The organism is Nitrosospira multiformis (assembly GCF_900111585.1).
Classification (GTDB): domain Bacteria; phylum Pseudomonadota; class Gammaproteobacteria; order Burkholderiales; family Nitrosomonadaceae; genus Nitrosospira; species Nitrosospira multiformis_B.
The window spans coordinates 56,878-287,563 of record NZ_FOHI01000003.1 but is presented as its reverse complement, the minus strand read 5'-3'; the positions used below and the strand labels follow the sequence as shown (position 1 = coordinate 287,563).

195 protein-coding genes, 2 pseudogenes and 2 riboswitches (2 of these 199 running past the window's edge) are annotated in these 230,686 nt (G+C 53.9%); of the genes and pseudogenes, 72 read left to right on the top strand and 125 right to left on the bottom strand.

Going from position 1 to position 230,686, the window contains the following annotated elements; translation table 11 throughout:
• Nucleotides 1-159 carry the end of a multifunctional CCA addition/repair protein gene (locus BMW46_RS06700; protein ID WP_074706319.1) on the top strand. Its footprint begins 1,083 nt before the window's first position, so 159 of the gene's 1,242 nt are visible here — the last part of the coding sequence; its start codon lies off the left edge, out of view; its stop codon occupies nucleotides 157-159.
• 89 nt (nucleotides 160-248) lie between these two features.
• Here BMW46_RS06700 and msrA read toward each other — a convergent pair whose 3' ends face one another.
• The 7 genes from msrA to BMW46_RS06665 all read right to left on the bottom strand — a co-directional run bounded on the left by msrA (nucleotide 249) and on the right by BMW46_RS06665 (nucleotide 6,428).
• On the bottom strand, nucleotides 249-725 hold the full coding sequence (msrA, locus tag BMW46_RS06695; protein WP_074706317.1) for a peptide-methionine (S)-S-oxide reductase MsrA: 477 nt from the start codon (nucleotides 723-725) through the stop codon (nucleotides 249-251).
• Between the two features lie 91 nt (nucleotides 726-816).
• Nucleotides 817-1,602: an SDR family oxidoreductase gene (locus BMW46_RS06690; RefSeq protein ID WP_177171047.1), complete on the bottom strand. Its 786-nt coding sequence runs from the start codon at nucleotides 1,600-1,602 to the stop codon at nucleotides 817-819.
• Nucleotides 1,603-1,611: 9 nt separating this feature from the next.
• Nucleotides 1,612-2,259 carry a thiol:disulfide interchange protein DsbA/DsbL gene (locus BMW46_RS06685; protein ID WP_074706314.1) on the bottom strand — a complete coding sequence of 216 codons (648 nt, stop codon included), beginning with the start codon at nucleotides 2,257-2,259 and terminating at the stop codon, nucleotides 1,612-1,614.
• An 83-nt stretch (nucleotides 2,260-2,342) separates the two neighbouring features.
• Nucleotides 2,343-2,954: an SPOR domain-containing protein gene (locus tag BMW46_RS06680; protein ID WP_256376983.1), complete on the bottom strand. Its 612-nt coding sequence runs from the start codon at nucleotides 2,952-2,954 to the stop codon at nucleotides 2,343-2,345.
• Nucleotides 2,954-4,699, bottom strand: a complete 1,746-nt coding sequence (gene argS, locus BMW46_RS06675) for an arginine--tRNA ligase (protein ID WP_081355724.1) — start codon at nucleotides 4,697-4,699, stop codon at nucleotides 2,954-2,956. The genes BMW46_RS06680 and argS overlap by 1 nt, the downstream gene beginning before the upstream one ends.
• Before the next feature lie 99 nt (nucleotides 4,700-4,798).
• Entirely contained in the window at nucleotides 4,799-4,999 is a 201-nt protein-coding gene (locus tag BMW46_RS15105; protein ID WP_074706312.1) for a hypothetical protein, read from the bottom strand.
• A gap of 160 nt (nucleotides 5,000-5,159) precedes the next feature.
• On the bottom strand, nucleotides 5,160-6,428 hold the full coding sequence (locus BMW46_RS06665; RefSeq protein WP_143121418.1) for a TIGR03790 family protein: 1,269 nt from the start codon (nucleotides 6,426-6,428) through the stop codon (nucleotides 5,160-5,162).
• Between the two features lie 164 nt (nucleotides 6,429-6,592).
• On the opposite strand from BMW46_RS06665, the gene BMW46_RS06660 reads away from it, so the two are divergent.
• Complete coding sequence (locus tag BMW46_RS06660) at nucleotides 6,593-7,711, top strand: rhomboid family intramembrane serine protease (RefSeq protein ID WP_074706634.1); 1,119 nt, start codon at nucleotides 6,593-6,595, stop codon at nucleotides 7,709-7,711.
• Between the two features lie 173 nt (nucleotides 7,712-7,884).
• On the opposite strand, the gene BMW46_RS06655 is transcribed toward BMW46_RS06660, so the two are convergent.
• From BMW46_RS06655 to BMW46_RS06615, 9 genes are all read right to left on the bottom strand, one after another.
• Nucleotides 7,885-9,411, bottom strand: coding sequence for a hypothetical protein (locus BMW46_RS06655; RefSeq protein WP_256376982.1), 1,527 nt, complete (start codon nucleotides 9,409-9,411; stop codon nucleotides 7,885-7,887).
• 506 nt (nucleotides 9,412-9,917) lie between these two features.
• The gene (locus tag BMW46_RS06650; RefSeq protein WP_143121417.1) at nucleotides 9,918-10,205 is read right to left on the bottom strand and encodes a gamma-butyrobetaine hydroxylase-like domain-containing protein; all 288 of its coding nucleotides are present in this window, start codon (nucleotides 10,203-10,205) and stop codon (nucleotides 9,918-9,920) included.
• Nucleotides 10,202-11,206 carry a HEAT repeat domain-containing protein gene (locus BMW46_RS06645; RefSeq protein ID WP_074706306.1) on the bottom strand — a complete coding sequence of 335 codons (1,005 nt, stop codon included), beginning with the start codon at nucleotides 11,204-11,206 and terminating at the stop codon, nucleotides 10,202-10,204. The genes BMW46_RS06650 and BMW46_RS06645 overlap by 4 nt, the downstream gene beginning before the upstream one ends.
• A 47-nt stretch (nucleotides 11,207-11,253) precedes the next feature.
• On the bottom strand, nucleotides 11,254-12,117 hold the full coding sequence (locus BMW46_RS06640) for an ABC transporter ATP-binding protein (protein ID WP_256376981.1): 864 nt from the start codon (nucleotides 12,115-12,117) through the stop codon (nucleotides 11,254-11,256).
• On the bottom strand, nucleotides 12,114-12,947 hold the full coding sequence (locus BMW46_RS06635) for an ABC transporter permease (RefSeq protein WP_081355705.1): 834 nt from the start codon (nucleotides 12,945-12,947) through the stop codon (nucleotides 12,114-12,116). Before BMW46_RS06635 ends, BMW46_RS06640 begins: the two co-directional genes overlap by 4 nt.
• Before the next feature lie 12 nt (nucleotides 12,948-12,959).
• The gene (locus BMW46_RS06630; RefSeq protein ID WP_081355704.1) at nucleotides 12,960-14,444 is read right to left on the bottom strand and encodes an ABC transporter substrate-binding protein; all 1,485 of its coding nucleotides are present in this window, start codon (nucleotides 14,442-14,444) and stop codon (nucleotides 12,960-12,962) included.
• 91 nt (nucleotides 14,445-14,535) lie between these two features.
• Nucleotides 14,536-14,769 carry a 4Fe-4S dicluster domain-containing protein gene (locus BMW46_RS06625; RefSeq protein WP_074706304.1) on the bottom strand — a complete coding sequence of 78 codons (234 nt, stop codon included), beginning with the start codon at nucleotides 14,767-14,769 and terminating at the stop codon, nucleotides 14,536-14,538.
• 18 nt (nucleotides 14,770-14,787) lie between these two features.
• Nucleotides 14,788-16,545, bottom strand: a complete 1,758-nt coding sequence (locus tag BMW46_RS06620) for a fumarate reductase/succinate dehydrogenase flavoprotein subunit (RefSeq protein ID WP_074706301.1) — start codon at nucleotides 16,543-16,545, stop codon at nucleotides 14,788-14,790.
• A gap of 846 nt (nucleotides 16,546-17,391) precedes the next feature.
• Nucleotides 17,392-17,769 carry a Fur family transcriptional regulator gene (locus tag BMW46_RS06615; RefSeq protein WP_074706299.1) on the bottom strand — a complete coding sequence of 126 codons (378 nt, stop codon included), beginning with the start codon at nucleotides 17,767-17,769 and terminating at the stop codon, nucleotides 17,392-17,394.
• 153 nt (nucleotides 17,770-17,922) lie between these two features.
• On the opposite strand from BMW46_RS06615, the gene BMW46_RS06610 reads away from it, so the two are divergent.
• The 5 genes from BMW46_RS06610 to BMW46_RS06590 all read left to right on the top strand — a co-directional run bounded on the left by BMW46_RS06610 (nucleotide 17,923) and on the right by BMW46_RS06590 (nucleotide 24,469).
• Nucleotides 17,923-18,765 (top strand): all3515 family Zur-repressed PEP-CTERM protein, encoded by an 843-nt coding sequence (locus BMW46_RS06610; RefSeq protein WP_074706296.1) that lies wholly within the window; start codon nucleotides 17,923-17,925, stop codon nucleotides 18,763-18,765.
• A gap of 115 nt (nucleotides 18,766-18,880) precedes the next feature.
• Nucleotides 18,881-20,146, top strand: a complete 1,266-nt coding sequence (locus BMW46_RS06605) for a GTP-binding protein (protein ID WP_074706293.1) — start codon at nucleotides 18,881-18,883, stop codon at nucleotides 20,144-20,146.
• Between the two features lie 135 nt (nucleotides 20,147-20,281).
• A complete protein-coding gene (dksA, locus tag BMW46_RS06600; RefSeq protein ID WP_081355723.1) occupies nucleotides 20,282-20,659 on the top strand; it encodes an RNA polymerase-binding protein DksA in 378 nt (125 codons plus the stop codon).
• Between the two features lie 10 nt (nucleotides 20,660-20,669).
• Entirely contained in the window at nucleotides 20,670-21,368 is a 699-nt protein-coding gene (locus tag BMW46_RS06595; RefSeq protein ID WP_081355703.1) for a DUF1826 domain-containing protein, read from the top strand.
• A 386-nt stretch (nucleotides 21,369-21,754) separates the two neighbouring features.
• Nucleotides 21,755-24,469 (top strand): 3-keto-alpha-glucoside-1,2-lyase-like domain-containing protein, encoded by a 2,715-nt coding sequence (locus BMW46_RS06590; RefSeq protein ID WP_074706288.1) that lies wholly within the window; start codon nucleotides 21,755-21,757, stop codon nucleotides 24,467-24,469.
• 206 nt (nucleotides 24,470-24,675) lie between these two features.
• Here BMW46_RS06590 and BMW46_RS06585 read toward each other — a convergent pair whose 3' ends face one another.
• Nucleotides 24,676-26,643, bottom strand: a complete 1,968-nt coding sequence (locus tag BMW46_RS06585) for a ParB/RepB/Spo0J family partition protein (RefSeq protein ID WP_074706285.1) — start codon at nucleotides 26,641-26,643, stop codon at nucleotides 24,676-24,678.
• 560 nt (nucleotides 26,644-27,203) lie between these two features.
• On the opposite strand from BMW46_RS06585, the gene BMW46_RS15100 reads away from it, so the two are divergent.
• From BMW46_RS15100 to BMW46_RS06525, 11 genes and pseudogenes are all read left to right on the top strand, one after another.
• Entirely contained in the window at nucleotides 27,204-27,395 is a 192-nt protein-coding gene (locus BMW46_RS15100) for a type II toxin-antitoxin system RelE/ParE family toxin (protein WP_177171046.1), read from the top strand.
• A gap of 71 nt (nucleotides 27,396-27,466) precedes the next feature.
• Complete coding sequence (locus tag BMW46_RS06575; protein ID WP_074706280.1) at nucleotides 27,467-27,772, top strand: HigA family addiction module antitoxin; 306 nt, start codon at nucleotides 27,467-27,469, stop codon at nucleotides 27,770-27,772.
• Nucleotides 27,769-28,110 carry a hypothetical protein gene (locus BMW46_RS06570; protein WP_218141765.1) on the top strand — a complete coding sequence of 114 codons (342 nt, stop codon included), beginning with the start codon at nucleotides 27,769-27,771 and terminating at the stop codon, nucleotides 28,108-28,110. The genes BMW46_RS06575 and BMW46_RS06570 overlap by 4 nt, the downstream gene beginning before the upstream one ends.
• A gap of 262 nt (nucleotides 28,111-28,372) precedes the next feature.
• On the top strand, nucleotides 28,373-28,732 hold the full coding sequence (locus tag BMW46_RS06565; RefSeq protein ID WP_256376980.1) for a DUF768 domain-containing protein: 360 nt from the start codon (nucleotides 28,373-28,375) through the stop codon (nucleotides 28,730-28,732).
• A 273-nt stretch (nucleotides 28,733-29,005) separates the two neighbouring features.
• Complete coding sequence (locus tag BMW46_RS15785) at nucleotides 29,006-29,212, top strand: hypothetical protein (RefSeq protein ID WP_256376979.1); 207 nt, start codon at nucleotides 29,006-29,008, stop codon at nucleotides 29,210-29,212.
• A 304-nt stretch (nucleotides 29,213-29,516) separates the two neighbouring features.
• Nucleotides 29,517-29,669 (top strand): annotated as a pseudogene (locus BMW46_RS06555) (Tn3 family transposase); the annotation flags it as partial.
• 189 nt (nucleotides 29,670-29,858) lie between these two features.
• Complete coding sequence (locus BMW46_RS06550; protein ID WP_177171045.1) at nucleotides 29,859-30,224, top strand: DUF1493 family protein; 366 nt, start codon at nucleotides 29,859-29,861, stop codon at nucleotides 30,222-30,224.
• A 756-nt stretch (nucleotides 30,225-30,980) separates the two neighbouring features.
• Nucleotides 30,981-31,388: a hypothetical protein gene (locus tag BMW46_RS06545; RefSeq protein ID WP_256376978.1), complete on the top strand. Its 408-nt coding sequence runs from the start codon at nucleotides 30,981-30,983 to the stop codon at nucleotides 31,386-31,388.
• 119 nt (nucleotides 31,389-31,507) lie between these two features.
• A complete protein-coding gene (locus BMW46_RS06540) occupies nucleotides 31,508-32,443 on the top strand; it encodes a pyridoxal-phosphate dependent enzyme (protein WP_074706270.1) in 936 nt (311 codons plus the stop codon).
• A 786-nt stretch (nucleotides 32,444-33,229) separates the two neighbouring features.
• On the top strand, nucleotides 33,230-33,517 hold the full coding sequence (locus tag BMW46_RS06530) for a ribbon-helix-helix domain-containing protein (RefSeq protein ID WP_074706265.1): 288 nt from the start codon (nucleotides 33,230-33,232) through the stop codon (nucleotides 33,515-33,517).
• Nucleotides 33,518-33,777: 260 nt separating this feature from the next.
• Nucleotides 33,778-34,767, top strand: coding sequence for a tyrosine-type recombinase/integrase (locus BMW46_RS06525; protein WP_074706262.1), 990 nt, complete (start codon nucleotides 33,778-33,780; stop codon nucleotides 34,765-34,767).
• Between the two features lie 36 nt (nucleotides 34,768-34,803).
• On the opposite strand, the gene BMW46_RS06520 is transcribed toward BMW46_RS06525, so the two are convergent.
• Both BMW46_RS06520 and BMW46_RS06515 read right to left on the bottom strand, forming a co-directional pair.
• The gene (locus BMW46_RS06520; protein WP_371113500.1) at nucleotides 34,804-35,175 is read right to left on the bottom strand and encodes a hypothetical protein; all 372 of its coding nucleotides are present in this window, start codon (nucleotides 35,173-35,175) and stop codon (nucleotides 34,804-34,806) included.
• A 530-nt stretch (nucleotides 35,176-35,705) separates the two neighbouring features.
• Nucleotides 35,706-35,933 (bottom strand): hypothetical protein, encoded by a 228-nt coding sequence (locus BMW46_RS06515; protein WP_074706257.1) that lies wholly within the window; start codon nucleotides 35,931-35,933, stop codon nucleotides 35,706-35,708.
• Between the two features lie 120 nt (nucleotides 35,934-36,053).
• On the opposite strand from BMW46_RS06515, the gene BMW46_RS06510 reads away from it, so the two are divergent.
• Nucleotides 36,054-36,944, top strand: coding sequence for a LysR family transcriptional regulator (locus tag BMW46_RS06510; RefSeq protein ID WP_074706254.1), 891 nt, complete (start codon nucleotides 36,054-36,056; stop codon nucleotides 36,942-36,944).
• A 100-nt stretch (nucleotides 36,945-37,044) separates the two neighbouring features.
• On the opposite strand, the gene BMW46_RS06505 is transcribed toward BMW46_RS06510, so the two are convergent.
• The 8 genes from BMW46_RS06505 to trbL all read right to left on the bottom strand — a co-directional run bounded on the left by BMW46_RS06505 (nucleotide 37,045) and on the right by trbL (nucleotide 45,095).
• The gene (locus BMW46_RS06505; protein ID WP_074706253.1) at nucleotides 37,045-37,971 is read right to left on the bottom strand and encodes a SphA family protein; all 927 of its coding nucleotides are present in this window, start codon (nucleotides 37,969-37,971) and stop codon (nucleotides 37,045-37,047) included.
• 253 nt (nucleotides 37,972-38,224) lie between these two features.
• The gene (locus tag BMW46_RS06500; RefSeq protein WP_074706250.1) at nucleotides 38,225-38,638 is read right to left on the bottom strand and encodes a type II toxin-antitoxin system VapC family toxin; all 414 of its coding nucleotides are present in this window, start codon (nucleotides 38,636-38,638) and stop codon (nucleotides 38,225-38,227) included.
• Nucleotides 38,635-38,877, bottom strand: coding sequence for a type II toxin-antitoxin system Phd/YefM family antitoxin (locus BMW46_RS06495; RefSeq protein WP_074706248.1), 243 nt, complete (start codon nucleotides 38,875-38,877; stop codon nucleotides 38,635-38,637). The genes BMW46_RS06500 and BMW46_RS06495 overlap by 4 nt, the downstream gene beginning before the upstream one ends.
• A gap of 161 nt (nucleotides 38,878-39,038) precedes the next feature.
• Complete coding sequence (locus BMW46_RS06490) at nucleotides 39,039-40,781, bottom strand: UvrD-helicase domain-containing protein (RefSeq protein ID WP_074706245.1); 1,743 nt, start codon at nucleotides 40,779-40,781, stop codon at nucleotides 39,039-39,041.
• A gap of 1 nt (nucleotide 40,782) precedes the next feature.
• A complete protein-coding gene (locus BMW46_RS06485; RefSeq protein ID WP_074706243.1) occupies nucleotides 40,783-42,804 on the bottom strand; it encodes an ATP-dependent nuclease in 2,022 nt (673 codons plus the stop codon).
• 494 nt (nucleotides 42,805-43,298) lie between these two features.
• On the bottom strand, nucleotides 43,299-43,754 hold the full coding sequence (locus tag BMW46_RS06480; protein WP_074706240.1) for a lysozyme family protein: 456 nt from the start codon (nucleotides 43,752-43,754) through the stop codon (nucleotides 43,299-43,301).
• Nucleotides 43,755-43,769: 15 nt separating this feature from the next.
• On the bottom strand, nucleotides 43,770-44,078 hold the full coding sequence (locus tag BMW46_RS15780; protein WP_256376977.1) for a hypothetical protein: 309 nt from the start codon (nucleotides 44,076-44,078) through the stop codon (nucleotides 43,770-43,772).
• Nucleotides 44,079-44,117: 39 nt separating this feature from the next.
• Entirely contained in the window at nucleotides 44,118-45,095 is a 978-nt protein-coding gene (trbL, locus tag BMW46_RS06475; RefSeq protein WP_256376976.1) for a P-type conjugative transfer protein TrbL, read from the bottom strand.
• Nucleotides 45,096-45,554: 459 nt separating this feature from the next.
• On the opposite strand from trbL, the gene BMW46_RS06470 reads away from it, so the two are divergent.
• The 11 genes from BMW46_RS06470 to BMW46_RS06420 all read left to right on the top strand — a co-directional run bounded on the left by BMW46_RS06470 (nucleotide 45,555) and on the right by BMW46_RS06420 (nucleotide 57,531).
• Complete coding sequence (locus BMW46_RS06470) at nucleotides 45,555-46,382, top strand: methane monooxygenase/ammonia monooxygenase subunit C (protein WP_074706237.1); 828 nt, start codon at nucleotides 45,555-45,557, stop codon at nucleotides 46,380-46,382.
• A gap of 763 nt (nucleotides 46,383-47,145) precedes the next feature.
• Nucleotides 47,146-49,977 (top strand): ribonucleoside-diphosphate reductase subunit alpha, encoded by a 2,832-nt coding sequence (locus BMW46_RS06460; RefSeq protein WP_371113501.1) that lies wholly within the window; start codon nucleotides 47,146-47,148, stop codon nucleotides 49,975-49,977.
• A 29-nt stretch (nucleotides 49,978-50,006) separates the two neighbouring features.
• Nucleotides 50,007-51,233, top strand: a complete 1,227-nt coding sequence (locus tag BMW46_RS06455; RefSeq protein WP_074706232.1) for a ribonucleotide-diphosphate reductase subunit beta — start codon at nucleotides 50,007-50,009, stop codon at nucleotides 51,231-51,233.
• Nucleotides 51,234-51,564: 331 nt separating this feature from the next.
• A complete protein-coding gene (locus BMW46_RS06450; protein WP_074706230.1) occupies nucleotides 51,565-51,843 on the top strand; it encodes a hypothetical protein in 279 nt (92 codons plus the stop codon).
• Between the two features lie 264 nt (nucleotides 51,844-52,107).
• Nucleotides 52,108-53,496, top strand: a complete 1,389-nt coding sequence (gene fumC, locus BMW46_RS06445) for a class II fumarate hydratase (protein WP_074706227.1) — start codon at nucleotides 52,108-52,110, stop codon at nucleotides 53,494-53,496.
• Between the two features lie 52 nt (nucleotides 53,497-53,548).
• Entirely contained in the window at nucleotides 53,549-54,781 is a 1,233-nt protein-coding gene (locus BMW46_RS06440) for a patatin-like phospholipase family protein (protein WP_074706225.1), read from the top strand.
• A 47-nt stretch (nucleotides 54,782-54,828) separates the two neighbouring features.
• Nucleotides 54,829-55,560 (top strand): TerC family protein, encoded by a 732-nt coding sequence (locus tag BMW46_RS06435; protein ID WP_074706222.1) that lies wholly within the window; start codon nucleotides 54,829-54,831, stop codon nucleotides 55,558-55,560.
• A 30-nt stretch (nucleotides 55,561-55,590) separates the two neighbouring features.
• Nucleotides 55,591-56,016: a universal stress protein gene (locus BMW46_RS06430; protein WP_074706219.1), complete on the top strand. Its 426-nt coding sequence runs from the start codon at nucleotides 55,591-55,593 to the stop codon at nucleotides 56,014-56,016.
• A gap of 55 nt (nucleotides 56,017-56,071) precedes the next feature.
• On the top strand, nucleotides 56,072-56,560 hold the full coding sequence (locus BMW46_RS06425; RefSeq protein ID WP_074706216.1) for a pilin: 489 nt from the start codon (nucleotides 56,072-56,074) through the stop codon (nucleotides 56,558-56,560).
• Nucleotides 56,561-56,700: 140 nt separating this feature from the next.
• Nucleotides 56,701-56,877 carry a hypothetical protein gene (locus BMW46_RS15335; RefSeq protein WP_177171044.1) on the top strand — a complete coding sequence of 59 codons (177 nt, stop codon included), beginning with the start codon at nucleotides 56,701-56,703 and terminating at the stop codon, nucleotides 56,875-56,877.
• A 204-nt stretch (nucleotides 56,878-57,081) separates the two neighbouring features.
• On the top strand, nucleotides 57,082-57,531 hold the full coding sequence (locus BMW46_RS06420; RefSeq protein ID WP_074706215.1) for a hypothetical protein: 450 nt from the start codon (nucleotides 57,082-57,084) through the stop codon (nucleotides 57,529-57,531).
• On the opposite strand, the gene BMW46_RS06415 is transcribed toward BMW46_RS06420, so the two are convergent.
• On the bottom strand, nucleotides 57,519-58,010 hold the full coding sequence (locus BMW46_RS06415) for a sodium:proline symporter (RefSeq protein ID WP_256376975.1): 492 nt from the start codon (nucleotides 58,008-58,010) through the stop codon (nucleotides 57,519-57,521). The two genes, BMW46_RS06420 and BMW46_RS06415, sit on opposite strands and share 13 nt — an antisense overlap.
• Nucleotides 58,011-58,185: 175 nt before the next feature.
• Here BMW46_RS06415 and BMW46_RS06410 point away from each other — a divergent pair, with 175 nt between their 5' ends.
• From BMW46_RS06410 to BMW46_RS06380, 7 genes are all read left to right on the top strand, one after another.
• On the top strand, nucleotides 58,186-58,746 hold the full coding sequence (locus tag BMW46_RS06410) for a YqgE/AlgH family protein (protein ID WP_074706210.1): 561 nt from the start codon (nucleotides 58,186-58,188) through the stop codon (nucleotides 58,744-58,746).
• Between the two features lie 74 nt (nucleotides 58,747-58,820).
• Complete coding sequence (ruvX, locus tag BMW46_RS06405; protein WP_074706207.1) at nucleotides 58,821-59,276, top strand: Holliday junction resolvase RuvX; 456 nt, start codon at nucleotides 58,821-58,823, stop codon at nucleotides 59,274-59,276.
• Nucleotides 59,263-59,772 carry a bifunctional pyr operon transcriptional regulator/uracil phosphoribosyltransferase PyrR gene (gene pyrR / locus BMW46_RS06400; protein ID WP_074706205.1) on the top strand — a complete coding sequence of 170 codons (510 nt, stop codon included), beginning with the start codon at nucleotides 59,263-59,265 and terminating at the stop codon, nucleotides 59,770-59,772. Before ruvX ends, pyrR begins: the two co-directional genes overlap by 14 nt.
• Nucleotides 59,765-60,715, top strand: a complete 951-nt coding sequence (locus BMW46_RS06395; RefSeq protein WP_074706202.1) for an aspartate carbamoyltransferase catalytic subunit — start codon at nucleotides 59,765-59,767, stop codon at nucleotides 60,713-60,715. The genes pyrR and BMW46_RS06395 overlap by 8 nt, the downstream gene beginning before the upstream one ends.
• Nucleotides 60,716-60,720: 5 nt before the next feature.
• Nucleotides 60,721-61,995 (top strand): dihydroorotase, encoded by a 1,275-nt coding sequence (locus BMW46_RS06390; RefSeq protein ID WP_074706200.1) that lies wholly within the window; start codon nucleotides 60,721-60,723, stop codon nucleotides 61,993-61,995.
• Nucleotides 61,996-62,057: 62 nt separating this feature from the next.
• The gene (locus tag BMW46_RS06385) at nucleotides 62,058-64,169 is read left to right on the top strand and encodes a M3 family metallopeptidase (protein ID WP_074706197.1); all 2,112 of its coding nucleotides are present in this window, start codon (nucleotides 62,058-62,060) and stop codon (nucleotides 64,167-64,169) included.
• A gap of 204 nt (nucleotides 64,170-64,373) precedes the next feature.
• A complete protein-coding gene (locus BMW46_RS06380) occupies nucleotides 64,374-64,940 on the top strand; it encodes a cytochrome P460 family protein (RefSeq protein WP_081355702.1) in 567 nt (188 codons plus the stop codon).
• 336 nt (nucleotides 64,941-65,276) lie between these two features.
• Here BMW46_RS06380 and secA read toward each other — a convergent pair whose 3' ends face one another.
• Together secA and BMW46_RS06370 are read right to left on the bottom strand one after the other, a co-directional pair.
• Nucleotides 65,277-68,030, bottom strand: a complete 2,754-nt coding sequence (gene secA, locus BMW46_RS06375; RefSeq protein WP_074706194.1) for a preprotein translocase subunit SecA — start codon at nucleotides 68,028-68,030, stop codon at nucleotides 65,277-65,279.
• A 90-nt stretch (nucleotides 68,031-68,120) separates the two neighbouring features.
• A complete protein-coding gene (locus BMW46_RS06370; protein WP_074706192.1) occupies nucleotides 68,121-69,038 on the bottom strand; it encodes a M23 family metallopeptidase in 918 nt (305 codons plus the stop codon).
• A gap of 25 nt (nucleotides 69,039-69,063) precedes the next feature.
• Between BMW46_RS06370 and BMW46_RS06365 the strand changes: the two genes are divergently transcribed.
• Entirely contained in the window at nucleotides 69,064-69,516 is a 453-nt protein-coding gene (locus BMW46_RS06365) for a DciA family protein (RefSeq protein WP_074706189.1), read from the top strand.
• A 388-nt stretch (nucleotides 69,517-69,904) separates the two neighbouring features.
• On the opposite strand, the gene ftsZ is transcribed toward BMW46_RS06365, so the two are convergent.
• The 16 genes from ftsZ to mraZ form a co-directional block, all read right to left on the bottom strand.
• A complete protein-coding gene (ftsZ, locus tag BMW46_RS06360; RefSeq protein WP_074706186.1) occupies nucleotides 69,905-71,074 on the bottom strand; it encodes a cell division protein FtsZ in 1,170 nt (389 codons plus the stop codon).
• A gap of 134 nt (nucleotides 71,075-71,208) precedes the next feature.
• Nucleotides 71,209-72,447: a cell division protein FtsA gene (gene ftsA / locus BMW46_RS06355; protein ID WP_074706614.1), complete on the bottom strand. Its 1,239-nt coding sequence runs from the start codon at nucleotides 72,445-72,447 to the stop codon at nucleotides 71,209-71,211.
• Nucleotides 72,448-72,526: 79 nt separating this feature from the next.
• The gene (locus BMW46_RS06350) at nucleotides 72,527-73,237 is read right to left on the bottom strand and encodes a cell division protein FtsQ/DivIB (protein ID WP_074706184.1); all 711 of its coding nucleotides are present in this window, start codon (nucleotides 73,235-73,237) and stop codon (nucleotides 72,527-72,529) included.
• Nucleotides 73,227-74,147 (bottom strand): D-alanine--D-alanine ligase, encoded by a 921-nt coding sequence (locus BMW46_RS06345; RefSeq protein ID WP_074706181.1) that lies wholly within the window; start codon nucleotides 74,145-74,147, stop codon nucleotides 73,227-73,229. Before BMW46_RS06345 ends, BMW46_RS06350 begins: the two co-directional genes overlap by 11 nt.
• On the bottom strand, nucleotides 74,137-75,183 hold the full coding sequence (gene murB, locus BMW46_RS06340) for a UDP-N-acetylmuramate dehydrogenase (protein WP_074706178.1): 1,047 nt from the start codon (nucleotides 75,181-75,183) through the stop codon (nucleotides 74,137-74,139). The genes BMW46_RS06345 and murB overlap by 11 nt, the downstream gene beginning before the upstream one ends.
• Nucleotides 75,184-76,665, bottom strand: coding sequence for a UDP-N-acetylmuramate--L-alanine ligase (gene murC, locus BMW46_RS06335; RefSeq protein WP_074706176.1), 1,482 nt, complete (start codon nucleotides 76,663-76,665; stop codon nucleotides 75,184-75,186).
• 62 nt (nucleotides 76,666-76,727) lie between these two features.
• Nucleotides 76,728-77,801, bottom strand: a complete 1,074-nt coding sequence (murG, locus tag BMW46_RS06330; protein ID WP_081355701.1) for an undecaprenyldiphospho-muramoylpentapeptide beta-N-acetylglucosaminyltransferase — start codon at nucleotides 77,799-77,801, stop codon at nucleotides 76,728-76,730.
• A gap of 19 nt (nucleotides 77,802-77,820) precedes the next feature.
• Nucleotides 77,821-78,981, bottom strand: a complete 1,161-nt coding sequence (ftsW, locus tag BMW46_RS06325) for a putative lipid II flippase FtsW (protein WP_074706611.1) — start codon at nucleotides 78,979-78,981, stop codon at nucleotides 77,821-77,823.
• A gap of 4 nt (nucleotides 78,982-78,985) precedes the next feature.
• Nucleotides 78,986-80,440 carry a UDP-N-acetylmuramoyl-L-alanine--D-glutamate ligase gene (gene murD, locus BMW46_RS06320; RefSeq protein ID WP_074706171.1) on the bottom strand — a complete coding sequence of 485 codons (1,455 nt, stop codon included), beginning with the start codon at nucleotides 80,438-80,440 and terminating at the stop codon, nucleotides 78,986-78,988.
• Between the two features lie 10 nt (nucleotides 80,441-80,450).
• Nucleotides 80,451-81,536: a phospho-N-acetylmuramoyl-pentapeptide-transferase gene (mraY, locus tag BMW46_RS06315; protein ID WP_074706169.1), complete on the bottom strand. Its 1,086-nt coding sequence runs from the start codon at nucleotides 81,534-81,536 to the stop codon at nucleotides 80,451-80,453.
• Nucleotides 81,537-81,597: 61 nt separating this feature from the next.
• The gene (locus BMW46_RS06310) at nucleotides 81,598-83,013 is read right to left on the bottom strand and encodes a UDP-N-acetylmuramoyl-tripeptide--D-alanyl-D-alanine ligase (protein ID WP_074706167.1); all 1,416 of its coding nucleotides are present in this window, start codon (nucleotides 83,011-83,013) and stop codon (nucleotides 81,598-81,600) included.
• Nucleotides 83,010-84,584 (bottom strand): UDP-N-acetylmuramoyl-L-alanyl-D-glutamate--2,6-diaminopimelate ligase, encoded by a 1,575-nt coding sequence (locus tag BMW46_RS06305; protein WP_081355700.1) that lies wholly within the window; start codon nucleotides 84,582-84,584, stop codon nucleotides 83,010-83,012. Before BMW46_RS06305 ends, BMW46_RS06310 begins: the two co-directional genes overlap by 4 nt.
• Nucleotides 84,581-86,344, bottom strand: a complete 1,764-nt coding sequence (locus BMW46_RS06300; RefSeq protein WP_074706162.1) for a peptidoglycan D,D-transpeptidase FtsI family protein — start codon at nucleotides 86,342-86,344, stop codon at nucleotides 84,581-84,583. The genes BMW46_RS06305 and BMW46_RS06300 overlap by 4 nt, the downstream gene beginning before the upstream one ends.
• Nucleotides 86,341-86,658, bottom strand: coding sequence for a cell division protein FtsL (gene ftsL / locus BMW46_RS06295; RefSeq protein ID WP_074706160.1), 318 nt, complete (start codon nucleotides 86,656-86,658; stop codon nucleotides 86,341-86,343). Before ftsL ends, BMW46_RS06300 begins: the two co-directional genes overlap by 4 nt.
• Nucleotides 86,659-86,698: 40 nt before the next feature.
• Nucleotides 86,699-87,649, bottom strand: coding sequence for a 16S rRNA (cytosine(1402)-N(4))-methyltransferase RsmH (gene rsmH / locus BMW46_RS06290; protein WP_074706157.1), 951 nt, complete (start codon nucleotides 87,647-87,649; stop codon nucleotides 86,699-86,701).
• 3 nt (nucleotides 87,650-87,652) lie between these two features.
• On the bottom strand, nucleotides 87,653-88,096 hold the full coding sequence (gene mraZ, locus BMW46_RS06285; RefSeq protein ID WP_074706155.1) for a division/cell wall cluster transcriptional repressor MraZ: 444 nt from the start codon (nucleotides 88,094-88,096) through the stop codon (nucleotides 87,653-87,655).
• A gap of 505 nt (nucleotides 88,097-88,601) precedes the next feature.
• On the opposite strand from mraZ, the gene BMW46_RS15095 reads away from it, so the two are divergent.
• Nucleotides 88,602-88,988, top strand: a complete 387-nt coding sequence (locus BMW46_RS15095; protein ID WP_143121416.1) for a hypothetical protein — start codon at nucleotides 88,602-88,604, stop codon at nucleotides 88,986-88,988.
• Here the strand turns inward: BMW46_RS15095 and BMW46_RS06280 are convergent.
• A complete protein-coding gene (locus BMW46_RS06280) occupies nucleotides 88,922-91,111 on the bottom strand; it encodes a RelA/SpoT family protein (RefSeq protein WP_074706152.1) in 2,190 nt (729 codons plus the stop codon). The genes BMW46_RS15095 and BMW46_RS06280 overlap by 67 nt on opposite strands.
• 86 nt (nucleotides 91,112-91,197) lie before the next feature.
• Entirely contained in the window at nucleotides 91,198-93,597 is a 2,400-nt protein-coding gene (locus BMW46_RS06275) for a DNA internalization-related competence protein ComEC/Rec2 (protein ID WP_074706149.1), read from the bottom strand.
• 262 nt (nucleotides 93,598-93,859) lie between these two features.
• On the opposite strand from BMW46_RS06275, the gene BMW46_RS06270 reads away from it, so the two are divergent.
• Nucleotides 93,860-94,447: a DUF2062 domain-containing protein gene (locus BMW46_RS06270; protein WP_074706609.1), complete on the top strand. Its 588-nt coding sequence runs from the start codon at nucleotides 93,860-93,862 to the stop codon at nucleotides 94,445-94,447.
• A gap of 115 nt (nucleotides 94,448-94,562) precedes the next feature.
• On the opposite strand, the gene lolD is transcribed toward BMW46_RS06270, so the two are convergent.
• The 5 genes from lolD to BMW46_RS06245 form a co-directional block, all read right to left on the bottom strand.
• A complete protein-coding gene (lolD, locus tag BMW46_RS06265; RefSeq protein ID WP_074706147.1) occupies nucleotides 94,563-95,240 on the bottom strand; it encodes a lipoprotein-releasing ABC transporter ATP-binding protein LolD in 678 nt (225 codons plus the stop codon).
• The gene (locus BMW46_RS06260; RefSeq protein WP_074706606.1) at nucleotides 95,233-96,477 is read right to left on the bottom strand and encodes a lipoprotein-releasing ABC transporter permease subunit; all 1,245 of its coding nucleotides are present in this window, start codon (nucleotides 96,475-96,477) and stop codon (nucleotides 95,233-95,235) included. Before BMW46_RS06260 ends, lolD begins: the two co-directional genes overlap by 8 nt.
• Nucleotides 96,478-96,645: 168 nt before the next feature.
• Entirely contained in the window at nucleotides 96,646-98,634 is a 1,989-nt protein-coding gene (locus BMW46_RS06255; protein WP_256376974.1) for a TonB-dependent receptor, read from the bottom strand.
• Nucleotides 98,635-98,923: 289 nt separating this feature from the next.
• On the bottom strand, nucleotides 98,924-99,310 hold the full coding sequence (locus tag BMW46_RS06250) for a hypothetical protein (protein WP_074706141.1): 387 nt from the start codon (nucleotides 99,308-99,310) through the stop codon (nucleotides 98,924-98,926).
• A gap of 57 nt (nucleotides 99,311-99,367) precedes the next feature.
• Nucleotides 99,368-99,757 carry a Fur family transcriptional regulator gene (locus tag BMW46_RS06245; protein WP_074706603.1) on the bottom strand — a complete coding sequence of 130 codons (390 nt, stop codon included), beginning with the start codon at nucleotides 99,755-99,757 and terminating at the stop codon, nucleotides 99,368-99,370.
• A gap of 170 nt (nucleotides 99,758-99,927) precedes the next feature.
• Here BMW46_RS06245 and BMW46_RS06240 point away from each other — a divergent pair, with 170 nt between their 5' ends.
• Nucleotides 99,928-101,295, top strand: coding sequence for a hypothetical protein (locus tag BMW46_RS06240; RefSeq protein WP_256376973.1), 1,368 nt, complete (start codon nucleotides 99,928-99,930; stop codon nucleotides 101,293-101,295).
• A gap of 75 nt (nucleotides 101,296-101,370) precedes the next feature.
• Entirely contained in the window at nucleotides 101,371-104,718 is a 3,348-nt protein-coding gene (locus BMW46_RS06235; RefSeq protein WP_256376972.1) for a VanZ family protein, read from the top strand.
• 89 nt (nucleotides 104,719-104,807) lie between these two features.
• Here the strand turns inward: BMW46_RS06235 and BMW46_RS06230 are convergent, their stop codons facing one another.
• From BMW46_RS06230 to queG, 16 genes are all read right to left on the bottom strand, one after another.
• The gene (locus BMW46_RS06230) at nucleotides 104,808-106,634 is read right to left on the bottom strand and encodes an HAD-IIIC family phosphatase (protein ID WP_074706136.1); all 1,827 of its coding nucleotides are present in this window, start codon (nucleotides 106,632-106,634) and stop codon (nucleotides 104,808-104,810) included.
• Nucleotides 106,635-106,680: 46 nt separating this feature from the next.
• Nucleotides 106,681-107,373 carry a TylF/MycF/NovP-related O-methyltransferase gene (locus tag BMW46_RS06225; protein ID WP_074706133.1) on the bottom strand — a complete coding sequence of 231 codons (693 nt, stop codon included), beginning with the start codon at nucleotides 107,371-107,373 and terminating at the stop codon, nucleotides 106,681-106,683.
• Between the two features lie 189 nt (nucleotides 107,374-107,562).
• Nucleotides 107,563-108,504: a GNAT family N-acetyltransferase gene (locus tag BMW46_RS06220; RefSeq protein ID WP_081355698.1), complete on the bottom strand. Its 942-nt coding sequence runs from the start codon at nucleotides 108,502-108,504 to the stop codon at nucleotides 107,563-107,565.
• On the bottom strand, nucleotides 108,501-109,463 hold the full coding sequence (locus tag BMW46_RS06215) for a polysaccharide deacetylase family protein (RefSeq protein WP_074706131.1): 963 nt from the start codon (nucleotides 109,461-109,463) through the stop codon (nucleotides 108,501-108,503). Before BMW46_RS06215 ends, BMW46_RS06220 begins: the two co-directional genes overlap by 4 nt.
• A 140-nt stretch (nucleotides 109,464-109,603) precedes the next feature.
• The gene (locus BMW46_RS06210) at nucleotides 109,604-111,547 is read right to left on the bottom strand and encodes an XrtA/PEP-CTERM system amidotransferase (RefSeq protein WP_074706128.1); all 1,944 of its coding nucleotides are present in this window, start codon (nucleotides 111,545-111,547) and stop codon (nucleotides 109,604-109,606) included.
• Nucleotides 111,548-111,567: 20 nt separating this feature from the next.
• Entirely contained in the window at nucleotides 111,568-112,773 is a 1,206-nt protein-coding gene (locus BMW46_RS06205; protein ID WP_074706126.1) for a TIGR03088 family PEP-CTERM/XrtA system glycosyltransferase, read from the bottom strand.
• Nucleotides 112,757-114,349 (bottom strand): exosortase A, encoded by a 1,593-nt coding sequence (gene xrtA / locus BMW46_RS06200; RefSeq protein WP_074706123.1) that lies wholly within the window; start codon nucleotides 114,347-114,349, stop codon nucleotides 112,757-112,759. The genes BMW46_RS06205 and xrtA overlap by 17 nt, the downstream gene beginning before the upstream one ends.
• A gap of 54 nt (nucleotides 114,350-114,403) precedes the next feature.
• Complete coding sequence (locus BMW46_RS06195) at nucleotides 114,404-115,609, bottom strand: TIGR03087 family PEP-CTERM/XrtA system glycosyltransferase (protein ID WP_074706121.1); 1,206 nt, start codon at nucleotides 115,607-115,609, stop codon at nucleotides 114,404-114,406.
• Between the two features lie 4 nt (nucleotides 115,610-115,613).
• Entirely contained in the window at nucleotides 115,614-116,699 is a 1,086-nt protein-coding gene (locus BMW46_RS06190; RefSeq protein ID WP_074706118.1) for a FemAB family XrtA/PEP-CTERM system-associated protein, read from the bottom strand.
• Nucleotides 116,696-117,541, bottom strand: coding sequence for an XrtA system polysaccharide deacetylase (locus BMW46_RS06185; RefSeq protein ID WP_074706596.1), 846 nt, complete (start codon nucleotides 117,539-117,541; stop codon nucleotides 116,696-116,698). The genes BMW46_RS06190 and BMW46_RS06185 overlap by 4 nt, the downstream gene beginning before the upstream one ends.
• 146 nt (nucleotides 117,542-117,687) lie before the next feature.
• On the bottom strand, nucleotides 117,688-118,692 hold the full coding sequence (locus BMW46_RS06180) for an XrtA/PEP-CTERM system-associated ATPase (RefSeq protein ID WP_074706116.1): 1,005 nt from the start codon (nucleotides 118,690-118,692) through the stop codon (nucleotides 117,688-117,690).
• Between the two features lie 13 nt (nucleotides 118,693-118,705).
• Entirely contained in the window at nucleotides 118,706-120,274 is a 1,569-nt protein-coding gene (locus BMW46_RS06175) for a TIGR03016 family PEP-CTERM system-associated outer membrane protein (RefSeq protein ID WP_074706115.1), read from the bottom strand.
• Nucleotides 120,261-121,154, bottom strand: a complete 894-nt coding sequence (locus BMW46_RS06170; protein WP_074706112.1) for an XrtA-associated tyrosine autokinase — start codon at nucleotides 121,152-121,154, stop codon at nucleotides 120,261-120,263. The genes BMW46_RS06175 and BMW46_RS06170 overlap by 14 nt, the downstream gene beginning before the upstream one ends.
• A gap of 306 nt (nucleotides 121,155-121,460) precedes the next feature.
• On the bottom strand, nucleotides 121,461-122,987 hold the full coding sequence (locus BMW46_RS06165) for an XrtA system polysaccharide chain length determinant (protein ID WP_074706109.1): 1,527 nt from the start codon (nucleotides 122,985-122,987) through the stop codon (nucleotides 121,461-121,463).
• Between the two features lie 332 nt (nucleotides 122,988-123,319).
• Entirely contained in the window at nucleotides 123,320-123,946 is a 627-nt protein-coding gene (locus BMW46_RS06160; protein WP_074706107.1) for an XrtA/PEP-CTERM system exopolysaccharide export protein, read from the bottom strand.
• Nucleotides 123,947-124,299: 353 nt separating this feature from the next.
• Nucleotides 124,300-125,454, bottom strand: a complete 1,155-nt coding sequence (gene queG, locus BMW46_RS06155) for a tRNA epoxyqueuosine(34) reductase QueG (RefSeq protein ID WP_218141767.1) — start codon at nucleotides 125,452-125,454, stop codon at nucleotides 124,300-124,302.
• Nucleotides 125,455-125,490: 36 nt separating this feature from the next.
• Here queG and tsaE point away from each other — a divergent pair, with 36 nt between their 5' ends.
• Entirely contained in the window at nucleotides 125,491-125,979 is a 489-nt protein-coding gene (gene tsaE, locus BMW46_RS06150; protein ID WP_081355697.1) for a tRNA (adenosine(37)-N6)-threonylcarbamoyltransferase complex ATPase subunit type 1 TsaE, read from the top strand.
• Nucleotides 125,976-127,346, top strand: a complete 1,371-nt coding sequence (locus BMW46_RS06145) for an N-acetylmuramoyl-L-alanine amidase (RefSeq protein WP_081355721.1) — start codon at nucleotides 125,976-125,978, stop codon at nucleotides 127,344-127,346. The genes tsaE and BMW46_RS06145 overlap by 4 nt, the downstream gene beginning before the upstream one ends.
• Before the next feature lie 211 nt (nucleotides 127,347-127,557).
• On the opposite strand, the gene BMW46_RS06140 is transcribed toward BMW46_RS06145, so the two are convergent.
• Entirely contained in the window at nucleotides 127,558-128,097 is a 540-nt protein-coding gene (locus BMW46_RS06140) for an NUDIX hydrolase (RefSeq protein WP_074706102.1), read from the bottom strand.
• Between the two features lie 131 nt (nucleotides 128,098-128,228).
• Entirely contained in the window at nucleotides 128,229-129,383 is a 1,155-nt protein-coding gene (locus BMW46_RS06135) for a GNAT family N-acetyltransferase (protein WP_081355696.1), read from the bottom strand.
• 100 nt (nucleotides 129,384-129,483) lie between these two features.
• On the opposite strand from BMW46_RS06135, the gene BMW46_RS06130 reads away from it, so the two are divergent.
• From BMW46_RS06130 to BMW46_RS06115, 4 genes are all read left to right on the top strand, one after another.
• Entirely contained in the window at nucleotides 129,484-131,100 is a 1,617-nt protein-coding gene (locus BMW46_RS06130; protein ID WP_074706096.1) for an NAD+ synthase, read from the top strand.
• A gap of 132 nt (nucleotides 131,101-131,232) precedes the next feature.
• On the top strand, nucleotides 131,233-131,571 hold the full coding sequence (locus BMW46_RS06125; protein ID WP_074706094.1) for a P-II family nitrogen regulator: 339 nt from the start codon (nucleotides 131,233-131,235) through the stop codon (nucleotides 131,569-131,571).
• 142 nt (nucleotides 131,572-131,713) lie between these two features.
• Nucleotides 131,714-133,357, top strand: coding sequence for a M48 family metalloprotease (locus BMW46_RS06120; RefSeq protein ID WP_371113499.1), 1,644 nt, complete (start codon nucleotides 131,714-131,716; stop codon nucleotides 133,355-133,357).
• A gap of 197 nt (nucleotides 133,358-133,554) precedes the next feature.
• Nucleotides 133,555-134,796 carry a pyridoxal-phosphate-dependent aminotransferase family protein gene (locus BMW46_RS06115; protein ID WP_074706087.1) on the top strand — a complete coding sequence of 414 codons (1,242 nt, stop codon included), beginning with the start codon at nucleotides 133,555-133,557 and terminating at the stop codon, nucleotides 134,794-134,796.
• Between the two features lie 156 nt (nucleotides 134,797-134,952).
• On the opposite strand, the gene metF is transcribed toward BMW46_RS06115, so the two are convergent.
• The 3 genes from metF to metK form a co-directional block, all read right to left on the bottom strand.
• Entirely contained in the window at nucleotides 134,953-135,798 is an 846-nt protein-coding gene (gene metF, locus BMW46_RS06110) for a methylenetetrahydrofolate reductase [NAD(P)H] (RefSeq protein WP_074706084.1), read from the bottom strand.
• 86 nt (nucleotides 135,799-135,884) lie between these two features.
• Complete coding sequence (gene ahcY, locus BMW46_RS06105; protein WP_074706081.1) at nucleotides 135,885-137,330, bottom strand: adenosylhomocysteinase; 1,446 nt, start codon at nucleotides 137,328-137,330, stop codon at nucleotides 135,885-135,887.
• A gap of 16 nt (nucleotides 137,331-137,346) precedes the next feature.
• Nucleotides 137,347-137,424: riboswitch (S-adenosyl-L-homocysteine riboswitch) on the bottom strand.
• A gap of 20 nt (nucleotides 137,425-137,444) precedes the next feature.
• Nucleotides 137,445-138,644, bottom strand: a complete 1,200-nt coding sequence (metK, locus tag BMW46_RS06100; protein ID WP_074706079.1) for a methionine adenosyltransferase — start codon at nucleotides 138,642-138,644, stop codon at nucleotides 137,445-137,447.
• A gap of 142 nt (nucleotides 138,645-138,786) precedes the next feature.
• On the opposite strand from metK, the gene dapF reads away from it, so the two are divergent.
• From dapF to hslU, 5 genes are all read left to right on the top strand, one after another.
• On the top strand, nucleotides 138,787-139,620 hold the full coding sequence (gene dapF / locus BMW46_RS06095) for a diaminopimelate epimerase (protein ID WP_074706076.1): 834 nt from the start codon (nucleotides 138,787-138,789) through the stop codon (nucleotides 139,618-139,620).
• Nucleotides 139,621-139,634: 14 nt separating this feature from the next.
• Entirely contained in the window at nucleotides 139,635-140,294 is a 660-nt protein-coding gene (locus BMW46_RS06090; protein WP_074706073.1) for a DUF484 family protein, read from the top strand.
• A gap of 92 nt (nucleotides 140,295-140,386) precedes the next feature.
• Nucleotides 140,387-141,289, top strand: coding sequence for a tyrosine recombinase XerC (gene xerC / locus BMW46_RS06085; protein WP_074706070.1), 903 nt, complete (start codon nucleotides 140,387-140,389; stop codon nucleotides 141,287-141,289).
• A gap of 100 nt (nucleotides 141,290-141,389) precedes the next feature.
• Entirely contained in the window at nucleotides 141,390-141,926 is a 537-nt protein-coding gene (hslV, locus tag BMW46_RS06080) for an ATP-dependent protease subunit HslV (protein ID WP_074706067.1), read from the top strand.
• 126 nt (nucleotides 141,927-142,052) lie between these two features.
• The gene (gene hslU / locus BMW46_RS06075) at nucleotides 142,053-143,384 is read left to right on the top strand and encodes an ATP-dependent protease ATPase subunit HslU (RefSeq protein ID WP_074706065.1); all 1,332 of its coding nucleotides are present in this window, start codon (nucleotides 142,053-142,055) and stop codon (nucleotides 143,382-143,384) included.
• A gap of 98 nt (nucleotides 143,385-143,482) precedes the next feature.
• On the opposite strand, the gene BMW46_RS06070 is transcribed toward hslU, so the two are convergent.
• From BMW46_RS06070 to BMW46_RS06050, 5 genes are all read right to left on the bottom strand, one after another.
• Complete coding sequence (locus BMW46_RS06070; RefSeq protein WP_074706063.1) at nucleotides 143,483-144,667, bottom strand: BaiN/RdsA family NAD(P)/FAD-dependent oxidoreductase; 1,185 nt, start codon at nucleotides 144,665-144,667, stop codon at nucleotides 143,483-143,485.
• A 34-nt stretch (nucleotides 144,668-144,701) separates the two neighbouring features.
• Nucleotides 144,702-145,343, bottom strand: a complete 642-nt coding sequence (locus BMW46_RS06065; protein ID WP_074706060.1) for a class I SAM-dependent methyltransferase — start codon at nucleotides 145,341-145,343, stop codon at nucleotides 144,702-144,704.
• Nucleotides 145,344-145,415: 72 nt separating this feature from the next.
• Nucleotides 145,416-146,174: an HvfC family RiPP maturation protein gene (locus BMW46_RS06060; protein WP_074706589.1), complete on the bottom strand. Its 759-nt coding sequence runs from the start codon at nucleotides 146,172-146,174 to the stop codon at nucleotides 145,416-145,418.
• A complete protein-coding gene (locus tag BMW46_RS06055) occupies nucleotides 146,155-147,009 on the bottom strand; it encodes an HvfB family MNIO-type RiPP peptide maturase (RefSeq protein ID WP_074706058.1) in 855 nt (284 codons plus the stop codon). The genes BMW46_RS06060 and BMW46_RS06055 overlap by 20 nt, the downstream gene beginning before the upstream one ends.
• 6 nt (nucleotides 147,010-147,015) lie before the next feature.
• Nucleotides 147,016-147,429: an EF-hand domain-containing protein gene (locus BMW46_RS06050; RefSeq protein WP_074706055.1), complete on the bottom strand. Its 414-nt coding sequence runs from the start codon at nucleotides 147,427-147,429 to the stop codon at nucleotides 147,016-147,018.
• 445 nt (nucleotides 147,430-147,874) lie between these two features.
• Here BMW46_RS06050 and dksA (BMW46_RS06045) point away from each other — a divergent pair, with 445 nt between their 5' ends.
• A complete protein-coding gene (gene dksA, locus BMW46_RS06045) occupies nucleotides 147,875-148,297 on the top strand; it encodes an RNA polymerase-binding protein DksA (RefSeq protein ID WP_074706053.1) in 423 nt (140 codons plus the stop codon).
• Nucleotides 148,298-148,539: 242 nt separating this feature from the next.
• On the opposite strand, the gene pnp is transcribed toward dksA (BMW46_RS06045), so the two are convergent.
• The 18 genes from pnp to BMW46_RS05955 form a co-directional block, all read right to left on the bottom strand.
• Nucleotides 148,540-150,645 carry a polyribonucleotide nucleotidyltransferase gene (gene pnp / locus BMW46_RS06040; RefSeq protein ID WP_074706050.1) on the bottom strand — a complete coding sequence of 702 codons (2,106 nt, stop codon included), beginning with the start codon at nucleotides 150,643-150,645 and terminating at the stop codon, nucleotides 148,540-148,542.
• Nucleotides 150,646-150,788: 143 nt separating this feature from the next.
• Nucleotides 150,789-151,058, bottom strand: coding sequence for a 30S ribosomal protein S15 (gene rpsO, locus BMW46_RS06035; protein WP_074706048.1), 270 nt, complete (start codon nucleotides 151,056-151,058; stop codon nucleotides 150,789-150,791).
• Between the two features lie 167 nt (nucleotides 151,059-151,225).
• A complete protein-coding gene (locus tag BMW46_RS06030) occupies nucleotides 151,226-152,017 on the bottom strand; it encodes a phosphorylase family protein (protein WP_256376971.1) in 792 nt (263 codons plus the stop codon).
• Complete coding sequence (gene shc, locus BMW46_RS06025; RefSeq protein WP_218141762.1) at nucleotides 151,969-153,930, bottom strand: squalene--hopene cyclase; 1,962 nt, start codon at nucleotides 153,928-153,930, stop codon at nucleotides 151,969-151,971. Before shc ends, BMW46_RS06030 begins: the two co-directional genes overlap by 49 nt.
• Nucleotides 153,931-154,135: 205 nt before the next feature.
• Nucleotides 154,136-154,906, bottom strand: a complete 771-nt coding sequence (locus BMW46_RS06020; protein ID WP_256376970.1) for an MlaA family lipoprotein — start codon at nucleotides 154,904-154,906, stop codon at nucleotides 154,136-154,138.
• Nucleotides 154,907-155,023: 117 nt separating this feature from the next.
• Nucleotides 155,024-157,696, bottom strand: coding sequence for an MMPL family transporter (locus tag BMW46_RS06015; protein WP_074706040.1), 2,673 nt, complete (start codon nucleotides 157,694-157,696; stop codon nucleotides 155,024-155,026).
• 420 nt (nucleotides 157,697-158,116) lie between these two features.
• On the bottom strand, nucleotides 158,117-158,746 hold the full coding sequence (locus BMW46_RS06010) for an HpnM family protein (RefSeq protein ID WP_074706037.1): 630 nt from the start codon (nucleotides 158,744-158,746) through the stop codon (nucleotides 158,117-158,119).
• A gap of 330 nt (nucleotides 158,747-159,076) precedes the next feature.
• The gene (hpnH, locus tag BMW46_RS06005) at nucleotides 159,077-160,186 is read right to left on the bottom strand and encodes an adenosyl-hopene transferase HpnH (RefSeq protein ID WP_074706034.1); all 1,110 of its coding nucleotides are present in this window, start codon (nucleotides 160,184-160,186) and stop codon (nucleotides 159,077-159,079) included.
• Nucleotides 160,187-160,705: 519 nt separating this feature from the next.
• On the bottom strand, nucleotides 160,706-161,983 hold the full coding sequence (locus BMW46_RS06000; protein WP_074706031.1) for a porin: 1,278 nt from the start codon (nucleotides 161,981-161,983) through the stop codon (nucleotides 160,706-160,708).
• A 247-nt stretch (nucleotides 161,984-162,230) separates the two neighbouring features.
• Complete coding sequence (trpC, locus tag BMW46_RS05995; RefSeq protein ID WP_074706029.1) at nucleotides 162,231-163,064, bottom strand: indole-3-glycerol phosphate synthase TrpC; 834 nt, start codon at nucleotides 163,062-163,064, stop codon at nucleotides 162,231-162,233.
• Nucleotides 163,065-163,066: 2 nt separating this feature from the next.
• Nucleotides 163,067-164,119 (bottom strand): anthranilate phosphoribosyltransferase, encoded by a 1,053-nt coding sequence (gene trpD / locus BMW46_RS05990; protein ID WP_074706026.1) that lies wholly within the window; start codon nucleotides 164,117-164,119, stop codon nucleotides 163,067-163,069.
• Nucleotides 164,120-164,204: 85 nt separating this feature from the next.
• A complete protein-coding gene (locus tag BMW46_RS05985; protein WP_074706024.1) occupies nucleotides 164,205-164,768 on the bottom strand; it encodes an anthranilate synthase component II in 564 nt (187 codons plus the stop codon).
• A 298-nt stretch (nucleotides 164,769-165,066) separates the two neighbouring features.
• Entirely contained in the window at nucleotides 165,067-165,534 is a 468-nt protein-coding gene (locus tag BMW46_RS05980) for a hypothetical protein (RefSeq protein ID WP_074706021.1), read from the bottom strand.
• A 155-nt stretch (nucleotides 165,535-165,689) separates the two neighbouring features.
• Nucleotides 165,690-166,376, bottom strand: a complete 687-nt coding sequence (locus BMW46_RS05975) for a DNA repair protein (protein WP_074706018.1) — start codon at nucleotides 166,374-166,376, stop codon at nucleotides 165,690-165,692.
• Nucleotides 166,377-166,389: 13 nt separating this feature from the next.
• Complete coding sequence (locus tag BMW46_RS05970) at nucleotides 166,390-168,075, bottom strand: putative porin (protein WP_074706016.1); 1,686 nt, start codon at nucleotides 168,073-168,075, stop codon at nucleotides 166,390-166,392.
• Nucleotides 168,076-168,090: 15 nt separating this feature from the next.
• Entirely contained in the window at nucleotides 168,091-168,768 is a 678-nt protein-coding gene (locus tag BMW46_RS05965) for a TonB C-terminal domain-containing protein (protein WP_256376969.1), read from the bottom strand.
• A 14-nt stretch (nucleotides 168,769-168,782) separates the two neighbouring features.
• The gene (locus BMW46_RS05960) at nucleotides 168,783-169,187 is read right to left on the bottom strand and encodes an ExbD/TolR family protein (RefSeq protein WP_074706014.1); all 405 of its coding nucleotides are present in this window, start codon (nucleotides 169,185-169,187) and stop codon (nucleotides 168,783-168,785) included.
• Nucleotides 169,188-169,196: 9 nt separating this feature from the next.
• Entirely contained in the window at nucleotides 169,197-170,852 is a 1,656-nt protein-coding gene (locus tag BMW46_RS05955) for a DUF2341 domain-containing protein (RefSeq protein WP_074706012.1), read from the bottom strand.
• A 237-nt stretch (nucleotides 170,853-171,089) separates the two neighbouring features.
• Between BMW46_RS05955 and BMW46_RS05950 the strand changes: the two genes are divergently transcribed.
• The 5 genes from BMW46_RS05950 to BMW46_RS05920 all read left to right on the top strand — a co-directional run bounded on the left by BMW46_RS05950 (nucleotide 171,090) and on the right by BMW46_RS05920 (nucleotide 177,550).
• The gene (locus BMW46_RS05950) at nucleotides 171,090-172,415 is read left to right on the top strand and encodes a glycerophosphodiester phosphodiesterase family protein (RefSeq protein WP_074706009.1); all 1,326 of its coding nucleotides are present in this window, start codon (nucleotides 171,090-171,092) and stop codon (nucleotides 172,413-172,415) included.
• A 475-nt stretch (nucleotides 172,416-172,890) separates the two neighbouring features.
• Nucleotides 172,891-174,984: a PhoX family protein gene (locus BMW46_RS05945; protein ID WP_074706006.1), complete on the top strand. Its 2,094-nt coding sequence runs from the start codon at nucleotides 172,891-172,893 to the stop codon at nucleotides 174,982-174,984.
• A gap of 776 nt (nucleotides 174,985-175,760) precedes the next feature.
• Entirely contained in the window at nucleotides 175,761-175,958 is a 198-nt protein-coding gene (locus tag BMW46_RS05935; RefSeq protein WP_074706001.1) for a hypothetical protein, read from the top strand.
• A gap of 442 nt (nucleotides 175,959-176,400) precedes the next feature.
• Nucleotides 176,401-176,706 carry a DUF5132 domain-containing protein gene (locus BMW46_RS05925; protein ID WP_074705996.1) on the top strand — a complete coding sequence of 102 codons (306 nt, stop codon included), beginning with the start codon at nucleotides 176,401-176,403 and terminating at the stop codon, nucleotides 176,704-176,706.
• 190 nt (nucleotides 176,707-176,896) lie between these two features.
• A complete protein-coding gene (locus BMW46_RS05920) occupies nucleotides 176,897-177,550 on the top strand; it encodes a hypothetical protein (protein ID WP_074705993.1) in 654 nt (217 codons plus the stop codon).
• Between the two features lie 102 nt (nucleotides 177,551-177,652).
• On the opposite strand, the gene BMW46_RS05915 is transcribed toward BMW46_RS05920, so the two are convergent.
• The 18 genes from BMW46_RS05915 to BMW46_RS05820 form a co-directional block, all read right to left on the bottom strand.
• Nucleotides 177,653-177,889: a DUF3562 domain-containing protein gene (locus BMW46_RS05915; protein WP_074705990.1), complete on the bottom strand. Its 237-nt coding sequence runs from the start codon at nucleotides 177,887-177,889 to the stop codon at nucleotides 177,653-177,655.
• Nucleotides 177,890-178,172: 283 nt separating this feature from the next.
• Nucleotides 178,173-188,435 carry a filamentous haemagglutinin family protein gene (locus BMW46_RS05910; protein WP_074705988.1) on the bottom strand — a complete coding sequence of 3,421 codons (10,263 nt, stop codon included), beginning with the start codon at nucleotides 188,433-188,435 and terminating at the stop codon, nucleotides 178,173-178,175.
• A gap of 127 nt (nucleotides 188,436-188,562) precedes the next feature.
• Nucleotides 188,563-190,131: a ShlB/FhaC/HecB family hemolysin secretion/activation protein gene (locus BMW46_RS05905; protein ID WP_074705985.1), complete on the bottom strand. Its 1,569-nt coding sequence runs from the start codon at nucleotides 190,129-190,131 to the stop codon at nucleotides 188,563-188,565.
• Nucleotides 190,132-190,237: 106 nt separating this feature from the next.
• The gene (locus BMW46_RS05900) at nucleotides 190,238-191,734 is read right to left on the bottom strand and encodes a hypothetical protein (protein ID WP_074705983.1); all 1,497 of its coding nucleotides are present in this window, start codon (nucleotides 191,732-191,734) and stop codon (nucleotides 190,238-190,240) included.
• A 91-nt stretch (nucleotides 191,735-191,825) separates the two neighbouring features.
• Nucleotides 191,826-192,707, bottom strand: a complete 882-nt coding sequence (locus tag BMW46_RS05895; RefSeq protein ID WP_074705980.1) for a PEP-CTERM sorting domain-containing protein — start codon at nucleotides 192,705-192,707, stop codon at nucleotides 191,826-191,828.
• 87 nt (nucleotides 192,708-192,794) lie between these two features.
• Nucleotides 192,795-192,877: riboswitch (cyclic di-GMP riboswitch) on the bottom strand.
• A gap of 297 nt (nucleotides 192,878-193,174) precedes the next feature.
• Complete coding sequence (gene epsA / locus BMW46_RS05890; RefSeq protein WP_074705978.1) at nucleotides 193,175-193,948, bottom strand: XrtB/PEP-CTERM-associated transcriptional regulator EpsA; 774 nt, start codon at nucleotides 193,946-193,948, stop codon at nucleotides 193,175-193,177.
• A gap of 278 nt (nucleotides 193,949-194,226) precedes the next feature.
• Nucleotides 194,227-195,033, bottom strand: a complete 807-nt coding sequence (locus BMW46_RS05885; RefSeq protein ID WP_074705975.1) for a type II secretion system protein — start codon at nucleotides 195,031-195,033, stop codon at nucleotides 194,227-194,229.
• A complete protein-coding gene (locus tag BMW46_RS05880; RefSeq protein ID WP_074705973.1) occupies nucleotides 195,008-195,436 on the bottom strand; it encodes a type II secretion system protein in 429 nt (142 codons plus the stop codon). The genes BMW46_RS05885 and BMW46_RS05880 overlap by 26 nt, the downstream gene beginning before the upstream one ends.
• Complete coding sequence (locus tag BMW46_RS05875; RefSeq protein WP_074705970.1) at nucleotides 195,430-195,942, bottom strand: type II secretion system protein; 513 nt, start codon at nucleotides 195,940-195,942, stop codon at nucleotides 195,430-195,432. The genes BMW46_RS05880 and BMW46_RS05875 overlap by 7 nt, the downstream gene beginning before the upstream one ends.
• A 6-nt stretch (nucleotides 195,943-195,948) precedes the next feature.
• Complete coding sequence (locus BMW46_RS05870; RefSeq protein ID WP_074705967.1) at nucleotides 195,949-198,204, bottom strand: FecR domain-containing protein; 2,256 nt, start codon at nucleotides 198,202-198,204, stop codon at nucleotides 195,949-195,951.
• Nucleotides 198,201-198,725 carry a secretion system X translation initiation factor gene (locus BMW46_RS05865; protein ID WP_074705964.1) on the bottom strand — a complete coding sequence of 175 codons (525 nt, stop codon included), beginning with the start codon at nucleotides 198,723-198,725 and terminating at the stop codon, nucleotides 198,201-198,203. The genes BMW46_RS05870 and BMW46_RS05865 overlap by 4 nt, the downstream gene beginning before the upstream one ends.
• The gene (locus tag BMW46_RS05860; RefSeq protein WP_074705962.1) at nucleotides 198,722-199,300 is read right to left on the bottom strand and encodes a hypothetical protein; all 579 of its coding nucleotides are present in this window, start codon (nucleotides 199,298-199,300) and stop codon (nucleotides 198,722-198,724) included. Before BMW46_RS05860 ends, BMW46_RS05865 begins: the two co-directional genes overlap by 4 nt.
• Nucleotides 199,291-199,815, bottom strand: a complete 525-nt coding sequence (locus tag BMW46_RS05855) for a fimbrial assembly protein (protein ID WP_074705960.1) — start codon at nucleotides 199,813-199,815, stop codon at nucleotides 199,291-199,293. Before BMW46_RS05855 ends, BMW46_RS05860 begins: the two co-directional genes overlap by 10 nt.
• Nucleotides 199,808-200,638 (bottom strand): hypothetical protein, encoded by an 831-nt coding sequence (locus BMW46_RS05850; RefSeq protein WP_074705957.1) that lies wholly within the window; start codon nucleotides 200,636-200,638, stop codon nucleotides 199,808-199,810. The genes BMW46_RS05855 and BMW46_RS05850 overlap by 8 nt, the downstream gene beginning before the upstream one ends.
• Complete coding sequence (locus tag BMW46_RS05845; RefSeq protein WP_081355695.1) at nucleotides 200,619-202,418, bottom strand: GspE/PulE family protein; 1,800 nt, start codon at nucleotides 202,416-202,418, stop codon at nucleotides 200,619-200,621. Before BMW46_RS05845 ends, BMW46_RS05850 begins: the two co-directional genes overlap by 20 nt.
• Nucleotides 202,419-202,734: 316 nt before the next feature.
• Nucleotides 202,735-203,919, bottom strand: coding sequence for a type II secretion system F family protein (locus BMW46_RS05835; protein WP_074705952.1), 1,185 nt, complete (start codon nucleotides 203,917-203,919; stop codon nucleotides 202,735-202,737).
• A gap of 6 nt (nucleotides 203,920-203,925) precedes the next feature.
• Nucleotides 203,926-204,360 carry a type II secretion system major pseudopilin GspG gene (gspG, locus tag BMW46_RS05830; protein WP_074706579.1) on the bottom strand — a complete coding sequence of 145 codons (435 nt, stop codon included), beginning with the start codon at nucleotides 204,358-204,360 and terminating at the stop codon, nucleotides 203,926-203,928.
• Between the two features lie 831 nt (nucleotides 204,361-205,191).
• Nucleotides 205,192-206,565 carry an FAD/NAD(P)-binding protein gene (locus tag BMW46_RS05820; RefSeq protein ID WP_081355694.1) on the bottom strand — a complete coding sequence of 458 codons (1,374 nt, stop codon included), beginning with the start codon at nucleotides 206,563-206,565 and terminating at the stop codon, nucleotides 205,192-205,194.
• A 294-nt stretch (nucleotides 206,566-206,859) separates the two neighbouring features.
• Between BMW46_RS05820 and BMW46_RS15775 the strand changes: the two genes are divergently transcribed.
• Complete coding sequence (locus BMW46_RS15775) at nucleotides 206,860-207,102, top strand: MgtC/SapB family protein (RefSeq protein ID WP_074705948.1); 243 nt, start codon at nucleotides 206,860-206,862, stop codon at nucleotides 207,100-207,102.
• 565 nt (nucleotides 207,103-207,667) lie between these two features.
• Here BMW46_RS15775 and BMW46_RS05810 read toward each other — a convergent pair.
• Nucleotides 207,668-207,943, bottom strand: coding sequence for a hypothetical protein (locus tag BMW46_RS05810; protein WP_143121414.1), 276 nt, complete (start codon nucleotides 207,941-207,943; stop codon nucleotides 207,668-207,670).
• 636 nt (nucleotides 207,944-208,579) lie between these two features.
• Between BMW46_RS05810 and BMW46_RS05805 the strand changes: the two genes are divergently transcribed.
• On the top strand, nucleotides 208,580-209,089 hold the full coding sequence (locus tag BMW46_RS05805; protein ID WP_074705942.1) for an HPP family protein: 510 nt from the start codon (nucleotides 208,580-208,582) through the stop codon (nucleotides 209,087-209,089).
• Between the two features lie 89 nt (nucleotides 209,090-209,178).
• On the opposite strand, the gene BMW46_RS05800 is transcribed toward BMW46_RS05805, so the two are convergent.
• The gene (locus BMW46_RS05800; RefSeq protein WP_177171043.1) at nucleotides 209,179-210,237 is read right to left on the bottom strand and encodes a cyanophycinase; all 1,059 of its coding nucleotides are present in this window, start codon (nucleotides 210,235-210,237) and stop codon (nucleotides 209,179-209,181) included.
• A gap of 686 nt (nucleotides 210,238-210,923) precedes the next feature.
• On the opposite strand from BMW46_RS05800, the gene nhaA reads away from it, so the two are divergent.
• Nucleotides 210,924-212,138: a Na+/H+ antiporter NhaA gene (gene nhaA, locus BMW46_RS05795; RefSeq protein ID WP_074705937.1), complete on the top strand. Its 1,215-nt coding sequence runs from the start codon at nucleotides 210,924-210,926 to the stop codon at nucleotides 212,136-212,138.
• A 1,335-nt stretch (nucleotides 212,139-213,473) separates the two neighbouring features.
• On the opposite strand, the gene BMW46_RS05790 is transcribed toward nhaA, so the two are convergent.
• The gene (locus BMW46_RS05790) at nucleotides 213,474-213,674 is read right to left on the bottom strand and encodes a hypothetical protein (RefSeq protein WP_074706574.1); all 201 of its coding nucleotides are present in this window, start codon (nucleotides 213,672-213,674) and stop codon (nucleotides 213,474-213,476) included.
• Between the two features lie 626 nt (nucleotides 213,675-214,300).
• Between BMW46_RS05790 and BMW46_RS05785 the strand changes: the two are divergent.
• Nucleotides 214,301-214,558 (top strand): annotated as a pseudogene (locus tag BMW46_RS05785) (serine O-acetyltransferase EpsC); the annotation flags it as partial.
• Between the two features lie 27 nt (nucleotides 214,559-214,585).
• Here the strand turns inward: BMW46_RS05785 and BMW46_RS05780 are convergent.
• Nucleotides 214,586-214,993, bottom strand: a complete 408-nt coding sequence (locus BMW46_RS05780; RefSeq protein ID WP_218141761.1) for a VanZ family protein — start codon at nucleotides 214,991-214,993, stop codon at nucleotides 214,586-214,588.
• A 345-nt stretch (nucleotides 214,994-215,338) separates the two neighbouring features.
• A complete protein-coding gene (locus BMW46_RS05775) occupies nucleotides 215,339-215,743 on the bottom strand; it encodes a response regulator (RefSeq protein WP_074705934.1) in 405 nt (134 codons plus the stop codon).
• Nucleotides 215,744-216,172: 429 nt separating this feature from the next.
• Between BMW46_RS05775 and BMW46_RS05770 the strand changes: the two genes are divergently transcribed.
• From BMW46_RS05770 to BMW46_RS05745, 6 genes are all read left to right on the top strand, one after another.
• Nucleotides 216,173-216,886, top strand: coding sequence for a PEP-CTERM sorting domain-containing protein (locus tag BMW46_RS05770; protein ID WP_074705931.1), 714 nt, complete (start codon nucleotides 216,173-216,175; stop codon nucleotides 216,884-216,886).
• A gap of 252 nt (nucleotides 216,887-217,138) precedes the next feature.
• Nucleotides 217,139-217,771 (top strand): LexA family protein, encoded by a 633-nt coding sequence (locus BMW46_RS05765; RefSeq protein WP_074705928.1) that lies wholly within the window; start codon nucleotides 217,139-217,141, stop codon nucleotides 217,769-217,771.
• Between the two features lie 21 nt (nucleotides 217,772-217,792).
• Nucleotides 217,793-218,515, top strand: coding sequence for a translesion DNA synthesis-associated protein ImuA (gene imuA / locus BMW46_RS05760; protein WP_074705926.1), 723 nt, complete (start codon nucleotides 217,793-217,795; stop codon nucleotides 218,513-218,515).
• 10 nt (nucleotides 218,516-218,525) lie between these two features.
• Complete coding sequence (locus tag BMW46_RS05755) at nucleotides 218,526-220,046, top strand: Y-family DNA polymerase (protein WP_074705923.1); 1,521 nt, start codon at nucleotides 218,526-218,528, stop codon at nucleotides 220,044-220,046.
• A 5-nt stretch (nucleotides 220,047-220,051) separates the two neighbouring features.
• Complete coding sequence (locus BMW46_RS05750; protein WP_074705920.1) at nucleotides 220,052-223,177, top strand: error-prone DNA polymerase; 3,126 nt, start codon at nucleotides 220,052-220,054, stop codon at nucleotides 223,175-223,177.
• A 146-nt stretch (nucleotides 223,178-223,323) separates the two neighbouring features.
• Nucleotides 223,324-223,764, top strand: coding sequence for a YjjA family protein (locus BMW46_RS05745; RefSeq protein ID WP_074705918.1), 441 nt, complete (start codon nucleotides 223,324-223,326; stop codon nucleotides 223,762-223,764).
• Between the two features lie 22 nt (nucleotides 223,765-223,786).
• Here the strand turns inward: BMW46_RS05745 and BMW46_RS05740 are convergent, their stop codons facing one another.
• Nucleotides 223,787-223,996, bottom strand: coding sequence for a hypothetical protein (locus BMW46_RS05740; RefSeq protein ID WP_074705915.1), 210 nt, complete (start codon nucleotides 223,994-223,996; stop codon nucleotides 223,787-223,789).
• Between the two features lie 524 nt (nucleotides 223,997-224,520).
• Between BMW46_RS05740 and BMW46_RS05735 the strand changes: the two genes are divergently transcribed.
• From BMW46_RS05735 to BMW46_RS05725, 3 genes are read left to right on the top strand one after another with little or no spacing between them, the layout of a single operon-like run.
• Nucleotides 224,521-224,712: a hypothetical protein gene (locus BMW46_RS05735; protein WP_074705913.1), complete on the top strand. Its 192-nt coding sequence runs from the start codon at nucleotides 224,521-224,523 to the stop codon at nucleotides 224,710-224,712.
• Nucleotides 224,713-224,717: 5 nt separating this feature from the next.
• Nucleotides 224,718-224,996, top strand: coding sequence for a DUF5395 domain-containing protein (locus BMW46_RS05730; RefSeq protein ID WP_074705910.1), 279 nt, complete (start codon nucleotides 224,718-224,720; stop codon nucleotides 224,994-224,996).
• 27 nt (nucleotides 224,997-225,023) lie between these two features.
• A complete protein-coding gene (locus BMW46_RS05725; RefSeq protein ID WP_218141760.1) occupies nucleotides 225,024-226,475 on the top strand; it encodes a putative sulfate exporter family transporter in 1,452 nt (483 codons plus the stop codon).
• A 208-nt stretch (nucleotides 226,476-226,683) separates the two neighbouring features.
• Here BMW46_RS05725 and BMW46_RS05720 read toward each other — a convergent pair whose 3' ends face one another.
• The 4 genes from BMW46_RS05720 to ubiA all read right to left on the bottom strand — a co-directional run.
• On the bottom strand, nucleotides 226,684-227,709 hold the full coding sequence (locus BMW46_RS05720; protein WP_074705905.1) for a class I SAM-dependent methyltransferase: 1,026 nt from the start codon (nucleotides 227,707-227,709) through the stop codon (nucleotides 226,684-226,686).
• A 40-nt stretch (nucleotides 227,710-227,749) separates the two neighbouring features.
• Nucleotides 227,750-228,316, bottom strand: a complete 567-nt coding sequence (locus BMW46_RS05715) for an MT-A70 family methyltransferase (RefSeq protein WP_371113498.1) — start codon at nucleotides 228,314-228,316, stop codon at nucleotides 227,750-227,752.
• A 383-nt stretch (nucleotides 228,317-228,699) separates the two neighbouring features.
• Entirely contained in the window at nucleotides 228,700-230,163 is a 1,464-nt protein-coding gene (ubiD, locus tag BMW46_RS05710) for a 4-hydroxy-3-polyprenylbenzoate decarboxylase (RefSeq protein WP_074705901.1), read from the bottom strand.
• Nucleotides 230,164-230,200: 37 nt separating this feature from the next.
• A protein-coding gene (ubiA, locus tag BMW46_RS05705; RefSeq protein ID WP_074705899.1) for a 4-hydroxybenzoate octaprenyltransferase crosses the window boundary here: on the bottom strand, nucleotides 230,201-230,686 show its 3' portion. It continues 387 nt past the right edge of the window; only the last 486 of its 873 coding nucleotides appear in the window; its start codon lies off the right edge, out of view; it ends in the stop codon at nucleotides 230,201-230,203.

The following is a 230,686-nucleotide window of genomic DNA, read 5'->3' as shown; positions in this document are numbered from 1 at the left end:
GAAGCGTTTCAGGCGGCCAGAAGCGTGGATGCGGGGGCGATTGCCAAAGAGCTGGCAAGAAGCGTTTCCGATCCCAGCCGCCTGCCTGTCGCTATTAACACCCGGGTAAGCGAAACCCGTATCGCTGAAATCAGAAACCGTCTTGAAAGCCTGGCCTGAATGTCGCTTTTCCCTTCAACAAGCCCCTGAGCCGCTAAAATTTGCGCCAGGCAAAGCCGGCAGAGGATTTCTTATAGCTGAGTCAGCGCTCACATATGGCAGTGTCCGGAAATACCGCGCTTTTCGAGGTAGCGCTGATGATATTCCTCAGCAGGATAAAAATCTGAGGCAGGTGTAATTTCAGTCACGACCGGTGCACGCCAGCGGCCGCTTTGCTCCAGTTTTTCCTTCGACACTCGCGCCGCACTCTCCTGTTCAGGGGTGCAAAAGAATATGGCGGAGCGGTACTGTTTACCCACATCCGGTCCCTGCCGGTTGAGCATAGTGGGATTATGGCAGTTCCAGAAGATGTCGAGCAACTCATCATAGCTGACCTGCGATGGATCGTATTCCACCTGCACTACCTCGGCGTGGCCGGTTTTATCAGTGCATACGTCGCGATAGGAGGGATTTTTCACATGGCCGCCGGAGTACCCGCTGGTAGCCTCCTTTACGCCTTTGACAGCACGAAAAGCGGCCTCCACACCCCAAAAGCAGCCTGCTCCAAGAATCGCTTTTTCTGTCATTGCTGTACCTCTATGTCATGTAAACCCGGTTCGACGGACTGACTACATCGGTTAAATGGAGTTTTCTCCGCGCAAATCAATCGGGAGTCTGCTAATTTTCTTTGTGGTCTTTATGGTTTATGCGAGGCTTACGCGGCGCATTGGCGAATAGCCGGTCATACAGGAAATTGGGAAGCAACCGCAAGACCCGCGCGACAATTGCCATCTGCCACGGTATTACGGCAAACGACTTCTTGCGCTCGATAATGTGGACGATCTTTCGGGCGGCGGTGTCCGCGGTCAGGATGAAGGGCATGGGAAAGGGATTATCGGCTGTCATGGGCGTTACGACATAGCCGGGGCAAATGGTTATGACGGACAAGCCGCTTCCGTGCAATTCCACGCGGAGACTCTCCAGGTAGCTGATTGCAGCCGCCTTGGAAGCCGAGTAGGCGCCGCTGCCGGGCAGGCCGCGATATCCGGCGACACTTGCAATTCCGACCAGACTACCCTGTCCGACCGTGCGCATGGGCGAAACAAAGGGCTGGAAGAGGTTCACCATGCCGACAACATTCGTGGCGAGAATATCCTCAAAAACCTCCTTGTCTTCGGCACATTCGGTAAGGGTGCCATGACTGATGCCCGCGTTGGCGATGACGATATCGGGACAACCATGACGGACGATAAAATCTTCTGCCGCACTCCGCAGGGCAGCGGCATCACGCACATCGGCGACGTAGAGGGATACTTCCGCTTCCGCCCTCTCCGCCACAAAGCCCTCCAGCAAATCCGCCCGCCGCGCAATCAGGCCGAGCGTTGCGCCGCTGTCGGCGTAATGGCGCGCCAGTGCCCTCCCGAGCCCGGTGGAGGTGCCACTGATAATGACTTTTAAGGTCAACGGAAGAAGCTATTTTCCGGTCCGTTCCTTGCGTACTTTCTGTATCAACTCTTCCATAGTCCGAATGGTATCGTCCGGCGTACTGCCCATTCTGCCACTCGTGAGATATCTGCCATCCACCGCTATCGCAGGCACGCCGGTAAGACCATAATCCTTCGAGAAATGCACGGATCTGGATAGCTGATTCTGTACTGAGAACGAATTGTAGACATCTATGAATTTCTGACGGTCTATTCCCTGTTTTGCAATCCAGTCGAACAGCACGTCCTCCTTGCCCAGGTCTATCCCGTTTCTGTGAATGGCATCGTAGACCTTGTCATGCAGCCGATCTTTTTCTCCGAGCGCTTCCAGCGCATAAAATGTTTTTGCAGCCGGTGCCCAGGTGGGACGAAAAACCGCCGGAACATAGCGGAAGCTGACATCCGCGGGCTTGTGCTTGAGCCAGGCCTTGATGCGTGGATGCAACTCGTAGCAGTGGGGACAGCCGTACCAGAAAAATTCCATGACTTCTATATTCTTTCCCCCTTCCGTTGGAAAAGGACGGGGCAGGACCGTGTAATCCTTTCCTTCGACGATATCCGCGCGAGCAGGGGAAATTGACGGAAAGTTCATACCGACCAGCAACAGGAATGCCGTAAGCAGCCGCAGTAAATTCATATTTTTCTCCTTCAGTTGGATGCCCCGAGATTGGTGGATCGTTTATCGGCCCACGTCTTGCCGCTATGCTCCCCTATGTTCCCCTACGCTCCCTCATGCACCCTGATGGGGCTGGTCTGAACACCGTTCTGCTGAAGCGATGCACGAATCCGGTTCATGTCATCGACATTGGAAAAAGGTCCTACGCGTACGCGGTGCCACAGCCCCTTTTGCGGGACTTCGGCAGTCTGGACAGCCGCTTCCACTCCCAGCATCGCCAGCTTCGCTTTCATATTGTCGGCGTCATTCGGATTCTGGAATGCTCCCGCTTGAAGAAAGTACTTATCCTGAGAGGTCGGCGGCTGCTTTGCAGCCTGTTTCAGTTGCTGCTCCGTGACTGGTTCCTCTGTGGCAGGAAGAATATTATAAAATTCAAAGCGCGGTTTGCTATCGGGCGCTTTCGCGGTTTTGTCTTCAATACCAGCCGCTTCCCCTGCTTTTTCAGGCTTATCCGCAGCCTCCCCGTTTGCAGGGCCCTCGGCCACCTTATCCTGAGAGATAAAGGGACTGGGCGCCTGGCTCATGTACATCCAGGTGCCCATGGCGGTGAGAAGACCCAGGACATAGCCGATAAACATCCCGAAAAAGAGAGTACCTGTTTTCTTTCCCGAGTAGAGAGGTGTTTTATAATCTCGATTCAAGTAAGGGTGCGTCATCACATTTTAGCTGGCGCGCTCACGCCCAATAGTTTAAGACCGTTATTCAATACCTGTCTGACCGCGGCCACCAAAGCCAATCTCGCAAGGCGGACCGCCATCTCCGGCACCAGGAAACGAGTAGAATTATAGTAACTGTGGAACTCCCCTGCCAGTTCCTTCAAGTAAAAGGCAATCAGGTGGGGAGAGAATTCCCTCGCTGCTGCTTCGACCGTTTCGGGATAGTCGATCAGCTTCTGCAACAGGGAGAGCTCCGCAGGACCGGTTAATGCAGAGGTGTCGGCTGTAACCAGCATGCCTGGGTCTTCCCCCCACTGTTCCAGCACGCTGCAAACCCTTGCATGCGCATATTGCACGTAATACACCGGGTTATCGGTGCTTTGCGACTTTGCCAGATCCAGGTCGAAATCGAGATGCTGATCGCTCTTGCGTAATACGTAAAAAAAGCGCGCCGCATCGGTTCCCACTTCCTGACGCAACTCCCGCAAGCTGACAAATTCTCCCGCCCGGGTGGACATCGGTACCTTCTTGCCATCACGGTAAAGTACAGCAAACTGCACCAGAGCAATTTCAAGTTTCTCGGGATCGAGCGCCAATGCCTGCATGGCGCCTTTCACCCGTGAAATGTAGCCGTGATGGTCCGCGCCCCAGATATCGATCACGCGGTCGAACCCGCGTGAGAATTTGTTGAGGTGATAGGCAATATCAGAGGCAAAATAGGTGAACTGGCCGTTTTCGCGCTGCACCACCCTATCCTTTTCGTCACCGAAATGGCTGGAGCGGAACCATTTGGCGCCATCCTGCTGATACAGGTAATTGCCTTCTTCGAGCAGGTGAACAGCCTGAGCTACACCCCCGCTGTCGAATAAGGATTGCTCGGAAAACCAGATGTCGAAGGTGACGCCGAATTCCATCAGATCGTTGCGGCAATCCCCCAATTGCTCATTCAGAACGAAGTTATGGATGTAGGCATAATCCTGCCCCAGCAGCTTTTTCGCGTTGGCAATCAATCCATCAAGGGCAGCCTCGGTGTCCGCTTCCGATCCGGCAACACTGTCAAACAGCAGTTCCGGCTCATGCACATAACGCCCCGCATGGGCTTTATGAATCAGCCTTGCCATGTCGCGCACATACTCCCCCTGGTAGGCATTGGGCGGAAAGGCTGACGTGACACCGTTCAGTTCCAGATAGCGCAGCCAGGTGGAAAGCGCAAGAATATCCATCTGGCGGCCGGCATCGTTAATGTAATACTCGCGTGTCACTGAATAGCCTGCAGCGGCGAGCACGTTGGCAAGGCTTGCGCCAAATGCCGCGCCTCTGCCGTGTCCTACATGCAACGGGCCCGTGGGATTGGCTGAAACGAATTCAACCTGGATTTTTTCCCCTGCGCCCATGTTGCTGTGACCAAACTTCTCGCCGCTCTCCAGCACATATCGCGAAAACTGCTGCTTGGCCGAAGTCGTGAGAAACAGGTTGATAAAACCCGCGCCTGCAATTTCCACTTTTTCCAGATAAGGGGATGCAGCGAGTGCGGTGGCAAGAGATTGCGCAATGTCGCGCGGCTTTTGACGCAGTGGCTTGGCCAGTTGCATCGCCAGGTTGCAGGAATAATCGCCGTGGCTTGACTGCCGCGGACGGGCAAATTCTATATCGAGATTCAAGTCCGCTAATCCCCTGTCATTCAGGGCGTTGCGCAGGATATCGGTAAAGTGGGATTTGAAGTTAGGCTGAACAAGGGGAATCACGACAACCTTCTCGGCTGTTACACAACCGCTATTATAACGGGCTCCGGCCAAGTTACACGCGCCAGTTTGTCGTGATCAAATGGATAAATCGCGCCCTTGCTAAAAAACGATCGTCCACCCCGGCTGATTTGCCTGCTGCTTGGTATAGGACACGCCATGCACCTTCACACCGTTCTGGTTCAGCAAGGTGATGATGCCTCCCTTGTTGGACAGCGCGACCGGAGGCTGAATATCGATCCAGCGCGTCGCACCCGGCTCTATTGCCCCGCCTTTCAGAACACCGTAATTATTGAGCGGCATATTCTTCCCCGGGTTTACAGGGTTTATTCGGCGATCTGCTTATTCAGCATAGCTGCAAACCCAGCTATCCACTCTTCGAATACCGTGCTTCGATCGAACCCCTTTACCCCCTATGCCAATGCGGGTTAAACTCTTCACAAATCTACTCTTCGGGCAACATTTACCATTTCAATCGCAGGTAGCCTTCTGTTTGATTAAAATTGAAGCGTAGTCGATTCATGCCACGCCGGATCGCGAACTGCCTGGGCGATGGCTTGAATGGTCCGGCGGCTGAACGGGACTGCTCGATTCGAAGTCGTGTTTCGCGTGGCGAGAAAATGCGTAATTCGAACTGCCCGGTGTGAATTTCCCGTAACTCCGGGGCAAATGGCCGGGCGAGCGGCTCTCCTATGAACACACCCTCTCCCGGCCATGCCACGCTCTTCCAGTAAGCCTCGATGGCGCTTGCACCAAGCGCGTAATGAAACATGGCAATAGCGGGAAAAGGAAATTTCTGCATATGGCTGCAAGGTTCCACTACTGTGCCGTAACTGGCCGTGGCTCCGGCTTCAAGCCATTGCAGGCTGCTCATCTGGCTTGAGCCTGTAAGCTGCCCTCCCGCCGAGGTCAGATGGTCCGCCAATGCACCCGGCAAAAAATCCAGCGTATCGAGCTGCGGTACCCGAACCAGTCCCGTGAAGTAAAATAGAACGTCGTGCCGATCGGTAATAGCATCCGTTTCAAGAATCTCGATAGGAAAAACGCCGTTCAGTTGCTGTGCCGTCATTTCGAAATAATTCGCGCGCACGCTTCGCGCCTTGTCAGAAGTAATGACAAGATAGGCGTGTCCTGCGGGGAAAGTGTGATCGGCCGCCACCCCGCGATCGATCAGCGATTTGACCTGTTCGAAATCGAGCCCCGCCAACATCATCGCCGGCCTCAACTGGTGGTCACTGACAGGATGATGACTCGGCGAATTGAAATAGGGACTGGCGGCAGTTGCGCTGCAATTAAAGGAACAATACTTCTCGTCGAATCCGAAAGCCAGCGCAGAAGTCAGCGACATGCAATCCACCCGGTAGGGAAGAGTCCAGGCCACTGCGTAGGCCTGGACGTGCGCGGGCACCTTCTGGTCTATCTCGGCTTTCAGTTCCTGAAACTCCTCCCGTGACAGTGCGGTTCGACCGGGAGAAAACTGTAAATGAATCATATTGGACGCCGGAATGCCGCGCGCCTCGCGGTAGTACTGTCCAATCTGCACTGAAAGAGGGTCGCTGTCATTGATGATGACGGCGACGTCGTCAGAGGTAAGGCTGGTTTGCGGCAACTGGATGTGCGTTTCGGCCTTGCCTGTCGACGGAAGCAATAACAGCATGACAAGTGGAGTGACGACAAGGAGCGCAACCCGCGTTGCCAGAAGAAAGCTGGATTTGCTACCGGTGCGCTGCATCTCTCTGGGTCAGGCGCAGTACCCGCTGCAGGCGGCAGGTGGAAAAGCATCCAGGAAACCAATGCCTCGAAAAGGGGATCAGAGAGGGATTGTTATTCCTTATTGCATCAATACGTTTCATCCTCATGCATCATAATGATTCCAGAAGAACAGGTCTACCTTCCATGCTGTCACTCCATGATCTTCTTCACCGGCAGGTTCCTCGAGTTCCAGTAACGAAGCTGCTGGTGGCGACCAACCTGCTGATCTTTGTAGCGATGCTTGCCAGCGGAGCAGGCTTGTGGCACTCATCCAACGGCGTACAACTCGCTTGGGGCGCCAATTTCGGTCCCGCTACCCAGGATGGGGAGTGGTGGCGCCTCGGGACCGCCATGTTCCTTCATTTTGGGCTGGTCCATCTCACATTAAACCTCTGGGCGCTCTGGGATGCAGGCCAACTGGTTGAACGCATGTACGGGCACGCGCGCTTTACCGCCCTCTACTTTGCCACCGGTCTTGCCGGCAATCTGCTCTCGCTGGTTGCCCATAAAGGCTTGGCCATCTCCGGCGGCGCTTCAGGCGCCATTTTCGGCCTATATGGCGCCCTGCTGGTATTTCTCTGGCGCGAGCGCGGCAGGCTGCACCCCCAGGAGTTCCGATGGTTTTTCTGGGGCGCCACGGCTTTTGCAATTGTCAGCCTTGGGCTGGGCCTCGCAATTACCGGTATCGATAACGCTGCTCATATCGGCGGCTTCGTGACCGGTCTGCTGGGTGGAATAATATTTGCAGACCCCGCCAGGATGAGCGGAAAGTCTTCTCACGTGTTCAGCAGTCGCCTTTCCGCTATAAGCATTCTTGCACTGGCCCTCTTCACGCTAATCGTTCGGATTCCACCTCCCGCCTATAAGTGGAGCGAGGAAGTATTGGCGCGCAAGGAAATCGGCAATTTTCTGCGCGATGACCGGGCAATCACCCAGGCTTGGCAGCATATACTCGATGAGGCCAGGAGAGGAGGAATCTCCTTTGACGAACTGGCGGGACAAATCGATACTGCGGTGGGTAATCCCTATGAAGAAAGCTTCGAGCAGCTTTCGGAACTTCCACCTGATCCCGCATTGCCTTCTGCCGCTACGGTAGAAATGCTGCGAGACTACGCCGAACGCCGCAGGGATGCGTCCCGCGCGCTTGCGGAAGGTCTGCGCACCCACAATCCCGCGCAAATCCGCCACGCGCTGGAAATGGCGAGGCAGCCGCTCCAGTTACCCAAGCTCTCTCCGCCAACCCCGTCCGCCCTACCCCGCTGACGCTGCCCGATCCCGCGTTTCGCGAAGATAACAACCCGGGTCAAACCTGGGGAGAAGGGATTCCGGGATAGGATAAGACGAGTCGCAAAAGCCGATTGCGTGCCGGGAATCATGGGCTTTGCTGGATTTCAAGCGAGACAATCGGATAAATATCTGCATGGAAGGGCTACGGTTTAGAAAGCAATCTGATATTGCAGTACAAACTGATCTCTGCTGGAAGTCTTGACAATATCGCCGGAGCCGTTGGCATTGAATATAGGCCTGTTCTGATAATCGAAAGTAAACTTGCTGTTGTGTCCTTTCAGAAACCAGTTGATCCCCACGTTGAAAACGTTCATTTGGTCGTGCAGGCGCTCGTAGTTGGCGCTCATGAGCGAGACGTACGGCATCAATTGCCCATTGTTTGAGCCGAGCAAATTTCTGGGCAACAGATGTCCGAGTTGAGCGTACCACACATCTCCTGTGCCAAACATGGGGAAGGCGTTGCCGGATCCATTGAAGCTTCCGCCTTCCGGGCTGAGTCCGTTGGCGGAGTTTAAACCCACGCCATTGTTCCGGATATATGCAGGTCCGTAATCCAGGTTGAAGTATCCGAGGTAGGCCGAAATCGCCGTTTCCTTTATCTTGTCGATGGGTGCGTCAAGGTAGCCGGCAACTGACCAGAAATTTAGGTCGTGGAAATGGGGATTCGCCTCAGTGCCTGTCCAGGTGGCATTTTTTTGTGTAATGAATCCAGCCTCCAGGTTCAATACACTCTTCTTCCCCAGGTAAGTGCCTTGCATGAATGGATTGGTCATGGGTTCGATATCCCAGAAATTCCACAAGAAAAAACCCTGAAACTGTTTTGTATGAGTATCTCTGGCAAAAGTGGCGTGATCGGGGGAAATAGGAACAGGGGGTTTACCACTGGTCGTTATGGGAAAAGGATCGCTCGCGATCACCCGGTAATTGAATTTGCCGATCTGCCCTCTCAGGTAGATGCTTAATTTTCTGTTGAACAGGTCGGTTTGATCCACCGTGGCCTGAGCGAAGATCGGTAAATCCATGGTCATAATGGTGGCGCCACTGGGATTAGTGAAACGTGAAAGTCCATTGGCTATGGTCAGTCCGCCTCCTGCGATGAGTTGATGACCCTGAGTCAGGCGCAGTTCACCAAAGGCATCATGAAAATAATGGTCGATGTGCCTGTCGCCGTTCACTTGAGACAGGAAGTTGAAATTGTTCATCCCGTACTGCACATAAAAATAGGTACGATCGGTGAGTTGCCCTTGCAATACGAGACGGGTCCGACGCAGACCGATGTCTGTTGTATCATCTACCGGCTCATTCAATATGAGTGATCCCGGATTGTTCTGCTCATATCGCAGCCAAAGCTGGTTCAGCATCCCAAATTTGATATATTGACTGCCATCCTCGTTCAAATTGAATTTAAACGGATCCTTTTCCTTCCATTTTGCATAACCAAATCCTCCTTCGGGTTTTTCCGGACCAGCTTCCTGCACTTTTTCCACTGATTTGGGAGCGTCCCGCGGAAGCATTCCTCCTTCGTCTTTACCTTTGCCAGGGGCAGTTGCTTCGCCTCGGTTATCAGCGGCGGCTGGTTTTAAAGGCTTGTCTGCAACCCTCTCGAAAGTACCCATGCGTACGCGTCCCTCCCCAGGCTCCGCATAAATCTGCTTTGTTCGAGTATCGACATACAAATCGATAGCGCTCTCCTGAAAAGACCCGTCATCCGAATTTGCGGGTGAGATTGGAGATTTCCTGTCATTGGCATACAAAGAAGCAGGCAGGAGAAAACATGACAAAAGCATTAATTGAAGACTGAATCTCATCAGACAGACTCGAAATCAAAATTCGGAAAAAACAGGGATACGGCATATGTTTTTCAGATATTATCTGTTCCATGTTTTTATATGGAACAGATAATATTTCATTTGCTTATCTCTTTTTTATCGATGAGATTTTCAGTTTTAATCAATAATCTAATTACAAATTGGCAAGACCTGGAAAAGAATGGAAATATGAAGAAGAAGTATTTTTGGAAAGGGCATGCGCCCTTTGTCATATAACGGGAATAAGATATTCACCTCGCTATATGACAAAACAATTTCGACGGGGAAACGGAGAGAAGTGGGAATTAACGCACGAACTGCTTTCAGGGCATGGCGAAATCCTTATCTACAATCGATCTGTCCCCAAATCTTCCTCATTGCGCCAGGTCGCGGAGATAAGTCCAGGGATAAATGCCGCGATCATGCCCATCACTGAATATCAATTGCACGCCATACATTCCAACGGGGCGAATTTCAGTAATGCGTAATTGCTCCGGTAGCACGTCGCCGGTTTTTCCTTGCAAGTGAAAAGATTTGCAGTGGGAACATTGGCAGCAGGTGCGTAAAAAGGCATGGGTAAGCCGCTGCTGCCTTCCGTCGCTCCAGAGAATCTCCAGTGTTCCAGTACGGGTATGACTGGAAATGGTCTCGACGTGGATCAAGGATCAAGCCCTATCGTTTCGAGGGTCTCTCTTGAAGATTCACGGGACTTGGCTGTCTGGATTTGGGCAATCGCGAGGCGTGCCGATTTACGGACTTCCGGGTCCGCATCATTCTCGATTTGTTTGAGCGCAGGCAAGCCTCCGGAAGCGCCTATCTCACCTAAAGCCAGCGCCGCTTCCTTACGTAAATTACTGATGGGATGATCAAGTGTGACTATCAATGCAGGCACCGCCCGGGAATCCCGCAGGTAACCCAGTGCCCTCGCAGCACTTAGTCGAACTTGCCAGTAAGCATCATCGAGTGCCGCGATGAGCGGCTCAAGCGCATTCCCCAGCCGCCGCTTGCCAATGGTGCCTGCCGCTTCTTCACGCACTTGCCATGCCCCATCACTCAAACCGCTCAACAGGGCAGGTAATATAGCTTCGCCGGAGGCAAAGCCTACTGCGCCAATAGCCGCCCGCCGCACTTCGGATTCAGGATCTTCACGAGCCAGGGCAGCCAGGGCGGGTAGCACCTCGGGTTGTTTCAGATAGCCCAGCACCGCCACCGCCTCGCGTCTCACGGCTGCATCTTCATCAGATAATGCGGCGAGCGCGGGCAATGAACTTTCCTTGATGCGCAGCTCGCGCAAAGCGCGGAACAGCGCAGCCCGCACGAATGCGTTCGGGTGCTTCAGGTGTGGAAGCAGGAATCGTGCCGATTCGGGCTGTTTCAATTCGCGCAGGCTTTGGGCTGCAGCTTCCCTGACTGAAGCATCAGGATCATCCAGAACAGCGATCAACGCCGGGATGCTAAGCTCGTTTTCAAACGCTTCGAGCGCCTGCACGGCCTGGAGCCGAACGGACGCCACAGGATCCCGTAAGCTGTCGACAATAAGGGTTACGTGGTCATCACCTTCGAAATCCGAGATATCGAGTAGCGCAATGCGCCGCACCTCACTATCGGTCGCCCTTAATCGCGTCCGTATATTATGTAATTCTGGATTATCCTCGAAGCTCATATTCGTGTTCTCTCATGATGTACGTACTGTCATCTGCCTTCTCACCCTCAAGGGTAAGGAGCTGTCCCCAATGGAGTAAGGCGTCGCAACGGAAAATCCGCATTTTTCAGGTGCAGCAATTCCAGGCACCGGCGTTTGAGATGAATGAAATGATCCGATGTCCATATCTCGGACTGGCGTGGACGAGTAAATACAACGGGAATCTGTTCAATGATCCGGCCGGGCCGAGGACTCATAACCAGGATGCGATCAGCCAGAAACAGAGCTTCGTCGATATCATGCGTAATAAACAAGATGGTGGTCCTGATACGCTCCCATACATCCAGCAGCAGTTCTTGCATCATCATTCGCGTTTGTGCATCCAGTGCGCCAAAAGGCTCATCCATCAGCATGACGCGCGGATGATTGATGAGCACGCGGGCGATCTCTACCCGCTGCTGCATTCCTCCGGACAACTGGGAGGGATAGTGCTGTTCGAATCCAGCCAATCCCACCAGTTTCAATAGTTCACGTGCACGCTCATGGCGTTCCGCACGCGGCAGGCCTTTCATCTTGAGGCCGAAGGCAACGTTGTCTATCACTTTCCTCCAAGGGAAAAGCGTGTGGTGCTGAAACACCAGACCGCGATCGGAGTGCGGTCCTTTGACAAGCTGGGCATCAACCTGGATGCTGCCGCTGCAGGGTGCGAGATGACCGGCGAGTGCGCCAAGCAGCGTCGATTTTCCACAACCTGAGGGCCCTAGCAGGCAAACAAACTCGCCGGGCTGGATCGAGACGGATACGTTTTGCACCGCTTCAAATTCGTTTTTCCCGTGCCCCAACCGTATATGCAGGTTTTTTATGTCTATTTGACCCTGCATTTGACCCTGTATCGCCGGCACCGGGCTGCTTTCAGCCAGCAGATTCATCATTTATTCGCCCCGGAAACCCGCCACGGCATCATCGCATTGCCAAGCTTCCGTATCGCTAGGCTGCTCGTCATGCCCAATAAACCAATCAGCAGCATGCCCACCACGATCTCGGCATAATTCTGGACGGTGTACGAGGCCCAGGTGTAGTAACCGATACCGAACTGACCCGCTATCATTTCTGCCGTCACCAGGCAAAACCAGGCGGTTCCCATACCGATCGACAAGCCGGTAAATATGCTCGGCGCCGCCGCTGGCAAAATCACTTCGGTAAATATCGCACCGTGGCCTGTCCCCAGGCTGCGTGCGGATGCAATCAGTCGCGGATCTATAGCCTCCACCCCATGAATGGTATTGAGAAGAATCGGAAACAGGGCGCCGGTGAATGTGATGAATATCATTGACAGCTCGGAGGACGGAAACATGAGGATTGATAGTGGAATCCAGGCAACCGCGGGAATGGGTCGCAACATTTCCAGGGGCGGCAGCAATGTGTCTCCAGAAGTACGCGAGCGACCAATTATCAGTCCGAGTGCAATACCTGTCACAACCGCTATCAAGTACCCGCTGAATACGCGTGACATGCTTGCTGTCAGGTGAGAGACTATTTTCCCGGATTGGAGCAATTCCCATCCGGCTGCCAGTACTTCCTGGGGAGAAGGCACATTCTGAAAAGTTACTAACCCCAGATCTACATGGTGCGTGGAAGCCAGGTGCCATGCCAGAACGCAGATGCCGATCGAGGAGATACGCCGTACCAGGCGCTCGACTTCAAGTTGATGAGGTCTTATCTTTTCAGACGAAATAGCTATTGCTTCGGTAATGCTACTCATGTTTGCACTCCTTTATTTGGCATGTGCAGAGGCAGGCGACGACCTGGCAAAGGCATTCGTGATGCCGGCTGTATGAGCGACTTCCGCAGTTCCGGCGGTTGCAGCAGATTTTGCTGCGCGAAAATCAAGCACGGCACCTCCCTCGGCCCGGACCTGGGCCTTGGCATCCTCTTTCAGCAGGAATGCGCTGATGCCGTTTTTACTCTGGACGAACCAGGCATCACCAGCAAGCAGCTTGATGCCGTTATTACTGTCCTGGGCATAGGCAACGCGAACCTGTTTGCCTGCTTTTTCCAGCGCACTTAGATCGGCAAATGCCGATTCCGGCGAGGCATAGTGGCGCACCAGCGGTTCTCCTTTAACCCATATCTGGGCAACACGCTTGCTGTCGGTGATGGGCTGGCCTGTGCGGGCATCCCTGGCATTGAGCGGCAACCGGGAATAATTTTTCAGATGGGCTTCGTAATCCAGTCCTGCCTGCCTGAACGCAGCGCGGATATAACGATCGTCAATGAACTTCTCCGCATCGAGATCGACGGCTGTTCGCTTCATTAACCGCAGCGTTTCGATTGAGGTCTTGATCGCCTGCCGGTATTCGGGTTTCCATGTGAAATCGCGCGTCTGCAGCCCCAGGGGACCGTGGAACAGGTAAATGATCTCGGCTTCGATTCCGGTTACCCTGGAGATAAGCGTGCTGTATTTCTCCGGTTCCGCCACCAGTAGCCGGTCGGCTTCGATTGCCGCGCGCAGGAATGCGGTAACGATCTCGGGGTATTTATTGGCGTACTCGGCGTTCACCAGGCTGCCATGCATGGTCGGAGCATGGGCTTGAGAACCGTCATAGATCTTTCTGGCAAAGCCGCGATAGGGAAACAGCTCGGCGAATGGCACAAAATCGGCGTGTGCATCGATTTTGTTAGCTCGAAGCGCTGAGCCCGCTACCTCCGGTGACTGCGTGATGATGGTCACATCCTTGTCCGGATCCCAGCCCTGCTGAGCAACGGCACGCAGGAGCATACCGTGCGAGGTTGAGGCAAATGGCACGGAAATGGTCTTTCCTTTCAGCTCGGCAAGAGAATGCACGGTGGAAGCTTTAGGAACGACAATGCCGTTGCCGCTGCCCGAGGTGCTGCCGGACAAGACGCTGATAAAAAGGCTTTGCTTGCCGGCTTTTTGAAATGCCGCGCCATTGAACGAGCCGGGGAAATCTGCCATCGACCCGATATCAAGCTTTCCCGCCACCATTTCGTTCGTCAAGGGGGCACCGGAGGTGAAATTTTTCCACTGGATGTCATACTCGGCGTGCTGATACTTACCCTCGCGTGGCAGGTATTTCTCCAGTAATTTCAGTTCTCGAATCAGCACCCCGCCAGCGGCGCAATTAATGGTGGTATCCTGCGTGCCGATTGCAATGCGAATAGTTTCAGCATGTGCCGCGTTTACGTTTATGAACGACATGCTGAATACGAGGCTAATCAGTTTTTTTTGGAAGTTCATGTCCGCTCCCAGCGGTTGTCAATATCAATCAGCACAATCCCTCCCTCGATTCCATCTCGTGCAAACCGGAGGTCAGGGTCCGCGCTTACCCTCAACGCAAGAGATATGGAATATCCACGGTTACTGCACCGGTCGGGCAATCTTTTTCGCAAGGCATGCAGTACCAGCACTCGTCGAATTTCATATAGGCCTTTCCCTTAGTGAGATCGATGGCAAGCACGTCCAATGGACAAACATCGACGCATACGCTGCAACCCTTGTCCGCAATGCATAGATCTTCATTGATACGGACGGGGAGGCTGGCAGACGTGAAAGCGGTTGGCATAGGTTCTCCTTACATTCCTTAAACAGGGGCGACATCCGTTTCGGTTTTTGTCTTGACGGCTGCGTTTTCATGAATGCGCAGCTGTTGGTATGCCGATATTTCGTGTTCGTCCGGGTTGATAATGTACGGATCGACCGGACGCTTGAAGCAAGTCATTGCGCCATTGATTTTTTTCACCTGCACATGGACAAACCACTCCCGGTCGTCACGATCCGGGTAGTCAACCCGGTTGTGGTACAAGCCCCAGCGGCTTTCCGTGCGATATAACGAGGCGCGTGCAGCCAGTTCGGCGCAATCACGGATAGCATGCACTTCCAATGCGCGCATCAGTTCATGTGGATCACGCGCAATCAGGCGATCCAGATCCGCTCTTATTTCCTCAAATCGGGCCAGCCCTATTTCCATCTTTCGGGTAACTTTAGGCGGCTGCAGATAGTCGTTGACCATGCGGCGCAGCTTGTATTCCACCTGGGATGGCGGCAGGCCGTCTGCACGCGATAGCGGTCCGGACACTCGTGCTTGTTCCAGCTCCACCTGGATTTCGTCGATATCTGCCAAGGGCGTGCCAGCGCAACGCGCTGCCGCGCTTTCACCCGCGATTTTTCCGTACACGAATGCTCCGAGCATATAATTGTGCGGCACGCAGGCCAGGTCGCCCGCTGCATACAAACCTTCAACCGTGGTTTCCGCGTGCTCGTTGACCCACACCCCTGAAGCCGAATGTCCGCTGCACAAGCCGATTTCCGAAATATGCATTTCAACCATCTGCTTGCGATAATCGGTTCCCCTGCCCTTGTGAAAACGCCCCCGGCTGGGCCGTTCATTGGTATGCAGGATCGTTTCAATGGTGCTGATGGTTTCGTCCGCCAAGTGGTCCAGTTTCAAAAAGACGGGACCGTTGCCGCTCTGCAGCTCGCGGTAAAACTCCATCATCATCTGCCCGCTCCAGTAGTCGCATTCGATAAAACGCGCACCTTTGCTGTTGGCGGTATACCCTCCAAGAGGACCTGTTACATAAGCACAGGCAGGGCCGTTGTAATCCTTGATCAGGGGATTGATCTGGAAGCATTCGATACCGCTCAGCTCGGCACCTGCGTGATACGCCATGCTATAGCCATCCCCTGCATTGGTCGGATTTTCATACGTCCCGAAAAGATAACCGGACGCGGGCAATCCCAATCTTCCCGCCGCTCCTGTCGAAAGAATGACCGCCTTCGCGCGGATGACATGAAAATCTCCCGTCCGGCAATCGAATGCCATCGCACCCGCCACGCTTCCATCTGCGGCGATCAACAGGCGGGTGGCGACGAGGCGATTGGTAATGCTGACTCGGGCGCGCTTCAAGCGCCTGTATAACACCCGCTTGATATCATGGCCTTCGGGCATGGGAAGTACATAAGTCCCCATGTGATGGACCTTCCGCATCGCATAGTCGCCGGTCTCATCTTTTTCGAACCTCACGCCCCATCGATCCAGCTCTTCGATCATCGAAAAACTGTTCCGCGCATAGGCCATGATGGTTTTCTGGTTGACGATGCCATCGTTCGCTATCGTGATTTCCTTTACATACTGTTCCGGCGTGGCATGCCCTGGAATCACCGCGTTATTCAAGCCATCCATACCCATCGAAATCGCGCCGCTGCGCTTGACATTCGCTTTTTCCAACAGCAGTACCCGCAGTTCCGGATTGGCCTCCTTGGCTTTGACCGCAGCCATAGGACCTGCAGTGCCGCCACCGATGATGAGTACATCCACTGTCTGAACATGAGATTGCATGAATAGTCCTTGCCAGGGGTCAGTACGCCGGGTTCAGCGTACGAAGGGCGGTCATATGTTTTTCAAGAACAGCCATTTGTTTCATTTCATCCGCTTTTTTAGGCACAGCCTTGGTTTTAGCCATTAACATCCTTTGCCGGAAATTTTGAAAATCCCTTGGTTCTCCAGGTTGCCTTGAAGCTGTTCAGAAGGCGCTGTTCAGAGGCACTGTTCGTGTACTACGAATTTGCGTCCCTACGAGGATGCAGAGGATGGCAGGGTAAGCCGGATCCGGATGACAACTTCCGGGTGACGACTCAGTAAAAGGTAATTCATGGATGATTTCCGCCTCTCTGCTATACAAGTGATGCTGGGGGTATGCAGATACTACTCAGGTAGAAAATAAATTAAAAACAATAAAATCTGATTTCATTATCAGAAATTAAGCTATGAGCCGTGTTGCGGGCATCATCAACCCGGAAGCTGGCCAATGCAGTTTTCGAGCCGGGAGCGTGATTTATCGCGGGGAGGTCTTCGGGAATTCTTGATGTGTGATCGATGAAACTCGAACTGGCTAACATTCCGCTCTAGGAAATACAGGAATTTCGATCACCGGGAAATAACCAGGATAAGGAGTAATTACGGGGAATATTTACTGGATAGTGCCTCTATAGCGCTTGAATGCAATAGAAAGAGCAAGCAGGATTTCTCACCGGCGCTTTGTTCAGCAAACTTGCCAAGCCTGCCTTGAAGAGGCTTAAGTTCTTATTGCGAAAAGATTATCGAATAGCAGAAAAAAGAATAGATCGTCTTGAAGGACATTTCGCCGGGTAGAAAGGACTGGGAATGCGGTAGCTTTGATAGATTTCAATGTTTGGGAACGCAATCGCTACACCGCCCATAAAGAATCAGGTCATATTTATCGATCACGAAGTTGCGGGGTACGTGAAGATTGTTCTTTTTGATGCTGTCGTGAATGTCGAATACCTTGCTGCAGGTACTGCACTTGAAGTGATAGTGGTCATCCAGCCTGGCTATTTCGTATCGGTCCGCTTCACCTGGCAGCTTGACGGGCAGTATGTGTCCTTCTGCCACGAGATCCCTCAATGTCCGGTAAACGGTAGCAATACTCAGAGAGGGTACCGCAGCCTTTCCTGCCGCAAGTATTTCCTGTGTCGAAAGCGGCCTTCCTGCCCCTGAAATAACGTCAAGAATTGCATCCCGCTGCCGAGTATTACGTTCCATGGATTTGCCTCAACAATATCGTCCCATATCTATATAGATATTATCCGATTCGCCAGCCTCTTAACTCCTATTATGTCATCAGCAGCCTTGACCGGATACTATTGCTATTGATATATTGTTATCATTAACAATAACTGAAGAAAGAGGAGATAGATGAGCCTTACATCGAAAAGCAGTATCTTGGGACTGGTCGCTTTGGCGCTGACGCCATTCCCCTCTTCGGCAACTTCGAGGCATGATGAGGGAATCGGGTTTTATATTGGCTATGATGGGCTGTCAACGATAGCTTCCGGGACGTATGCCGGATTATCCAATCCGAACTCGAACCGCCTGACTCTTTTGCTCGATCACGGCAACCATTTCCATGGGATCGGGACATACAGTTACACTGGGCCAGCCGCTTCGCCCGACATACTGTCAACCAACACGAATAATCGCATTCCTGAGATTTCTTCCAAGGAAGAACCTCTTCCGCTGGCACAAGGGAATGGAATCTACGCAGATACGTTGCGAACAAATGTTAGCAGTTCGGAATATAGCTATCTCGGCATAGCTTCCATTCAGTCACTTGCCAACCACCCCTCAGGCAGTATGGAAGACGTTCTTCTCCACAGCAGTGATAACCGCTGGTCAGGTCAATTGAACGATGTGGAAATCGGACTCAAGCTGGTCGAGAGCACGCCTGGACTACATATCGGGACGGAAATGACGAAGCACATCTACGGCGGCGGCAATATATTTACCCTCGGAGCAGGCAATGATTTCGAGTTCAAGCCGGTTTATTGGGTCGATGCAGCGGCTCCAGCGGGCATTTACTCGGCAACTTTCGAATTGCTGAATACGGAAACAGGTTCGTCCGTCCTGGACTCAGGCACCTTTCATTTCGATTTCGCTGTTTCTCCTGTACCCGAGCCGCACACTTACGCAATGCTCCTGGCGGGTTTGCTCCTGTCGGGATCGATAGTGCGAAGGCGGGTGCGCTGGCTGCACTACTGATACTTCCCCTGCTCTTTCCCGTAAATAAAAGTCTCATTCTGAGGAAGCACGTCCGAAATTAGAACAAGCGGATCGATGGGTGAGACTCCATTCGGCCAAATCAACCAGGATCATCATGACGCTAACCGATCAACGCCTGCCGGTCACCGTGCTGTCCGGTTTTCTCGGAGCAGGTAAAACCACTTTGCTCAACCACATTCTGGCCAATCGCGAAGGATTGCGCGTGGCAGTAATCGTGAATGATATGAGCGAAATCAACATTGACGCGTCACTTGTAGCTATAGGCACTCAGAATGCGGGTGCCGCTTTATCGCGCACTGAAGAAAAAATGGTGGAGATGAGCAACGGCTGTATCTGCTGTACCTTGCGCGAAGACCTCCTGACCGAGGTGCGCAAGCTTTGCGCCGAGCGCCACTTCGATTACCTGTTGATCGAGTCGACCGGGATCGGGGAACCCATGCCTGTTGCCGCCACGTTTGATTTTCGAGATGAAAATGGAAACTCACTCAATGATATTGCTCGCATCGATACCATGGTAACGGTCGTCGATGGGGAAAATCTGCTGAAAGATTTTACCAGCGAGGAGTTGCTCGCCCAGCGCGGGGAAGTGGCGGGCGAAGAGGACGACCGTTCGCTGGCCGGCCTGCTAACCGAGCAGATGGAATTTGCGGACGTTATCGTCATAAACAAGGTGGACAGGGTGACGCCTGCGCAACTCCACGAGTTGATCGGCGTGATCAAGGCATTGAATCCGACGGCGGAAATCATTCATGCCCACCGCGGAAACGTCCCCTTGAACAAGGTGCTCGGTACCAATCGGTTTAACCTTGATCGTGCCAGCAGAATGGCGGGCTGGTTCAAGGAATTGGCGGGCGAGCATACTCCGGAAACGGAAGAATTCGGGATCAGCAGTTTCATTGTACGCCTGCCTGAACCGCTGCATCCGCAGCGCTTCGCCGCTTTCCTCGAAAAACCCTTGCCCGGGATCCTGAGAGCAAAGGGCTACGTCTGGCTGGCCAGCCGCCCTGACTGGGTAATCTCGTATTCGCGTTGTGGCAATACTGCTGCTGTGGAACCGGTGGGACGATGGTGGGCCGCTGTCCCGGAGGAACGATGGCCGGCGAAGGGCAGCGAAGAGCGCCACGCAATAGAGCAATCCTGGCACATGCCTTATGGGGACAGGATCAATGAAGTGGTTTTCATTGGTCGTTTTAGGGATCGCGCCCAGGACCTGAAAGCCATAGAGCAGGCATTTGCGGAATGTCAGCTTGAAGCTGCCGAAGTTCGCAAGGGTATCGATTACTGGCGCAAGATGCCGGACCAGTTTCCCCAATGGACACCGTTGGCTCTCGCTTCAGAAGGGGAACCAGAATACACATGAGTGCAGTCATTCCCCAGACATCTTTACCAGTATGTCATCAGCCGGAGAAGTGACAAGCCACGCCAATCAACCGTGAAAACCGATCAGCTTTCTTCCTTAAAAAAATCACTTCTGGCCACCCCGCCAGAGGAGTACATGTCTCTTCAGCAATTGGAATTCTTTCGTGCTCGCCTGGAGGATGAGCGGAAGCGACTGCTGGAGTGTGCGCGACGTACGCTGGAGCAGATGCAGGAGGTAGCCACAGAGCCCGATTTCAATGACCGCGCCAGCAGGGAGGAAAAATTTCTGCTGGAATTCCGGGTACGGGATCGGGAACGCAACTTGCTGAGAAAGATCGAGCAGGCGCTTCAACGCATTGAAGACGGGACTTATGGCTGGTGCCAGGAAACAGGCGATCCTATCGGTATTCCCCGCCTACTGGCAAGGCCAACTGCCAACCTGTGCATCGAAGCCCAGGAACGCCACGAGTTGCTTGAACGCACTCATGGTGCCGTAGCGTTAGAAGAACCGTGAGGGATATAGTATGGCCGTCCCAGTAACCAAGGCGCTTTCTCCCAATCTGACCCAAGATTGGGAACCCCAACCGTACGCATATATCACCTCTGAGCTTGAGGAGTTGATACGGATATTCCATCGCTTCACCCAGATCGTGATATGCCAGCGAGATGCCAACAACATTGTGGATCGCTACATACAACAGGGATTGGAAAATAACCTTTTCGGAAACGGGTTTCTAACGGTTATCCGTTCTGATGAAGGTCTCGCACCGGATTTTCTGCCTCCGCTTTCCGGTCGAGAAGCAATGGTTGAGGATGTGCGCTTCATTGCGGAGCTTTACTCTGACCTCATGGGATGTAATGAAATTGCTCTGCGTCTGGAAGTGCTTGATAAAGCAATGTGTCCCCGCTTTCATGTCGATCGCACAGGTATTCGTCTGGTTTGCACCTATCATGGACAGGGAACGGAGTGGATCAATGACGAACGGATTGATCGTGATAAACCTGAGCTGAACTCCCCTGGTTTTGCTGACAGCGCTTCCAGTCTGCTTGAGGAAAGAACCAGGGTCGAAGCGACAGCACCCTTCGACATTACCCTCCTCAAGGGGTCTCTATGGCAGGGGAACTCTCAAGGAGGTGCGATCCATCGTTCTCCTGCCGTCGCCGCAGGTCAATCCCGTGTCCTTCTTGTAATGGATGCAGTCTGGGGTAGCAACCTCGGCTAATCTTATCCCTTTCCTATTCCTCCTTCGGCAACACATTTTTAACCATCGAACCTTTATCTCAGTGCTATCGGTATCAGCACTGTAGGCAGGATATCCTCTCTGGTTACCCTCCCAGCCATTTGTCATGCAACTCGTCTGGCACGTCCTTTCTTGACATGCGCAGCTTATAAACTAAGGTTAAAAGGATAAACAAAATCCAAAGTCAGCAGTTATCCATTCAGTCTCGTAAAGTAAAAGGAATCCCCCAAGTAGCGGGAATAAATTAACTTTGGTGTAACCCCCGAAGCAGATAATGTTTGGAAGTTCCGGCTTCTCAAGCAAGCTCGTTTATTTAATGCAGGATTGACTGTTTCCTGTAGTGATTGAAATGAATCAGGAGGATATATATGGCCCAGCCGCTGACTTCTGAATCGACCTCGTTCACCCTGGACAATATGGGGAGGTACCTCTGCAATACCTTGCAGGAAGCATTTGATAGCACTACACAAACCATTGCTGGCCGACAACGCGCGTTCGACATGATCGTTGTCGGTGGGGGAACCTTCGGCGCTGCTATCGCCGAACATCTTTTCGTAACCGATGCTGGAGGAGACGGCACACGTAGCCGCCGAATCCTCGTGCTGGAGGCTGGACCTTTCGTGCTGCCCGAGCACATGCAGAACATGCCGTTTATGGGAGGCGCTCCGGACCTGCGCGTGCCATGGGTAAATCACCCGGCACTCAACTACAGCGGACTGATCTTCGCCATTGGAGGGCGTTCACTGACCTGGGGCGGCTGGTCGCCTGAGTTGCTCGACTTAGAGTGGGCCGCCTGGCCCCAAACCACACGCGATGACCTGCGCACTCGATATTTCGAGCAGTCAAGTGACCAGATCGGGGTCACGGCGACGAATGACTTCATTTTCGGCCCGCTTCACACCGCGTTACGCCAGCAACTTCATGCTGGCCTTAAAACGCCCGGTAACGAAACCGGCTTTTCCTTCGCGGATCTGCCTGATCACCCCAGTGTACGTTATCACGATTCCACGCTTGGCCCCATCAACGTCGCCCTGTTGCGCAAATGGCTGGATCTTCCTGCCGGGAACAGGACATCAAAAGCAGAATTGCTTGAACTGCTCAAACTTGAAGCGCCCCTCGCAGTCCAATCCAGGACTGAATCAGGACTATTTCCAACGAACAAATTCAGCGCGGTGCCTGGTCTCATTCGCGCCGCGCGGCTCGCAAACCGCGAGGCTGATGGTACAGGGACAATAGCGGACGCGCGCAAGAGGCTCATGATCGTTCCGGACTGCCATGTACAGGAACTCATCACTGAGACCCAGGCGGACAATTGGGTGCGTGTCACGGGGGTGCGCGTCTGGCAAAACGGGATATCCGTGGATATTCCACTTGCACCCCCGCGAGAGGGCCGGCAAAGTACAGCCATCATTGCGCTCGGCACAGTCGAAACGACACGTGTGGCACTCACCACATTCCAGCAGTCACTCGCAGGCCGTGCCGCCCAGCGCATGGGCTCAAATCTCATCGCTCATTTGCGCTCGAACTTGACCATTCGTGTGCCAAGGAAGGCAATTGAAGCAAACCTCCCTCCCGAACCGTTCAATAGCCTCCAATGTTCCGCCCTATTCGTGAAAGGCAAGGCAGCCAGCGGAAGTACATTCCACTTTCAGATCACGGCTTCAGGCTTAAACGAACTGGGTACCGACGCCGAGGCAGAGCTCTTCAAGAAAATTCCAACTCTTGAACATCTGGAGGGCATGCTTCGCGCCAACGATAAAACCGTCGTGATCACGATTCGCGGCATCGGCGAGATGAAGCCGCGCAACCCGGACAGCTTCGTGGATCTGTCCACGCTCGAGACCGAATTCGGGCGCCCAAAGGCGGTTGTCCATCTTGGAAATGCAAAAGCAGCACCGGAAGCCTTTCCAGGCAGTAACGAAACGAACATCGACCGGGCTACCTGGGATGAAATGGATGCCGTGTCTGACAAGATCGCGCTGATCTTCGCAGGAAATGAGCCATTCGAGATTCTCCCCACCCAATCGAGCGCCATTCCGGTGCCGACGGGAAGCAGAGCGCAACGGCTCGCCTTACTTGGCGCATTCAGGAACCGCCGCGACGATTTGGGCACGACGCATCACGACACCGGTACGATGCGCATGGGCGACGATATCGCCGATTCCGTTACCAATGACTTCGGCCGCATCCACGATACCACCAACTGCTACATCGCCAGCCCTGCGCTCTTTCCAACGATGGGCTCCCCAAACCCGATGCTCACTGGCGTCGCACTGTGCCGTCGCACTGCCGAGCTGCTCAACAGCAGCGTGCTGCCCAGCTTGGAGGCGATCATCAGCCCCCAGCCCGAGGCTGGTTTTCGCCCATTATTCGACGGTACGGATAAGACCTTCAAGGACTGGTACCTTGCCGGCCCGGGGGGCGGAGGCATGCTTCATTTGAACGGCGAGATGGTAAGTTACGGGGATGGCGGACTGAGACTTTTTTATTACGCCAAGGAAGCCTTTAGCGATTTTACATTGCGCCTCCAGTTCCGTATCTTCGACACTGCGAACCATAACAGCGGCGTCTTCGTTCGCTTTCCGCGTCCCACACTTGAACTTGTAGATGCGCTCAAAACCCGTATCCCGAATGAGCCGTTCTTCGATGCAGGCAACGCGGCATGGAGGCCAGTCGTAGCGGGCTTTGAGGTTCAGATCGATGACAACGCGCGGGGCGACTCGGGTAAGGATTTCTATGGAATCAGGCCTGAGCCAGATGGCCTGTTCAAAAACCGGACGGGTGCCATATACAAGATTCAAGCCGGCGATCACGTCTGGCACCTGAACTTCAACGAGCCTGCCATACAGAATTACACCCCTGGGCCCGCGCTTGTTCCTGGTGTCTGGTTCGAATACGAAATCGAGGTACAGGGCAATAGCTACAAGGTTTTTCTAACCAATGTCCAGACCGGCGTACGACAGCAGACCACTTCATTTGACAATACTGATGGAGAGCGTGGTCGAACTCCAGGTTTCATCGGAATACAGGTGTATCCGGGCAGTACCCTGGCCTGGCGGCATATACGTATCAAGACACCCTGAAAGCATCGTAAAAAGCACTGCCATCAACGCGCTGGCTCTTGCTGTACGCAGCCTTATCATGGCAGTTGCCGGCCTTCTTCGCGAGCATTCCGCGTTTTGACCTCTCCTCGTTATTGTATTTGCTGAACCCTTAATCCCACTCGAGCGATATGAGTATGTTCTCGCCGCTGGAGCATTCTCGTCTGGAACAGCCGGCAAAAGGCAATCTACGCGTCACTTTGTTTGCCTGTACGGGTTTTAGTCACTTTGAAATGATCCGGCAACCACTTTATACCGGATAGTACCTGCTCTGCTTGCCGCACCAGGTCGCCTTTCTTGAGCCCATTCATGCTCCGTGCATGTTCGGGCGAAACCGCTTGCGCCACAATCGTAAGGAGCCGGTCTTTGCTGACATGGGACAGATAGCTCTCCCCCGTCGCTTCCCACCAGTCGGCCATGTCCAGATTCAAGGCGGTCATGAGTGCGGTGACTTCCTGCGGCGGTGTGCTTTCCCGCTCCGACACCGTATTGACCGAAACCGCCGTGCAGAAAGCCAGCAGATCCAGAAGGTCTTGCTGCGACTGCTCCAATAGCCACTCGAACAGAGTCTTGCCGCTTCGCCCTGCCGCATCGATACGCTTCTGCCATTGCCGGCGCTTTTTTGCAAGTGCGGCCGCTGCCTTGCTCTGTTCGATACCCTCCGCATCCGGCTTGAGACGGGTTTCCTCGACGCTGATCTGCAGGATAGGATTTGATGCGGAGCTATTTGAGAAAATCTGTACCGCCATCCGGTGCACGAGGGCAGCGAGCGCAACTTCCGGCCGATTCGTCATGGCTGCCTGCACGGCAGCCGTGCGATGCACGGTCAGCATGCGGGTCAGCTTTTCCGAATGGACCGGTTTCTCGCCACCGGCTCCTTCGATCCCTGCCGCTTCCCGCTCCCCTGACTCTCCTGGTTCCTTTGGTTCCCTCGATTCCCTTGGTTCTTTTGATTCCTTCGGCTGCTTCCTCATGTCCTCCTTGCGGATGAGACCCCGCTCGATACGGAGCTTGCCTTCGTGGTCGACAGTGGCAATGGCTCCTGCAATTGCAAGATCATCTGGATAAATTTCTTCCAGCGATTCGGTAAGCTTCGTCAGTTCATCCCGAATGCGCCCCGCTTTTTTCTTTTTCTCTGTGGCTTCGTAGAGTTCCCCTGTTCTGCCCCGCTCCTCATCGGAGGCATCGTATCCGGCTTCGATGGCTTCCAGTTCCGCTTCCAGCGCATCCATCCTGGCCTGCTCCGCCGCGGTCGGCTCACGCCTGACTATCCGCATCTGCGAGAATTCGGCCCTGTCGGAATAGTCGAAGGTGGTGCGAACCTGCACCCACGCATATCCTTTCTCCTTCAGCGGCTCGACCGACTGGTTGAGTTTTTCCAGGGCAAGTGATTCGAGCAATTCGGCATCCTGCATATAACCGTCGTCCTCTTCCCCGAAAAGATCACGCCGTATCACGCCTCCTGCGGCTTCGTATTCCTCTACTCCGACGAATCTGGCAAGCGGGCTCGTCCGTATGTTGATCTCGGTTTCGGTGATGAGCCGCCGGAAAGTTGCACCATTGCGCTGGTACTCCGGCGTGTTGTGCCAGAGCCGCTCCTGCAATTCGTGGTCATCGGTGAGCGCCAATGCCGTTATCTGCTCGAAGCTCATCTTGTCTTCGGCATACAGCGCGAAAATCCTGGGGGAGACCTTGGTCAGTTTCAGGTAACGCCTGACGGTCAGTGGAGAGACGCCAAAGCGGGGAGCAATCTCATCCAGTGCAAATCCCGCATCTATCAGGCTGCGGTAGGCCATGACGAGATCGGCGGGATGCATGTGCTCCCGTCCACTATTCTCTGACAGGCTTATTTCCAGCGCCTCTTTGTGCTCGACCACGCGGCAATCCACCTCATGGTCTTTCGACAGCCGCCCATCGGCCACCAGCAGGTTCAAGGCGGCTAGCCTGCGGCCGCCGGCAATCACTTCATACTTGCCACTTTTCCTGCCCTTTTTCTGCTGCACGGTAACGACCAAGTTGTGGATCAATCCCTGCGAAGCGATCAGGGCGGCCAATTCTTCGATGCCGGTTCCCTGTTTTTTGCGAACGTTCAGGGGCGAGACGACGAGTTTTTTTATCGGAATGCGGATAAGAGTGGTTTCGATGGTTTCCATCATGGTTCTCCTAGGGGTGCTTAAATAAAACGGAAAAGAAAAGCCGGTGGTATCAGTGCTATCAAGCACCGGTATCGGCATTAATGATCTTCGGCAAAAGGTATGCCGTCACGCCGTGATCCGCTTCCGTGATAATCCAGAACGTATTATCCCCGAATCCTTCCCGGTTCCAGAAACGGTTTCGTCTTTATCCATCCGATAGGCAGAGAGGATGGGAGTTTTGCCTTATGGCATCTTTTTTGGTTTCCGGTCCCTCCGGCACCCGGCAATTCATTATCTATTCAAAAATGCTGAACCACCGCTGACCGTTTCGCTTTCCGCAAGGCATGCGCCAGTTGACCGAACGAGCGAGGCAAGTCATCTGCTTCTTGGAAGGAGTTGATCTGCTAAGAATTTTGTAACCAAACGCTTACTGCCTCCATGTTAATTTTGACGTAGAGGCGAATATGAAGAAGCGATTCAGTGAAGACAAGGATTGGGATATTGAGGGAAGGTGAAGCGGATGGGAAAACCGAACATAACCCTATTTCGATATAGAGTTCATCCTAAGCTGCTGTTACGTATTGCGTTACAGCACTTGGCAGCGCAGTAAAGTCAGGGATGCTACGTGGCAGCGGCAACGGGTTGAGGAAATTCTCACAATTCTGGAGGCTGCTGAGACTATCGAGGAAGCTAATATCCCCGGTTACAGGCTTCATCCTCTGACTGGTAACCTCAAGGGACTCTGGAGTGTTCGCGTTACCGGAAACTGGTAGATTATTTTCCGCTTCGAGAATGGAGCGGCGCAAGACCTGGACTTAACCGATTACCACTGAAGGAGCTGAAAATGGCCATGAAGAATCCTGTTCATCCTGGCCGGATTGTGAAAAGCACGATCGAAGAGCTGGATTTAAGCGTTACCGAGGCTGCCAAGGCGTTAAACGTGTCACGGCCTACCCTGCCCAGTCTCATCAACGAAAAAGCCGGCATATCGCCGGAGATGGCGGTAAGGCTATCAAAATCCATGAGAAGCACTCCTGCTTTCTGGATGCGGCTGCAGATGATTTTCGATCTTGCCCAAGTCGAGGCACGGGCCGACACCATTATCGTCAACCAGGTTGTCCAACCGCATCCGGCCCCAGGAGGCCAGTGAAGATTTCGGGAAAGAATTGGGAAAATAAAAGTGCCAGAGCCGATCTTCAAAGTAGTTCTGAAAGCAGGAAAGGAACAGAAAAAGGATCAGAAGTAGGGCTTTTGGCCACAGGTTCTATCCGTGCCCGTTGGGAAACGGCGCAGCGCTGGTATGAGGCTGAGCTTGTTCTTGATCTACTAGGCGATTGGGTTCTTATGCGTCGATGGGGTAGCAAGGCTTCGAGGCAATACGGAGAACTGTCGCATGTGGTAGAGGGAGAGGTGGAGGGAAAACAATTTATTGAACGGATTCATTTAGTGAGATTACGGCGTAAACCAGCTTACTGGCGGATCTACTAATTCACATTCTTTTATAGCTTCAATCGCAAGGTGTCTCATCAGTTTAATTACCCTTACACTTATTTGAGACTTTAACATTTACAATTAGTTTTCGTTCTATCGGCCCATCACATGTAACATAGTGATAAACTTCAGGAGGAAATGTTGGGAGAGGATTCATAGCGCTAACGTTGAGCTAAGCGGCTTCCCGGTGGCGGTCCGCTTGAGCGAAGGGTTAGGCGTCACGGCGTCTCTCAATGCTATGCAGTAAGCTTTTACTGACTTGGACCGCAGTATCGGGCGAGTCACAGTGCGCCGGGCGACCGGCGCCGAACTCAACGCAGAAGATGGGTGGGCAGTCATGAGCAATCGCTTCCTGATGTGGGCCAAAACATGGATCGAGGAAAACATCCCTCCCGGCGCCAATTCCGACATAGAGAGTCATGAAGTAAAGGCAAAGCGGCTGTCGGAGAAACTGTTCGCCGAGGCAGCTGCGGCCAACTTCACAAACTTCGAGACCGAGGAGGAGCGGGAGCGCGTTTTGCCCCTGGTACTGGCCGCGGTCTCGGACAGCAGAGACTTTGACATCGATGCCTTTCATCTCAAGTCGCAACTTGCGCGGGAGAATGAAGATGGCGACTGAGCCCCGCATGGTTGGTCTTCAGGCCGGCATCGCGTTGGTTGAGGGAAGACACGAAAAGGAATATTATGTACTTTAAGCCATAAATACATAAACAAAAAAAAGATATATAGTCACTTCTGATGTAACCGCCATGCAGCCTCAGCGCTCTTGGCTTGACTCGCATCTTATTGATTGTACGGGCGTCTATTCTCGTAGCGTACGAAAAATTCCCTTTTGTGTTTTCTCCTCGTTGATCGACCGGAAGATTTTCGGACCGTCACCCGAGCGCATGTGTTGGCCTGGCGCAAAACCTTGGAGGAAAAATCACTGTCCGGCGCCACCATCCGCAGGAAGCTGGCGGCGCTCGCTTCCTTGTTCGAACATTTGTGTGAATCCAATTCGGTAACGCACAATCCGGTCAAAGGCGTCAAACGTCCGGTAGTGGAATCTCAACAGGGAAAAATACCGGCACTCGGGGAGCCCAAGCGCGGGCACTTCTAAGTGCTCCCGATGCCAATACTCTCAAGGGCAAGCGCGACCGCGCCATTCTTTCACCCTGCTCTATCACAGCATACGTCGAGAGGAACTGACCAAGCTGAAAGTTAAAGACTATTGGCAATCTGGGGTCAGCTCACGAAACGGAATTTAAAGTACGTTAATATTTAACAACTTATTGATAATAAGATCTTACAAGAATTCAGATTACTCAAAAATCAACGTTCAAGCGCTTTTATAAATCCTTGAATTTATTATTTTTCATTTGACTAGCGTACGATTTTTCCGTTTCGTGAGCTGACCCCATCACCGCCACCGCGCGAGCGGTTTGAATTTGCTCGTCGCCGCCATTATTTTGTGGAACACGACCTATCTGCAGCGGGCTGTCGATTACCTTCGAAAACAAGGGCATCATCCCGTGCCCGGAGATCTTACCCATCTGTCGCCGCTGAGCTGGGAGCATTGCTGGTGGAGGCCTTGCGGGTACGGGAACCTCAAGTTTTAGCCAGATGAATCATGCGGCGGCAAAGAGCGGCATGTACTCGGTTGCGGCGCGAAACGGGATCACCGAGGTTCTGCGGAAGGTCCCGTATGCCGGTGCTGCCTTGGCGGCCTATGAAGTCTACGACGCTTTCTCTTACGATTGATGTCTATGGCAAACGAACTCTCGATCGAATTGCGCGAATACCTTAAGCGCTGCGGCCTCTCTGAACGCAAGATCGCCCGGTGTAATGGCAACACGCGGATGTATCACGATCTTGGCCTTTATGGCGATATTGCTGAGACCTACATGGAAGAGTTGGCAGATCACTATCACGTAGACCTGAGTGGCTTCGAGTTTGATAAGTTCTTCCCACCCGAGTTTGCGGGGAAGAATGCGCTTCTTGGTGCACTGTTCTCAATCCTGCCTTTTGCTGGCTATTTGGCCAGGCAACGCAATGAGTACTTGCCGCTTACATTGAAGATTATGGAAAACGTGATGCGTACCAAGCAGTGGCGAGCGGTGGCGCACGAATGACAACCATGTTTACTGGAGGCATCCGCTGTAAAGTCTTCAGCGGGCATGGGGTCGGTAGTGGCAAACTTACACGAAAGGGGCAGTAAGGCAAGAGTAGCCGCGTCTTCGCCAGAGATGTCGGCCGTATCCTATTCGTATTTGGCTCGTATCCTGTCATGCCTATTCGTATCCTAGTCGTATTTACCATAAGGCGATATACCATGCATTCGTTTCGTTTTGCAGTATCCCTCCGAGTCTTTAGTCAATCTTTTGATCTTGCGGAATTATGTGTACCCCTTGGTTTAGAACCGAAGTGGCGCCATAAAGCCGGGGAACCCAGAATGACTCCAAAAGGAGCTCCGCTTGATGGAGTTTATGACAGAAGTTATTGCTCGTTTAAATTGACTCGATTCGAGTCTGACTGGTGATCTTCCTAGCTGGCTACCCTCAATCCGGCAATCCCACTCATCCAGACCCGCCCACCTCAAGATGAATCCCATCTCTCACTAAGGCTACCTCTAGTGATAGATCGGTCTTGCTCGCTTGCACTCTGCCTTCGTTAAAGCTCCGAGCAGCAAAAGGTAGCAGAGATACATTTTTGGCATATTCCGGAGGTACTGCAGTTATGATTTAAGGTCCGCAATATATAAATAAAATATTATGATTACAATCAAAATACGTAACTTTTATTTATATTAATACTGAGTACAATGTTCCAATGTCATGGGCCGCATCACGATGGAGCGGCTTCATCCATTTCATTGGAGTCTGCCTATCATGCAAAAAGAAATAAGGAAGTTTGTAGCGGCGATATCAACGCTGGGCCTACTAGCGGGATGCTCGGAGACCGGTACAATCGAAGCAAAGAAGGACGACACCAATGTGCCCGCACAAAATATCAGGCCTTTTGTCGACCACGGCGTCCTCGCAAGGCGGCAGGAAAACCGGGCTAGAAAACTGCTGGAAATAGCAGCGAAACGCGAGAAACGGTTCCAGCATTACGAGGACAAGAGCTTCCTCCAGGGGAGACACCGGCAGGGTTCACAAGCGCAAGCCATCGCCCTAGTGCAAAAATACAAGCTGGCATGCAAGCTCATAGTAGAGAAAGCCACCGAATTTGCTTTTCACCCCAGGACGGTGCTGCAACTTGCGAAACGCGATTATATTGCTTCGACTTCGCGTTGATTTGGCGTGCCCCAAGAGTTCAGCGTTGAAACTGGCTGGAACTGGATGAAACAGTACGACGTGATTCTTTGGCACTGGCCGCAGATTAGCTGTTCACATCTCATTGGAGAGCTCTTTGAATGCCGCTACATATTGAAACACCCTTAATTAAATCCCATTTGATCAGCCATAAAGTGGGCCAATCTATTTGGCTGAAAATGGAGTCCGCCCAGCCATCTGGCTCTTTCAAAGCCCGAGGAATCGGCTATGCATGCGAAGAATATTTAAAACGAGGAGCAAAACGTTTCATTGCATCATCGGGCGGTAATGCGGGGCTAGCAGTTGCTTTTGCTGGACGCCGCCTTTCGGTACCTGTAATCATCGTGGTACCTGAGGCAGCTTCAAAGCGGGCGGTGAACTTGATGCGCTTAGAGAATGCGGAAGTTATAGTCCATGGGAAGTCTTTGGACGAAGCGCACCGATTTGCGCTGTCACTCATCCAATCCACTGATGCATATATACATCCTTTCGACGACCCTCTGGTTTGGAGAGGTCATGCCAGTCTAATTGATGAAATATTCCGAGCTGGTCTAAAGCCTGACGCAATCGTTCTGTCAGTCGGCGGTGGCGGCCTTCTTTGCGGTGTTATAGAAGGATTGAAGCGGAATGGAGGGACCGGTGTGCCAGTCATCGCTGTTGAAACTGAAGGTGCCGACTCCTATGGGAAATCGTTAAATGCGGGATTCCTTGTCGAGCTTGCATACATATCGAGTATTGCGACGACGTTAGGAGCGCGCATTGTTTGTGAACAAGCATTGGCGTACTCCAAAGATCATCGTATCGAAAGCGTTGTGTTGCCGGACAAATTGGCCGTTTCTGCTTCTTTGCAGTTTTTGCAAGATCATGGAATTGTCGTTGAGCCTGCTTGCGGCGTTGCGCTCGCTGCGGTGTACGAAAAAGTTGCAGTGTTATCAGGGTATAAAACGGTATTAGTTATCGTATGCGGCGGCGTTGGTTCTACCGCTGATGACTTAGTCGAGTTGGCACGTGTGGAATATGACGTAGCAAAATGTTAAATATTCAGTGTGCCTCATTCCCAAGGAGGACAAGGAAGAAAACGTTTGGTCTCTACCCGCCCTTAGTCAAAGATCCGCGGCGAGCAGACATGAAGAGGTTCCCCTGGGATATGGTTCAAGATAGAGGAGGAGTTTAATGTCAGCACCAGGAGAAAAAGTGCTGCCATCAGGAAAGGACGGCTTGTGGTGTCTGCCCTGTCGTCATTTGCCTGTCTGCACATTGCAAAAACCCGGCTTTGATAAATAGCCCCGCTCGTTAATTCTTCCATCACCAAGCAGAGTGAAGGTGGACCCACGCAAATCATGGAGGAATCAATATGCCTTTGGCGAATAACACAAGCGCGGGCTTAAGAGCTCCGTCAACTCCGCGCAATGCGGCCGCATTAGCTGATCTGGCTTCGTTTATCCTGAGCTTTATAGCGAGCCCCTGGTGAATTAATAGACACGCTGATCAGCTTACGCCGTGGCCTGACTAGATGGATCTTTTCAACAAGCTGCCTTCCCTCCGTCTCTCCCTTTACCACATGGGAAGTTATCCGTGCCTTCTGCGTCCCGATTGCGTCTTTGAGCCTTCGCAACCAAGGTGCTTCCATTCATCGATTCAAGGGTACTGGGAATTCGCCTGCCTGTAATTGCTGTCGTTTCCTAAAATGCCCCATTTTGCAGAGATTTTTCTTCAATTTTTACCCATGATAACATATTTTATCATGGGTAAAATCCTGCCCCAGCTTCAGCCCTAGAGTATGATAAAGTATGATCTCCAAAGACCCGCTATCCGGAGACCGAATGACCGAACTCGAACGCCTGACCATCACGCTCACCGCTGAACTGGCGGAGACGATCAAGTGGGCCGTCAATGACGGCGACTATGCTTCGGCCAGCGAAGTGATTCGCGAGGCGCTGCGCGACTGGAAGCTTCGGCGCGAGCTGCGGCACGAGGAGTTAGCAACGCTCAAGGCGGACATCGACCAGGCCCTGGCGCAAGTTGCGGCTGGACAGTTGGGCGAGTTTAATACTGACCGAATCGTCGAGCGCGCCCGAAAATTGTTGGCCGCGCGCAAGCGCTCGGGCTGACAGCTGAAGCAATCTGGTGTATATATGACAATGGTGTGCATATATATATAGGAGAAAAATTGGAGTGTGTAGCTTGCAGTTTTTACCGGCCAGCGCGCCTGTGTTGAGGTCACGGTGAAACTGTCATGAGAACTGGATTGAGAGCGGGAATCTTGCTCTCTGTCCCCTTCATCATCGGCATTGATTGTTCGCGTGTTGAAAAAGGATTGTCCATATGATCAGCATGGATATAGCGGTACTTGCCACCAGGATGAATTGGCATGAGTGAAGAACTGATTGTTTCCCCGGCCGCCCCGGCTGCGCCTGCCGCCGGTAGCGCTCTGACTTCGGCGCAATTTCGCAAGCTTGCCGAGGTTCCACCCGAGATCGAGTGGTTCGCCAACATCGACAGCCTGCAAACCCGGCGCGCGTACCAGAACGACCTGCGCGGCTTCATGGCTTTTGCCGGCATCGTCAGCCCGGAGGATTTCAGGATCGTCACGCGCAGCCATGTGCTCGCGTGGAGGAAGAGCCTGGAAGAAGAGCAGCTGGGAGGCGCCACCATCCGCAGGAAATTGGCGGCACTCTCCTCCCTGTTCGAGTACCTGTGCGAAGCCAATGCGGTGACGCATAATCCGGTCAAGGGGGTGAAGCGCCCCCCGGTCGAATCCTGGCAGGGCAAGACCCCGGCGCTCGGGGATGCGCAGGCGCGCGCCCTGCTGGAGACGCCGAAAGCCGAGACGCTCAAGGGCAAGCGCGACCGGGCCATTCTCTCCGCCCTGCTCTATCACGGCATCCGGCGCGAGGAATTGGCCAAGCTCAAGGTGAAGGACTACAACCAGATGCGCCGCGGGGTTGCGCACCTGCGAATCAAGGGCAAGGGTGGCAAGATGCGCTTCATTCCCACCCACCCGAGCACGCTCACCCTGATCGAAGAGTATCTGGAAGCGGCGGGCCACGGGCCAAATCCCGATGCGCCCCTGTTCCGGCCGGTCAAAAACAATGTGCACGGCCACACCCTGACGGCGCTGACCCCCGATTCGATCTATTTCGAGGTGGTGCTGAAGTATTTAAGGAAGCTGGGGATTTTTGGGGAGAACATGGGGCCGCACGTGATGCGCGCAACGGCGGCGACGAACGCGCTGGATAACGGGGCGGACATCGCCAAGGTGCAGGAGTGGCTGGGGCATGCGAATATTGCGACAACCCGAATTTATGATCACCGCAAGACCCGACCGGAGGATAGCCCAACGTTCAAGGTGAGTTACTGAAAACCGGGCTTATCCTTTATCCTTGCCGCTGTTCACTCACATTGCCGGGCTTTCGCGGTCGGACGCCGCATGGTTTTCATCAAGCTTCGATGCCATTCGACGATGCAAGGCGGCTTCTTTCATGTCGGCCACGACGGTCTGCTCGTGACGGTGTATTAATGCTGCAGTATGCGATTGCAGGTCCTGAGCTTGTCTGCCATAAAGATAGCTTTTATTCTCATACTGCTCCAGCAATTCCTTTTCTTCCTGCACTTTTGCCTGCATTTGCATAGCGGCATTTTCATAATATTTCGCTACCGCCTCATGATCGCTCGGAGTCGTGACTTTCTGGATAGCCGCACGAATCTCAGTGTCAATGGGCTCGGCTGCAATCGTCAAGGAGCTCATCGAACCTAGCAGGGCTGCCATTGATAACACTGCGAAGATATTTCCTAGTTTTGTTTTCATGATAGTAATGAAGCCAAACAGGATGAAGGTGACTTTATCCTATCTCAGTCAACACTATGCGTATATTGGGGAAACTCTGGTTTTATACTAAGGGAAACCCTTAGAGTTGCAAGGCCGAAGTGTGTGGCCCCCGCCTAACTCTGGAGCAGCGAGAACGCTATTGTGGTCCCGATGGATTACGGGTTCAGGACAGGGAGCAATTCGAAATCCTCATCAATCGCAAGAACTTAAGAAATAGCCTAGATGAGATAGTAGCCGGGCATTCATTCAATGTCATAGCCGGTTCTACAGTAGTAAAGCGAGAATTGCTATTTTTCCCATCTGGCTGCCAAGGGTGATTGTGGGATCGTCTCAGAAAACGGAACAGAAAAGGCAGGAAGGATGATGCCGCGCTATTTGTTACCGATTATGCGGGACGGTTCATCCCCGCGCATGCGGGGAACACGCCTCTTTCCGGTGCGCCGATGGCCGCACTTTGCATGGGCGCAAGGCTACACGTCCGGAGCGTCCGGAGCCAGAATTGGCCAGATGCCATCTTCACCTTCTTTCAGGCATGATCCATTAGCATCCAGTCCGTATGCACACTCTATTTTTTTACCAGCAAGAATTCTTTCATAATTTTCCCTTTCTCTTTCATTAATCGGCACCGAAGGACGACCACACGCGGCTATCAGCATAACTGACAGAGCAATAGTAACTGCACTAATAATACGCTTCATAAAATAACTCCCTATAAACTTTACAATAACCTTACCATGGGAGTGGAATTATCTACTGCTTTTTATATAGAATAAAGACTGTTTTTTGGATAACATTGCTCTATTTTTGGAGCAATTAACATGGAGTTTTTGAATGACATGGCCTTGTTCGTGGAAGTTGTCAAGGCCAAGGGCTTTCGCGGTGCTGCCGATACTATCGGAATGCCGAACTCAACCCTGTCGCGACGGATCAGTGCGTTGGAGAAGGCAATTGGGCTGCGCCTTTTGCATCGCACAACGCGCAAGATTGAGCTAACCGAGGCCGGTCAGATTTATTATGAGCGCTGCAAGCGCATCGTCGATGAAGCCAGGCTTGCGCATGAACAACTCGGCAAAATGCTCGCACAGCCCAGCGGAGTGCTACGCGCTTCACTACCTGTGGATTTTACCGTAGCCTACTTGGCGCCTTTGGTCGCCGAATTTGCAAACCTCTATCCCGGCATCACTTTCGATTTCGATCTCACATCACGGCGGGTCGATCTGGTGAGCGAGCCTTTCGATGTGGCGATCCGCCTGGGAGAATCAGAGAATTCGCAGCTGATCGCACGTCCACTGGCCATGCTCCCTACGTACCTTTACGCTTCACCCCGTTATCTCGACCGCTCGGGAGAACCTGTCGAGCCTGCCGATCTGGAGCACCATGAGTGTCTGAGCATCCTGAAGACCGGTACGTGGACACTGCATGATGGGACGCAAACCCTCAAGGTTTCTATCAGTGGCCGGTTCACGCTCAACAGTGTCGCCATGATTCGCCGCTTGGGAACACTCGATATGGGCATTATCATGATGCTGGAGGAAATTGTCACCGATGATCTTGCCAGCGGGCAGTTGCGTCGCGTACTGCCTCAATGGCATGGCACTCCAGTACCCGTCTATGCCGTCACTGAGACCCGATTGCTGCCCGCAAAGACACAGTGCTTCATCGAGTTCTTACGGGAGCGCCTGCCACAGGGTTTAAAACACGGGGTTTAAAAAGATGCTGAAATTTCCCTGATGCTGGCCGCCACCCAGAGATTGTATCCATTCACCTCGGATTGTAGTAAGTGATCAAGGTGAGGATAGTTTGTGCTCGTCAGAAGGGCATGATCAATTTCAACCAGGCTGTGTAACCCTGGAAACGATTCTTGACGTGCATTTCATGCTGCCACTGTGCAATAAACATCGTTCCGGTCGGGCTGTTATAACTCACGCTAGGCCCAATCGCAAACACTTCACCTTTACGCCCCGGGGACCAAGGGCCAAGCGCCGGCGAGATTGCTTGCCCATCGAGTTTATCGTTTGTCGTCTGCTTCAGGTAATAACCTGAAAGGCCAACACCCCATAAAGCAAAACGCTTGCCAGCAAGAAAGTCAATGTGGAGTTCGTCACCGGACGCATAGTCCATTTTCGGTTCGCCAATGCCAAGACGAAACTCCTTATTCTTACTCTTGATGTTGTACATGAATTTACTGGAGATCTCCCACCCCTTTTCAGAGAGCCAGGACACCGCGAAGAGTGGTTCGATGCTCCAGTAATTGGCGCCGATGCTCTTGCGCGGATTACCGGCTTTATACTGGCCCGTAGGTAGGCGAATGTCCAATGCAGCTACCCAATGCCAGTTCCCTAAATGCCAGTTCAAACCGAAAGGACTGATGGTTATATCACCCAGCCCGATAACTGAATCATGGTCCCCAAGCTTCATCCTTTGATACACTATTGGCACGATGATATGAACACCGTAATTACCCCCGAGAATGCTCATTTCATTGATGTGGATAAGGCGAAATGCGTTGAACCAGGTACTGAGAGATGCATCCGACACTTTGTCACCATTGCCGTTATGCAAGGAGCCACCGTAATGACCGAAATAGTTGAGGAAGTAATTGCCCGGGGGGGGTGCTACCCCCGCCAGCCAGTTTTCGGCACCGTTTGGATACTGGTCGCTACCCTCCTTGGCAATTGCATCCCCTGCAGCCAGCTCCAACAGAGCTAGCACAAAGCCGAACAGCTTAATGTTCATGCTCCCTTCTTGATCACAGCTATCATCATCTTCATGATGATTTCTTCGAATTTGGAGAATGGAATCATCCACTGCTTTTTATATAGAATAAAGACCGTTTTTTGGATCACATTGCTCTACATTTGGAGCAATTAGTGCCAGCGCATTTCGCGACATTGCCCTAAGGCGTCCCAGGTTCGGCTATCTGCGGGGGTTAGTGATGCTCAAGCGTGAAGGCTGGCAGGTGGGCAAGAAGCGGGTGTTGTCGGCATGGTTAATCGCCAAGCAAGGTGAGTCCAAGCGCGCCGCCAGCAACGCGTAGTTCTTGATCGAGCGTGGCCAAGGGCAAATCGAGTCGTTGGGCCAGCTCTAAATACGCTGCATCATAGAGGGTGAGCCGGTAGCGTTCGGCAAGTAAGGCTGTTGCTGTCCATGACTGGCTTGCAGTTTCAGGATCAAGATTAATCGGCAGATCACGAAGAAACCCAGCTAGCTGATGGCGGCGTGTCGCGTCAAGTCGGCCGCGTCGCTCGGCCATGGCTAGACCATTAAGAATTTCCAGGGGCCAAAGCGACGGAGCCATTGCACCTGTTTCAACGATCTGATCCAGCAAATCAAGGGTGGTGGAAGTATGCTCATCCTCAAAACACCATGTGAGAGCCACTGAACTATCAAGAACTAAGCTCACAAACGACCTTCATTGATGAGATCCTTAATCTTGAGGTCGCCCAAGGTAACCCCGCGGCTGGCGTCCAATAAACTGCGGGCCACCTGACGAGCTTTCGCACGGTTAAAGCCAGGCTCAGCGGGAACCAGTCTCGCTACGGCTTTGCCATGTCGAGTAATAAGAACTTCTTCGCCATTCTCGACCCAGTCGAGCAAGGTCCCCAGTTTATTCTTGGCCTCGAACGCTCCGATCTCACGCATATAACCTCCGATATAAGCTAGTTAACATCTAGCTTATATTATAAGCGCATTCGGAAGCCACTGGATCCTCTCCTTTTAGTGACATCTTTATGAATGATAACGTCCTTTATCATTCACTATTTTTTCATATCGAGATAGCAACAAACCCGCCTTGCTTACCTCTATGGAGCAAAGCTATGGACAGAATCTGGACCAAACCACGCCTTCAACGTCTGCAATGACATGCATGACAGTTTTTGTGTGAAAAGAAGTGCAAGGCGAGTTGTAGGCCGTGAGCAAGAAACATAAAAGAGATTACGGTTTCTTTCAAAGACATCTTGCTTATCAACTGGAACACTGCCCGATCCCTCCCATTCAAGATACTGGTCAAAATTGTATTTGTTCCAACCCCGGCCAAGAACAACGAGAACATTTTCAAATTCATCGCCCTTAACACTGTGCTTAGTAGCAAAGGGAGTATGCCCATCAATGAATTGATCGAGGGCAATCATTTCTTGATATGAAATTTTCCGCAGTTGCCGAGTAAGCTTTACGCTTTCTGAAACTTCTTCGTCGGGCTTCTCTAATTGTGCAGCAGCCTCATTTTCTCGACGCATTATTGCCTCAGGGAGGCGTGGAAAGTGGTTAGCACAAATATGATCAATGAGTTGACCAATTGTCCCATCATGACGTAACGCAATAAGTTCATTCATTATTTTTGATAAACGAACTTTTTTGTCATGAGATATGAGTTTAGGCGCCGCGTCTCCCAACAATGAGAACATCTCTCCATAGCGCCCCCGTTGATAGGCGCCGCACGCCGGCTCCAGCTTGTCGGCAAAAAAACTGATGTACTCGTCTTCCTTCTTGATGAATTTATCGGGATAACGCAATGCCTTAGCCAAGGATGCATAGCCCTGCTCCAATGCCAGTGTATTGTGCGTAAGCATAAGGATTTTTGTTTTGTCAGCAGCAAAATCCCATCCGTCAGTTTTTAGCTTTTCAATAAATTTGCAAAGATATTGATGAGCGATATCTGCAGGGAGATCGTCCTTCCAATGTCCTCCTCCGGCACCTGTGCGCCGAGATCCAGCCCATGTATTTGTGTGGTAGACCACTGCCGAGCCAATGAAGGATTCATCCTTTACCGCCTGAGGGAGAGCGGGGCGTATATTATTAAGGACTTTGACAATAGAGATCGATGAACGAAAATTTGCTCCCTTTCCAATTTCGGTAAGAGCATCGTGATTAACATGGCCGCAGGTTTCGTCATATATTCGTTGCCAATGATCGCCGAAAAATCCAATAAGGGGTCCCCCGGCTCGCCCTAGTAGATTTTCCTTGATGGCATTCATAATTTCACGACTGGTATCTTGATACTCATCTACGAGGATAAATGGGTACTTTCCCGCCAAGATAGACTTGAACTTTTCTGAAGGCATGAGGGCGGCGGTTAGAGCCAAAACATCATCGTGGTGAAGCGATATTAATTCACCGTTAATCCGTCGATGCCCAAGATCATACTCGACCCGCTGTTTCTCGATACTCGGCTCCTCACATAGCTTCTCTTGCCAGGCAGGAAGGACCGCGATTTTTTCGCGCAGTATGGACTGAAATCCTTTAATTAAGGACCAGCAAAAGGCGTGAATTGTGTCGGTAAAAACGAGCTGATTTCCGTCAATACGACTGTTAATAACTCCAGTTGCTGCATTTGTATAGGTGATGCATGCAATACGTTGATTTTGGCAACGCAATTTCTCCCCCTGCGAGATGAGTAGGTATCGCAGTGTCTCGACCAATGAATAGGTCTTTCCAGCACCTGCCCCAGCTTCAAGAAGAAAGCTCCTGCTATCCCTTAGGCATTCTGCAACCCGCTCATCCGCTGCGCGCGCCGCCAACAATGCTGGACTGAATTTTTCACTCATGCTACTTCACGAACTCCGCACTTGGGGTTGCGACACTAGACTGAGGCACATCATTATTCGCGAGCCAGACAAGTCCATCGCGGATATAACGAGGAATATTCCATTTGGCAACCGTGATCGCGTGCTGCAAGACAAATTCTGACTTTTTCACATCTCTTGCCGCAAGCCATGCCTGGGCCGCGCACTCTTCCACGCTTGGACCTGGAAATTCAAAAAGAGCCTTATTCGCAAGCATGAAAGCATCTTCAAAGCTCCGGCCGCATGGGCCATCTTTCTCCTCTGGTTGCTGGAAAGCAAGGCGCTTCTTTCCACAAATTTTCTTTGTCTCCTCGGCAGCAAGGAGATGCGCGGGAGTGACAGTAGGATTATCAAACCACGCCTTAATGCAGGTATTACTACTCCGTTCCCCATCACTCACCGGACAAGCTTCATAACGCCCTTTTCCGTTCGGCTTGACGGTATCGATGTCAGTAATAATAAGCGTGGGGATTTCAAGGAACTCTAGAAGGCCAAAGAAAATATGTGCGTAGGCTCCTCCTACCTCCATGACTGAAATGTATTGGCTTCCCAATTTATTGCCTTCTGGTTGCCCCTCATCGATTATTTCCATAATTCTGGGAAGTAGAAGGCGCTCGGTCGTACCCTCAATAAGAATGGCTTTGTCCGCGAAAAACAGATCGCAGCGAGTCAGTGTCATGTATTGATGCAGGAAGGCCTTCTCCGGTTCGCCTTTGGCCAAGAGCCCCTTCCGCAAATCCTTAACAATTGTCCTAAAAGCACTGCTGCCCTCATCTACAGTAGAAAGAAAGTATCGAATCGTCTCGAAATGTGCTTCGTTAGCAACGTGCGACGAATGAGTGGACACAATGAACTGGACTGGCCATCGTACACCTTGCTCTTTGCTGAATACGGTCGCAATCTCATCAAGTTTTCGAATAAATACTTCCTGCATCTGCGGATGCAAATGTACTTCCGGCTCCTCGATAAAGACGACTTGCACCGCAGGCCTGGGCTCCATTGCTAAATAGAGCTTAAAAAATTCTCGTAACTGCAAGAGAATTAGAATGATATTGCGTGCCCCTAGACCGTTGTATGTCTCTGGTAGATGGATACCATTCGCCCCGGTATAACGTACCTTTGTATGATTGGTTAGCAAACGTTCCACATCCAGTGTGGTTTCCGTTAAAAGCTTCAGATCGGAAAGTCCCGGATAACCGAAGATCGATAGGGCCGGCAGCAAGGTATTGAGCTTCGCATTGAAGTCTTCGCCAATATCTTCCTGAATCTTGCTAACCGCGATCTCTAGTTCCGCAGCCGTGTTATAGCTCTCCGAATCTGCGGCATTGATCTTCGCTGTTGTAAAAAGGCTCTCCAGCACCTTCCCGATCACGACGCGGTCCTTCTGAGTAGCATCATCTAGGCCGCGCTGGGCACTGATAAAACCACTTGCGCACAATGCTCTTACTAAAGATCCCTCGACTGCTCTTTCGTTGGTAGGGTCATTAGGGTCAAGTGCAGCAAAACTCAACCCAAATAGACTCGGGACGCGATCTCGTAACACCCGAAAGACTTCGGGCCGAGCATTCTCATCCGTACCCATGAGAGCGGCAAACAGCTCTTTGACTCTACCCTCCTTGAGGGCATAGCGTGCGACTACAAGAGCCTCAGTGCAATCGGGGTCTAGATCCACAATGAAATCGCTGAGCATTCCAAGCGGTTCATCTATTTCATAGGAAAAATTCAGCCGGATTTCGATAGCCGGAAGAATCTTACGTACCTCCGACTCGGAAACACCTTGGGTTGCTGCGATAAATGCAGACCAGAATTGCCGGTGTGTGCCGAATGAGAAATCTTCCAATCGGAAGGTGACGTTGTTTTCTGTCAGGAGCCGCTTGATGACTTCAGTTAATGAAGTCTTCCCACTATTATTTCGTCCTACGATGACTGTTGTCTTACTTTCCAAGAGAAGATCAATGTCATGTAACAGTCGAAAATTCTTTACTGAGATATTTTTGATATGCACTTCAATCCTTTCTCCGAGACCAATTACGCCCGCGCCTCCTAGCTCTAAAGTACTAACGGATTATGAACGTGGGGTACTGAGTTATCGTTTTTAATAACCGGGATTAGCGTGCCATTCGACGTCATGGAGACATGTTGGACAGGCCTGTTCCAGCCTCTATTCTAGTTTTCATGGCTGAGCCAACAATTGGACTTTGGTACACCTATTGCCGAGTATGGGTATTTGAATTGATTACCTCGGACAGTCTCCGGAGACTTATTGCAAGCCAGGAACCTCAAGGATTTTGAAAGAAAATTCCCCCCAATAAATTGGGCAAGGCCCCTGACCGCGTCAGGAAGATTGGTTTTATGTGGGTGAAGTCCGGGAAGCCTGTGGGCAATCCCTGTGGTAAACCTCGTGGACGGGCTTTATTCGTCCATCAGGTTTTCCAGCAGGGTTGTCCATGGGCCAGGTGAAGCATGCCGGACACTCGGCTTTAGCCGATCATCCACATGCTACCGCTTGTCAATTTGAAAGGTTACTTCTCTCGTGGCAAAGCGGGAACCCAGCCATTTTTCCCACCTGGCTGCCCTTCGCATCAAGTCTGCCCGGTAGGCAGCATTGAGATGAGGTGTGTAGGAGTGGTAATTGGCCACTTTCGTCCATAGATCGCCCCGGTCGTTACGGATGTGCATGTGGATACGCCAGGCGGCGAGCGCATAGGAATAACACTCCGGTTGCGCCACATGCTCGGGCCTGATGCCATATTTGGCCAAGCCGGAAAGATACACAGTATTGAACTGCATCGGGCCGACATCGTAGGTGTCATTTGCGTTTCGCACCCATTGCCCAGGCTTACCCCCCTCCTTTTCCGCCACGGCAAGAAGGATGTTCGCGGGCACTTCATATCTGACCGCGGCTTCAATCGAACAAGCGACGTGCTCCGGCAAATCGGATGGCAGATCCACCATCACTCCCCTCCCCTGCTACTTGCTGTCCCGGAAAGCAGCTGCTTCCGCTTCCGGATCAAGCTTGGTTTCAGTCGATCCAGCGAAGGCATTGCCCTTGAATTGCGGTTCAGGAATATTGGATCGAATGGCGGAGGCAACTTTTCCGCCGGGGGTTTGCACTACGCGCCCGCCTTGCGAAGCAATGCCGCTCTTGACCGCTTCCATCCCTCTACGAGCGAGATGAGAGCCCATTTCAGCCACAAAGCGCGAAGGCGTGCCCATTGCCTGAGCTAGTCCGCCCAAGGGCGTGCTCTGCCTGGGCTGCTCTTCGGCGAACATGCCCATGCCGCCTTCCATGCTGGCGTGAGCCGCATCGAATGCGCCTTAATAGCGGATGCTCCCCCGGCCGCATTGGTGGCTGAAGCCATCATCATGCCAGTGGCGACCCCGGTCGCGGCTGCGGCAGTTGCAATTGCGGCACCTGCGCCAAGATTGCCTATTCCCCCCTGCCCCACTGCCGACAATGCTGCTTAGCATGGGCGGAATCTTGTCGACCAGCACAAGAAGAATGATGGACACGACCATCATTACCCCCATCTCCTTGAGGTTGAGGCCCATGCTCATGTGGCGGTAGTAATCATCCAGAAAGGTCTTGCCGATGCCAACCAGCAGAACCATGGCAAAGAGCGATATCGCAACCCCCAGGACAGTGCGGTAATAGTTGATCGCGATCTCCGAAGTCCAGCGCGAGCCACCGAATCCGAGGAAGAAAATGCCGGCGTAGGCCAGAATCCAGCCGGATACCAGGAGCAGCACCATGTTGATGCTGACCAGGGCCAGAATGATGAGGATTACCGCCGCCATGATGATCCCGGTCATGCTGTCGATTGGTAAGCGCAGCGTGGACTCATCCAGTGCTCGATAGAAGATATGAAAGCCAATATCGACGATGCCTGATGGGGAAAGCACATCACGCAGTCCACTAGCCTCGGAACCAATCTGCTTGAGCGAGGAAATGATCGAGGTGGCGAAAGCAGGCCCATTCATGAGCAACCACCAGAAGAAACCCGTAAAGACCGTGAAGCGGAGGAACTCGGCAAAGAACTCGCCTATATCAGCGCGGCGCAATGCCATCAGGCCAAATGTCCAGACCATGCTGATCGTCACCAGCAGCATCCAGAAAAGCCAGGATGCGCGTTCGGTAATGATTGTTGCCCACGCACTGGCTGCAGTCTGATAACGCGTGAGTATGTCTCCAGAACATTCGGCATTTCCGATTGCTGCCTGCGAATGCGACGAAGTAAGCATCAATCTCAGCAGTAATACCAGGGCGGCAGTTTCTAATGAAATCCGCTTTTTCATGCCATCACCAACTCTTTTTCTGGCTTGGCTTGTACCCTTCAGGTGAGCCTTTCGGACACTCCTTGAGCAAAGCCTCTTGTTTTTTAGGATCTGTCGTCCATGCCAACTCAGCGCAAGCTGGATTGGGCTCCTCCACCTTCTCCAGTCCTTTGGCAGAATTATGATACGCGTATATAAAAAATAAACAAAACCATACCTGCCTATTTATATATCATTGCAATTGAACTTTATTTTATGGATGAAGTCGAACAAGTACCTCTAAAAAAACAGGTATAACTAATTCATTTAAATATGAGGATATGACATTGGAGACTTATTGCAGATAATCAGACAAGATCCATATTCGATCTGATTATCTTTTCTGCCAGTCAAGTTTGGCTGAATCCTTAGACTGGTAGTTTTTGTTCTTAATTTTGATACCCCGGTGGGGTTCTTGATTATTTGCAAAAGGAGTTAGCGATGTCTGCAATTACACCTGAGACCATTGCAGTTGGTCACAAGAGGGAGAGCAGTGCGAGCAGTGCAGCATACGACATGTCGGAATGGTATGACTCCAGGTTCTACAAGCTGGGTCTGCTGCCGATACTGGGGATAGCGGTTTTCTGGGTCTGGTTTCAACGCACCTATGCCTATTCCCACGGGATGGACTCCATGGAGCCGGAGTTCGAGCAAATCTGGATGGAACTGTGGCGTTTCCAGATGATGCTCTGGCCAACCCTGGCCCTGATCGTCTGGGGCTGGATATGGAAGACGCGCGATACCCAGGAGCAACTGGCAAGCCTTACGGTGAAGAAGGAAATCAAGCGGTACTTCTATTTCCTGATGTGGCTTGGCGTGTATATGTTCGCCGTCTACTGGGGATCGAGCTTCTTCACCGAGCAGGATGCTTTCTGGCATCAGGTGATCATCCGCGACACGAGCTTCACACCCAGCCATATACCGCTGTTCTATGGGGCGTTCCCGATGTACATCATCATGGGCGTATCGACTTTCCTGTATGCAAGTACGCGCTTGCCGCTCTATAACAGGGGAACTTCGTTTCCGCTGCTGATGGCTATCGCAGGCCCGCTGATGAGCCTTCCGAACGTGGGCCTCAATGAGTGGGGGCATGCCTTCTGGTTCATGGAGGAACTCTTCAGCGCACCGTTGCACTGGGGCTTCGTGGTGCTGGCCTGGGCAGCCCTGTTCTCCGGGGGCATTGCCGTCCAGGTGATTGCACGGTTCTCCAACCTCATGGACGTGCAGTGGAACAAGCAAAGCCGGGTGATCCTGGATAACGTTATTTAAGTTTTAATCCAGTTGTAACTGCTGGCAGCACACCCATCCGCTTTCACAGGGATGGGGATTTCAGCAAGAACAGCATTACCGGAAGGTCTCCTGACGCCGCTTCCGTTCTTCCTCCAAAGCCAGGCAACCCGCCTCTGCGCTCTCGCCATCCCACTTATCGATTCAGTTTGCTTCCTCGGCTTCCAGGAACACTACCTCCCAGATATGGCCATCGATATCCTGAAATTTGAGGATTGAACGCGAAGCCAAGCCGGGTGAAAAAATCCATCGACTGGCCGAGATTCTTTACCGGCAGGTTTACGAATATTTTTCTGATCACTCTGCTCTCCGTTACAAGTCGATCGGCAAATGAAACATTGAAATTGCCGTTGATCATTGCTTAATTTCATCATCGGGAGGACGAGTATAACCCTGTTCCCGCTGAAGTACCCACCCTATGGATTCAAGCTGAAATGTCGGCAGCATAGCGCTCTTCGGTTAAAACTTCAGGCAGAAAGCGGCTTTCCGAAACATGACCTAGTGGTCGAAAAATCCAAAAACAGAAACTTTTGACACCCGTCAGAAAATATAGGACCATTGAGGGGGCACTAGAGTTAGTTGAGCACACTCTCATGCACTACTATATATGGTAGTCCACAGGTTTTCCACAGCATTTCCACAACACCTAAAATATCAGGGTTTGCCTAGGGATTCGGTACATTTCCCTTACAAATGAGGAGCATCCAGCATGCAGCTTTCCACAGATCAAACGTCCCGGCCGGCAATGGCAGGCTACGAATTTTCTTCGAACCCTCCCGGCCATGATCCGCGCTATTCCCAATACAAGATCATTCGTCGCAATGGCTCCGTGGCCGGATTCGAACCGAACAAAATCTCCATTGCCATGACGAAAGCGTTTCTCGCCGTCGAGGGCAGTCAGGGTGCAGCTTCGGCCAGGGTACGCGAAGTGGTGGCGCGCCTGACCGAAGATGTAGTGAATGCCTTGATGCGCCGCCAGCCCTCGGGTGGAACCTTTCATATCGAGGATATCCAGGATCAGGTGGAACTCGCATTGATGCGCTCGGGCGAGCACGATGTGGCGCGAGCCTATGTGCTGTACCGCGAGGATCGGGCGCGCAAGCGGGCGCAGCAAAAGGAAGTGGGTGCAGCGGAAGTGACCGGCAGTGTCTTGAACGTGCTCGAGGATGGGCGCCGGGTTCCGCTCGATACCGCGAGGCTGTTGGCGCTGATCGAGTCTTGTTGCGAAAGTCTGGGTGAAGCGGTCGATCCTGCGCTGATACTTAAAGCCACGCTCAAGGATTTATATGATGGAGTGCCGATGGAGGAAGTAAGGAAATCGGTAATCCTGTCGGCACGGGCGTTGCTGGAAAAAGAGCCGGCCTACAGCTACGTTACGGCGCGACTGCTGCTGCACTCGCTCCGCTTCGAGGTGCTGGGCGAGGAAATCGTGCAAAGGGAAATGGCTGGGCGCTATATGGAATATTTCCCGGCCTTCATAAAGCGCGGAATCGAAGCCGAACTGCTGGATGAGCGGCTGGCGCAGTTTGACCTGGCCCGGCTGGCACAAGCCCTCCATGCGGAGCGCGATCTTAAATTTGGCTATCTCGGTTTGCAAACCTTGTATGACCGTTATTTTCTCCATATACAGGAGCGCCGTATCGAGTTGCCTCAGGCATTTTTCATGCGGGTGGCAATGGGGCTTGCATTGAACGAAATCGATCGTGAAGCACGGGCGATAGAGTTCTACCATGTGCTGTCCAACTTTGATTTCATGAGTTCCACACCTACCCTGTTTAATTCCGGCACGCGCCGCTCGCAATTGTCTTCGTGCTATCTCACGACAGTGCCGGACGACCTGGATGGCATTTACGAGGGAATCAAGGAAAACGCATTGCTTGCCAAGTATGCCGGAGGACTGGGCAATGATTGGACGCGTGTGCGGGCAATGGGATCGCATATCAAGGGCACCAACGGCAAATCCCAGGGCGTAGTTCCCTTTCTCAAGGTGGTATCCGACACGGCCGTGGCGGTAAACCAGGGTGGTAAACGCAAGGGCGCCGTTTGTGCCTACCTCGAATCCTGGCACCTGGATATCGAGGAGTTTCTGGAACTGCGCAAGAATACCGGGGACGATCGCCGGCGCACGCATGACATGAACACGGCCACGTGGGTTCCCGACCTGTTCATGAAACGGGTAATGGAAGGGGGCGAATGGACGCTCTTTTCGCCTTCCGACGTGCCTGATCTGCACGAGAAGTATGGCAAGGCATTTGAGCAGGCTTATCTCGCCTATGAGGATAAGGTCGCGCGCGGCGAACTCGGCCTGTACAAGACGATACCCGCGATGCAGTTATGGCGCAAAATGCTGAGCATGCTGTTTGAAACCGGGCACCCCTGGATCACCTTCAAGGATGCCTGCAATATCCGCTCGCCGCAAAACCATATCGGCGTGGTGCACAGTTCCAATCTCTGCACCGAGATAACGCTGAATACCAATGATCAGGAAATCGCGGTATGCAACCTCGGCTCGATCAATCTGGCAGCCCACATCGATGATGCCGGAAAGCTTGACGCCGACAAGCTCAAGCGTACTGTCGGCCTCGCCATGCGCATGCTCGACAATGTGATCGATATCAATTTCTATGCCGTGGCCAAGGCACGCAACTCCAATCTCAGGCACCGGCCTGTCGGGCTGGGTATCATGGGTTTCCAGGATTGCCTGCACAAGATGCGCATTCCCTACGCTTCGGACGAGGCAGTGGAATTTGCGGACCGTACCATGGAAGCGATGGCCTACCATGCCTACTGGGCCTCGACCGAACTGGCCGAAGAGCGGGGACGTTATGCTTCCTATCGCGGCAGTCTGTGGGACCGCGGCATTCTGCCTCAGGATACGCTCGACCTGCTGCAGGAAGAACGCGGCGGATACATCGAGGCGGACAGATCATCGACGCTGGACTGGGAAGCGCTGCGCGAACGCATCAGAAACCATGGCATGCGTAACTCCAACTGCCTGGCAATAGCGCCCACCGCGACCATTTCGAACATTGTCGGCGTTTCTGCCAGCATCGAGCCAACCTTCAAGAATCTTTACGTCAAATCCAATTTGTCGGGAGAATTCACCATTGCCAACCAGTATCTGGTAAGCGACCTGAAAAAGCTTGGGCTATGGGACGAGGTCATGATTTCTGATATCAAGTATTTCGATGGGGCCCTGGGCAAGATAGATCGCGTACCCACCGATCTCCGCAGGCTTTATGCCACCGCCTTCGAGGTGGAACCCCAGTGGCTGATCGAAGCGGCAGCACGCAGGCAGAAATGGATAGATCAGTCCCAGTCCCTGAATATCTATATTGCGAGCGTCTCCGGCAAAAAGCTGGATGAAACCTACAAACTGGCCTGGGTGCGCGGCTTGAAGACGACCTACTATCTGCGCTCGCTCGGAGCGACGTCAGCAGAAAAATCTACGGTCCAGGCGGGCTCTTTGAATGCGGTACCCGCGGAAGGGAGCCTGCCAGCCATGAGTGCGGCAGTGCCAGCGACAGACGTGTCGTTCTGTTCCGTCGATGATCCGGAATGTGAATCATGCCAATAACAATTAAAATGTAATGTTAGGAGAAAGATATGTTGATATTCGAGGATGAAACCATGCCATCGGCGCCGCGGAGAAACGGCGATCCGGGATTGCTTGACGGAACCCGGGTGGGTGCTCAAGCAGCAAGCCGCCTTGCCGACACGAACGGGACCGAGGCAGAAGGTGACGTGGGCGATGTGGCTGGGTCGCGTGGAGGGAATGGCATGGGAGAAAAGGACTATTCCGCAGAGGACATTCATCGGCGCGTGTCGGTGGAAGACAAGCGCATCATCAATTGCAAGGCGGATGTCAACCAGCTGGTGCCTTTCAAGTACAAGTGGGCGTGGGAGAAGTATCTGGCGGCCTGCGCCAACCATTGGATGCCCCAGGAAATCAACATGAGCCGCGATATCGCTCTCTGGAAAGATCCGAACGGACTGACCGAGGATGAGCGGCGGATAGTCAAGCGCAACCTGGGCTTCTTCGTTACCGCGGATTCGCTCGCCGCCAACAACATCGTACTCGGCACTTACCGGCACATCACCAATCCGGAATGCCGCCAGTACTTGTTACGGCAGGCTTTTGAAGAAGCGATTCATACGCATGCCTATCAGTACATCGTCGAATCGCTGGGGCTGGACGAAGGCGAGATTTTCAACGCCTATCACGAAGTGAGATCCATCCGCGAGAAGGATGAATTTCTGATTCCCTTTATCGATACGCTCACTGATCCATCATTCAGGACGGGCACGCTCGAAGCGGATCAGAAACTGCTGAAAAGCCTGATCGTATTCGCCTGCATCATGGAAGGCCTGTTCTTTTATGTGGGTTTCATACAGATCCTGGCGCTGGGAAGGCAGAATAAGATGACGGGCTCGGCCGAGCAGTATCAATACATTCTGCGGGATGAATCCATGCACTGCAATTTCGGCATCGATGTCGTGAATCAGATCAAAATGGAAAACCCGCATTTGTGGACGAAAGAATTTCGCAGCGAAATCAGTGCTCTGATGCAAAAAGCAGTGGAACTGGAATACCGTTATGCCGAGGACACCATGCCGCGTGGCGTTCTGGGACTGAACGCGCCCATGTTCAAGGAATACCTGCGCTATATCGCCAACCGCCGCTGCCAGCAGATAGGTCTGGACATTCTCTATCCGGGAGCGAGCAACCCCTTCCCCTGGATGTCTGAAATGATCGACCTGAAAAAGGAAAAGAACTTTTTTGAAACACGCGTTACCGAGTATCAGACTGGCGGCGTGCTGAACTGGGACTGAACGACTAGAATAATAGTGAGGGGCAGCAGGCGCGTCACGAAGAGCCTGCCCACCCTCGCTCCCCCGCTGAAAACAACTCTTCGCATTTCGGGTTTTAGCATCGCCTGGCAGCAACCCTCGATTCCGAGGATTGATCGTCTGCCACATCGCATTCTGGCTTCCCTCAATCTCCCCGCACGGAATATCTGGCCGACCCGTTCAGGCTTGCATCAACAGGATGCTGCCATCAATACATTTTCCCTACGTCGATTATGATTATTTACGCTGGTAAAATTTTAAGGACGAGGTTAACATTGACTTTCATTCGAATCTCTATCTGATGGAGGTGGTAATGGCTCGTACAATTCCACAAGGGTCCCGCGACTACGACACCACGCGCGTTGTTGAACGGCCTGATGGTTTTTATTGGCATGACGAAAAAGAGGGTGACAGGGTATTCGGTCCCTTCCCCACCTTACTTGAAGCCATCCAGGATATGGAGTACAACGCCGACTCGGACTATGAACCGGGAGAGACTCTGGAGCAGGCCGAGGACGAGCTCGGCATATCCGACTGGATCGATCCTGAAACCGGTCAACCCGGCGAAGATTCCTTCCGGCTCGAAAACTGATCAGTATCCAGCTGATCTGGCACGTTCTCGTCGCAGCATGCTCCGGCGATTGGACGTGCTATTCTTCAGAATAAGTACGAATAAACTTTCTCTGAGTCGGTTTTCAATCTCTGCACCCGCTGGATTTCCGTGCGCGCGGGTCAAGCACGCGGTCTCTCCGCAGTTTCCCTTTCCGCCTGCTTTTATTTCCTGCCTGAGCCGGCGAATGTGCGCGCCCAGGTGTTTCTTATATGGCCGCCTGTCTTTCCTTGATCCAAGGCCGATATGAATTACCGTGATGAACGGGATACGATGGGCTCAATACAGGTGCCCGCGCATGCGCTGTGGGGCGCGCAGACCCAGCGTTCCTTGCAGAACTTCAGAATCTCAGGCGAACGCATGCCGCCTGCGCTGCTTCAAGCGCTGGCACTCGTGAAGCGTGCGGCGGCTGCCGTAAATCGTGAACTGGGTATCCTGGATGACGAGCACGCTACTGCCATCATCCAGGCTGCGGATGAGGTGATTGCAGGCAATCATGATGCAGAGTTTCCGCTGGTTGTATGGCAGACCGGTTCCGGAACCCAGACCAACATGAATATGAACGAGGTGCTGGCAAACCGCGCTTCTGAACTGCTGGGAGGCGGAAGAGGGCCGGATTGCAGGATTCATCCCAACGACGATGTAAACAAGGGGCAGTCATCCAATGATGTGTTTCCCTCTGCCATGCATGTGGCGGCCGCCTGCTCCCTCAATCATCAGTTGAAGCCTGGCATTGCTGCGTTGCGGCATACGCTGGCCACCAAGGCGGAGGCATTTTCAGGCATTGTCAAAATCGGTCGCACCCATTTGCAGGATGCTACTCCCCTCACCTTGGGACAGGAATTCTCGGGCTATGTTTCCCAACTGGACCACGGGCTGGAGCATGTCGACGCCGCGCTTCCGCATGTATATGAACTGGCTCTGGGAGGGACAGCGGTAGGCACCGGATTGAACGCTCATCCTGAGTTTGCGGTACGGGTCGCGGCGGAATTGGCAAGATTGACGGGCCTGCCGTTTGTAACAGCTCCCAACAAATTCGAAGCCCTCGCCGCCAATGATGCGCTCGTCCATGCGCACGGTTCGCTCAAGACCCTGGCAGCCTCGCTCATGAAAATCGCCAATGATATCCGCTGGCTTGCGTCGGGCCCGCGCTGCGGAATCGGCGAACTGAAAATTCCTGAAAACGAGCCGGGCAGCTCCATCATGCCGGGCAAAGTCAATCCGACGCAGTCAGAGGCGCTTACCATGCTGTGCTGCCAGGTGATGGGCAATGATGTCGCCGTCAATATGGGTGGCGCAATGGGGAATTTCGAGCTCAACGTCATGAAACCGCTTATCATCCATAATTTCCTGCAGAGCGTGCGCCTGCTAGCGGATGGTATGATAAGCTTCAACGAGCATTGCGCGATCGGAATCACCGCAAACATCGATCGCATAGACGAATTGCTGCGCAAATCGCTGATGCTGGTGACTGCACTCGCGCCCCACATCGGCTACGACAAGGCGGCTGAAATCGCGAAGAAAGCGCATCGCGAAGGCACTACGCTGGAACAGGCAGCCGTTGCAACCGGCTACATTACCATCGATCAATTTCAGGATTGGGTAAGACCGGAAGACATGATTCAGCCACAATGATCCTCGGGTTGAATAAGTGTTGCTGCTCCTGCGGCTTCTGCCATCAGGGTGAATGAGCTTGCTCCCGTCATCCTCACGGGCACCGAAAGTGGGTCTTGTCCTGACTGGAGGAGGCGCGCGCGCGGCCTATCAGGTGGGTGTTCTGCAGGCTATCGCGGCGATGCTGCCGAAGAGAACGCGCACCCCCTTTCCCGTAATTTGCGGCACATCCGCCGGCGCATTCAATGCCGCGGTTCTCGCCATCTCGGCCCGGAACTTTCAGGATGGTGTGCGACGCCTGTCGGCCGTATGGGAAAACGCGCATGTCAACCAAGCCTACCGGACAGACCCTTTCGGCGTATACGCAAATGCAGTACGCTGGCTCGCGTCTCTCCTGTTTGGCAGCCTGAAAAAGCAGGGGGCGACCTCCCTGCTCGACAACTCACCGCTTGCGCAACTGCTGGAAAACAGTCTGCCGCTTCAAGGCATTCAGAAGAGTATCGATACAGGCGCCTTGCATGCTCTCGGCATTACCGCCTGGGGCTATACCAGTGGACAATCGGTGACGTTCTATCAGGGTGCGGACAGCATACGGTCGTGGAAGCGGGAACGCCGCATCGGTGTCGCCGTCCCTATCGAAATTGAGCACCTGCTGGCCTCTTCCGCCATTCCGCTTCTTTTTCCAGCCGTGCATCTGAACCGCGAATACTTCGGAGACGGTTCAATGCGCCAGCTTGCGCCGTTGAGTCCCGCGCTGCATCTCGGGGCAGACCGTGTACTGGTGATTGGCGTGCGCAAGATAGAGGAAACGCAGCCTGAGCGTGTTAAGGTAGACACTTACCCCACGCTCGCACAGATCGGCGGCCATATCATGAGCAGTATTTTTCTCGACAACCTTTATGTCGACCTGGAACGGTTGCAGCGCATCAACCGGACCCTACGCATGATTCCCGAAGAAAACATGAGAAATCACGACATGCCGCTGCGCCAGATTCAGCACATGGTCATTTCCCCCAGTGTCGAATTCACTGAAATCGCGCAGCAGCACGCTGCCACCCTGCCGCATACCATCCGGCTTTTTTACCGGGCCATCGGCGCAATGAGACGCGATGGCTCCTCTCTCCTGAGCTATGTTCTGTTTGAAGAACCCTTCTGCCGCGCGCTCATCGATCTCGGCTATCAGGATACGCTGCCGCGCAAAGCCGAACTCTTGCGTTTTCTCAATGCGGCGCCAATCAATGGACCGACCCAAGCAGATTTATCCGACGCTGGTATAATCCGCAATCCAGTTCCGGGGATAGGCTGAACAGCCTGGTCGCTTCACCTGATTCCCTATTTTTCAGAGACTTCTTTATGGACCTTGCCAGTCCGCAATTCTGGATTGCCGTACTCCAGATTATCACCATTGATATCGTTCTGGGAGGCGATAATGCGGTGGTTATCGCGCTTGCATGTCGGCGGCTTCCCGAAAAGCAGCGAAATCTCGGCATTTTCTGGGGGGTGTTCGGCGCCATTGCGCTGCGGGTCGTGCTGATCTACTTCGCCTTCACCTTGATGGCAATTCCATTCCTGAAAATCGTGGCGGCACTGCTGCTATTGTGGATCGGCATCAAGTTGCTTCAACCCGAGCCCGAAGGGAACGGACATGAGATCAGCGCAAGCGCAACCTTGCTGGGCGCGATTAAAACCATCATTGTCGCCGACGCCATGATGAGCCTGGATAATGTGATTGCCATTGCCGGCGCCGCCAGGGACAGTGTCATTCTGGTGGTCTTTGGCCTGGTGGTGAGTGTGCCCATCATCGTTTGGGGCAGCAAGCTGGTAATGAGACTCATGGAAAAATTTCCCGTCACTATCTTCATCGGTGCGGGCTTGCTTGGCTGGATCGCGGGGCACATGAGCATTACCGACGCGGTCAGCAGGGAATGGGTAAATAACAACGCGGCTTTTCTGCACTGGGTCGCACCCGCGGCAGGCGCTCTGCTGATCGTGATCGTCGGGAAATGGCTTGCCGACAAGACTGGGGCAAAAAGAGTCGCGATTGTCGACCTGATGGACGATATAAACGATAAACCGCGTTCATAGGCGCAAATTAACTGCTATGAGGGAGAAAACATGCTGAAACTCCTGTTACCGGTAGATGGTTCAGCGGCGTCGGACAATGCAGTGGGGCAGTTCATCAAACTGGTTTCCTCATACAGGGAAACACCCGAAATACATTTGCTGAACGTGCAATTCCCCCTGCGCGGCAACGTGCCGATGTTCATAGACAGGAAGAGCATAGATCTGTATTACCAGGAAGAAGGTACGAAAGAACTGTCATCGGCGCGAGCATTGCTCGATCAGGCCGGGATCGGCTACCGGTTCCATGTCTCTTCAGGACATCCGCCAAACATCATTCTGCGTTATGCGGAAGAAATGAATTTCGATCAGATCGTGCTTGGCCCGCGTGGACTTGGAACGGTAAAAGGAATATTGCTGGGTTCGGTGGCCAGTAAGGTTATACAGCTTTCGACAATACCGGTGCTCCTGATCAAATAGGATGGCGGATATCAGGGGATAGTAATGCGTTTAACCAAGAAGGAGTTTTTTTAGAATGAAGCAGGATCAGAAGGGCCTAACCTTGATCGAGTCAATGATGGTAATTGCCCTCATTGGCATCCTGGCGACGATCGCTATCCCACCTGCATTTCGGCTCTATGAGGATTCCCAAGCCCGCGAACAGGTAACCGAAGCGCTCGATCTTCTCGGTAGCGTTAAATCTCCTGTTGCCGCGTTTTATTCGGATAAGGGAAGATGGCCTACCTCTGAAGAGTTCGACAACCTGGTGCCCACACGGACCGGAAAGTATGTCGCGAGCCTCACACCGGAATCCCGGGAAAAAGGTTTTGAGGTAATAGCAAAATTCAGGAATACCGGAGTGAGTCCGGGGCTGGTGACGGAGGGATCCGGTAGAACCCTGGTTCTGGCGACAGCAAACGGCAAGGAATGGTTCTGCAATGATAATACCGACCCTGTCTCCGGGATTCCCGACCTTGTCCCGGGTACTGTCCTCCCCCAGCACCGGCCGTCATCCTGCAAATAGGAGGGAGCCCGAAAAAGAGGATTTGCGGTCCACCTCGGCCACTTCGGCACTCATCAGGGGTTACAAACCTGGTCCAATAGTTCCTGGCAAGGTTGATTCGCTCCCAGTTACAGTCCCGGTTTACATCCTGCAATTACGCTGTGAGAGGCTTTGACCGCCAGAAGCTGAGCAGCGCTTCCCTGTCAAATTCACCCCTCGTTAATCTTTCCAGATTCGGAGATTCACGGGAGTTTCCATCTGTGACATTCAGTCCGATTGTCGGTTATCCCGAGGAGCCGGCAAAGCTGCTGCTGGAAAATCATGTCATGGAGCATTGACCCCCACCTTCCAAAGCATATAATCGTCGAATAGTCGTGCCCCATTTTAGGGCCGAGCCATACTTTTTCCGGGCTCACTACACTCCCACTTCTCTGAGCACTGGCATATCCGGCCAAGCTCACTCCGGAACCCGGAAGAAAAAGAAAAAGTGATACGCCCCGTTTTGGTACGTTTCTATAGCAATAAGATAACCGGAAAAATACATGAACGAACTTAGCGATCAAATATCTGCATACTTTTCTCACGTACCCATGTGGCCCCTGGTTTTGCTGGGCGCAGGAATTGTAGTAGCTGGTATTTATGAAATGTTCACCCGCAAACGTCGGACAGAGGCCGCTGAAGAATTCCGCTCTGCCATTTTATCCACTCTCTCGGGCCTGTATCCTGAACCTACCAACTGGCCGAGAAGTATCGATACTTATCTGCGGGCACGCTTGCCGGTCATGCATGAAATCATCGAGGACTTCAGATCGAATGTGCGGCAGCAGGATATCCCGGCCTATAACAGGGATTGGGATAATTACTATGAGTTCTGCCGCAATGAAATTAACGATGACAAATGTATTGCCGCGGAAACGAACCCGGGCAGGGAATCAGATCCGAAAAAAACTTTTCACCAGCTTGTCTCAAACCTTTTGCGTCATGCGGAATGAGGCGTGGACAATAATTTGTAAGGAACGGCCAGCGAGATTCCGAATACGATATGGGTAGCCAGGGTGATCCAGTCCCGTGCCACCGAAAACCAGGGAAAAATGAGGGTCATTCCGTACATATTCGTTACATAGATGATCAACCCGAAGATGGCGCCTGCCAGCATGGAAGTCACCATGCCAGGACGGGAAATGAGGGGCGCCAGAATCAGACCATAGGCAATGGAGAGCATGAAATGAATAAAGGTTGCGACGATCATGACTTTCCACTCGAATGTGGCGGGTGGCGGGAGGACAGCGGGACCCATTAGCATTGCCGCAGTCAGTCGGGCATCCCGGTAAAAAATGGAGGGGAGTGCATCAGTGAATACCCACCAGAGAACAAGCTGAGCACCGGTGGCAACGACACCAGCGATGATTCCGGCAGCAGCTGCCGCACCAGGATTGATGGACATTTCCGGTAGTGAGAAAAGGTTCTTCACAGTTTCACCGCTAAAAACGTATTCGTTCTACAATGATAGTAAAGTTCCCGGAGACTTGACCCTAAAGGTTCGGGGCCGGACAGTCCTTTTATGGGTGAACATAAAACGGACAAGCAGCCGCAGCCCGCTCCGGAATACAATCCCACGAGATGATAACCGCATAATCATTCACCTCATGCAAAGTGTCGACCTGACCCATCATTTCCTCATTGCCATGCCCGCCATGACAGATCCCTTCTTTGCGAAGACGCTGACCTATATCTGCGAGCATAGTGACCAAGGCGCATTGGGCCTGGTGGTGAACCGGCCGATCGATCTCACCTTGAAAGATCTGTTGGATCAGCTTGATATTTCTTCCGATAATCAATTGACGGGAAGATTTCCAATCATGTTCGGCGGTCCGATACAACTCGATCGTGGCTTCGTCCTCCATCAACCCGTGGGTGAATGGCAATCGACCATGGCAGTGAATGACGATGTAGGACTTACCACCTCCCTCGACATTTTACGGGCGATAGCAAACGGCGAGAGTCCCAGGCAACTCCTGGTCGCGCTAGGCTATTCCGGGTGGGCACCGGGCCAGATAGAGCACGAATTATCGCGGAACGCCTGGCTGACGGTGCCTGCATCCCCCGCTATCATTTTTGAGTTACCGGCAGAAGAACGTTTGACGGCCGCGATGCGATTGCTTGGAGTGGACTTTTCGAGCCTGTCGGATGAAGTGGGTCATGCCTGAAAGTATCGCTCATTCAACGAAGGAGCAATACTTCGGCCATTACAGGCAGAGCTGACGGATCGGCAATACCCGATATGGAGGAAGCTGAAAAAACGAGTCAGCCACACGCCGGCACGGCGTTGGCCTTCGATTTCGGCGAAAAACGGATCGGCGTCGCGATCGGGAACCTGGAATTGGGATTGGCCCATCCTCTTGTTACCTTATCCAACAAGAATAAGGAGGAATGCTTGAAAAGCATCGCTCGGCTAATGGATGAATGGAAACCAGTTTTACTCGTGGTTGGACTGCCGGTTCATGCGGATGGTGCAGAGCACGAACTTACCCGTCGAAGCCGCCGCTTCGCGCATCGTCTTCAGGCCCGGTTTGGCATTCGCACTGTCCTGGAGGATGAGCGTTATACTTCGATCAGCGCCAGTTCAGCGCTGGACGAAGCGAGTGTCAGAGGCAGGAGACAGAAACAGGTGCTGGATCAGATCGCGGCTCAATTGATATTGCAATCTTATTTTGACCAACGAAATGCAATTACCTGAAGCGGAAGACCTGCTGGCGGTGCTGACTGCCCGGATACGGCAAGGCATTTCCGCTGATACCGCAGTCGTGGGAATTCATACCGGCGGAGTATGGCTTGCGGAAAGGCTGCATAGGGATCTGCAACTGGCGCTCCCCCTGGGAGCGCTGGATGTCTCTTTCTATCGCGACGACTTTGGACAGATCGGCCTGCATCCCCAAATCAGACCTTCAGATATCCCGTTCAAAGTGGAAGGAAGCCACATCATTCTCGTGGATGATGTGCTTTATACAGGACGAACGATCCGCGCTGCCATCAACGAACTATTCGATTATGGACGGCCGGCCAGCATTCGCTTGGCTGCGCTGATAGACAGGGGCGGGAGAGAACTTCCCATTGCTGCACAGTACATTGGCACAACGCTGGACGTGCCCCCTGCAAAAATGCTGGCGCTGGAAAAGAAAGCGGATGGAAAGCTGGGCCTGAGCCTGTACGACAAGCACCAGGGCAATGAGTAATAATCCGCAGCTGAACAAAAGCGGTCAACTGCAGCACCTTTTGACTACCGAGGGACTGCCCGCGTCCATTCTCCTGAATATTCTCGATACTGCCGAACCGTTTGTCGGGGTCACGGAACGTGACGTCAAGAAAGTGCCGTTGTTGCGCGGAAAATCCATATTCAACCTGTTCTTCGAACCCAGTACACGTACACGCACGACCTTTGAAATTGCCGCAAAACGGTTGTCTGCCGATGTCATCAATCTCAACATTGCCGCTTCCTCCCAATCCAAAGGAGAGACACTGCTTGACACAGTGAACAATCTTTCCGCCATGCATGCCGATATGTTCGTGGTGAGGCACGCTCAGAGCGGCGCTGCGCACCTCATTGCGCAGCATGTCCGCTCTGACATTCACGTCATCAATGCAGGGGATGGCCGGCACGCGCATCCCACGCAGGCGCTGCTCGACATGTTTACCATTCGTCGCTGCAAGCGCGACTTTCATAACCTGCGCGTCGCCATAGTGGGGGACATCCTTCATTCTCGGGTGGCTCGCTCGCAGATTCATGCGTTGACGACGCTCGGGGTACCGGAAGTACGTGTCATCGCACCCAAGACATTGCTGCCCGCCAAGGTCGAACGTCTGGGCGTGCATGTTTACTATGATATGGCGAAAGGACTGAAAGACGTCGATGTGCTGATGATGCTTCGTCTGCAAAACGAACGCATGCTCAGCGCGCGTCTTCCAAGCACTGAAGAATACTTCAAATATTACGGGCTCACTCCCGAGAAACTGGGGCTGGCGAAGCCGGATGCAATCGTTCTGCATCCCGGACCCATGAACCGAGGGGTTGAGATCGATTCGGTTGTAGCCGATGGAAAGCAATCTGTAATCCTGCCCCAGGTAACATTCGGCATCGCAGTGCGCATGGCGGTAATGTCCATTCTGGCTGGAAGCTGAAAGTCATGAATATCGCCATCCGAAATGGTCGCGTCATCGACCCGAAAAACAGCTTCGATCGCGTAACGGACATTTACATCCAGTCGGGCAAAATCGCCTCTCTCGGCGCCATCCCGCCAGGCTTTCAGGCACGCCGGGAAATAAACGCGCAGGAATTGATCGTGTGTCCCGGACTTGTGGATCTGTCGGCCCGGCTGCGGGAACCCGGCCTGGAATACAAGGCGACGCTTGAATCAGAAATGGGAGCCGCGGTGGCGGGAGGCGTTACAAGCCTGGCCTGCCCCCCCGATACCGACCCTGTACTGGACGAACCCGGACTGGTGGAAATGCTGAAGTATCGCGCAAGGGGCCGCAATCAAACGCGTGTTTATCCCATTGGAGCGCTTACCCGCGGATTGAGAGGGGAATGGCTGACTGAGATGGCTGAACTGCACAGCGCGGGATGTGTCGCATTCGGCCAGTCGGACAAGCCGCTTCCCAACAACCGGGTGCTCATGCAAGCAATGCAGTATGCCTCCACCTTCGGATTTTGCCTGTGGCTGCGTCCCCAGGATGTAAATCTCGCTGATGGCGGAGTTGCCCACGATGGGGAAGTGGCGACGCGCCTTGGGTTGGCCGCCATTCCCGTTTGCGCCGAAACTGTCGCCCTGTCCCACATCATCCTGATGGCAAAAGAAACGGGTGCCAGGGTGCACTTGTGCCGCATCTCCAGCGCGGAAGGTGTGGCCATGACACGCGCAGCCCGAAAGCAGGGATTGCCTATTACCTGCGACGTGGCGGCCAATCACGTCCACCTGTCTGAAATGGATATCGGTTTCTTCGATTCCAACTGTCATCTAGTACCACCGTTAAGAAGTCTCGGGGACCGCGATGCCTTGCGCACAGGACTGCTGGATGGCACTATAGATGCCATATGCTCCGACCACGCTCCCGTGGACGAGGATGCAAAGCTGCTACCCTTTGCCGAGGCCGAGGCCGGTGCAACCGGCCTCGAATTACTGCTGCCGCTTACACTGAAATGGGCGGCCGAAACGAAGCTGCCCCTGGTAGCCGCATTATCGAAGATCACGGGAGAACCCGCCCGCATCCTTGGGGTGGAAGGCGGCCATCTCACGCCCGGGAGCGATGCCGATCTGTGCATTTTTGACCCTGATCATTACTGGACGATTGAAGCCTCTACACTCAAAAGCCAGGGCAAGAACACGCCATTCCTGGGCTGGGAGCTGCAAGGCAAGGTAAAATATACGCTGATCAACGGAAACGTTGTTTACGTGGACTAGGCGTCGCAACACGGGCATGTATTTTCGAGTTCTCTTCTTTCAAACTGAGTGAATTTCCATCAATGAACCCTCTGCTCGATTTTTCCGGATTGCCGCGCTTTGCCGAGATTCGTACCGAACATATCACACCGGCTGTAAGTCAATTGCTGAATGACAATCGCGCCCTCATTGGACAAATACGGGAGGACACCGACTTGCCAACCTGGGACAACTTCGTTCAGCCCATGGCGGATGGCAACGAGCGGCTCTCCCGTGCATGGGGGCAGGTATCCCATTTGAATGCGGTGGTAAACACCCCGGAACTGCGCGAGGCTTATAATGCCAACCTGCCTCTTGTCACGCAGTATTATGCGGAGCTGGCCCAGGATCAGGCACTGTTCGAAAAATTCAAGGAATTGCGCGGTAGCAGGGAATTCGAAGGACTGAGCGCCGCCCGGCAAAAGGTCATCGAGAATGAGCTGCGGGACTTCCGGCTGGGCGGGGCAGAACTGCCTGTCGAGAAGAAAGCGCGCTTCCTCCAGATTCAGGAAGAGCTGTCAGCGCTGGGCTCGCGCTTCAACGACAATCTTCTGGACGCCACCAACGCGTTTGTATTGCACGTGGAGGACGCCAGTGAGCTTTCCGGTATTCCTGATGATGTATTGCAAACAGCGAGAGAAGTTGCGGAAAGAGATAATGCGACTGGCTGGAAGTTCACCTTGCACGCGCCTTCGTATCTGCCCCTTATGCAATACGCGGATAACAGGAAGCTGCGTGAAAAAATGTACCGCGCCTATTCCACCCGTGCCAGCGAACTGAGCCCAGCCGCCCTTCCATCCGGGGATACAGGCAATCTGGATAACACTCCACTCATTGCCCGAATACTTGAACTACGCAAGGAGGAATCGCAGTTGCTCGGATTCGAATGCTATGCTGAAGTATCGTTGGCGACGAAGATGGCGTCTACTCCGGCCCAGGTGTTGGACTTTCTCGGCGAGCTCGCCGACAAAGCCAAGCCCTATGCCGAACGCGACCTGAAGGAGTTGCGCCAGTTTGCAGCCGACAAGCTGCAACTGGATACCCTCGAAGCGTGGGATCTGGCGTACGTCAGCGAAAAGCTGCGCCTCGAGCGTTATGCCTTCTCAGAACAGGAAGTAAAGCAATATTTCCCGGAAACGAGCGTGCTGCCGGGTATGTTTGGTCTGGTAGAGAATCTTTACGGCATCAACATCACTCCGGTGGAAGCAACCACGATTCAACTCTGGCATCCGGATGCCAAGCTGTTCAATATAGCCGACAGTGAGGGAAAGCTCATCGGCCGATTCTATCTTGATCTCTACGCACGACCAGGCAAGCGGGGAGGAGGTTGGATGGATGATGCGATCAGTCGCCGTCGGTATGTTAGGAACGCGGACAATCGGGAATACGCGGTTCAAGCGCCCGTCGCATACCTCAACTGTAACTTTTCCGGACCTGTCTCTCATGGAGAGAAAGTTCGCCCTGCCCTGTTCACTCACGATGAAGTCATTACTCTGTTTCATGAATTCGGACATGGCCTCCATCACCTGCTAACCCAGGTGGATGACCTCGGTGTATCCGGCATCCATGGCGTAGAATGGGATGCGGTGGAACTGCCCAGCCAGTTCATGGAAAACTTCTGCTGGGAATGGGAGGTAATCAGCAGGATGGCAAGACACGTGGATACGGGCGCGTCCATGCCGCGTGAACTGTTCGACAAGATGCTGGCGGGGAAGAACTTCCAGAGCGGCCTGCAGATGCTCAGGCAACTCGAGTTTGCATTGTTCGACATGCATTTGCATTTCGATTTCGATCCGTATGGCCAGAAAACCGCGCAGCAACTGCTCGATGAAGTCCGCGAGCAGGTTGCCGTCATCATTCCTCCCGCGTTCAACCGCTTTCCCAACAGTTTCTCGCATATTTTCGGCGGAGGCTATGCCGCCGGATATTACAGTTACAAATGGGCGGAAGTGTTGTCTGCGGATGCATACAGCATGTTCGAGGAAAATCCCGCGGGTACCGTAGTCAATTCTGAAACCGGACTACGCTTCTGGAAAGAAATCCTCGCAGTAGGTGGAAGCCGGCCGGCATTGGAATCTTTTATTGCGTTCCGGGGACGCGGGCCAGAAATAAATGCACTCCTGCGGCATAACGGCATGGCCCCAGCGCCTGCATAACACGCTGAGAAAAAAAGGGCCATGAAGCTTAAATCAACCTCATCCTGCAACTGAATTCGGAATCCAGAATACGAGGCTCATGCTTTCCCCTATACCGGTTACAACCTGCAATCGCGAAAAAAATCCCGGCAATTCGATTATTTGAATCCAGGAATGTGAAAAACCATAAGTAACTCAGCAGCATCGACTATAGGAGAAAATCAGATGAAAGGTGTGACACGGGAAGTCATTACGGCAATGATGCTGACAATAGCATTGGCGGGGTGCGCGCAAAAGCCGCCCGCACCGAAAGTGGAGGAGCAGGCGCAGAAATATAGTGACGGTGAACTGCCGCTGCCGGATAACTATAAAAGCTGGCCCAAGTTTCTATCCGAAGTACAGCGCCCCGACAATAAGCAAGTCCGGGAAATCTATATCAACCCTACCGGTTACGAGACCAAGATGGGAGAGGCCTTCCCTAACGGAACCATTACGGTAATGGAAATCTATAAGGCAGGCGAGGCGGCTGACGGAACCCCGCTCAAAGGACCGGACGGCAAGCTCGTCAAAGGGGAATTGCAGAAAGTCGGCGTGATGGCGAAAGGAGCCGGGTGGGGTGAAAGTGTATCGCCAGAACTCAGGAATGGAGACTGGGTATATTCAATGTATATGGCGGATGGTAAAACAAAAGCGCCCGATGATCTCAATACCTGCCGCGGATGCCACCTGCCTTTGAAAGACAAAGATTATATCTTCCGCTACGACGAGTATTTCCAGAAGCGGGCAAGCTGATCGGCATCGACGTATTGAAACCGCGCACTAAAACTGTATATTGAAACTGTTTCAGGAAGTAATCGCTGTATTCCGCCGCCGAGCCGCCTCTCGGCGGCAAAACCACGACCAGGTTCACTTAAGGCAGTCGGATTACATTCTGCTATCCTGCCGGGCCTCGTTTCTGTCAGTCCCTTTTCTTTCCAGCTATCCCGTTAGGCGGAGGGACTGGTATCAGCATCCCTCCCCCTCGGCTTTATCGCCGGACGCATAGACGTTACCGGAACTGAATGTTCTTTGGGCTGCGCGGTATTGCATACTCAAAACAGACGCAACTGCGCAGATAAACGGGAGAGATTAATTCAGCTTGCCATGACACTGTTTATATTTCTTTCCTGAGCCACAGGGACACGGATCGTTACGTCCGATCTTTTCTCCCTGGCGGACGAACGGCTGATGTTTCTGCGGACGCTCCCGGCCTTCGATATCTTCCCCAATACTCTCGGGACTTTCTTCTTCACCCAGCGCTTCTTCAAAAGCAGCGTGATGGTACTGCACATTGACTGGGGCGTGGTGGGTTTCCGCCACGGCTTCCACCTGTTGCTCACTTCTGATCTGTACTGCCATGAGCGTCTTGCTGACTTCCGCCTTGATTTCTTCGAGCATGGATGTGAAGAGTTCAAAAGCTTCGCGCTTATATTCCTGCTTGGGATTTTTCTGCGCATATCCGCGCAAGTGAATTCCCTGGCGCAGGTGATCCAGTGAGGCGAGATGCTCGCGCCAGTGCATGTCAAGGCTTTGCAGCATGACCGCGCGCTCGTACTGATGCATGATAGTCGCTCCCACTTGCTCCACCTTGCCGGAGTAGAGCGTATTCGCCGCCTCTATGATGCGCTGATGGAGGCTATCCTCATGTAAGTCCGGTTCTTTTTCCAGCCATTCCCGCAAGGGCAGGGTCAGGTGATACTCGGCGGCCAGCGCCTTCTCCAGCCCTGGAATATCCCATTCCTCCTCGACACTTTGGGGCGGCACATGAAGTGTGATGAGATTGCGCAGCATATCTGCCCGCATCGCGGTTGTCGTTTCGGTTATATCTTCCGACTCAAGCAGTTCATTGCGCTGCTGATAGATGACTTTGCGCTGGTCATTGGCCACATCATCGTACTCCAGCAGTTGCTTGCGTATGTCGAAGTTCCGCGCTTCCACCTTGCGTTGCGCGTTCTCGATTGCGCGCGTTACCCAGGGGTGTTCAATGGCTTCTCCCTGCGGCATGTTGAGCCGCTGCATGATGCTTGCTACCCTGTCGGAGGCAAAAATACGCAACAGCGCATCCTCCAGCGATAGATAAAACCGGCTGGAACCGGCGTCCCCCTGGCGGCCGGACCGGCCACGCAACTGATTATCTACCCGACGCGATTCATGCCGTTCGGTACCGATGATATGCAGCCCTCCTTTTTCCAGCACTTCATCATGAAGGGCCTGCCACTGCTGTTGCAATTCCGCAATCCGTTCTGTTTTTTCTGATTCGCCCAGGCTTTCGTCGGAACGGATGCGCTCGAATTCAGGTTCGGGATTGCCGCCCAGCACGATGTCCGTGCCCCGGCCGGCCATGTTCGTGGCGATGGTGATCATTTTCGGACGACCCGCCTGGGCAACGATTTCCGCCTCCCGCGCGTGCTGCTTCGCGTTCAGCACCTGATGCGGCAATTTCTCGCGAGTCAACAGGGAGGAAAGCAGTTCGTTGTTTTCAATCGAGGTGGTACCCACCAGAACAGGTTGCCCTCTCTCCTGACAGTCCTTGATGTCCGCGATGATTGCCTGGTACTTTTCGTCCATCGTGCGGAATACTTGGTCCATCCGATCGATACGTATCATGGGACGGTGGGTTGGAATGATCACGGTTTCCAGTCCGTAAATCTGCTGGAATTCGTAAGCTTCGGTATCGGCAGTGCCGGTCATGCCCGCCAGTTTCTCGTACATCCGGAAATAATTCTGGAAGGTGATCGAGGCGAGCGTCTGATTCTCCTTCTGGATGGTAACGCCTTCCTTTGCCTCCACCGCCTGATGCAAGCCTTCGGACCAACGCCTGCCTGACATGAGCCGTCCGGTAAACTCATCGACGATAACGACTTCGCCATTCTGAATCACATAGTGCTGATCCCGATGAAACAAGGCGTGCGCGCGCAGACCGGCGTAAAGGTGATGAACGAGACTGATATTGGCGGGATCATACAGGCTTGTTCCGGAAGGAAGCAGTCCGCTCTGGACCAGCAACTTTTCCGCGTGCTCGAACCCTGACTCGCTCAACAATACCTGCTGGGCTTTCTCATCCACGCTGAAATCCCCCGGACTGTCCTCGTTTTCCTGCCGGACCAGTTTTGGAATCAGCACGTTCATGCGCACATAAACGTCCGTGTTGCCTTCCGCCTGCCCTGAAATGATCAAAGGAGTACGCGCCTCGTCGATCAGGATGGAGTCGACTTCATCGACTATGGCAAAATTGAGCATACGCTGCACCCGCTCGAGCGGATGAGCCACCATGTTATCGCGCAGGTAGTCGAATCCGTATTCGTTGTTGGTGCCATAGGTTATATCGGCCGCGTAGGCTGCCTGCTTGTTGCCATGATCCATCTGGGACAGAATCACGCCTACGCTGATCCCCAGGAATCGATAGATGCGCCCCATCCATTCGGCATCGCGCTTTGCCAGATAATCATTCACGGTGACGAGGTGCACCCCCTTGCCCGCCAGCGCATTGAGGTAAGCAGGCAAAGTTGCCATCAGTGTCTTGCCTTCACCTGTCCGCATTTCGGCAATCTTGCCGTCGTGAAGCACCATGCCGCCAATCAACTGCACATCGAAATGACGCATTCCGAGCACGCGCTTGCCTGCTTCGCGCACGACTGCAAATGCCTCCGGCAGCAGCATATCGAGATCGGCCCCTTCCCCGATGCGCTGCCTGAACTCTTCGGTCTTTCCACGCAATTCAGCATCGCTCAGCGCCGCGATCTTCGCTTCCAGCGCATTGATCGCCGTCACGGTCTGTGAATACTGTTTGATGAGCCTGTCGTTACGGCTCCCGAACACTTTTTTGAGCAGATTGTTGAGCATGAAAATTCTATTTCTATTAAGCGATCGTCAAAAAAATAGGGGGTGAGGTTTTTTCGGCCTCACCCCCCACTGCAAAGTATTTATCCCGGCTCAACCCGGCATCTTCAGGAACCGTGACGGATTTTGCGGCGAGCCTCTATGCCTGACTTCAAAGTGAAGATGCGGACCGGTAGAGCGGCCTGTGCTGCCCACTTCCGCAATCTTCTGTCCACGCACCACCACTTGGCCCACCTTCACCAAGCGCTTGGAGGCATGAGCATAGCGGCTGACAAAGTCATTGCCGTGGTCAACATCAATCATATTACCATACTCAGGATGATAATCGGAATACACTACCACGCCCCCCGCCGCTGCGAGAACGGGCGATCCGGCGGGCATGATGAAGTCGATACCTTCATGAAAATGGCGCTTTCCGGAAAAAGGATCGATACGCAGGCCGAAACCGGAAGAGTACGCCTTCCCCTCTACCGGCATTGCCGATGGAAGAAACTTCTTCCTGAGCCTGTCCTGCATCAGCAGCGAATCCAGGGCATCGAGCTTGTCGGTGCGATCATCCAGCGCCCGTGCCAACTCCTGTATCTGACTGTTGAATTCAGCAAATGAGATATCCTGTAATTGCTGTGTAGACAAGGTACCTCCCTGCCCCGGATTCTGGTTGAACAGGTACTCCTGCGGCTTCATGCCGGCTAGCTCTGCCAGTCGCACGCCAACGGAATCGAGCCGCAGTAGCTGGGCCTGCATCTGGCCCATCTTGATCGCCATGGCATTGAGGCTGTCACGCAGATAGGACTGCGTTTTCTGCTGCTCCTCCTGCTGTGCGCTTAAAACCAGTGATCTCAATGTGGGACTGTCGATCTTGTCTGCATATTGCAAGGATATATAGTTGAGTACCATCGCCATCAGCATGGAAGCAAAAAAGAACCCTAAAACCACGAGCGTAAGGTGCTTAGCGGTTAAAGTCAGGGTTTTTGCTTTTGCCGAATTATTGGAAATTAGAATAATATTCATCTTCTCCCCTAATCATGATTCAGCCATGACTGCCCGCAAGATCGATTTCTACCTTGGGACCCTGAGGCTGACGCCTGAGCATCAGCGGTTATTCAATCACGTGGAAAAGTTAACCGAGATGCAACGGGCATTTAAGAAAATTATGCCCCCTAACCTGGGCAAGTACTGCGCTTTAGGTGGCTTCTCTGAAGGAAGCCTGACAATTTGCGCGGATAACGGTGCGATTGCTGCAAAACTCAGACACATGCTGCCATCATTATTATTAAAGCTTCAGGCAGCCGGGTACGAGGTTACTGCAATTCGGATTGCTGTGCAAGCAAATTACCGCGACATTCGCGGGAATGATTTCCCGGACAAAAAACGCCAAATAGATAAAGAGGGCATCAAGAGTCTGAATGTCCTGGCTGCGGGTCTGGAAGATTCGCCATTGAAAACCGCGGTGGAGTCGCTGCTGGAAAAACAGGAAAGGAGACTCTGAAAGAAAAGGCGATGCCTTGTTCTATCCCTGTTTTTATCCCTGGAACCCGAACAAAACCGCGAGCCGACCAAAGGGGAGCAAAATCGGAAGAGAACAAGGGCAGAAGGCGGAATATTCAGCCATCAGGTTGAAATCAACAAATTGCCGCATGAACGAGCGCTGCGCTCAACGCTACCCAGGCGAAGGAGAATATTCCCTCGCAGGAAATAGCGGGTCGCTCGGTTTGCCGAGACGACCTGCAAGAAAAAACTCCCGATGATTACAACCTGTTCTGCCCATCTGCGCTTCTGAACGTGCGTCAAGGTAGATCAGAAGGCAAAAAATATTCAGTGCAGCCAATGCTGCTGGAGAATCTCGCTCCAGACCCGGTGTAACCGGTAGCCGTTGCTCAATCGGCCTGTTTTCTCAGGAATGCTGGAATATCCAGTATATCCACCCCTGACTGCCTCATCGCTTCGACGGCTGCATCCCGCTGCCTGTTCGTTCGGATCGAAGCAGGACCTTCCGAGTCCTTCCAATTCATGGTGTCGATATTATCCATGGCGGTCCGCGGGTGGACAACGCTCAAGGGCTTGGGGGGGACGCGAGTGGCGCCTCCCAAGCCGACTCCGCCCAGACCGGTCGCCACCACGGTCACACGCAGATCATCATGCATGTCGTCGTCAATGACGGTCCCGACGATCACGGTAGCGTCCTCGGCGGTGAAGTCCTTGATCGTGTTCATTACATCATGTACCTCGCGCATCTTCATTGCGGCGTTGGCAGTGATATTTACCAGTACCCCACGCGCACCGGCAAGATTGATGTCCTCCAGCAAGGGACTTGCAACTGCCTGTTCGGCTGCGGCCTGAGCGCGATCGGGACCACAGGCAATCGCCGAACCCATCATTGCCATACCCATTTCGGACATCACCGTTTTCACATCGGCGAAATCGACATTGACGAGTCCCGGACAATTGATCACTTCGGCGATACCGGCGACGGCGCTATACAATACATTGTTGGCTGCCTTGAATGCATCCAGCATGCTGACTTCTTCTCCCAGCACCGCCATCAGCTTGTCATTGGGAATCACAATCAGGGAATCAACGTATTGCGCAAGCGCTTCCAGTCCCGCCTGGGCCGCTCTCACGCGTCTGCCTTCAAATACAAAAGGTTTCGTGACCACGGCGACGGTCAGAATTCCCATTTCCCTTGCAACCTGAGCCACTACCGGCGCAGCGCCTGTTCCGGTTCCGCCGCCCATGCCTGCGGTAATGAACAGCATGTCCGCCCCTTCAATCAACTCGGCAATGCGATCGCGGTCCTCGAGTGCGGCATGCCGTCCAATCTCTGGATCGGCGCCGGCCCCCAATCCCTTGGTGATCGTCGATCCCAATTGCACCAGGGTACGCGCCTGATTGCGCTTCAACGCCTGTGAATCGGTATTGGCGCAAATAAAGTCGACGCCTTGCACACCGTTTTCCATCATGTGATCTACAGCATTACCCCCGCACCCACCCACGCCGATGACCTTGATAACAGCTTCCTGTGTTTGTGTATCCATGATTTCGAACATCACGCACCTCCCTTTTATGTGTTCAAACAATAAACGTTACTCGTCGATACCTTGGCGGTATGCAATTCGCGCTCGCACTCGCCAGGTACAAAGCGTTGCTTTCAAACTCTCCATGCCGGCACGCAGCCAGCAACTCAGAAATTGACCTGAAACCAGCTTTTCATCCTGTCCAGGATCCGCGTGAATGAATTGCCCTCCAGCCTGGTTTGCTCGTGCTGTTGCAGCTGGTCCACCCCTGCGAGGATCAAGCCTATTCCAGTGGAGCATCTTGGTGTGACCACCACTTCCTCGAGAGTGCCGTGGTATTTGGGCAATCCCAGTCGCACCGGCATGTGAAATATTTCTTCACCGAGCTCCACCATTCCTTCCAGAGAACTGCTGCCGCCCGTGATCACGATCCCTGATGACAGCAATTCTTCGAAACCACTGCGCCGCAGCTCGGCCTGCACGAGCGAGTAGAGCTCCTCCACGCGCGGCTCGATGACTTCCGCCAATGTCTGTCTCGACAGATGACGGACGCTCCGGTTGCCCACCCCCGTCACTTCCACCATTTCGTGTGGATCGGCCATGCTGCGCAACGCGCATCCGTAGCGGCACTTGATGTCTTCGGCGTCGCTGGGAGAGGTGCGCAGCGCCAACGCAATATCGTTGGTAATCTGATCTCCGGCAATCGGAATTACCGCGGTGTGGCGAATGGCACCCCGGGTAAATATCGCGATATCGGTCGTACCTCCGCCGATATCCAAGAGGCAAACCCCCAGGTCTTTCTCATCTTCCGATAAAACGGCCATTGCGGAAGCAAGAGGCTGCAGCACCAGGTCGCGCACTTCCAACCCGCAGCGGCGCACGCACTTCAGGATGTTCTGAACAGCCGATACCGAACCCGTAACGATATGAACTTTGACTTCGAGCCGTACGCCGCTCATGCCAATCGGTTCCAGAACGTCCTCTTGCTCGTCTATGATGAATTCCTGGTTGAGCACATGGAGCACCTGCTGGTCGTTCAGTATATTCACGGCCTTTGCCGTCTCCATCACCCGCTCCACATCCTGCCGGGACACCTCCTTGTTCCTGATAGGCACCATCCCGTGCGAATTGAAACTCTTGATGTGACTCCCTGCGATACCGGTATAAACCTCGCGAATCTTGCAATCTGCCATCAACTCCGCCTCTTCCAAGGCACGTTGAATCGCGTTCACGGTCGCATCGATATTCACCACCACACCTTTCTTCAGACCCCGTGATGGATGACTGCCCATGCCGATCACGGTGTATCCGCCTTCAGGCTTCATTTCAGCGACAACGGTCACAATCTTCGAAGTGCCGATATCAATGCCGACAACCAGATTTTTAGCTTCACTGCCTCTATTCATTTGCCTTGCAATCCCTGCTTCCTCCCGCTCCACGGGATTTCCGGAAATCCTGCCTGTCTGCTCCTGGGGAGCTTCACTGCTATCGCGTTCCACGCGCTGCGAAACCACTGACATAACGTAAATCTACATAACTCAAACGTTGATTCAAACGCGCTACGACCAGATCGTGCGTCTGTACATAGCGCTCCAACCGCTTCTCCAGCTGCTCTCGCCCGAGCTCCAGTATCGTTCCGTTCCCGAGACGAACCCGCCATGCGCGCCGGGGTGAAAGTTCCACCTGCTCGACGTCCTGCTTCAATGGCTGTAGCAATCTGGTAAAAACTGCATGCTGATGCACCATTTCACGAACACTCTCTCTTGGCCCTTCAAATATCGGCATCGGCTCATCCGAGGTAGCATTGAATATCTCTCCTTGCCTGTTGACCAGAGCACTGTCGCCCCAGTGTGCCAGCGGCACATGCTCCTCGACCACCACGTCCAGCCCATTTGGCCAGATCCGCCGAACACTTGCCACCCTTACCCAGGCCAGTTTTTCGAACGTGTGCCGCGCAGCCTCAAGATCAATGGTTAAAAAATTTCCTCCCACTTCGCGATGAACCGCGTCAGAAACCTGTTCTCGCGTCACGTGCCTCAGCTCGCCGCTGCCGCTGTTGCTCCTGATATTGACTTCCTTCAGAGGCAGCAGCGGCAGATGGATCGTCCACTGGACCATAAGGTAGATTGCTGTCAGTCCCGCCAGCGTAAACAGCCAGTCCGCCACCTGATTCAATGCCTGATGGTTATCCCACATGGGCCAGTCCCAGTATCTTCAGCACCAGCTCCTCGAAGGATATTCCTGCCGCTTTTGCCGCCATGGGAACGAGACTATGGGTGGTCATCCCGGGGGATGTGTTCGCTTCGAGAAAGTAGGGAGTACCCGATTTATCCAGTATCAAATCTACCCTTCCCCAACCTTCGCAGCCCAACAGTCTGTGCGCCTGCAATGCCTGTTTCCGAATGAGGCACTCCTGCTCCTCGGACACCCCGCTCGGGCAGAAATACTGCGTCTTGTCCGACAGGTATTTGGCTTCGTAGTCGTACAGATCACCCTCGACCTGAATTCGCACCAGCGGCAACGCAACATCTCCGAGAATGGAAGCCGTGAGTTCGGTTCCTTCGATAAACTGCTCCGCCAGCACCATGGCATCATGGCGGGCAGCAAGGCGCCATGCGGCAGCGACTTCCCCTGCCTCCCTTACCTTGCTCAGACCAATGGTGGAACCCTCTCGCGAAGGTTTTACAATCAGCGGCAGGCCCAGTTCTTTTGCCACTGCATCAAAATCGCTCTGCTCATTAAGCAGGATATGGCCCGGCGTGTTGATGCCCGCGGACTGCCAAAGCAATTTGGTACGCCATTTGTCCATCGCCAAGGCGCTGGCCAGCACGCCGCTCCCGGTATAGGGAATCCCTAGCAGCTCCAGCGCTCCTTGGACTGTCCCGTCCTCGCCATAACGGCCATGGAGGGCGATATGAGCACGCGCATACCCTTGCTGCAAAAGCGCGTCCATGTGCTGTTCGGAGGGGTCGAATGGATGAGCGTCCACTCCGCAGCGGCGCAGGGCATCGAGTACAGCTTTACCACTTTCAAGGGAAATCTCACGCTCCGCTGATCGCCCTCCGAGGAGAACCGCGACTTTCCCGAAGTCATGACTACCCGCCATATCCACCATCCTTTCTGTAAGCAGTCTGGGAGACACGCAACTCGGGTCTGGCGGGGAGCCCGATAATGCGCACCTCCTGTTTCAGTTCGATGCCGGTCTGCTTTTTTACGGTTTCACGTACCGCAGCAATCACCGCCTCTATGTCGGAGGCAGTAGCGCCACCGGTGTTCACAATGAAATTTGCGTGTCGCGGCGAAACCATGGCGCCACCGATACGAAACTCCTTCAGCCCGCACGACTCGATGAGTCGCGCCGCCTTGTCATTCTCCGGATTGCGGAACACGGACCCGGCATTAGGCATGTTTAAAGGCTGAGTATGGATACGGCGGGCAAGCAACTCCTTGATTTTCTGCCGAACTGACGCTGCATCGCCCCCTAGCAGCGCGAACCATGCGCCCGAGAACCATTCGTCCATCAGAGAATCGGCAGAGACATTTTCTGTGCCGCCGACCTTTTGGCTCCCGCCGCTCTCCTCTGCCTTCAACCCCACGTGCCGATAGCCAATTTCGTAATTCCCAGGAGATCGTCTGCGCAACATGCCCGAGCGGTCTATGGTTTGCACACTCGAGACGATATCCCAGGTTTCGGTCCCATAGCATCCGGCGTTCATTGCCAATGCGCCGCCCACCGTACCGGGAATACCTGCCAGGAATTCCGCGCCCCCCAGCCCCTGCAGCGCAGCAAACCGGGCGACTTTGGCGCACGCCACACCTGCCCCGGCATAAATCAGCATCTGGCCGGTGTCGGATTGTTCCAGCCGCAAATCGTTCAGGCGGGCGTGCAGTACAACGACGCTGCCCCGCATCCCGCCATCGCGCACCAGGAGATTGCTGCCGAGTCCCACCACATATACCGGTTCATTCCACGGTAGGCCGCGCAGAAATGCCGCGAGATCAGCCAAGTCCGCCGGCAGATAGATGCGCTCTGCACTCCCGCCCGCGCGCCAGGAAGTATAGTTCTTCATCGGCTGATTATGGCGCAGTTCGCCACGAACGCCGCCATAATCAAGGGAGAAGTTGATTTCCGACATATCCATTCAGGAGCCCTGTAACAAAAGCACTGCGGGTTCCCTATTTTCTTTCGGACTGACCGGCAGACGCGCTTCAGCCTGCGAATCCCGGGAAAGGGTGGGAGCCACTCCTTCCACCGATCCTGCTCCCATTACCAGCACCACATCCTTATCCCGGGCGATGCTGTGAATCGCCTCCTCCAGTTCGTCCACCCGCTCGACAAAGATGGGTTCCACCTTGCCAAGCACGCGCAGCGACCGCGCCAGCGATTTGCTGTCTGCGGCAATTATGGGCGCTTCGCCAGCGGAATAAACTTCCGTCAGGAGCAGTACATCGGCGGTGGATAGAACTTTGACGAAATCTTCGAACAGGTCGCGCGTGCGTGTATAACGGTGCGGCTGAAACGCCAGCACCAGGCGGCGTCCCGGAAATGCGCCGCGCGCTGCGGCGATTGTGGCTGCCATCTCCACGGGATGGTGGCCATAGTCATCGATCAGGGTGAAACTTCCGTTTCTGCCGCTTTCGGGATCAGTCAGGGGAATTTCGCCGTAACGCTGGAATCTTCGGTCAACCCCCTTGAAATCCGCCAGAGCCCGGACTATGGCAACATCCGGCAGTCCAACCTCATTGCACACGGCTATTGCCGCCAGCGCATTTTGCACATTATGCAAGCCGGGCAGATTCAGCACGATTTTAAGTTTTCGAGTTTTGCCGTTAACCCCTATCAGGGCGGTAAAGTGCATCTGACCTTCACTGTGACGAATATCCGCGGCGCGCACCTGCGCCGTTTCCGATAACCCGTACGTAGTTACAGGCTTGGTAATAGCCGGCATGATCTCGAGTACGTGGGCATCATCCACACATAGCACCGCCATGCCGTAGAAGGGCAGATGCTGTACAAAATCCACGAACGCCTGCTTGAGCTTGCCGAAATCATGCTCGTAGGTATCCATGTGGTCGGCATCGATATTGGTGACTACCGCCAGTACGGGCTGCAGGTGAAGGAATGAAGCGTCGGATTCATCCGCCTCCACCACGATGAACTCGCCGCGACCCAGCTTCGCGTGAGAGCCGGCAGCCTCCAGCCGGCCACCGATAACGAATGTGGGATCCATGCCCGCTTCCGCGAGAACACTGGTGATCAGACTGGTGGTGGTGGTTTTGCCATGCGTACCCGCGATGGCGATCCCCTGCCGCAACCTCAGGAGCTCGGCCAGCATGATGGCGCGTGGAACCACTGGCACTTTGCTCTCCCGTGCCGCCAGAACCTCCGGATTATCGGGCAGAATCGCGGTCGAGGTTACGACTGCATCCGCCGATGCCACGTGAGTGCGGGCATGACCGATGTAAACCGTCGCCCCCAGTTTTTTCAGTCGCCGGGTGGTCACACTATCATGTATATCCGAGCCGCTGATCTTGTATCCCAGATTGAGCAGTACTTCGGCGATTCCGCTCATGCCGGACCCGCCTATGCCCACAAAATGAATATGCTTAACTTTGTGTTTCATACTTTCGTTGTTTACACATAAAGCAAGTGTAATAGTTGTAAGACGAAGGCAACATGATCACCTTAAACTGCAACCATTTCCATGCACGTCTCGGCCACGCACCGGGTAGCATCGGGTTGCGCCAGCTCTCTCGCACGGCATGCCATTTCCATAAACTGGTCCCTGCCCATACCCACCAATAGCTCTGCCAGTCCTTCCGGGGTCAGCTGGCTCTGGGGCAGCAATATCGCAGCGCCTTTCCCGCTCAAAAATTTTGCGTTCGTGGTCTGATGATCATCCACGGCATAGGGAAAAGGCACCAGAATGCTGGCTACACCCGCTGCGGCCAACTCCGCGACGGTGAGCGCGCCCGCGCGGCAGATCACGAGATCACTCTCTCCATAGCGGGACGCCATATTGTCGATAAACGTAACCAGTTCACCCTCCACTCCCGCTTCGGAGTAATTCCGCTTCAGCGCCTCCAGATGCCGGGTCCCCGCCTGATGCGTCACTTGCGGGCGCAGCCCTTCAGGTATCCGCTTCAATGCCTGCGGCACAATGGTATTCAATGCCTGAGCCCCCAGACTTCCCCCTACCACCAGCAGCTTGATACTTCCGCTGCGGTCCGCATACCTCTGTGCAGGCGGCGCCAGCCTGGTGATTTCGTCACGTACGGGATTGCCGCAAAACACCGCTTTTTTTTCACCTTTGATCGCGTCGGGAAATCCCAGCAATATCCTGTCGGCGAGTCTCGAAAGGATTCTGTTGGCAAGTCCCGGAATGGAGTTTTGTTCGTGTATCAGCAACGGCCGCGCCAGCAGCGAGGCCATCATTCCCCCTGGAAACGCGGGATAACCACCCATGCCCAACACCACGTCCGGCCGAACCCTCCGTATTACTCTTGCGCTTTGCCAGAATGCCAGCAACAGACGCGCGGGCAGCAACAACCAGGTGCGAACGTTTTTCCCCCGCAATCCGGAGAAGCGAATCGTCTCCAGGGCATGCCCCTGCTGCCGCGCCAGCGTTGTTTCCATTCCCCCTTCAGTTCCAAGCCAGACTATGCGCCACCCGGCCTCCTTCAAATACTCCGCCACGGCAAGACCGGGAAATACATGTCCGCCGGTTCCCCCCGCCATAATGAGAATCGTATGGCTCAAGACGCCATTCCTGTATTTTTCATATCCGATAACCTCTTGCCAACTGCCGGTTTTCCCAATCTGCGCGGAGCAACACCGCCAGCGAGAGACAGCTCGCAACTATGCTGCTGCCACCGAAACTCATCAACGGCAGGGTGAGTCCCTTCGGCGGGAGTACTCCCATATTCACGCCCATGTTGATGAATGTCTGCACTCCCAGCCATACACCGATACCTTGCGCCACAAGTGCGGGAAAATAACGCCCCCTGACTGCCGACTGACGGCCGATGATGAACGCGCGTGCGATTACCCAGCTGAATAGCGCCAGCACGATCAAGACGCCGACGAAACCAAGCTCCTCTGCAACTACAGCCAGAAGAAAATCGGTGTGCGCCTCCGGCAGATAGAAAAGCTTTTCGACACTTCCGCCCAGGCCGACCCCCAGCCATTCACCGCGTCCAAATGCAATCAGCGCATGGCTCAATTGGTATCCTTTTCCGTAAGGATCATCCCAGGGATCCAGAAACCCGAAGAAACGCTGCATGCGATAAGGGGCGTTCCAGACCAGTGCAAGCAGGCCAACAATCAGGAAACCAATCAGCCCGGCGAATAGTTTCAGGTCCATCCCTCCCAGAAACAATATCGCCATCATGACAGTGGTAATGACAACGAAGGCGCCAAAATCCGGCTCGAGCAGCAGGAGAGCCCCCACGATGAGCGTAATGATCAGCATGGGAAGAAAACCCTTGCGGAAACTTCCCAGGAAGGCGGATTTGCGCACCGTGTAATTGGCGACGTAGATCACCATGAACAATTTCATGAATTCCGACGGTTGAAGGTTCACCACCAGCAAGGATATCCAGCGGCGGCTACCGTTGATTTCGCGGCCTACGCCGGGAACCAGCACCAGTGCCAGCAAGCATCCTCCCAGCAGAAATAATTGGAAAGAATATTTCTGCCACGACTCCATGGGGACCTGGAACGCAACCACTGCCACCAGCAAACCTGCCGCGACATAGGCAGCGTGCCGGATGAGAAAATAAGCTGGGTAACCGCTCCCCTCAGCCTCGGCAATCGAAATCGACGCGGAATAAACCATCACCAGCCCAAGGCTCAGCAAGAGTATTGCTGTCCAGATCAGGGCCTGGTCGAAATCCGCAGGCAGAACTTTCTGCTTTCCGGTACCGTACTGATAAATCATCTGATCAATGCCGTCCTGCAACCGCAGCTGAATTACTGCCTTCACTTGCCGCCTGCATGCTTCTTACCGCCGCAACGAACGCCTCTGCCCGATGCACATAGTTGTCGAACATATCGAAGCTTGCGCATGCCGGCGACATCAGGACTGCATCGCCCTCTCGCGCCAGCTGAAAACTTTTCCGAACCGCCTCTTCCATCGTTTGAGCACGATGCAGAGGCACTCCGCACTCATTTATCGCCACTGCGATTTTTTCCGCATCCCGCCCAATGAGCACCACCGCGCGCCCATGCTCACCTATCGGGGCAGCCAGGGGCAAAAAATTCTGCGCCTTCCCATCTCCGCCGACAATCAAAACCACGGGCTGCCCAAGACCTTTCAAAGCCGCCACCGTTGCACCTACGTTAGTACCTTTTGAATCATCGTAGAAGGTAATACCACTGAAAGCCGTCACTTTTTCAACTCTATGCGGCAAGCCCCTGAATTCGCGGAGCGCCTGTAACAAAGGCTCAAACGGGACGGCCAGGGCGCGGCATAGTGCCAGTGCCGCCAGCGCATTTGCGCAATTGTGCCGGCCAGTAATGGCGAGTTCACCGGCTTTCATGAGAGGCCTGCCCCCCTGCATCAACCAGGTGTCTCCACCTTCTCGAAGCAAGCCGAAATCGCGGTCACTTTGTGGCGTACCAAGGCTGAAAGTGACGTGAGGTCTCCCCGCTAACGTCATTTGCCGGACGACAGGATCATCGCCATTCAGGATTTGCACGCCCTCGCTGTCACCCTTGCCGTCAGCGCCGATCTCGTTGCTGCCACCAAGAAATATCCGTGCCTTGGCAGCGGCGTATTCCTGCATCCCCGCGTAGCGGTCAAGATGATCTTCGCTTACATTCAGCACTGCGGCCGCATCCAGTCCCAGACTCTTCGTGGTTTCCAGTTGGAAGCTGGAAAGTTCCAGCACCCACGCCTGCGGCATTTTTCCAGTATCTTCCCGACGCATCAGCGCGTCCAGTACCGCAGGACCGATATTTCCCGCCACTTCGACGTCCCACCCCGCTTTTTTTAACATTGCCCCTGTCATGGCGGTCACCGTGGTTTTGCCATTGGAGCCGGTAATCCCGACGAGTTTTGGCCTGCATCCCCCTTCATCCCCGACTGCCCAGGCAAAAAGCTCCATATCTCCGACCACCGGGATGCCTTCTTTCAGCGCCTGCTGCACAAGAGGCTCCGACAGGGGCAGACCAGGACTGATTGCGATTAAATCCACGCCGGAAAAGGCACTGGCAGCCAGGGAACCTGTAAAAACCTCCGCCTGCGGCAGCGCGCTGTTAAACGCTCTCATGCCGGGTGGCTCGTTTCGGGTATCAGCCGCTCGCACCAGCGCTCCCCGTCGAAACAACCATTTTGCCATGGAAAGGCCGGTCTCTCCGAGGCCCAGCACCAGGACAGTTCTGCCTTGCAGATTCATGATTTCAACTTCATCTCAGCTTCAGGGAAGACAAACCGAACAGCACCAGCATCATGGTAATGATCCAGAACCGGACCACTACCTGGTTTTCCTTCCAACCTTTCAATTCGTAATGATGATGTAACGGCGCCATGCGAAAAATGCGCTTGCCGATCAGCTTGAATGAAGCCACCTGCAGCATGACCGACAGAGTTTCCACTACAAACACGCCTCCCATGATGAGCATAACGATTTCCTGTCGCACTATCACTGTCACGATTCCAAGTGCCGCGCCCAAAGCAAGCGCTCCGACATCTCCCATGAAGACTTCTGCGGGATAAGCGTTAAACCACAGAAAAGCAAGACCTGCACCCGCCAGGGCTCCACAGAAAACCGCGAGTTCACCGGCTTGGGGGATATGAGGCATACCGAGATATTTTGCGAATACCGCATGGCCGGCTACATAGGAAAAAATCGCCAGAGCGCTGCTGATCATCACGGTAGGCATGATAGCGAGACCATCCAGCCCGTCGGTCAGGTTTACCGCATTGCTGGTACCGACGATGACGAAATAGGTGAGCGCCACGAATCCTGTCACGCCAAGCGGAACGGCCACCTGTTTGAAGAAAGGAACGATCAGGGTTGTCTGCGCGGGCAACTCGGCCGTCAGCGCCAGATAGAGCGCCACCAGGATAGCAATGGCCGATTGCCAGAAAAGCTTGGCCCGAGCGGAAAGTCCCTTCGGATTTCGATATACCACCTTGCGGTAATCATCCACCCAGCCGATCATGCCGAAACCCAGGGTTGTAATCAGGACGATCCACACGTAGCGATTGCTGAGATCCGCCCAGAGCAAGGTGGTAATGGCGATAGAGACGAGTATCAGCGCTCCACCCATGGTGGGTGTGCCCGCCTTGACCAGATGTGTCTGGGGGCCGTCATCGCGAACTGCCTGGCCGATCTTGTAGGCGGTAAGTTTCCGTATCATCGTCGGACCTACAATAAACGAGATTACCAGCGCGGTGAGCGCGGCCAGAACCGTACGCAACGTAATGTAACTGAACACGTTGAACAAGCGGATGTCCCCCGCAAGCCATTGAGCAAGCTCTAGCAGCATGACAGCCGTCCGTGTGAAATACCTCGGGATTTAGATTTAACCTGATTCACGACCCGTAAACTCATAACCCGGCTTCCAGACGCTTTACGACTCGCTCCATCTGCATGAAACGCGATCCTTTGATCAGAAGGGTGACATCCGGCCCTGGCAACGTTTCTATATCTGCCAGCAGGTCCTCCATTTTTCTGAAATGGCGAGCTCCAATGCCGAACTTTTCCACCGCGTACGCACTCAAATCTCCTAAAGCCATGAGTTCGTCTATCCCCGCAATTCTCGCTTCGTCACCGATCTGTTCATGAAACTCTCTTCCCTTGTCGCCCAGTTCTCCCATGTCCCCCAGCACCAGGACTTTTTTACCTTCCGCCCTTGCAAGCACCGCCAGGGCCGCCCGTACCGAGTCGGGATTGGCGTTGTAACAATCATCGATCAGCGTTGCGCCGCGCACACCGCATTTCCTTTGCATTCTTCCTTTCACTCCGCCAAATGTGCTCAATCCCGATGCGATCGTCTTCGGAGGCACACCGACGGCTACGGCCGCGGCTGCGGCAGCCAGCGCATTTCGCACGTTATGTTCGCCCGGTACCTGCAGAGTCGCCTCCTCGACCCCTTGAGGTAAAATCAGTGTTATTTGCGCGCCGGAAAAAGCCAGTTTGTAGCCTGCACTCACTTTTGCCTTACTCTTCAGACCAAAATCGATTATCTGCCTGTTACCCGCAAGTTCACGCCACAGTCTATTGTGCGGGTCATCTGCATTGATAACCGCTATTCCCTGCTGGTCGAGTCCTTCGAAGATCTCGCCCTTTGCGCGAGCTACTGCTTCAACTGACCCAAGCCCCTGAATATGCGCATCGCCGGCATTGGTGATGAGCGCCACCGAAGGCTTTGCAAGGTGGGCAAGGTATGAGATTTCGCCCGGATGGTTCATGCCCATCTCTATGACGGCATAGTGATGCCACTCACGCAATCGCAAAAGTGTGAGGGGCATACCTATATCATTGTTGAGATTGCCCTGGGTTGCCAGCACTGCATCCGGAGCATCCGTCCGCATCCCCTCCGGCGCCTGCTCCGCGGCGCGCCTTAAAATGGAGGCAATCATCTCCTTTACGGTCGTCTTGCCATTACTTCCCGTTACTGCGACCAGCGGTATGGTAAAGCGCGCGCGCCAGTATGCCGCCAGTTGTCCTAGTGCCAGCCGTGTATTCTGCACCTGTATCAGGGGAATCCCGTATTCCTGATCCCCGGTCAGTCTGTCCTGCTGCACCAAGGCCGCTATTGCGCCCCTGTCCCGTGCCTGGACGATAAAATCGTGACCATCGAAGTTGGGGCCGACCAAAGCAACAAACAGATCACCCTGCGCAAGTGCGCGGCTATCCGTGCTCACCCCCGTGAAATCGATCTTGCCCCCAACCAGTCGATCATGCTGCCCCCCGGCCAGGGTTGCGGACAGAACCTGGGCCGCCTCCTGCAAACTCATCATATCTGCGCCTGCGCTTTCTCCGTCATCAATGCTCTTCTCGCGACCTCTGCATCGCTGAAAGGAAACTTTTTACCACCTGCCTCCTGCCAGGTTTCGTGCCCCTTACCCGCGATCAATATGACATCGCCCTTATGCGCGCCCTGTATCGCGCGATGAATCGCACCGGCCCGATCCTTCTCGATGCGATGATTGGCGGCAGCTCCAACGGCGATGTCACGAATAATGGAATCCGGATCCTCGCTTCGTGGATTGTCACTGGTGATGATGGCTTCATCAGCCAATCGGGTCGCCACTTCCCCCATCAGGGGACGCTTGCCTTGATCGCGCTCGCCCCCGCAGCCGAATACGCAGACAAGCCTTCCTGATCCCGTCTCCGGCTTCCCGTCAGGGAAACCGGTGTCCAGCGCTTCCCGCAGCGTGGTCAATACCTTTTCCATGGCGTCCGGAGTATGAGCGTAATCCACAACGATGAGGGGTTCATCTCCCTCCCCACCTATCTGCTGCATGCGCCCTGCCACAGGCTGGACTTTCTGCAAGGCTCGGACCGCTTCCGGGAAAGCAATACCGCTTGCAAGCAGGGTAGCGAGCACCCCTAATAAGTTGGAAGCGTTGAAGCTGCCCAGCACTTCCGTTTTAAATTTCAGACATTCCGCTTCAAATTCAATGTCGAATTCCAGTCCCGCCAGGCTTGCTCTGAGATTGCGACCCCATACCCTCCTGAATGAGTCAGGATTGGGGTGCGCGCTTGCTGTATCGGTAAACCCATAGCCGATCATGCCGATTCCAGTTCCTTCCAGATCGTGCAGAAGCTGCACGCCAAATACGTCGTCGAGGTTCAGCACGGCATACTTGAGCCCGCTCCAATGAAACAACCGCGCTTTGGCAGCTGCATACACTTCCATGGTACCGTGATAATCGAGGTGATCGCGCGAAAGATTGGTAAGCATGGCAACTGCAAACGTTGCTCCGTTTATCCGTCCTTGCACAATCCCATGCGACGAGACTTCCATTGCCACGCATTCTGCGCCCCGCCGCAAAAAATTAGCTATTTTAGCTTGCAATAACACTGAATCGGGGGTGGTATTTGCAGAAAATTCCATTTCTCCGGGAAAACCGGCTCCCAGCGTGCCGATGACTGCGGCTTTACGATCCAGTGCGGCCATCGCCTGGACAATCCAGTGGCTGCAGGACGTTTTGCCGTTCGTTCCCGTCACTCCGATCAGCCATAGCTTTTGTGAGGGATGATCATACAAATAGTCTGCGATGAATCCCGCCTCGGATTTCAAATCCGAGACTGGCAGGTTAGGTGTTTTCCATTGCGGGTCCCACGCAAAGCCATCGCGTTCCCACACTACTGCGCGGGCACCCCGCTCTATCGCTTGCGGAATGAATTTACGTCCATCCGTTTTTTCTCCGCGATAGGCCAGAAAAGTATCCCCCGGCTTCACGGCGCGGCTGTCAACCGCAAGATGCTCCATCCTGACACCAAGCCGGTCAAGCGCATGGAAATCAAAACCGGCTCCGGAGCGGCTGGGACATTCCGACATCTTCCTGTCCGACCTGGAATTCATACATCACCCTTGTTGTCCTTGGGCGGGGCAGCTGTCAGGGACGTCATATTGCCCCCCGGCGCATCATGCGGCACGTTCTGCATATGCAGGATGCCGTGCATCACCCGGCTGAAAACGGGCGCCGCCACGGTACCTCCGTAATATTGTCCAGCTGACGGCTCATCCAGCATCACTGCAATGACATATCTTGGATTCGAAACGGGTGCATAACCGACAAAGGTCGAAAGATAGCGGTTTTTTGCATAGCCTCTGCCTTCCAGCTTGTGCGCGGTGCCAGTCTTCCCCGCCACCCGATATCCGCTGACCTGCGCCTGTGGAGCGGTACCCCCTGGTTGCGCCACCATCTCGAGCATACGACTCACGGCCAGCGCTGTGTCGCGTGAAATCGCGCGCTTGCTGACCGGAGCCGAGTCGAGCTTCAGCAGCGATACCGGTTTTATTTCACCTTCCGCGGCAAAAATCATATAAGCGCGGGCAAGCTGCATCAGGCTCACTGCAATGCCGTGACCATACGACATGGTCGCCTGCTCGATGGGACGCCAGGTTTTATAAGGCCGCAACTTGCCGCTCACCTCGCCCGGGAAACCGGAGCCAGGCAGCTCTCCGAATCCTGCTCCATTCAGCATTTCCCACAGTGTCTGCGGTGGAAGCGACAGCGCGATCTTTGCTGAACCGACGTTGCTGGATTTCTGGATCACCTGCGTGACAGTCAAGGCCTCTGTCCTGTGCGCATCGCGTATGGTCGCCTTACCTATGGAGAATGAACCCGGCGCGGTTTGAAATACAGTGTCCGGGGTGATTCTCCCTGCTTCCAGCGCTGCCGCTACCGTGAACGGCTTGAGCGTGGAACCCGGCTCGAACATATCGGTGACGGCCCTGTTACGCGACTGCGCACTGTTCCTGTTGGACCGGTTGTTCGGGTTGTAGGTCGGGAGATTCACCAGGGCCAGGATTTCGCCTGTCTTCACATCGAGCGCCACCAAGCCCCCGGCCTTGGCCTTGTGGGTTTCCACTGCCTGCTTCAATTCACGGTAGGCGAGGTATTGTATTTTGCTATCTATCGACAGCGCCATGTTCTGCCCCGGCTTCGGTGCCCGGATGCTTTCGACATCCTCGATGATATGTCCTTTACGGTCCTTGATGACTCGGCGGCTTCCCGGCTTGCCGGCAAGCTCATCCTGCCAGGCCAGCTCGATACCCTCCTGCCCCTTGTCGTCCAGATCGGTGAACCCGAGGACGTGCGAAGTCAGGTCTCCCGCAGGATAGTAGCGCCGATACTCGCGCTTGAGAAATATGCCCGGAATTTTCAGTTCGACGACGCCGGTCGCCACGGCTGGCGACAAATGCCGCTTCAGGTATACGAAATCGCGCCGGGACGCTGCCCGGGAACCTTGGGAGGCTCCTGCCAGCCCATCCAGGCGTTTGTGAAGCTCGTCCGCATCCATATCGATCAGATCCGCGAGCCTGCTCAACTGCTCGGGGGTGGCAACCACATCCTGCGGACTCAGCCATACGGATTCCACGGGAGTGCTTATTGCCAGGGGCTTGCCGTACCGATCGGTGATCATTCCCCTGTTTGCGTTCATTTCGAGCACGCGGCCATAACGCGATTCGCCCTTCTGCTGCAAAAACCCGTTGTGCATTCCCTGCAGATAAGCAGCGCGTCCTGCCAGCCCAGCGAATCCAAGCAACAATAAACCCACCAGGAGGCGTGCGCGCTTCACAGGCAGGATAACAGGCGGCTTTTGATTGGCTTTCATGATTTCGATGCTTCCTTGGAGTCGGTCGAATCGACAGGTTCCCCCACGGGCTGACTCAGGGGTATGATCTGGATACGTTTGGGGTCCGGCAAGCGCATCTGCAGCTGCCCCGTGGCAATTTTTTCAATACGGGCATGCGTCGCCCAGGTGCTTTGCTCAAGCTGCAACTGCCCCCATTCCTCCGCCAGTTGCCTCGCCAGCTGCTGCTCCTTTTCCAGTTCCACAAACAGCTTGCGCGCCTTGTGCTGTGAAGTCACAACACTCAGCGCGCAAGCGATGAGAATTAAGGTCAACAAAATATTTATTCTGATCACACCAACCTCTCATCAACCAAAAACGCGCAACGGGATTTCGTTAAGTGGTGTTTATCCGCTCCGCCACGCGCATTACCGCGCTGCGGGCGCGAGGATTGCATTCGACCTCCGCCACGCCGGGCCGTACCACCTTCCCAACCATCTGCAGATTTGCCCTGCTGAAACGCCGCACCTCGTCGGCGCGCAGCGGCAAGTGCTTCGGCAGTTTGTCAGGATTCGCTCCTTCACGTATGAAACGCTTCACTATTCTATCTTCCAGCGAGTGAAAACTGATGACGACCAACCGGCCACCCGTCTTCAGCATCTCGACACACTGCGGTAAGGCAAGCGACAGCCTCTCAAGCTCCTGATTGAGGTAAATCCGGATGGCCTGAAAGGTACGCGTCGCCGGATTCTGTTTTGGCTCACGCGCGCGCGCGGGTATGGCCGCTGCCACGATCGCGGCAAGTTGACTGGTAGTGACGAGAGGTTGTCGCGCTCTAGCCTTAACAATCGCTCTTGCAATCTGCTTAGCAAACCGCTCTTCGCCATATTCTTTTATCACCTCTTCCAACTGGACTTCCGACGCCGAACCCAACCACTGAGCTGCTGTCTGGCCCTCTGTTGTATCCATGCGCATATCGAGCGGTCCCTCCATGCTGAAACTGAAGCCGCGTGTGGCGTCCTCGAGTTGCGGTGACGACACGCCCAGATCCAGTAATACCCCATCGATCTGACCGACATTCAACTGTTGCAGCACCTCCTGCAACCGGGAATAACTGCCGTGAACCATGCAGAAGCGTTCGTCTCCAAAATTCCGTCCAACCGCACAAGCGGCCGGATCCCTATCGAACGCGATCAATCTTCCGTTCTTCCCCAGGCGCTCCAGTATCAGCCGGCTGTGTCCGCCCCGACCAAATGTTCCATCCACATATATCCCATCCGGCTTAAGTGCCAGCGCTTCCACCGCCTCCTGTAGCAGAACAGTGGTGTGCTTCCCTGCCTCAGCCACAAATTACAGTGAAAAACCTTCGAGTTCTTCGGGAATGCCGTCTCTGAACGCGAGCGCGCTCTCCATCTGCAAATTCCATTTCTCGCTGTCCCACAGCTCGAATTTCGCACCTTGTCCCACTAGAACCACCTCTTTGTTCAAACCTGCAAATGCCCGCAGAGAGGGAGGCACAAGAATGCGACCGGCGCCATCCATCTCCACATCGCAGGCATTGCCAACGAGAAGTCGCTGCAAACTGCGAGTTTGTGGATTAAAGCTGGAAAGACTGTTGAGCTTTTGCTCTATGGGCTCCCATACGGGCTGAGGATAAATCAACAAACACTTGGATGGGTCGGCAGTGACAATCAAATGACCGGCGCAAAGGGATATGAGCGTCTCCCGGTATCTTGCAGGCACGGCGAGTCTACCCTTGTTATCCAGACTGACAGGTGTCCCACCGCGAAACATTGCTCCCCTTCTTTACTCTACGGAGGAAAACCGCAGAAAATCGTCTCCCACTTCTACCCACTTTTACCCACTGTAGTTAAAAAAAAAGCCAAAGTCAAGGAAGAGAATGAGGGATTATAAAAGGTAGGGAAGTATGGAAATTTCCGGCCTCGACTGTAGGAAAAGATAAATGTGCCGGTTACAAGCGGCCGGTGGGAGAGGTCTGCATTCGAGCCGGTAACGCCTCCGCAACAACTTTTATACACACTTGCTTTTGTTGCGTGGCCGTCTATAAACGTATTGTCTGTCCCGCGTCCATACCTGCTTGGAGGAATGATGAGCACACCAAAGATACCAGGCTTTACCGCCGAACGTTCGGTTTACAGGACAAGAGCGAATTATCGGACAACGGCTGGTCCCGAGGTCAGGCGCCCGCATAAAATAGATGCTGTAAGGCTGCAAGCCTGCGACCTTGACTGTATCGATGAATGCCAGCAGGGTTGCGAGGGCCTTACGGGCAGAGAGCATGCTCAATGCATCCGGCTCTGCCGGGTGGAATGCGGCTGCCTCTCACAGCCGCCGGTGTGCGGAAATTGCGAGTGCAACCCATCCAGCGGTTGGTCGCAGCGTTGCTGCCGCCCTGATGGCACAGCTTGCTCCCGGCGGCCGTGCACTCCACCGGGAGAAGGTTGCACGGTACGTGATGATCGCACCTGTCTTCCCTGGCCGTTTGACTCCATCTGCTGGGGAAGCTGCGAGCGAACCTGCTGCCATTGGTCGGGTTGCGATCAATTGCTGTGTGGAGTATCGGAGTGCTGACAGTGCGCTGCGGAACTTGAATTACGTTTATTTGCGCGAGGCCGATATGACTCCCCGGACGCCTGCTATCAGCCCGAGAACACGCCGCAATTGATCCACGTTGCCAATCTTGATCACGAATTGCAGGGTCGCGTTCAGGTCGCGGCTATGGGCGCGGGTAGCGACGACATCAATTTTTTCGCGCGACAGAACACCCGAAATGTCGCTCAGCAATCCTTGACGATCCTGCGCCCGAATCTCCACCTCCACGGCGTAACTCGCATCTTTGGATAAATCCCATTGCGTACTGACGAGGCGCGCCACGCCTTCTCCTGACAACCGGGACACATTGGCGCAATTCGCCCTGTGGATGGTGATTCCTCGCCCACGAGTGACAAAACCAATGATGGGATCAGGGGGTACAGGCTTGCAGCACTTTGCCAGTACGGTGAGCAACTTGTCGACCCCGACGACGAGTACGTCTCCCTGGGGTTCCGGGGCGAGAGGCTGCTTTTTGATGACTAGCGTCTCGGGGCCGGGTAGATCAGATTCCGTCTCCCCGCTCAAGAATGCCGATAGCTGGCGCGCATTGATATCACCCCTTGCAACGGCTGCAAGAAAGGAATCAAGTCTGGCAAATTTGAACTCCACTGCCAGCTTATCCAGGCTCATCGCAGTCATGCCATGGCGCTGCAGTTCCTTTTCCACCAAAGCCCGGGCTTGTGTGAGGGAAGCAGTACGCATTTCACTGCTGAACCATTGCCTGACTTTCGCCCGGGCGCGCTGGCTCCTGATATAACCCAATCCAGGGTTGAGCCAGTCGCGGCTAGGCCCCCCCTGCTTGATCGAAATGATCTCCACTCTTTGCGCATTTTGCAGCGGGTAATCGAGGGGCACCATGATCCCATCCACCTTGGCACCCCGGCAACGGTGCCCGAGGTCGCTATGCACATGGTATGCAAAATCCACGGGAGTGGCCCCCTTGGGCAGCGCGATCACCTTCCCTTGCGGCGTCAGTACATAGACCGAATCTTCGAACAGGGCGACCTTGAAATGCTCAGCCAGCTCTCCTGCGTCCTCGACATCATTCTTCCACTCCAGTATCTGCCTTAACCAGGCGATCTTTTCCTCATACCTCGCGTCCCGCTTTGCACCTTCCTTGTAGCGCCAATGCGCAGCGACACCCATCTCCGAATGACGGTGCATCTCATGGGTCCGGATCTGCACCTCGACCACTTTGTCTTCCGGACCGATTACCGCAGTATGCAGCGACCGGTAGTCATTGCCTTTCGGCTTGGCAATATAGTCGTCGAACTCCTTGGGAATCGGCATCCAAAGGTTGTGCACCAACCCCAATGCCGCGTAGCAATCCCTGATTTCGTCCACGAGAATGCGAACGGCCCGGGTGTCCTGGATTTCCTTGAAATTCACACCCTTGCGTTTCATTTTTCTGTAAATGCTGTAAATGTGCTTGGGACGTCCTGTGATTTGAGCCTTGATTCCGGCCTGATCCAGTTCGTTTTGCAACCTGTCCACCACCAGCGCGATATATTGTTCCCTGCTGCGGCGAGTCTCCTCCAGCAATGTGGCGATTTTTTTATAGCGTTCGGGTTCGGTGATCCGAAACGATAGATCCTCCAGCTCCCACTTTACTTGCCACAACCCTAGGCGATTGGCGAGAGGCGCGAAAATGTTCAGGGTGACCTCAGCGGCCTCCCATCTTCCGGCAACATTGCTGGCAGCGACGTAGCGCATCGTCTGCAACTGGTCGGCCAGGGCGATGATCACTACCCGGATGTCTTCCGCCATTGCGAGCAGCATCTTCCTCAATGCTTCAATCTGCGCGCTGCCATTCCCGATATTGTCTGTGCTGCTTGCTGATCGCAGTACCTGGATTCGGCCGACGCGCCTCACACCTTCCACGAGATGAGCGACCGTTGGACCAAAAGCGGTTGCCAATTCTTCTTCATACCCCTCCAGATACTCCGGAACTGCATGAAGCGCTCCTGCTGCCAGTGTATCGCTGTCCACCCGCAAGCCGGCGAGAATCGCCGCGACTCCATCTACATGTGAAGAGAGCAATTCACCGTTAGGCAGGCTTTTATCCATATAGAGCGGTTCGCAAAAAGCCTGCGCCTCCCGGAGCAGATCGATTTCTGTCGGGGAGAAGATTGAACCCGGGGATTGGAGCCGGAAAGGTTCGTCCCCTTTTCCGCGAATGAGGGAGGAAGCGTTCATGGAGCGCGTGGAGTGAGTATTGGAGCGGCCTTTTTCAATTGAGCCCCCATGTCACTCATGTCCTTTCATAATTGCTTTATTTCCGGTTAAAACGTTGCTGAATCGTGCCAATAACGCATCCGCCGCACGCGCCATCGCTCCACGGCAAGGTCATTACCGCCAAAGCGCAGCAATATGGCACCATCGGTGTCGCTGCGCAACAATCTGCTTCCCATCGATCGATACCGCTCCGCGACTTCCTCTTTTGGATGGCCAAAACGGTTGCGATAACCTACGGTAAATACTACCAACCGCGGATTCACCTTGCGCACGAACTCCTCGGTGGAAGAAGTTTTGCTTCCATGATGAGGAGCGATCAATACCGTTGAGGAAAGCGCCTCCCCATAACGCTTGAGCAATTGATATTCGGATTTTTTCTCGATATCCGCCGGCAGAAGCACGCTACCGTGCCATGTGGTAATTTTCAACACGCAACTCAAGGCGTTGCTCTTGAGGCGGAGGTCATTGTAGCTCTCTTCCACCGGATGAAGCATGTCGAAGCGAACGCCATCCCATTCCCACGACTGTCCCGCCTTGCACCGGCGCTTGTTGAGAGCAGCCTGTTGTATGGGATGATCGTCGCGCAGCGATGAGACGAGCCATTCGACGGGTACCGCTTGCAGCACGGACAACCCTCCGCCGCTATGATCGGAATCAGCGTGTGTGACGGTCATTGCATCGAGATGCCTTATACCCTCCCCGCGGAGAAATGGAATGATGGTGCGGCTGCCGCTATCGGCTTCGGACGTAAAGGCAGGTCCCGTATCGTAGAGCAGCGTGTGATTTTCCGTGCGCGCCAGTACCGCCAGTCCCTGGCCGACATCCAGCACGGTCAGCCACAGCTCTCCCTGCTCCGGTTTTGGGAGGGGCAGCAGAAACAGCGGCAGTAGTGCAATGAGACCGAGCCAGCGAGCAGGGAAACCGGTACCGAGGCCGAGCCGCCAACCCCACTTCCCAGGCAACAGCGTCCAGAAAATGCCTGCCGCCCCCACGGCTACTGCCCAGAAAGGCGGCGCTTGCTGGCTCCAGACGGCCTGAGGCGCATCGCTCAGCCATTGCATCACGGTCATGCAACCATTCAGCGCTGCATGTGCCGGTACTAACAGAAAATCGAGGAGTGGCAGAGTTGCGAGCAGGGTTAGCGGCACCACGACCAGACTCACCAGTGGAATCGCCACCGCATTGGCGATTGGGGAAACCAGCGATATTTGCTGAAACATCGCCAATAAAAGAGGTATCAGACCCAGGGTTATGGCCCACTGCACCGTTGTCCAACTACTCAGCCAGTGCGGCCTGCCAACGCGGCCGACAGATACCAGCATGATGACCGCGATAGCGCCAAAGGATAACCAGAAGCCGGGTGAAAGCACTGCCCACGGATCGAGAACCACGACTGCAAGCAATGCCCAGGCCAGGACTGTGGTCATTGCAATGGAATGATCGAACCATAGAGTAACGGCGACCGCGGCGAGCATATAGAGCGTGCGTTGTGCCGGAACCGCAAAACCGGCCAGCAGCGTATAACCGAGCGCGGCCACCAGCCCGGCTATGACTGCGGCCTTCCTGGCTGGCAACCGCAGCGTCAAATGATAGCTTCTGCACCATAGCCAGTATGCCATCGTAAACACAAGTCCCGACAGCATGGTGATATGAAGACCGGATATGCTGACTAGATGGTTTATCCCGGTCCGCGTGAATACCTGCCACTGCTCGTGCGGAATCGCCCGTTGATCCCCCACCGCCAGCGCAACTAGGATACCCGTATAAGCCTGGCCGGGCAGCGCGGCAATGAAATGGTCACGGATATCCTGGCGCAGACGCTCGACATGATAAGCGAGGCGCCCCACCACTTTCTCCAGGCATATATTTTCGTCATCCTTGCGCACATAGCCGGTGGCTCGAATGTTGCGCTCCAGCGCCCACTGCTCGAAGTCGGAAGCATGCGGATTGGCGGTTCCATGGGGACGCTTGAGCCGTGCAGTAAGCCGCCAGCGTTCCCCAACATTGAGAGAAGGTGTTGAAGGCCTGGGCGTAAAGCCGCTCCCGCGCTCGTTATACCAGGAAAGAAAAAGGCGGCCGGGCGCGATTGCACCTTCCGTCAACACCTGCTCTACATCGAAAGTAAAGCGGACACTGTTCTCGCCGGTTTGCGGCAACTCCGCAACCACGCCAATTACCCGGATATCTCTCCCTTCCCACTCGGGCGGAAGCGCGTCGCTCAGGCGCCATTGCGCAAAAGCAGCCGCCCAGAAAAAACCCGCTCCCAGGAAGAGGCAAACCCAAAGCATCTTGCCGATGCGAGCAAAAACAGGGGCGCGGCAGCGAAGCAGCAGAATTCCGCACGCCATGCCGGGGAAAAGAGCCCACGCACCTGCAAGCACTGGCAGCACCGGTTGCTGTTGCAGCAGCACTACTCCGGCAACAAATGCCAGAATACAAAGTCGCATCGGCGATTTCCTGCCATCAGTAGAACATACGGACGACTGCAGCATCCGGGATAAAAATCGTTGGAGAAATCGAAGAAAACAGACAAGGCAGGTGACAGCCTCGCATCCACAAATGCCTTTTTCATCGTATGCAGAATTTCATATGCCCATAGCTTCGGCTGACCAAGTGGTGTATGTTTGTATCAAGGATCCTTTCGCTGGGAGAACCGGAGGATTTTGGAGTTCCTTAGCTCCTGTCCCTGTTTATATTTCATGCCACCCTGTGTCTCGAAAATTTTTCAAAAAATACCTGCCTTCCCATGAAACCATCCGGCGCAACCGGTTTGTTGCCCTTTTCGGAGAGCGACTGCAGCATCACAATCTCTGGCATCTGCATCGGAGGTCAGTCGCTGGCGGCTTTGCCGTCGGATTGTTCACTGGCCTCATCCCCGGCAGCAATCCCGTGCAATTCTTTTTTGCCGCGTTATTCGCCGTTGCCTTCAAGGTCAACCTTCCCGTAGCAGTCATAACGACGCTTTATTCCAATCCCTTTACCATTCTGCCGATCTATGTGGCTGCCTACGAAATCGGCGCTTTTGTAACGGGAGGCACGTCGAACGGCATGCCCGAAGTGGGATTGCACCTCATGGATAAAAGTATCAGCGAGTGGGGACCTGCCCTGATCGACTGGGTCGTATCACTCGGCAAGCCTTTGCTGGTCGGAATGTTGCTGCTGGCTCTATTACTTTCTTCAACAGGCTATTTTGCGGTGCGCGCCGGGTGGCGTTTGTTCGCAATTTATGAATGGCGCAAGCGCGCAAAGCGGCGCAGACAGAAGAATGAGCAGAATATGGATGGAGATAGCGGATAGAGCAAAGTTCTAACCGCCATTCAACCGATCCGGGATGAATCCTGATAGAGGCTCGTGGAGCCTCCTGGAAGCTGCTGGATAGGAGCAAATGTCCTCAAACCCCAGTGCCTGGGCCTCAGACGGCCAGGATGCCATCCTCCAGATGCAGGGTTCGGCCGGCCTTTCTGGCGAGATCCGGATCATGTGTGACAATGACAAGGCTCGCGCCAGCATCATGATTGAGCTCGAGCATTAGATCGAACACTTCTCCCGCGGTTCGCCGGTCGAGATTGCCCGTAGGTTCGTCGGCAAGCACGCATGCTGGCCGGGTCACCAGTGCACGCGCCACCGCAGCCCGCTGCCGCTCGCCTCCTGAAAGCTCGCCAGGGGTGTGCGTCAGCCGATGTCCCAGACCGACCTGCTGCAGAACTTCGCGGGCGCTTTCGTAGGCTTTGGCCTTGGCCGTGCGACGGATCAAAAGCGGCATGGCCACGTTTTCCAATGCGGTAAACTCAGGCAACAGATGATGAAACTGATAAACGAAACCGAGTGACCTGTTACGCAACTCGCATCTCTCTGCTTCACCCATGCCAGCAATTTCCTGTCCCAGGATGCGAATTTCGCCCCCGGTAGGAACATCGAGACCCCCGAGCAGGTGCAGTAACGTGCTCTTTCCCGAGCCTGATGCGCCGACGATAGCGACGGTATCTCCCTTTCCCACCTTCAAGTCTATTCCCATCAGGACCGGCACCTCGATCTGGCCTTGATAATAGCTCTTCCGCAGGCTGCGGCAGGAAATGATATTGTCACTCATACCGCAGCGCCTCGGCCGGATTGATCTTTGAAGCGCGATAGCTGGGGTAGAGTGTTGCCAGCAGCGTCAACCCGAAGGAAACGATGGCGACGGAGATCACGTCCTCGAACTGGAGGTCGGATGGAATTTCGCTGATGACGTACACTTCGCTGGACAGGAACTGCACGCTGAACAATCGCTCTATCATTGCAATGACCGTCTCCACATTGTAGGCAAGCAACACGCCACCGATCACGCCCAACGCGGTACCGACCACCCCGATCCAGGTCCCTTGTACGATAAAGATTTTCATGATGCTGCGCGGACTCGCACCCAGCGTGCGCAATATCGCGATATCCGATTGCTTGTCCGTCACGGCCATCACCAGCGTGGAGACGATATTAAACGCAGCCACTGCGATGATCAGTGCAAGAATGAGAGACAGCATGCGTTTCTCGATCTGTATGGCGCGAAAATAATTGGCGTGCTGGCGAGTCCAGTCGCTGATATAGACGTCGCTGAAAATCAGCGGCACAAGCTCACGCGCGACTTGCGGCGCCTTGAAAAGATCATGCAACTTGAGGCGCACGCCTGATACCTGATTTTCCATGCGGTACAGCTTCTGTGCATCTGCCAGATGGATCAGTACGAGGCCGGAGTCGTATTCGAAATGGCCTGCTTCGAATATACCGATAATCGTGAACTGTTTGAGGCGCGGAATGATTCCCGCGGGCGTCACCTGTCCTTGTGGCGAGATCAATACGATCCTGTCCCCCGTAAAAACCCCCAGCGAGCGTGCCAACTCGCGGCCGATGACCATGCCGAACTCTCCCGGTGCCAGGTTTTCCAGTCTGCCGTCTATCATCATCCGTCCGAGATCCGCCACATGATCTTCCATGCCAGGGAGGATGCCTCGCACGGCCACACCGCTCACGGCCTGATCGAACGACACCATCCCCTGAGCGCTGATGTAGGGTGCAGCAGCCTCCACCTCGGGATGCCTCCGGGCTTCTTCCGCAACTTTCCGCCAATCCGTCAGCGTGCCGTTCACCCCACTCACTTGGATATGGGACGCGACACCGAGGATGCGCGAGCGGACTTCTTTCTGAAATCCGTTCATAACCGACATAACGGTAATGAGCGCTGTCATCCCAAGCGTAATACCGAGCAAGGAAATGAGAGAAATGAACGAGATGAAGTGATTGCGGCGCTTGGCGCGGGTGTAACGCAAACCGATGAAGAGTTCGTACGAGGACACGGATCGACATACCGAATAGGACGTAACCCCGAAGTTTGCCACATTCTGCTCAGGGTTAACAGGAGAGCTTGAGTGTTGCGGTCAGAGACCGCACGCGAGGGCCTCCTACATGCCATCGCGCCCGTGCCCTGAGTCAGCTCTGACCGCCCGTCGAAACTGCTCCGCCTGCTAAAACTCCCCTCTCAGCCCAGCGACGAGCGCCCTGCCCGGTAGCGGTGCGAAATTCTTCAGGAAAGAGGTATGAACACGCATTTCTTCATCAAGCAGGTTTCTGCCCTGGAGGAAGATTCGAATGCCGTTGGAGCGCGTCTTCTTGATGCGGTAACTTACCTCCATGTTCACCATCGTATACCCGGGGGTGCTTGTCTCCAGTTCCGCCAGATCATTCTGGCGCATCACGCGGGTTGCACTTATATTCGATGTCCAGGGGCCGGTTCTGTGATTGAATTCCAGGCCGAAGCGTAACGGCGTGATGCGCGGCACATTGCCTCCGTTATTGAGTTTTCCCCGTACGTAATCCGCAAACAGGCGCAGATCGATTTCGTTCGGCTTCAACGTGAGAACGGTTTCTGCTTCGGCACCGTAAAATCGGGCCCCACCTTGTGCAAAGTTCTGTACCAGAAACTCGCCCACGGGGTCCAGCATCCCTTCATGGTCCACGCGATCAGCTACACCGTCTCCATTCGTGTCTGCACTTCGGACGAAAATATAATTGCCGATCCAGTTATGGAATATATTGATCTTCCACGTCACCATACCGCTGGTCTTGCGCAATGCCAGGTCGAGATTGTTTGTGGTCTCGCTTCTCAATCCATTATTTCCGCTCTGGAAGGTGGCGGTTCCATGGTGCGCGCCATGAATATACAGTTCCTCTGTCGAAGGAGCGCGCTGACCGCGGATGCCGGTCAATGACAATCCGTAGCCATCCAGGAATTTCCACAAAATCCCGGCGGAGACATTGTAGAGACCAAAGGAACGTGACGGATGGCTATCTTTGGGATTCTGGGCTGCGTACTCGCCGCGACCGCCGAGTTCCAGGCGCCATCGATTCCAATTGCGTTCTTCCACCAGAAATACCCCTACCGAATGCGAATTGGTAACGGGTACCACGGTCTCCTCGCCCAAGGCAGAAAAATGTCGATCACGAAACTGCACGCCGAATACGCCTTTCCAGTTTGCCACAGCAGAATGCGAGAGTTCGGCCCGGCTCTCCAGCCCCCGGTTCTTGAAACGGGTCGCAATTTCACCCGTGCTTTCGATTTCATTGTGCTTGTAGTCGTTGTAACCCATGCGCACCTTGAGCTTCTCGAAACCGGCCAGGAGTTTGTCCAGTTCACCTGCCAGATCATAGCGCGTCTGTTTGAGATCGATCTTCGAGCCTTCCGGTCCGGGGATACCATATTCGTTGTCCATTCGGGAGATCGAGCCGCCTACAAAGCCTCTTTCCCCGACATACGAACCACCCCCTGACAAGCCGCCGGAATTGATGGCGCTGTTCTCGACAATTCCTTTCCGGCTGCCGGGATCACTCTCATTCGCGCGTCCCGGGATATGGTAATCGTCGGTTTTATGCTTGAATCCCCCGACGCTCCAGGACGCCTGGCCGATACTTCCGCTTGCATTGAAGGCACCGGCGCGCTCCTCGGTAGCGGTATTCCCACGCGCTTCGATATTGCCTTTTATCGACTTGAACAGTTGTTTTGGAATACGACCGTTCACGACGTTGACCACGCCACCCGACGCACCGCTGCCGTAGAGCAGGGTTGATGGGCCCCGGAGGATTTCGATCTGCGATGCATTGAGAGATTCGGCAGTAACGGCGTGGTCTGGACTGATTGAAGAGATATCGAGCGTACCGATGCCGTTCTCCAGCACCCTGACACGTGGCCCATCGAGGCCGCGAATAATGGGACGACCGGCGCCCGGTCCGAAAAAACTCGAAGTCACGCCCAGTTCATGGGAAAGGGTATCCCCCAGGCTGGCTTCGCGTTTCCTCCGCAAATCATCTCCCTTCAATATAGAGACGGGCTGGGCTATATCCAGCTCAGTGCGGTCCTCAAAAGGGGTTGCGGTGACAACTACGGGATTGAGTACCTCAATTTTTTCCGCTTTTTGAGCTTGGACGGAGGATGTATTGAGCGCGAGCAGCGTTGCCATCGCCAATGCAGCGTATGACCCAGACTCTCCATGTGCACGGAGAACAGGTCCGCACACAAAATCACAATTTGTACAACTCATGTTGATTGCTTAAATCTGGCAGGGAAACTGGTAATCAGAGTGACGCGGCTTTACCGCCGCAAAGGGGCGGCAGATATGGTCGGATGCTGATCACCCTAGATAAATATCGATTTACTGGATTGCGGGATATCTGCCCGATCGATCGTGAACACCTGACGATCTCGATCAGAATCTCCTTGCGGAATACCGCCCAGTGGGCTTATGTAGTCTATGCGCGCCAGGCTTGCGCGGGAGGACCGCGCGTGGAGTAGGGGGTATAAGAATTGAAGAAAAGAGGCTGTGATTTTCGATAAAGACGCGCCTGACGTCTTGTCTGACTCGAAAATACAATTACAAGGATAGAGAAAATAACGCTGAAACCTGTCAGCGCAAGGCAGGCGAGACAAAGCCGGTCATTGTCGGCCTCCCCATCCGCCTCGTCAGCCACAGGAGGGATTACACCTTTGACTGCAGCGTCCTCCATCGTTTCCAGCTCGGAAACAATGTCGCCTGAGGTGATTTCCCCGACGTGCGTGAGTGCATGCGCCGCCTGAAGGACGGGCACCCATGCCAGCGCGAGCGCCAGCAGAATCAAAAATAATTGCTTACGCAACATTATCGACCAACCGCTATTCATTTCGGCGTCTTTACTGCATCAGCAACGATTTATCAATCAGACACATTCGGCACACAGGCCTTTAACGGTCAATTCAACTTCCCGGGAACGGTAACCCGCCGGCAGCGCAAAGTCATGCGTAGTCTCGAAATCATTGAGACAAACCACCTTTGTGCAACGCAAGCATTCAAAGTGAGCATGTTGCTGCGAATGTTCGTGAATGTTGGCACGAAAACGCCACACCCTATCCGCACTCACCAGCCGATGCACAAAGCCTTTCTCATTCAGCCACTCCAGCACCCGATAGAGCGTGACCCGATCAAACCGATGTTTGCCCTTCAATCGCTCTTCAATTTCGTGATGCGTGACAGCCCGCCGCTCCGACAGTAGCATGGCAAGGATATGAATCCGTCCGGGAGTGATACGCTCCCCGCGGTGACGGATCATCTCTTCGGCTTTTTTCTGAAGATCAACCAAAAATGGATTTGTGGATTTGCAACAGAGTTGCATTTACTATAACTGAAAAGGCAAGCATTTGCAATCTCATGCGCCGAGATCGGCATGCATCGCATTGCCTTCGCAGTGCATTGGTGGCAGGACAGTTGTAACAGGTAACGATGGAACCAGGACGCGTCCTTTTTTTACTGCTTGCGAGCATGCTCGCCCACATCGTTTCTGGATGTGCGCCCGCTTCTGCGGTCACGATGCATATGGGAACGCCCTCCAATTATCGAGGGCTACTGAAGGGACTCAAGCCGGGCGACCACCTGCAACTCGCACCGGGGAATTATAAGGAGGGGTTGCCAGTTCACCATCTTCATGGAACTCCGGATGCACCCATCACGATTAGCGGATCCAGCGAAAAAAACCGTCCCGTTTTCCTGGCGCAGCCCCATCACAACACCATCAGCATCCTCAACTCCGGTTATATTGTCATTCGTGACCTGGAAATCGAGGGCAATAACTTACCTGTCAACGGAGTAAAATGCGAGGGGCATGCCGACTGGGCACATCACATTACCCTCGAGGGGTTACGTGTGCGCGGCCATGGCAACAACCAGCAGACCGTTGCCATCTCCACCAAATGTCCGGCCTGGAACTGGATAATACGCAACAATATCATCGAAGGTGCAGGCACGGGACTCTACCTCGGCGATTCTGATGGTCGCGCGCCGTTTGTAGCAGGCTTGATCGAGCACAATCTGATTGTTGACACGATTGGCTATAACTTGCAGATCAAGCATCAGGCGCCTCGTCCTGTGTTGCCGGGAATGCCGCACGGACATAACACAACGATTATTCGCCATAATGTTTTCAGCAAGATAAGTGGAGGAGCGGGAGCGAGGGAGTGGGCCCGACCGAATGTACTGGTGGGCCACTGGCCTCTAACCGGTCCCGGATCAAATGATCTTTATCTCATCTATGGCAATTTCTTTTATCAGAATCCACACGAATCATTGTTCCAGGGTGAAGGTAACATTGCTCTGTACAATAACGTGTTTGTAAATCACTCTGGCGATGCGGTGCGCATCCAGCCTCACAATGGTACTCCTCGTGCAATCAGCGTGTTTTACAATACAGTGATTGCGCGAGATACCGGTATCAGTTTGTCGGCTGGGAAAGAAGATTTAACTGATCAGCGCTGGATAGAAGGTAATGCCATTTTTGCTCGGACACCTTTAGCGGGCTATCCGAGCAAGCGAAATCTCGTTGGCAGATATCAGGCTGCGGGCGAATCTCTTATCAAGCCATTCGCGCCACTCGGACAAATGAATCTCGCCCTGCTGCCCGGCAAGTGGCGATTTCCTCCCATTGATTCCGGTCGGTTACGTCTATACCTTGACTCGGAAAAAGACTTCGATGGCGCGGTGGAAGATGTTCGTTTTGGTGCTTACGCTAATATACAAAGTAAACCGGAACGCTGGATGCCGAAGCTGGAAATAAAGCCTGAATTTTACAGTGCCAAAGATCTTACGCAGAAGTAGACTTTAGCCCTACAGCATCGAACGCGTCGAACAAAAATGAGCCTCTCTCTCTGAGCCACATCATTGACTAACGCCATGAACTCGACAGCGCAATATCAGCTCAACACGTCATCGCTTGTTGGGCCTGTCCTGATCTATCTGGCGATGATCGTATATGGAAGCTTGCTTCCATTCCATTGGAATGGTCTCTCGCTTTCCGCCGCATGGGCAAATTTCCAGCATATCCCGCTGTTGAAACTGGGAATAGCCAGCCGTGCAGACCTGGTAGCCAACCTGCTTTTATATATCCCTTTCGGGCTGCTGCTCTGCGGTCGGCTGGTCGGAGAAAATCGACAACCTCGATTAATGTCGATCGGCATGCTGTTGTCGCTGCTGCTTTCATTGACAGTTGCGCTAGGCGTGGAATTTATCCAGCAATTCTTTGCTCCTCGCACCGTCTCGCTGAACGATATTTTTGCGGAGCTTGCCGGCGCGATATTAGGGATTGCGCTCTGGCCTGTTATTGGGAAACACCTGACGCGTCTGCCCCAAACCATTGCCAATGGAGGAACACAGGCACGAGAGGGCATACTGATCGCGTACGCCCTGTTGTATGCAGTACTCAGCTTATTTCCTTATGATTTTCTACTGTCCTTCGACGAGTGGCGGGACAAATTGGCTTCCGGTGCCGCCGGGTGGGTGTTTGCGCCGAATTGCGGTGAAAAGTGCTTTTTACGACTCATCCCGGAGGCACTGCTGGTTGCACCGCTGGCCGCGCTGATCTTTCGACATCCTAGTCAACACCACCTCCCTTCCCTACTTCTTTCCGCAGCAATTACGGGCGCAATACTGGGAGTTTTGATCGAAAGCCTGCAATTGACGATTGCGTCCGGCATCAGTCAGGGAGCTTCAGTTATCTCACGTGCAGCAGGCTTGGCGCTTGGAGCCGGGCTGATACCGGTTGCCAGGAGCATGGATTGGCTCGCACTGCGCCAATATATCAACCCGATACTGGGCCTGGGTATCCTCCCCTACCTGGGGGCCCTTGCGGGGTTGAACGGCTGGTTTTCGGGCGATCGACTGGGAGTATCCGAGGGTTTGGAGAGGCTTGGAGACATACACTTTGCACCGTTTTACTATCACTATTTCACCACCGAAACAATCGCGCTTGCAAGCCTGTTATTTCAAGCTGCGCTCTATCTACCTATCGGGGCAGGCTTATGGCTCTGGCACTGGAGCAGTTTCCGGAGCGAGTGGCAACAAGACCACAAACGGAGAACAGTCGTTGCTGGACTGGTTGCTGGAATAGTTGCATGTATTATTGAAGCCGGCAAGCTCTTCATTACCGCGAAGCATCCAGACCCGACCAATATCCTGATAGCGGTGGCGGCAGCGATGGGAGCATATCGCGTGCTCCATGCACTATCTACCCCTCAACCAGACACACCGGCATCATCTGCGCGATTCAAGCCTGAGGAAATTGCCTCCCGTCATTATTTGACCCCGATTCTGGAGAAGTTTGCGGAAATCCCTCGAGCTGAGCAGCTTCTCTCGAAGGAACGTCCTCATTGGACAGTGGCCGCCGGTGTCCTTGCTATCGTTTTCGCCACCTGGGCTGCGATAACGACCCCGCTCAGCACAGGCTGGGTTTTTTTATCTCTTATCGTATATGCAACATTGATCTGGCGGCAGCCCAGTCTATGGCTCGTCTGGGTGCCCGCCTTGTTACCGCTACTTGATCTAACGCATTGGACCGGCCGATTGTTTTGGACCGAGTTTGATACAGTGCTCCTGGTCACCCTGGGGGTGGCGTATCTAAGGCTCGGCTCCAGATTGCCTCCGCAACGTTCGTTGAGGAGATTCGGGCGCTTGCTGTTCTTCCTTTTTGTACTATCCGCAGCGATCAGCTTCGTCATCGGCTTATTCCCACTGGCGACACTCGACCATAACGCCTTCTCGAACTACATCAGTTCTTATAATGCCTTACGGGCGGTCAAAGGTTTGCTATTTGTTCTGGCTTTTATGCCTCTGCTGGCACTTCAGTGGGAAGAGCCGGTGCGCGCCACGAACCGTCTCGCTCTGGGAATGACACTGGGACTGGCAGGAACGGTAGCTTATGTATTATGGGAACGCGCTACATTTCCGGGACTTTTCAATTTCGAGGACGACTACCGCATCACCGGACCTTTCCCGGGCATGCATGTCGGCGGAGCTTATATCGAAGCCTTTTTGACCGCCACATTGCCATTCGTGGCACTTCTTGCATGGGAACAACGCCGTGCCTGGGTTACGGTATTGGCGGTGGGGCTGTATGGCTTGGGGGGATATAGTGTGATGGTGACGTTCTCCCGCGGCGGCCAAGCGGCTTTTGCATTGGCGAGCCTGGTTCTGCTGCTCGGCTTCCTGAAGCTTGCAGCACGCGGGGGTTCGCACCGCTTTTCTAACATGATTGCAGTGATTCTGATTGCCGGAGTTGCGGCAGCCATTACATGGCCCATCTTCAGTGGGCAGTATAGTCAGACACGCTGGGCAATAGCCGAGCAGGACATGGACGTGCGCGCCGCCCATTGGGCTGATGTCCTGAGCATTATTCAGAGGCAAAACGCCTCGCTTTTTGGCATGGGCTTAGGTTCGTTTCCAGCGGCCTATTTCTGGAATTCAAACGCGCCCTCTCGCCCTGCCACTTATGGGTTCGTCAACGAAAACGGGAACAGCCTATTACGACTCGGTAGTGGCGATCCTCTGTATTTTGAGCAAACCGTAGCAGTTGTAGCAGAACAATCGTATACGCTGACAATGGATTTGCGCGCGAAGACCGGAAATCCCACGCTCATTCCGGTGGTCTGCGAAAAAGCAATGCTTTATTCTTATACTTGCGCGAGCCCGCCGCTACGAATTAATACACCCGATAAGAACTGGTTTCATTTGGAGGTGCAAATTCATGCCAAGAATCTTGGACCACCGGGAAGCCGACTCCCAAGGCCCGTAATATTATCCCTCTACAATGGTGAACCTGGCACTGTAGTGGATGTAGACAATGTGAGGTTGCTGGATATCTCCGGAAAAAATCTGGTACGTAATGGCGATTTTTCCGATGGCATGCATCACTGGTTTTTTTCCACAGATAACTACTGGCCATGGCATGTGGAAAATCTTTACCTGAGCGTTTTCTTTGAACAGGGCTGGTTCGGACTGCTCTGTTTCCTTGCGCTCATTGTCTATGCAATCGTACGATGGTTGCCGCGCGCCTGGAGAAATGATCCGCTGAGCCTGGTACTATGCGCATCGCTCACGGCCTTCCTGGCCGTTGGCGTCTTGAACAGCTGGTCAGACGAACCCCGCCTCAGTTTCCTGTTTTACCTGTTACTGATCGCGGGATTGATCGCCGAGGCGCCTTTTGTTCAGACAAGGCAGCACTCTGCCATGATTCGGAACAATCCATGATATCGTCGCCGCTTTTATCTTCGGCGCGTCCAATTCACTCGAATCAAGCAGAGATTGTCGGTGGACCCCAAGTCATCAAATCTGACCTCTCATGACTGCATGGAACTCACCGAAATAAAGTTGCACTCGAACGACTGGGTGTTGAGATCGACCTGCAGCCCGTTATCAGGTGAGCATGGGACGAAATTCAGACTTTCAAGCACCTGCTGGGCCGGAATATTGCGCCCCGTCGGTTTGAAATTAACCCATAAACTTTCTGGCTTTTGCGTACGCGGTTTGTTCACCAGATAATTGAAGAAAGCCTGCTCGATGAATCTCCCTTGCACCCGGCAGGAGAGCATGAAGTCTTCGACGCGTATCTCGCTCTCCTCGACCCGGACGATGCAAAATCCAACGACACCATAAGAACCGTAGTTATCCGTGCAACGCAATACATATTTTTCTATTTCCTGGTTCGCCAGAATAGGCAGGATCTCGCTCCTCTGATACTTGCGCCCCGAGAAATTCAGTTGATTCGTGCGCTGCACGAGTTCGGACACGCGCTCCAGATCGTCATCCATATAAAGATCGACGAAGAGCTTTATTTCGCATGCTGCCAGGAATCCGAGATAATCTGAACCAAACTGGGTCGCACTTTTCCTGCGCACGAATTCTTCGCGATAAAACTGGCTGCGTTTCCTCGCATCCTCATTGGTGGACCCCTGATAGCGCGGATTCGAGAAAAGATCGGCGATTTTCTCTGCGTTCACGCAGGTGACACCCTTCAAGGCCCTTGATACTTCTTCCAGTTCGAATGGATTGTCGTCGATGAAAGCAAAGGTATCGAGTCCTATATTGAGTTGCTCCGCTATTGCCTTGATATTTTCGCTCTTGGGAAGCCAGTTGATCTGAGGATATAGAAAATAATCCGCCATGCCCAATTCTTCCAGCCGACGCCAGGCGCTGGATTCGTCATTCTTGCTTGCGATACTGAGCAGGATTCCCCGTTCGTCGAAGAAGCGCAGCAACTCGAGTACCTTTGGTCGCAAACCAACTCCCTCATTCTCCAGCAATATCCCGTCCCACAAGGTATTGTCGAGGTCCCACACCACGCACTTGATTTTCGGGTGGCTGGAACTGTCTTTCTTTACGGCCTCGGCGCGAACCACGAAATCGGCAGCCAGAAATACTAGGCGTGCGGTACCCTCCCCATCCGGGATAATGGCGATGTCAAACGGAAGGCCACATTCTGTGATCCTCGAGAATTGTTCCCGGTGGAACTCGTGGCGGGAATAACCGGCTGGCAATGTGACCGCTGCCCGAAATGGGAGTGGAAGCTGAGCTGAGGAAGATTTGCCCGCTGCGCTTGCGACTGACATGCTCAGCTGCATCCGAACGGGAATATCCATCGGATTGTATACTTCCAGCAGGAAAAGATTCGGCTGCTGTCTGGAATTGGAATCATTCCTTCGATGCAGCCAGCGTCCGAGCCGTTCGAGGAGCGTATGCTCCAGATATGACCAGCGGGTGTCCCGTGTGATGCGGTAGACGAAGGCCCCGACAATATTAATCAGCGGTGCAGACAAATCGACCATGCGTTCAGTCCACAGGGCCACGCCGGAGGGCAGTAGGAGTGTATTACCGCGAGCCTCGATCTTGCCCCATTTCTTGAATGAAACCTCTGCGCCGTAGCCCCTCGCCGATGGAAAACGGGGATTGCGATACATCCCATACGTCAGGCGGCGGCATCGCGTATCGGGCCGGCTCTGATATAGATCGCAACTCGCGAAGCAGCTCGGGGCTGCACATTCCACGCAGTGCTCACCCCACATGAGCAAGGACATTTGCTCGATATCGCGAACCGCTTCGTAAGACGATTGAGGAGCCAGCTCGCGATCCTCGTGCAACTGCTTTTCGTATTTATCGAATTCGAACATGACGCAGGTTTACCCAATCATCCGGTACGTCGCCGAGAATGCGAAATCATTTTCGGCGGCAAATGAATGACTTTCCCAAGGGCGCGTATGCCATATAAGGAATGAAGCATATGTCGCTCTCCTTCTGCAAAAAATCTGAAAGGGCTTTCTGCTCGCCCTGCTCCGGATCAGCCCTGTAGTTATAGAAATCATCAAAGCAGATGATGGAGCCATTTACAAGATACGGCTGGATAAAATCGAGTACCTCGACCGTGGAATCATAGAGGTCGCAATCGATATAGACGATCGCCGCTTTGCGGCCCGCGAGCCGTCGGCGCGTTGCGTCATTCAGACTCTCGCTGTAAAAACCTTCGACCAGCTCGTACTCGCAAGAACGAATACCTCGCGACTTCAGTATCGACTCGAATTCGGGACGGCTGCAGGCAAACTGTCCTTTGTACCAGATATTATCAGGATGGGCTCCGGTATCAGGCAATCCCTGAAAGGAGTCAAAACCCCATAATTTCATATCCTGCCTGCGATAGCGATGCTTCATCCGGTGTGCATAGCCAAAGGTTTTTCCTCTCCATAATCCGAATTCGAGGTAATCTCCGCAGACTTCATTGATCTTGATGAACTCAAAAGCCTGGCTCAACATTCCAAGCTCAGTCATACGATTATCGGACCGGTGATCCAGCACCTCCATCATGCGCGCGAACCACTCCATGTCTATAATTTTTTTTACAGCATTTTTTATCATGATCTGAACAACGTCGATTTATAGCGTGAACTTTAAATTCAATAGAACGGTACGGACATTGGATGGCATCTCATTTATTTTTCCGGAGAACAAGCGTGCTATCCGCATTCGCATGCTGCCGCGTCAATGAGAGTCAGCAGTTATGAGATCATTAAGCGCCGAAGCACACATTTCCGTCCCCTGTAAAAACTATCTTCCTGATCGTATCAGCCGTTTCAGGGACGCCTTGATACCTAGCTGTTCCATTTTGTCACCCGTAAATTTACTGAAATGATCAACTGCCCTTTGCGCCTGGAGCAGGCACATGTTACGCATGTTAGCCCGAACAAAAAAGACGTTGGCACACTGAACACTGTCAGTGGCAAACAGTTTTTTATGCTCTGACTGTCCCTCGGTGAAATCAAACAAGCGGAAAGTTTTTTCGTCGAACAGGTACTCCAAAGCAAGCCATTGCAGAATCGTGCCTACCGAAAAATTCATATAGTCCGGATGGTATCCGAGATATGCGTAGAGTACGATCCCATTTGATATCGGACAGTAAAGATATGAGACGGGCCTATCCTCATGGAAAAGAAGGAACGCGCGAACGCGCTCCTGTTGAGCCAGCCGCTCCATCTGCTCGCAGAATTCTGCGGAATCAGGCAGCCCCGCGTCGAGCAATCTTTCCTGGTAAGTTGTTCTGGACACAGTGCGGGCCAGCCGAAAGAATTCGGCCATTTCGCCAGGAGACCTGTAGGCTCTCCAAGAGATACTGCCACCGCAATGCTCTGTGTACTTCCGTATTTTGCGGCTGATAGTCGAGCGTGTCTTGGAGGAAAACTTGCTCTTGTATTCCGCAAACGACTGCTGCATATCGATGTAATAGCGGGGATACTGGGCGGGCACATAACACAGATAAGCGCCCTGCCGTCGTAGCACGGGCTGTGGTCCGGTGACGCGCAGCGATCTGAGCAGGAAGCCCTGGCTTCCTTCATGGAGGGGATCAGCGGGCGCTATTGGCTCAGCTACAGGGGGTGCTTCATCGTCAAGTCCCGCTTCCCGCACCTGCAACCATAACCTTGGAGCTATCAAGGTCTTGTCACCCAGTTGTATCTTTATCGGCACCTGTTGACAATGCCATGTCTGATTCAACGAAGCCTCCTGAGCAAACCCTGCTCGAGGATTCTGAATCCCGTTTTCCAGACCGGTGAGGTGAGCGGAGCGGGTTGCAGGGGAACAGACACAGGCATCAGGCCATGAAAACCACGTACGCGAAAGCAATCCCGGTGCCGATCAAGGAAAGAGCAAAGTTTATGAAAACGCTCTATTACAATTTCATCCGGACGGTCCATCCCCGGATTGAGCAATTCGAAATTGTGCGACAGGATAACAAAAGCTTTACGTCCGGACTCCAGCGACTGCCAGAGAAGGCCCTCCATCTCCTGATACGAACATGCAGTCAACTGGGCATGCCGCAATCCGCCCAAGCCCCCGTCGAAGACCGTCATCGGATATTCGTACACACCTTCGCATTCGAGGGGCTCCACCAGTGGCATTTCAGGACTGATACCGCTATCTTGTCCAAGCATGCTGGCGTTGTAACTGCTATCGAAAGCGATCTGGTTTGCATTCAGGGCGCGCAATGTATCCCGGTTGAAGCCAAAACCTCCCGCACGAAACGCGTTTACACGCGGCGCTCCTGCTGATTCGATCAACAGCGCTCCTGCCTGTATCAAGATTGTTTGTTCTTCCAGTGAAAAATAGCGCAGATACTGTCTTTTGCGGCTCACATTGTCGAGCAATGGCTGGTTTGATTCATCTACCCATTCGGTATGGAGATGAAGCTGTATTTCATGACCTTCTTCCCGAATGAGGCCAAGAATTTCCACCAGCGGCTCAGTGCCAAACCGCGTCGAGAACAGGGGTTCAACAAAAAATACCCCGGTCAATCCGTAGTCCCGCAACTGGCGCAACTGGTACGGCAGGCCATAATCCCCTTTACGGGTAGGACCATAGATATATCTCCGGAACGCTCCCGGGAATTTGGCGTCGAGATCCTCCCAGCCATTGCACCATACCTCGACGTCAACAGTAAGGAATACATCCAGCATCGGGCCACTCGCGGAATTTAACGGCTATCGAATATCGGATCAGGATGAGCCAGGGGGCAAAAAGATCTGGAACGCTTCTGTCACAGGATTTCCCCTTCTGCCCCGATCTGCTGACGAATCTCGATTCCGCCACAACCTGCTCACGCAAAATGAACCAGCTTCAGCCCTTCCCTGGAAGTGTGCACTTGCTCAGCATTAAGCACGTGGCGCAGAAACGATTCAAACATCAACAACGACCATAGGGAAGCGCTATAGTCGCGCCGCCCCGACTGGTGTTGGTCCAGCATTTCTCTCAGAAATGCGCGACTGAAGAACCCCGTATCCGCCAGAACGGGTCCGAGCAACGCATCATTTATCCGCTGCCGCAGGGGGCCGCGAAACCAGCTTGCGAGCGGAACCGAGAATCCCATCTTGTCGCGATAAAGAATGTCGTCTGACAGGTAGGGTTCCAGAGCTTTCTTGAATACATATTTGCCTTCATGCCCGCGCAGTTTGATGGATGCGGGAAGTCCCGATATCCATTCGACCAGTTCGTGATCCAGCAGGGGCACGCGTACTTCCAGGGAATGTGCCATGCTTGCACGGTCTACCTTGGTAAGAATATCGCCCACCAGGTATGTTTTCATATCCAGGTATTGAACACGAGAAAGAGGATCTGTCACCGGACATTTATCCGCATGCCTGCGCAGGATCTCCACTGCTCCATACCCCTGAAGCTCACGCTTGAAGGATTCGCTGAACAACCGGCGCCTCATGCCGTCTTTCATGATCGAAACACTGTGAAAATAGCCTTCCACAGAATCTCTCGCGAGAGCTTCAAGAGTAGATTTTGCACGCAAAACTTTCGGCGCCCAATCCGCTTTGGGATACAGATTCCCGAGCAGGCCGAACAGGGGTTTGCGAAGCCCCAACGGCAAAGTGGATCGCATTCTCTCCTCGTAGAGGTGCCAGCGGTAACGACGATAGCCTGCGAGATTTTCGTCACCCCCATCCCCTGATAAGACAACAGTGACCCGTTTCCTGGCCAGTTGACAAACCCGGTAGGTAGGCATGGCCGAACTATCCGCGAAGGGCTCGTCATACAGTGAAGCCAACCGGTCTATCAGGTCGAAATCGTCCTGGTCAACCTGACCTACCTGATGATGCGTATGATAGCGGTCCGCCACCTTTTGCGCATATTGAGATTCGTTGAAAGCAGGATCGCCAAAAGAAATGGAGCAGGTATTGACGGGTTCATTCATGAGGCCCGCCATCATTGCCACCACCGCGCTCGAATCCACCCCTCCGGACAGAAAAGCGCCCAAGGGCACTTCGGTCATCAAATGTACCCTCACCGACTCACGCAGTCGAGCAATCAACTCTTCCCGGGCTTCCTCCAGGCTCAGGGGAGAATGTATCGTAAACGGAACATCCCAGTAGGATTGAGGTTGAGGTACAGTTCGTCCTCGGCTGAGCTTCAGAGTGTGCGCCGGAGGAAGCTTATATGCCTGTTTGAATATGGTTTTTGGCTCCGGCACATACCCATAGGCAAAATAATCTTCAATAGCATGAACGTCCATATCCCGGATAAAACCGGGATGGGCAAGAATTCCCTTGAGCTCTGATGCAAAAACGAAAGTGCCATCATCCAGCAGGCTGTAGTAGAGTGGCTTGATGCCAAGCCGGTCTCGCGCGAGAAACAGGATCTCCTGATTCCGGTCCCACAAGGCGAAGGCGAACATGCCGCGGAAGCGGTTTACGCAGCGTTCACCCCACTCTTCCCAGGCATGAACAATGACTTCGGTATCACAATGTGTCCGGAAGGTGTGACCCAGGCTGGAAAGTTCTTTGACAAGCGTCTCGAAGTTATAGATTTCGCCGTTGAAAACCACCACCACACTACCATCTTCATTGAAAAGCGGTTGCTGACCACTGGAAACATCCATAATCGAAAGACGCCGATGACCAAAACCCAGTCCTGGCTCGATATAAACTTCTCCTTCATCCGGCCCGCGGTGTACCTGAACCTGATTTATTCCCAGAAGTAATTGCCGGTCGATTGATCTTTTGCCGCGAGTATCGAACAGGCCCACAATTCCGCACATGTTATTTTTCCTTCCGCCTGTTACACCCGACGTAACACTTTGTCATAGACTTCAAGATATCCGGACATCATGGCTTCCATACTGAACCTTGTCTCGACCTGCTTTCGGGCGGCGCGGCCGTGTTCTATCAACAGCTCCGGATTTCTGTAATACTCCAGTATGGCTCCTGCCAGCGCAGTTGCCGATCCTGGCGGGACCAGCATTCCTGTCATGCCTTCCTCAACCAGTTCCGTATTTCCTCCCACCCGGGTTGCGACGACGGGTAAACCGGTGGACATAGCCTCGAGAATGGTGTTGGAAATGCCCTCTCCGAGCGAAGGAAGCACAAACAGATCCATGCTGCGCATAAGTTCAGGGATGTCGTCCCGTTCACCGGGAAACCAGACAAGTCCTTCGACTCCCGCTTCACGCACCTTTTCAATACAACGCTGCCGAGTACTCCCCGCCCCGACAATCAATAACCGAAGCCTTTCGTGAGCGGCAGGCATTTCCTTCAGCAAAAGTAAAAATGCTTCTATCAGGCCGCAGTAATTCTTCACATCTGCCATGCGTCCGACACTGCCAATGACAAATGTATCTTCCCTGAAAAATCCCGGAACCGCTCCCTGAACCATATTGTTCTTCAAGGATGTGCTTTTACGCGGATAAAAGCGCCGGCTGTCTACGCCATTGTAGATTTGATTGATGCGATGCGGCGCTGCCCGTACCGTATCGACCAGCCAGCTTTCGAGATCCCTGCTGACGGTAATGAAGTGGTCTACAAATGGACGAATGGCTTTTCTCAATAAATTATATTTGTGGTTTCTGCCATGCAGGTCGAACATATCCCGCCCATGTTCGCCATGTACCCTTGCCCGCGCTCCCGCAAGGGCTGCAATCACCTGACCTTCCATGGCGGCCAGATTACGGGTATGCACGATGTCGGGCTTCAAGCGCCTAAGCGCTCTGAAAAGATCGATATAAAGCTTAAAATCATGTCCATCGCGCTTGTTCAACGCGATAACCTCCACGTCTTCGCTGACAATCCTGCTCCTGAAGTCCGAATACCCCTTCAGGCAAACTATGGCATGCCGGTAGCGATCCGCCGGAATATGATTGATGAGATTGACCACGCCATTTTCCAGCCCCCCCACCCCCAGATGATAAATCACGTGAGCAATGAGAGGGGGCCGCTTGACGTGTTCCGCCGGATTCAACCGCAGCCGCTCGCTAACGATTTGCTGCATTTCGAAGTGCACCCGTTATTGCCGGCGCGCTATCCATAATAAAATCCTGGAGCACTGAAGCTGCTTCATCGACGCTACCCTCGTATCGTGTTGCCACAATGAGCTCAGCTGCATCGTCGCCTCTCCCTAGAAGCTTATTCCTGGCCAGCATAAACTTTGCCCAATATGGATTTGCGGTCTCCTCACCCCCTACCCAATACCATCGCCACACAAGCAGCGATGCCGAAGAGGAGCGCAACCGGTTCTGTTTGACGATTTCTTCCTGCGAACCAAGGAAGATTCTGCGCATATCTTCGCCAGCCTCATGCCATTTTGATCCCTTTCCCGCCGCCAGCACATTTTCAGAATTGATCAGTTCAGCACCTTGCTTCTGATCGCGGTAATAACTGATGTAAAGATCTACCGACTGTCCGTTATTCCGGTAATTTCTCAGGAACTGAGCAGTCGAACCCGTGTATATGGGTTTCCAGTCGGAAAGGTGTTCCGGGCTACCTTGCCATTTGCCGGACGCATCGAAGATATGGATTTCCACTTCTTCCGTACCGTAGGAAATCTTCCTTTCCAGCCACTCCGCGTATATCGGCCAGATGACGGCTATGGTTAAAACCGCGACGGCAGTGAAAATTGTCCTTATCAAGGTGGAATCCCCCCCTGGACCGCGGTTATTTCCCGTTGAGACCTGTGCTGTGAAGCCGATGCTATCAAACCTGTTCTCATCTTCGCGCCAGAAAGATCCGATCCAGAATAGCACCAACATCACAAAGCCAAAGAATACCCATCCGTAAATCAGGTGGTCGATGCCCACAGCGAGCTGCATATCGCTCAGGTGGCCGGTCATTACAATCAGATAGGCGCGGATACCATTGGCAAGGATCGGTACGATCAGAGACAGGGCAATAAATATCAGCCGACGGGTGAGGCTCCGATAGGTCAGGTATGCGTAAAGGGTTCCCAGCGTAAAGGATGCAATCAGGTAGCGCAGCCCGCTGCAGGCTTCAACCACGGACCAATTGCCGCTGGGAATGGTAAAAAAATTGCCTTCGCGATAGACAGGAATTCCAGTCAGCTGAAGCGCTGTTACGGTAAAGTCCGCTGTAAAGTTTATCAGTGGCGGTATGAATGCGTCGCCAAAAGGTACGGCGAGCAGGAGGTAGGCTAATGGAAAGGCCAGCGCCCATGCTATCTGATTTCCCAGGATTGCCCAGACAGCGGCGGAAATCATCGCTATCACCATGAATTGCGCAAATACCTGCACACTTGCCAGTATTCCCAGAAGCCAGCTGAAACCGAGAATCGCAAGCACGAACAGAACTTTGGGATTGGGACGCGCAAAAAGAGTGGTGAGATACTTGCGCTGCCCCCAGATCAGATAACCGCTGAACGGAAAGATCAGAAACCCATGAGCAAACGTATCCGATCTGGCCCAGGTAGAAATCATGGACCAGGTAGTCTCATGATAAGCAAGGAGAATTCCCGCAATGACCGCGAGCGTAAGCAGAGCGCCTGCTTTCAACCCCTCATGCTCCAGTGCCAGTGAGGGGTCCGGGGCGATGCCCTGGCGGACTCCTGCATTCATATGCATCGCTCCACTCGAAATTGTCTCTGCCAATGGTAGTACAAGGAATTCTGCCTAAACTGCCTGGGGTTGTGACAGGAGTCTGTCGATACGTCCCAAACCATTTTTCCAACTGTAATCTTCCAGCACGCGCACTCTGGCAGCTCGACAAATTCCAGGATGCGCGCCGTTCTGGAGAAAGGAGATAACCCGATGAGCAAAGTCCTGTTCATCAAGGGCAACCACCAGTTCCTCCTCCCTTCGCGCGCGAATGCCTTCCGCAGCTGATGGAGAAGCTATGACAATTTTCTCCATGGCCATTGCCTCCAGGACTTTGTTCTGTATTCCACGCGCAATGCGCAACGGCGCCACCACCAGCGAGGCGTGCGCCAGATAGGGCCGGACGTCGGACACGAATCCCGTTACCCTGATGCCCGGAAATGCGGCGAGAGCTGCTACGGCATCGGATGGGCGCGCTCCGACAATATAGAATTCGACTTTCGGCAGTTTCGCACGGATCGCCGGAAAAACAGACCGTGCAAACCAGACAACTGCGTCAACATTGGCCCGATAATCCATTGCGCCAGTGAACACAAGAATGCGCTTCCCCTCCGGATACGGATTGGGATAGCTATTTTGCGGTGAAAAATAATTGGCATCGACGCCGTTATTGAAGTGAGTCACTTTTGCAGCAGCTTCGGGTAGCAATTGGTGAAACAGGTTGGCTTCTGTCTCGGAGACGAATGTGGCGCTGTCGAATGCACGCGCGATCTCCTTTTCATAGCCCAGCAGCAATCTCGATTCTCTTCGGTATATCCAGTTCATCGGCCAGCCTGCTGACGTCGAATATTGCATCCACTTGTCCGAATCGATATCGACAAAATCGATAATCCGGCGGATATGGCGCACACGGCTTACATATTGCGCCATTCCTGAGGAAAAGATCAGGATATTCTCAACAGGTCTTGTGCCAAGTACATGATTTACCCATGCTTGCAGACGCGAGTTCCAGTAGTAGGGAAGGGTAAGGGGTTTCCCGCAAAGCAATCCCGAAAGGCTTCCCACCCTGGCCATCCCTGGATGGAGGTTGATGAAACAGGTTTCCCCGCAGAGACTTCTTACTTTCTCGATATATTTCCAGTCCCCCTCATCATCGATAAAGGTGCCAAGATGGACGCGGTGGTGTTGTGCCAGATGCTCCAGCAGATGATAGGACCGGATCTTGTCTCCCTTATTCGGGGGATAAGGAATTCGATGGACCAGATAAAGCAATTCGCGCATGAATCTAGCCCAGATTTCTTACGATGTGCGGACCGACGAGGTTTGCCAGCCCCAGCGGCAGTTTCTGCCAGGCTTTGATAAAGAGCCGATACTTGGGATTGAGAGGATTATGATCCGGCACTTCCTTTGCCTGATAGAGTTGATACTCATAGTGCAAGGGCTGCGGTTCAAATCCCCAGTTCTTCTTGAAATCGAAAGATCCCGACCCGCGTTTGCTGCGTCCGAAATCAAAAACCTTGCACCCCTTTTCGCACGCCCGGCGCATCAGTTCCCAATACATGAAATCATTTCCCGCCACCTCGCGCGCTTCCCCGGTACCGCCTCCATAGTAGGGCAAGACTTCGTCCCGAAAATAAAAGCTCATCACCGCGGAGATGGTGCGGTTTTCCTTTACGATTATCATCAGTTCGCAATCTTCCGCAAACACTTCTTTGAGCAGGCGGAAATACTTCCTCGAAAAAACCGGAGTGCCAAGGCGATGCACGCTGGCAGAATAAGCTGAAAAAAAGCGTTCTATATCCTGATCAACGACACTTTCCAGTCCTGCCTTGATACCTTTTCGCACCATTGCCCGCTGCTTGCGTGGAATGGCACTCATGTTCTGCTCAACTTCGGACGCTATCTCCTTGCGAAAGGTGACATAAAGGTCCTTTCCGTGCCAGTCGGCGTGATGGGGTTTCAGATTCCTGTATTCGAGATAGTCTACTTGCAACTCTTGGGCCAGCTTCTGGGCGGATCTATCCAGCTCATCCCGGACAGCTTGTGAATTGGCAGCAATTCCCCCATACACGCAGAAGGGCAGCGAACTCAGTGAATGACCAAATAAACGGCTATTGATCTCCGCCAGGGGAAGCACGCCCTGAATTTCCCCTCCGGATTCCGCGTAAAGGAACCAGGTTTTATGACCAAAGGCACGTTCAATGACAGTTTGCCAACCTGCCCGGTGAAAGAAGGTCGCTTCCCGGCAGCTCAATACGAAAGCATCCCATCGCTTAACTTCCTCCCCGGAAAGCAAGTTTACCGACAAAGCGCCAGTTGGATGGGGAGACTCAAAATTCACATTTGCAACCGAATACACCTGGGAGCTCATGCACCTTCCAGAAAAATTCTATCCATCCGATCCCACCTGAAGTCGCGAACCAACGCCCGGATCCGGTTTTCCATCCGATGGAGGTTGTGATAGTGGCGAAAGCGCGTTTTCATGCTGATCCCCTTCTGGCGCGGTTGCTGATGGTCTATTTCCCATGGATGAAAATAGAAGATTGCAGGGCGCTCCTCGAAATGATTCAGCCTCTGCAGAAACCAGCGGGAGACAGGGTAGGGCCATAACCGGAAATAGCCTCCGCCACCTGCGGGGAAATTTCTCTGGAACAGTCGTACCGTTGTAATCGGGACTTCCAGCAGCGTGTTGTTGCGGGGGTAATAGGCGAACCGCGGAGCATCGGGAACCCCATAGTGATCATGCCGGATCGGGTAGATGCTGGAGCTGTAACGGTAGCCCGCATCCCCGAGCAGATCCAAGGCCCATTCATTCTGATGTCCTATGGAGAAACTCGGCGCCCGATAACCGAGTACGGGTTGCCCGGAAATATCTTCCAGGAGCGCCTTGCTGCGGACGATGTCCTCTCTGAATTCGTCAGGGTCCAGCTCCCAAACCCGATGATGACCCCACCCGTGACTCGCTAGCTCATGGCCCTCTGCAATCAGCCGCCTCACCATAGCGGGATAACGCTCTGCAATCCATCCCAAAGTAAAGAAGGTTGCTTTTACCCCTCTCTCGTCCAGCAATGAAAGAATGCGATCGATATTATTTTCTACACGGCAGGAGATGGAGGTCCATGAGTCTCTCGGAATATGAGCGGCAAAGGCGGAAACCTGGAAATAATCCTCCACGTCGATCGTCATTGCATTTCGAATGAGGTCAGGATTCATTTGAAAAATCTCGTATAACTCCAAATAGCAATACCTGCGCCTGCGGCGAAAGCGCAGCATCCTCGTAATCTCGCCCTCATGCTCATCGGCATTTCTTGATCGACCATGTTGGATCGCTCATAGGGGCGCATAGGACAGACGGGCCTCTAGCGGAGCCGCTTGTTCACGTCAGCCAGCGAGAGTACCTGCTTGAGCAGACCCATCAGGGAAACAACGGTTTCCTCCAACTTGGCAACCCGGTGGCTCATCTCCTCCAGCCCGGTAACGAACTGCTCTTCCTTCAAGGGGGAAGTTTTATCTCCCGAGAATAGTCCGGCCTCGACTTCAACCGCATCAAACTCCTGCTGGATATCCCGGATCACCTCGTTCACTTCAGATACTCCGAAATGCTGCAGCTTTTCGAGATAGCCCATCAGCAGGAGGCGATCACACAACGCGTTGATCTTCCTCGGAATACCTCCGGTATACTGATGTATGACGTCAAAAGCATCCTCATCAAAGCCGGGATTTCCGCCCCAGCCCACAGTCTTCAATCTGTGCTCAATATAGGATTTCGTTTCCGCCCGATCCATGGGGCCGAGGTGATAGGTTGCAGTGATTCTTTGCCGCAACTGCTGCATATCATTACCAAGGAGGGTTTTCCTGAACTCCGGCTGCCCGAGAAGAAATGTTTGCAGCAGAGACTTGTTATCTCCCTGAAAATTGGAAAGCATTCTCAGTTCTTCCACAGTTTGGGGGGAGAGATTTTGCGCCTCGTCCACCACTAAAAGTGCGCGCTTACCCTGTTGCTCGCATTGTCGGAAGAATTTTTCGAGTGCGACGAGCACAGGTGTCTTCCCCGGATTCCCCTGTGTCAAAGATAATCCAAACGCCGCCGCGACCATCCTCAATGTGTCATCAGAATCCAGACTGGTATTGACGATTTGAGCAGCAACGATCTTTTCCGGCTCCAGCTGTCGAAACAGATTACGGACCAACGTGGTTTTCCCCGCGCCCACTTCTCCCGTAACGACAATGAATCCCTCCGCTTGCGCCAACCCATATTCAAGGTAGGCCATTGCACGGTTATGTCCTTTGCTGCCGAAAAAGAAATTTGGATCCGGGCTCAGTTGAAATGGCTTGGCTTTGAACCCATAGAATGATGTATACACTTCTTCTCTTCTGCTAAAAAGTCATGTTCACGTAGGCTATTGCGGCGTTCTCGCGATAATCATCCCCCTGATTGGAATCCCTCTCATTACGCCGGTACTCGATCGTACCGTTCAGGTTGGGTAATATCTCCGGAAATTTCCTCGTCAGACCAACTTTGACCAGCCTGAGATCATCTTTTCTTTCTGTATTAAGAAAAGAAAACCGGCTATACGCGAAACTGAGATTGGCGCTTGTGAATTGCGACACGCGATAACTCCACAACGCATTGCCACCTGTTTGTACCGTATTATTGAGGAGGGCTGCATTTGCCGCCCCGACCAGACCGGCATCATCACCTTCGGCTGAGAATGCCTTACGTGTCATATTGAACCCTCTCAATATCACTGTATTCCTGACGCCATTAAACGCAACAGAAGCCTGCAATCGCTTCTGTAGAAAGAGTCGGTTTGTAAAAAAATTGGTGGGAGAAAAAAAAGAACCGGAAAAGTTAGGACCTAGCAGGACGCCGGTATTTTGCTGGATGGTTTCCAGAGGAAGGTTGGGAAACTGCGCTCCAATCAACTGATTTAATGAGTCCGTAACGCCGGACATACTGCCAAGCAGCGACTGCTGATTGAACGTCGTCATTTCCTCGATGTAGTTAAAATCCCAAATAGTTAAGCGGGTACGGTGGGTGGCTTGCGCAAAATAAGTAGCACCGTAAAACCTTTGTCCGGCATTCGCTACGATGTTTGTCCTTTCGTTCGGCGTCCATACGAAACCTGCTGTCCATGTTGGACTGGAAGGATTTCCTCTGATCGACAGAAAGCTGTTCCTCTCATAACCTCCCATTCCGGTCAAACCGAATCGAGGTGTAAACATATAGCGCAAAGTGCCAATAGAGCGCTCCAGTTCGACGGTTCGGTCGGTCCTGTCGAAGTGAATCATACTGTGACTGTAGTTCACACCCCAATGCAGCTTCCCGAAATCGGTGCCGCTATTCACACGCGCATAAAAGTTGTCGGCTTGGCTATTCTGAAGCAGGTTTAAGTTTGAGGTCACTATGTTATGAGCATAGCGTAATTCGGTTGAGGCAAAATCCTTGAAACGATGGCGGATATAGGGACTGACATTAAATGTCCTGACATCGCCCCTGTTGCCTGTGACATTCACATTATCGAGCGCTTGAGGCCCCAGCAACGAGATGTTCTGCTGAGCAATGATGGCGGTTCCATCCACGAAAAAAAAATCTTCCATCAGCTCGGCAGTTCCCTGCGCGCTTAGCTGCTGCCTTATTCTCGTTAGGTCGGAGTTCTGCGCATAGATGAGGTTATTCATCGTGTAGTCGGCGGTTAGTTTGAAGCGCCGACCAGTACCGTTCAGCAAAATACCCGGGTTGATTTGAGAAACAAAATCACTCCCTCCTGAACCCAGCCTCAGGTTATCAGTATACGTCTCTATCACACTCAGCCGCGGAAGAACTCTCCACTCCGCCGCCTTCGAGCAAGGAGAATAAGACGAAAGCAATAGAATGATCCCGGCTACAACGCAAGCTGAAGAAAACAAGATGTCATGCCGACACTTATTCTCAGGCGCTCTCATGGTAATAGTAGCCGTAATATTCTCCGCCAGAAAATGTCCTGGTCTTGTTGTAGATCAGGTTTACGACGTCACACGACTCAATTTGCCGCAGTGTTTCCTTGACGGCCTGCTGCGATGTCGTTTCCGCCTCAACCACCAGGACAATCTGCCCCATCTGGGTTGCCAGTACACGTGCCTCGCTTGTCAGCAACAAGGGTGGAGAATCAAAAATAACGACGCGATCAGCATAACGTTCCGCAAGCTCCTTCAATAATTCTCCCATATTCCGGCTGGCGAGAAGTTCGGTGGAGTGTGAATGCCGCCTTCCTGCCGTAAGGAGTGTGAGTTTCTCGACATCAGTTTTGATCAGTACATCCGCCAGGCTGAGATCTTCCTCTACAAGAATATCCAGCAAGCCTCTTTCTGTTCCCACACCCAGGATTTTTGGAATCGAGGGTCGCGCAACATCCGCGTCAACCAGCAAAACGGTGCGATCCATCTCCATCGCAATACTCATTGCGAGGTTGACAGTGCAAAAACTTTTTCCTTCGCCAGCGAGTGCGCTGGTAACCATGATGAGATTGCCGTTCTTGATCATGCCCGGCCCTTTATTGAAGGCATTGGTCAGTAACGGTCGCTTGATCACGCGAAACTGCTCCGCTATTTGCGTTCTCCCCTGGTCGGGGGTGACGATACCATACTGACGCATCTTGACCAGATCAAGGTTCACCCGATTTGATGTGAGAACCGTATTTGGCGGAACTTTTTTTTCGATCTCTTTTGTCTCGGGAATACCGCTATCGAGCTTCTGAGCAGGATTTACCGAAACCGATGGAGGTACTTGTGTGCTGGACAGTACTCCTTTCTCCAATTTGCCTACAGCCTTTTCAATTATGCTCACGTGTTCTCCCGTTCTGTTCCGAGGTCCCCTGCGTCCGGTTTTATAGAATTACTGCACCTAACCGGGGAATTGTGACAGGAATGGTGGTTAAAGAGATATTAATTAAATGATTTGCCACACTGCTGAATTCTAGAATTGATTCAGTCGCCGGCCTGAAGTATTAATGAAAAAAATTGGGCTGGAGCAATACAAACTTCATCAAAATAGATTTCAAGGTAACAATCAGAGATATGAAGACCTTGTGCCGGAACAGATTCCCGTCATCAAAATTTCCATCATCGATTCGATGATCTTCCAGAGTACGAATCACGCTATCTTCAGCATAAGGGCGACGTACAAGCCTAACAGGGACAGCAGGGATAACCCGAATGCATAGAGGCGCTTTCTGCGCTTTACCTTTTCCGTATCTGTCCAGATCATCGGAATTGAACCCAGTATCGGCTTGCCCGAAATTTCCCGCAGACTGATCTGGCTGTGGAAGGTAGGTCTAACCTGGCTGATAACGAACGCTATACCGATCCCCGCCAGTAAAGAGCCCAGGAAAACGATGGAGAAGAATTTTGCACGATCCGGACCAACGGGCCTGTCAGAAACCGTCGGGGGATCAATGACACGAAACGACACCAGGTCTGTAGTGGAACCCAGATCTCCCGAGATTTTGGCCGACTCGCGCCGCTCGAGAAGTTTTTCGTAGTTTGCCTTGTTTACCTGGTAATCCCGGTTGAGCTGCGCCAGCTCAGCTTCAACCTGCGGCACGGCATTGCTCAAGGACTTGAGGCGCTCGTAGCGAGCGCTGTATTCTTCCACCCGGGCATTCATGGATGCCACGTCAGCTTCCGCATCCGCCAACGCCACATTGAGTTGCTGCAACATCGGACTATAGTTTTTGCCCGGATCCGAGCCGTTCCTCGTCAGTTTGGCCTCTTCGATCTTGCGTTCCTCAAGCTGGGCAATGAGCCGCTTCGCCGCAATGATATCCGGGTGCAACTCCGTGTAGTTTAGCCTGAGTGCGTCGAGATTCTTGTTCAAAGCCTGAATTCGAGAATCAAGTTCCACATTGACTATCGATGAAGCCGATCCGTCCTGATCCACGAGGAGAACAGGTTCATCACCCGTGATCTGGCGTTTGATCGCATCTCTCGCCTGCTGCGCCTCGCGCAGTTCCAGCCTGGTTTTATTGAGATCGTCCATCGCCTGGGACAACTGGGAATAGTAGTCATTGCCTTGTTGCGGCATTATTCCGATGTTCTTCTGTTTGAATGCCTTGAGATTATTTTCCCCTGCGATCAACTTCTCCTCATAAGATTTAATTTGCTCATCAATGAAGCGAATGGCCGATGAAGAATCCTGACTCTTGTTTCCAAGCCCCCCTTCAACAAAAAGGGTCAATAAAGATTGGACAATGTCTTTGGCGAGTCTTGGATTCTGATTGTTGTAGGAAATAGTGAAGAGGTTATCCCGCCCCGTAGTCCCCAATTTGATTTTATCCATGAGCTCCTTCACGAGCCTTTCCTGATCCTTGGTGTCTTTTGCCTTGATATCGAGATCCACCATGCGAATGACTCTCTCCACATTGGGACGGCTGATCAGGGTACGGCTCATGATTGAAATCTGTTGCTGTGTGTCTGGCGAAACCGTCATGCCCTGCAACAACGGCTTCAACACATTTTGGGTATCGACATAAATCCTGGCGGACGCCTGGTAATCATCAGGGAGTTTATAAACGATGACCCAGCCGATCACTGCGATGAGCCAGGCTGCCGCCACAGCAGCCCAACGATATTTCCATACCCCTTTCAGATAAACCAGCAGTTGGGTTGTCAACTCCTCCATATTGTCAAACGGTCCTTAGAGATGCGGTCAATGATGGGGAGGATAAAGGCACTCCCGTTGTCTTGGAATAGTTTCTAACCAGGATTTTCATTACCCCTGGCATTAGTTCTTGCTGCTTCATGGAGCTGAAATAAATATATGGCGCTTATCGAATAGGATGAATGTCTTGTCTCATTGTAACCGCTGGAGGAATAGAAACCGGAATGGAACAAGCCGCTGTTTCTATCCCTATTCCTGGAATGATTTTCTTCATTTCAACTTACCGGGTAATGAAAACCTTATCGAAATGCCGTTACAGGAGGATTAAGTCGCCACAGCGGAATTTCGTTCGATCAGAAATAACTTTCCGGTATGACAAGTACATCTCCCTGCTTCATGGGTACGTTGGCCGTCACATCCCCATCCCGGATCAGATCGTCCAATCGCACGCTGAACTGATGTTGTTTCCCATCCACGTTACGCACTATCCTGGCGCGATTACCCGCGGCAAAATCAGTTATACCGCCTACCGCAATCAAGACGTCCATCAGCGTCATCTCCTCCCGATAAGGCAATGCCTGAGGTTCGGCTGCTTCCCCTATCACCCGAATCTGCTCGGAATATGGACCTACAAATTCTGTCACCACAACAGTCACGACCGGTTGCTGGATGTACTTCGACAATGCCTCTTCGATATCTCGTGCAAGCTGCGTCGAAGTCTTTCCACTTGCCGACAGATCCTCTACCAGAGGGGTGGTAATCTTGCCATCAGGCCGAACGGGCACCGCCATGGAAACTTCAGGATTGCGCCAGACAATGATATCGACATTATCTCCCGGGCCGATCAGGTAATCGTGTGCAATGGGTTTTTCATCTGGATTCAGGGAGGGGTATGTTTTGCAACCCCCAAGGGAAAGAAGGGGAAGTACAACAGCAAAACAAGAGAACCATGTTGCGGTACGGATACGAAGGGCGTTCACCGAATTTCCTTTTTTGTTGATTAGAAAATGCCTGAGTCGAAGAGGGATTATTGACCTTCAATGTAAAATAAAGATGCTATAAGTCAATACACCTGTCAAGACAGTATTCATGTGCCCGAAACAGCAATATAACTGTGCATCGTACCGTATTTCAGCACTGCCGGAGTCCGGAAGAATGTCTGCAACATCGATGGCCGACAATCCAAACTTCTCGATTCAGCCGTTGCAACATCCCTCCGGTTCATCCATACGCTGGAACATGCCGCACATCCTATCAACTTGAGGAGCGGGAGCGAATTGGACTTTAGTACACCCTTACGGCACAGTATGTTAAGTTCCGTACAAAACTCAAATTATTTTTTCGGGATCGACGCATCTTCGATAAAAAACGATAGAGGGCGCTGCTGATGCAACGCCCAGCGTACGTGTTCGCGTATCAGAGACGAAGCGTCATCAAGTCGCGCTCGCAGTGCTTGGATGACAGATTGGGAGAACGGCGCATTCCCCAAGCCGACGGCCAGGTTGCGCAGCCACTGCTCATGCCCGATTCGCCGAATCGGACTTCCGGCAAGCCGTGCCTCAAACTCCTCTCTGCTCCACCCGAACAGTTCGATCAGAGACGCGCTATCCAGGCCGTTTCGCACGGAAAAATCATCTTCATTGGTAATTGCTGCAAATTTGTTCCAAGGGCAGACGAGCTGACAATCATCGCAGCCATATACCCGATTACCAATCAAAGGGCGCAATGATTCGGGAATACTGCCCTTATGTTCGATAGTAAGATAAGAAATACAACGTCGCGCATCCAGCCGATAGGGCGCTATGATCGCTTGCGTCGGGCAGATATCGATGCACTTCGTGCAACTCCCGCAGTAATTGCCTATGGGGTGGTCCACGGGCAGCGGCAGATTCGTAAACAACTCGCCCAGAAAGAACAGAGATCCCGCATCACGGGAAAGCAGCAGCGTATGCTTTCCGCGCCAGCCAAGGCCCGATTTTTGCGCCCACTCAACTTCCATTACCGGCGCGCTGTCGCTGAATACACGGTAATTCAAGCATCCTGTTTCCGCTTCGATTTTTTCCGCAAGTTTTTGCAAGCGTCCGCGCAGCACTTTGTGGTAATCCCGACCCAGAGCATAGCGCGATATGAACGCGCGGGTGCCGTCCTGGATGACCTGCCAGCTGTCCTTTGCGACCGGTGTATAATTCATGCGGACAGAGATCACCCGAAGCGTCCCGGGCACGAGCTCGGCAGGACGAGTACGCCGGGTGCCGTGTCTTGCCATATAATCCATCTCCCCGTGACAACCCTGGTCCAGCCATTCGAACAGGCCTGTCTCCGCCTGTCTCATGTCCGCGCCCGCATCGGCAATGGAAACCTTCTGAAAACCGAGCTTCTTCCCCCATTCCTTGATGGACGTGGCGAGTTGCGGAAGATCGACAGTAGAGTCAGGAAGATCTTTCAAAGATTCCGGAGATAGTTCGATGGATGGATCGTCTTTACGCATATTCATATCATACCGGCTCTGCCGCCATTCATCACCTTGATAGCTCTTCACCAGACCTGCCACCTCGCCGATGAAGCCGCTACCCTGGCACTTGGAACTGCAATAGCTCCGGCGTTGCGTCCGGGCCTTGTTGTATTCCTGCAGGGCGAACTGGGAGCAGGCAAAACCACATTTACGCGCGGCATATTGCGCGGGCTGGGTTATCAGGGAAAAGTGAAAAGTCCCACCTATAATTTGATTGAACTTTATAAAATTTCTAGGTTATACTTGTATCATTTTGATTTCTATCGTTTCAATAACCCCAACGAATGGGAAGAAGCAGGCTTCCGGGATTATTTCAATGCAGACTCGATCTGTCTCGTGGAATGGCCGGAAAAGGCGAACGGACTATTGCCCCAAGCCGATTTGAAATTTATATTCAAGGTCGCAGAAGGGCGTGATGTTGAAATTCAGGCGGATACGGAGGCCGGCAAACTGTGCGTGAAACGATGGCAAATCTCATCGAGGAACAATATGCTGGGTTGAAGGGGTGGCGCCCACAGTCTGTTCCTTCAGTCTCACAATCCTTGCGCTCAACCCGTTTCTCCTCTATTCGAAACCGTCTGGCAGCTGGCGCATGCCTGTCAATCACGGCACTCCTGTTATCGTCATCTGCCAGCTCTGTCTGTGCTCAAGAAAAGATACGTATCAGTTCCGCCCGTATCTGGCCATCCGAGGAATACACTCGTCTTACGCTTGAATCCGCTTCCGCCATTCGCTACACCCTCACTACGGTAAAAGATCCGGACCGCGTGGTCGTTGACCTTGAGGATGTCTCACTGACACCGGAACTGAAAAGGCTGGCAGACAAGATAGATCCCTCGGATCCGCACATTCACGCCGTGCGTTTTGGTCATTTCAAACCAGACATACTGCGGCTGGTACTTGACCTGAAAACCGAAGTTGAACCTCAGGCATTTGTCATTCAACCCGTTGGAACCTACGGACATCGACTTGTTCTGGACATCTACCCTGCTATTCCACCTGATCCGCTCATGGCCTTTCTGAATAACAAGGACAAAGCAGGATACATGCTGCGGGACGAGCCGAACAATGGTATCCATGTCAGTTCAAGGACCGAAATCGAAACTGCCCGGAGCAGTGAAGCGGCAAGAAAAAACAGGCCGGAAATGATTCGTCTCATCACTGTCGCCATTGATCCCGGGCACGGTGGGGAGGACCCGGGCGCGATAAGCCGGCGCGGTACCAGGGAGAAGAACATCACTCTGGCCATCGCCAGGAAGCTGAAAGAAAAGATAGATAGGGAGCCGAATATGCGCGCGGCCCTCACCCGTGATGGAGATTATTATATTTCACTGTCGCAGCGGCTGGTAAAAGCCCGTCAACTGAATGCGGATTTGTTCGTATCGGTGCACGCGGATGCCTTCAACAAACCGCATGCCCGCGGTTCATCGGTGTTTGCTCTTTCAGAACGGGGCGCCACTTCGGCAGCTGCGGGATGGCTGGCAAGAAAAGAAAACGAGGCGGACCTGGTCGGCGGCGTCAACCTCGATATCCCGGACCCCTTTCTCAAGCAGACTTTGCTGGATTTGTCCCAGACAGCAACGATCAACGACAGCCTCAAACTCGGCAAGGCGGTCCTCTCCAAGATAGGCAATATTAACCATCTGCACAAGGCGGAAGTCGAGCAGGCAGGCTTTGCCGTCCTCAAGTCTCCCGACATTCCATCGATCCTGGTCGAGACGGCATTCATCAGCAACCCGGATGAGGAAAGGAAACTGAGAGACCACGGTTATCAGGACAAGCTGGCCTCCGCAATACTCGCGGGTATCAAACGTTACTTCGCTGACAATCCTCCCCTCTCGCGTTCGAGACTGGTTTCCCTCGATTAGCGATTAGCCTCCGCTTTTTCTTTCCGGGGCATCCTGCAGCCTCTCCCGCTGCTGCCTGCCCCGTTTCTTGCTTCTGGCTCACCGGAATTTGATTGTCCGGAATGCGGGTCAGATGATGCAGCGTTCCGAGAGGCCGGGTTATTCTGGCAGGATGTTAAAGCTGAATGATTGGAATAAAGGAAAATAAAACGGCAACTTCAGAAGCGGCAGATCATTTGCGAACGTCTTCTATGGTTCCCAAATGAAATCCGAGTTGCCCGCGACGCCGTTCCTCGAAATAACGGTTCAGCGGTTCGCGTATAACGCGGAATGCGAGTGTGTCCCAGGGAATTTCCGACTCCTGAAAAAGTTTGACGTCGAGACTCTCGATTCCCGGTTTGAAATCAAGATCCAGGAGTCGCGCCCGAAACAGCACGTGCACCTGGTTGATATGCGGCAAGCTATAAATCGAATAGAGTTCGCCCATTTCCACCCGCGCATTTGCCTCTTCCCAGGTCTCACGTTCGGCTCCCTGAGCCAGCGACTCGGCATTTTCCATGAAACCGGCGGGCAACGTCCATAAGCCGTGGCGCGGTTCGATGGCGCGCCGACAGAGCAATATCTTATCCTCCCATTCCGGAATACAACCCACCACAATCTTCGGGTTCTCGTAATGAATAATACTGCAAGTGGAACAAACATGACGCGGCAGCGTATCGCCTTCGGGGATACGCAATTGCACAGGCATGCCACAGTTACTGCAGTATTTCATCAGCGCTGATCTTAGATAACCCGTTCAGGAAAACGTTATTTTCAAAGGACAATTCTGTGGCTAAACCGCATAAGAATGTAATCCATCGATAAGTTTATCTGTTTTACCTGCTTCCTTTCACATCTCGCATCTTACTCCGGTTCCTTCGTATCTTTTCTGAATGGGGCGCTATCCTCCAGCGCGTGGATGTAGCGATCGATGTCCCGCGTTTCCCGCTCCAGGTAGCTTCCTATTGCAGCAGCAAATTCAGAATGAACCAGCCAATGGGCTGACCAGGTTCGCACCGGCAGGAATCCGCGGGCAAGCTTATGTTCACCCTGGGCACCGCCTTCAAACAAAGAGAGACCATTTACGATGCAGTATTGGATGGCTTGATAATAGCAGGTTTCGAAATGCAGTCCCGGCACGAATTCCCGCGCGCCCCAGTAGCGTCCGTACAATGTGTGCGAGTTATGGATATTGAAAGCAACGCCGATCGGCTTCTTGTTCCGCAGCGCCAGAATCAACAGGATGTTTTCCGGCATGCTTTTGCCGAGCCGAATGAAAAATTCCAGATTCAGGTAGGGTCTGGAGTGGTGCTCGCGGTATGTATTGTTGTAGCAATCGATAAAGAAGTTCCAGCGGTCCTCGTCCATATCATTTCCTGAGAGCCATTCGAAGTGGATACCCAGGTCCTGTACCTTGCGCCGCTCCTGCCGGATCTTCTTGCGTTTGCTGTAACTCATTCCTCCCAGAAAATCCTCGAAATTCTCATAACCTCTTCCCGGCCGGTTCTTCCAGTGAAACTGGACGCCGCATCGCAACATCATCCCCGCTCTCTCCATTTCCCGGGCCTCATGCTCCAGGGGAAACAGGCAATGTAATGACGACATGCTTGCTCCGGCGTTTCCTTTTCGCACTATCGCAAGAGCGGTTGAAATGAGCAATGCGCGCTGTTCGGGAGTTTGGGCAAGCAGCCGCTTTCCGGTGATTGGACTGAACGGTATGGCGCTCAGGAGCTTGGGGTAATAGTCATGATCGGCACGTTCATAAGCGTTCGCCCACGCCCAGTCGAACACATACTCTCCATAGGAATGGTTTTTGAGATACAACGGCATTGCACCCTGCAAAATGCCTCCCTCCCAGAGAGTAACGAACCGAGGCGACCATCCCGTTCTTTTCGAAGCGCATCCAGCTTCGTGCAGCGCGGAAAAAAATTCATGCCGCAGGAACGGGTCGTCACCCGCCAGTGCATTCCATGCGGGAGCAGATATATGCTCGGGAGAATCCGTTACTTTTATTTCCAATTTGCCAATTCCGGGGCGCTTTTTCCGCGTGGGACGCGTGCCTGGAGTTCGTTCTGGTATCATGTAAGCATAAAAACAGACCAGCCCAATTGACCGTCAAATGAAGCTCGCCATTGCTCAGATCAATTGTACAGTCGGCGACCTCGACGGCAATACCCGAAAGATCCTCGATTATGCCAATCAGGCAAAAAATGCGGGAGCCAGACTGGTCGTAACCCCCGAACTCGCCTTGTCCGGATACCCCCCGGAGGACCTGTTATTGCGCAACGGATTCCGGCATGCATGCCAGAATGCGCTTACAGAGTTGGCTGGCAAGATAAGCGATATCACCGTTGTAGTCGGACATCCTCATCTCGCTGCGGATAAACTGTACAACGCTGCATCGGTAATATGCAACGGTAAAATCATCGCTACGTACCTGAAAAATTTTTTGCCTAACGATAGCGTATTCGATGAGCGACGTTACTTCGAACCGGGCTTCCGACCCTGCGTGTTCGAACTGGATGGAATCAGATTCGGTATCAACATTTGCCAGGACATCTGGCAGGAAGGTTCCCCCACACGTGCAAAAGAAGCCGGTGCAGAAGTGCTGCTGGTGCTGAATGCTTCCCCTTATCACATGAACAAACAGGCATTGCGCTACGATCTGGTTCGGAAGCGTATCGATGAAACGGGATTATCGATTGTATATGCCAATCTTATCGGAGGCCAGGATGAACTGATATTCGATGGCGCATCTTTCGCCATGAACGCCAGAGGCGACGTGACTCATCAGTTCGACGCTCTGGCGGAAGCACTCGGCGTGCTCGAATTGAAGGGAACCACGCCCGTAACAACAGAAATCGCACCGCTTGAAAGTCTGGAAGCGAACGTTTATAAAGCGCTTTGTCTCGGAGTAAAGGACTACATAGGAAAAAACCGCATTCCTGGCGTATTACTGGGGCTATCAGGCGGCGTGGATTCGGCGCTCACCATGACGATTGCGGTGGATGCACTGGGTGCGGACAAAGTAAAAGCAGTGATGATGCCCTCACAGTTCACTACCGACATAAGCTTGCTGGACGCCCGCGCCATGGCGCGAACATTGGGGGTGCGCTATACCGAGTTTCCAATCGAACCGGTATTTGGAGAATTCAAGGATACGCTTGCCAAAGAATTTGCCGCGTTACCCCATTCTGACGTTCCGGATCTTACCGAGGAAAATCTGCAAGCCCGGATACGCGGAACTTTGCTGATGGCGTTATCCAACAAATCCGGCGCCATCGTCCTCATCACGGGCAATAAATCCGAAACGGCCGTGGGCTACTCCACTCTATATGGGGATACGGCAGGTGGCTTTGCCGTCTTGAAAGATGTCACCAAAACGATGGTGTACAAGTTATGCCAGTACCGTAACAGGTTAGAAAAAGTTATTCCGGACCGCGTTCTCAGCCGAGCACCTTCAGCGGAATTGCGTCCAGATCAGACTGACCAGGATAACCTTCCGCCTTATGCGGTTCTGGATGCTATTCTGGAAGAATACGTGGAACATGATACAGCGCTTGAGGAAATTCTGCGCATGGGCTACGACGAAAGGGATGCGCGTCGCGTCGTACAACTGATCCGGCAGAATGAATACAAGCGGCGACAGTCTCCACCCGGCATTCGCGTGACCTCCCGCGCATTCGGCAAGGACTGGCGTTATCCTATAACAGCGCGGTATCAGGACCAGTTTTAGGAGCGATCTGGAAGAAATGCGCAAAAGGCATGTCAGCGGATTAAAATGGCGGTATGCGGCAGACATCGGAAGCCGCGAGGAAAAGGCCTCTTATGGCTTTATGATCAACATGATGAGTAAAAGGAATGCTTCATGAAAAAAATCGAGGCTATCATCAAACCTTTCAAACTGGACGAGGTATGCGAAGCGCTCAATGAAATCGGGATAAGCGGACTGACAGTTACTGAAGTGAAAGGATTTGGAAGGCAAAAAGGCCATACCGAGCTATACCGGGGTGCGGAATACGTGGTGGATTTTCTGCCCAAAATAAAGATCGAAATCGTAGTGCTCGCGAAACAGGTGGACAGCGTTATCGAGACCATTATCAGTAGCGCGCGTACCGGAAAAATCGGGGATGGCAAGATTTTTGTCACGGATATCGAACAGGTCGTAAGAATACGCACGGGCGAAACGGACGAGGCCGCGGTCTAGACCAATCTCTGCTCATGATGGTTCGCTTGAGGATCGAGAGTGGCCCGATGGTTCAGCGAACCGGGATGATAAACGACTGTACCCAGTAAAGGGAAAATCGGTGGTCACACATAACTGAAACCAGGATAAGCCCGTTCCATTCGTGCAGAGGATTGAATCCACCCTTGCACTCTCCCTGATTCCTGCTCGCCTGATCCCGCTCCTTCCATTGCCTCCCGGTATACCTCGCCCTTGTCACGTGGAACTTCACGCGGGAAGCGGTATCTTATCGACCATGAAATTGCGCCACATAATGCTTTTTTTGCCGGCACTATTCACGGCGAATGTCCATGCCGAAGGTCTGCCGGACCTTGGCGATGTATCTCAAGCAACCATATCTCCAAGAGAAGAGCGGGAGCTCGGGCTGAAAATAATGTCCGAGATCCGTTCGGACCCCAGTTACCTGAACGACGCGGAAATTGACGGCTACCTCACCCGTCTCGGCAGTCGTCTGATTTCAGGTTCCAATGAGGCGCGCCCCGAACAGGAGTTCGAGTTTTTTGCCCTCCAGGATCCGACTCTCAATGCATTTGCATTACCGGGAGGTTTCATGGGATTCAACAGCGGCCTGATTCTCGCGGCGCAGTCGGAATCCGAGTTGGCAGGAGTGATGGCACACGAAATCGCGCATGTCACGCAGAAGCATCTTGCGCGCATGATCGCCGGGCAAAAGTACAGCATGCTGACTTCCCTCGCCTCGATGGCGATAGCTATCCTGGCTTCTCGCGCCAATCCCCAGGCGGGTCAGGCTATTCTCGTGGCCTCGCAGGCAGGCCAGATTCAGAAACAATTGAACTTCACCCGAGAGCATGAAAAAGAGGCGGATAGAATCGGCCTGGGTATATTGGTCGGGGCAGGACTTGATCCACGGGGTATGCCCGATTTTTTCGAGCGCATGCAGAGGGCTACCCGCTTTCTTGAAAACGGCGCTCCTTCATATCTGCGCACTCATCCCGTTACATTCGAACGCATCGCTGATATCGAAGGCCGCACGCAGGGCTTGCCCTACCGGCAGGTACCGGACAGCCTTGATTTCCAATTGGCGAGGGCTAAATTGCGGGCATCCATAGAAAAACCCGCCGATGCCGTGAACTATTTCGAATCGATTCTGCGTGAAAAACGATACACCAATGAGACGGTGGAACGGTACGGACTCGTAACAGCCCTGCTCCGGAGCAGAGAGTACCAGCGCGCGGACAAGGAGTTGGCGCGCCTGTATGACAGCCTGCAGCCCGAGGGCGCGGGAGAGACCCTCCAGAATCATCAACTCGGGACCTCCATTCGGATTCAGCGCAAAGTGACCTCCTCCAGTCCCATGGTAGAAACCCTGGCTGCCCGGGTCAAACTCGCGGCCGGGCAGACGACCGAAGCGTTGGATATCTATCAAGCGGCACTAGTGATATTCCCGCAGCACCGCGCGTTAATCTACGATTACACCGAGGCGCTTCTGAGCAGAGGCAGTGCGCAGGATGCGCTCGACTTCATCAACCGGCAATTGCAGTTCGACCCGAATGACGTACGCCTCTATAGATTGCAGGCGCAAAGCCATGAAGCGCTGGGAAACACTCTGCTGCAACATCAGGCGCTGGCCGAAGTGTATTCACGTCAGGGTAATTACCCTGCAGCAATCGAGCAGTTGCAGATCGCGCTTAAAACAGATGATGGCGACTTCTACCAGATGTCGAGCGTGGAAGCACGTCTCAGGGAATTGCGCGAACTGGCTGCCAACGAGTCCAAAAAAAAATAGAGCTCGGCAGGTTCGATTCTACCGGCCGGATAATAGATATCCACCCTTGTCTACCGCTGCCTCCCTTCAGGGAGGCTCTGACAGTCTGGGGAGCGCTCCTACAGAAAGGAATTCGCGGATAGCCAAACCCCCGCTCCCTTGATAAAATCGGATTCTTCCCACGCATAATCCACGGATCATCAAACTCAGGAACAACCATGACAAGACATTTTGGCTCAACTAAAAACATTGGCACCTTCTATCCACCGCAACGCGTCCTGATGGGTCCGGGACCTTCCGACACGCATCCCCGGGTTCTCGCGGCAATGGCTCGTCCCACGCTGGGCCATCTTGACCCGGTATTCACGGACATGATGGAAGAATTGAAAAGCTTGCTGCGGTATGCCTTTCAGACTTCCAATCTCCTGACCTTCCCGGTTTCAGGCCCGGGCTCGGTCGGCATGGAAATGTGCTTCGTCAATATGGTGAACCCTGGCGACAAGGTGATTGTATGCCGCAATGGGGTGTTTGGCGGACGCATGATCGAGAACGTGCAGCGTTGCGGAGGCACCGCTGTGGTGGTGGAAGACAAGTGGGGCGCCCCGGTTGATCCACAAAAGGTGGAAGATGCCTTGAAGCAGAATCCGGACGCAAAGATCGTCGCTTTCGTTCACGCGGAGACTTCCACCGGGGCTCTGTCGGATGCCAGAACGCTTTGCGAAATCGCTCATCGCCATAATTGCCTCACTATCGTCGACACGGTCACCTCCCTCGGCGGCTCTCCGGTAAAGGTGGACGAGTGGAAGATTGATGCCATCTACTCCGGCAGTCAGAAATGTCTGTCATGTCCCCCCGGCCTGTCGCCCATCAGTTTCTCGGAACGGGTGGTTGATCTCGTCAAAAGCCGCAAAACCAAGGTGCAAAGCTGGTTCATGGACCTGAACCTTCTGTTCGGCTACTGGGGAAGCACGCGCACTTACCATCATACCGCTCCTACCAATGCGCTCTATGCCTTGCACGAATCACTGCTGATGTTGTATGAGGAAGGATTGGAGCATTCGTGGGCCCGCCATCAGCGTAACCATGAAGCACTCAAGGCGGGATTTGAAACACTCGGGATGGAGTATCTCGTGGAGGAGAACTCTCGTCTGCCGCAGCTCAATTCGGTCCATGTGCCACAGGGAATCGATGAGAAAGAGGTGCGCCGCAGATTGCTTGTTGACTACAGTCTCGAAATCGGCGCGGGCCTCGGGGATTTTGCAGGCAAGATCTGGCGTTTCGGCCTCATGGGCTACTCAAGCCGGATGGAAAACGTCATGCTGTGCCTGGGTGCTTTGGAAGCGGTATTGTCCGATATGGGTATGAAAATCGAACAGGGCACAGCGGAAGCAGCAGCACATCAGACCTATGCTGCTCATCCGTTGCCGGTGGAAAGTAAAAAGACCGCCAAGGCAGCGTGATTGCGGGATAGGTGGAGAGAAGCGCGACCCCTCCCGGATGGAGGGGGACCGCGCCAGGTTTTCCGTCTTCGCTCACTCCATCACCGTGCTGTCTGCACTGTCTTCGTTGCTCGCTCATCAGCTTCTCGTGATCATTTGATCTGAAAATGGGGTGAACTACAGCCCCAATCTTTGCCAAACGGTTGTCGTTAGTCCTGCTGAGTTCAACGTGTAGAAATGCAACCCGGGCGCACCAGCATTCAGTAGTCGAGCGCACAGATCGGTAACGACATCCAGGCCGAAGGCGCGTATGGAAGCAGAATCATCTCCATAACCTTCCAGCCGCTTTCTGATCCAGCGTGGTATTTCCGCCCCACAGGTATCCGAGAATCTGGCAAGCTGGGAAAATCTATTGATTGGCATGATGCCCGGAACCACCGGAATATTGATGCCCATCGCCTCACATGAATCGACAAAGTCAAAATAGGCGTCCGCATTGTAGAAATACTGGGTAATGGCCGAGTCTGCGCCGGCTTCGATCTTGCGCTTGAAGTTCTTCAAGTCTTCCTGAGCAGTTCTGGCTTGCGGGTGGTACTCCGGGTAGGATGCCACATCGATATGAAAGGCGTTGCCGTACTCACGGCGAATAAAGGCTACCAGCTCGTTGGCATAGCGGAATTCTCCTCCTTGCGCCATTCCCGAAGGCAGATCACCCCGCAGCGCAATCAGATGGCGAATACCGCTGCTGCGGTACTGTTCCAGCATGGTGCGAATATTTTCCCGGGTTGCGCCAATACAGGAAAGATGGGGTGCAGCGACCAGGCCTTCTGCCTGAATTTCGAGCACGGTTTCCAGGGTACGATCACGTGTCGATCCTCCCGCGCCGAAGGTTACCGAGAAGAATTTCGGCTTGAGTTGCGCAAGTTGACTGCGCGTAGCGCGCAGTTTCTCTATTCCTTCCGCAGTTTGCGGTGGAAAAAATTCGAAGCTGAATGTGGGAACAAATTTTTTTTGAGATTCCATGGCAAAGCAGAAAAGCGCGGGGAGGGTAAAAAGACGGTAGTCTAACCACCTCTTTCCTTCACCGCGCTAATCCAAACCTGAAAAAATCAATAACGGTACATTGTCGGCTTGTACGGTCCGTCAATGTCCAGATTCAGGTAGCTCGCCTGTTCCTCCGTCAGTCGCGTAAGTTTGGCGCCCAGCTTTTTGAGGTGTAATCGCGCTACTTTTTCATCCAGATGCTTGGGTAACACGTAGACGTTTTTCTGGTAGCTGGCGCCATTCTGCCAAAGCTCTATTTGTGCCAGAACCTGGTTGGTGAATGAAGTCGACATGACAAAGGAAGGGTGTCCTGTTGCACAGCCAAGATTCACCAGTCGTCCCTTTGCCAGCACAATGATACGGCGGCCGGTAGGAAAAATGACGTGATCGACCTGTGGCTTGATATTCTCCCATTGGTACTTCTGAACCGAAGCAATATCGATTTCAGAATCGAAGTGGCCAATATTACAAACGATTGCCTGGTCTTTCATTCGCACCATATGATCATGGGTGATAACTCGCAGATTGCCGGTGGCAGTCACGAAGATGTCCGCCTGATCGCAGGCTTCATCCAGGGCGACGACGCGATAACCTTCCATTGCCGCTTGCAGTGCGCAAATGGGATCAATTTCCGTTATCCATACGGTGGCTCCAAGACCGCGCAGGGATTGAGCACAGCCTTTGCCGACATCACCGTAACCACACACTATGGCGATCTTTCCGGCAATCATGACATCGGTCGCCCGCTTGATCCCGTCAACCAGAGACTCGCGGCAACCGTACAGATTATCGAATTTGGATTTGGTGACGGAATCATTCACGTTGAATGCCGGAAACGGCAACTCGCCTTTCTTTTGCATTTCATACAGACGATGGACGCCGGTAGTGGTTTCCTCCGTCACCCCCCTGATATTGGCGCGCCGGGTGGAGTACCAGTTCGGGCTGACGCTCAAGCGCTTGCGAATGGCGGCAAACAAGGCTTGCTCTTCTTCGTTGGCAGGACTGGCGATGACAGACGGATCTTCTTCCGCCCTGCTGCCAAGGAGAATGAGCAAGGTGGCGTCGCCGCCATCATCCAGAATCATATTGGGACTACCATTACCCTCCGGGGTATCCCCTTGCCATTCAAAAATACGGTGGGTATATTCCCAATACTCATCCAGAGATTCGCCCTTATGGGCAAATACGGGAATGCCTTCCGCTGCAATGGCGGCCGCGGCATGGTCCTGAGTCGAGAAAATGTTGCACGAAGCCCATCGTACTTGAGCGCCTAGCTTGGTAAGCGTTTCGATCAATACCGCAGTCTGAATGGTCATGTGCAGGGAACCGGCAATGCGTGCCCCTGCAAGAGGCTTGGCACCGGCATGCTCTTCCCGTAGCGCCATCAGACCCGGCATCTCCGTCTCGGCAATGGCGATTTCCTTACGCCCCCATTCCGCCAGGGACATATCGGCAACTTTATAGTCGGTAAAGCCCGCGGACGCGGAAGCAGGACTGAGCACAGCGTTCATAAGATTTTCTCCTGAAAATGAACGAGCGCCGTTGTAGCGATCCTTCCTTGCCGAGCCTCGCGGGACAATGCCCGTTGCAGCGCTCCTCGGTCTGGAAGGGTTGGTGATGTGATCTTAAGCCTGAAGACTGACCGGTTCGGTTTCCGCGGGTTCAATTCCCGCTTCCTCGCGCAATTGTGCAGCCTTATCCGTGGATTCCCAGCTGAATTCCGGTTCATCCCGGCCAAAATGGCCATAGGCAGCAGTCTTCTCGTAGATGGGACGCAGCAGATCAAGGCCGTGGATGATGCCGCGCGGACGCAGATCGAAGTGCCGCTCAATCAGTTTGACGATTTTATCGTCCGGAATTTTTCCGGTTCCAAAAGTGTCGACCATCAGCGAAACAGGGCGGGCAATCCCGATCGCATAAGCCATCTGTACCTCGCATCTGCTGACGATACCGGCCGCAACAAGATTCTTTGCCACATATCGTCCGGCATAAGCAGCGGAACGGTCCACTTTGGACGGATCCTTGCCGGAGAAGGCGCCACCGCCATGATGCGCGGTCCCCCCATAGCTGTCCACGATAATCTTCCGACCGGTCAGTCCGCAATCTCCCATCGGTCCCCCCACCACGAAACGTCCTGTCGGGTTGATCAAATACCGGGTTTCGCCATTCAGCATTTTTTTCGGAAGCACGGGTTTGATGACTTCCTCAATAATGGCTTCACTCAAATCGGTGTGGCTGATATCCGGGTGATGCTGTGTGGAAATGACAACGGTCTCGATTCGCTGCGGCTTGCCATTCAGGTAACGTACTGAAACCTGCGACTTTGCATCCGGACGCAGCCACGGGAGGCGCCCGTCTTTTCGCAGTTCCGCTTGGCGCTCCATCAGTCGATGGGCATAGTAGATCGGCATGGGCATCAATTGCGGCGTCTCATCGCAGGCATAGCCGAACATGAGACCCTGATCACCTGCCCCCTGGTCCATTTCCTCTTCCTTGGTGCGGTTGACCCCTTGCGCGATATCGGGGGACTGTTTATTGAAAGCAGTCAGCACTGCGCAGGTATTATAGTCAAAGCCGATATCGGAACTGTTGTAACCAATGCGCTTGACCGCCGCGCGCGCGACTTGCATGTAGTCTACATTGGCCTGAGTGGTGATTTCGCCTGACATGACGATCAGACCGGTACTGCATAACGTTTCGCAGGCTACCCGCGCATTGGGATCCTGAGCCAGGATAGCATCGAGGATGGAATCGGAAATTTGATCGGCCACCTTATCGGGATGACCTTCAGACACGGATTCGGAGGTAAAAAGATATTCACTCATTTTGTCCAGCCCGCTTAATCGTAAAAGGTCTGTAGAATACCAAATTCTACGCTTATTAAGAAGGCGGATAATACAATACGGCTTGGCATGCCGATGTTTCCATACCTCGTGCTGTAATTCTTATTCTTGCAACGCTTGATGAATGAAGCTCAAGTTCACCAAAATGCATGGCCTCGGCAACGATTTCGTTGTCATTGACGCCGTGAATCAGCAGATTTCGCTCTCGCCGGAACAATTGCGGCGCCTTGCCGACCGCCATTTGGGAGTAGGCTGCGACCAGATTCTGCTGATCGAAAAGGCGGAAGGCGATGCTGATTTCCGCTATCGCATTTTTAATGCCGACGGAGGAGAAGTGGAACAATGCGGCAATGGGGCGCGCTGCTTCGTTCGCTACGTGCATGACCATGGTATGACAGACAAGAAGGAGGTAAGGATTGAAACACTAAGTGGGGTGGTTATTCCGAAGCTTGAAGCAGACGGGGAAGTAACGGTCAACATGGGTGTGCCGAAATTCGATCCCGTTGAAATTCCTTTTATCGCCGAACAGCGAGCCCCCACTTACCCCCTCCCTCTGGATGACAAGCAGGTGGAAATCAGCAGTGTATCGATGGGCAATCCTCACGCGGTCCAGGTAGTATCGGACCTGGATAACGCGCCGGTCCTGACGGAGGGTCCAGTTATCGAAAAGCATTCACGTTTTCCTCAGCGAGTAAATGCCGGATATATGCAAGTCATCGATCCTCATCATATCCGGCTGAGAGTCTACGAGCGGGGCGCGGGGGAAACCCTGGCTTGCGGCACGGGTGCCTGTGCAGCGGCGGTTGCGGGAATTCAGCGAGGACTGCTCGAATCGCCAGTCAGGGTGAGCTTTTCTACTGGAGATCTGTTCATACGGTGGGAAGGGGAAAATCAGCCGGTCTGGATGACTGGTCCTGCCGTCGCCGTTTTTGATGGAGAAATCGAGTTGCAGTTTTAAAAAACAGAAAAGATATGAAATCAAGTTTCGAAGAGATAGCAGAGTATCTGCGTGCGAATCCGGAGTTCTTTGAAGCATATGCAAGCATGCTGGCAGATATTCAGGTGCCCAATCCCCATAACGGGAGGGCAATTTCCTTAAGCGAGCGTCAAATCCTGGCATTGCGGGAAAAAAACCAGATTTTGCAGAATAAACTGGAGGAATTGGTCCTGTTCGGCAAGGAGAATGACGCTATCGCGGAAAAAATGCACAAATTGGCAGTCTCGCTCCTCACCTTCAGACGTTTGCCCGATCTTCTGGATGGGCTCGCCTTTGCGCTGCGTGAAAGCTTCTCGGTGCCTCACAGCGCGCTTCGCATCTGGAATACTGGTATTGACGAGCCCCTGCCACCGGAATTTTTACCCGTCAGCAACGAGGTTCATGCGATGGCGGAAAATTTGCTGCACCCTTATTGCGGACCCCATATTCCGGATGAGATCAGAAGCTGGTTCGGTGAACAGGCCGAACATCTGCGTTCATTTGCGATGACAGCATTGCATGGGGATCAAACTATCGGATTACTGGTAATGGGCAGTGAAGAATCTCAGCGGTTCTATCCGGAGATGGGGACAGTTTACCTTGCGCGTCTCGGTGAACTTGCCAGTGCGTCATTGAGACGTTTTCGCACCGCCTGAGAATGGGAAAGAGGCAACACCCGGGAAAGAGGCAACACCCGGGAAAGAGGCAACACCCGGAATCCTTAACCGGTCTGAACAATTCCGGCAAGATGTCCGAAAAGAGGCAGGCCGAACTTGCCTCCGCCTATCTCGCTTATCTTTCCGTCACGCGACGACTGTCGCCGCTCACCTGCAAAAGTTATGCCCACGATCTCGATGTACTGATGAATCTCTCGCGGGGAATCGCGCTGGAGCATTTGCAAATCCACCATATCCGGCGTTTTCTTGCTCAGGTGCATGCAAACGGATTTTCCGGCAGGAGCCTGGCGAGAATGCTGTCTGCATGGCGGGGGCTCTACAATTACCTGGCGCGACATCATGGTTACACGTGTAACCCCTGCGCCGGGGTGCGGGCACCGAAGTCCCCCAGGATCCTGCCTCGCACCCTGTCGCCTGATGAGGCCTTGAAGCTGCTGGAGTTTGATACTCCCGATCTGATTGCCTTACGCGATAAAGCCATGTTCGAACTCTGCTATTCTTCCGGATTGCGGCTGGCGGAACTCACGAACCTGAAGCTCGAGGATTTAAGTCTGACGGACGGGATCGTGCGCGTTACCGGCAAAGGGAATAAAACGCGGGATGTGCCGGTAGGAAGCAAAGCCATACAAGTAGTGGGGGAATGGATAAAACAACGGGATGCGCTCGCCAGGCCAGGGGAAACGGCGCTATTCCTGTCCCGCCACGGGAGGAACATCAGCCGCCGGTCGATCGATCAGCGCCTGAAAATTCAGGCAGTAAAGCAAGGAATCAGCGGGCGCATCCACCCGCACGTGCTGCGGCATTCATTTGCATCACATGTACTGCAATCCAGCGGCGACCTGAGAGCGGTGCAGGAGATGCTGGGGCATGCCAGCATCAGCACCACGCAGGTATATACCCATCTCGACTTCCAGCATCTATCGAAGGTCTATGATGCAACACACCCGCGCGCCCGAAAGAAGAATGAGTCTTGAGCCGCAAAGATGAACCGGACTACGGATTGGCGCAAACACTGTTTGCATTCTTCTCGCGAATCGGCGTTATAATCTTCGCTCTCCAATTACCGGGCTAGACATGGCAGAATACCACGGCACAACCATACTTTCCGCTCGGCGCGGGAACCACGTCGCGCTGGGCGGCGATGGCCAGGTAACGCTGGGAGCGGTGGTAGCCAAAGCCACCGCACGCAAGGTTCGGCGGCTGTATCACGACAGAATCCTGGCTGGATTTGCCGGAGGAACGGCGGATGCCTTTACTTTGTTCGAACGTTTTGAAGGCAAGCTGGAAAAACATCAGGGACACCTCATGCGTTCGGCGGTGGAACTGGCAAAAGACTGGCGCACCGACCGGATTCTGCGCAGACTCGAGGCTATGCTCGTCGTCGCCGATCCGGCCGCCACCCTCATTATTACCGGGGCGGGAGATGTAATAGAACCCGAGTTCGGGCTGGCGGCAATCGGCAGTGGCGGTTCCTACGCGCATTCAGCGGCACGCGCGCTTCTGGAAAATACTGATCTTACATCGCCGGAAATCGTCAAGAAGGCGCTTACCATAGCCGGGGATCTGTGTATCTACACCAATCAGAACCACGTAATCGAGGTTCTGGAGTAGCGGCCGAAGAAAATGAACCCGGAAAGATAGGACTGACACCTCTATTCCGGTATAACCTTATGCCTTGTATCGTTTGTACTGTTGCTTTGATTTCTCTCACCTCTTGCCTTTATCGCTGACCTGATCATGTCTCAACTGACTCCCCGGGAAATCGTCCACGAGCTTGACAAGCACATCATAGGTCAGGATGCCGCCAAACGTTCGGTTGCCATCGCGCTCAGGAATCGCTGGCGCAGGCAGCAGGTACAGGATCCACTGCGCCAGGAGATCACGCCCAAGAATATCCTGATGATCGGTCCGACGGGTGTCGGCAAGACGGAAATAGCGCGTCGGCTCGCGAAACTTGCGGATGCGCCATTCATCAAGGTCGAGGCAACCAAATTTACCGAGGTAGGGTATGTTGGGCGTGACGTGGATTCGATCATCCGTGATCTTGTGGAAGCCGCGGTCAAGCAATCCCGGGAGCGTGAAACGCAAAAGATGCGCGCACGCGCGGAAGACCATGCCGAGGAGCGCATACTCGATGTGCTATTGCCTGTGGCCAGAGAAACGGGTCTGCAGATGGAATCCATCGAAGCGGAAAGTGCTACCCGCCAGAAATTTCGAAAGAAGCTGCGTGAGGGAGAGCTCAACGATAAGGAGATCGAAATCGAGTTAGCGACCCCGCATACCCATATGGAAATCTTTGCTCCCCCCGGAATGGAAGAGCTGACGACGCAGATTCAAGGCATGTTCCAGAATCTGGGTGCGGAAAGAAAAAGGATGCGAAAGCTTAAAATCCGCGAAGCGATGAAGCTCCTTATCGATGAGGAAGCCTCGAAGCTGGTTAATGATGAGGAATTGAAACTGCGCGCGGTGCAGAATGTCGAGCAGAACGGCATCGTGTTTCTGGATGAAATCGATAAGATCACGAGCCGTTCCGAGACTTCGGGGGCAGACGTATCGCGCCAGGGCGTTCAGCGGGACCTGCTGCCTCTGGTCGAGGGTACCACGATTTCCACCAAATATGGCATGATCAAGACAGATCATATTCTGTTTATCGCCAGTGGAGCCTTTCACCTCGCCAAACCTTCCGATTTGATTCCCGAGTTGCAGGGCCGGTTTCCAATTCGGGTTGAACTCACCAGTCTCAGCGCCGGCGATTTTGTACAAATCCTCACTAATACCGATGCCTGTTTGAAACGTCAATATGAAGCGCTGCTTGAAACTGAAGGGGTAAGGCTGGAATTTACCCCTGATGCGGTCAAACGTCTGGCGGAGATCGCCTTTGCAGTCAACGAAAAAACAGAGAATATTGGAGCACGCCGTCTTTATACCGCAATGGAAAAACTGCTGGAGGATGTTTCGTTCAATGCGGAGAAACACCATGGAGATGCGGTTGTCATTGATGCCGCCTATGTGGATAAACGGCTCGGCGACCTGGCGCAGAGCGAGGATCTCGCCCGCTACGTGCTTTAAGAAATCGCTGAAGGCTTTTCCATCTTCAGAAAATTTATCATCTCCATAAGAAAGAAGATTATCTCGTCACGATACCGCACTACCGATAGAAGCTGCGGTTACACTGATTGCCCTGCCACATAACCCGATGACCAGGCCCACTGGAAGTTGAACCCCCCCAGTTGGCCCGTGACATCGACGACTTCACCCACGAAATAAAGGCGGGGTACTTTTTTCGATTCCATCGTTTTGGAAGAAAGCTCGGCAGTATCGATGCCTCCCAGGGTTACTTCCGCCTTTTTGTAGCCAGCGGTGCCGCTCGGAATAACCTGCCAAGCATGCAATTGAGAGGCCAGTTGCCTCAAGCTCTTGTTGCCATACTGGTTTACAGGTGTTTCCGGGAGCGTACTCATCATTACGCTCAGCCACGCTTCTGCAAACCGCCGGGGCAGATGCTGCGCTAACAGATTGGATAGCAGGGCGCCGCTATGTCTGTGATCGCGCAACCAACCGCCTGCATCCAGCTCAGGTAACAGGTTAATATGAATCGGATCTCCCGGTCGCCAGTATGAGGAAATCTGGAGGATTGCAGGACCGCTCAGACCCCGATGCGTGATCAGCAGATTTTCTCGAAAATGCGCGCCGTTACAGCTCACTATTGTGTCGAGTGCAATTCCCGAGAGCCCTGAAAAAGCGGACAACTGTTCCGGCGCAAAGGTCAGCGGTACCAGGGCGGGACGTAGCGCCGTAACGTTTATGCCAAACTGTTCCGCGATACGATAGCCAAAAGGACTGGCGCCGATTTGCGGAATGGAAAGACCTCCGGTCGCGATTACCAGCGCATCTGCCATCACCTTGCCACAACTGGTTTCCAATACGAATCCAGTATCGCCGAAGCCCCGGTTTATGCGGCTTACCCCGCAGGGCATTTGAAAGATGACTCCAGCGGTCTCGCATTCATTGCACAGCATATCAATGACTTGCCGCGAGGCCTCATCGCAAAATAGCTGTCCCAGCTTTTTTTCGTGATAACGGATGCGGTGCTTCTCCACCAGCTCTATGAAGTGACGGGGAGTGAAGCGTGCCAACGCGGATCGGCAGAAATGCGGATTCTGCGACAGAAAATTTTCCGGAACAGTGTGGCGATTCGTGAAATTACACCGCCCCCCTCCCGAGATACGGATTTTTTCCGCCAGCTTGCTGGCGTGATCCAGCAGCAACACGCTTCGTCCACGCTTTCCCGCTTCCATTGCGCACATCATGCCGGCTGCGCCAGCGCCTATTACGACGACATCTTTCTTCAATTGCGATGCTTACGGGAAAATGAGCCTTGTGGACTTACTCGCATTCTGTTGCAGACTTGCGCCATACACTGGCCAGCCAGGGTTGCTGCTCGCGTGGAAGACCTTTCGGGCGGTAGTAGTGAGCAAGCTCGACGAAACCCGCGCCGGACATATAGCGCCTCCAGCCATCAATATCATGATATACGCAATAACGCCCGTGATTCCAGCCCTCCTCGTTATTCCCGCGGGGGTTGGAACTGAACAGCACTCCGCGCGGTTTCAGCGTTGACCACAGTTCTTTCAGCACGCGCGGCAGTTCAACACTCGGAACATGAAACAGGGAGGCGTTCGCAAATATACCATCGAAATATTCTTCAGGCAGATCGAGCTGAAGGAAGTCCTGCTGCCATATCTCACAGCCACTATGATTAGCCGCCATTTCGGCAAACCGCGTTGCCCCTTCCAGCCCGATCGCCACATGACCGAGATCGGCAAAAGACTTCAGGTCACGTCCGGGACCACAGCCCAGATCCAGTATCTTTAAGGGTGGAGGATTTTCGATGTGGCGCAGCAATGCAGCAATGTTTTGGCTGACATCATGGTCTTTCGTACCCTCCCAGAACGCTTCGGCTCTTTCGTTGTAACTGTTCAGTATAAGATGGGAGAGTTTTCTGAGATCCGCTGAATCGGGTTTCACGGCAACTTACACAAATAGGATAAAAATCAGGCGGACATTCTGCCTGTCTCGCGTGAGTCGAACGAAAAACACTTACTCTCTGGCAATACCCAGTAATGCGCCCCGAGCCTGAAGATCAATCATGATCTTCTCGCCGCCCTGCATCACGACTTCGGGTGAGGGATGCCCGCTTTCGGTCGTGATGACTTCAAGAGCGGCCTGCCCGGTATGCTCTTCCAGTGCAAGCAGATCTATCAAACGCGCGGTAAAGGCGTTGATTTCTGAAAATTGAATCTCGTCATCCGCGTCACGAAACAGCAGCAAGTAAGTTTTTGCCGGGTCGATGCGAGCGCGTGGACGGATATGATGGACGGGCCAGTGATAGCAAAGATTGGCAAGCACCGGATTCAAAAGAGGCCGCCCCTCGAGCAGATTACCGGCGGCATCGATCGTCTTCCAATCGGGCATGTCCGTTGAAATGGACAATGCCAGTTCCACCCATTCGTAGTGCGCAAGCTCCAGGAGGAACCCCGGATAGTTTTCAGGGATGACGCCTTTACTCCCCAGAAATTCTATAAACTCACCGGCTATCTGATGAAAAAGGGGAGAACGGCTACGATGCGCAATGAGAAAGGCACGTACCAGCCTCGACCATCGTCGCGACCCCAGCACATCTCGAGTCACCGGGAAGCATCTGAGAAGAAAGCCGTCGAGATTCTCGTAAACCAGTCTGTCGTATATGCGCATCCGCTGCGCGTCGAGTCCAGGTGGAACAGGCTTTGCCCGGGGATTGCGAAGGTGCGCAGTGAAGGCATACTGGAAGCGCTGAAATTCAGGTAGCTGAACAGACATCGCCTGAATGCGCATGCCGCGCCTGGATTAGTGCGATGCCTTGCACTTCCCGCATCAACTGGTCGAGCGGAGGAATATTGAAGTCACGCTCGAGCAAAGTCGGCGCAACACCGTGCATTCCGTAGGTTTGATCCAGCAGCGACCATACCGGATCGATTACATCGGCGCCGTGAGTATCGATGATAAGATTCTCCGCCTCCTTATGATGCCCGGCCATGTGCATATACACGATGCGATCGGAAGGCAAGGCACGGATGAAGTCCACGGGATCGTAGTCGTGGTTAATGCTGTTGACGTAAACGTTATTGACATCGAGATGAAGATCACAATCCGCCTCCAGCAACACAGCCCGGATAAAGTCCAATTCACTCATATCGTTGATAGGCGAAGCGACATAAAACGATGCATTTTCCAATGCGATACGCCGCTCGAGAATATCCTGGGTACGGCGAACGCGTTCAGCGACATATTTTATCGCTTCCTCCGTAAAAGGGATCGGAAGCAGATCGTACAGGTGACCGTCATCAGAGCAGTAGGAAAGATGTTCCGTATAAAGAGGTATCCGGTGCTGATCGAGGAACTGGCGAATCTTTTGCAGCAGCACTTCGTCCAGGGGAGCAGGACCACCGATTGAAAGGGAAAGGCCATGGCAGACAAAAGGGTAGCGCTCGGTAAAAAAAAGCAGATCCCGTGCCGCACCTCCGCCAAGGTCGATCCAGTTCTCGGGGGCGATCTCGAAAAAATCGATGGTGTCGGGGACGCCGCTTTTCAGCGCAGGAATGAGCTCCCGCCGGAAGCCCAGCCCCACGCGGGCGAGGCGTGGGAACTGTTGCATGTCGAATTATTTCTTCATCTGGCCATGAGGCGCTGCTGTTCCGCCACCGGCCCTGCTTTTTGCAAAGCTGTCCGCTTCCACCTGGTCGACGGCTCCATCCTTGTTCGCGTCAATCTTGTCGAAGATGCCTTCGTGATGCTTGATAAATTCTTCCTTGGTCACTTTATTGTCTTTGTTCTTGTCCGCCAGCGACATGCCGCAATTTCCCTCCGCCGCTTTTGCGCCTGCCCCATATTTGCTGGGGTCCACCCGGTCGGCGTAAGCCACTACATAACGCTCGTTTAACGACTGCATGACGAAAGGATTGCTTGTCTTGCTGTCCGCCTCACTGTCGCCCGCGAAAACAATGGGGGAGGTGCTGAGGCCGGTAGCAAGGACCGAACCTATGACGATGGAAATCGTGGATTTTTTGTCTTGCACAGTTGGTTCTCCTTGAATCTGGAAAAAATATTATGTCACAGTTTGACAGGAACGGGAGCCGATTCCACTGATCCTGCAGTGCATTAGGAACAAGAAACTCTCCCGGAGAGGCTTGCAGCAAAATAATGTATTTATTTCTTGCGGGGGTATTCAAGGACTAAAAATTCTGCAAGAATTCGTGTGCCTCATGTGCCCCCCTATATGTTCCACAGGGAGTTGAACGTGAAGAGGCTGGGGTTTTGTCATGAACAGGAGGATGAGAGCCTCGTTCTTAAGCTAAACTGTGGGATTCCATTCCTGGCGAAACCTTGACAAGTTTCTGCCAACCGTCTTGCTCTCAGAGCGCATCAACTGAACCGGAGATGAGTTATCTGTATAATGGGTTGTTTTTAAATAGCAGTTGCATTGTTACACGTCACCCAGCAATGGAAAGGAAATACTGACTATGCCGCAAGAAATGTATAAACAAGCCACTCCCTACATACCCTCGAAGGGAGAAAGTTACATGAGTGCCCAGCAGCTTATGCATTTCCGCAATATTCTGGAAGGCATCAAGTTTGAATTGGGACAGGATATCGATCGCACGGTTCACACTATGCAGGATGAAGCCACAATATTTGCTGATCCTAACGACCGCGCCAGCCAGGAGTCGGACATGGCGCTTGAATTAAGAAATCGTGACCGCGAACGTAAGCTGATCAAAAAGATAGAGGAAACGATCGCAAAAATAGATACTGGAGATTACGGCTATTGCGAAAGCTGCGGGGTGGAAATCGGTTTAAAGCGCCTTGAAGCCCGTCCCACCGCTACACTCTGCATCGACTGTAAGACCTTGGATGAAATAAGGGAAAAGCAAGTCGCGAAATAAACACCTGCCTGCTTTTCACTTAGATTCTGCAGATAAGTTCTGCAGATAACGAAGTACTTCATTGCCTTCCCGGAATAAAAGACTCCTCTCGATGGGGCTTTTATTCCGGGAAGACAACTAACTAAGCTGACTTCAAAAAAACCGGAAGATACAGGAGAAAAGACTGAGATAAGAGGGCGAGGAACCGCACAGAAAAAAATGGCGGCTGCTCTTTGTAGAAAATTCTTCTCTCTGCTCCGCCATCAGGTGACGGCGTTGTCCGTCACGTCGGTGGCAACCGCTTTCATGCTGAGACGCAACCTTCCCTTGTCGTCAGCTTCCAGGACCTTCACCCGCACTACCTGTCCTTCCTTGAGGTGGTCGCCGACATTGTTGACGCGCTCATTGGCGATTTGCGAGATATGCAGCAGGCCGTCCTTGCCGGGCAGGACGCTGACGATGGCGCCAAAATCCAGAAGCTTCAGTACTGTTCCGTCGTATACCCGCCCCACTTCAACTTCGGCCGTGATGTCTTCGATCCGTTTTTTCGCCAGCTCACCGCCCTCCGCGTTGACACATGCAATCATGACGGTGCCATCGTCCGTAATATCGATGGTGGTGCCTGTCTCTTCGGTAAGCGCACGGATCACTGCGCCCCCTTTCCCTATGACGTCACGTATTTTCTCGGGATTGATTCTGATCTTGATGATACGGGGAGCATGCTCCGAGATATCCTCGCGTCTGGCCGGCAACACCTGCTTCATGATTGTGAGAATATGTATCCGTCCTTCCCTTGCCTGTACCAGGGCAGCATGCAGGATCTCTTTGGTAATCCCCTGAATCTTGATATCCATCTGCAGGGCGGTAATGCCATTTTCGGTACCCGCCACCTTGAAATCCATGTCGCCCAGGTGATCTTCATCACCCAGAATATCACTGAGTACGGCAAACCGATTGCCTTCCTTGATGAGCCCCATGGCAATACCCGCCACGTGCCCCTTCAGGGGCACACCGGCATCCATCAATGCAAGGCAGCCGCCGCAAACGGATGCCATGGAACTGGAGCCATTGGATTCAGTAATTTCAGAAACCACGCGAAGCGAATAGCCAAACTCTTCCGGGGAAGGCAGAACTGCAACCAGGGCTCGTTTTGCCAAACGTCCGTGCCCAATTTCACGCCGCTTGGGTGTTCCAACCCGTCCCGTCTCTCCGGTGGCGTAGGGAGGCATGTTGTAGTGAAGCATGAAACGCTCGGAGTAATCTCCCTGGAGAGCATCGATTTTCTGCTCATCGCGGCCGGTTCCCAGCGTTGCAACTACCAGCGCCTGGGTTTCTCCGCGGGTAAATAATGCTGAACCGTGGGTCCGCGGCAGGAGGCCGGTACGAATCGTTATTGGCCGGACGGTGCGGGTATCACGTCCATCGATGCGCGGTTCGCCATCCAGAATCTGCGAACGCACGATTCTCGATTCCAGCGCAAAACAGGCCTCCTTCACCGCCTGGGCATCAGGACCTTCGCCATCTTCGACACCGAGTTCGGTAAAGACTCTTGTCCAGATGCTGTCTATGGTCTCGGACCTTACCTGCTTCTGCTTCTGGCGGAAAGCGGCACGTAAATCATTCTCCGCCAGTTCCGCAATTTTAATGGCTAGCGCAGGGTCTCTTGCAGGAGGCTCCCAATCCCATGCGGTCACGCCCGCCTCATCCGCCAGTTCATTGATCGCATCGATGGCAACCTGCATTTGCTGATGACCATAAACGATGGCGCCCAGCATGACGTCCTCCGACAGCTCCATCGCATCGGATTCCACCATCAGCACAGCCTGCCGTGTGCCAGCCACGACCAGATTCAGCTGTGTCTGCTTCAGCGCGCTGGTATCGGGATTCAATACATATTCGCCATTGATGTAGCCAACCCGAGCGGCGCCGATAGGCCCGTTGAACGGAATGCCCGAGAGCACCAGCGCGGCAGATGCGCCCAGCATGGCGGGAATATCGGCATCTACTTCGTTATCGGAAGACAGGACGGTGGCTACCACCTGCACTTCGTTGTAGAAATTTTCAGGAAAAAGAGGACGGATCGGGCGATCGATCAGACGGGAGGTAAGAATTTCCTTTTCGGAGGGACGGCCTTCACGTTTGAAAAAACTACCGGGTATTCGGCCAGCCGCATAGCTCCTTTCCTGATAGTCCACCGTCAGGGGAAAGAAATCCTGCCCCTGCTTGGCGCTTTTTGCACCTACCACGGTAACCAGGACGACGGTATCGCCCATGCTGACCATAATGGCGGCATGGGCTTGTCTTGCTATTTCTCCGGTTTCGAATGTTAGCTGATGAGACCCGTACGTAACACTTTTCTTAATTTTCAATTAACTGCCCTTTTCGATTAAATCATTCCGGTTTCGCTCCAGGCACCATAGCCGCGGTTGCGCAACCGATACAAGCGGAAGCCATTCCGATGCTCAAGGAAGCAATAGGTTATTCCGCTGCTATCTCAATCGGGGATTTACTTTTATTTACGCAGGCCAAGCCGTTCTATCAGCGTCCGGTAGCTCTCCACACTGTTCTGCTTCAAATAATCGAGCAGCTTGCGCCGACGGCTTACCATCCGCAGCAAACCGCGGCGGGAGTGATGATCCTTGACATGCGTTTTGAAATGATCGGCCAGATCGTTGATACGAGCGGTCAGTAACGCCACCTGCACTTCGGGAGAACCCGTGTCTCCTGCGGCCCGTTGATAATCGTGCACCACCTGTGCTTTTTGATCGGTTGTGACTGCCATGCTACTCTCCATTACGCCTGATGCGAAAGGGCGACATTTTACTCTTTAACAGGGTGAATTCTCAAGACATTATTGGATTTCCAATGCACCGGCAGGCATTAGACATCCACTGCGGGAAGTTTACACGCTGATCACACACTTCAAGAACGATCAGAGCCAACAGCTTGCTACTTGGCGATATATCCGCCCAGCGAGGGCTCAGGCGAATGAACGGCACGCATTTCCGCATCGGCATATCGTACCACCGTCGACAAGGTAGAGCGCGCGGCACGCGCGTCCGATGCCAGCCGCAGTAGTGTGCCGAGAGTCAGCGAGCGCTTCAGTAACAGCCCCAGCAAGCGTCCTAGGTGAGGACTTCCATCCGGCCGTACTGCCTCAAGCAGAACGCGCGGGGGTGAGAAGTCGAGGGGATCTGAAATAGCGCGTACCGCCATGAATGGCAATCCGGCATTCGTGGCAACTTCGGCGACTGCGCCGCTTTCCATATCTACTGCGTTTGCGCCGGTCAATTCGGCCAGGTCGCGTTTCGCAGAAGTGGAGGTAAGCACCTTGCTGCTGGCAGCCAGGATTCCACCTGCTACATTCAGCTGATCGGGCAGGCATCGCTGCAGGCGAGTGCGCCAATTCAAATCGACTGGCAGGAGACAACCGCCCGTATGGATCGACTCAGGCAGCATCAACGCTCCGGAATTCAGGCCGGAATGCAATGCGCCCGCAAAGCCGAAACTCATCAGCGCAGCAGCTCCTGCATTCTTCAGTCCGGTTGCGGCTGCGCCGGCCGCCTCTGCCCCCACTCCACAAAGCCAGACGGCAGCGCCATTCCCGAGATCTGTCCTTTGATTAAAGAAGAGGCGCAATGGCGTTATGCAACGCGCCTCCACCCGCATGGCGACAATGATGCCGGCCCCCGTCACGCGGGGAACTTCCGGTTCAATGCATGAAATCGGGTCAATGCCCATACCGGGAAATATTTCGTATACCCGTAGTACTTGAGGTAGAAAACCCGCGGGAAGCCGGGAGCGGTAAACCAGGGCTCATACCAGAGCCCGTCGCTGTCCTGTTCCCGCAACAGGTAGGCAATTCCCTGGTGAACCTCATGACTGCGCCATTCGCCGGCTCCCATCAGTGCAAGCAGTGCCCATGCGGTATGAAAAGAAGTACTGGTATGAAACTGGCCTGCCTGCTGGGGGGAAAGGTAGCTGTCGTTACTTTCTCCCCATCCGCCATCCTCCCGCTGCACGGATTTGAGCCAGTGCACCGCGCGTCGGATGGCAGGATGACCGGTATCTATCCCGGCCAGACGGAAGGCCTCCAGCACGGACCACGTTCCATAGATATAATTGCTGCCCCAGCGGCCGAACCAGGCGCCGCTGGCCTCCTGTTCATTGAAGAGGTATGCCAGACTCCGTTCCAGCGCCTGTTTATGCCTGGACTGGCCGTACAAGGCGAGAAAACCCGCACAGCGGGCGGAAACATCACTGGTCGGAGGATCAAGGAGCGCCCCATGATCGGCAAACGGGATCTCGTTGAGATAGTAATACGTATTGTCGCTGTCGAAAGCCGCAAACCCACCGTTGCTGGACTGCATCCCTGCCAGCCAGTCGGCAGCCCGGTTGATGCTTTCCTGATAAGCCTTGGGGTCGGCCTGGTATAGCGCCCAGGCCACCGCAGCCGTATCGTCGAGATCGGGATAGTGGGGATTTGTGTACTGAAAAGCCCAGCCCCCTCCCGGCAATCCGGGATGATCTTCCTGCCAGTCCGCCGGCGCATTGAGCACCTGGCAGGGAACCAGCCAGTCGAGCGCTTTCCGGATAGGCTGCTGATCGACCTCCGTATCCTCCTGAAAGGCGAGACAGGTCAGGACGGTATCCCATACTGGGGAAACACAGGGTTGGCACCAGGTACGTTCGCCTTCATCCACCAGCAGCAGGCGCAGCGCCTTGCGGCATTGCACGCGTGCGGGATGATCATACGGGTATCCAAGCAATGCCAGGGCTTCGCTGGCATTCACCATGGCAGGAAAGATCGCCCCCAGACCTGAATCGCCGTTCAGCCTTTCCACGATCCAGCTTTCCGCCCGGCGCAGCGCCAATCTGCGCACCCCTTTGGGTATGAAGGGTTCGAGCAGGGAGAGAGTGCGCTCGATCAGCAGAAACACGCGATTGAGCGCAGTACGTACCGGAAAATAATTCCGCTCCTCCTCCGGGGGTACCGTGAACAATTCACCGATGGCGATTTTGCGCGGATTCGCCGCGCGCGCCCTCAGGCTACACAGGATAGACAGCGGAACCATTACGGTCCGCGACCAGTACGCGACCTTGCTGGTATGGAATGGGAACCACTTGGGGAACAGTATGATTTCCACCGGCACAAATGGCACGCCTCGCCAGGGAAGCTGGTCATACATGGCAAGCAGCAGACGTGTAAATACGTTTGCTCTCGCTGCGCCGCCATGCTTCAGAATTGCTGCACGTGCACGCGCCATGTGGGGCGCATCCGGTGAGTCCCCCACAATTTTCAGAGCATAATAGGCCTTGACCGAACAACTCAGATCGAATTCACCGCCGTAGTAGAGCGGCCAGCCTCCGTGCGCTGCATCCTGTTTTTCACGAATAAAACGGGCAATCCTGAGCTCCAGGTCCAGGTCCACTTCATCCATGAAGTGCATCATCAGTATATACTCGGCGGGAATCGTGCAATCGGCCTCCAATGGAAAGCACCAGTGGCCATCCTCCCTCTGCTGAGCCAGCAGCGCACCGCGTGCCGCTTCCAGTCCCGCTTTCAGCATTTTTTCGTCCATTGCGGGACTATTGTTTGAGCCCGGGGATTGAGCTTGCAAAGAAGTTCTCGCCATACCTCCGAATTTTTTCATGTATTTTTACCTAGCGCCTCTTTAAAGTTTCAGGGAAGAACACATCGCAGGGGTGTGAGTGCAGCCATAAAAACTATTAAAAGCATGATTTTACTCGATTCGGCCCCGGAATCGTACATCGTCGAGATTCATGCAAGGATGTTTATGGCAGATGCGGCGCCCGCTGGACGAGTATGGAAGCAGCAGTTGAGATTTGATTAAAATCTCATCGCAATGGCTCGGACGTCGCCTCGTTCTGCACGAAACCCTCATCTGCGAATTCGTCCAGGCTCTCGGGCGGCGGGTCGCCATCATAGATCAAATGCTTGCGCTGCTGTAAAAAACCTTCGCGAACAAAAAGATAAGGATCTAGCGCGGCCTGGTCCCGAATACGCATGGGACCGGACAACCGCGCCCGCCTGTCGATGATACTTAAAACCGTGATTGGAGCTACAACTGCGCTGCTGGCGACAGTACCCGCATAAAACAAAAGGTTGCTGAAAACGCTCACAGGAATACCGGGTGCATCGCGATAGCTGCTGGGGCCGATCAGAGGGACAAAAAGGTAGGAGCCGGTATCAACGCCCCAGACGCCGAGTGTCTGCCCGAAATCTTCATCATGCTGTGGCAACCCCATGGGGCCTGCCATGTCGAAGAGCCCACCCAGACCAATGGTCGAGTTGACTGCAAAACGAAGGGTGTCCTGGAATCCCTGCCGTACTTTACCTTGCAGGAAATCATTAAGAATAACATTGGGATATGCAAGGTTGTCGTAGAAATTGCCGATCGAACGCTGCAGGGGGTCGGGCACATGCTTTATATAGGCATCCGCAACCGGCGCCAGAACGGCGCGGTCCACCTTGTCGGTAAAATTGTAAAACTGTCGATTGGCTCTTTCATTCGGATCGATCGTATCGATACTCGCATCGTTCTTATGCGGCGTCACGCAACCGGTAAACAGTGATATGCATGCCAACAACAGGAAGGAAGTTCGCATATTTGCTACCATCCGTAAAGGGAAGGCTATGTCCCTGTTAATCTGTTCATCAGAATCCGCATGGAAGGGCGATGCCCACAAACCGCTACAGGTGCGAAGTATACAATTATTGCCGGACTAACGCACAAATTGAGCCTTTGCCCCTTTGGGGGTCGCGCGCAGCAATGCGGGCAGTATCACCAGCGTACAGATAAGCGTAAAAGCCAGCCCCACGGTAAGCATTATTCCCATACTCGCAGTGCCTCTGTGCGACGAGAACATCAGGCTTGCGAAATCCACCAGCGCAGTCAGCGCGCTGTAAAAAATCGCCCGCGCAGTGCTGGTATGGATCAGGATCTCGCTTACCAGTTCATTATTCAGACTGCGGTGCACCATATGCAGGCTGCTATCGATCCCCAGGCCAAGCAAAAGCGGGAGAGCAATGATATTGGCAAAGTTGAACGGAACATCCAGCAGGACTGTGAACGCAGCGGTGAACAGGCTGGACAGCAACAGCGGGAGCAGGACCAGCAGCATGTACTTTACACTGCGCAACAACACCAGCAGGGCGACGATAATTCCAACGAGCGCAAGCAAAAATGCCTGTACGAATGCGTGCACTACCGCCTCGCCTGCTTCAAGGGTCACCACTGGCGCTCCCGTCACCTCGGGCGCCACTTTCTGCACGCTTCGCACGAAGCGCCGCAATGCATCGTTGTCGTTCAGGTCTTCCGATGGATAAATTGCCAGGCGATATTCGCCTGACTGGGCATGCCAGCGGCTGCTCAACGATGCCGGCAGATCCTGCTCGCCAAACAGGTTGGCTTCCGTCGCTGTACGCAGGTTCTCCAGCGCCGCAGGCAACGTAACCAGCAGATCTCCCTCCAGGGACCGCAACAAGGCGACCTGGTCGGCAGGACTGGCTGTATCAAGCTGTTCAAACAGAGAACTCAGGGATGACCTAAGCTTACGTGCGGCCGGAACTGCCGCATGCTCCGGGCGGGCGGCAATAAAACTATCCAGTGCGGCGGTCAATGCGGCGAGCGCCTCGCGCTGTTTCTGGATGGAACTGTCCACGCGGCGATCCTGCCCCACCCCCTCGATCGGTCCCACGGTCAACGCCATTTCCTCGATGAGTTGCAGCTTTTCTTCCTGATCCGCCGGTACGAAGTCGAGGAGACTGACCACCTTATCCACTTCAGGAAGCTCGCTCAACGCGAGCGCCAGGCGTCCTGCTTCCTGCCGATCTTTTGCGAGGACAATGGAATGCCAGGGTGAAAGATCGGGTTGCGCAAGGAGTTCACGAAAAGCCTGTATCGCTTTGCCTTTCTGATCCTGCAGATTCAGGAGATTGTAGTCAAACCGTACCTGAGGCAGCAAAAAAAGGGCGCCAACTGAAGCGGCAAACGTGAGGGCATAGGTTACCCGGTGCCATTTGAGGGACAACTCCAGCGCTTTGCCAACCGAAGCTTTCGGAGGGGTATCTGGCACGGCTTGCTGTCGTTTCGGAAGGTAGCGCAGCAGGGCTGGTGCAATTGTAAGGGTTACCAGAAGGCTGATAATCATGCCGGTGCCGGAGATGAGGCCCAGTTCCGCCACGCCGCTGTAATCCGTAGGGATGAACGCGTAGAAGCCGATCGCGTTTGTGATTGTACAGGCGGTAAGGGCAGCACCTGCATCCCCGCCTGAAACATGCAGGGCCTCGGTAGATGGGTTGCCGCTTTCCAGAACTTCGCGATAACGCAGCAGAAAGTGGATTGCAAAGTCGGCACCCAGACCAATGTATAACACGGCAAACGCAATGGAGATCAGGTTGACATGACCCACCACGGCTGTAGCAAATGTCGCCGTAAGAACCAGACCCATGGCGAGACAGACCAGGACATTGATGATCAGTCCGGTCGCTCGCATCGCAAAATAAAGAACCACGACAACCAGGATGAAGGTGATTATTCCTGCATATTGCATGCCGAGCAGCGAACTGCTCAGTTCGTCATGCGATAACGCCACTTCCCCGGTAATACGCAGGCGGACTGCTCCATCCTCCGTAATTCCGGCATCGCCTGCCGCAGCGGATAGCGCCTTGATGGCCTGCTCTCCGGGAAACATCTGATCATAATTGAGCTTCGGCTTGGCTATGATCAGTTCCTGGTATTTGCTTTTTTGCGATTCGCCGCTGAAGAGGGCTTGCCACGACAACGCACGCGGCGCTCCTTCCAGTCTCGCTCCCACCGTGGCGCTCACTGCGCCAAGCACCGGACTGAGCTCCATGGCGCGGCCCTTCTGCAATTCCTCTATCGCGCCCGTCAGCACATCGACGAAAGCCGCGAGCGTAGGATTTCTGGCGATATGGGCCATTAACGGCTGCGCAGCAGCCACACGATCGGTTATCTGCTGCAGTTCCGGAACGCTTTCGTAGAGCAGGCCATTGCGCGTGAAGAAATCGCCTGCTGTCGGTGGATAGACATCCTCGAAATTGAAAGTGTCTTTTTTCAGGCGTGCGGCAAGGCGTTCGGTTGCCTGATGGACCTGTTCAGGCGTCGGTGCTTCCAGCACTACCAGAAGCGTGTCGACATCCTGCGGAAATGTCTTGTTGTAGTGGGTTATGTTGACACGAAACGGCAGATCCTTGGAGAGCATGTCGGTTGTGTCGGTATTCATGCCGAGATTGCGCCAGACGTAGACGCTGCATCCTGCGGAAATCAGCAGTGCTGTAAAAAGAACCCAGGCGCTATGGCGATAGCAAACAGTGGCCCAAGCTGCAAAAATACGGTAGATGCGGCTTTCCGAGTCGTTGTTTGTTGTGGTCATGCTGGGGAAGCAATGTCGGAGAATCGATCCGTGCTCAGAGGATAGTTTCGGGGGTTAGCAACGAGGTAAAAAAGAATCCCGGGTCGTTGGCAAGACAGAATGCAAAAAGGGAAACCTGAAGTAGCGGTTTTTCCTCGGGTCCATCAAGATGCCGTCATACCCGCGAAAGGGGGTATCCGGTTTTTTCAATCCAATAATATTAATATTATAAATCGATGGATTTCCGCCTTCACGGAAATGACGATCAAGGTTTGGTCCGAAGGTTTCTGCCCCTTATTACAAAACCGCCCCCTTTTGCCCATGCAGTTCTCTGGATGTCACCGATTTTATTCCGGATGAAGTGGGCACGGACTCGAAGTCCGGCGAGACAAGGGTTGATGGGAAAAGTTGGCCCAAGATTTGTCGTCAGATTTGCAGTGTTCAGTCTTTTCCTGCCTGCTCGATCTTCTGCTTGAGCATGTCGACGAGCTTTGGAAAGCCATCGCGCTGAAGAATAGCACGATACTCGACACGCTTTAACGCCAGATCACTGACACCGTCCGCCAGAATATTCACGATACGCCAACCGTCCTTTCCTTGCCGCAGTATATAGTCGAACCGCACCGGTTCGCCGTTAGCTTGAATCAATTTGCTGCGTATCATTACCTGCTCCCGGGGCATGGATTGACGCTCGAGAAATTCAAACCGCTCGCCGTCGTATTCCTTGAACTGACTTGCGTAAGTAGCTATGCTGAGCTTGCGGAAAGTATCTGTAAAGGTTCGCTGCTGTTCAGCACTCAATTGCGTCCAGTTTGCTCCCAGCGAGGTACGCGCAATGAAGTCAAGATCATGGCTCTGATTGATGATAGGGGCCAGCAATTCGTAGCGCCCCCCGTAGCCGAGTTCCGGGCCCTCACGCATCGCCTTGATGAGTGCTTCCTGCAACTGTTCGACGACTTGCTCCGGTGTTCCCGATCCCTGCGTTTCGGCCCAGGAGGAAGATGCAGCCAGAAGCATCAGGGTAATTATTTGAAGTTGCAGCAGTGACTTCAGTGCACTCAGGATCTTCATGTTGATAATCTTATAGCAGTTTTTTCATGCCCATGTCTTGACAGGGCGTCGCATCCAGCAATATTCGTTGCGATATCCGGCCATGAGGGTTCTACATCGAGTGGCCAATAGTTTCTACACTTCGGAAATCAGACATCCCATCGTGATGCTTCTATGATTACATCCCCAACCCCTTTAGCCTTTTGCCGCTGGCGTCTGAGTATTTGGCAGAACTGACAGGTCCTGCCATTCGATCGGACCCGCTTCCGGTAGAGTTGTCTCGGCTAAACCAGCGCGCATTGATTTTGCTGCCGGCTACACGCAGTGTCGCCGTTTCGGCAACGGGCAATGCTATCGCTCTATCTTGACCGGAATTCCCGCAAGCGTCGCCGGGGTTTTCAACTCCTCTCGCGCCCATTTCGGTGTAGGCTCCGCCACCATCGGTCCCGTTGTTTTCGGCCCCCTGATGGAGGTGATCAGCCCTTTCAGCGGATGCTGCAGCATATCTTCCACGGCTGTGGCTTCATAGCCGCAATGCGCCATACATTGAGCACACTTCGGGTTGCTGCTGTTGCCATATTTATCCCACGGAGTATCATCCAGCAACTCCTGAAAACTGGATGCATACCCTTCATCCGGAAGCAGATAGCAAGGCTTTTGCCAACCGAAAATGTTGCGTGTCGGATTACCCCAGGGCGTGCACTGATAGTTCTGGTTGCCCGCGAGAAAATCGAGATAAAGCGACGAGTGATTCAGTTTCCATTTACGGGTCTTGCCTATCTTGAAAATATCCCTGAAGAGATTCTTGGTATCCTTCCCCTTAATGAAGATATCCTGCCTGGGAGCGCGCTCATAACTGAACCCAGGCGCGATCGTCGCACCCTCCACCCCCAGCTCCATCGCATAGTCGAGGAACTCCGCAACATCTTCCGGTGTTTCACCCTGGAACAGGGTGCAATTGACGGTAACCCTGAATCCCTTTGCAACCGCCAGTTTTATAGCCTCAACCGCGCGGTCGAACACCCCGTCCTGACAGACAGAGGCGTCATGCCTTTCCTTCAGGCCATCCAGATGGATGGAAAAGGTCAAATAAGGCGAAGGGGTATAGTCGTCAATCTTCTTTTTTAACAAAAGCGCATTGGTACACAGGTAAACATATTTCCTGCGCGCAATGATGCCTCTGACAATCTCCGGCATTTCCTTATGTATCAGCGGCTCCCCGCCGGGGATGGAAACCATGGGGGCTCCACACTCATCGACCGCCTGCATGCATTCCTCATACGACATCCGCTTGTCCAGGATGTGATCGGGATAATCGATCTTACCGCAGCCGGCACAGGCCAAATTACACCGGAACAGGGGCTCCAGCATCAAGACCATAGGATATTTTTTTACTCCTCCCAACTTTTGCTTGAGCAGATAAGTGCCGACAGCTATCTGTTGACGTAAAGGAACTCCCATGTATAAATCCTCCAAAAAACTTCCGTAAACTTTATTAATGTCAGGTTGGGATCACCTGATTTCTTCCTGTTGTTTTGCAGATGCTGAAGTTGTCTGAAGTTGCATCGGGACACTTCAATGCTGGTTCGTTTTTGCGAAACCTCAAAAAAATGATCTAGGTTCGCCACTCGGAATATGGCAATCAGGCGATAAGCCTTGCTGAAACTACCTATACTTTCCCTTCTACTTTCCTTCTACTGCTTTCATCCTGTTTCTCGATCCGACAGTTATTTGTCATTCTTCTTGACCGAATTACTGTAACGTTTTGTCCTGTAAGCATGTTAACACGTATATTTCCCAAACTAAACTCACAACTCATCCAGGGTTAAACTACACAGAGAACATAATTTGGCCCGACAAGGCTGCTCGGTGACTCGTCAAGCGGGCTCGTCAGAAATCGCGGTTCAATGCAATTGACATTTAATCGAAGACGGAAAAAAAGGGGCGCCGAGGCGCCCCTTTCTTTCTGTTGAACAACAATCAGAAATTGTGGCGAAGACCGATCGTGAAGGTACTCCGGTTGCTGCCGGGAGCTACATAGCTGGGTGCGGTGTAGTTCGCCGTTGCGCCGGGAGCGGTAATCAGGTCATTTACCGCAGCGGCATTCGGGTTGGTTACGTATACATGCTGATAACCACCGAACAGGCTGGTACGCTTGCTCAGATTGTGAATCGCACCGACGGTAAAGCTGTCGGCCTTGCGTGCCGCCGCACTGTTGACGCCGCCAGCATGGGCCTTGGTCATACCGCCCTGCGCCACCAGCGTGGTGTTGCCCAATCTGTATTGGGCGCTGGCAAACCAGAGATTGCCGTCTCCACCCCAGTTCATGGCGGAGTTGCACTGACCGGAAACCAGTCCGGAATCGAGCGGATTTGCCGTCAGGGACGCGGCAGTGCTACATGTGGCGGCCCCAATCGCGTTGTTGACATCTTCATACTGGCCGCTCAGCTTGAAATTTTCCCAAGCCCAGGAAGCACCGACACGCCATATTTCTTCTGTTCTGAGGCCGAGGCTTTTCTGGATGCCGTTGGCATTATCCCGCGAATAACCGCCGAAGATATCGAGGCCCATGCCCATGAAATCCGCATGGTACTTGGCCGCTGCCTGTCCATCAAATTCGCCGTTGCGCCCGCCAGTATTGCCATTGCTGCCGAGGCCACCAGGAAGGAAGCCGGAAACGATGCTGCCGTTCTGGAGAGGATTGAGAGAATTGGCATCACCCGGCATCAAGAGACCCGAGAAGGTGAATCCTTCGATGCTTGCGGAGTCATAACGGATGGCGCTGTTGACGAAAGTATTCGCACCAGAGCCCATGCCGTTAGCTGCACCAGACATGGTACCGCCGGCGCCATTCGCTTGCAGGGTGGTGTAGGCGAACGGATCGATTGTCATACCCCCGGCAAAATCCTTGAAGGGGGACTGGAGACGGCCAAACCTGATATCGCCCCAATGGCTGTGAGACAGCCCGACCCACTGCTCACGAGGTGTGGTGGCGGAACCGGAGCCGGTGTTAAGTCCGAATTCGAGGCGGGCATTTGCTTTCAGGCCATTGCCCAGATCTTCTGTAACCTGCAGACCCCAGCGGGAAGAGCGGGAATTGTCCTGGAGTGCCCCCTGGCTAGGCTGGCCAGCGAAATCAACCAGACTGTATTCAGCTTGTGCCCGACCAAAAAGCGTAACGTTTGTCCCCTGAGCGGATGCAACCACCGGGGCCGCGAGTGCACCGGCAACGGCCAGCGCAATCAGTTTCTTTTTCATGTGGAAAATCTCCTTTAAAGTTGAAACGGTGGGGCCTCGCACCGACCCTATTTCGGTGGGAGTTTATTCCCGCTGCCTGGACCTCCCGAAAATGAGAGGGTTGAGAGATTGTGCCTAACGTAACAACGCCTAGCAAGGAAATAAAGAGAGTTTGGGAACTGGATAAGGATATGTGTTGCTTTTTTGCAACAAAGCAGGGGAACCTTCGGAACCCGGTGGGTTGAATGCAACCCGGATGATTGATGAATTACCCGAACAACCTCGCCAACTCGGCCCCGGGATCAGAAGCACGCATGAAGGCTTCGCCTACAAGGAAGATGCCTACTCCGTGCCCGCGCATCAGCGCAACATCATCAGATGTGAGTACCCCGCTTTCGGTGATGGTCATGCGGTCTGGCGGAATGCGGTCAAGCAGATGCAGGGTCGTATCCAGGCGGGTTTCAAACGTATGCAGGTTGCGGTTATTGATGCCGATCAGGGGAGACGCCAGTTCCAGCGCCAGCTCGAGTTCCGCACCATCATGAACCTCCACCAGAACGGCCATCCCGAGCGCATGAGCCAGCAACTCCAGCTTGCGCATTTCCGCTACCGCTTCTTCCTCCTGCCGGTGGCTCCCGGTCGAAATGAAAGGATCGCGGAAGGCAGCGACAATGATGAGGATACAATCCGCACCCATGAGCCGTGCTTCGACGACCTGATATTCGTCCAGCATAAAATCCTTGCGCAGGACCGGCAGATCGCAGGCGCTTCTGGCCTGCTTCAAATATTCCGCGCTGCCACGAAAATATTGCTGGTCTGTCAGAACCGACAGGCAGGCCGCGCCGTGCTGGGCATAGCTCGCAGCGATAGCCGCGGGGTCGAACTGCTCACGCAACACGCCCTTGCTGGGACTGGCCTTCTTTATTTCCGCAATGACGGCCGGTAATCCCAGGGCAAGTTTCTTGCGAAGCGCGCCAACGAAATCCCTTGGCGGCGGTAACGCCTCTGCCTGGCGACGAAGCACGGCAAGAGAACCCTGCGCTTTCAATGCCGCAATCTCCTGTCTCTTTGTCGCCAGAATCTCCTGAAGAATATTAGCCATGATCAAACAAAAGAAACCTCACCGCGGTTCTGCCGGTTTGAGAATTCCACCAGCTCCTGCAATTTTTCCCTCGCAGCACCGCTTTCTATAGCGGCATGCGCTTTTTTTACACCCTGCGCGAGCGACTCTGCGATACCTGCCACATAAATCGTCGCGCCCGCATTCAGCAATACGATATCCCGCGGCGGCCCCGGCTGATTATTCAATACCGCTCTCAGCATCTCTGCAGACTGAGTGGTGTCATGCGCTTGTATTGTTTCAATGGGAGCCGCTTTCATGCCGAAATCTTCCGGCCTGACGGTATATTCAAGGATCTCGCCGTGCCTGAGTTCCCCTACCAGCGTCTCGCCAGCTATCGTGATCTCATCCAGCCCGCCCTGATTGCTGGCGCCGCCATGAACCACCATGACATGACGGCTGCCCAGGCGATGCAAAACGCGTGTGATGATGCCCACGAGATCGGGATGGAATACGCCCAGCAGTTGATTTTTTGCTCCGGCGGGATTGGTCAGCGGCCCGAGGATATTAAACAGGGTGCGCACCCCCAGCTCCCGCCGTACGGGGGCGGCATGTTTCATGGCATTGTGGAAATTGGGCGCAAACATGAAACCGAGACCGATTTCACTTATGTTCTCCGCTATTTGCACCGGTGTCTGGTCGAGATTGACGCCCAGTGCTTCGAGCACGTCGGCACTTCCCGATTTGCTGGAAACAGAGCGTCCGCCATGTTTCGCCACCCGTGCGCCGGCAGCCGCGGCGACGAACGCAGCGGTGGTGGAAATGTTGAAAGTATGGGCACTATCCCCTCCTGTTCCGCATGTATCGACGAGGCGGTCATCCTGCACTTCCACGCGGGCGGCAAATTCGCGCATTACCTGTGCCGCAGCAGCGATCTCGCCTACGGTTTCCTTCTTCACACGCAACCCAGTGATAATCGCTGAAATCAGCGTGGGGGAGAGTTCTCCGCGCATGATCTGCCGCATGAGCGCCAGCATTTCATCATGAAAGATTTCACGGTGCTCGATGAGGCGTGCCAGTGCTTCCTGCGGACTCACAGTGGCCTGCTACTGAATGATACCGCCCCGACTCTTTCAACCCTTTCACCCCTTTGGCTGGGATTCATGCCGCTTCCTTCAGTTTTCACTGGTTCAGAAAATTCCCGAGCAATGTGTGCCCATGCTCGGTCAGAATGGATTCGGGGTGAAACTGCACACCTTCGATGGGCAGGGTCTTGTGACGCACACCCATGATTTCTCCATCTCCAGTCCAGGCGGTGATTTCCAGGCAGTCGGGCAGAGTTTCCCGTTCAATAACAAGAGAGTGGTAACGGATTGCGGTGAACGGGTTGGGCAAACCACGAAACACTCCTGCCCCATCATGAAAGATAAGAGAGGTCTTGCCGTGCATCGGTCGTGCTGAATGAATTATTTTTCCGCCGAAGGCCTGCCCTATGCTCTGATGACCGAGACAGACACCCAGCAAGGGAATCTGCTCATTGTAGCGCTCGATCAGGGGTATGGATATTCCAGCCTTGCTCGGCGTGCATGGGCCTGGGGAGATCACGATGCGCTCAGGCTTTAACTGCGCAACTTCTTGAGGGGTGATTTCATCATTGCGAAACACTTTCACTTCCTCGCCCAGTTCGCCAAAATACTGGACCAGGTTATAGGTGAAGGAATCGTAGTTATCGATCATCAACAGCATAGTAAGAAATCCACCCGATGAAGTCCACCCTGAAAGACATACGCACGCCGCTCATATCTTATTTTACGCTGAAGCTGAGGGATACAACCAGGATAGCGAAGAGACCCATATTATCTCTTCTCCAAATCTGACGGGCAAGGCCAACGGAAAAAGGTTTGATACGCCGGCTCTTTCGAGCAAAGAGCCGAACGTCCATGGGGCGGAAAGAGACGGAAAGAGGCGGAAAGAAATTCTGTGTTGTCAGGAGCGATGCGGTCAGCGATCGATGAGAAATCGCTGATGAAAAATCGCTACGCGGTCACCTGATCCGTTCCATGACAGCGAGAAGTTCGGTGTCGTCCATTTGCGCCAGCACGAGAATGCCAGCCCGCAAAATCTGGCTCTTCTTCGCCCGCCGGCCCTGATCCAGACAACGTTTCTTAAGTATGGAAATCTGTTTGTGCTCGCTCTCAGGGATAGAATAACTGTCGCGTATCCGTTTATTTTTCTTCGGTGTCGCGGTATTGGAAAACTCCTCCGCATTCGTGTCCATTTCCTTCTCTGATCTTGCCTCCACTACGCGCTTCCGCGGTTTGTCTTCTTTCGGGCTGTGCGGACCGGTCTTGTCCGATGCCCTCGACCTGCGAGGTCTGACACCTTCCGCTGGCGCCTCCGTCAGGACGGAAGCCTGCGGGTCATTTTGTAATATTGCCGCTTCCTTTGCTGTCCGGCCAGGTTTTTTTGAATTCTGTTTTCTTGAATTCTGCTTGCCTGCTGTTGAGGTCATGATTTCTCCTGAAAAGGGTCAAGGGGATATACATCCTAAAGCCATAAACAAACGATAGTGCTTTCCCTTGATGCAGTATTTACCAGTCAAACAAGACTGGCAGGCGCGGCACCGCCGGGAACATCGGGAAACATAAGACTCATCCGCTCGCTTCCCTATGGTAGCAGACGCCCGTGGATCTCGCGGATTTCGCGACTGATGGAAGGCTCCAGATGCCGAGTTTCAAGCTTTTCGCGATAATTTTCGAGCAGATTTTCCATTTCGACGCTCTTCATCCCGGTGAACGGTTCGGCCTCCAGAATCGCGTTCAAAGGCCCCTTGCTGGCATACCAATCCACCAGTTCGCGCCCGATGCGATAGAGCTCGCCGTTATTCGTTTCACACAGGTTTCTTTGTTCCCCCTCCTTTGCCAGCGCCGCTGCCTTGACCTTCAGATCCTGTTCCAGCTGTTTGCGTTGGAGGTCGAGCTCCTGGTTCTGTTTCTGCGCTTCCTTGAGTTGGACGCCCAATTCCGCTTTTTCCCGGCTTGCCGCTTCAATATCCTTTTCGAGCCGCGATGCCTTGGCTGCGGCACTGGCCGCAGACTTTTTATGAGACTCCGTTTCCTTACTGGCATTCTTCAGCGTTTCTTCCAGCGCCGTTTTCTCCTGATCGAGTGTCGATTTCTGCTGTTGCATTTCGTTCAGCTGCTGTTGCATGCGCCGCAGCACCTGTCGCTCTTTCTTAGCACTCCTGTCGGTGACAGTGCCCGCTGCGCTGGCGGAGGGCCAGGAGGCTGCCAACAGAGCAACGATCATCCCGCGGGCCAGGAGCGGCAGAATCTTTTTTTTCCGGGGGCTCATGATATCCTTTCCTTCAGAATCTGGCGTTCAGATCCAGATTGACGGAATCGATCGACAGCGGCAATCCGCTGATATTGTCGTATGACATATAGCGAAGTCCCACCCAGGTATTATGGGCTACGCCATAGAAACCCTGAATGGTGTAACCCTTGTGATTGGTGCCGCCAAGGAGGTAATTGGAATCGGTAAAGGCATCCAGCATCGAATCCCGCTCCGACCGGCGGTAAAACCCGAGAACCTGCCACTGATGCCGCTCGGAAATAACCGGATAACCAACAGTGAGGCGGGCCTGATATGCATTGATTTCCGGCTTGATATTCTGGCCGGTGCGGGCAAGAATCCTGTCCTGGTCATACCCCACATTACGCGCATAATCCAGCGTTCCGATTACATGAATTGGCTTGAATCTGGAGTAGTCCGCCACCATGGTCGCGTTTGCGATCTTGTAATCAGAAGCCAGGGCCCATAAGTTCGTGGTCGGATCGCCATCGTTGTCGATGTTGAAAAGACTGTTGCCTTTTTGACGGAATAACGGAGCGGTCTGGTTGAACAGGGTATCGCCGAAGTTGGGATTGCGAACACCACTGATATTTTCAAAATCATAATAGGCTGCCCCCAGCCGGATTTTGGTGTCGGCACCTTCCGGAGCCCACTCTACTCCGGCCTGGGCGCCATAAAACCACTTATCCTTGGCTTTGACCGTCTCGCTTTGATTTATTTTTTGCAATGGGAATATGCCCGCATTGAGAAATGGCTTGATCGTTCGCTCCTGCTTCTTCCAGGGATGGAGATTGACCGCGAGCCCCTCGAAGTTCACGTCCACGTCCCACAACAGGTCCGTATGCACCACGCCCGCGGTGGGTATGGTGTGGGGCGCCTTTCCGATTGTGCCGGTATATATGTTGCCAACCGTGCCCACGAAGAAAGGATTGGGAAAACGCCCTCCGCTGACAGTCAGCCAGTCCCAGGGGGAAAGCTTGAGATAAGCCTGATCCAGCACGAAGCTGAATTTACTGTTGTAAGTGCCCAGCGTCTGCAAGGTAGAGGTGGGGGACCCGCCCATCAAGTCCCCCGTGACGGCCGGCCCGTTGACATTACCGGTGGTCAAGCGAAGCCCCAGATCTACTCCGCGCGTGACGTTGGCATTAATCCCGAGACGCATGCGGATGCGCTCGCGGTGATGACTGTCTTTCGTCGTGTTGTCGATTTGCTGGCCGATCGCTTGGAAATTGGCTGCCGGCGCATTGCGGTCGCCGAAGAAATCTGCCTGCTCGCGCAGCCGTATATCCCCTTCCAGGGTAAAGCGATCCAGCCATTCAGGAGTCGCATTTACATTGCCCCAGCGTTCCTGCTTGGCCTGGCCCACCACTTCCTCGCGCAACTGATCACGAATCTCTTTCTTGATGTGCTCGGGAACGTAAGTCACCCGTACCTCACCCTTTTTCGGCTCCCCGGCCTGGGGCTGCCCACTCTGTTCCCGTGCTTGCTGCTGGGAGGCTTTAGCTTTCTGCTCCGCCTTCCTGATCATTTCATCAGCGACCTCCTGCTTGATGACGCCCTGCTCCACCAGGAGATGAATCAGGTTCAGGGTAGTCTCATACAGGACTTCTATCTTTTCGTGCTCTTCGGTTTTTGCGTCGACGCTGCCCATGGCCGCTAGGGCCATGACCGCGCCTGCGAGCATCGCAGGGATTCTCATTTCATTCTCCGGACATCAGGCGCGCGAGGTCACACGTATTTTTAGCGGCTGCGGCATGTCTGCCGGCGGACCTTCGCGTAACGCCTTCAAGCTCTGCAGTACATCTTCCAGCAATTCATCAACCCGGGGGTTGCCGGTCTTGTCAACCAGCGCAACCCGTGCCACTTTCCCATGGGTATCGATCCACACTTTCACTACTACCCGGTACGTCTTGTCCTTGAGCGCCTGTTCCCGCGATAGCGCATCCTGAAAGGCGGAATTCACCGCCTCGTTTACTATTGCGTCATACCAGGCCCAAGGATTCCCCCTGGCGCCGCCTATCAGATCGGCGCCGCCTTTTTTCCCGACAAGGCCGAATCCATCGCCGTCGCCCGTCCCTTCGGCATCGACACCCAAGTCTGGGCCGGGCGGCGGCTCATCCGCTTTCTCCATGGGTTCGGGGGCAGGATCCGGCAGCTTCACTTCTTCCTTTACTACAGGTTCGGGCGGCTTCTGCTCCGGGGGCGGAGGGGGAGGAGGCGGGGGCTTGATCAACGTGATTTGTTGTAGCGAGCGCTTCGGAGGCGGCTCGTCGCTTCCCAAAAGCTCCTTCAACCATAATCCCAGCATGATCGCCACAGCCAGGCAAAGTACAACAACTCCCCATCGTGCCCAGCCAGGCCAATTGGGCGAATCCGGGTTAGACACCTCCATCAGCCGTCATGCCATTACTTCACCAGGCGCTGGGTGACGAGGCCCAGTTGCGTTATATCCAGTTGCCCGAGTAATTCGAGGACTTCCATCACCTTGCCGTACTGCACCACCGTATCCCCCTTGACTACGACCGGCAGCTCCGGATTGACTGCTTTCAACTGGCTCAGCCGGGTTTTCAATTCATCCAGCGTTACCGGGTAGGCATCCAGAAAAATCTGCCCGCTCTCGTTGATCGTGATCGCCTTGGTTTGCGGCTTGGCCAGACTGGGGGAATTACTGGCCTTGGGCAGATTGACCTTTATCCCCTGGACAGATGCTGTTGTCATGATGATGAAAATCACCAGCAAGACGTAGGCGAGATCCAGCATGGGAACGACATTGATCTCGTCGTAAAGCTCGTTTTCTTCCTGAACCTTCATGTCAATCCGTCAGCGGCTGTAGTTTTCGGCAAGCTTGGTGATGAACTCATCCACGAAAATATGCATTCTGGATACGATGGCCTTGATACGCGAGGCGAGATAGTTGTAGCCAAAGAGGGATGGAATCGCCACACCCATGCCAGCGACGGTTGCCGCAAGGGCGGCGGCGATGCCAGGCGCGATGGCGTTGACATTGACGTCCCCTGCCGCGGCAATGGCCGCAAAAGTGATCATTACCCCCATCACAGTTCCCAAGAGGCCAATGAAAGGGCCACCGGAAATGGCAATGGTCAGCAGCACCATGAACCTGTTCATGCGCTGGATTTCTTCCACCAGCCCGGCATCCAGGCTTGCACGGATGGCGTCGAGCGATTGAGGTGTCAACGACTTGTCGGTATGCGCGGCATCGGTATCCTGGAAGCGATGCGCCAGTTCAACCGCGCCGATGTGATAGATTCGATAAAGAGAGGAATGCTCGAAGTCTTTTCCCAATCCCTGGGCTTTGTCTATCATGGCCAGATCGGTTGACAGCTCGCGGAATTTGTCCATGAAGCGGTTGTTGGACTTATCCACGCGGTTGATGTAGACCGCCTTGCTGTACATCACCCATATCGCAATCAGCAGCATCACCGTCAGGAGACCAATCGCAACCCATCCATCCACGGTCAGCGATTTCAGGATGATGCCCATGTGCGAGACCTCGGAGCCACTTTCGGTGGTCTCTTCTTCACCCATCACAACCAGCTTGCCGTCCGGTCCCAGCGCAGCCTGAACCGCAATCCATTCGGCTGCCCGCACAAGCCCCGACACCTGCGCTTCGTCCATCTCGCCCTTGAATCTCCCCCCCAGGATCACGCTGCCCGAAGGCAATACCGCATTCCGGGCTTCGCCAGCCGCCTTGCCATCTATATACAGGCGGAGCGCATCCGAAATCGTGAAACCGACGTGATGCCACTGCCCGGCAGCAAAAGGCTGGTCGGAAACAACGCTCGCGCCCCCTGATTGCGCCCTGATCAGGCCGCCATCAAGCGAGATGTTCACGCTACCGGACTGATAAATGATGCCACTGAGGGAGGCAGGCTTGATCCATACGCTGAAGCTGTAGCCTCCTGCTGCCTGTACTGGGGGGAGAATCAGGCTTTGTGCGCCATCGAACCCTGCGCCGCCATTCGAAAATGATGCCGCCACCTGCTGCGCAGAGGACTGTGCGTGCAGGTTGTTGGAGCCGCTATCCTGAGGGTTTCCCTGCGATTCGGCAAAATGATAGATCGCGCTGCTGGCATCGTACGTCCCTTTGGGGTCGGCTGCCGATGTCGCATTTTCATTACCGTAGTAAAGGAAAATTTCGGTTTGGGCCGAGAGTCTGGGTAATTTCACCCAGATGAGCGCCAACTCGTTTGCAACATCCCATTTTTCAAAATGGAACTTGAGCTCGGTCTTGTCATCTCCCGAGACCAGCCGCACATCACCGCCATTATCGCTTGCCGAGAAAAAGTCGAAGTTGCCTGTATGCAGGCGGATTAATACGGGTACGTCCGTTACCTCGCTTGATGGGCCTGTCAGCGTGATTTTCTTGCGGCTTGTCCAGTCCTCATTCCACCACGCATAACTGGAAAAAGACCACGTCGACAACACAAAGGCGAGCAGAAACGGCAGGAAACGCATGCAAATTAACCCCAATAAACACAGGGGGATTATCCCTGCCTCTGATTACAGCCATTGGTAATGAATCATGATCCGAACGGATCATATGACTGCCATGGAACTGCATGTGGGAAAAGAATGGGGGGTCATGATCCAGGTTTAACAAATCTCTCATCAAAATGAAAAAGAAGCCGGCTAACGTTTGCCCAACTCACCTCGCGGCTAAATCCGTCCCCGGAACAAAGGAGAAATGACAACATGACCCGCCGAACATTCTTCCATCCCGTACTGACAATCTTATTTTTCTTCCTTGTCTTGCTGATTATTGCGCCCGCCCTGGCCGGCGGAAAAAACGACGGCATGGAAGGAACTCCCTTCCATGATGCTTCTCCTGATAATTCCGGCGGCAATGTTCAACTCGGCCCTCGTCCCTTTTTCCTTGTCGAGGATATGGAGGCCGGTGAACTCAAGAGCAAGCTCGCGCGTTGCGGTACCGGCCCGTTCAGGAAAACATACTTCTCCATCGGTCATCGCGGCGCGCCATTGCAGTTTCCCGAGCATACGGCGGAGTCCTATCGGGCCGCCGCTCGCATGGGCGCCGGCATTCTTGAGTGCGACGTAACATTTACCAGGGACAAGGAACTGGTGTGTCGCCATTCGCAGTGTGATCTGCACACCACCACGAATATTCTGGAAACATCCCTTGCCGAAAAATGCACGCGGCCTTTTACACCTGCCCAGTTCGATGCTTCGGGAAACCTGATTCAGGAAGCTTCCGCCCGTTGCTGCACGAGCGACATCACTCTGGATGAATTCAAGAGCCTGAAAGGCAAGATGGACGCCTTCAACCCTGCCGCAAGGAATGTAGGGGAATACGTGGGCGGCACACCTGCATGGCGCACTGACTTGTACGCCGGCCCTACCAGTGGAACTCTGCTCAGCCACCGGGAGAGTATCGAACTCTTCAGCAAGCTGGGGGCAAAAATGACACCCGAACTCAAGAACGCGGAGGTAGCAATGCCTTATGACAGCGAGGGGGACGGAGTCGGCGACTACACGCAGGAACATTATGCTCAACAGATGATCGACGAGTACAAGGCTGCCGATGTCAAACCTCGCGACGTCTTTCCACAGTCCTTCGATATCCGCGATATCCGTTACTGGATCGCCAAGGAGCCCGAGTTTGGGAGGCAGGCGGTTTATCTCGACGATGCCAATACGGTCGCTGATCTTCCCAATGCCGGTCAGTTGACCGCTTACAAAGCCGAGGGCATCAATATTGTCGCCCCTCCCATATTCGCACTGCTGGATGTCGATGGGAGCGGCAATATCATCCCGTCCAGCTACGCCATGCAGGCCAGGGCCGCAGGACTAGACCTCATCACCTGGACGCTGGAGCGCTCCGGAATACTGGCTGACGGCGATAACGGCTTTTATTACCAGACTTTCGATTCGGCGATAAGGCGCGAAGGCGATGTGATGAAAGTGCTGGACGTCCTGAACCGGGATGTAGGTATTCTGGGCATCTTCAGCGATTGGCCTGCCACGGTGACCTATTACGCCAACTGCATGGGCCTAAAGTAGAAGTTCTGTGGCCACAACCTGCGCAGGCCAAACTCCCTTATTCGAGCCCGCCAGGACCGCCCGCTCTCCCCTATGTGCGCAACGTCGATGAATGTTAGCCCATTCATCTCATCAGTTAATCCTGTTCGCCTGACCCTCCTTCATCGGTCGGTTATGCCGGATTCATTTTCTTCGTTTTGCTGACACGCTCCTACGAATTGAATAAGACACAGCCTCCTTTCATGCATCGCCTCTCGCTGTAAACAAGAACCCCTTTCGAGGCAGCCCCGGTTCCGCTCCTGATCTGCAGAACTGGCCGCGCAACCAAGCCGTCCAGATACGTTCGGCTCAGTTTTTTGACTGAATATGCCAATACAAATTCTGTAACACAAGACCGTAATAATGGGTTCGCTGCTGAAGCTCATCCAGGCACAGTGACTCGCATCAATTCCCAACATGGGAATAAAGCCTGAACCCATTTAAACAAGGAGATATGATGAGTAGCACCCTCCATCCCGATAGGAAAAACAATCCCGATCGCACCAGCAGCAACGAATCCGGCAATGCATCCCTGCATGACCTGATCGAAGCCGGCAGGCTTTCCCGGCGGGCCTTCCTCCAACGCTCGCTGGGCCTTACGGCTGTCGCATTCGGCGGCTCCCTGCTCGATGGTCTGGTGCAGTTTGCTTACGCAGCACCGGCGCCTGTGAACGGCATCGGTTTCGATTCAGTGCCTGCCAACCTATATCTTTCACCCGGGGATGACGCCGTTACCGTTCCCGTCGGCTATACCGCGCGCGTACTGATCGCTTGGGGGGACTCCCTCACCCAGGCGCCGCACTGGAATCCGGGGAGCGCAATGACCGAGATGATACAATTGCACACATTCGGCGCCCACGTGGACGGAATGCATCTGTTTCCCTTCCCTCCCATGGGATCCTCCGGATCACCTAGCGTCGCCAATATCCGCGGTCTGCTGGTGACGAACCATGAGTATGTCGATCCTCCTCTGGTCAATAACATCACTCCCGCATCCAGCTATGCGACCACCTCGATCACTCTCGAGATGGTGCGCGCACAGCAGGCCGCGCATGGGATCAGCGTGGTCGAGGTATGGAAAAAGAACGGCATGTGGGAGGTCAAGCGTACTTCCGCCTTCAACCGCCGCATTACCGGCAACTCCCTCTGCAAGCTGAGCGGCCCCGCCGCCGGGCATGATCTGATGAAAACGGCCGCCGACCCGGGCGGCATGAATGTTCTCGGCACACTCAACAACTGCGCCAACGGCCATACCCCCTGGGGCACTTATCTCACATGCGAGGAAAACTGGAACGGCTATTTCTCCAATGAGACCGGAGATGTGGCAGGCGCAAACGATCCGGAGCAGAAGCGTCGGATTCTAAACGGGCAAGCACGCTATGGTATCGGCAAGGGCGGATCCGGTTACCGCTGGCACGAAATGGATGCGCGTTTCCGCGCCGACCTTAACCCGAATGAACCGCATCGCTTCGGCTGGGTGGTGGAAATCGATCCATGGGATCCAAGGAGCACGCCGATGAAGCGCACTGCGCTGGGACGTTTCAAGCACGAAAATGCCAGTTGCGTCGTGGATCCCGATAATACGGTCGTCATATATATGGGTGATGATGAGCGCAACGAGTACCTTTACAAGTTTGTCTGCGCCAACAAATATAACCCCCGCAACCGCGCGGCCAACCGCGATCTATTGGATTCCGGCACGCTTTTCGTGGCAAGGTTCAATGCGGATGGTGGCGGGAAGTGGCTGCCACTGATCTGGAACCAGAATGGACTGACGCCGGAAAATGGTTTTGCCGATCAAGCCGAAGTATTGATCAAGGCGCGCCACGCGGCGGATCGCGCAGGCGCCACGATGATGGATCGTCCGGAATGGATAGCAGCGCACCCCGCCTCGCGTGAAGTCTATATGACGCTCACCAACAACAACCGCCGTGGAAGCAACCCGCCGTCCGGCAACAGCATCTACGGAAGTACGCCCGCCGGCAGTGCGCGTCCTCCCGTAGATGCCGCAAACCCCAGGCTGGACAACCGTTACGGTCACATCATCCGTTGGCGCGAAAACACGGGCAAAGTCGACGCCCTGGATTTCGAATGGGACATTTTCGTTGAATGCGGTGACAAGCTGGACCCGCAGCCGCATCATCGAGGCAATATTAACGGCGATGATTACGGCGCTCCGGACGGCCTCTGGTTCGATCAGGATGGCCGCCTGTGGATACAGACCGACCAGGCAGGTGATGCCACCGGCGACTGGGCCAATATCGGGGGAAATGTCATGCTGTGCGCGGATCCTTCCACGGGCGAGACGCGCAGGTTCCTCACTGCGCCGAAGTACTGCGAGGTCACCGGGGTTACAAGTTCCCCGGACGGCAAGACCCTGTTCGTTGGCATCCAGCACCCCGGGGAGGATTGGGAAACACATTTTACCCAGAACTCGACTTGGCCCGACAGCGGTCAAAATGGTCCCACTACGGCCGGCGGTTCCCCCTCCAAGCCACGCTCCGCCGTGGTGGTCATCACTAAAGATGATGGCGGCGTGATTGGCACCTGACTTGCCGTTGGCTGGGGCAGCAGCTCAAAAATCTTTGATTGGCCTCCATGAGAAGCCTTTCCCTGGAGAACATGGGCGCTTATTCGAACAACCTATGAAGAAGGATACGCAAGTCTGCTCTCGGATGCTTCCGCCACACGTCCGCGCCCAGCCGCATTTGCGGCCTTGCGGAGCGAGCGCTTGTAAGCTGATCGATGCCGCCTTCGTCCATGAAAAATCGTTTGCTTGCCCCCCTTGGCGAAGGTGCGGTACCGAACATATCTTTTACCTAAGGATTGTCAAAATGCGTCTCGACGTACAAGCGGTCCCCAGGCTTTATCGGAGATTCCTTTTCTGAAATCACCCGTCCTCCTTGGTTGACAAGCTTCCATATCGAGAGAAATATTAAACATGAAGAAACGAAGATACATTGATCTGTATGGTTACACTCAGGATGAGTTTGATCACTGGCTGGAAAAAGGTATTAACAAAAAGCTTCGTTCTACCGGAAAATCCAGGTCGGAATTAGACATGCACACTGTCTTTGCGGCTTATCACGACGAAACTCGCAAACTTCCCCGCCGTAGGCTCCGCGAAATGCGCACTGCCACCTGATCTCCGACTGCTCAGATCCCCGTTAATCCGGTGGAGTTCCTGGACACCTTTCAAGACATTCAGAGTCAATACCCTCTCCTCTCATGAAGAGCGTGGCGCGAAGACCGCGCCACTTTTCAGGTTAGGGAAAATGTTTATTCCACGGGGAGCGCCTCATCAAAATATAAGCCTTATTCCAAGCATTGTGTTATTGGGAAAACAGGAATAAATCCGCCTGGGAAGATGCAGGTTACGATTTTTACCTGGACCTGGACTACCCTACCAGCAACAAGAATCCGGCGCTCCGGCTCACCGATGGCGAATACAGCACGTGGACGGTCAGCGTGGCAGACGGCGTATTCACTGTTCTGGTAAGTGACCACTACCCCGGTCACTGCTAATGGCAAACCCGCTTCACTTGCAATGGTGCATATCCAGCAGGTAGGTGCCGGCCGGGAGTTACCGTTATCCTGACACCCACACTTCACCCACTTTGATATCCGACTGCGGTAGTGTGAGTAGTGCGGTAGTGTGAGTAGATGACCGTGAGCAACTGTAAAGAGTCCCATGCTTCAGAATCTATTCCGGATTCTTTCCTTATCAACAAATTTCCACATCCTATCCACGATTCCTCGGAAATCTCCTTTCCAGGAAAGGACGCTTCGCGCCTGAAGCATTTGACCAAAGCAAGCTCTGAACAAGTAGAACATGCAAAGATAGGAGTCATTCATCTCGACCGCTGCTTCGGGAGCAGGTGTTTCGGATATTAAGGTGTTATGACAGGACTTGTAAAAATGAAAAATCTGTCTAGAAATAACTATGAACTGTGAAACAGGAGAGAGCATGGCCTCCGAAAATTTCAAGAGCAACCTGATCGTCGGCTTGGTTGCTGGCGTTGGCGCCACACTGCTCGCACCAGTGCTGCGGCCGTTCCTGACCAATGCCTCCCGGTCGCTTACCAAAGCGACCATCAAGGGCAGCATCCGTCTTTACGAGAAGGGGCGGGAATCATTCGCAGAGCTGGGCGAAACAGTGGACGACCTGATGGCCGAGGTCAGATCAGAGATGGAAACCGGCGGGGAGGGAAGCGCGGTGGTCGCCTCGGAAACTCAGGCCGCCAATGCGCAAGGAAGAACCACGCTCTCCTAGATCCGAAATTGCGGGAATAGCAGTTCCGAAACTCTCGCCAAATAAAAACCTGTTGCAGAAAACGAGCGAGCCAAGGGGTTGCGGAGTTCCAGCCAGGACTCTGCAGGGAAGCAGCAAAATGCAGCAGAACGCGAGAAGCATTTGCATGGCCATAACGTGCAATTTGTAACTATGCCTAGGAGAATTTGAAATGAATACGCCGAAATCAGATAAGCACCCTGGGGAAAAGCCACGTCCCGATGAAAAAAAGCGGACGCATATAGCAACACCCATAGATGAGGAACCCTTGCACAGCACTGCGGAGGAAGAAAGGTATACCGAAGCGGGCACGCCTCCCAGAGATGAAACCTATCGCCCCTCCGAAAGGTATGTCCGCGGAGATGATAGGTACGTCGATACGACGCCCCCTTATCACTCGGACGCCGCCCGTGCAGTGGAGGATGCAGGCAATACCGTAAAGACAGGCATTGCCAGCGGCTTAAGAGGCATCGATGAAATTGAAGCTGATATGGTCAACCTGGTACGTAACACGATATCCCATACGCTGCAAGCGACGGGCGCGGTCGGTACGGAAGCCGTCGATGTCACAAGGACAACGGTAAATGCGGCGGCTCAAGGGATAGGCGAAATTGGCACTACCGCTGTCACAAGCGTGCGCGACATTCTTGTCAGCGTCGTCGGAGGCATAAAAGACGTAGCGATTGCGGCAATGCCGCGCTCCTCCTATCGTACGGAAGATCGCATTCCTCCTGAAGACCGCACACCCCCGGAATATACTCCTCCCTCGGACCGTACGCGGCCGCCAGAGCATGTTCCCCCTGCGAAATACAAGGAGCCGGTTTAACCGCTACGAGGACTAGGGCGCGCAGCGCTCTAGTCCTGTCGCATCCGCCGTTCCAGCCTTCGGCTTCGCCACAGCTACACAACTGACCCGCAGAAATAAATCTCACGCCCGGGGTTTCCCTGTCTCGCGCAATATGTCATGCACTTTCTTGCATGTAAGCAACGTCAGGAAGTTCTGGATTCGAGCCCCTGAACGCAGGCGTGCAAGCACAACGACATAAATTCTCTTTACTTTTTCCGCGGAATACCCCGTTTTCTGCGCCAGCTGGTCAATAGCGTAAAGATCCTCGGATGCCAATGGCACGCGATCAGTAGTGGCTATGAAATCTTCTTTCATCATCAGGCTTTCATGGTTACCCTAAAGCCAGGATGTTCAAATGAGCTCTCGCGCAGCCTATTGAGGAAATCCTGAATTCTTTATAGACCTGGATAATTGCAGCTGCAAGTTCACGCTAAAAGGATGAAAGACGATTTCTGCCTTCTGCCATCAGGGAACCGGATAAAACGAGAAGGAAAGTTGCAAAAGGAGACCCAAGCCTCTTCCTCCCCTTCCTCGAAAGCATCGGGGCAATAACTGACAATTTTCCGATGTTCTGATCAGCAAGCTGTCGAGTAGCAGTCCATTATTCCCCATGCCCGATTACCTCGGTCGAGATAAAGGTGGGCTTGAGTTTCCTCATCTCATCGGATGTGCGCGCCGCTTCCGACAGATTTTGCGACAAGGCAGCCGTTGCCTTGGAAACGTCATCCCCCTGCTGGGTAGCGCCGGAGGTGGTGGCGGTGACCGCGCTGGCATCGGCTACCGGGGTACCGGTGGAAGTACCTGCCACCGCGATATTATCCGCCCCCAGCACGACCTGTGCCGCAATATTGAGGTTATTGGCGCGAATGCCGGCATCTCCCGCATTCACCGTCCCCCTGGGGGCGATCAGATCGATGTCGCCTGCCTTGACTCCTCCGCTCGAGAGCGCGCCAATTCCGCTACCGGAAGCGGCGCCTTGCAGTTCCTGGGTTACGTTACCCTGTGCATCCACCTTGATGACCGGCGGCGGCACGGCGGTCGCGGTTTTCTTGCCTTTGCCGGCATCGATATCCCCTTCACTCGACCACAGCAGGACATCGCCACCTCCTACCGTCAGGATGCGTGACTGATTGACGAGAATGTGGTCGCGGGCAAATCCGCGCACATTGCCTTTTGCCACCGTCAGCATGCCAAGGACATCATTGCCCGTATTGACCAGTACTTCCGGTGTATTGCTGAGGCCGACCACCACCCCTCCACCTGGGACCATGAACTCGATATTTCCGCCGCGCTCGGTCTTGATGCGACTGGCAAACAGGTTGATTTCTCCCTGATAATTCTTGAAGCTTCCATCCTCATTTTTCTCGCGCAAACCCGGAAATATCCGCTCCAGCGCCGCATAGCCGCGCTCATAGTTTCCGGCATAGGCGCTATTCGGATTATTGAAATCGCGCCCTGTGGTACGCAGTGCGGAATAGACCATCTCGCGCACCAGGATGCGCTGGGTATCCGCATCCAGAGCGCGCACATCCCTGACCGCCTGGAGCGCATCGGCGCCATCCAGATCGTTGTTGCCTACCAGCCAGCGCGCCTGCCACAGAAGGATATCGTCCGGACTCCCGTCCGTTTTTTCCAGATCGGCGATCAAGCGGTCGATGGTACCGGTGTAATCGATTCCCTTCACACCCACTCCTGCCGCAACATCGATATCGACGCCTCCTGCCGGTAATTCAGCATTGTCGAGGTCTCCCCGGCTGACGATCCCCGCGGATGTAGCAAGATCAATATTGCGTCCGGCTGCTACCTCCAGCCGCCCCAAACCCCCGACCCAGATTTTTGCCAGGCCTGCGCGGTCGTTTCCTGCGGTAAAAGCGATATCCCGGCCCGCTGTCACCCGGCTGACGTCCGAAGGGTTGGCATGCTGCGCTAGGATGCCTATATCGCGCACGTCCTGCCCGGCGCGTAGCCAAAATGCCTTGGACAGGTCCAGGGAGAGTTCGAAAGGATTGCCCTTGACATCCCCGGCTACCGCGTAAACACGCGCGGGTTGAATATCACCCGTGTGAACAGGAACGGCAGCATGAACAAGATCGAGGTCAGCAGCGCTCACCGCCGTATTCGGAAACTGACTGGATTCCCTGCCTGGCCGGACTGCGCCGGGAATCAGCGCGGGATCCCTGTCACTCATGGATACGACAGTTGGAATGCTGATCGAATTTGCGGCCAGCAACGTGAGCTGACCATCGGCGGCTGGACTCAGGACGATGTCGTCCACGGCGCTCAGCGCGATATTGCTGCGAAACGCGGTAATGGAAAGGCTGGGTGGCAGGAGGGAAAGCAGAGCCGGTTTGTAGCTTCCCGAACTGATGTTGAAGTTGAGCGACGCCCTATATGCACTCTGTATATTTGCGCCTGCTCCTCCGCCATTCTGGAGCGCCACATTGCCATACAGGCTCTGCAGGCTCGCGCCGCTGCGCGGGCCATAGGTGGAAAACAGGCTCCAGGTCGGGCTGGTTACATTTCTGATGTTGAATGCCGTACTGTTGCCGGATGACTGAACCACCAGGTGCGGATTCAATACGGTCTGGATGTTGACATCTTCCCGCCCCTGAACCCTCGCCTGCGCGTCACCCACAGCCAGGATGGTGTAGAGTGGACTGCCATTCACGTTCTGTCCGCTGTCCACCTTGCCGTCTGCCTTCAGCTCCAGAACCCCCCGGTCTGCATAATACTGTCCACCCAGTAAATCCGCTCCGGCTTCCACTTGCACATCGCCGCCACCGGTCTTGAACAATTTGGCTGCACCCGGGCTCATGGTTGTCATGCGCGCCTGGGTCGGCGCACTGGCCGAAACATTCTCGATATTGCCGCCGGCAGTCAGCGTGACGTTACCGCCTCCCAGGGCGCCAACGCCTTGCTGGAACTGATCGAAACGTACCCACCAGGCAGGCTGGAGCGTATATGCGCCGGTTGAATCATTCAACCGGCCCTGGCGGAACAACCAATTGGAGTAGAGCTGCGCCGAAGGTGTCCCGACTATATTACCCAAGGCTACCAAGCTGACATTACCGCCGTCCTGGCTGAACTGAGCATTTGCAGGTGTGACAAAGCCATCAGCCGGATTGGCTGGGCGACCGCTCGTATAGATGACCGATTTGCCATCGGCGAGTTTGATATCCCCTCCCGCCGCAATGCCGATATCCCCCGTGCCCGTGCGCACAAGCTTGCCCGCCGCCAGCGTGACATCACCTCCATCGGTCTTGACTGCCATGGGATCGGCGGCGCCGATATCTGCCCCTCCAATCAGCCGGTAACTCCAGGAATCTCCGGCCAGCAGCGTGGCAGGGGTGGTTCCGCTGCTGAATGGTGTCGCTGCGTTGAAGCCGTCGGAGAGATTGCTGTTCAGCTTAAGATCACCCCCTGCCCGCAAGGTGAGCATGCCGGGTTCGCCCGCAGCGCGGCTGGCTCCAAGATTCCAGTCATTGGCAAGCGTGAGATCGCCTGTCGAACGTATCTCTACGCCGGGACGCAAATGAAAGCTGCTCTCGCCCGTCTTGCCCAGACGCGACATAATTGTTCCGGCGTGGGACGCAAAGCTGGTATTGTCGGCGTTGACAGTAGCCAGACTCAATGTGACACCGCTGCCGCCGCTTCCTCCACTCTCATCGCTGGCGGTGAGCGCATCGATGCCATCATAGATTTTGACTGCCTCGATCACCACCGATTTAGCGCCGTTGATACTGCTGTTTATATTGTCCAGAGCGATTTCGTTACCGGCGCCACTCCCCAGACGGGGTGCGCGCAGGAGGATTCTGCCACCCTCTCCGCCCTCTCCACCATGGTCGCTATTGTAGCCATGCACATCGATCACGCTGCCCTCAGCCAGACTCAACCTGCCTTCCGCGGTACCGATTTCGACTCCACCGCCTTTTTTTCCATTGCCGGTGGAGTAGGCGTCGAGCTTCGTGCCCACCAGCACGTTGACATCATTCCTTGCATAAAGATTGATGCGGCCCGCATCCTTACCTGATACGTCGATATGCCCAGCGAGGTCGAGCTTGCCATCATCCACGGCAATCTGGATCTCTCTTGCCCTAACCGTATCGGATGCGGAGAGGCTGACATCGCCCGTACGAACACGGAATGTTCTTGCGCCATCGAATACACCCTGATTGAGAACCGTGTTAAGCGTGGAGAAATCCGCCAGCGCTGCCACATCCAGATCAAAACCCGCACCATTGCCTCTTTTGTCACCTGTGTTGCCACCTGTATTGCCGCCTGTATCTGCCATGGCGGAGCCCTGCAGACTGCCTGCGGCAATCGCCGCCGTGCCATTGCCCGCGCGCACGATCACCTTGCCCGCGTCTCCACCGGATGCGGCAGATACATTCACCTGCGCCCCCGGCTGCACCACCACGTTGCCATCTTCACTTGCCAGTTCAATGACGCCACCGGGCGATGCGCGCTCTACATCGAAGAACGCCACCAAGCGACCCGCCGCATTCGCCACCGCATTCGCACCCAGCTCAAGATTGCCCGTAGTTGCCGCGAGTTTAAGTTGTCCCGAAGGCAGATCAGCCTCCGTATCGAACATCACCTCGGTGCCCGAGAGCATCCACTTCGCTCCCAGCGTATTTCCGTCTGCGAGTGCACGATCCGCTTCCTTTCTGAAAGCATCGAGTTTGCCCGCTGCAGCCAGAGTCTGGGTGGCGCCTTGCTCGCCGCGGATTCTTGCCACATCCAGTTTTGTTTCGATGGCGGCAATATCGGCCCTGCCGGAACCGCGTCCAACCATTTCATTCGCTCTGATAGCGACTTGGGAGAATCCTTCGACGGATTTGGCACCCTCACCCAGTATCAACGTGTCGGCCTGTATTGTCAGCGACCCATTGCCGGGTGTTCCGCCCATCGTAAACGCCGCACCCGCAGGATTGGCAATGAGTATATTGGTCGCGCGCAGGGTAGCGGTTTTACCGCTGTTATTCAGCCCGGCCAATCCCGCGCCCAGCAGATTCAAGGCCTGCTGCGTAGGCTTGCCCTCGGCGTTCACGCCACCCACGCTCACGTCGCCATAAAGATCAAAAGTGGAATAACTCGTCAGCGTCAGCGAATTAAGGTTGTTCAGACCGTCAAGTTCACCCTGGCTGAGAGTCAGGCCTTCGGAACCTGACGGAGCATTGCCGAAGTTGACACGCGCGGCGCCGATCGTCAGGTTTCCGGCGATCGGATTATTCTGACGGTCAGCAAAAACGGGCGTCCCTGCAAAAGTGTTCTGCCTGGTGGCATCGAGCGTGATTGAATTTCCAGATCGGATAACACTGCCTGCTTCACCGATCAGCGTCCCCTGACTCCGATCAGGTCCGCCGCTGCGAGAAAATGGGGCAAAAGTGGAGGCTGACCGTACCAGCGCTCCGTTACCGGCTGTATTGTAGCTACCGTCCCCGCTGGCGGCCTCACCGCCTTGAGTCTCGATGGCACTGCCCGATTTCAGGGTGAGTGCGTCCTTTGCCGCCAGAATGACTTCATCTCCCTTCAGCGCGTGATTGACGTCATTGGCCAGTGTTACCTCTTCAGCGCCCACCAGCAGCGTAGTGCCATCGCTTGTGGTGTCGCCGCGGCTGCGCGTGCCCCCGATGAGCAGACTCGATGCACCCAGGGCATTGAGCGCACTCGCTGAAATTCGTGTAGCCAGCGGATCGACTCCGCCTGCTTCCGAAGACGTATCGCTGGTGATTGCAATTCTGGGAGCACTGATGTCTACTGCGGCACCCCGCCCTCCAGTGCCTGCCGCCAGTTTGAAAACGGCATCCAGCTTGAGATTGCCGGTGGTATCCATGGAAAGGAGGCCGGCATCCTGCGGCCGGCTGTTACTGCTCGTAAAAAAATCCGAGGCGCGCGTGAGCGTGATTTCCGAGCGTTGCAAGACTTGTTCGCGGTTGAGTACTTCGAAACCGCTCCAGACTGCATCACGCGGGGTTCCCGCCCAATCCCGGGCCCGGCTGTCGGTGACGTAGCCCGGCACGACCTGTGTCCCATCCTGTTTGCTGTACGCTTGCCCCGGCAGCAGATTATGCACGCCGGTATCGAGTCTTATGGCATAGGCCCCCGGCAGCAAGGCATAGTGCGCTGGAAGCAGCGTGTAAACTCCCGCCGGCAGCCCCGATACACCGGAGAGATAAACCGCATCTCCCATCCCGCGGTCGAAACCGGTATTCTCCTGCCTATCGCCCGGCGCAAATCCACTCGTATAGCCGGGCAGGATGGCATAGATGCCGGTATCGCCGAGAATATCACGCGACCCCCCGGGCCCCACGCTGAACTCGTAAGCCTGCAAGTCTCCTCCACCTGCCAGATCGACTACCGCTCCTGCTCGCATATCGATATTCGCCGCCTGCACCCGAACTGATTTTTCTGGTAACGCAAGCTGCGGAATCTCGAAGGCATCCGGTTTATAAAGCCAGCTTCGGCCATTCGCGAGCACGCCAAACGGAGCGAGGGTGCCGGGTCCGGCAGCAACCGAAGTCAGGCTGCCATCCTTGAATGTAAGCGTATCGGTCGCGCTGAAGGTCAGCTGGCCGAACGGAGCCCATATATTGCCCCCCTGCACGATATTTGCGGCTGTTACCGTCAAGCTGCCGAGCGCGGAAAGAGGCTGTATCGGGCGCGTTGCGTTGCTGCTGAACGCCACCGTTCGGTCCGGCGCCAGGATGCTGACCTGGCTATAAGTTGTGGGGGCGATCACGGCGCCACTGAAAGCCAGGTCAGCGGCACTTGAAAGCGTGCCTGCCGGACGCGGCGAGCCGCCACTGCTTATACCCGAAAACCTTATTTCCTGAGCACCGGTGAACTCAGCACGTGACATCCCGCTGAGCGTCAGGTTGCCTGCCAGTTCCAGCAACTGTGCCTCCGCCTTGAACCCACCGGCGCCGGCAAGCGGCGTATTGGCCACATCCACGCGATTGGCATCGAAATTGCCAAGCCGCAAGACTTCCGCTTTCAGTGCAGCTTCGCCTCCTGCCATTTCAATGCGTGGTGTATCCAGCACCACTTCTTTCAACGGCAACGGGCGGTTGGCGCCGAGATTCAGGTCATTTTCCAGCCGGATGACATCCCGGCTTTTTAGGGCGATACGGTCAAGCCCTGCCGCTTCGAGTGCCGCGGCGCCAATCGTGGCTTTCCCGTTAAGTCCAGCCGGAATAATGGATCCGGGAGCGAGGCCTGGCGTCTGCGGCGTTCCCGTCGGCCCCAGACTCAATACGCGCTCTCCGAGCGGAAAGCCTTTATTCTGGGCATCGTCCACGTCCAGAAGTCCCAGAACGACATCAAGTGCCCCCGCACGATTTGACGCGCTACCCGGCTGCGCCATAATGCTGCCCTCGAACAGCATGCCTTCGCGCGCAATGACACTCAATCTTCCTGCATCGCTGCCTACCCATTGCCCCAGGCCTCCGGCCTGGTTCTGGATGTCCAGGCGGACGGGCGCAGCACCCGCCAGATTGATATGAGACCCTGGCTCGGCCACGACATATCCGAACTGCGCGTTCAGCGTCACTGACCCGCCGCTTAGCACCTCGCCCTGGGTGAGGCGCTGACTGTCGAGGTATGTAAGAGCCTTGCCGGATACATCGAGTAACGCCTGCTTGCCCAGCCAGAGACTGTTGCTTGCATTGAAGTTGAAGCTGTGGCTATGATCGAGCGTTGCCGTGATGCTGCCACCGGGCGCGGTGATACGCCCTTGTATGTTCATCGAACGCGCTGCTGCCAGCGTGATTTCTGCTCCGGGATCCGCCTCGATATGCGCGCCCACCCCGATTGCCACATCGGCTGCGCCCCGCTCGTCGGGATTTTCTGCTGTAAGGCTCAAGCTGACCGGCTCGCGCACGAGATCATCGAGTTTGACCAGGCGCGTAAAATCTTCCATTCTGCTGCCGCTTGGTCTCAAGCTGTAGTCAGGCTGCAATTCGAGGCTAAGGAGGGTGGGTTTGATCTTCACACCCTCGGATAACGTGACGCTCTCATTTCCTGCCAGATTGATATCGCCAAACCCGCCCCGCTCGAAAAACCCGGGATCGAGATTGACTGCCCCGGCCGTACTATCCGGCGTGCCGCCAATCTGAATTCTATTGCTCGCAACCGAGAAAGTACCGCCTTTGCCAATCCCGTAACCGCGCACATTATCAGCCAGCCCGGAAACGGCATTGCCGGACAGGCTGATGTCACCCCCGTTGCCGGCAATCACGCTGCCTTGACTATCCACCTTGAGCCTGCCGCCGCCAGTGACATCCAGCAGCGTATTTTTCCCGAGAGCAAGATCGTCAATAGCCGAGAGAGCTATCCTGCCGCCGTTTACCAGACCTACTTCGTCGGAGCCTGCAGGCACTCCACGCAATTCATTTACCCACGCACCGCGCGCGGACAGCGTGACTCCTTCGGCTACAACGAGATTCAGCGGACCGGATGAACGTCCCGGAAGATCGTTTCTGTTTGCATGAAGCATAATTGAGCCGGCTGGGGCGTCGATGTCCGCTTCGACCTTCACTCCCTGCGCCGTGATATGCACGCTGCCGCCTTGCGGCACCCGTAAAGCCTCGCGCACTTCCCCTGCCTGATTACTGAAAATTTCCAGGTTGGCGACCTTGTCCCTGCCTAGCAGCGCCGGGTTGAGGCGCAGTTTATTGACGAGATCGGATGACAGCGTGTCGCCGAATTTGAAACTTCCCGGCAGCAAGGGTCCCTCGCTGCTCAGCTCGATCTGCTGGTTATGCTTGTAATCGAGACCGTTGATATTGTTCGCTAGCGGATTACTGCCAAGAGTCAACCGCGCACCCTCCGGCATGATGCCCTTGTCGCGCTGTACTTCTCCCACGATCGTGCGCCCCTGCACGTCCCCCTGCATGACCACCGCGCGCAGGCCCATGACTTCCAGAGCGCCGGCATTCTTGCCTTCGTTATAACCGGGGTCATAGTTGAAGGTCTGCCCGAGGTCGATCACTTCTTTCACGTTCCAGCGGCCGAAATCCTGCACGTAACGGGTGGCGATGCCGTCGTAACGCACATCGGCCCGGGCATTCGCAATGTCGGTCAATACTCCCCGGGACATGAGCAAGGTCGTTTTCACGCTGGAAGGCGTGTAGCTCAAGCTACCGGCGGATATATCGATCACCGCGCCGGGAGCAATGATGGCTTCTCCCTGCGAGTTCACGCGCACCGCGCCGCCCTCCGTGGATCTTTCCGCCACCGTACGCTCGAGGCGCGCCTGGTAAGCTTGCAGGCTATCTTTCGCGATCAGCGTGGGAGTGCCGGAATCGGCGTTGGCCAGTGCGCGGTTGATGTCGACATAAACTTTCTGGCTGCGCAGCGGACCGTCCCGGTTGCCGGGAGAATCTTTCAGTTCATCCCCGCGCAATTCCACTTCCACCGCGTTTCGTGCCGTGGAAACTTTTACATTTTCCAATCCGGCGACATTGATAAGGGCGCCGCTGTCAATGTGAATGCGGGCAGTATTGGAAGCAGGAGCATCGAATGCCTGCCTGAACGGATCACCGGGCTGAAAAAGCAAACTTGGATTATCCAGCGCGAAAAAATCCACTTGGCCTGCCGGCGCGTTGATCACAGCCCCCCTTTCCATGCGCACGTCCTGTCCCAGCACTCTCACCTGAGAGGGCAGCACCAGGCCGGTGCCTGTCAATCCATCCAGCACACCCGTTTGATCGGATACATCCGGTAACACCTCCGTCAGGCTACCGGCGCCGAGCGTTGCCCGGCCGCCGCGCATCGAGCTGTCCTGAGCCATGGCAGCATCTTTCGCCAGCAGGTATACGGAGCCATTGGCGATCACCGAGGTGGTGGCCCGGGCGATGCCTTCCTGGTTGACGGCATAACCCACCATGGTGATATTGCCGCGCGGCGTGCTCAGCTCACCCAGATTGGTCACGTGGCCGAGCTTGTCCAGTGCCGTATCCTTCAGCGCAACTGCCTGGCCATCGAGCTTGCCGTCTTTGATGTTCGTGTTGGAAGTCTCGAAATCACTCAATCCCGCCGGACTGTCGACTTCGACCAGAAGCCCGCGCACATTGGCATCCACGGGCTCGGCCGAGGCGGAGCGCAAGAACACCTTGGTGCCCGCGGCTGCAATCACCTGTCCGTCGGGCGCTTCCACTATGCCTTTATTGATCACTGTCGGTGCGATCAACATGACCCGCCCCTGGCTACCGGCCGTGATCCGCGCACCTTCGAAAACCTTGATGAAACCGCCTGAACCTTCGAATTGTGGAACCGCCTTCTCGGTAGTGAGAAAAGCATTGAGGATGAAGTTGTCGTGGATATCCAGACTGCTGGCGGTAAAGCTGTTGAGATTTACTTGAGAGGAACCCATGAAGGCAATACCATTGGTATTGACCAGAATGACGTTTGCATTCTGCCCGACAGCCTGGCTCAGGATGCCTGCAATCACGCTCGGATCGTTGTCCCAGACGCGGTTCAGTGTCGTAAAATTCGCGCCCTGCACCAGGTTCTGCGTAGCAAGACTTTCCACCTGCTGGAACTGAACCGAATGACCGGGACTGACATTGAAGCTTTCCCAGTTGAGGATGGCTTTATCGCCCACTTGGTTGACCACCGCATTGGGGCCATGAACGTCATAATTCGCCTGGCCGGCGGTGACGAAATCAGGAACGGTGCCGCCACAGCTCCCTCCTGCGCAAGGCACGGGCAGTTCCGCCTGCGCGGTTGTCGCCAGCAGCCCGGTCATGAGCAGAACTGTACCGCTTCTAGCCTTGCCACTACGGCACCGTGTGGTTTCTGCAACGGGAATCAACATGCCCAGAGCCTTGTTGAAAATAAGCCGGTAGATATTCCGATTCATCTTTTCAATTCCTCGAGGAGACAGGAGGGAACACTCATACTGCCGAGCATGGCGGCAATAGAGTGATTCCTCAATCTTGCTTCAGAAAAATCATGCGTCATACGGATCGTTACGACAGCAGGCATGATCACCACGCGTGCCGAAAAAGAAAGTGCACGCGCTTGTCTCCCGCCTTCGTTCTTCCAACTTCTTCGAGCGCCACGGCCCAGGCCACGTCGGCCGATAAGCCCTTCCAACCCTTGAGACGAAAACCCATCCCGGTACCCGCAAGATCAAAGCGATCTTTCTGCCCGGGCAAGGGCTGCTGCACTCGCACGATTCCTGCATCAATAAAGGCCAGAAGACGGAATTCATCCAGTCCCTGGAGCAGATATGTGGCGTAATTGGGCGTAAAGACCTCGAGGCCTCCCGTAACGCTGTCGTCGCCCAGGGCAGAAACCTCACGATAACCGCGCACGGTATTGACGCCGCCCACGATAGACTGCTCATTTGCGATAAGCGGCTGCCCCGCAATTTGCCAGCTCGCCCGGCCGGCTAATCCCCAACCCTGGCGCCACGTTTCCGTGTGGGAAAAATTGCCACGCAGATAGATGTAATTAGCGCTGCCTTTAAAGCGCTTATTGGCGAATTCCTCTTCGTCACCAACCAGTCCGCGCACATGGAAATTCGCCGATAACCCGAGCTTGGTTGTTCTTCCTTCTCCCAGCCAGCTTCCATCCCAGCCCACGGTGAATGGAAGATAGGTAATCGGCGTGTTGAAATTGCCACCGTCGATGAGGTTTACCGTCTGGGTAAAATCCTTGTAATCCAATCCCAGCGTTGCTGTATGGAAGAATTTTTCACTTCCTGGCAGCGGCAGAATGTAGCGCCCCCCCACGATCAGGCCATTGCCGAGCACATTGAGCGTACCCAGTGAAGCCACGTTCGAAGCGGAATAGACGCTATATAAGGCGAGAAAACCGCCGAACGGTATCGGCAGAGTGTAATTGGCGGAAATGACCTTGCTCTCGTCCGGATTCTCTGGGGCAATCAATCCTGTCACGCCCAGACTGTGCTGCCGGTGCCACAGATTGTCCCAACTCAGGTTCGCGCTCAGCCGGGTCAAGGTCGTATTGGGAATCTGGCGGCTGTTCAACTCCACGCTCCCATGGAGGGGCAACTGATCCTTCACTTTCAGATCCACCTCGACCGTGCCGGGTGTCTTTCCTGCCCTTAAAACGGGGGTTATCCTGCGATCGGCCGAACGGTTCAGACTTTCCAGCTGCTTCTGCATTTCGGGAAAGTTAGGCACTTTGCCTTCTGCCAGTTCCGGTATCGCCGCCTTGATATCCGCCGGACTGAAATAGCGGGATTCCACCACGCGCAGACGCTTTACCGGCGCTTCGGTCACCTGCAGCCTGACCACCGCCTCATCGACTTTCTGCTGGGGAATGCTCACGAGTACAGTCAGATAGCCCGCGTCATGATAGGCGCGCTCGAGTGCATCACGTGCCCGCTCCACGTCCTCCAGGCTCTTGTTTTCACCGAGATGGGGATAAACCGCCTGCTCCACCACTGTGACGGGCAACAATGTGGCACCTTCCAGCCGGTATTCGAATACATCGAAACGGGCTTCCTGCGCGTGAGACAAGTGGATCCAGCCTGCGAGGCTAAGCAGCCCTCCCACCCGCAGCAATTTATTTAATATTGGCAACATCAACCAAGCCGAACCAGTTCCTGTACGTGCGAATGGGACAGCTCTGAAAGAGCTGTCCCGAGCAGCATATGGGGGCGGCGTTGCACCACCCCCGTAAGTGACAGGCCTATTGGCCAGCGGGTAAGCAGGAATTGCCGAAGCGCGCGCCTTTGGAGGTGGGGCCGCTGGCTCCCGCCACGGGCGTGGCGAAGATACCCTTCAGGTCACTTTCACCCAGAGTGGCAGCAACCGCGGTGATCAAGGCAGCAGCACTTGGGCTGGCGGGACTAATGGAGCCGCCGGCAGTGAATGCCGCCAGCTCGTACCAGAAGTTGTAGGAACCATCCATCGCCTCGGCACGCTGCTGGGCATCGATATTTGGAGACACACGATCCAGCCTGACGAATGCCCACCGCTCGGTCGTGGCGGTCGGCGCCGGCGTATTTTCCATGGATACCACCCCCAGTGCGAACTGGCTTACTCCGGTTGCGGTATTCAGCGCGCTCTTGACGCCACCGGTGCTGGACTGCTCGCTCACAATGGCGGTTGCCGTGCTGTCGGTCGCGCGCGCGGGCTCCAAGGCGCCCTGCGATATCCCGGTTGAACAGGGCTTGTTGAGGAAGCGCATATTCGAGGCAGACTGGGTACCGGAGGTGGGTACGCGGCGCACCAGATTGACGATCGACCCTGCCGGACCGCCAAGCAGGCTGCCATCCACACTGCTGACCGAATCCCTGCTGGCAATAGTGGTATAGCGCTGCGCCGGCAGGCTGGGCTGGCAGGCAGGCGTAAGGTTGGGGGCGGTGGGTGAACCGTCATCGCAAGTGGGAGCGAGGATGCCGGTAGCAACGTCGTTCTTCTGCAACTGGAGGTACAGCGGATAGCTCACGGCTACGCCAAAGGCTTGTCCGATGTTGGTCGCCACTTCCTCGCCAAGGGAGCTCAGGTTCAATGCAATATCCAGATTCTGCTTGTTGATCAGGTATTCCGTATCCGAAAAACCACCATCCGGGTAGCTTTGGCCCGGAAGCCCTGCCGCATCGCCCTTGAGCGAAGCGGTAAAGGTCTTCGTAATGGTATCGCCGCAGTTGTTGTAGCGGGCAATGGGATAGGACACGCCATTCAGGGTGACGTTGGTGGAGGCAGCGGCGCCTGCCGCGCATTTACCGCCGCCCCCAAGCAGAGCGATGTCATTGATGCGCTTCAGGTTACCGGGCAGATACCCGTTGGGGTTCGGCTCTCCTGCCATGCTGAGATGAGGCGCATAGGCATTGAAAGACCCGCCCTCGACAGTGTGATATACCACTACTTTCTTCCCAGCCAGGGCGCCGGCAGCGGAACTCATGGTGCAGGCATAGGCGACACGGTCACCGCTGCTCTTCCCGGGTTCAGCACCACTGCTTTCCAGGTACATGTGTGCGTCATTGGCGCCGCCATTCCCTGCCAGGCCATTGCAAAGCGACATGACGCTGCGAAATACGGCATTGGTGGGGGCGGATGCGCCCGACAGCCAGACGTAGGTGGTGGGACCGGCTGCGACCTGAGCGGGTGTCAGGGCGAAAGCAGCCGGGGCCATACTGAGTGCCGCGATGGACAGCGCTATTTTGCTCAGCTTCATTTTCATTTTGATATCCTTTATTTTCAGATTGATATTTCAGGCTGAAGCCCGCCTTTCCCGGACTCCCTGACCGGGCATAAGCAGCTTATTGTGTGCCTCAGATGGTCGTGCGGCGGCGGACGATCATGCCGAGCATGCCCAGTCCTGCCAGCAGCATGGCCCAGGTATCCGCTTCGGGAATAGGAGAGACGGATGGGCTCGTGAAGGTGAGCACCCCATTCTCGGTCAACTTGAATTTGCTGAACTCGTCTTCGCCAATGCTGCCGTCGTTATTCAGATCTATGCCAAACGGAGTCTTGACGGCCTGAGCGAAACTTGAGATAGAGGATGTGGTCAGGAACCAGAAATTTTGGTCCGTACCCAGAGGCTGGGTGGTATCAGCAGTGGTATTCGCTAGCCAATTGTCACCCTGGCCCACACCATTAATTGCGCCGAAGAAGGTATCAGGAGCATCTGTGGGCGTGGCAACGCTGGCGCCATTTGCATCGCTCGCATGCGTACCGCGACTGTTATTGGCATCGATGTACTTTTCCATATTCTGGAATGCCACCAGTGGACGAGTTGCCAGCTTCGGGGCAGTTTCCACATTCATCGTGGTGAGATAACGCGAACCGCCAATCGTGCCGAAATCCGTGTTATCCAGTGCGATAACGCTGAACTCGACGAGATGTGCGTTGGCAGGACCGACAAAGCTCATCAATTGATTCCAGGAAGCACCATAGCTGCCACTCGTCAAATCCCAGCTTTTGTTGAAGACTTGACCGTTCTGGGCAAGCATGTCGTCCATTTTTAAACCGAGATCGAACAGACCTGAAATGTCATCGCCGCCCGTAGTTGCAGAAGCACCGCCGTAATAGCGGACGTTGAGCAGCAGTTCGCTATTGCCGGTGACGCCGCCCTCGATAGCAGCAAGGGCAGGAGTCGAGGCTGCCATGATGGCTGTGATTGCGAGTGTCTTGAGTTTGAAATCCATCTTCATTGCGGATACTCCGTAGGTAATTAGTGTTGCACCAAAAAAATCCGGCTGACTGATCCATGAAGCCCCGCTTCATCTGATCAACCGTCCTGGAGCAACCCGGCTACCTCCGCTTGCAGTGGAGACCCGCAGCTTTCCGTCCCCGCCTCGCAACGGGTTTGGCTTTGTTCCTGACCGGCTAGAACGCTTGTACCTGTTACCGGACGTGGGCCACTATATGTGACGGTCGTTAACCATCTGTGAAACACAATCGTTGTTTTCGTGGTACTTTCTGCCTATTCTTTTGGCCTGCATGCGGGAACTCGCCATCGGCGTGTATTGGATGTGACGGATAGGGGCAGCAGAAGTGCTGTTTCCCGCTTTTCATGGATGCCAGGACACGCCCTAGGAGTCACTGCGAGGAGTCACTTCGGATACAGCGAAGAATCCGGAGCGCGGACTCTAGGGTCGGAGGGATCGGCCCAGAGGATTCAAAGCGTGATCTTCAGCGCCATCGCCTTGGCCACCGCATGAGCCCGATTATTGACATCCAGCTTTTTCAGGATTTTCTGGATGTGGTTTTTGACGGTAAGCGGGCTGATGTGAAGTAGCTGGGCTATTTCATGATTGCTCTTTCCCGCCTGAACATGGCGCAGAATTTCCGTCTCGCGGTCCGTGATGAGTTTTCTGCTTCTTTCCCGCACGGCACCCTGTTTGTGATGGCGTTCATGAAACAGCATACGCACCAGCGCCATATGCATGTGCGGCATCAACAGCTCGAGGAAATAGGCATGACGCTCGCTCAATGCCGCGGAAATCTGGGTAAAGGTAAAGAAGCAGGTGGTCCGGCCATTGGCATCGAACATCCCGTGCGCCGCGATACGCTGCAGATTCTCACGTTTCAGGTCGTGAGAAAAACGCTTGTAGGTGGGTGTATGCGAATTATTCGGGCAAACCAGAAGCGGCTGGTTTTTGCCCGCGCTCCACGCGGACATGGCGCGAAATACAATCCCCCCATCGGGACGGCAAAGTTCTGAAAACCGGATTTCGTCCATATCCGTGCGGCTGAATCTTTCGATGTTCACAGCCTGACCATTGCCCTCATCACACAGGCATATGAGCATGCCATGCGGCAGAAGGCCCTGCAGTTCACCCTGCGCCCACAAGAAAAACTGATGACGGCGGAATATATTGATCGATGAATCGATAATCCGGAACAGGTATTCCGCCTCCCGCTCCGTCAGCGTAAACTCTCCCCCCATCATTCCTTATGCCCTGATTATTCATATCGTTCTCGGGCTGCAACGGTCTTCCCGATATTATTTTTTTCGATTCGCGCGATTGCGTATTTTCATGGCAGGATATGACTGAATCATTAAGATCAGGTGTCAGATTCATGAATCCGATGTAGGTAGAAAGGACCATACAGACGACAGGAGGAAATGCAGGAACGCCTTCCCATGGTTCCATGAAATATGCACCTGTGAAGAGATAGGTGGGAACACGACTCCGCAGAAACTTCTAGTCCTGAACTTCAGGAGTTCTAATATTGAACGCTCTGCGGGGAGGAACCGAATTGTGGGGATGAATCGGGTTGCGAGGACCCCCCATCCTCTTGATCCGATGGGCTCGGGGAAAGCGAGAAAGGCGAGGATGGTGATGGGATACCTCTTTCCGATTCGGGTCGCGGCTGGGAACCGGAAGCTTCTGTCTGCGGCCGAAGATCTCCTGGCCGCCACTCAGAGGAAGATTGTGGTGGAGTAGCTGGCAAGTCTTCCGGCGCAGCTTGCGTTTGGGGCAGGATAGTGGCAGAGTCTCCGGGTAAATAGATGAATTTCCAGTCGCGATAATCCTTCGCTTCCACAAAATCCGCATAGCGTTCCGGAAAATTGGCGCGCTTGAGCGGAGGCTCTTTTGAAAGGCTGTACACGCCGGTTATTCCGGCATTCGGTTGTGTGACCAGACCCCACTCGCTTGAGCCAGTCATGGGATCGAAAAATATTTTCCGGAGATGCCGTTTGATGGTGGGAAAACGCTTATCCAGGAGTAATTTTTCCAACGAATCGGGATAACGCTTCGGCATGCCGGGGGAATTTTCGTAATAAGAGCCGATCGCCTGCCTGAACTGTTCTCCGGCAAACATCAGTTCTTTTTCTTTTTCCCGCCGTACCTCGGTACGCCATACCTGCACGGCGCCTGCCAGCGCAACGCTGGTCAGCGCCACCACAAACAGGATCCAGATATAGGTAAAACCCCTTTGCCTTGCGCCTCCCACGCCTCCTACGTGTATAGGGCGCCGTATTCCTTGCCGTCCAATCACACCGCTACCAGGTCGCGTAAGAGGTTCCATCCTTTGACTCCTCCTCCGCGCCGCTATGCACATCGTAGAGTCCTTCGGTTGAGTCAGGGGGAGGGAGGGTGACCCAGGTTTCGGAACTTTCGGTCAAGGGGTCAACCGGAATGGCGCGCAAGTATCGTTTCTCGACCAATTCTGCCAGATCACGGGGATAGTCCCCCGTATCGCCGTAGAACTTGTCGATGGCATCCCGCATGACATTCAGGTCCTGGCGCAATACTGCTTCCTTTGATCTTTCCACGGAGTTGAAATACCGCGGAGCGGCAATGGTGAGAAGAACGGCAATGATGGCCATGACGACCAGCAACTCGACCAGGGTGAATCCGCAACGGAACGAACCGTCTTGACTGCTTCTCGAACCAAACCTGTCCCTGGCTTCACGCACCCTGTTCACCATTTATCGTAGGCAATGCCGTTCAAGCCGATCCGCGGTGAACGGGAATACACGTCGAAAACATCATTCCCCTCCTGCGGGTTATCCGGTGAGCTCTCGTAGGAACGCTTGCCCCAGGTGTCAGCAGCAGGCAATGCAGGATCATCCGCCATCGGATCTCTTGGTAGTCGCCGCAGGAAATATATCTTGCGCTTGGCGGGATGCTTGAGATCCGGCACGCCATTCACCAGATCTTCCAGCTTGCGCGGATACTCCGATTCATCGGCTTGCCGAACAATCCTCCCTTCGTTCACCGCGCCCTTGTATGCGTCCAGCGCTTCGCGGATCTGACGTAATCCCACCCGCAGTTCCTGTTCCTTTTCACGCTTTACCGTGAGTTCATATAACGGTATCGCGGCAGAAGCGAGCACTGCTGTAATGGCTACGACCACGGTCAGTTCCACCAGGGTAAATCCCCGTTCGCCTGTTTTTTTTACTACCACCGCCGATGCAGCAAAAATACGCTTCATCCCAGCTCAACGAATGTCGACATTGACAGCCGGTGGCAAAGGCACCGGAACGGGAAACGGCCCGCTTTCGTCCTTGAAACTGATATTCCCGATACTGATCTGTGTCGTGACAGGCTTTTGCGCCAGACTCCTGAATCGCACATCCACGGCGCCGCCACCCTTGCCCAGTTTCAACATGCGTGTTCCGGATTTATCACCCTCGTCCACCGGTTCAAGCGCCGCGGAGTCATAATTCAGATCCAGTTCGGCGGGCGGAAGTGCATCTGCACCGGCGACGGCCACGCTCACCACAAATTCCTGTCCTGCGGACACCTGTTCCGGCGCAGTCAGTGTCGCAACCGGTATCCCCTCGGGAGCGGGCGGCGGTGGCGGGCGGGTTTCCTCCCTGGGAGGCGCGGGCGGCCACTGCCGGTTGGCGTCAGCACCGGAGGTTGGAGAGGAAGAAGCCATCGCCAGCGCCCGCGGCGCCACTTTACCGATCATCAGCGGCGAAACCGTTATCGCGTTCTCCGTACCGAAGTGCACTTCGCTGGCCGCTTTCGCCGGACGCGCAATATTGCGCACGATGCGCGGCGTAATCAGCAGCGCGATTTCAGTCTTGTTTCGGACAACGTTCTTATTGATGAAAAGCTTTCCGACCCAGGGTAACTCTGCCAGGCCGGGAACCTTGGAAAGCGTGGTGCGCTCGTCATCGCTGATCAATCCTGCCAGAACCTGGGTTTCCCCATCTCTCAACGCGAGGGTGGTCGCTGCCGTGCGCGTGCCTACCTGATACGCAAGTCCTCCTCCCGTTACCGGCACTTCCTTGACGATATTGCTCACTTCCAGGCTGACCTTCATGGAAACCTCATCCTGCAGCGAGATAGTGGATTCCACATCCAGCTTGAGCCCCACATCCAGGTAGCTGACCGATGATGCCACGCCCACGTTGGCGGCTGCGGTCGTGGTGACGACCGGAACCTTGTCGCCGATCAGGACCTTGGCTTTCTCCCGGTTTTTGACGCGGATGCGCGGATTGGCAAGCACATTGATAAGCCCGTCCTGCTGCTTGAGGTTGACGATGAGGGCGGGGTTGGCAACGAATCCAATCAGATTGTCGAGATTGGAACCATTGCCGTTAACGCCCGCGCTGCTGATCTGAAAGGGCGGAAAAGGAGCCGCGCCGGCAGCACTGGCTGCGGTAAGGTAATTCACATTGATCTTCTCAGGATACTGCAATCCGAGGTTGAGCAGTTTGTTGCGCCCGATTTCCAGCACCTCCACTTCCAGCATAACTTCGGGATCGGCCAGATCATTCAGCGCAACCAGCCGCTCGACCAGCCGGATCGCCTCCGGCGTGTCTTTCATGACGAACAGATTCAGCTTTTCGTCGACGTGCATGTCCTTGGTTTTGATCAATCCCTTGACCATCGCGACCATTTGCTTCACATCGGTATTCGTGACAAAGAAACTGCGCACCATCAATTCCTGGTATTCCTTCTGCTTGGCCGGAGTATTCGGATAGATCAGCACCGAATTTTCGTTGAGCACCTTGTGTGCGAGCTGGTTCGTCACCAGCAGGAGCTTGAATACATCCTCGATATTGGTCTCGCGCACGAAAATCGTCGTCTTGCTATCCTGCTTGACGTCCTTGTCAAAGACCACGTTGATGCCGCCAGTGCGCGCCAGGATTTCGAATACCGATTTCAGCCCCGTGTCGCGAAATTCAAGCGTGATAGGTTTTTTAAACGCGGTTTTCAGGACAGGCCCCGCTTGCGCAGCCTGCATTTCCATTTCGGTGATACGCTGAATGAGCCTGCGTGCATCCCGCTGCATCGGGTTTTCCTGCAGCACGGAGCGGACCTCGCTTGAAGCAGCCGCATACTCCCCCCGCTCCAGCAATTCTTCCGCGCGTTTTATTGCCGCTGTATGGCGGCGATCCATATTGATCGCCTCCAGTCCGGCGAGTGCGCGTTCATGACGTGGATTTATTTCAAGCGCCCGGCGAAAACTCCGGTCAGCCGCTTCCAGATCACCTGTCGACCTGGCGGCTTCCGCCTCGAATACGAAACGCGCGGCTATCGCTTCGCGCTGACGCGCGAGCACCGCACGAATTTCAAGATTATCCGGATTTTCGCGGGCCGCCTGTTCGAGACTGGCAAGCCCGGTGTCGAGCTTGCCCTCGGCTATGAGCCGCTTGCCCTCCACGAACGCATTGTTTGTTGCGCATCCTGCAATTCCGGCAAGAACCAGGGCGAGCAGAACGTGTTTGCCCGTTTTCATGGAATGTTTGCCGCTCCCGCGGTAGCAAGCATCTGTCTGGCGTTAAGGGGAAGATAGGTGAACGTGATGCCGTGGTCGCTCACCTCATCCAATCGATACTGGTTATTGATGCTCTCACCGGGTCTGACGATATAATTGCGTTCTCCCAGGGCGAGAAACACGCGTGTTTCATTCCCTTCGACAACCTTGCCCAGATACCTGAATTGCATCGGCGGCGGAGACGGCCGCCTTGGCGGTTCCGGGCGAGGCGGCGGCACCCACGACCTCTGTCCGAAAATGTCACCCGCCTGGGCGCTGAATTTTCTGCGCTCCAACCGCTCGAGATCCAGCTCGCCGGCTTCATTTTCGGGGGTGCTCCTGCCTGTAGGCGCTTCCTTTCGGAAATTGCGTGCTTCAGCAGATTCTGGAAGCGTTTCCGGATCTGCTTCGCCTTCTTCTCCGCTCACCCATTGGGCCGCGAGAAGCGTGGCCAGCAGCGCTCCGGCCAGCCATAACTTGCGCGCCTTCTCTGTCGGTTTCAATGCGTGCCTTCGCCCAGATAGAGATTGAATTTGATATTCGCTTCCAGCAGCTCCGCGTGTACCCCTTCGCGCCGGATGGCAACGTCAACCAGCGCCATTGCCGGTACCGCATGCAGGGCATCGGCAATGAAACCCCGTAATTGGGAATAATTTCCGCGGACCGGCACCATCATTTCGTAGCGCGCCAGTTTCAGATCCTTCTCTCGTACCATGCGATACTCAGTGCCGCTGATTTCCACGCCCCGTTCTCCTGCAATCCGTACCAGTTCTCCAATCCAGAACGGGGATGAATCCGGCTTTGGAAAAAATGCGTAGAACACCGGCAATGCCTGGTCGCCTTGCAGCCTTCGCCGGGGACTTCCGCTTTCGGCGGAAGGCTCCATTCTTATCCTTGCTTCCAGCGTCTCGGCTTCAGCCATTAGCGCCTTCGATTCCTCCTGTCTCGGCAACACGGCTACCAGAAAAAATACGGCGGAGAATACAAGCAGCCCGAAGCCGATTTTTCCCGCAGGACCAAGCCGCTCCGTTTGCCAGCGCACCCGCAGCCATACCGTTTTAATGGAATTCAAGTCCATGATGCCGTCAGGAAAAAAACCACTGGTCGCTGGGGATCATCCCGTTTGACTTCATACTTGAGCAGGTAAGCATCCTTGACAGCGGATTGGCGCTCCAGTGCACTGACAAAATCAAGCATGGCCGACGTATTCTTTGCTTCCCCACCGATACGGACTGTGCGCCCAAAAACATCCGGTTGAAACGACAGCAAGGCCACCTCCTGGCTCGCCGCATGCTCGACTGAATCAAAAAGAGACTCCCATGGCAAATCGATCTCGCTCATCACCGCATTGGCTTTTTTGAGCTCGTTTTTTATTTCGCGCCCGACCTGTGCCGACCAGACACGGGGCGTGGTCTTGCGTTGCGCTCGCCGATCCATGCTGGCGATGCGCAGCTCCCAATAAGCTACCTCGTCCATGGCCGATCTGAACTGATGCAATACCCCTGCCAGGACGACAGCGCCCAGCAAGACGAGGAAGTAGCCCGCACTCCGCGCCTCTCCCTCGGGAGGGAATCTCAGCTTCAACCTACGCATCAGGTGTTGCGGTCCGGGTCATGTTATTGAAAGGGTAATGGGCCGGGGCAGGGCGCGTTTTATCCTCCAGTGGAACAATTTGCCAGCCACTGCCTTCTGGCAAGGTCAAACCGGGATGCTCCGGCGCGAAAAGACACACTTGTCCCGAGGTTCCGGCAGGCCCGGAAAAAAGCAGCGCTTCACGCTCGAGCGCGACAAGGAGCTCCTCTTCCACATCATCTAGTATTCTCTGATTCAGGATGCGCAGCCATGCGCCCCCTTCCAGCAGCGCCAGACAAAGCCGCCCGGTTTCGACCAGCGCGAACCATGCGCGCCCCTTTCCGAAACGGTCGTGCCAGTGGTCGAATACGCTGGTGAAATAGGGTTCCACGTATTTGAGCTTCATTCGCTGACTGGCAGCGAGTTCTTCCAGTTCTTGCAGAAAACCGCGCTCTATCGCTGCGCAAACGGCTCCGGTTGCCGGATCCCAGGAACTTGTGATGAGTTCCCATCCCCCCGTTCGCTCTCCGTATATTTCCCGCATCTGGAAGGCGGCGTAAGCCTGCAGCTCCGCCGGAGTCTCGATCCTTGATTGGGGCGGTATCACGGCGTAGCGGACAAAGTGATTGGACAGGAGAATATGGATCTCAGCGCCGGTTCCGGCCGGAAGCATCCGTTTCAACTGGGCAAGCGCTGCCCCCCAGGCGGTTCCCTCGTCAGCGCCTTCACATGCTGCCACCTGTTTCTCGGCCTGAGCTGATTTTATGTGGCGCCGCAAGTGGACGAGCTCGACCCGGTGCGGAGACAAAAAAGTGCTGATCCAGTTACGCCGCAATAGTGACACGGTTTGCCTCCTGTAGACTCGTCTGCCCGCTCCTGACCATGGCCAAAGCGGCATCCCGCAAGAACAGAGTGCCTCCCCGCCGTGCGGCTTCCTTTATACGGCGTACAGGTTCTTTCGCTACGATGAGTTCGCGGATTTCATCATTCAATACCAGGATTTCCGCGATTGCGTTTCGCCCGCGATAGCCGCTTCCCCGGCAATGGCCGCATCCTTTGCCGTTGCGGAATCTGAACGTGGCGATCTGCTCAGGATCGATCCCGGATTCCGCAATAAGCTGCTCGTCGGGCTGTTCTTCTACCGCGCAGTGCACACAAAGCAGGCGCACCAGCCTTTGTGCGGCAACCCCATTCAAGGCAGAAACGAAACTGTAGGGATCCACCCCCATGTGAGTAAAACGGCCGATAACATCAAAAACGCTATTGGCATGCACGGTGGTAAATACGAGATGCCCGGTCAAAGCGGCCTGAATGGCAATCTGCGCCGTTTCCGGATCGCGGATTTCGCCCACCATGATCTTGTCGGGGTCATGGCGCAGGATGGAGCGAAGGCCGCGCACGAAAGTCAATCCTTTTTTCTCGTTGACGGGTATCTGCAATACGCCAGGCAATTGATACTCGATCGGGTCTTCGATGGTAATGATCTTATCGTGACCCTGATTGACTTCCGAAATCGCCGCATAAAGCGTTGTAGTCTTCCCGCTGCCGGTGGGACCTGTCACCAGCAGCATTCCATAGGGCTCCGAGCTCAAGCGTCGCAGGGTGGATATGGCAACCCGATCGAATCCAAGATGATCGAGAGTCAAGCCCTTGACATGATCAGCCAACGCTTGGCGGTCGAGAATGCGCAATACGGCATCTTCTCCGAAAGCACTGGGCATGATCGAAACACGAAAGTCGATCTCCCGTCCCTGAATGGAAATCTTGAAGCGACCATCCTGGGGAACTCGCCGCTCAGCTATATCCAGATTGGACATTACCTTGATACGGGAAATGACCTGTTCCGCCAGATCAGCCCCCTGCACCACCCCGATCATGGTCAGTACACCGTCAATGCGATATTTGATCGACAGGGCGCCGGGAACGACTTCCAGATGAATATCGCTCGCCTGCGACTTATGGGCATCATACAGCGTCGAATGCACCAAACGGACCACCTGGCTGGTGCCTTCGTTGATTGTCTTCAGCGAGAGATCTTCCTCGCTCGACTGCCTGGCGCCCCGCTCTGCCGCAGGCAGCACGCTGTCCATGGCGCGCATGGTCTGCTCCTGCTGACTGAAAAAGGCTGTCAGATCGGCGGGATGAACCAGGTGCCATAGCGCGGGAATATCGATATATTCTTCCGCCCAGGCCCTCAGGCTGGAGGAAAAGGGATTGCTGACGGCAAGGATGTGCTTCCCCTGCTGGCGAAGCAATACGCACTCCTTTTTAGTGGCTTCACTGAAAGGCAATATTTCAAACGCCGGAGTTGATGCTCGCAACTTCTCCATCGTCAATACCGGCATCCTGAGCAGACGGCCGAGTTCTGCCATCAACTGCTCCGGCTCGCATCCCAGTGTTTCCTCCAGGATGCTGACCACCGGAACAGCCCGGTTAGCGGCCTCGCTGCGCGCCGCGGCCAACCGGTGCGCATCCAGCAGCAGTATCGGAGACGCCGACTGTGGCGCCTGCTCGTCTACCGGGCGCTCATCCCGGGAATATTCTTCCTGGAGCGCAAGAGACGGGTGCCCTGTTTGCTCGGGATTCTCCCTGCGCTCGCTGATGAGTACGGAAGGTGCATTCATAATGTATATCCCATCGCCCTTATCGAACGATCCGGCAATGGATCAACGAAAGAAAAAACCGGAATCCGTCCTGCAGATTCTGATCTGCAGGCGGCCCAACAGCACCAGCACCACATCAGGCTTAACGATTCATGGAAGACCGGGAGCAATTTTTGTTACCGCCCGTTTGAGCAATCTGGCCTGTTCGCACCCGCCAGCACAGCGCTGCCTCATTTCGATTGCCGCAGCAAAACGCGAAAATCCCCATAGCTGAAGGAAGCTTTCTCCTCAGCAGAAGCAATGCATCTTCAGGGGTAACCAGAGGACGGCAATAGGCTCAACCCACGCTTCCCGCCAACTGAAAGATGGGCATATACATGAGGATGATGATCCCGCCGATGACTGCGCCGATCACAGCCATCAACACCGGTTCGATCAGCTTCGTCAGCCATTCGACCCACCGCGCAATTTCTTCATCATGAAAGTTGCCGATGCGCTCCATCATTTCACCCATGAGGCCGGTTCTCTCGCCGACTCGCAACATCCGGTTTCCCACTGCGGTGGTCAATCCTTGCGCTTCCATCGCGCTTGAAATGGTTTTTCCTTCACGGATAAGAACCGCCGCTGCCTCGACCTTTGGCCGAAAGTGCGGCTGAAGCAGACCGGTAACCATTTCCAGGGCTTTTGCAACCGGAATGCCTCCGCGCAACAACATGCCCAGTGTCCGGTAAAAACGCGCAAGCTGGTAAACGCGCATGCGTTCCCCGATGGCCGGAATGCGCCATAACTGCTGTGCCGCATGCATCTTGAAAGAAGGACGTGTGACCCCGTACAGGATGATGCTGGATACCGCCGCCACAAGAACTGCCAACTGCCCCCCCTGCTCATGCACGAAATGTCCCCATCGAATCAGTAGCACGGAAAGAAAGGGCAGGTCCGCTCCGGTATCTTCGTAAATGGCGCTGAATTTCGGTACTACAAAAATCAGCAGGAAGATAGCAACCAGCAATCCGATTATCAGCAAGAGAACCGGGTAGATGGACGCACCGATCAGCTTCTTTCGAACCAGATCCATCTGCGTCTGATAGGCGATGAAACGCGTCAACGCTTCGGGCAGATCCCCCGTACGTTCGCTCGCGCGTGCGGTAGCGATATAGAGCGGTGGGAAAGCCTGGGGAAAAGATTCGAGTGCCCGCGAAAGAGTTACGCCTTCGTAGAGCCGCGCAAGAAGCCCTTCGATAATCTTGCGCGTGCCATTATCCTGCTCCTTGTCAGCCAGTGTCTCGATACTTTCCACCAGACTGAGCCCGGCGACCAGCAGGGAAAGCAACTCCTGGCTGAAATGCGCCAGCGGAAAGCGCGATTTCGGCTTGGGCATCCAACCTGTAAATCTGCGCCTGACATGCAGGACCATTCCCCCTTGCGCGGCGATCTGGAGACGAGCATCCTCCTCGCTATCGGCTTCGAGTTCCAGAAGTACTGCGCCCCGTCCGGCGAGCACAGCTTTTACCTCATACCGCATTGCAGCCTACCAGTTCGTAATGTCGGCTGCTTCACCTGTACCCCCGGGTTGACCGTCCTTGCCGTAGGAAAACAGGTCGTACTCCCCATGTTCACCGGGATATCTATAAACGTATGCCCGTCCCCAGGGATCCGGCGGCGATGTTTTTTTCAGGTAAGGACCCTGCCATTTCGGCTCGCTGGATGGACGCATCGTCAATGCCACAAGACCCTGCTCGGAGGTCGGGTAGTGTCCGGTATCCAGGCGATACTGGTCCAGGGCTTTTTCCAGAGAATCAATCTGGGCCTGAGCCACTTTTACTTCGGATTTCCCTACCTGGGAAAAATACTTGGGCGCCACATAACCTGCCAGCAAGCCGATGATGACCATCACGACGAGCAATTCAAGTAACGTGAATCCGCCAGCCGTTTTACGCCAGCGCAGCGCGCTTGACTCCCTCATTTCAGTATTTTGATTTTGATTTTGATATCTGCTCATGGACTTCCACAACCAAGTGTAAGTGTCTTACGTGACAAAACTATTACTAAAAACGAGCAAGGAGAGCTAAAAAATCCGATTGACTGGCGGCTAAAAACCGCGCGAATCATATTAACTTCCCTGTAATTTCGCAAGTAATAAGGGAAAACAACATCGCGGTCATCGCTCACATGCAGTGTTTTCGATGGTTTTCCATTCCAGTACAGTAGAGAGTATCCGTGATCCCCGAGCCGATGATACTTCCGCCGGCGGAACCCGCTGACTTCAAGTGCCCCTCCACTTCCATGCCTGCTATTCTTGAACACATTCAGGTAACTGAAAGCGAGAAGAAACGGGGTACTGGGTGCGATAACCCTGCTTGCGTCACAGGAAAAATTGTACTATTCTGCGCGCCGACAGGTATTCCATTCGCTTTCCGCTTTCACGTCGCTTTCACGTATTTGGCATCTATTGCCCTCATTTCCCCTTATCCCTGTCATCCCTGTCGATCCGAGTTCTGCTGGTGTCAATCGTCCGATCGTTCCTTGGGATTGGAGAAATTCATAAACGCGTCTCCGCAGATACAAGTTGCCGGCAAGGCAACGCATGACGCGGAAGCACCCTCCTGCTCAAAGAGCAATAACACCTATATCCTTCTGCCCGATCCATCTCCAGGCAGGGAAAGCGGAGTGGACCTCATCCCAGCGCTGGACGGTGAAATTTTCACCTCATCATCTTTACGGAGATTCGCGATCGACACTTCGTTTAGACAGAAACAAGCCTTTGCGTTGCGCCCGGATACCCTGGATGCTTCAGCTATTTGAGAATTTTCGCGAGGGCTTGAATGTGTATTCTCAACTCGGGAACAGCGATTGCTTCCCAGAACCTAGCCTTCAGCATGGGACCCACATAGAACAGATTCTTTGCCGCGTCCCCCCTGCAGTCGATCAATTGATAGTGCTCGTTAACCTCGATCCCGAGCCTGTTTGCGTCCTGTCGCAGGTACCCTTCGCTTCGCAACTGAACGATCAGCGGTGAGGTGATGCAAGCCAAGTTGAAGTTGGGACCTGTGCAGTTGACCACATGCCGCACGTCTACGCATCTTATCCGCCCAGTATGACGTTCGCTGATCTCAACCGATACCTGTCCGGCATGCGTCTTATAATTCCGTACATATCCAGCAATCATTTCCGCCTGCCCTGATTTGAGCATGTCGCTCAAGCGCAAGTGTGCAGAGGGTGCAAGCCGATGACGGTGAATATCCCAGTATGCAACAAGGTGGGAAAGAAATTTCCAACGCTCTTTCACAGAGAATCTACGCCATATTTCAGGCGAATGGGGGCGCAATGCATTTATGATATCGCGCCAGTCGCCTCCTCGAACTGCATTTCTCTCGATTTCCAGGCGCAGGGCGCGACAATATGCCTTCGCAGTCGGCGGGAGATTCTTCAAATAATGGGGAAAGCCCACCACTACGGGAGCTTTTGGATGAAAGCGGTGAGGCTGTGGGCAAAGCCCGCGGCGAGAGATGAGGTATATTTTTCTTGTATCGCTGCTGCTGGTGAGACGAAACAGGACATCAAGAGCGGTGAGTCCCATACCGAGGAGCGCCACAGGCGCATTGCCGAGGATACGCTCCAATGCGGATGAATCCCAAGGGTTATTGATATAGGCTGGAGTCTTGTAAAACTCGGTTACGGGCGCGGGGGGCAGCGGAGGAAAATGTCCTAATGCCAGAACAATCTGGTGGGCGCAAATACTTGCTCCATTCCTAAGATCAATCTGATAAGCATCATTGCCAGAATGATGAATAGCGATGGCTTCGTCATGGATCGTTTCAATCACGGTTTCACGGTGGCGTGTAATTTCCTCCCGCAAGGTAAGTTCCAGATAATCTCCATAAAGACGCCGTGAGATGAAACTGGCCGCGTTGAATGCAGGATCAATGTTCTGGCAAAAGCGCACGAAATGCTCAGGATCATCAGCCAGGGCGCTCATATTGCCTGCGGGCACATTGAGCAGGAAATTATCGTCCCAAGTACGATAGGCAAGCCCTCGGCCTGGACGGGAGTGCTGCTCCACAAGAACGACGCGGACCCGGTTTACTGGATTCTGGCGAAGAATATGGACTGCAGTCAGTGTTCCGCAATAACCTGCACCAATGATCGCAATGACCTTGACCGGCATCATGCACGACCCGCTATCCGGCGATAAGGATCAGTCATGTGCTTTTCGCGGGAGATTCTGATGAAAATGACAGCTTCGGCATGATGATTCGGAGAAGAAGGGTTTTATGAGCCAGTATAAATCACGTTCCTTTATTGCAATTTGTAGGATAACACCCGTTTCAGTAATCAGCGCCAGGGCCCTACCCTTCGAAACCTGCGATAAATAGTTCCCCGACGCGACTCCCCTCATCCGCTCTGACAAAGCATTCACTTTTTCCGGAATGATGGCGGGATAACACGGTGGCGTCTGGCACAAATGGTCAGCTCACTTGGAGCATCCGCCGGTTTCAGAACGCATGCACTGGTTTGCCTTGCATCCAGTCTGCTGATACTGGTCACGCTCTATCAGTGGAAGGGGCTGCCGCCAAATATAGCAAAGGTGATGCCGGAAGATCAGGTCTGTGCCCTAGCGATCGACCATGGGTTTGGGACTGCAATCATGAGGTACCGTATTACCGAGGCGACTTGTTCGAGTACTGCATGGATGTCAGGACGATAAATGCCGGCAGGGTTGCCAGACTTGCAAAATATCGAATTCGTACGTGAATTTCGTGTCTCCACCACGGTACGTAGCGCCATACACCCTATCAGTGTCCGTTTACGCTCCTTGCGAAAAGTATCGACACAAATCAAATTGAGCAGCACGCCATGTCTTTTTCGATATGGAGCGTACGCGCTATAGGTAAGTACCGGATCGCTTTTTACTATCTTGTTTCACGAGCCTGCCTATTCTCATCTCAACTTCATCGCTACGGAAGTTGCCAAAAGGCTGTTGCGGCCAACAGGACTTCCAGAGGGCCCCACAAGCCCAATCGGCCGCAAATCAGAATCAGTGAATATTGGGATAACAAACTATAGGAATAAATTTCTTCCCGACCCTACTTCACTCTCTATTATTATTGTTTTTATTGTTGTTTCCTATTGCCTCCTCTCTCCGTCACTTAAGCAGTGACACCCCAACCAGGATCATACTGAATCGATATATCGCAATCGAGATTTGTGTTGAATGGCAAAGCTCATTCCGGTCCCTCGGGTCAAAAGAAGGCAATCATCAGAGATATTCCCTACAGTTTCGGCGGCTCTAATCTGAAACCGGACATCACCACCACCTGAACGGGAGAAAAGTGAGCCATGTCCTCCGTTCTCGCCAGGATATTCTGTACTTGCGAGAACTGATGCCGAAATTCAGCCTCATAAATTCTCTGAGCCAGCAGCTTCGCGACTCTCTCCGGCCACCCCAGTTTCCACCAATTGGCAATGGCTATCCCGATGTCTCCTGTTTCCCCGATCATTCTCAAAACCGGACTTGGATACTCACCCGCATCGTAAAGTATTTCCATTTTCTTAATCCCCCACCTGTTAGAGATGTTTGCAGCATGAGACATTAATCCTCTTTTTTGACAATTATGAGACTCCTCCTCAATAACATCGGGTATAAAAAATGGAAACTTTCAACCCCAGATATCTCTTTTGCATAAATGAAAAGTAATCATCAAGACTAATCAACCCGATCATAGCGATAGCTCATCAAGAGGAAGAATATTCATTGGATAAGTACCTTGGCGCCTTGTCTTTCCAGTAGGAAGCCTAGCATTGCCGGTATTGCCAAGAAAATATTTATTTCTTCTATCTATATGAAACAAAAAGTCATTTTACGGGGAAGGGGATGGGATTAGGCTATGCCTTTTCCCATTCAGAAAGTACAGAAAAATAAAGTCCCCGGTTTTGGATCAAACCGAGCGGGGGACAGCAGCATTCCAGATAGGAATTTCTCAGAATCGCCTGGACGAGGCTCGTGAGGTCTAGGAAGAGTCATTACGAATTTATCCTGCTTTTGCAGAACGCTCTCCCGCTGCCTATGAGCATTATGTCGCTAAAGTTCAGGACCATCTCGCTGACATACCTTAACTTTATAGGATAGATAAATCCAAATGCGCTAACCCTGATAAAGGTTTCCTGGAAGCAACGCGGATACAGTGCAACGTTCAGCTATAGCTCGTCTATTGTGGTGCGGACTTGGCGCTGCAGTGGGTGGCGCAGTAGCCTTTGTCCCTTGCTTCGCCGCCTGCCTCGCCGTTCTTGCTTCGCCAGGCGGCTCTGCCGTATTTTTATTTGGCCTTACCCGCGCGCCGGCGGCACAGCCACGGGCGCTCTTTGGCGGTCACCCTGGAGGCGCTCTCATTGGCATTGCCTGCTATCAGCTCTTCGGCGATTCGCTATGGGTCTATGCGCTCGCTCAGGTATTGGCCTTGTGGTATATGCTCCTCACCAGGACAGTACATCCTCCAGCCGGGGCCAATCCGATGATCATGATTCACGCTCACTCCCAGTCTGACTGCGCTTTGGGAGCCGGTTTTCATTGGAGTGTTCCGCTTGGCTATCGTGGCAGCTGTTGGAGTCGTCTTTACCCCGGACTCTCGCACTATCCTGTTTCCTGGCTCGATCAATCCCCTCCCTCCTTGTTTTGGGGAGGGTGGAACGAATAGCCTGCGGATGCATTCACTGGTAGTGGGAGGGAGACGTGGGAGTGACGTTCATAAATCGAACAGACCCAAGCTAGCTTAGTGCATGTCGGTCAGTAAATGCTGCCGGTGTTGGATATTAAACTGCCCTCTTTGACGTCGATGATGTAATCACTCTCATTTCCCGTGGTTTGTATCTTTCTCACTTTTACATTGGTAAAGCTAAGAGGCTGGTCAGGCTCAAGGTTCAGTTGGCTTTGCAAATCAGGGCTCAGAATATAGGCTGACCCGCTGACTCCTGTATTTGTAATAACCTTGTAACTGTAATTGGTGCCTGGAGAAGATGGGTCTGTGTTGCCATTATTTTCCATCAATAATGCTGTTTCCTCATCTATTCCGATAGCCTGGGCAATGGCAGCAGTGGTCCATTGGCTATTTATCGCGTGCCCCAGGAACGTGATCAGCCGGCCCATGCGATCGCGCGCATTGAAATGGGAATCAGTGACAGTCGATAGCAAGGGGGGTAAAGGTGTCCTGTCGCTCCAAAAATCACGCCTCAACGCAATGCATTGTGAGTAGGGATCGATCAAGGCTTTTGACGAAGTGATCGCGCACGGGTCAGCGACATAGGCGAACTCGCTAAGGACCATGGTTCCCGCGCTTGTTCCGCCGATGGGAATCTTGAAATTCCGAACCTGCTCCGATATCAACTGTTCCAGTAACGAACCCTTCCAGAAATTGTAGTATCGGCCTTGATCGCCCCCCGTTAGCCAGATTGCGCCGGCATTTCGAATGTAAGGCTCGAGGGCCGGGTCGTTAGCCGTTTCGATGGTAGGAACAACCAGAGTTATTACCGAGGCGACAGGCCCGACTATGCTGAGGTAAGTATCGTCAGGCGGGTCGCTGCCATTATCAATCACGACAAAATTTCCCGGCCTCCCTGTACTGCCATCGCCACACTGAGTCATCTTGGCAATCATCCAGCTAAAGGCCTCCTTGACGTCGTCTCCTCCACCCATTAATACAGCAGTTCGGGTGCTTAACGGAATTGTGCCGCAGGGCAGGTAATCGACCGGCTCACCATTTTGAGAGATCCCTAATCGCGATTTATTGGCTGCCTCTACCAAGCCTATCCCTGTGGAAAATACAGCAACCATGATTGGTGTTGCCATCAATCTGCATATAATTCTGGAATTTGTTTGCTGCTGAGCGAGGAAAAACCACACAAGCAATTCCATTTTCTGTCTCCCCCTTTGTCATGTGAAATTCAGTTTCACGATGGAGTGAATTCCCCTCCAGTCCTGTTCTCATGTCTAAATTGTGAAGTTAAGGTGAAGTATAAGTTTAGAAATTGTGAAATAAAAGTTGAAAAAGTATAAAAAATAGGAAGAAATATAAGAAAAATTGTTAAAAAATGGGGAAAATTGACAAAAATGGAACATATACAAGTAAAAGGTGTTAAAAAGCGAGTCACACGAGAAAAAGTACGAGAAGTGCGTTTTGCGGTGCGGCTGGTGCTTGGCACATGGCTGCCGGGAGCCGATTCCTCTGGTCTCCATTCTCAGCCAAATCGATTGGTCTACTTTATGGTTAATCGAACCGGATTCAATTAATGGCGTTTCAATGTAGTGGTATTAAAAAGGGAAATGGTTGAAAGGTGAGATGACTTGAAGAAGAGGCAGCAATTGGAGCTGACGGCGTACGGTGAGACTTAGAACCGTTTTGCGCATGCAAAATCACGGATTCGATCATTGCCCAGCAAATGTGATGAGTTGCATTATTGGGTGCAAACCAGCCACGAAATCCCTGCAACCATAAACGCAACAACTCTGGCCTCTGACTTAACAGGTGACCTTCCATGCAGCAATCAACTCCGCCCCGCCGCGTGAAGAGTATTTTTAGGGAATTTATTTCCAGTCAGGCTGCCGGCGGTCTCGTGCTGATGGGGGTTGCGCTGCTCGCGCTTGTGCTCGCGAACTCCTCAGCCGCCCCGGCGTACTTCGGGGTATTGGGGTCGCACGTGTTGGGCCTATCAGTGCTGCACTGGATCAACGACGCGTTGATGTCGCTATTTTTCTTGCTTGTCGGTCTCGAAATCAAGCGTGAATTTCTGGATGGTCAGCTCAAGACCTGGCCTGACCGAGCGCTGCCTGGGGTTGCGGCCCTGGGCGGCATGCTCGTACCGGCCTTGATCTATATTGCTTTCAACTGGTCGACTCCCGAGACTTTGCGGGGATGGGCGATCCCCTCGGCCACCGATATCGCTTTTGCGCTCGGGGTCCTGGCGCTGCTTGGTTCCCGTGTTCCCGTCTCGCTGAAGGTCTTTCTGACCGCGCTTGCGATCCTCGACGACCTCGCGGCAGTGGTGATCATCGCCATCTTCTACACCAGCCAGCTGTCCTGGCCCCACCTGCTTGCAGCGCTGGCCGTACTGGTGATTTTAACTGTGCTCGGCCGCAGCGGTGTCAGGCACCTTAGTATCTACCTGGGGCTTGGCCTCGTGCTCTGGTTTTTTGTTCTTAAGTCTGGCGTACACGCGACCCTCGCTGGCGTGGCGCTGGCCATGATGATTCCGATTGGAACACTCCAAGGCCGGCCATCAGAGGCCGAGTCTCCGTTGCTGCGTCTGGAGCATTCGTTGCATCCATGGGTGACATTTCTGATCATACCGATTTTCGGCTTTGCGAACGCGGGCGTGTCGTTTGCCGGCATGAACGCTTCCGTGCTGCTCACGCCCGTCCCTCTGGGCATTGCGCTCGGGCTCTTCATTGGCAAACAACTTGGGGTCTTTTTATTCGCCTGGGTCGCAATACGGGCAAATCTTGCCAAGTTGCCTGCCAGTTCCACATGGCCCCAGCTCTACGGCGTCGCAATGTTGTGCGGCATCGGCTTCACAATGAGCCTGTTTATCGGGTTGCTCGCGTTTCCCACTACCCCAGAGCTGCAGGCCGGCGTTAAAATTGGAGTACTCTCGGGATCTTTATTCTCGGGACTCATAGGCACTGCCCTGCTCATTGCGTGGACAACCGACACAAGGCACACAAAGCGCGATGAAAACGTGGGGAGTATCTGACTCTGCGCATAGCAGCGCTATTTCGTGCAGCCTCTCCAAGGGATCACTGAGCAACCGGCTATAGGTCGATAAGCTCCGGCAGATAAGTACGCCGTCTATCGACGTAGAAACCGATTTTGCCTTTCTTTGTAACCAGCTCTCGCATGCACTGGTTATTGCGGCATATAAGTAGATGGTACGTATTCTACTACCACCATCCCAGCTGCTTATTGAGGCCGGGTATGGGAATAATGGCACGAAAGGTTCCATTACCAGCTTTTTCTAACTTGATTTCATTAATATTCAGATCGACATCGGGACAAAGGCTGGAGAAGGTCTCGACAAGCTCTTGCGATCGCTGGCAACGATCACCTTGCCATCAGGCTGGACCAGGCCTGCAGATTCGAAACCCGTGATTTGAACCGGTTGGCCTAAATACTGATCCACCTGGTTCACGTTACCAGCCGTGTTTGGGGGAGCGGAAATGGCAACCGACGACTATTGATACGAAGAGTTGGAATGTTATTGAGAATGCTGGCCGTTCGCGAACACGAACGTTAAAAAATAAACTTTAATTGGCGCTCGTTTATTAATCGGTGCGGAATCCCACTTATAGCGATAGGAAGACGTCGAATCCATTACAGTCGATCTGAATGCAGGATGGTGAGTGCCTTAAATTCCAAGTCGCTGTGTGTAAGCCAATGCGCGCCAGTTCCAGAATATCAACATCCCGCTTATTGATATCCACAATTTTTTATGGGGATTTTAGAAAAGCTGGGAATTTTTTATTTTGAGTTCCGTCAAATGTATACGGACATAGCTTTTTCCATCCGTAATATGTGTTTCAAGGTGTTGGTACCCGAAATGGGAGCGTTATCTTAGCTGCTCATCAAGTTGATCATATTCTTTTTAGCATCTCAATTCTGAAAGGGGGTTATCATGGAAATGGCGATTCTCGTAGTAGGTATAGGTGCCGTTGCTCTTTGGTTTTTCATGTCCAAAGATGGACGGAAAGAATAATACTGATCTGACTACGACACTCAAAGTTAACCGTTCATTCAAATCAATCAGCCGATGCTCAAACCCAAAAAGCAAGAGCATCGGCTTCTTTTTGTACCGACGTTCCGTCGCCTAGTCGAGGCGCCCCCCGCGGTCGAGTTTTCACCAACAATTTGCTTTGGTATCGCATACCTGCGATAAGGTGCTCCACGCTGGTGGTTTTTGCCTTGCTGGCCTGAAGGTTTTGCCAATGAAAGGCACGCGTTCGTTGCCTATTTCTTGATTGCTCCGTCTGGTTTTCTCGGTACCAGAAGAAATTCGCGAATGTAGACCTTGGATGAGTTCATGCGGGATTCGCTATTGCTCATCGACCCAATTCCGGGCCTTTGCGCTTGCGGCCTCATACGCCTTGTTTTCATCATCCACCGGCTCGGCGAAGCTCTCGTATGCAACTTTGCCATCGCCAGCAAGAATGCGGAAACGGCCGTTCCAGAGGCCGGTTGTGTCGTCACGCTCCGGCCAGGCGGTAATCCGGTACCCTTTATACTCGTCGTTCATGTCGTCCTCCATTTGTGCAGATGAGGCGTTAACAGCCGCTCAAGTGAATCTTCACACAGGTAATTTGGTCTTCGAACCGGTTCAATATCCTGGTCACGGTCGGTTCAACACTCCGGGAAAGTTCACTATTCACCTCATTGCCGCTGCCATTGTTTATCTGAACCTGCATTATGTTCTCCAGTTGCTTTCAAACATCGTATACCCACTGAAGCATAGCAGAGGATCCAATGTTTGAGTCTATTAGACGTGAGCGACTCAAAGGAATAGGCGGCTCGACTATGGAACGAGGAGTTGGAGGGCGCTCGCTGTTATAGATGAGGCTGAAGGATAAGTAAAAACAGGATCAATCGGATAATAGCCGCGCATCACCCAAGAGACTTTGATCCGCCAGATCGAGTTGGAGGCGGATACATCGATCCACTTCGACGCGTCCTTGATCGGGCATCCCTCCTGCAGCCGCTACGGAATGTGCTTAGAAGCCAACGATTCGCTCTACGATGCCTTCGATGACCCCGATCTAATCGCGCGGGTACAGGCAGCGACCCCTGATATCAAGTTGGATCGCTCTAACCCCCCCACCTCTGTGAAGCCACTTGCGCGCTGGCTCGCATTTAACCCAACCCAATCACAAAGCTGTCACTCTGGGGGTGAAACGTTTTCCGGTGGATGAGCATGGCGTACTGTTAAAAGGCAATTTGCGTCGTCCCATAGTAGAGGACGATGTTGTTATTTATGCAGGCGCCACCATACTGGGCCGTATCACCATTGGACGTGGCGCCACGATTGGTGGCAACGTCTGACTCACGCGCAGCGTTCCCCCCGGCAGTACCGTTTCACAGGCGCAAGCATGCTATGAGGTGTACGACGGCGGGGCCGGTATCTAGCCCCATTTCCCTGACCACGGCTCCTCATCAGCGCGAAGCTCCCCTGTATCTGGAGGGGGTATGCAACGAACGCGAGCTTTTCATTGCCAAAAATGCCGTACCTAAAATGCTTCCAATAATGTCGGCAATGAAGTCGGCCAGCCCTGCCTCGCGACCCGGGAGATACATCTGATGCAATTCATCGAGCGCGCCAACGAGCAGGGCGCTAAAAAATGCAACGGCTAGTTTGTGCCATCCACGCAGATTGCTCGACAAACCGATCATGCAAGCAAGCAAGGCAAAAACACTGGCATGGACCAGTTTATCCCAGGGCGAGGGTATCAAACCGACAGCTATAGATTGCCGTCCCCCGACAAACAGGACGGCTACAATGCCGAGTGCCGCCAATATGGCGACAGCAGGAAAATGACGGTATGTTAAGCGCTGCAGGTGCAAGATGAAATTCCTGAATGATATTCACTAGGCGAGCTAATTTACTTATTTGCCCAGGCATCCGGTCTATTGATCAAGAAGCTATTTGGACCTCTGATCAACAGTTGCAGTAAACCGCCTGTAAAGCGCCAGAAAGCGGATACTAGTGTCTCCATCTGTGATCCCGATGACTCCATCGCTTAGGGCTTGCCAGTGACTGGCGCAGAATCCGTGACAGGCGATGTGCTCCGCCTCAAGTAATGGGCGGTTGGCTTGGCTTATGATAAGCAGGAACAGGAATCAGGGGAATTTCGCGCATGCGAAATTCTTGATCCTTCAGGAGAAATTCAGAGCTGTCATTGCTTTTTCCTAAGGAGCCGCCGAGTTTATGGTGGTCATAATCTCGGTAATCAACTCCTGTAGTAAGACCGGTTTGGAAAGGTATGCCAGAAAACCGGCATCCAGCGCACTTGCCCGATCTCTGGAACGATTGAATGCGCTCAGTGCTAGTGCCGGAGTATTCCTGCCCTTATGCGCGGGTAGATTCCGTACGGCGCGAATAAACTGATAGCCATCCATTTGAGGCATGCTGATATCGCTGATGATTATATCAAGTGCATATGTCTGCACCTTTTCCAGTCCCTCGGCAGCAGCAGGAGCGGTAACCACTTCCGCACCATGCAACTCCAGCATGAGCCTGGTAATAGTCAGTGCATCTTCCTCGTCATCTACGAGCAGCACCCTGACCCCTGATAGGGGCAACTTATTATTCATTATGCCCCCGATTATGTGAGTGTCCTCTCTGGACCCCCTTCTAAGTTACCTGTTGAGTTAAAGAGACAACTGTTCGCTTCCCCACATAATGAAGCCTGCTGAGTTCAGGACGTTGCCATGAATGAGGATGGTCGGCATGTGCCAGAGACGGGATATGATGCGCGTGAAAAACTGTCCTGTCCTTCGTTGCCATGCTCCAGCACCATAAAACAACTATCCCGCCCTGTCATGCGTTACTGCGCATACTGTCCCCCGGTCACTCCCGCGACTTGCGAGCTGTCGATGATACTTACATGGAATGAAAGCAACTCGTCTTTTTTTCCTCCTAATCAATCTTTTAAAGCCTGGCACGCTTCATGCTTGTACTGATACAACCACACTTCCTGTGGTTTGACATACAAAAAATATCAATCAATACAAGAGGGAAACATGAATAAACTTATCGCAGGGGCGCTCACGGGTGCTGCACTGATGACAATACCGTTAGCGGCTTCCGCACTCGTCATCGACATCAATACGTATCTCACCGGCAATCCCGCTGGCAGCAATGTCACGGTTGCCACACTGACACTCACCCAGAACGGGAACAGCGTGGATTTCAAATTCGAGAACTTCGTGAGCAATCTCGGTGCAATCGGGGATGACGCGTTTATTTCCGGCCTGTTGTTCTCCTACGACGGCTCACCTGCACTTAATAGTGATTCGTTTTGGAGCTTCGGCGGCACGCAACTGGTGACTGCCGCTGACTTCGGAATAAACCCCCCGGGGAAAGATGCAGGTTACGATTTTTACCTGGACCTGGACTATCCCACGAGCAACAACAACTCCGCGCTCCAGTTTACCGATGGCGAATACAGCACATGGACGGTCAGCGCGGCAGACGGTGTGTCAGCTGTTCTGGTTAGCGATTTTGCTGTTCTGGTTGACGCTAGTGGCGGGGGCGATAAACCCGCTTCGCTTGCAATGGTGCATATTCAGCAGGTAGGTGCCGGGCCGGGAGGATCGGGGGCTTTGAAATACGTTGGCAGCGAAGCCAGCACTCCCCCGCAGGAGGACCCGGGAACAGTTCCGGAACCGGCGACACTTGCATTGCTGGGCCTGGGGATGGCCTCTCTTGCCTGGATGCGCAAACGTAAAAAGTAACTTCCCGTTTTTTTATATGCCCCAAACCCGCTTCCAGCGGGTTTATTTTTTGAAAAAACTGACTGACCTGCGATCAATGTTCCCGAATGCCACCCCTTGGAAACACCAACTCGGCTTTGTGATGACCGTTTTTTTGTCTGTAGCTTCAATTTTGAAAATAATCGGATTGATTCCTGAATCACCCAGATCAACTTGAACTGAGAACATTCATTCTCTATAATAAGAACAACTATTCTCAGTTTTACCCCTGTCATGCAACCGCTCGACATTTCCTCTTACCTTGGCAGGCTTCAGGATTACTATGCGAGGGAAAAAATCATTCCCTCCACCACGCAGTTATCCACGCTATGGAATGTGAAAGCCCGCTCCTGGACGCATCAGATCGTTCAGCGTTTAAAAGAAGAAAATTTTCTTGAAAATGCACCCGGCAGCCGTCTTCGTCCCGGATCCCGCTTTTTCGAACGGACGGTGGGACCCGGGGTTCGGGCGGGAAGGCCGCAACAGACTGCTGACGTCCAACCTGAACTGTTGCGTATAGACGATTACCTGATCAAAAAACCTTCTCAGACCATTCTGTTTCCGGTCAAAGGCGATTCCATGATCGATCTGGGAATACTTGAAGGCGACATGGTGATCATTGAACGCAGCAGTTCGGCTTCGCTTGGCGAAGTGGTATTGGCGATTGTGGACAACGAATTCACGCTCAAGGTCCTCGCCAGGGATAAGGAGGGCTACTACCTGGAAGCGCGCAACGAAACACGAAGCAAGGAATATCCGCCTATCCGGCCTCAGCATAAACTGGAAATCTACGGTTTTTATGTAGGCCTGTTCCGGAAAGCCCAGGTTCCAGCACCCCGCCTCCATCACCTTGGTTTGGACCGCTGAATCAATGGGGCGTGCCTTTCCATGCCTGCTTCTCCGCCTTCAGGGTCCCCGGCGCCCTTATCGCTTTCGCAAATCGAAACCCGCTTCAGGAACAGGATATGGCGAGGGGATGCATTGGGCGCCTCCGATGATCCAGTCATTTCCAGCGGCTTTCAGGGACTGGATAAGGAGTTGCCCGGAGGGGGCTGGCCTACCCGCAACCTGACGGAACTGCTATTACCGACAGAGGGGCTGGGGGAAATAAGGCTGTTGAGCTACGCTCTGGAGGAGATTACCCGAAGCGAAAGAAACATCCTGCTGATCGCGCCACCTTATATTCCCTATATGCATGCTTGGGCGCATCTGGGAGTCGATGGGCGCCATATCGTGATGGTAAGAGCTTGTAAGCCTGCCGAGCGATTATGGACGCTTGAACAGGGCATTAGGAGTGCCGCCTTTGGGACCATTATCGGCTGGCTACCGGAAGCAAGTCAGCAAGCAACGCGAAAGCTGCAAATTCTTTCCCGGACTGCGGCAAGCCTCGTTTTTCTCTTCAGGCCGGCGAGAGCGCGATTCGAACCCTCCGCAGCCCCGCTGAGGATACTGCTCAGCCCCGTGCGAGGGCATTCCCACACGCTTTCCTTGTATCTGTTGAAACGCCGTGGCGCTCCGTTCGTCCTGCCTATTCGCATCCCCCTGCCTCAAGCTGCCGTCTTTTCCCGCTCCGCTGAATTGAAATCCCCTCTCATCCACTCCTACTGCTGAAGCTGAATCCATGCTGTGGATTGCCCTTTACTTTCCCGCTTTATCGCTTGACTGGATTGAACGCCGTTTTCCGGAAGCGCTCATTCCCGCAATCGGGGTAACTGTCCGCAAAGGGAACCAGACCTGTATTCAACAAGCCAATAAACCGGCGCAGGCGCGGGGAGTAATGGCCGGTCAGCCTCTCGCCAGTGCTTTGGCTGTTTTCCCGGATCTGGTGATCATGGAACAGGACCCGCGTGAAGAAGGAAAAGCCTTGCAGCAAGCCGTGTATGCCGCATTACGCTTTACACCCAATATAGCGGTGCAGAACAACGGCCTGATTGCCGAAGTCTCCGGAAGCCTGAAATTGTTTGGCAGCCTGAAAAACCTCTGCCAGTCACTCAATCGGGTAGTGACGGCGCAAGGTTTGCAACTCAGCGCCGGGATTGCGCCCACCGCAACGGCGGCATGGCTGCTAGCGCGTTCCGCCCAGCAGGGCACTGTCATCAATGGAAAGGGTGAGGAATTCCGGATATTGCTCGACGCTCTGCCTGTCGGTTTGCTGGAATCGGTTCAGCCTCACCTTGAAGTCATTCGCGGCATCGGCTGTAAAACGCTGGCCGATTTGCGACGATTGCCTCGCAGCGGAGTAGCGCGTCGATTTGGTCCGGACCTGCCGGTAGAACTCGATCGCGCCTACGGCGACTCGCCCGATCCACAAAAGTGGTTTGAGGCGCCGGAAGATTTCCAGCAAAAAATAAAAATGATGGGGCTGGTTGAAAATACCGAATTGCTGCTGGTTCCTGCGCAACGAATGGTCGAGCAGATGTGCGGCTGGCTGGCTTTGCGTCATGCGGCGGTATCCGCCTTTTCATTCGTGCTGCATCACGAATATTCCCTGCGGCAACACCATAAATTCACATCCGTAAACATACGCCTTTCCGAGCAAAGCAGCGATCCAGCGCATTTAATGCTGTTGCTGCGCGAGCACCTGGAACGTACAAAAATAGTGGCGCCAGTATGTGAACTGGAACTGACGGCAGATGAAATAGCAGCGGGAGCAGATGGCAATCTGGAATTGTTTCCCACCATGCAATCCGAGACTACTTCACTCAATCGCTTCATCGAGAAACTTTCTTCCCGCCTGGGACCGGAAGCCATCACCGGTTTAAAGGTTGTCTCCGATCATCGCCCTGAATACAGCCAAAGGTTAGAACTTTCAGGAACGGGCGGCTTGAATCCCTTTTCGAAGCGAGAGACAAACTCGCAAATCATTCCGCCGGAATCGCCCCGTCCAGCCTGGCTGAGGGAAATCCCGCTGGAACTGAAGGTGCAACGTGGCCGGCCGGTGTACGAGTCGCCACTGAAACTGCTTGCAGGACCGGAGCGAATCGAGGCCGGCTGGTGGAATGATGCCGCCATCGCGCGGGATTATTTTATTGCGGAGAACAACCAGGGCCAATTGTTATGGATTTACCGCGAACACAATCCGGTAGAAAAAGATAAGGGGAACAAAGGCGGAAACTGGTATTTGCAAGGACTGTTTGGATAGCTTCCATGTCCTCTTCTGCTCCGGATTACGCTGAACTTCATTGCTATTCCAGCTTCAGCTTCCTCAAGGGCGCTTCCATGCCGGAAGAGCTGGTCGAACGTGCCGTAACCCTGGGTTACAGCGCCCTTGCTATCACGGATGAATGCTCCGTGGCAGGGGTGGTGAGAGCGCATGCGGAAGCCAAAAAAACGGGACTGCATCTTCTGATCGGCAGTGAATTCGTGCTGGAGGAGGGACTGCGGCTAGTGGGTCTCGCCATGAACCGGGAAGGCTACGGCAATCTGTGCGAACTGATCACGCTGGCAAGGCAACGTAGCGCGAAAGGAGCCTATCGCATCACCTGCGCGGACTTTGAAAGCTGCACGGATGCACCTCATCTTGCGCGCTTGCCCGATTGCCTGATCCTGCTGATTCCTCGCAGGGATCAAGCAGACGGTTCCTTGGTCGAGGATATGCGCTGGGTGCAGTCGCTGTTTCCCGGCCGCGGCTGGACTGCTGTCGAACGGCTGCTTCATGCCGGGGAAGAGGTGCTGTTCGAAAGAATACGGCAGGCGGCAGAGACCATCGGCATGTCCCTGGTGGCGGCAGGCGATGTGCATATGCACGATCGTGCCCACAAACCCTTGCAGGACACGATGACCGCAATTCGGCTGGGCCAACCGCTGGCGGAATGCGGTTATGCGTTGCAGCCTAATGCAGAACAGCATCTGCGCACCCGATTGGAGTTGGCGCAACTCTATCCATCGGAACTCCTGCAGGAAACCCTTTTCATTGCCGCGCGCTGTACCTTTTCCCTGGATGAGCTGCGCTATGAATATCCTGATGAATTAACGGGAACTGGCGAATCTTATACCGACTATCTAAGGCGCATGGTCAAAAATGGCATGAGATGGCGTTTTCCCAAAGGCGCCTCGATCAAGGTGAGGAAACAGATCGAGCATGAATTGAAGCTGATTGCTGATCTCAAGTATGAACCTTATTTCCTGACAGTATTCGATATCGTAAGCTTCGCCCGGTCACAAGGGATTTTATGCCAGGGACGCGGATCGGCAGCGAATTCCGCAGTCTGCTATTGCCTGGGTATTACCGAGATCGATCCGGAGCGCAGCAATCTGCTGTTCGAACGCTTTATTTCCAGGGAACGCAACGAACCTCCCGACATCGATGTCGATTTCGAGCACCAGCGTCGCGAGGAAGTCATTCAGTACATCTACCAGAGATATGGGCGTGATCGGGCCGCCATTACCGCAACTGTCATCACCTATCGTACCCGCTCGGCCGCTCAGGATGTGGGTAAAGCGCTAGGGCTGGATATCGAGCGTATCAGACGCCTATCCACCTCCCTTGCCTGGTGGGATAAAAGCTCGGATATCAATAAGCGCCTGAGCGAGAACGGCTTCGATCCCGGCAGCCCGGTAATCCGCCAACTGATTCTGCTGATTACCCTCCTGTATGGCTATCCGCGCCATTTGTCCCAGCACGTGGGCGGATTTGTGCTGACGCGCGACAAACTCTGCCGCATTGTCCCCATCGAAAATGCCGCCATGCCGGATCGGCGCATCATCCAATGGGATAAGGACGACCTGGCGGAGGTGGGGTTGATGAAAGTCGACGTGCTTGCACTCGGAATGCTATCGGCAATACACCGCGCGCTTGATCTGATTTCGAGCCGGCGCGGTGTGCCATTCCAGATGCAGGATATACCCCCGGAAGACGAAAAGACGTACGACATGATCTGCAAGGCGGACACGATCGGCGTCTTTCAGATCGAATCCCGTGCGCAGATGTCCATGCTGCCGCGTTTGAGGCCACGGACTTTTTACGATCTGGTGGTAGAAGTCGCGATCGTCCGTCCCGGCCCGATTCAGGGCGACATGGTGCATCCTTATCTGCGCCGGAGGCGGGATGTGGAAAAGGTCGATTATCCAGGCGAAGGAGTGGAGACCGCTTTAGCGCGAACTTATGGCGTCCCAATCTTCCAGGAACAGGTGATGCAGGTGGCCATGCTCGCCGCCGGCTTCACTTCAGGGGAAGCAGACCAGTTGAGGCGCTCCATGGTCGCATGGAAGAGAAAAGGAGGCTTGGGTCCCTTCCATGAGAAGCTGCTCGATGGGATGACAAGCCGAGGCTACTCGCGGGAATTCGCCGAGCGCATTTTCCGGCAGATCGAGGGCTTTGGCGAATACGGGTTTCCGGAATCCCACGCCGCAAGCTTTGCATTGTTGGTATATGTCTCCGCCTGGCTCAAATGCCATGAGCCTGCTGCTTTCCTTTGCGCCATGCTGAACAGCCTGCCCATGGGTTTCTATAGTGCCTCACAACTGATCCAGGATGCCAGGCGCCATAGCGTTCAAACCAAGCCTGTAGACGTCACCATCAGCAATTGGGAGTGCTCACTTGAGGAACAGGAGGATAAAGCGCTTCAACCGATTGTCCGGCTGGGCTTGAACAGGATGAAAGGAATAGGACTCGATGCCGCCGCCCGCATTGTTGAAGCAAGAGAAATCGCATCTTTTGAAAACCCTGACGACCTGGCAAACCGCGCCTCCTTGAATACCGCTGAAGTGCATGCGCTTGCCCGTGCAGATGCCTTACAAACCTTGTCGGGACATCGGCGCCAGACACTGTGGACAGTTGCATCTCATATCACACAGCGGGACCTGATGCGGCATGCTCCGGCGAAGGAAACGCTGCCAGTCATTCCGGCCGCGCCAGAGGGAGAGGAAATCCTCGCCGACTACGCCAGTACCAGACTAACCCTGCGCAGACACCCCCTGGCATTGCTGCGACCGAAGCTGGCAAGAATGAACCTGCGCTCGGCAATGGAGTTATCGGATTATCCTACCGGACGGTTGGTCCGCACCACCGGCATCGTGACCTGCCGACAACGCCCCGGCACCGCCAGCGGCGTCATGTTCGTCACGCTCGAAGACGAAACCGGGATAACGAACGTCGTGCTGTGGAACCAGGTTATCCTGAAGTACCGCCGCGAAACCTTGAACTCGAAGCTTCTGACAGTGTACGGCGTATGGCAATCCGAAAGCGGCGTCAAACATCTTATCGCCAAACGGCTGGTGGATCATAGCCATTTGCTGGGGAACCTTGTGGTAGAAAGCAGGGATTTTCATTAGGCCTCAATAAGCCTCAACTTGTGAAACTTTGTGCAGGCATCAAGGACAGAAATATTTGCAAAAACATGTTTCCCCAGGATTTGCTATAAATCATGTGCTACATTGTAGTTGGGATATTTGGTTCAAATAATCCGGGAGGAAAGCCCATGAATATTTTCAGACGTCATCCTTTGTTATTGAGTTGCGGCATCGGGTTCGCCGTATTTTCGGGCGCCCTTGCAGCTCAGGGTTTCGATCAGTTGAAAGACATCACGGGAAGCGGTCTCGGCGGCGCAGCCTCGTCATTGGGACTGTCATCCATAACGTCCGGGAGCACGGGCAATGCCGCGGGAATTATTGAGTACTGCATGAAAAACAACTATCTGAGTGGCGACAACGCTTCTTCGGTCAGGGATCAGCTGATGGGAAAGATTACCGGCGGCGGAGATCAATCCGCTCAAAATAATCCCGACTATATCAACGGCGCGCAGGGTATCGTGAGCGGCAGTGCGGGCCAGAACGTGGATTTGAGCATGGCGGGCATGAAGGCTTCCGCAGTGAAAAAGGTGTGCGAGACGATACTTGAACAGGGCAAATCCATGCTTTGAAAATCTGACCCAGCAGATGGTTTCAGTCGCCCATAAAGGCTTTCGCTACTGCACTTTCTAGTGTGCTCAGGAGTGCCTGCCGGGGGAAAGTTGCCGCCCGGTAGGCTGCAAGGACGGTGGAAAATGCCAGATGATCGACAGCAAAACGGGTATCGCTCATTCCTTGCTTGCGGCACAACTCGGGTACCTGACCCCCTCCCCCTGAGAGATCTCGTCTCATTCTCTTGGTCATGCTCTTGCTCCTGCTCCTGTTTTCAAACTCTGGGACCCGAACTGTGGAGTACAGTGCTGGATTTCTGATGCCATTTCCATGAAGGACAATCGCGCCGGAATACGACTCGCATCACTTATCTGTTCCGTCCAGAGTGATTGTGAATATATATTTCGCTAGATTTCGCTAGTCGATCCATACCAACCGTGCTGTGCCCCTGTGCCCTACCCCTGTGCCAACAAAATCTGCAGTACTTCTCAGTTGTTAGTAGCAAACCTCAGACCAGTTAAGGCAAAGTGACTCGGCTTACCGCCCCCGGCTCCTGACCTTCAAGACAGTTCTAGCTCGCGCCCAACTTATGACATAAAATCATTGGCAAACAACTTGTAAGAAATTTTCGGGAAAACTATAGTCCGATGGCAAGCACCTCCCAGGAGCGCACGAAGACAACATCAATGAGCGGCTATTAACTCAGCGCTCAGCACCGCTACCGCTATCTCATTCGCATCGATCAGAGGCGACCCATTTTTATTTGAGGAATGACAATGGATCATATAAAGAATGAAGAGCAGTCTCTTGAAAATGTCGGCACGCTTTTATCCAGCGAATCCATTCTCGGCGAACCCGAACCCTGGGAAAGCTGGGAAACCCAACTGTGTTTGTGGAGCATAGGGATCGGCATCGCCGGGCTTGTCATCCTGGGCGTGCTGGTCGACTTGTTCCTGCTACCCAAATAAGACGGATGCAAGCCGATCTCGAAGTTCGGTTGACGCACGACGGTCATAGATGGATAGCGCACCACCCCAGCTTTGAGGCGTGCGGAAAGACCTTGCTCGAACTGGATCAGGATGTGACGAGATGCCTGCTTGATCGACAGCTCTTTCAGCAGAATAATCAGGTCATGGTTTTCATGGCTTTTGACTACACCTGCATTCCAACCTGGATACGGCAATACGCCTATCACTACTTCAATCGCTACATCCAGTTGGATCTGAAATCACCCATGCAAAAAGCGCAATAACAAGGAAAAACAAGGGGGATAAGCGAAATGAACAGAAAATGGTATTCCGGGATGGCAAGCACCGAGGATTGGTGGGCCGTGTGGCTGGGGCTGATCATGTTTCTTGCAAGCGTGAGTTCCCTCTGGGGATGGGATCTCACTGGTTGGATGGCGAAAACCAGCACTTGGGTATGGGGAAAATTTTCCATCGAGGCGGCGTTGAAACCGAGCGGCAAGGTTGCGCTGCATCCCGCCATGTCGTTGCTGGTCACCTATCTGGTATTCACCACGCTGACCTGCATTGCCGCATGGGCGATGAAGCTCGATGTAAAGCGATTCTTCGCCGCATGGACCGTGCTTTTTGTGCTGACCTGGGTTGTCTGGATCATCGGGCAGGAAGCGCACTTCAAAGTACCTGTTCACGAGTTCGCCAAGCATGACCTATCCTGGGGGTTGTCTCTTGGTGGCGGTTTTTCTTACCTGCTCGCCCTCGCAATCGGGCTGATTATCGGAAATTTCTTCAAGGGGACAGCGGCGTTTCTGAGTGAAGCCGCGAAACCGGAATGGTTCATCAAAACCGCTATCGTGTTTCTCGGCATCAAGATCGGCGTCATGTCCATGGAGGCGGCGAGCTTCATTCGTGAACTGGTCCTGACGGGCATCGCGGCCACCTTTGTTGCCTACATGCTGTTCTGGCCCATCGTCTATGCGCTCGCCCGCAAAGGGTTCAAGCTGTCGCGCGAGGCTTCGGCCGTACTCTCTTCCGGCATTTCCATTTGCGGCGTCTCGGCCGCGATCGCCACCGCCGGCGCGATCCGTGCCCGCCCAGTCATTCCCGTCGTCGTCTCGATACTGGTCGTGATTTTTGCCATGTTCGAGCTCATCATCCTGCCAGGGTTTTATGCTGCCGTAGCTCCCGGCCAGCCCATCGTCAACGGGTCTGCCCTGGGGCTGACGGTGAAAACCGATGGTGCCGATGCAGCCGCCGGGGCGATACTCGATGAACTGATGCGGGCGAATGCCCAGGCTAATGGCATAGTGTGGAAGGAAGGCTGGATCCTGATGGCCTCGCTCACCACCAAGATCTGGATCGATGTGTTCATCGGCGTCTGGGCGTTTCTGCTGGCCCTGGTATGGGTATACAAGGTGGAGCGCAGGCCGGCGCAATCCAGAATCGGGCTTTCGGAAATCTGGCACCGGTTTCCCAAATTCGTGCTGGGCTACCTGATCGTGTGGTTTTCCTATATTGCGCTAGCCTCCACGGGACCCGAAATCGCCAAGACGCTGCATACGGCTGCCACGCCGGTAGAGGGCTCCATGCGTACCATGATGTTCATGCTGACTTTCCTCAGCATCGGCACCATAACCGATTTCAGCAAGCTCAAGGGAATGGGGAAACTGGCGCTGCTTTATGCAATTGCCCTGTTCGGGATCATCGCTCCGATTGCTTATGGGGTTGCCTGGATATTTCATCGGGGGATGGTGCCGCCGGTTCTTTAATCATGTCGCGATGAAATGGGATTCGGGAAAACGGGTCTGAACCAGCCACTCAATCTGATTTTTTCCATGAGTCCCAACAGTTGGCCCCGCAGGGCTGGGTTTCAGTTGGATGGAATCAATCCTGCTTACCCAGAGTTGAGGATGAAATTAGACGTACCTTAAAACCTTTCCCAGGACAAAGCAGAGCGGTCGCTTTATTGGAGTAAGGTCAAATCCTGTGTGAAAAGAGGGCATAGCACCCTTTATTCAACTTGAATCGTTTAATAGGCCTTAGAATATTCTTTGCAATTAGTTTCAAGCTACTCCAATCAGTCGAATAGGCATAGCACGTTATTAATGGAACGCTAATTCGTTTCAGGCCGCATAACTCAGCCATATGTGTTAAGGAATCGCTGGTAAAACAGTTCAGATGCTCCAGAGGATGAATGGGCATAATTGCCTCCTGGCGGGCAAGACTGTTCATCCAATTCCAGGAATTTAAGGTCTGCACCATGTCTTTTCCATCCGGGACACTTAATTTTATAACCCCTCCGGGCGCAAGATATTTTTTCAACCTCTCTACAACCCTTCTAGGTTCCGCCACGTGCTCAATTACTTGCTCTGTATTAATAAAATCAAACTGGCAATGCTCAAGATCACTTATCTCGACAATATTGAGACCAACTGATTTTGCATAAGCAACTTTTTTAGGCGACAACTCTATCCCACAAACATCGACCCCAAAGGAACGAGCCATCTGAGACCAATATCCCCAACCTTGACCAAAGTCCAGAAAACGCAATCGCCGATTTGTTCCGGTTCTTTTCTGCAGAAATACTATGATCTGCATGACTTCCGCAGCCATCAGGGAATAATAGGCTACTGGCATGGGGGGCTTGTGGGGAGCCAAGGGATCATCTTCTCCAAGCCAGTTTCCATAAATTTCGGCGGAAAAGTCATCATCTGGAACATCTCGCTGAAAATATAAACCACAGGCACGGCATTCCAGTATTACGAATGCTCCTCCTTGGAGGGCTTTTGCCTGTGCTATTGGTTCAGCCTTTGTATAATAGGCGCTCAGAAACTCAGCCAACTCCCTGTCCGAATAAGGTGTTTCGTGTAACTGAACAAAATCCGCTCGGTTACAGGATGGGCAAATCTTACGCTCAACTAACATAGCTTGTTCTCCAAATACATCCTGTCCATAAGAAAACTGATGCGGCCTCTTGTAGGACTGGAAACCCGCTTCAATCACTTGCGCTTATACATGCTCATCTCCTGGCGATGGCGGAACGTTATTTCTGGTTTAAGTACTGCTGCTTGGCTTGCTCAAAGAAAATCAATTCGGCTTGCGAATGATTCCCATAGGTTCGCCATTTCGGGTCATAGCCGTTATCTATCTCGTTACCCCAGGCTGACCAATTCGGCCTTGTGCCGCGAGCAAACAATTCCAGGTAAGGACCAGGGCTGCAGGATTCGATGATCTGATACATTTCCTCGGGCTTTCGCGAATGTTCCCGCTTTCGAGTGGCCAGAAAATTGATCTGACGTCGCCCAGGCGCCAAAGTGCGAACATTCTTACCCCGCACTCCAAACAGCACGAGTTCGGTAACATTGCGAAAGTAGAAACCCACGCCCCGGCCGTCTGGCCCGCCATCCTTACGGATCTTGTGCCAAACGAGATTGCTCTTGTATTTGAAACCCCACGCTTCCATCACCTGGAGCCCTTCCGGCAGAAGAGCATTTGGAACCCATAGATAAAGGTGGGCCATATCTTCTGCAAGTGCGCGTACTGGCAGACCCAGGATTTCGTCAAGCTCCATCGTCCCGTAACGATTCAGCCGTTTGTGCTCCGGCGCCATCTTGCCCGTGCGATTCTGGAATTGCCAGGGAGGATCGACAAGGATTGTTCTGAAACGTTTGCCGCCAAGATGTTCGAGTAATTCGCGGCTGGGTTAGGGGCTTTTTGATTCATATTCTGCCCAATCTGTAATGAGATTTGATGTAATACCTAGCGCCAATACTGGACAGTCTCCGTGTCGCCCGGCGTTAGCCGGCAGAGCAGCTTGCCCATCGATGTAGTGCTCGCTCCATATTTTGTTTTAATAAGCTTCAGGCGTGCCTTTCTGCTGTCCTGACGCACCATCGCTGTTTAGCAGAGTCCAGTTTTTCGAAAACGGCATTGAGTGAGACGCTTCTCGTGAGGAGAATAGCGGGATCGATCAGTTCGCATTTGCGGGAAGCTTCACAAGTCCAATTCCTTCCACATCTCATCCACCCTCGCCTTCACCTCATCATCCATCACAATCGGTGTCCCCCATTCGCGGCTGGTTTCGCCCGGCCATTTATTGGTGGCATCCAATCCCATTTTTCCACCTAGCCCGGATACAGGGCTGGCGAAGTCGAGATAGTCGATGGGGGTGTTTTCGACGATCAGCGTGTCCCGCGCGGGGTCAACCCGCGTGGTGATGGCCCAGATGACTTCCTTCCAGTCACGGATATTGACGTCATCATCGGTGACGATAATGAATTTGGTGTACATGAATTGCCGCAGGAAACTCCATACGCCGAACATGACGCGCTTGGCGTGGCCGGCGTACTGCTTTTTCATGCTCACTACCGCCATGCGGTAGGAGCAGCCTTCCGGCGGCAGGTAGAAATCGACGATTTCGGTGAACTGCTTCTGCAGCAGGGGAACGAATACTTCATTGAGCGCCACGCCGAGAATCGCCGGCTCGTCCGGGGGCTTGCCGGTGTAGGTGGAGTGGTATATCGGATCGCGGCGCATGGTGATGCGCTCGATGGTGAATACCGGGAAGGTTTCCTGTTCGTTGTAGTAGCCTGTGTGGTCGCCGAAAGGACCTTCCACTGCTGTCTCGTCGGGATGGATATATCCTTCCAACACGATCTCGGCACTCGCCGGAACCTGCAAATCGTGCGTCAGGCATTTGACGATTTCGGTTTTGGCGCCGCGCAGCAGTCCGGCAAACTGGTACTCGCTCAAACTATCCGGCACGGGTGTGACGGCGCCGAGTATGGTCGCCGGGTCCGCCCCCAGGGCTACTGCAATTGGATAGGGTTGTCCCGGATTAGTGAGAGTGAAGTCGCGAAAATCCAGCGCGCCGCCACGGTGCGCGAGCCAGCGCATGATGACTTTGTCGGGCGCGATTACCTGTTGGCGATAAATACCGAGATTTTGGCGGGTCTTGTGGGGCCCTTTGGTAACGGTCAACCCCCAGGTGATCAACGGGCCCGCGTCACCCGGCCAACAAGTCTGGATCGGCAGCTTGCCGAGGTCCACGTCCTTGCCTTCCCAGACGATTTCCTGACAGGCCGCCTTTGAGAGCTCCTTCGGCGCCATATTGAACACCTGTTTCAGCACGGGCAATTTCTCCCATGCGTCTTTCAAGCCTTTGGGGGGATCGGGTTCTTTCAGATAGGCGAGGAGTTTGCCCACCTCACGCAGCGCCTCGACCGAATCCTGCCCCATCCCCATCGCGACACGCTTTGGCGTGCCGAACAGATTTCCCAGCACAGGAATGGCATGTCCCTTAGGTTTTTCGAACAGCACGGCCGGACCGCCCGATTTCAGCAGGCGGTCGCAGATTTCCGTCATTTCCAGATTGGCATCGACTTCGACTGCTACGCGTTTGAGCTCGCCCTGTTTTTCCAGTTGCGCCAGAAAATCGCGCAGGTCCTTGTACTTCATTTACGCCCTTTACGTTTCGGGTCCCGGCCCCGGTGCATCAATAAGCCGCCCTTGCCAGGTAATCCAGCGCGATACCGGCAAATATCGTTGCGCCTACCCAGTTGTTGTGAAGAAAAGCTTTGAAACAGCGGGTGCGGTCGCGGTCTTGGATCAGACCGTATTGATACAGGATCAGCCCCAGCGCTGTCGCAAGACCAATGTAATAAATGACGCCGAGATTCTGTACCAGGCCGATGGTAACCATGCCCGCGAGGAAAGCCACATGGCACAACATCACACCGACGACATCGAAACGTCCGAACGTGATGGCGGAAGTCTTGATGCCAATCCTGAGATCGTCCACCTTGTCCACCATCGCATATTCGGTATCGTACGCGACCACCCACAACAGGTTTGCACCCATCAGGAACCAGGCGATGAAGGGCACTTCCCCGGTCTGGGCGGCGAATGCCATGGGGATGCCAAAGCTGAAGGCGATGCCAAGATAAGCTTGCGGCATGGCGAAAAACCGCTTGGTGAAAGG

Excerpts from the sequence above, each read along its gene's own strand:
- BMW46_RS06665 (WP_143121418.1), bottom strand. The coding sequence starts at position 6,428 with ATGCAGCGCACCGGTAGCAAATCCAGCTTTCTTCTGGCAACGCGGGTT.
- BMW46_RS06030 (WP_256376971.1), bottom strand. The coding sequence starts at position 152,017 with ATGGGCATTGACCCGATTTCATGCATTGAACCGGAAGTTCCCCGCGTG.
- BMW46_RS06435 (WP_074706222.1), top strand. The coding sequence starts at position 54,829 with ATGGACCTTGCCAGTCCGCAATTCTGGATTGCCGTACTCCAGATTATC.
- BMW46_RS06585 (WP_074706285.1), bottom strand. The coding sequence starts at position 26,643 with ATGATGGAAACCATCGAAACCACTCTTATCCGCATTCCGATAAAAAAA.
- BMW46_RS06190 (WP_074706118.1), bottom strand. The coding sequence starts at position 116,699 with ATGAGCTCCCAGGTGTATTCGGTTGCAAATGTGAATTTTGAGTCTCCC.
- BMW46_RS06015 (WP_074706040.1), bottom strand. The coding sequence starts at position 157,696 with ATGACCACAACAAACAACGACTCGGAAAGCCGCATCTACCGTATTTTT.
- BMW46_RS05970 (WP_074706016.1), bottom strand. The coding sequence starts at position 168,075 with ATGAGAATCCCTGCGATGCTCGCAGGCGCGGTCATGGCCCTAGCGGCC.
- BMW46_RS06280 (WP_074706152.1), bottom strand. The coding sequence starts at position 91,111 with ATGAACGCTTCCTCCCTCATTCGCGGAAAAGGGGACGAACCTTTCCGG.
- BMW46_RS06595 (WP_081355703.1), top strand. The coding sequence starts at position 20,670 with ATGGCCGTCCCAGTAACCAAGGCGCTTTCTCCCAATCTGACCCAAGAT.
- rpsO (WP_074706048.1), bottom strand. The coding sequence starts at position 151,058 with ATGGCAGTCACAACCGATCAAAAAGCACAGGTGGTGCACGATTATCAA.
- BMW46_RS06430 (WP_074706219.1), top strand. The coding sequence starts at position 55,591 with ATGCTGAAACTCCTGTTACCGGTAGATGGTTCAGCGGCGTCGGACAAT.
- BMW46_RS06450 (WP_074706230.1), top strand. The coding sequence starts at position 51,565 with ATGGCTCGTACAATTCCACAAGGGTCCCGCGACTACGACACCACGCGC.
- BMW46_RS06620 (WP_074706301.1), bottom strand. The coding sequence starts at position 16,545 with ATGCAATCTCATGTTCAGACAGTGGATGTACTCATCATCGGTGGCGGC.
- BMW46_RS06185 (WP_074706596.1), bottom strand. The coding sequence starts at position 117,541 with ATGAATCCTGACCTCATTCGAAATGCAATGACGATCGACGTGGAGGAT.
- BMW46_RS06685 (WP_074706314.1), bottom strand. The coding sequence starts at position 2,259 with ATGAATTTACTGCGGCTGCTTACGGCATTCCTGTTGCTGGTCGGTATG.
- BMW46_RS05960 (WP_074706014.1), bottom strand. The coding sequence starts at position 169,187 with ATGAAGGTTCAGGAAGAAAACGAGCTTTACGACGAGATCAATGTCGTT.
- BMW46_RS05910 (WP_074705988.1), bottom strand. The coding sequence starts at position 188,435 with ATGAATCGGAATATCTACCGGCTTATTTTCAACAAGGCTCTGGGCATG.
- BMW46_RS06635 (WP_081355705.1), bottom strand. The coding sequence starts at position 12,947 with ATGAGTAGCATTACCGAAGCAATAGCTATTTCGTCTGAAAAGATAAGA.
- BMW46_RS06130 (WP_074706096.1), top strand. The coding sequence starts at position 129,484 with ATGAAGCTCGCCATTGCTCAGATCAATTGTACAGTCGGCGACCTCGAC.
- BMW46_RS06245 (WP_074706603.1), bottom strand. The coding sequence starts at position 99,757 with ATGATCCGTCACCGCGGGGAGCGTATCACTCCCGGACGGATTCATATC.
- trbL (WP_256376976.1), bottom strand. The coding sequence starts at position 45,095 with ATGAAAAAGCGGATTTCATTAGAAACTGCCGCCCTGGTATTACTGCTG.
- BMW46_RS05765 (WP_074705928.1), top strand. The coding sequence starts at position 217,139 with ATGCAACCGCTCGACATTTCCTCTTACCTTGGCAGGCTTCAGGATTAC.
- imuA (WP_074705926.1), top strand. The coding sequence starts at position 217,793 with ATGCCTGCTTCTCCGCCTTCAGGGTCCCCGGCGCCCTTATCGCTTTCG.
- BMW46_RS06240 (WP_256376973.1), top strand. The coding sequence starts at position 99,928 with ATGGAACCAGGACGCGTCCTTTTTTTACTGCTTGCGAGCATGCTCGCC.
- BMW46_RS05875 (WP_074705970.1), bottom strand. The coding sequence starts at position 195,942 with ATGAAGCGTATTTTTGCTGCATCGGCGGTGGTAGTAAAAAAAACAGGC.
- BMW46_RS06510 (WP_074706254.1), top strand. The coding sequence starts at position 36,054 with ATGGAGTTTTTGAATGACATGGCCTTGTTCGTGGAAGTTGTCAAGGCC.
- BMW46_RS05925 (WP_074705996.1), top strand. The coding sequence starts at position 176,401 with ATGGCCTCCGAAAATTTCAAGAGCAACCTGATCGTCGGCTTGGTTGCT.
- BMW46_RS06055 (WP_074706058.1), bottom strand. The coding sequence starts at position 147,009 with ATGCAACAGTTCCCACGCCTCGCCCGCGTGGGGCTGGGCTTCCGGCGG.
- BMW46_RS06590 (WP_074706288.1), top strand. The coding sequence starts at position 21,755 with ATGGCCCAGCCGCTGACTTCTGAATCGACCTCGTTCACCCTGGACAAT.
- BMW46_RS06205 (WP_074706126.1), bottom strand. The coding sequence starts at position 112,773 with ATGCAGCAAATCGTTAGCGAGCGGCTGCGGTTGAATCCGGCGGAACAC.
- BMW46_RS06640 (WP_256376981.1), bottom strand. The coding sequence starts at position 12,117 with ATGATGAATCTGCTGGCTGAAAGCAGCCCGGTGCCGGCGATACAGGGT.
- xrtA (WP_074706123.1), bottom strand. The coding sequence starts at position 114,349 with ATGAATGCAGGAGTCCGCCAGGGCATCGCCCCGGACCCCTCACTGGCA.
- BMW46_RS06470 (WP_074706237.1), top strand. The coding sequence starts at position 45,555 with ATGTCTGCAATTACACCTGAGACCATTGCAGTTGGTCACAAGAGGGAG.
- BMW46_RS05755 (WP_074705923.1), top strand. The coding sequence starts at position 218,526 with ATGCTGTGGATTGCCCTTTACTTTCCCGCTTTATCGCTTGACTGGATT.
- metK (WP_074706079.1), bottom strand. The coding sequence starts at position 138,644 with ATGAGTGAATATCTTTTTACCTCCGAATCCGTGTCTGAAGGTCATCCC.
- BMW46_RS05800 (WP_177171043.1), bottom strand. The coding sequence starts at position 210,237 with ATGGCAACACCAATCATGGTTGCTGTATTTTCCACAGGGATAGGCTTG.
- BMW46_RS06645 (WP_074706306.1), bottom strand. The coding sequence starts at position 11,206 with ATGAGCTTCGAGGATAATCCAGAATTACATAATATACGGACGCGATTA.
- BMW46_RS15105 (WP_074706312.1), bottom strand. The coding sequence starts at position 4,999 with ATGCCGCTCAATAATTACGGTGTTCTGAAAGGCGGGGCAATAGAGCCG.
- BMW46_RS05855 (WP_074705960.1), bottom strand. The coding sequence starts at position 199,815 with ATGCGTAGGTTGAAGCTGAGATTCCCTCCCGAGGGAGAGGCGCGGAGT.
- BMW46_RS06350 (WP_074706184.1), bottom strand. The coding sequence starts at position 73,237 with ATGTGGGATAACCATCAGGCATTGAATCAGGTGGCGGACTGGCTGTTT.
- BMW46_RS05860 (WP_074705962.1), bottom strand. The coding sequence starts at position 199,300 with ATGGACTTGAATTCCATTAAAACGGTATGGCTGCGGGTGCGCTGGCAA.
- BMW46_RS06660 (WP_074706634.1), top strand. The coding sequence starts at position 6,593 with ATGCTGTCACTCCATGATCTTCTTCACCGGCAGGTTCCTCGAGTTCCA.
- BMW46_RS05950 (WP_074706009.1), top strand. The coding sequence starts at position 171,090 with ATGACCCGCCGAACATTCTTCCATCCCGTACTGACAATCTTATTTTTC.
- BMW46_RS06370 (WP_074706192.1), bottom strand. The coding sequence starts at position 69,038 with ATGAATATTATTCTAATTTCCAATAATTCGGCAAAAGCAAAAACCCTG.
- ahcY (WP_074706081.1), bottom strand. The coding sequence starts at position 137,330 with ATGAACGCTGTGCTCAGTCCTGCTTCCGCGTCCGCGGGCTTTACCGAC.
- BMW46_RS06195 (WP_074706121.1), bottom strand. The coding sequence starts at position 115,609 with ATGCGCGAATTGCTTTATCTGGTCCATCGAATTCCTTATCCCCCGAAT.
- murB (WP_074706178.1), bottom strand. The coding sequence starts at position 75,183 with ATGGATATGTCGGAAATCAACTTCTCCCTTGATTATGGCGGCGTTCGT.
- BMW46_RS05985 (WP_074706024.1), bottom strand. The coding sequence starts at position 164,768 with ATGCTGTTGATGATCGATAACTACGATTCCTTCACCTATAACCTGGTC.
- BMW46_RS05870 (WP_074705967.1), bottom strand. The coding sequence starts at position 198,204 with ATGAAAACGGGCAAACACGTTCTGCTCGCCCTGGTTCTTGCCGGAATT.
- BMW46_RS05740 (WP_074705915.1), bottom strand. The coding sequence starts at position 223,996 with ATGACCAAGAGAATGAGACGAGATCTCTCAGGGGGAGGGGGTCAGGTA.
- BMW46_RS06010 (WP_074706037.1), bottom strand. The coding sequence starts at position 158,746 with ATGAAGATCCTGAGTGCACTGAAGTCACTGCTGCAACTTCAAATAATT.
- BMW46_RS05745 (WP_074705918.1), top strand. The coding sequence starts at position 223,324 with ATGAATATTTTCAGACGTCATCCTTTGTTATTGAGTTGCGGCATCGGG.
- BMW46_RS06090 (WP_074706073.1), top strand. The coding sequence starts at position 139,635 with ATGAAATCAAGTTTCGAAGAGATAGCAGAGTATCTGCGTGCGAATCCG.
- queG (WP_218141767.1), bottom strand. The coding sequence starts at position 125,454 with ATGCGTAAAGACGATCCATCCATCGAACTATCTCCGGAATCTTTGAAA.
- dapF (WP_074706076.1), top strand. The coding sequence starts at position 138,787 with ATGAAGCTCAAGTTCACCAAAATGCATGGCCTCGGCAACGATTTCGTT.
- BMW46_RS06425 (WP_074706216.1), top strand. The coding sequence starts at position 56,072 with ATGAAGCAGGATCAGAAGGGCCTAACCTTGATCGAGTCAATGATGGTA.
- epsA (WP_074705978.1), bottom strand. The coding sequence starts at position 193,948 with ATGATGGGGGGAGAGTTTACGCTGACGGAGCGGGAGGCGGAATACCTG.
- BMW46_RS05725 (WP_218141760.1), top strand. The coding sequence starts at position 225,024 with ATGAACAGAAAATGGTATTCCGGGATGGCAAGCACCGAGGATTGGTGG.
- BMW46_RS06625 (WP_074706304.1), bottom strand. The coding sequence starts at position 14,769 with ATGCCAACCGCTTTCACGTCTGCCAGCCTCCCCGTCCGTATCAATGAA.
- BMW46_RS05750 (WP_074705920.1), top strand. The coding sequence starts at position 220,052 with ATGTCCTCTTCTGCTCCGGATTACGCTGAACTTCATTGCTATTCCAGC.
- BMW46_RS06460 (WP_371113501.1), top strand. The coding sequence starts at position 47,146 with ATGGCAGGCTACGAATTTTCTTCGAACCCTCCCGGCCATGATCCGCGC.
- BMW46_RS06410 (WP_074706210.1), top strand. The coding sequence starts at position 58,186 with ATGCAAAGTGTCGACCTGACCCATCATTTCCTCATTGCCATGCCCGCC.
- BMW46_RS05955 (WP_074706012.1), bottom strand. The coding sequence starts at position 170,852 with ATGCGTTTCCTGCCGTTTCTGCTCGCCTTTGTGTTGTCGACGTGGTCT.
- BMW46_RS06420 (WP_074706215.1), top strand. The coding sequence starts at position 57,082 with ATGAACGAACTTAGCGATCAAATATCTGCATACTTTTCTCACGTACCC.
- BMW46_RS05895 (WP_074705980.1), bottom strand. The coding sequence starts at position 192,707 with ATGAAGATGGATTTCAAACTCAAGACACTCGCAATCACAGCCATCATG.
- BMW46_RS06125 (WP_074706094.1), top strand. The coding sequence starts at position 131,233 with ATGAAAAAAATCGAGGCTATCATCAAACCTTTCAAACTGGACGAGGTA.
- murD (WP_074706171.1), bottom strand. The coding sequence starts at position 80,440 with ATGAATCTGCAAGGCAGAACTGTCCTGGTGCTGGGCCTCGGAGAGACC.
- lolD (WP_074706147.1), bottom strand. The coding sequence starts at position 95,240 with ATGAGTGACAATATCATTTCCTGCCGCAGCCTGCGGAAGAGCTATTAT.
- BMW46_RS06520 (WP_371113500.1), bottom strand. The coding sequence starts at position 35,175 with ATGGCAGCCCTGCTAGGTTCGATGAGCTCCTTGACGATTGCAGCCGAG.
- BMW46_RS06210 (WP_074706128.1), bottom strand. The coding sequence starts at position 111,547 with ATGTGCGGAATTGTGGGCCTGTTCGATACTCGCGGCAAAAGATCAATC.
- BMW46_RS06615 (WP_074706299.1), bottom strand. The coding sequence starts at position 17,769 with ATGGAACGTAATACTCGGCAGCGGGATGCAATTCTTGACGTTATTTCA.
- BMW46_RS05900 (WP_074705983.1), bottom strand. The coding sequence starts at position 191,734 with ATGAAAATGAAGCTGAGCAAAATAGCGCTGTCCATCGCGGCACTCAGT.
- BMW46_RS06605 (WP_074706293.1), top strand. The coding sequence starts at position 18,881 with ATGACGCTAACCGATCAACGCCTGCCGGTCACCGTGCTGTCCGGTTTT.
- BMW46_RS06020 (WP_256376970.1), bottom strand. The coding sequence starts at position 154,906 with ATGCGAACTTCCTTCCTGTTGTTGGCATGCATATCACTGTTTACCGGT.
- BMW46_RS05885 (WP_074705975.1), bottom strand. The coding sequence starts at position 195,033 with ATGGAACCTCTTACGCGACCTGGTAGCGGTGTGATTGGACGGCAAGGA.
- BMW46_RS06540 (WP_074706270.1), top strand. The coding sequence starts at position 31,508 with ATGCCGCTACATATTGAAACACCCTTAATTAAATCCCATTTGATCAGC.
- ftsW (WP_074706611.1), bottom strand. The coding sequence starts at position 78,981 with ATGATTTATCAGTACGGTACCGGAAAGCAGAAAGTTCTGCCTGCGGAT.
- BMW46_RS05730 (WP_074705910.1), top strand. The coding sequence starts at position 224,718 with ATGCAAGCCGATCTCGAAGTTCGGTTGACGCACGACGGTCATAGATGG.
- BMW46_RS06225 (WP_074706133.1), bottom strand. The coding sequence starts at position 107,373 with ATGATAAAAAATGCTGTAAAAAAAATTATAGACATGGAGTGGTTCGCG.
- BMW46_RS06230 (WP_074706136.1), bottom strand. The coding sequence starts at position 106,634 with ATGTTCGAATTCGATAAATACGAAAAGCAGTTGCACGAGGATCGCGAG.
- BMW46_RS06060 (WP_074706589.1), bottom strand. The coding sequence starts at position 146,174 with ATGTCTGTTCAGCTACCTGAATTTCAGCGCTTCCAGTATGCCTTCACT.
- BMW46_RS06380 (WP_081355702.1), top strand. The coding sequence starts at position 64,374 with ATGAAAGGTGTGACACGGGAAGTCATTACGGCAATGATGCTGACAATA.
- BMW46_RS06395 (WP_074706202.1), top strand. The coding sequence starts at position 59,765 with ATGAGTAATAATCCGCAGCTGAACAAAAGCGGTCAACTGCAGCACCTT.
- BMW46_RS05835 (WP_074705952.1), bottom strand. The coding sequence starts at position 203,919 with ATGCGGTATGAGGTAAAAGCTGTGCTCGCCGGACGGGGCGCAGTACTT.
- BMW46_RS06215 (WP_074706131.1), bottom strand. The coding sequence starts at position 109,463 with ATGCTGGATGTATTCCTTACTGTTGACGTCGAGGTATGGTGCAATGGC.
- mraZ (WP_074706155.1), bottom strand. The coding sequence starts at position 88,096 with ATGTTTCGCGGTGGGACACCTGTCAGTCTGGATAACAAGGGTAGACTC.
- BMW46_RS06365 (WP_074706189.1), top strand. The coding sequence starts at position 69,064 with ATGACTGCCCGCAAGATCGATTTCTACCTTGGGACCCTGAGGCTGACG.
- ftsZ (WP_074706186.1), bottom strand. The coding sequence starts at position 71,074 with ATGTTCGAAATCATGGATACACAAACACAGGAAGCTGTTATCAAGGTC.
- BMW46_RS06630 (WP_081355704.1), bottom strand. The coding sequence starts at position 14,444 with ATGAACTTCCAAAAAAAACTGATTAGCCTCGTATTCAGCATGTCGTTC.
- BMW46_RS06455 (WP_074706232.1), top strand. The coding sequence starts at position 50,007 with ATGTTGATATTCGAGGATGAAACCATGCCATCGGCGCCGCGGAGAAAC.
- ftsA (WP_074706614.1), bottom strand. The coding sequence starts at position 72,447 with ATGAATAGAGGCAGTGAAGCTAAAAATCTGGTTGTCGGCATTGATATC.
- BMW46_RS06530 (WP_074706265.1), top strand. The coding sequence starts at position 33,230 with ATGACCGAACTCGAACGCCTGACCATCACGCTCACCGCTGAACTGGCG.
- BMW46_RS06250 (WP_074706141.1), bottom strand. The coding sequence starts at position 99,310 with ATGTTGCGTAAGCAATTATTTTTGATTCTGCTGGCGCTCGCGCTGGCA.
- BMW46_RS06525 (WP_074706262.1), top strand. The coding sequence starts at position 33,778 with ATGAGTGAAGAACTGATTGTTTCCCCGGCCGCCCCGGCTGCGCCTGCC.
- ruvX (WP_074706207.1), top strand. The coding sequence starts at position 58,821 with ATGGAGGAAGCTGAAAAAACGAGTCAGCCACACGCCGGCACGGCGTTG.
- BMW46_RS06490 (WP_074706245.1), bottom strand. The coding sequence starts at position 40,781 with ATGAGTGAAAAATTCAGTCCAGCATTGTTGGCGGCGCGCGCAGCGGAT.
- BMW46_RS06175 (WP_074706115.1), bottom strand. The coding sequence starts at position 120,274 with ATGAGAGCGCCTGAGAATAAGTGTCGGCATGACATCTTGTTTTCTTCA.
- BMW46_RS05775 (WP_074705934.1), bottom strand. The coding sequence starts at position 215,743 with ATGAATAATAAGTTGCCCCTATCAGGGGTCAGGGTGCTGCTCGTAGAT.
- BMW46_RS06000 (WP_074706031.1), bottom strand. The coding sequence starts at position 161,983 with ATGAAAAAGAAACTGATTGCGCTGGCCGTTGCCGGTGCACTCGCGGCC.
- BMW46_RS05820 (WP_081355694.1), bottom strand. The coding sequence starts at position 206,565 with ATGATGCCGGTCAAGGTCATTGCGATCATTGGTGCAGGTTATTGCGGA.
- metF (WP_074706084.1), bottom strand. The coding sequence starts at position 135,798 with ATGGAATCTCAAAAAAAATTTGTTCCCACATTCAGCTTCGAATTTTTT.
- BMW46_RS05880 (WP_074705973.1), bottom strand. The coding sequence starts at position 195,436 with ATGGTGAACAGGGTGCGTGAAGCCAGGGACAGGTTTGGTTCGAGAAGC.
- xerC (WP_074706070.1), top strand. The coding sequence starts at position 140,387 with ATGTCCGAAAAGAGGCAGGCCGAACTTGCCTCCGCCTATCTCGCTTAT.
- BMW46_RS06255 (WP_256376974.1), bottom strand. The coding sequence starts at position 98,634 with ATGGCAACGCTGCTCGCGCTCAATACATCCTCCGTCCAAGCTCAAAAA.
- BMW46_RS06440 (WP_074706225.1), top strand. The coding sequence starts at position 53,549 with ATGAGCTTGCTCCCGTCATCCTCACGGGCACCGAAAGTGGGTCTTGTC.
- BMW46_RS06345 (WP_074706181.1), bottom strand. The coding sequence starts at position 74,147 with ATGGCGGGTAGTCATGACTTCGGGAAAGTCGCGGTTCTCCTCGGAGGG.
- BMW46_RS05965 (WP_256376969.1), bottom strand. The coding sequence starts at position 168,768 with ATGGAGGTGTCTAACCCGGATTCGCCCAATTGGCCTGGCTGGGCACGA.
- BMW46_RS06680 (WP_256376983.1), bottom strand. The coding sequence starts at position 2,954 with ATGACGCACCCTTACTTGAATCGAGATTATAAAACACCTCTCTACTCG.
- BMW46_RS05770 (WP_074705931.1), top strand. The coding sequence starts at position 216,173 with ATGAATAAACTTATCGCAGGGGCGCTCACGGGTGCTGCACTGATGACA.
- BMW46_RS05945 (WP_074706006.1), top strand. The coding sequence starts at position 172,891 with ATGAGTAGCACCCTCCATCCCGATAGGAAAAACAATCCCGATCGCACC.
- BMW46_RS06505 (WP_074706253.1), bottom strand. The coding sequence starts at position 37,971 with ATGAACATTAAGCTGTTCGGCTTTGTGCTAGCTCTGTTGGAGCTGGCT.
- BMW46_RS06385 (WP_074706197.1), top strand. The coding sequence starts at position 62,058 with ATGAACCCTCTGCTCGATTTTTCCGGATTGCCGCGCTTTGCCGAGATT.
- msrA (WP_074706317.1), bottom strand. The coding sequence starts at position 725 with ATGACAGAAAAAGCGATTCTTGGAGCAGGCTGCTTTTGGGGTGTGGAG.
- gspG (WP_074706579.1), bottom strand. The coding sequence starts at position 204,360 with ATGAGGGAGTCAAGCGCGCTGCGCTGGCGTAAAACGGCTGGCGGATTC.
- BMW46_RS05915 (WP_074705990.1), bottom strand. The coding sequence starts at position 177,889 with ATGATGAAAGAAGATTTCATAGCCACTACTGATCGCGTGCCATTGGCA.
- BMW46_RS15780 (WP_256376977.1), bottom strand. The coding sequence starts at position 44,078 with ATGGGCATGTTCGCCGAAGAGCAGCCCAGGCAGAGCACGCCCTTGGGC.
- BMW46_RS06140 (WP_074706102.1), bottom strand. The coding sequence starts at position 128,097 with ATGAAATACTGCAGTAACTGTGGCATGCCTGTGCAATTGCGTATCCCC.
- BMW46_RS05790 (WP_074706574.1), bottom strand. The coding sequence starts at position 213,674 with ATGAACGACGAGTATAAAGGGTACCGGATTACCGCCTGGCCGGAGCGT.
- BMW46_RS06165 (WP_074706109.1), bottom strand. The coding sequence starts at position 122,987 with ATGGAGGAGTTGACAACCCAACTGCTGGTTTATCTGAAAGGGGTATGG.
- BMW46_RS06550 (WP_177171045.1), top strand. The coding sequence starts at position 29,859 with ATGGCAAACGAACTCTCGATCGAATTGCGCGAATACCTTAAGCGCTGC.
- BMW46_RS05905 (WP_074705985.1), bottom strand. The coding sequence starts at position 190,131 with ATGTTGCCAATATTAAATAAATTGCTGCGGGTGGGAGGGCTGCTTAGC.
- BMW46_RS06235 (WP_256376972.1), top strand. The coding sequence starts at position 101,371 with ATGAACTCGACAGCGCAATATCAGCTCAACACGTCATCGCTTGTTGGG.
- BMW46_RS06305 (WP_081355700.1), bottom strand. The coding sequence starts at position 84,584 with ATGAATTCCAGGTCGGACAGGAAGATGTCGGAATGTCCCAGCCGCTCC.
- BMW46_RS05810 (WP_143121414.1), bottom strand. The coding sequence starts at position 207,943 with ATGGAAATACTTTACGATGCGGGTGAGTATCCAAGTCCGGTTTTGAGA.
- BMW46_RS05845 (WP_081355695.1), bottom strand. The coding sequence starts at position 202,418 with ATGAATGCACCTTCCGTACTCATCAGCGAGCGCAGGGAGAATCCCGAG.
- murC (WP_074706176.1), bottom strand. The coding sequence starts at position 76,665 with ATGAAACACAAAGTTAAGCATATTCATTTTGTGGGCATAGGCGGGTCC.
- dksA (WP_081355723.1), top strand. The coding sequence starts at position 20,282 with ATGTCTCTTCAGCAATTGGAATTCTTTCGTGCTCGCCTGGAGGATGAG.
- BMW46_RS06115 (WP_074706087.1), top strand. The coding sequence starts at position 133,555 with ATGACAAGACATTTTGGCTCAACTAAAAACATTGGCACCTTCTATCCA.
- hslU (WP_074706065.1), top strand. The coding sequence starts at position 142,053 with ATGTCTCAACTGACTCCCCGGGAAATCGTCCACGAGCTTGACAAGCAC.
- BMW46_RS06610 (WP_074706296.1), top strand. The coding sequence starts at position 17,923 with ATGAGCCTTACATCGAAAAGCAGTATCTTGGGACTGGTCGCTTTGGCG.
- BMW46_RS05735 (WP_074705913.1), top strand. The coding sequence starts at position 224,521 with ATGGATCATATAAAGAATGAAGAGCAGTCTCTTGAAAATGTCGGCACG.
- nhaA (WP_074705937.1), top strand. The coding sequence starts at position 210,924 with ATGCAGCAATCAACTCCGCCCCGCCGCGTGAAGAGTATTTTTAGGGAA.
- BMW46_RS06575 (WP_074706280.1), top strand. The coding sequence starts at position 27,467 with ATGGCCATGAAGAATCCTGTTCATCCTGGCCGGATTGTGAAAAGCACG.
- dksA (WP_074706053.1), top strand. The coding sequence starts at position 147,875 with ATGCCGCAAGAAATGTATAAACAAGCCACTCCCTACATACCCTCGAAG.
- hpnH (WP_074706034.1), bottom strand. The coding sequence starts at position 160,186 with ATGGGAGTTCCTTTACGTCAACAGATAGCTGTCGGCACTTATCTGCTC.
- BMW46_RS06275 (WP_074706149.1), bottom strand. The coding sequence starts at position 93,597 with ATGCGACTTTGTATTCTGGCATTTGTTGCCGGAGTAGTGCTGCTGCAA.
- BMW46_RS05920 (WP_074705993.1), top strand. The coding sequence starts at position 176,897 with ATGAATACGCCGAAATCAGATAAGCACCCTGGGGAAAAGCCACGTCCC.
- BMW46_RS06545 (WP_256376978.1), top strand. The coding sequence starts at position 30,981 with ATGCAAAAAGAAATAAGGAAGTTTGTAGCGGCGATATCAACGCTGGGC.
- BMW46_RS06515 (WP_074706257.1), bottom strand. The coding sequence starts at position 35,933 with ATGAAGCGTATTATTAGTGCAGTTACTATTGCTCTGTCAGTTATGCTG.
- hslV (WP_074706067.1), top strand. The coding sequence starts at position 141,390 with ATGGCAGAATACCACGGCACAACCATACTTTCCGCTCGGCGCGGGAAC.
- trpC (WP_074706029.1), bottom strand. The coding sequence starts at position 163,064 with ATGGCTAATATTCTTCAGGAGATTCTGGCGACAAAGAGACAGGAGATT.
- ubiD (WP_074705901.1), bottom strand. The coding sequence starts at position 230,163 with ATGAAGTACAAGGACCTGCGCGATTTTCTGGCGCAACTGGAAAAACAG.
- BMW46_RS05980 (WP_074706021.1), bottom strand. The coding sequence starts at position 165,534 with ATGACCTCAACAGCAGGCAAGCAGAATTCAAGAAAACAGAATTCAAAA.
- mraY (WP_074706169.1), bottom strand. The coding sequence starts at position 81,536 with ATGCTGCTAGAGCTTGCTCAATGGCTTGCGGGGGACATCCGCTTGTTC.
- fumC (WP_074706227.1), top strand. The coding sequence starts at position 52,108 with ATGAATTACCGTGATGAACGGGATACGATGGGCTCAATACAGGTGCCC.
- BMW46_RS06300 (WP_074706162.1), bottom strand. The coding sequence starts at position 86,344 with ATGAAAGCCAATCAAAAGCCGCCTGTTATCCTGCCTGTGAAGCGCGCA.
- shc (WP_218141762.1), bottom strand. The coding sequence starts at position 153,930 with ATGAAAAAATTCGGAGGTATGGCGAGAACTTCTTTGCAAGCTCAATCC.
- pyrR (WP_074706205.1), top strand. The coding sequence starts at position 59,263 with ATGCAATTACCTGAAGCGGAAGACCTGCTGGCGGTGCTGACTGCCCGG.
- BMW46_RS15775 (WP_074705948.1), top strand. The coding sequence starts at position 206,860 with ATGGTCAGCTCACTTGGAGCATCCGCCGGTTTCAGAACGCATGCACTG.
- BMW46_RS06480 (WP_074706240.1), bottom strand. The coding sequence starts at position 43,754 with ATGGTGGATCTGCCATCCGATTTGCCGGAGCACGTCGCTTGTTCGATT.
- BMW46_RS05975 (WP_074706018.1), bottom strand. The coding sequence starts at position 166,376 with ATGAGCCCCCGGAAAAAAAAGATTCTGCCGCTCCTGGCCCGCGGGATG.
- secA (WP_074706194.1), bottom strand. The coding sequence starts at position 68,030 with ATGCTCAACAATCTGCTCAAAAAAGTGTTCGGGAGCCGTAACGACAGG.
- BMW46_RS15095 (WP_143121416.1), top strand. The coding sequence starts at position 88,602 with ATGCTCAATGCATCCGGCTCTGCCGGGTGGAATGCGGCTGCCTCTCAC.
- BMW46_RS06495 (WP_074706248.1), bottom strand. The coding sequence starts at position 38,877 with ATGCGTGAGATCGGAGCGTTCGAGGCCAAGAATAAACTGGGGACCTTG.
- BMW46_RS06390 (WP_074706200.1), top strand. The coding sequence starts at position 60,721 with ATGAATATCGCCATCCGAAATGGTCGCGTCATCGACCCGAAAAACAGC.
- BMW46_RS05715 (WP_371113498.1), bottom strand. The coding sequence starts at position 228,316 with ATGGCGCCGGAGCACAAACGGCTGAATCGTTACGGGACGATGGAGCTT.
- BMW46_RS06310 (WP_074706167.1), bottom strand. The coding sequence starts at position 83,013 with ATGATGAGTTTGCAGGAGGCGGCCCAGGTTCTGTCCGCAACCCTGGCC.